This window comes from Kocuria sp. CPCC 205231, from assembly GCF_040980965.1.
Lineage (GTDB): Bacteria > Actinomycetota > Actinomycetes > Actinomycetales > Micrococcaceae > Kocuria > Kocuria rosea.
On record NZ_JAVKPP010000006.1, the window covers coordinates 1 to 227,140 of the forward strand.

A 227,140-nucleotide genomic window follows, 5' to 3' on the forward strand; every position below is an offset into this window, starting at 1 on the left:
CAGCGCGACCCGCGGATACATCGCGTCCACGATGCACGTGGCGAACAGGGCGATTCTCATGCGACCTCCGGAGTCGGGAGCGGGAAGACGGGACGACGACGCCGGGCCGCCTGTGGTCTGACCATGCTAGACCGGTGAACCCCGTCACACAATCGACCGGCGCAACGATCGCGCTACCTCGGGAGAGCGGTTGGCCGTGTGACGTGGCTCATGTACTCTTCGTGGTCAGACCATTGTGGTCCGACCATAGCCGTGACGCGTTCCCCGTCGGCCACGCACCGTTCCGTCCGTCCCCGTCCCTGGGAGTCCGAGTGACCACCTTTACCGCGATGACCGATGCCGTCGGCGGGAGCGTCGCGCTCTCCGCCCTCGTCGGCACCATCCCTCTGCTCACGTTCTTCGTCATGCTGCTGGGCGTCAAGGCCCGCGCCCACGTCTCGGGCGCCACCGCGCTGCTGGCGGCGATCGTCGTCGCCGTCCTGGCCTTCGGCATGCCGCTCTCCCTCACACTGCTCTCCGCCACCCAGGGCGCGGTCTACGGCCTGTTCCCCATCGTGTGGATCGTGGTCATGGCGCTGTGGTTCTACCAGGTGACCGTCCTCAGCGGCCGCTTCGAGGACCTGCGAACCATCTTCGACACCATCGGCGGCGGGGACCTGCGCATCCAGGCCGTGCTCATCGCGTTCTGCTTCGGCGGCCTGCTCGAGGCCCTCGCCGGCTTCGGCGCGCCCGTCGCGATCACCGCGACCATGATCCTGGCGCTGGGGCTCAAGCCCCTGAAGACGGCCACCGTGGTGCTCATCGCCAACACCGCGCCCGTGGCGTTCGGCGCGATCGCCATCCCGATCACCACCGCCGGCGTGCTGACCGGCCTGGATCCCGCGCGGATCGGCGCGGTCGTCGGCCACCAGGCGCCGTTCTTCGCGGTCATGGTGCCGTTCATCCTGCTGTTCATCATCGACGGCGTGCGCGGGCTCAAGGAGGCGTGGCTGGCCGCGCTGGTCATCGGCGTCTCCTTCGCGGTCGCCCAGTGGTGGTGCGCCACGTACTTCTCCTACGAGCTCACCGACGTGGTTGCCTCCCTCACCGGCCTGGCCGCCGCGGTGATCCTCCTGCGCTTCTGGCGCCCCAAGGGCGCCGACGCCGTCCGCACCCGCCTCGGCGTGGAGAAGCCTCCCGCGCCCGAGGGGCTGACCCCGGCACGCGTGTGGATGGCCGTGCTGCCCTACGTCCTGGTGGTTGCGGTCTTCGGCCTGGCCAAGCTGTGGACCCTCGGCGTGAGCATCCCGGGGGCCCTGGCCGCCACCGACATCTCCATCCCCTGGCCGGGCCTGCACGGGCACCTCCTCAACGCAGCCGGCGAGCCGGTCACGAGCACCATCTACAAGTTCCAGTGGCTCTCCAGCCCGGGCACGCTGCTGCTGATCACAGGCCTGCTCGTCGCCGTCATCTACTCGGTGTTCCACGGCAACGGCCGCTTCCGGCTCTCGGTGGGCAACGCCGTGGCGGAGATCGGGCGCTCGTTCTGGAAGATGCGCTTCTCCGCCCTGACCATCATGAGCGTGCTCTCCCTGGCCTACGTCATGAACACGTCCGGCCAGACCATCTCGATCGGCACCTGGGTGGCCGGTCTGGGCGCGGCCTTCGCGTTCCTCTCCCCCGTGCTCGGCTGGCTGGGCACCGCGGTCACCGGCTCCGACACCTCCGCCAACGCGCTGTTCTCCAACCTCCAGAAGACCGCCGCCGAGGGCACCGGCCTCGATCCGCACCTCATGACGGCGGCGAACACCTCCGGCGGCGTGGTGGGCAAGATGATCTCGCCGCAGTCCCTGGCCATCGCCGCGACCGCGGTGGGCATGGAGGGCAAGGAGTCCGCCATCTTCCGCTCGGTCATCTGGTGGTCCCTCGGCCTGCTCCTGCTGCTGTGCACCCTGGTGTTCCTGCAGTCCAACGTGCTGGCCTGGATGCTCCCGACCTCCTGAGCACAACGCCCCGGGGCCCCGCTGGACCGATCGGTCCGGCGGGGCCCCGCCGCCTCCCTAGACTGGTCCGCGTCCCGCCCACCCTCTGAGGAGCCCCCCGTGCCCGCAGCCGCACGCATGTACACCGTCGTCCTCGACTGGCTCGAGGAGCGCCTGCGCACGGGCGAGATCTCGGTGGGCGACAAGCTGCCCGGGGAGCGCCACCTGGCCGAGGAGTTCGGCATCTCCCGCGCCTCGGTGCGGGAGGCGATCCGGATCCTCGACGCCATGGGACTGGTCCGCTCGTCGACCGGGTCCGGGCCGAACGCGGGGGCGATCGTCATCGCGGAGCCCTCGGCCGCGCTCGGGTGGGCGCTGCGGATGCACGTGGCCAACCGGTCGCTGCCGGTGCGGGACCTCGTGCAGACCCGGCTGCTGCTCGAGACCCAGTCCGCCCGCGAGGCGGCCGCCGCGGCGGAGACCCCGTGGCGGGCGGCGGTGCTCGGGCGCGCCGCGGAGCTCGTGGCCGCCATGGAGGACCCGGACCTGCCGGACGAGCACTTCCACGCCCACGACGCGCAGTTCCACATCCTGCTCGCCTCCCTGGCCGGCAACGTGGTGGTCGAGACGATCATGACCTCACTGCGCCAGGCCACCATCGGGTACGTGCAGGAGACCGTCGCCGGTCTGGACGACTGGCCGCAGGTGCGCCGCACCCTGCAGGAGCAGCACCGAGAAATCCTGCGCGCCTTCCAGGAGCGCCGGGGCGAGGACGCCGCCGCCGCACTGCGGGAGCACATCACCTGGTTCTTCGGCCACAGCGTCGCCGCTCAGGAGGGGTAGGGCCGGCGGGCGTGACCGGACGACCCTGAGGGCTCCGACCCCCGGGCCCGGCGGAACGACCCGGCAGAGGCCCCGGACGCACGAGAACGGCCCCACCGGTTCCGGTGGGGCCGTTCTCGTCTGCCAGGTCTGCGGAGCAGATGTTGCACGGTAGGGGGCCATCGGCCGAGGGGGGGTGCAAGGTGATCCAGGCCTTGCGCGGCCACATCCCGGGTCCAGGGGGGACTGTCCCGGGGCGGCCCCCTACCGTGAGCAGGTCGGTGGACCATCCGGTCCGGGGCTCGGCCTCATGGGGGGTTGGGCCGTGCGCCGTAGGGATGTCTCTCACTCATCCACCGACTTTTCTTCTCTGCTCGCACTGATCACTATGCCGGGTTTGCTAATGCAGATGAATGCACTTTCGTCTACAACTTTCCTGGACTTCCGTCCGGACCGGGACTGCGGACGGGGCCCCAGACTCAGAGATCGCGCAGCTGCGGATCGACGAGCCCGCTCTGGTACGCCTTGATCAGCGCCTGCACCCGGTCGCGGACGCCGAACTTCTCACAGACCCGCCCGAGGTAGGCCTTCACGCTGCCCTCGGAGACGTGCATCTGCTCGGCGATCTCCCGGTTGCTCAGCCCTTGCGCCAGGAGCGTCACGGTCTCCATCTCCCGGTCGGTCAGCAGGGAGCGCAGGCCGCTGTCCGCCGACCGCGCCGGCTGCTGCTGGTCCGGCACGGAGATGACGTTGTCCGCGAGCGCGCGGGCGATCGCCGGGGAGAGAGCGATCTCGTCGTTGAGCACCTGGTTCACGGCGTCGATGATCTCGTCCGGACGGGCGTCCTTGACGAGATAGCCGGCCGCGCCGGCCCGGAGGGCGGGCACCACGAACTCCAGCGTGGAGAACGTGGTGAGGGCCAGCACCTTGGAGCGGGGACTGCGCGAGGTGATCTCCCGGGTGGCCTCGATCCCGTCCATCACGGGCATCTTCATGTCCATCAGCACCACATCCGGGTCGATGGCCAGACATCGGTCCACGGCCTCGCGTCCGTTGGAGGCGGTGCCGATCACCTCGAAACCGGGCTCGGCCGAGAAGAAGGACTTCAGGGCCTCCAGCATCAACGGCTGGTCGTCCACGACAAGCACTCTGCAATCAGTCACTCGCACAGTCTATTTTTCGATGTCCCCCAAAGTGCAACACGTCATATTCGACAAAAGTCACAAATGGTCTGGACAAAGGTCGATAGGCTCGTCCGGTTAACGTTGGCAAAATGGAAACTACCAGGGCAGCACACCCCCCTCGCGACTGGGAGATCTCTCCCCCCACCCCGGCCGCAACCCCCCGATCCGGTGCTGTCCTCGTGATCCAAGGAGCCCCCCATGTCCAAGAAGAAGCTTGCCACCGCTGTTGCCTCTGCCGCCCTCGCCGCGTCCTTCATCGTCGGCCCCGTGGCCCCCGCGAACGCCGGCGCGATGGTCCAGACCCCCCAGTTCAGCCGTTACGTGTGGTGCAACTGGTGGTCCTCCTTCTGCCGGTGAGCTAGACCTATGGGTGTGACTGATGTAATTGCACCCATGCGCCGACCACCACGCACCACCGGACCCACGTCGTTCTTCGACGCCGAGCCTGTCGCTCGCTGGTTGTGCGTGGTGATCATTCTTTGCGCGGTGGTCTGGTTCGCCGCGGACATCAGGGCCCTGGCCGAACAGTTCCGAGAGGGCGAACTGGTCGACGTCTGGTACGCGGTGAACGCGATCCTGACGTACGGCGCGCTCGCGATGGTCGCCTGGCGGAGCACCTGGGCGTCGATCTTCTCCGGAAGCTGTCTCCTGCTGTCCTTGATCCTGGGCGACTACGGCTCGGTCAACACAGCGGTGGTCGTGGTGACCATCGCCGTCCTGGCCACCGCTACGACAGCCTTCGTGAAGGCTCACCTGATCATCTACGCGGTGTGGGTCCTGATGGCCTGGTGGCGACGTCCGGATCAGCCCTCGGTCTTCTGGGGGCTGGTTGCCGTCCTGCTCGTCTCCTTCCTCGTCGGCGCGGCCCTCCGCTACTTCAGCCAGCAGCGGCGGCGCAACGAGCAGCAGGTCCGGGACCTAGAGATTCTCAACGAGCGGCTCCGGGAGGCCGAGCGGAGGGCGCTGGCGCGCGACCTGCACGACGTCGTCGCCCACGAGCTCACCCTCATCACCATGCAGACCATGAGCCGGCGCCGCTCCGGGAACGTCGGCGAGCTGCACCGAGTCCTCGAGACCGTGGAGGACGCCGCCCGCTCGGCACTGCACGAGCTGCGCGTGATGCTCCGATTGCTGCGCGACGAGAACGACGGGGAGCACCCCCGGGACGTCACGGGCGCCGGCCTGGCCATCGGCAGCCTGGAGCACGTGGTCACGTCCCTCGCGGCCAGCCTGCGGGACCTGCGCTTCGAGCCGGAGGTGGTCATCACGGGCGATCTCGAAGCCATGCCCACCACCGTGCGCGGCACGGCCGCCCGCATCCTGCAGGAGGCGGTCACGAACATCATCAAATACGCCCCGGCCGGGTCCCGCTGCCGGATCGAGGTGACGGCGGACGAGCACGAGCTGTGCCTGCGCGTGGCGAATCCCCTGCCGCGCAGCACCCAGCGCACGGGCGCCCACTCCTCGGAGATGTCCTCGGGACTCGGCCTGCGCGGCATCGCGGAGCGCGTCTCCCTGCTGGGCGGCCACGCCGAGAGCGGTTCCGCGGACGGACAGTGGGTCCTCGACGTGTGCCTGCCGGTGGACGGCCGGGACGCCCTGTGAGCCGCCGGGCCGAGCCGGACCCCGGCCTGGCCCGGCGCGTGGCGGACGTCGTGGCCGCCATCCCGCCGGGCCGGGTGCTGTCCTACCGGGACGTCGCGGAGCTCGCGGAGTGCCGCTCCGCACGCCTCGTGGGCACGCTCATGGCCCGCAACCCCACCGGCGAGGACCTCCCGTGGTGGCGGGTGGTCACCGTGCAGGGCACCCTCGCGGACCACCTGCAGGCCGAGGCCCGGGACCGGTACCGCGAGGAGGGCACTCCCCTGCGGGAGGACGACCGGCACCTCGTGCGCGTGGACATGGGCCGCGCCCTGTGGACGCCCGACTCCCCCGGCGCCTGACGCCGCCCCCGCCGTCAGTACTCGAGCGGGCCGGCCACCTCGAAGAAGTTGCCGTCCGGGTCGAAGGTGCGGCCGGTGAGCCGCTCGAACGCCTCGACGTAGCGCGCGCGGGTCCGCTCCACCACCTGCTCCGGCAGCGGGGGCACGGGGCCGGTCCCGTTCCAGCCGGACTCGTCCGAGCGCAGCCAGTCCCGCACGTACTGCTTGTCGAACGAGGGCTGGGCCTTGCCGGGCTCGTAGGTCTCGGCGTCCCAGAAGCGGGAGGAGTCCGGGGTGAGGACCTCGTCCCCGAGGGTGATCGCCCCGCGGTAGGAGTCCAGGCCGAACTCCACCTTGGTGTCCGCCACGATGATCCCCCGCTCGCGGGCGATCCGCTCGGCGGCGGTGTAGATCTCCAGGGTCAGCTCGCGCAGCCGGTCCGCCACCGCGTGGCCCACGCCGTCGGCCATCTCCTGGAAGGTGATGGGGAGGTCGTGCTCGCCCACCTCCGCCTTGCCGGTCGGGGTGAAGATCGGCTCGGCGAGCCGGGAGCCGTCCACGAGCCCCGGGGGCAGCTCGATCCCGCAGACCTCACCGGTCTCCCGGTAGTCCTTGAGGCCGGAACCGGTCAGATAGCCGCGCGCGATGCACTCGACGGGGAACATCGACAGGTTCTTGCAGACGACGGCCCGCCCCCGGACGGACTCGTGCACGTCGGTCGACAGGACGTGGTTGGGCACGGCCGCGAGCTGCTCGAACCACCACAGGGACAGCTGCGTCAGGATCTTGCCCTTGTCCGGGATCTCCGTGGGGAGGATCTCGTCGAAGGCGCTGATCCGGTCGGTGGCCAGCACCAGGACCGAGCCGGCCCGGTACTCGGCGTCGTCGTAGATGGCCACGCCCGTCGCCCGCAGCCGCGACTCGTCGGGGACGTAGAGCTCCCGGACCTTGCCCGAGTAGATGTGCCTCCACCCGGGGATCTCGGGTGGGGTGGTGACGGTGCCCTGCTCGCTCATGCCTGCTCCTGACGGGGACGGGGGGCGGACGCGCCGGGAACGGTGACCAGCCCCCGGGCGGCCTTCAGCGCGATGTCGGTGCGGTGCTGCGAGCCCTCGAGCGCCACGAGCCCCACGCCCCGGTAGGCGCGCTCGCGGGCGTCGTCGAGGTCCGCGCCGAGGGCCACGACGGCGAGCACCCGCCCGCCGGCGGAGACGATCCGCCCGGCGTGCTCGCCCTCCGGGGCCACCGCGGTGCCGGCGTGGACCACGTGCACGCCCTCGAGCGCCTCGGCGTCCTCCAGCCCGCCGATCGGGTCGCCCTTCCGGGGGCTGTCCGGGTAGTCCTGCGCGGCGACGACCACCGCGACGGCCGTCTCGGGCCGCCAGCGCAGCCGCTCGGCCTCGTCGAGGCGCCCGGCGGCGGCGTCGTGCAGCAGCCGCCCGAGCGGGGTGGTGAGCCGGGCCAGCACGGCCTGGGTCTCGGGGTCCCCGAACCGGGCGTTGAACTCGATGACCCGCAGACCGCGGGTCGTCACGGCCAGCCCGCAGTACAGCACGCCCACGAACGGGGTGCCGCGGCGGCGCATCTCGTCGACCGTGGGGCGGGCCACCCGCTCCACGACCTCCTCCACGAAGCCCTGCGGCAGCCACGGCAGCGGCGTGTAGGCGCCCATCCCGCCGGTGTTGGGGCCCTCGTCGTCGTCGTGGATCCGCTTGAAGTCCTGCGCGGGGCTCAGGGGGATCACGCGGGAGCCGTCGGTCAGCACGAACAGGGACACCTCGGGCCCGTCCAGGAACTCCTCGATCACCACGCTCCCACCCGCGGCGAAGCAGGCGGCCGCGTGCTCGAGCGCCTCCGCGCGGTCGGCGGTGACGACCACGCCCTTGCCGGCGGCGAGCCCGTCGTCCTTGACCACGTAGGGGGCGCCGAAGGTGTCGAGGGCGTCGGCGGCCTCCTCCTCCGTGGTCGCGACCCGCGCCATCGCGGTGGGCACCCCCGCGGAGGCCATGACCTCCTTGGCGAACGCCTTGGAGCCCTCGAGCCGCGCCGCGGCCCGCGAGGGACCGAAGACGAGGAAGCCGGCCTCGCGCAGGGCGTCGGCCACCCCGGCCACCAGCGGGGCCTCGGGGCCGACGACGACGAGGTCCACCGCGAGCTCGCGCGCCAGCGCGGTGGCCGCGGCGGGGTCGTCGGCGTCCACGGCGTGCACCGGGACGAGCTGCGCGATCCCGGCGTTGCCCGGCGCGCAGTGCACCTGCTCGACCTCGGGATCTGCCAGCAGTGCGCGGATGATTGCGTGTTCGCGGCCTCCGGGGCCCAGTACCAGAACCTTCACGCCCTCAGGCTAGTTGGCGGCACCGGGAAGTGGCACATCGTTCCCGGCATGCGGGCACGGCCCCGGCCCCGCCGGGAATTCCCGTCCCCGCTGACATACTGGGGCGATGCAGACCTTCACCTCGGACCGTGCCGTGGACCTCGCCGTGCTCGAGCGCAGCGGCTTCGTCGAGTCCCGCCACCGCGGCTCCGCCGTGGTCCTGGACCCGGACGGGGCCGTGGCCGTCGAACTGGGCGACATCGGCACCCCGATCTTCCCCCGCTCCACGCTCAAGCCGTTCCAGACCATCGCCGCCATGAAGGCCGGCGTCCCGCTGCGCGGGGCCCAGGTGGCCATCGCCTCCGCGTCCCACATCGGCTCCTTCGAGCAGCTCGACGCCGTGAGCTCGATCCTGACGGCCGCCGGTCTGACCGAGGACGCGCTGCAGTGCCCGCCGGACTGGCCCGAGGACGAGGAGGTCCGCACGGAGCTCGTGCGGGCCGGCCGCGGCAAGAACCGGATCTGCATGAACTGCTCCGGCAAGCACGCCGCGTTCCTGTGGGCCTGCACCGAGAACGACTGGCCCACGGACAGCTACCTGGACCCCGAGCACCCCCTGCAGCGGACGGTGCTGGAGACCGTCGAGGAGTTCTCCGGCGAGCGCGTGGCCCACGTGGGCGTGGACGGGTGCGGCGCCCCCCTCGCGGCGATCTCCCTGACCGGCCTCGCCCGGGCGTACTCGACGCTGGGCCGGGCCGCGGGCAACCTCGACGCCGACGCCCGCGCCGCCACGGTCTCCCAGTGCATGCTCGACTACCCGGAGCTCGTGCACGGGCGGGGCAGGTACAACACCGTGGTCATGGAGGAGCTGGACGTCGTGGCGAAGCTCGGCGCGGAGGGCGTGCTCGCGCTCGGCACCCGCACCGGGTGGTCCGTGGCGCTCAAGGTCCTCGACGGCGGGTCCCGCGCCAACGCGCTCATCGGCCTCGCCCTGCTCGCCCACGCCGGGGCCGTGCCCGCCGCGGCGGCCGCCGCGGTGATCGGGCAGGTGGTGCGCCCGGTCATGGGCGGGTCCCGCCCCGTCGGCCGGCTGCGCCTGGCGGACCCCCTCCTGGAGCTGCTCGGCCCGGAGCTGGTCCGGGCGCTCGGGCAGGACTAGGCCGTGGCCCGCCGCCGCGTCGACCCCGCGGACGGGACCCTGGCCCTGAGCACCTGGCGCGCGGACCCGGACGGCACCCCGCGCCGGACCGTGGCCACCGCCGTGCGCTACACCCTCGAGGAGCTCGCCGAGCGGGTGCCCGGCAACAGCGTGGAGGTGCGCGTCCCGCCCTTCGGCGTCACCCAGTGCGTGGCCGGGCCCCGGCACACCCGCGGGACCCCGCCCAACGTCGTCGAGACCGACGCCCGCACGTGGCTCGGCCTGGTGACGGGTGCCGTGACCTGGCCGGAGGCCGTCGCCTCGGGCGCCGCTGTGGCCTCGGGCACAAGGACCGATCTCGCGGACGCCCTCCCCCTGTTTCCCCGGTAGCCTTGAGGGCATGAGTTCCACTCCCTCCTCCCCCTCGGCGCGCCCGTCCCCGCGGAAGCTCCCGCGCCGGCGCCGCCGGGTGCGGACGGCCGTGCCGCTGGCCGCCTCCGGCAGCCAGCAGATGACCCTGCGCCGCGCCCCGAACATCTGGGCGTTCGTCCTGCTCGGCGGCGTCCTCGGCGCCGTGGTGGGCGTGCTCGTGGGGCTGTCCGGCGGAGGGAGCGCCGAGTTCACCCAGGGGGCCGTGACCCTGTTCATGGTCTCCGTCTGCACGGTCCTGGGCCTGGCGGCCGGCGCCGTCCTGGCCCTCGTGCTGGACCGGGTCTCCGTGGCCCGGGCGCGGGCCGTCACCACCGAGGTCGTGGACGGGGACGACGACGCCCCGTCCGGGGCGCCGGCCGACGCTCCCCGGCCCACCGACCCCCGAAGCTCGAGAGAAGGCTGATCGACGTGGTTCGCCCTGATGGACAACTCAGCCACGACCTGCTCCCCGGAGAGAAGGGCCCCCAGGACGCGTGCGGCGTGTTCGGCGTGTGGGCCCCCGGCGAGGAGGTCGCAAAACTGGCCTACTACGGCCTCTACGCCCTGCAGCACCGCGGCCAGGAGTCGGCCGGCATCGCCGCGAGCGACGGCAACCGCATCGCGGTGTACAAGGACATGGGCCTCGTCTCGCAGGTCTTCGACGAGGCGACCCTCACGACCCTGACCGGGCACCTGGCCGTGGGCCACTGCCGGTACTCCACCACGGGCGGGTCCCACTGGGCCAACGCCCAGCCCACGCTGGGCGCCACCCCGCACGGGACCGTGGCGCTCGCGCACAACGGCAACCTGACCAACTCGGCGGAGCTCTACGAGAAGCTGATCGACAAGTCCGGGTTCCCCTCCCAGGGAGAGATGGCGCAGGGCAACACCACGGACACCGCGCTGGTCACCGCGCTGCTGGCCGAGCACCCGCACGGCTCCCTCGAGGACGCGGCCATGCACCTGCTCCCCCAGCTCGTGGGCTCCTTCTGCCTGGCGTTCATGGACGAGAACGCCCTCTACGCCGCCCGCGACCCGCAGGGCATCCGGCCGCTGGTCCTCGGCCGGCTCGAGCGCGGCTGGGTGGTGGCCTCCGAGACCGCGGCGCTGGACATCGTGGGCGCGTCCCTGGTCCGGGAGATCGAGCCCGGCGAGTTCGTGGTGATCGACGAGCACGGCCTGCGCTCCCAGCGCTTCGCCGAGACCCGCCGCGCCGCGTGCGTGTTCGAGTACGTCTACCTGGCCCGCCCGGACACCACCATCAACGGCCGCTCCGTGTACGAGTCCCGGGTGGAGATGGGCCGCCGGCTCGCCCGGGAGCACGGCATCGACGCGGACCTCGTCATGCCCACCCCGGAGTCCGGGACCCCCGCCGCCATCGGCTACGCGGAGGAGTCCGGCATCCCGTTCGGCAACGGCCTGGTCAAGAACGCCTATGTAGGACGAACGTTCATCCAGCCCTCGGACACCATCCGCCAGCTGGGCATCCGGCTCAAGCTCAACCCCCTGAAGTCCGTGGTGGCGGGCAAGCGGCTCGTGGTCATCGACGACTCGATCGTGCGCGGGAACACCCAGCGGGCCCTCATCCGGATGCTGCGGGAGGCCGGAGCCGCCGAGATCCACGTGCGGATCTCCTCCCCGCCCATCAAGTGGCCCTGCTTCTACGGCATCGACTTCGCCTCCCGCGCGGAGCTGATCGCCAACGGGCTCGGGGTCGAGGAGATCAGGGCGTCCCTGGGCGCCGACTCCCTCGGCTACATCTCCGAGGACGGGATGATCGCGGCCACCCTGCAGGAGCGCGGCGAGCTGTGCACCGCGTGCTTCTCCGGGACGTACCCCACCCGGCTGCCGGACGCCGACAAGCTGGGCAAGAACGTCTTCGAGACCCGCACGCCCGTGGACTCCTCGCCCCGCCGGGCCGCGGGCGGACCGGCCGTGGCGCAGCGGCCGGAGCACGCCTCCGCCGTGTCCATCGACACCCGCCCCTCGGCCACGGACGGCGTCTCCCGCCGGCCCGCCGAGCGCACCAGCATCTCCGACGAGGACCCCGGCGTCCAGGAGACCTCCACCGGGTGCGACCCCGGCCCCGACGCCGACCTCGAGGACCTGATCCTGCCCGAGGACCGGGTCCCCGCCGCCCGCACGACCACGGGGCCCGCCGGTCCCGGATCCCAGCACGCCGCCCAGCCCGAGACCGCGAAGGACGCCTGACATGGCCCAGCCCCCCTCCACGAACCGCACCGTCACCTACGCCAGCGCGGGCGTGGACGTCGAGGCGGGAGACCGCGCCGTCGAGCTCATGAAGAGCGCGGTCAAGGCCACGCACACCCCCAACGTGATCGGCGGGGTCGGCGGGTTCGCGGGACTGTTCGACGTCTCGGAGCTGCTCTCCTACCGCAAGCCCTACCTCGCCACCTCGACCGACGGCGTGGGCACCAAGGTCGCGATCGCCCAGACCCTCGACGTGCACGACACGATCGGCTTCGACCTCGTGGGCATGGTCGTCGACGACATCGTGGTGGTCGGCGCCAAGCCCCTGTTCATGACCGACTACATCGCCACGGGCCGCGTGGTGCCCGAGCGGATCGCGGACATCGTGCGCGGCATCGCCGCGGCCTGCGAGCAGGCCGGGACCGCCCTGGTCGGCGGCGAGACCGCCGAGCACCCGGGTCTGCTGGCCCCGGACGAGTACGACGTGGCGGGGGCCGCCACCGGTGCGGTCGAGGCCGACGAGCTGCTGGGCCCGGACCGCGTGCGCGCCGGCGACGTGGTCATCGGCATGGCCTCCTCCGGCCTGCACTCCAACGGGTACTCCCTGGTCCGCAAGGTCATCAACGTGGCCGGGTGGTCGCTGGACCGGCAGGTCTCGGAGCTCGGCCGCACCCTGGGCGAGGAGCTGCTGGAGCCCACCCGCGTCTACGCCGCCGACGTCCTCGACCTCGCCGCCGCCTTCCCCGTCAACGGCGCGGACCGGACCACGGGCCGCGGTGTCCGCGGCTTCAGCCACGTGACCGGCGGCGGCCTCGCCGCGAACCTCGCCCGGGTGCTCCCCGCCGGGCTCGAAGCCACGGTGGACCGCAGCACCTGGGAGCTGCCCGCGATCTTCCAGCTGATCAGCCAGCTCGGCAACGTCCCCCTCCCCGACCTCGAGCGGACCCTCAACCTCGGCGTGGGCATGGTCGCGATCGTCGACCCGTCGGCGGCCGACGCCGCCGTGGCCCACCTCACGGCCCGGGGCCTGCCCTCGTGGGTCATGGGCACCGTGGACGGGATCGACCCGGACGCGGACCACGGCGGGCCCGACTGGGTGCAGGGCGCCAAGGGCGTGGACGGCGGCGCGGTGCGCATGGTCAACGCCTACACGGGCTGATCCGGCCTGCAGAGCCCCGGAGGAACAGCGAACGCCCCGCCGGCCGGCGGGGCGTTCGCTGTTCGCGGGGACGCGAAGAAGGTGCTCGTCCTGGACGGGCACCTTGTTGCGTCGTGCGGTGGAGACGAGCGGAGTTCCCGGTGGCTACCGGCGGAAGTCCTCGTCGTAGTCGTCGGCGTACTTGTCGACGTAGGCCGAGTAGTCGTCCTCGTCCTCCTCGACGGTCTCCTGGACCGGCTCCCGCAACGGGGGCATCTGCTCGCTGCCGCGCAGTTCCCGCTGGAGTGCCGTGAGGTCGGTCTGCGGGCTGAAGTACTTCATCTCCCGCGCCTGCCGTGTCGCCTTCGCCTTTTGACGGCCGCGCCCCATGGCGTGACCCCCTCTGTCTCTTGGTCCGGACGGCGGCACTCTGGCACAGAGTACGGCCCCGGAAATGTCGTATGAATGGTTCGTGAGACCAGGGTACATGGTTTGTCAGCCCGTTGCGCCCGGCCCGGGACCGGCGCGGTGGACTGTCGGCAACCTCACGGGAGGCGGGCGGAACGCGGTCGGGGAGCCCCGGCGGCGGGCCGTCGCCGGGACTCCCCGACGGCGGCCCGCCGGCCGGCGGCGCGCCCCGCAGCTCAGTCCGCGGCGTGCGCCCGCTCGGACACGGCGGTGACGGTGAGCCCGTCCGCCACGACGTCGGCGTCGACGTCCACCCGGACCGCGTCCCCGTCCACGACCGCCCCGGAGAGGATCGCCCTGGCGAGCTTGTCCCCGATCTCCCGCTGCACCAGCCGGCGCAGCGGCCGGGCACCGTAGGCCGGGTCGTAGCCGGTGAGGCCCAGCCACTCGGTGGCCGCGGGCGTGACCTCCAGGCGCAGGCGGCGCTGGCCCAGGCGCTCGGCGAGCTGGGCGACCTGGATGTCCACGATCTTCGACAGGTCGGACGTGGACAGCGGGTCGAACAGGATCACGTCGTCGAGCCGGTTCAGGAACTCGGGCTTGAACGAGGCGTTGACCACGTTCATCACCGCCTGCTTCTTCGCCTCCGGCTCGATGGTCTGGTCCACCAGGAACTGGCTACCCAGGTTGGAGGTGAGGATCAGGATCACGTTGCGGAAGTCCACCGTGCGTCCCTGCCCGTCGGTGAGCCGGCCGTCGTCGAGCACCTGCAGCAGGATGTCGAAGACGTCCGGGTGGGCCTTCTCGATCTCGTCCAGCAGGACCACCGAGTACGGGCGGCGCCGCACGGACTCGGTGAGCTGGCCGCCCTCCTCGTAGCCGACGTAGCCCGGAGGGGCGCCGACCAGCCGGGAGACCGTGTGCTTCTCCCCGTACTCGGACATGTCGATCCGCACCAGCGCGCGCTCGTCGTCGAACTGGAACTCCGCGAGGGACTTCGCGAGCTCGGTCTTGCCCACGCCGGTGGGACCCAGGAACAGGAAGGAGCCGATCGGCCGGTTCGGGTCGGAGATGCCGGCGCGCGAGCGGCGCACGGCGTCGGCGACGGCCTGCACGGCCCGGTGCTGGCCGATGAGCCGCTTCCCGAGCACCTCTTCCATGTGCAGCAGCTTCTCGGTCTCGCCCTGGAGCATGCGCCCGGCGGGGATGCCGGTCCAGGCCGAGATCACCTCGGCGACGTCGTCGGCCGTGACCTCCTCGGAGACCATGGTGTCGTGCGGGGCGGAGGTGTCCTCCTGCTCCTGGGCGGCGTCGAGCTCCTTCTGCAGCGCCGGGATCTCGCCGTAGAGCAGCCGGGAGGCCTCGGCGAGGTCGCCCTGGCGCTGGGCCATCTCCGCCTGCGAGCGCAGGTTGTCGATCCGCTCCTTGAGGTCTCCGACGCGGTTCAGGCCGGCCTTCTCGGCCTCCCACCGGGCGTTGAGGGCGTCCAGGTCCGCCTTCTTGTCGGCCAGCTCCTGGCGCAGCGCGGCGAGGCGCTCGACGGACGCGGGGTCGGTCTCGCGCTCCAGCGCCAGCTCCTCCATGGTCAGGCGGTCGACGGCGCGGCGCAGCTGGTCGATCTCCTCCGGCGCGGAGTCGATCTCCATGCGCAGCCGCGAGGCTGCCTCGTCGACCAGGTCGATGGCCTTGTCCGGCAGCTGCCGGCCCGGGATGTACCGGTTGGACAGGGTGGCCGCCGCGACGAGCGCGGCGTCCGCGATCTGCACCTTGTGGTGGGCCTCGTAGCGCTCCTTGAGCCCGCGCAGGATCGCCACGGTGTCCTCCACGGAGGGCTCGCCGACGTAGACCTGCTGGAAGCGGCGCTCCAGGGCGGCGTCCTTCTCGATGTTCTCGCGGTACTCGTCCAGGGTGGTCGCGCCGATCAGGCGCAGCTCGCCGCGGGCCAGCATGGGCTTGAGCATGTTCCCGGCGTCCATCGAGCCCTCGGCGGCGCCGGCGCCGACCACGGTGTGGATCTCGTCGATGAAGGTGACGATCTGCCCCTCCGAGTCCTTGATCTCCTCGAGCACGGCCTTGAGCCGCTCCTCGAACTCGCCGCGGTACTTGGCGCCGGCCACCATGGACCCGAGGTCCAGGGAGATCAGCGTCTTGCCGCGCAGCGACTCGGGGACGTCCCCGGCGACCATGCGCTGGGCGAGGCCCTCGACGACGGCGGTCTTGCCGACGCCGGGCTCGCCGATCAGAACGGGGTTGTTCTTGGTGCGGCGGGACAGCACCTGCACCACGCGCCGGATCTCGGAGTCCCGCCCGATGACGGGGTCCAGCTTGCCCTCGCGGGCCATGGCGGTCAGGTCGGCGCCGAACTTCTCGAGCGCCTGGAAGGTGCCCTCGGGGTTGGGTGTGGTCACGCGGCGGTCTCCTCTCACGGACGGGACGGCGGTCCTCAGCTGGTCGGGTCCGGCGCCCGCGCCCCGCAGGATCTCCCCGACCTTCCCCTCCTGCTGGGCGAGGCCGTACAGGAGGTGCTCGGTGGAGATGTACTCGTCGCCGAGGGACTGGGCGAACTGCTCCGCGGCCTGGATGACCTGCAGCGCGCCCCGGTTGAACTGGGCCTGAGCCGTGGAGGAGCCGGACGCGGAGGGCAGGGCCTTGATGGCGGCGCTGGCCTGCGCGGAGACGGCGTCGACGTCGGCCCCGGTGGCCTTCAGGACGGCGACGGCCACACCCTCCCGCTGGTCCATGAGGGCCTTGAGGAGGTGGGCGGGCTCGACCTGCGGATTGCCCGCGGTCGAGGCGTTGGTGGAGGCGGCGGAGAGCGCCTCCTGGGACTTGGTGGTGAACTTGGTCTCCACTGCGGCTCCTTGGCGAGGGACGTTCTGGAACGGATCGGGGACGAACCGGCCCGGCGCCGATCACCAGTGGATGCGGCCGGGCAGTTCAGCTAACTTGAGTTTAGCGCACTCAACTCCCGGGCAACAGGGGTCTGTGCCCGCTCGGTGCCGGCGACCCGCCGTGGTCCCGTGGAACAGCACGGACCCCCGCCGGGCGAGCCTCGCGAGGCGCTCGTCCAGCAGGGGTCCGTGCCGTGCTGTCCGCGGGGGACCGTCGCCCGGTTAGCCGGTGCTCCGGCCCGTCAGCCGGTCCCGGAGCCGGTCGACCATGCCGACGCCGGGCCCGACGGTCTTGTGGAACAGCTCCGAGTGCGGCGCGGAGGGGTGCGGCCGGGTCGGCGCCACCTTCTTGGCGTTCTGCACCTTCCGGCCCAGTTCCACGAGGTCCTCGGCCGGGATGTGCGCCCGCAGCTTCGGGAACTGGTCGGACTCCTCGTCCTCGATGTGGTGGCGCAGCTGCGACTGCATCTCGCGGATCAGCTCCATGAACGCCGGCTCGGAGGCGTCGACGCCCTCCACCTGCTTCATGACCCGGACGAGATCGTCGTGCTCCTTCTTGTCGTGCTCGACCTCCTCGGCGCCGCCGGGCAGGTGCTTCTCCATCACCGGGTAGACGTGCATCTCCTCCGCGACGGCGTGGCGCATGACCTCCGCGATCACGGTGTCGGCCAGGTCCCTGCGCCGGGCGGCGTCCGGGGCGCCCTCGATCTGGCCGAGCAGTTCGAGCATCTCCCGGTGGTCGGTGGTGAGGATGTCGATGACATCGGTGTCCGGACCCGCAGCGTGGGTGTCGGTCATGGGACGCGCCTCCTTGACGTCGTGGTTCCCGGTTCCGTGGGCGGCATGACGAGGCCCTGGAACCCGAGCGCGACACATATCACACGGATGCCCGAATTGTCCAAGATCACAGGCCCGAACCGTTGGATGCCCTCGACATCCTCCGTAGCATCGAGGTTTCCACCCGTTCGGCCCGACGACGCGCCTTCCACCCGCACCCCCATGTTCCGCACGGAAGGATCCGCCATGTCCGCACCTCGCACTGCCGTGCTCCAGGTGATCAACGCCCCGGACCGCACCGGCACCCGCTTCGCCCTCTTCGCCCTCGCCCTCGGCGGCTTCGGCGTGGGCACCACCGAGTTCGCCTCGATGGGCCTGCTCCCCTTCATCGCCGAGGACCTCGACGCCTCGATCCCCTCCCTCGGGCACGCCATCTCCCTCTACGCCCTGGGCGTGGTCGTCGGCGCACCCCTCATCACGTCCCTGACCGCCCGGGTGGAGCGCAAGAGGCTCCTGCTCGGGCTGATGGTCGCCTTCACCGCCGGCAACGTCCTGTCCGCGGCCGCGCCGTCCCTCGAGTGGCTGTACGTGGCGCGCTTCCTCTCCGGCCTGCCCCACGGCGCCTACTTCGGGGTCGCCGCGGTGGTGGCCTCCTCCCTGGTGCCGCGCGAGCGGCGCGGCACCGCCGTGGCCCGCGTGGCGCTCGGCCTGACGGTCGCCAACATCGTGGGCGTCCCCCTGGCCGCCGTGCTCGGCGGGAGCCTGGGCTGGCGGGCCGGGTACGGGCTCGTGGTGGTCATCGGCCTGCTCACCGTCGCGGCCCTCGCCCTCTGGATCCCCCGCACCCGCAAGGGCGGCGGCGTCTCCGTGGCCCAGGAGGTCCGTGCCCTGGGGCGGCCCCAGGTGGCCCTGACCCTGCTGGCCGGGGCGGTCGGCTTCGGCGGCATGTTCGCGGTCTACACGTTCGTCTCCCCGATCCTGACCGAGCTCAGCGGCCTCGACATCTCGATGGTGCCGTGGGTGCTGGCCGTGTACGGCGTGGGCATGACCGCGGGCTCCCTGCTGGCGGGCCCGCTGCTGGACCGGTCCATCGAGAAGACCGCCCTGGGCGCGGGGGCCGTCTCCGGGGTGGCCCTGGCCTTCTTCGGCCTGTTCGCCCACTCCGCGGTCGCGGCCGTGCTCGGCGTGCTGTGGATCGGCGCCATGGGCGCCCTCTTCAGCACCGCGCTGCAGATGCGCCTGCTGCGCGAGGCCAAGGACGCCCCGTCCCTGACCGCCGCCATGAACCACGCGGCGTTCAACCTGGCCAACGCGATGGGCGCCTTCCTCGGCGGCGCCGTCATCACCGCCGGCTGGGGCTACCGCTCCCCCGCCTGGGTGGGCGTCGGCCTGGCCGTGGCCGGCCTGCTCATCCTGGGCTACGCGACCCGCCTGCACCGCACGGGGGGCGTCCCCGCCTCCTCGCCCGTGCGCACCGGGCCCTCCTGGGCCTACCAGGCCGTCTCCGACCTGTCCGTGCTCCTGCCGGAGCCGGCGCAGCTGCGCCCGGCCGCGGCGAACAGCGCCCGGATGACCGACTGGGCCGATCTGGGCCGGTGACCGGTGGCCGCCGGCGCCTCCTGCCTCCCGGGCGGGCGGCGCCGGCGGAGCCGCGTGGTCCCCGTGACCGGGACGGCCACCACCGGCCGCTCTTGTCCGCCCGCGGGCCAGGGGTCACGATGGGAGCGTCCGGACAGGAGGCGGCTCATGCGGATCGCACTGGTCGGCGATGTCATGCTCGGCCGGCTGGTCGACGAGCGGCTGCGCCACGAGGGCCCGGCCCATCCGTGGGGGGACGCCCTCCCCCTGCTCGCGCAGGCGGACCTGCGGTTCGCGAACCTCGAGTGCGTGCTCGCCGACGACGGCCCGCCCTGGCCCGGCAAGCGGTTCCACTTCCGCTCGGACCGCAAGAACGTCGCGAGCCTGGAGGCCGCCGGCGTCGACGTCGTCTCGCTGGCGAACGACCACGTGCTCGACCACGGCGTGGAGGCCATGCGGGAGATGCTCCCCCTGCTGGACGAGCACGGCATCCTGCACACCGGGGCGGGCCCGGACGCGGAGGCGGCACGACGCCCCGCGGTCTGCACCCGGGCCGGGACCGCGGTGGGCTTCCTCGCCTTCACGGACAACGAGCCGGGCTGGGCTGCGGGCCCCGCGTCCCCCGGCGTCCACCACGTGCCCGTCGACCTCGCCGACGACCGCGCTCGGGACCTCCTGCAGCTCGTCCGGCGGACCCGGGAGCGCACCGGCCTCCTCGTCGTCTCCGCCCACTGGGGGCCCAACTGGGGCGCGCAGGTGCCGCCGGAGCACCGCGCGTTCGCCCACGCGCTGGTGGAGGCCGGGGCGGACGTGGTCTTCGGCCACTCCCCGCACGTCTTCCGCGGCGTCGAGGTGCACCGCGGCCGGCCGGTGGTCTACGGCGCCGGGGACTTCGTCGACGACTACGCCGTCCGTCCCGACGAGCGCAACGACCAGTCCTTCGTCTTCCTGCTCGACGTCCGGGACGGCCTGCCCCGCCGCCTGCGCCTGCACCCCACGGTGATCGAGGCCCTCCGGGCGAGGACGGCCACCGCCGAGGCCCGGGGCATCGCACGGCGGATGGAGCGGCTCAGCGCCGCGCTCGGCACGCGGTGCACGTGGCGCGACGACGAGCAGTGCCTCGACGTCCCGCTGGACTGAGGCCCTCCCGCTGTCCCGCCGCGAGCGCGCGGAAGACCCGCGCCGAGCCCCTTCCCGCCCGGCCGGTGACCGGTCACCGCCTCCTGCGGGCCCCCGCCGGGGCGGTCCGTTCCCCGTCCGCGCCGCCCGGCGGTCCGCCGCGACCCTGACCCGACGTTAGAGTTGTCCCAGACTTCTCGGGGCCGTCAGGTCCCGGACGCGGCCCCGGCTCGACGCGAGCCGCCCGCACGACCTTGCTCCACCCCACGTTGAACCCACGATGAAAGCGGAATCCTTTGACCATTTCCTCCCGCAAGCTCAAGTCCCCGCCCCCGCTGCCCTCCGGGGGCCTGCGGATCACCCCGCTGGGCGGTCTGGGCGAGATCGGACGCAACATGACCGTCTTCGAGCACGCCGGCAAGCTGCTCGTCGTCGACTGCGGGGTGCTGTTCCCCGAGGAGCACCAGCCGGGCATCGACGTGATCCTGCCCGACTTCACCTCCATCCGGCACCGGTTGGGCGACATCGTCGGCATCGTGCTCACCCACGGCCACGAGGACCACATCGGGGGCGTGCCGTACCTGCTCAAGGAGCGCCCGGACATCCCGGTCATCGGCTCCGAGCTGACCCTGGCGTTCATCACGTCCAAGCTCAAGGAGCACCGGATCACCCCGAAGGCGGTCCACGTCGAGGCCGGGGACACCCACAGGGCGGGCCCGTTCGAGTGCGAGTTCGTCGCGGTCAACCACTCGATCCCGGACAGCCTGGCCGTGGCGATCCGCACGGACGCCGGGCTGGTGCTGCACACCGGGGACTTCCGGATGGACCAGTTCCCGCTGGACGACCGGATCACCGACCTGCGCCACTTCGCCCGCCTGGGCGACGAGGGCGTGGACCTGTTCCTCACCGACTCCACCAACGCCGAGGTCCCCGGTTTCACCACCTCGGAGCAGGAGCTGACGCCGGCGATCAACCAGGTCTTCGCCACCGCCCCGAAGCGGATCATCGTCTCCAGCTTCGCCAGCCACGTCCACCGCATCCAGCAGGTCCTCGACGCCGCCCACGCCCACGGGCGCAAGGTGGCCTTCGTGGGCCGGTCCATGGTCAAGAACATGGGCATCGCCCGCGACCTGGGCTACCTGAAGATCCCCCGCGGGCTGGTGGTCGACTTCAAGAAGCTCCAGTCCATGCCGGACGCCAAGGTCACCCTGGTGTGCACCGGCTCCCAGGGCGAGCCCCTGGCCGCGCTCTCGCGCATGGCCAACGAGACGCACCAGATCCAGCTCAACGCCGGGGACACGGTGCTCATGGCGAGCTCGCTGATCCCGGGCAACGAGAACGCGATCTACGGCATCATCAACAAGCTCACCGACCTCGGCGTGAAGGTCGTGCACAAGGGCAACGCCAAGGTCCACGTCTCCGGCCACGCCTCGGCCGGGGAGCTGGTCTACTGCTACAACATCGTCAAGCCCACCCACGTGCTGCCCGTGCACGGGGAGTCCAAGCACCTGCACGCCAACGCCGAGCTGGCGGTCCGCACCGGTGTCGACCCGGAGAACGTGCTGATCGGCCGGGACGGCACCGTCATCGACCTCGTCGACGGCCGGGCACGGATCTCCGGGCAGGTGGAGGCCGGTCTGGTCTACGTCGACGGCCACACCGTGGGCAAGGTCACCGAGGAGACCCTGGTGGAGCGCCGGCTGCTGCAGGAGGGCGGAGTGGTCACGGTCGTGGCCATCGTCGACGCCGACACCAACGCGCTCGCCGAACCGCTGGAGTTCCTCGCGAAGGGCTTCGTCCACGACGAGCACGTCTTCGACGGGGCCGCCGACAAGGTGAAGAACGCCCTGGCGCGCCCGGCCACGTCCAAGGTCGCCGATCTCGAGAAGCTCGAGTCGATCATCGCCGAGACCGTCTCCCGCCACCTGGAGCGCGCCTACCGGCGGGCCCCGCTGGTGACGGTCGTCGTCGTCGACGCCTGAGCCGCACGACCGCCCGGTCCCGGCCCCGGCCCCGGGGCCGGGACCGGGCGGTTGGTAGACTCGGGGTCCCCTGATTCCTGGAGGTCGTTCGATGCCGCAGCGCGTCCGCGGAGGCACCATGCAGATCGGCGAGCTCGCCGATCGGACCGAGCTGTCCCTGCGCACCATCCGCCACTACGACGAGGTGGGCCTGCTGCCGGCCTCGCGCACCGAGGGCGGGTTCCGCGTGTACACGGAGCGGGACGTGGAACGGCTCACCCACATCAAGCGGATGAAGCCGCTCGGCTTCTCCCTGGAGGAGATGGCCGAGCTGCTCGAGCTGCTCGGCGCCGACGAGCCCGCAGAGGCCCGGCTCGCCGACTACCTCGAGCGGGCCCACCCCGAACGGGACCGGCTGGCCAGGAAGCTGGCCCAGGCGGACGAGTTCATCGCGATGCTGGAGCAGCGGCTCCGGCGATGACCGAGCGCTCGACGAGCTGCGCCGCCGTGCCCGTGGCGGTCCTCCGCAGCCCGTCCCCGCGGACCGCCCACCGCCCGGACCTGCAGGGTCTGCGCGGGGTGGCCGTGCTGCTGGTGGTGGTCTTCCACGTGTGGACCGAGAAGGTCTCCGGCGGGGTGGACGTGTTCTTCGTGCTCTCCGCGTTCCTGCTCACCGGCTCCCTCGCCCGCCGGATCGAGCACGGCCGGCCCCTGGCACTGCCGGCCTACTGGGCCCGGACCTTCGCCCGGCTGCTGGGCCCGGTGGCGGTGCTGCTGCTGGCCGTGCTCGCCGCGGTGTTCCTCTGGTTCCCGCCCAGCCGGTGGGCCGAGCTGCTGGCCCAGGCCTGGGGGTCGCTGTTCTACGTCGTGAACTGGGTGCTGGCGGACCAGGCCGTGGACTACTACGCCGGCAACTCCGCGGCCACGACCCCGCTGCAGCACATGTGGTCGCTGTCGGTGCAGGGCCAGGTGTTCCTGGTGTGGCCGCTGCTGCTGGCCGGGGCCGCCGTGACGGCCCGGCGGACCGGGACCGGGTTCCGCCCGGTGGCCTGGGTCGTGTTCGCCGCCGTGTTCGCCGGCTCGCTGGCCTGGTCGGTGGTGGCCACCGCGGCCGGGCCCGAGGCGGCCTACTTCAGCACCCTGACCCGGCTGTGGGAGTTCGCCCTGGGCTCCATGGCAGCCCTGGCCCTGGCCGGCTCCGGCACCGCGCGGACGGCCTCCCGGCGCCGGAGAGCCCCGGCCCGGGTGACCGGGGTGGTCCTGGGCTGGGCCGGGCTGGCCGCGATCCTGGCCACCCCCTTCCTCATCGGCCCCGACACCCGCTTCCCCGGCACCGTCGCCCTGGCCCCCACCCTGGGGGCCGCGGCGATCCTGCTCGGCGGTGCCCTGGCACCCGACGCCCGGACCGGCGCTGCCCGGCTCCTGTCGGCGCGTCCGCTGCAGTGGTTCGGGGACCGCGCCTACGGGATCTACCTGTGGCACTGGCCGTTGCTGATCACCTATCTGCTGCTCACGGCCCGGGACACCGTGCCGGTGCCGGCCGGACTCGGGATCCTGGCCGCCTCGGTGGTCCTCACCCGGGTCACCGCGCTGCTGCTGACCGGCTGGCGCGCCCTGCCCGGGATCCGTGCTCGCAGCGGGATCCGGCTGATCGCCACCGCCCTGCTCGTGGCGGTACCGCTCACCGGCGCCCACCAGTACACGGTGCTGCGCGACCCCACCGCCGGGGTGGAACGCACCGCGCAGAACTACCCCGGCGCCGCGGTGCTGCGCGAGGACATCGGCGAGGTCCCGGACGTGCCGATCATCCCCACCGAGGACGAGCGCGACCAGGAGTGGGGCGACACCGGAGACCTCTGTCCCCCCGAGCGGACCCCGGCGGGCATCGCCGAGCTGGGCGAGTGCAGGATCATCACCCCCGACCCCGCCGGTGACACCGATCCCCGCGGCACCGACCCCGGTCTGACCCTGGTGGTCCTCGGGGACTCCCACGCCCGGTAGCTGCTCACGCCGATCCACCGGGTCGCCGACGCCCAGGGCTGGACGGTGGTCTCCTATCTGCGCAACGCCTGCCGCTACACGAGCGAGTCGGAGAACTACCAGGCCGAGTGCAACGACTTCAACACCGCGGCCCGGGAGGCGGTCCTGGAGACCGAGCCCGACGCGGTGCTGACCATCGGCACCCTCAGCCTGCCCGAGGCCCCGCACGAGAAGCTCGTCGAGGGCTACGAGGCCGGTGTGCAACCGTTCCTGGACGCCGGCATCCCGGTGCTGGCCTTCCGCGACAAACCGCGCTTCCCCTACGACATGTTCGAGTGCGTGGAGACCTACGGGCCCGACCGCGACCGCTGCAACGTCCCCCGCTCCGAGTCGCTGCTCCCCGTCAACCCGCTGGAGGAGCTGGCCGCCCGGCACGAGGACCTGCACAGCATCGACCTCACCGACCGGCTGTGCACCGGGACCACCTGCCCCGGGGTGGTCGGCAACATCATGGTCTACCGCGACCTCGACCACGTCACCTCCAGCTACGGCGAGACGCTGGTGCCCGACGTCGAGGAGCGCCTGCTGGCCGCCCTCGACCGGACGTGAGCCACCTCTCCCCCGCCCCGCGGCCGAGGACCCTACCCTCACGTTAGGATAGGGTGACGACGCGGTCCCCGCCGGAGCGCCTCCGCACCCGGACGCCGCACCGCCCGCGCAACGCCGTGTCCACCCGCATGCGCAGCACCCGGGACGACCCCAGCCCTTCCGCCCAGCCTCCCCCGCCCTCCTCCCCTGCGAACGGAGCCTCCTTGGCCACCACGACAGCCGGCCCCGCGGCCGACCTCACGCCCGAGCAGCGCCAGTCGGTGCGCCTGACCCTCCGGTCCCCCCGTCACCTCAAGACCGAGGTCCTGGCCGGGCTCGTGGTGGCCCTGGCGCTCATCCCGGAGGCGATCGCCTTCTCGATCATCGCCGGGGTGGACCCCCGCCTGGGCCTGTTCGCGTCCTTCACCATGGCCGTGACCACCGCCGTGCTGGGCGGCCGGCCCGCGATGATCTCCGCTGCCACCGGCGCGGTGGCGCTGGTGATCGCCCCGCTGGTGGCCTCCCACGGCATCGACCACTTCATCGCCGCGGTGATCCTGGCCGGGGTCTTCCAGGTGGTCCTGGCCCTGATCGGCGCGGCGCGGCTGATGCGCTTCATCCCGCGCTCGGTCATGGTGGGCTTCGTCAACGCCCTGGCCATCCTGATCTTCAGCTCCCAGATCCCCGAGCTGATCGGGGTGCCCTGGGCCGTCTACCCACTGACGGCCCTGGGCCTGGCCATCGTGTTCCTGTTCCCCCGGCTGACCGGCGCGGTCCCCGCCCCGCTGGTGGCCATCGTGGTGATCACCGCGATCGTGGTGCCGATGGGCATGGACGTGCCGAGCGTCGGCGACAAGGGCGAGCTGCCCGAGTCCCTGCCGTCGCTGTTCTTCCCCGACGTCCCGCTGGACCTGGAGACCTTCCGGATCATCGCCCCGTTCGCCCTGACCATGGCGCTGGTGGGCCTGCTCGAGTCGCTGATGACGGCCAAGCTCGTCGACGACATCACCGACACGCGCTCGAACAAGACCCGAGAGTCCTGGGCGCAGGGCGCGGCCAACATCGTGACCGGCTTCTTCGGCGGGATGGGCGGGTGCGCGATGATCGGCCAGACGATGATCAACGTGCGCGCCTCGGGGGCCCGCACCCGCATCTCCACCTTCCTGGCCGGGATCTTCCTGCTGCTCCTCGTCGTGACCCTCGGCGAGGTCGTGGCGGTCATCCCGATGGCGGCCCTGGTGGCCATCATGATCTTCGTGTCCTGGGCGACGTTCGACTGGCACTCGGTCCGCCCCTCGACCCTGGCGCGGATGCCCCTCCCGGAGACCCTGGTGATGCTCTCCACCGTGGCCGTGACCGTGTGGACGCACAACCTCGCCCTCGGCGTGATCGTGGGGGTGCTCGTGGCGATGGTCGCCTTCGCCCGCCGGGTGGCCCACTTCGTCACCGTCGACCGTGCGCTCGAGCGGCGCGACGGCCGGGAGACGGCGGTCTACACCGTGCACGGGGAGCTGTTCTTCGCCTCCTCCAACGATCTCTACACGATGTTCGACTACGCCGGGGATCCCCAGCGGATCGTCATCGACTTCTCCGACTCCCATCTCTGGGACGCCTCCACCGTCGCCGCCCTGGACTCCGTGACGGACAAGTACGCCCACTACGGCAAGGACGTGGCGATCGTCGGGCTCAACCAGGCCAGCCGCCGGATGCGGGTGCGCCTGGGCGGAATGCTCAACTCCGAGCACTGACCCGGCACACCCGCCCGGCGCCGCGGCACGGCGCCCGAGCACACTCTGCCGGGCTGTGCATTTGCGATCACAACCCTTTGTGTCTGCATGTGAACTGGGTCACACGACGGGTCTTGCCGTACGCCGCGGGATGGAGCATCGTTGCTTCTCACCAGGGGATTCTGTGGTCCGCCAAGGATCATCCCCCGGCTCCCGCACCGTCGACCGACAGCGCGCCGCCTCCGGACTCCGGGGGGCGTCACCCGCATCGGGTCCGGGCGCGGGAGCAGCAGGGAGCGGGGCCGGCTGGGGGCCGCCCCGCTCCCCTTCTGTGTGCCGGCCCCGTCCGCCGGCACCCCCGCACCCCGCTCCGCCCGGCCCCGTCGGTGGTGCCGTCCGGCCCCGGGCGTCCGGAGGAAGCACCGACGGTCCGGAAAACGCACGCACCCGGGCTCCGTGTGGTGCCCCGAGGGCCCACCCGGAACCATGATGGGGGCGGCGGCGCCACCGCGCCGCCACGGACGGTCCCGGACCGCTGCGCAGCGTCGCGCCCGGTCCGGGACCGTCCTCGGAGCGACGCACCGCAGTGAGGGGGGACCGTGGACGACGACAGGATCGGAGCCGTGCAGGCACGCCTCGCCCGGCACGCCGTCGAGCGCGCCGGTCTCGACGCGGCCCGGGTCTGGTGGCACTGCTTCCAGCTCGGCGGCGAGGCCGGGATGCTGGAGGTCGACGCGTACCTGCACGGGTGCCTGAGGCTGCCGGCCGCCCACCGCGACCTGCTCGCCCGCGCGGTCAACGGACTCGTCCGGGACGCGCCCGTCGCCCGGGTCCCGTTCTCGTGGGAGATCGGCGCGGGCTCCCGGGACGACGCCGGCCCGCAGGACCGCGGCAGCGCTTCGGGCCTCTGGCCGCGCGCCTGAGCCGGCACCTCCACCGCGGCGGATCCTCCTCGGAGCCCCCGAGCCGTGCCTCGCGCGCGGCGCCACCTCCACGGCCCCGGCGGCCGCGGTGGCAGAATGGTCCGGGGTGCCGGCCCCGACGACGGCCCGCACCCGGTCGGGCGCAGCGAGCCGGACGCAGCGCGCCCGTCGTCGTCCCCGTGCCCCCACCTCGACCCTAGGATGTCGGATGGCCCATCTCTCGCCCCGCCCCGTCCCAGCCCCCGCGCCGACCGGCTGGTCGACCCTGCACCGGCACCACATCGGGGTGGACGTCGGCGGCACCCTGATCAAGTACGCGGCCGTGGACATGGCCGACGGCGAGCTGACCACTCCGGTCCTCCAGCGCCCCACCCCCGTCCCCGCCACGCCGGATGCCCTGGCGGAGCAGCTCGTGCTCATCGTGCAGGAGCTCGCCGCCGGTCCCCAGGCCCCGCACCCGGAGGCCAGCGTGGGAGTGGCGCTCCCCGCGATCATCCGCCACGGCGTGGCCCGCTCCGCCGCGAACATCGACGACGCGTGGATCGGCCTGGACGTCCACCGGTTCCTCACGGAGCGGCTGGGACGCACCGTCCACGTCCTCAACGACGCCGACGCCGCGGGCCTGGCCGAGCTCCGCTACGGCGCCGGGCGCGGGGCCAGCGGCACCGTCCTGGTCATCACCCTGGGCACCGGCATCGGCTCGGCGCTGTTCGTGGACGGGAAGCTGGTGCCCAACGTCGAACTGGGCCACCTGGAGCTCGGCGGGGTCGACGCCGAGGTGCGGGCCTCGGCGGTGGCCCGGGAGCGGGAGGGACTGGACTGGCCGGACTACGCCGAGCGTCTCCAGCAGTACTTCGCGCACCTGGAGTTCCTCTTCTCACCGGACCTGATCGTGGTCGGCGGCGGGATCTCCGCCCGGCACGAGGACTTCCTGCCCCGTCTGCGCCTGGACACGCGCGTCGTCCCGGCCGAGCTGCGCAACGCGGCGGGCATCATCGGCGCCGCCCGGCACGCCTACCTCGCCGTGCCGCCGGCGTCGGCCTGACCTCGGAGGGCCTGGCGGAAGTACTGCACGCCCGCCAGGACGTGCAGGACGGCGGCCACCTGGACCATGACCCGGCCGACGTCCGTCACCTCGGGGGTGGACCAGGCGGGCCCCGCCAGGACGAGCACGGTCCCCACCATGAGCAGGGCGGTCTTCGCCTTGCCGACCGTCGTGACCCGCAGGGTGCCGAGGGACCGCCGGACCAGGGTGGCGATCCCCACCACGACGTCGACGACCGCGATGACGATCAGCACCCACCAGGGGAACAGCCCGACGATGCTCGCGGCCACGGCGATCGCCACGGTCCCCAGCCGGTCGGCGATGGGGTCCATGACCTCCCCGACCCGGCTGCGCTGCCGGAGCGCCCGGGCCAGGGCGCCGTCGACCCAGTCCGTCAGGGAGAAGAGGGCGACGAGGACCAGCGCGCGCACCGGCCGCTCGTCGATGTCGAGGACGGCCAGAACGGCCGGGACGATGAGCGCGAACCGCACCACCGAGACCACGTTGGGCACCGTGAGCACCCGGTCGTAGTACGGCGACTCCGCCGGCTCGACCGCGTTCTGGTGCTGCTGTGCCATGTGCCTCGTCCCGTCCTCCGGCGCTCCCGGGCGAACGGTCCGCGCCCGTCGGTGCTGCCCTCGAGACTATCTGGTCGGCGCCGGGCGGCCCGGGAGATGACGCCGCCCGGCGCGAGGGCCGGCACGGTCCCTGGCCGCACACGGGCCGCCCGGGCAGAATGGGGCGGGAGCCTCGTCGCCGGTCGTCGGTGCGCCCGCAACGGCTCCGCCGGCGCACCCTGTGCACCCTCGCCCGGTGAGCTCCGACCCGGTGCGCGTCCTCGGCCCGACACCGGGCGCGCCACCCCGTCCGTCCCGCTCACCGGGGCCGGGCCCGACCGAAGGACCGCTGTGGATCCTCGCGTGCACTTCCTCACCCTGTCCACCCCGGACCTCGACGCCGCCCGCGAGTTCTACGCGCGGGGTCTCGGCTGGGAGCCGCTGCTCGACGTCCCGGGCGAGATCCTCTTCTTCCAGATCGCCCCGGGGACGGTCCTGGGTCTCTTCGACGCCGGGAAGTTCGCCGAGGACCTGAGCCTCCCATCGGCCACCCCGGCGCAGGGCGTGACGCTCGCGCACAACGTGGACGGCGAGGCCGCGGTGCGCGCGAGCGTCGACGCGATGAGCGCCGCGGGCGGGACCGTGCTCACGAGCCCGCGGCCGGGCGCCTTCGGGGGCGTCTTCCACGCGCACGTCGCCGATCCCAACGGCGTGGTGTGGGAGATCGCGCACAACCCTGGGTGGCGGATCGACGACGACGGGACCGTGCACCTCGGCTGAACGTGCCCGCCCGGCCCGTCCGCGCCGGGAGGTGCGGCCGGGGCCGGCTCAGCCGCGGACGTCGACGCGCAGGTGGTGCTCGACGTCGTGCAGGAAGTACGCCGCGAAGCTCGCCACGGTGAAGTCCTTGCCGTCCCCGCGCCTGCCGGTCCGGGCCCACTGCTCCCCGGTCACGGCGTCGAAGGCGTCCGCGGTGGCGCGGACCTCCTGCGCGAGCTCCCCGGAGACCTCGTAGGGGTCCTGCAGGTTGTACTGCCCCTCGACCGCCGCGGCGTCCTGGTCCCAGTCCGCGAAGACCGGGTCCTGCTCGTCGAGCATGAGCCGCAGCCGCTCGCGGAAGACCCGGCAGAGGTCCCGGACGTGGCAGGCGTACTCCAGCGGGGACCACGTCCCCGGGCTGGGCCGGTCCGTCATGCCCAGGCGGTCGAGGACCGCCGCCCAGCGCTCGACCGTGGCCCGCGCCCGCTCCCCCGTGCTCGTGACGTCGTAGTCCGGGTCGAACCCGCAGTCGGGACAGCCCCGGTCGAGCACCACGGTCCAGTCCTTGGTCTCCGGAGGGACCGGGGAGGTGTCGGGGGTTCCGGGGCGCTCGGTGGTCATGCGGCCAATGTACCCGGGCCCACCGGGTGCGGCGAGGTCCCGCGGCGGACGGGGCGGGCCGGGCGGGTCACAGCCCCTGCCGGTCCAGGATCTCGTCCTCGTCGAGCGGCTCCCCGCGCTGGACCCGGCGGGTCCGGCGCAGGTCGGTCGCGGCGAGCACCACGGCGGCGGTCGCCAGGACGAACGAGAGGATGCCGAGGGTGTTGGCGAACCCCGCGGACAGGCCCAGGTGGACGGGGTCGGCGGCCCGGGTCAGCACGGACGCGCCGGCGCCGTCCACGCGGTCCGGGAGGACGGCGCCGAAGCCGAGGAGCACGGCCCATGCGGCGAGCACCGTCAGCGAGGACCGCAGGGACGCCCCGGCAGGGACGTGGGCGCGGGCGTCCCGGCGCAGCAGCACCCCGGCCACCACGAGCAGCGCGGTCAGCGGCAGGGCCAGCGTCAGCGTGTAGAGCAGCACCAGGTCACCGGCGGCTCCGGCCAGGCCGCGGCCCACGGCCACCCACACCCCGAGCAGCAGGGCCGCGGGGACCCCGAGGACGGGCACGGCGCGCTGCAGGACGGCGGGACGGTGCGGCACGCGGTCGAGGGCTGTTTCCACGCCCGCCAGTCTATCGACGGGCCTCCCGCCGGAGACCCGCCCGCGGGCGCCCCGGTAGGCTGGAGCGCATGCCCTCCCCCGGATTCCCGCACGCCGTCCTCTTCGACCACGACGGGACCCTCGTCGACACCGAGCCGCTCTGGGACCGCGCCAAGCAGAACCTCGCCGCCGAGCACGGACGGCTCTGGACCCCCGAGGACTCGCTCGCGACCCTGGGCCGGCCGGTCGCCGCGACGATCGACCGGCTGCAGCGGGTCGGCGTGCCGCTCGGTCCGGACGAGCTGTTCCGGGCGGTCTTCGAGCACAGCGTCCGCGTCCTGGAGGACACCGAATTGACCTTCATCGACGGGATCGCGGAGCTCCTCGAGGAGCTCTCGGCCGCGGGGATCCCCGCGGCGATCGTCACCAACGCGAGCTCGGCGATGGGCCACCACACCGCGGCCACCGCCCCGGAGGACCTGTTCCAGGTCGTCATCGGCACGGACGAGTACGCGCAGGGGGTCCGCCCCAAGCCGGACCCGGACGCATACCTCACGGCGGCGCGCCGCCTCGGGGTCGACCCCCACCGGTGCGTCGTGGTCGAGGACTCCCCCGCCGGGGCCGCCGCGGGCGTCGCGGCGGGCATCCCCACGGTGGTCGTCCCCGGCGAGCTGGAGGTCGAGCGCGGCCCCGGGCTGCTGCACCTGGGATCCCACCGGGAGCTGACCCTGGAGCTGCTGCGCTCGCTGGACCCGCAGTCCCCGTCGTCGCCCTTCCACCCCGTGCAGGAGACCCGCCCGTGAGCGCCCCCGACTTCCCCGCCGCCGTCCTGTTCGACCACGACGGCACCCTCGTGAACTCCGAACCGCAGTGGGCCGTGGCCAAGCGGGCGGTGGCCGGCCGGTACGGCGTCGGCTGGAGCACCGAGGACGACCTCGCCACGCTGGGCCGGACGGTGCCCGCGTCGGCGCGGCTGATGGTCGAGCGCGGCGCCGAGGGGACCGTCGAGGCCATCACGGCCGAGCTCGGGCGGGAGGTCGCGGCCTCGCTCACGGGCGAGGTCCCGTTCCTGCCCGGCATGCGCGACCTGCTGGCCGAGCTCGAGCGGGCCGGCATCCCCGGCGCCGTGGTGACGAACGCCCTGACCGTGGTCGCGGAGGGCACCGCGTCCGGGGCGCCCGAGGTGCTGCGGGTGGTCGTCTCGCAGGAGGACGTGGAGCACGCCAAGCCGCACCCGGAGCCCTACCTGCTCGCGGCGCGGCGGCTGGGCGTGGACCCGGCACGGTGCGTGGCGGTCGAGGACTCGCAGACGGGGGCGGCGAGCGCGGCGGCCGCCGGGATGCCCGTGGTGGTGGTGCCCGGGGAGCTGCCCGTGGAGCCCGCTCCCGGCCTGGTGCTCGTGGACGCCCACACGGACGTCACCCTGGAGTTCCTGCGCGGGCTGGGTCCGGCCGTCTGACGAAGTCCACCACGACGACGAGGGCCCGTTCCCTGCCGTCCGCGCGATGCGGGACGGCAGGAAACGGGCCCTCGTGCGAGGTGCCTAGGCTCAGCGGGTCGCGGTGCCCTGGGGGGAGGACGCGCGGCGCGGGCTCCGGGCGCGGCGACGGGCCGCGGCCTGGGTGGAGCGGTCCGGCGCGGACTCGGTCGAGTACGCAGGCGCCGCGGAACGGCTGGGCGCGGCCGAGCGGGCCGGTGCCGCCGAGCGGGAGGCCGAGCCGTTGCCGGGGCGGGAGCCGCCGCGGCTGCCGGTCTCGCCGCGCTGGTCGCGGGAGGCGCTGCGCGGCTGCTCGGAACGGTTCTGTCCGCCGCGGCCGCGGTTGCCGCCGGAGCCGGCACGGCCACCGGAACGGCCGGCGCCGGAGCGCTGACCGCTCGCCGGGCGGCCCTGCGCCTGGACGGGCGGCGCCACGTAGGCGACCTTGTCGGCGAGCTCGCCCACGAGCGCCGTGACGGCCGGGGAGCCGACGGTCACGGTGTCGAAGTTCGCGGTGACGCCCGCGGCCTTCATGAGCTGCGTGACCTCGCGGCGCTCCTCCTTGGTGGCCACCGTGACCACGGAGCCGGAGGCCCCGGCGCGGGCGGTGCGCCCGGAGCGGTGCAGGTAGGACTTGTGCTCGGTGGGCGGGTCGATGTGCACGACCAGCTCGACCTCGTCCACGTGCACGCCGCGGGCGGCGACGTCGGTGGCGACGAGCACGCGCACGTCACCGGCGGAGAACTGGGCCAGGTTGCGGTCGCGGGCGTTCTGGGACAGGTTGCCGTGCAGGTCCACGGCGGGGATGCCCATCTGGCTGAGCTTGCGGGCCATCTTCTTGGCGCGGTGCTTGGTGCGCGTGAACATCACGCGGCGGCCGGTGCCGGAGGCCAGGGCCTCGATGAGCTCCTGCTTCTCGTCCGCGTCCACGACGAGCACGTGGTGGTCCATGGTGGACACGGACGCCTGCGGGGCGTCCACGGAGTGCTTGACCGGGTTGGACAGGAACTGCTTGACGAGCTTGTCCACGCCGCCGTCGAGCGTCGCGGAGAACAGCAGCCGCTGGCCGCCCTGGGGGGTGCGCTTGAGGATGCGGGTCACCACGGGCAGGAAGCCCATGTCGGCCATGTGGTCGGCCTCGTCGATGACCGTCACGCGGACGTCGTCGAGCGTGAGGACGTTCTGCTTCAGCAGGTCCTCGAGCCGGCCGGGGCAGGCGATGACGATGTCGGCGCCCTTGGCGAGCGCCTTCTCCTGGTTGCGCTGGGAGACCCCGCCGAAGATGACGGTGGTCGTCTGCCCGGCGGCCTCGGCCAGCGGGGCGATCGCGCGGTCGATCTGGGTGGCCAGCTCGCGGGTGGGGGCCAGGACCAGGCCGGTGGGCCGGTTGGCCCGCCGGGCGGCGCGGGCGCCGTTGCCGGTCAGTCCGGCGAGACGGGACACGAGCGGCAGCGCGAACGCCACGGTCTTGCCCGAGCCGGTCTTGCCGCGGCCGAGCACGTCACGGCCGGCCAGCGAGTCGGGGAGGGTCTTCTCCTGGATGGGGAACGCCTGCTCGATGCCCTGCTGGGCGAGGACGGCGGAAAGGGCCTCGGGCACGCCAAGGTCGGTGAAAGTAGCCAAAACTGGGATACGTCTTTCGATCGGATGTCCCGGCAAGGGGGTAGCGCGCCGGGTTGCGCCGAATGACTCCTGGAGCCCCTGCGAGCGGGCTGAGACCGTCTGGAACGGTGCCACGCTGGAAGAAGAACGGGGTGCTCGACGCCTGCCTGCTCACCCGGGAACGGGGAGCAGTGCCATATGCAATACGCCTCACCCTACAGCACCGGCGGCACGCCACCACCCGGATGTGGCGGAGGGCACGGCCGCGCCATGACGGCGCCGGGCCCACCGCGCCGGTGCGGGACGCGGTGACGCGTGCACGCATCCGGCGCCGGTGCGGTGGGTCCGCGGTGCGGGGGCTACAGCGCGGTGTAGCCGCCGTCGACCAGGTAGTACCCGCCCGTCATGAAGGAGGCCTTCTCCGAGAGGAGGAACGTGGTCAGGGCGGCGACCTCCTCGGCGCGGCCCAGCCGGCCGAGCGGGTGCTTGGCGGTGAGCCCCTCGAGGACGGACGCCGGCGCGGTCCTGAGCAGCGGGGTGTCGATGTAGCCGGGGCCGACGGCGTTGATCCGCACCCCGCGCCGGCCGTACTCCACGCCGGCCTGCTTGGTGAGCCCGACCACACCGTGCTTGGCGGCGGTGTAGGCGCTGTTGCCCGCGGCCACGGCCACGGTGCCGTGCACGGAGGCCATGTTGACGATCGCCCCGCCGCCGGCCTGCTCGATGGCGGGCAGCTGGTAGCGCATGCCGAACATGACGGAGTGCAGGTCGATCTGCACGGTGCGCACCCACGCGTCGAGGTCCGATTCCCCCACCGCGTCCGCCGCGCCGGCGACCCCGGCGTTGTTCACCGCCAGGTGCAGGGCGCCGTAGGTCTGCTGGGCGAACTCGACCGCGGCCTCGCAGTCCTCGGGCTTCGCCACGTCCTGCCGGAAGCCGGCGGCGTCGCCGCCGGCGGCCATGATCGCCTGGACGACGTCGTCGATCCGCCGGGTGTCGATGTCCGTGACGACGACCTTGGCGCCCTGCGCCGCGAGGTCCTTCGCGCAGGCCTCGCCGATGCCGGAGGCGGCGCCGGTGACGAGCGCGACCTTGTCCTTGAGGTCAGCCATGTGGTTCTCCTGCCGTGTGTCCGCTGGGCCGGGCCGGACGGCCCGACGCTCCCAGTCTGTCCGGAAACGCCGGGGCCCGCGAGGGGTGGCACGGGCGCCGCCTGCCGTGCCGCCCCTCGCACCGGACGGAGGCTCAGCCCTCGGCGTCCTCGGACTTCTCGGCGTCGTGCGCCTGGCGCAGCGCGGCGGAGTCCGCCTCCTGGGCGGCCTTCTGCTCGCGCACCACCTCGGTCAGGAGCTTGGTCATCTCCTTGGCCACGCCGGCCGCGGACTGCGGGTTCTGCCCGGTGACGAGGCGGTCGTCCACGACGACGTTCTCGGCCCAGTTCGGCGCGGTCCGCACGTCCGCGCCCTGCTCGACGAGCTTGTCCTCGAGCAGGAACGGGACGACGTCCGACTTGCCGACCTCGTCCTCCTCGGCGTTGGTGAACGCGGCCACCCGGCGTCCCTCGACGATGCGCAGACCGTTGGCGAGCTCGACGTCCACGAGCCCGGCGGGTCCGTGGCAGACGGCGCCGACGACTCCCCCGGCGTCGTGCACGGCGGCCACGAGCGCCTGCAGGTCCGCGTTGCCCGCGAAGTCCCACATGGTGCCGTGCCCGCCCACGAGGTAGACCGCGTCGTACTGGGCCGGGTCGACCACGCTGATCCGCGGGGTGTTGTAGAGGGAGGCCCGCACGGTCTCGTCCTCAAGGTACTGCCGCTGCACCTCGTCCTTCTCGTCCTTGCCGTCCTGCGGGGGCTGCCCGCCGGCGATCGAGGCGAAGTCGACGAAGTAGCCGGCGTCCCGGAACACCTTCCACGGGTGGGCGGCCTCCCCCACGAAGTAGCCGGTGGGCTCCCCGGTGTCGCCGAGGGAGTCGTGGCTGGTGAGAACGAGCAGAACCTTCTTCATGGTCTCGATGTCCATGTCTGTCCTTCCGTCGGGTGGCGGGACGCGGAGGGCGTCCTGCGAGCGGGTGGCCAGCCTAGGCGGCGGGGGCCGCCCCCGGGGCCGGTGTTCGCTCCCGGCCCCTCCTGTACGGAGGGCGCGATCCCTCCCCTGATAGGGTCGTTGACGACTCAATGACCCTGTTCGCCCTCCTGAAAGGACCGACCATGAGCCTCTCCAACGCGATCCTGCGCGGCGTCTCCGGCGCCTACCTGCTGCAGTCCGGCTACGGCAAGAAGGACCTCCCCACGGAGGCCGCCGCGGGTCTCCAGCAGTTCGCCGCCACCGGCGTCCCCCAGTTCGAGGAGTGGGACGCCGACACCTTCGGCAAGTTCGTGGCGTACTCGGAGATCGGCATCGGCGCCGCCCTGCTGACCCCGTTCGTCAACAAGCGCCTCGCGGGTCTGGCCCTCGGCGCGTTCTCCGCCGGGCTGCTCGCGATGTACTTCCGCAACCCCGAGATGACCCAGGAGGACGGCGTCCGCCCGTCCGAGGCCGGCACGGGCCTCTCGAAGGACGCCTTCCTGGCCGCGATCGCCGCGGCCCTGGTCGTCTCCAAGTAGGCACGGCCCCGCAGGACCCCACGGGTGCAGCCCGTCCGCACGGACGGGCGGCACCCGTTCTGCATTCCCGGTGGCCTTTCCGGAGTCCTACTCCGAAGTCCTAGAACGTCCGAGGCGCCCGGGAGAACGGGCCCATGACGACGACGGCGCACCGCCGGGCCCGTCCTGCTCCGGGTCCGCACCGAGCCGCTCCCGCCGGGGAGCGGGTGCTGGACGCCGGCGTCCGGGCCGAGGTGCGGGCGGTCGTCGGGGAGCTCGTGGACTCGGCGGCCGCACAGGCGCGGGAGGCGGGGCGCCAGCTGCGCTGCATCGTCCGGCTGTGGCTGCTGGCCTGGGAGGACCACGAGATCGACTGGGTCTCCACGGCAGGGCTGATGCCCTACGAGGCCGATGAGCTCGTCTGCTCCCTCCTCGAGACCGAGGACCAGATGGTGCGTGATCTCGCCGACGAGATCGGCCCGGCGCTGCGCCTGCCCGCGGGCACGGCCCTCGGGCGCGTCCGCGAGGCCCTCGTGCTCGGGCTGCACCTGCCCGAGGTCCTCGAGGCGCTGGAGGCGGGCCTCTTCAGCGCCCGGCACGCCTCGGTGATCGCCGACCAGTGGCGCGAGCTGGTCGAGGACGTCCCGGCGGGCCAGGAGGCACCGTCCGCCGTCGTGCAGCGGCTCGCCGCCGAACTGGTGGAGCGGGCTCCGCACTGCACGGTGGCGCAGCTGCGCGCGTGGGCCCGGCGCCGGCGCGCGGCGCTGCTGACCGGGACGCAGGAGGCGAGGCACCGGGCGGCCCGGGCCGGACGCCGCGTGTGGGTCGAGCACGGTGAGGACGGCATGGCGTGGCTGCACGCCCTGCTGGACGCACCCACGGCGCTCGCGGTCCAGGACCGGCTCGACACGCTCGCGTCGCTACTGGAGCCCGTGGAGGAGACCGCCCGCGCGGGGACGGGGCGAGAGCCGGACCGGTGCGGCACGGCGCAGTTCGGTCCAGTGCAGTTCGGTCCGGTGCAGTGCGGTCCAGTGCAGTTCGGTCCGGAGGAGGATGGCCCGGACGGGTTCGCGCCGGGTGCCAGGACTGCCCGGACGGACGCGCAGCTGCGGGCGGACGTCCTCACCGATCTCCTGCTGGAGGGGGAGCTCCCCGATGACCCCGGGTTCCCGCGCGGTGTGCGCGGCCGGGTCTGCGTGACGGTCCCCGTGCTCACGCTGCTGGGGTGCCGCCCCGGCGGCCCGACCGCCGGCGTGCCCGCGGACGCCCCGGTGCTCGAAGGCCACGGCCCGATCAGCGCGGACGTCGCCCGGGAGCTGGCCGCCGGTGCCTCCTCGTGGCATCGCGTGCTGACGCACCCCGTCACCGGAGCCGTCCTCGACCACGACCGCACCACCTACGCGGTGCCCGCTGATCTGCGCCGCCGGCTGCGGCTGCGCGACGGGACCTGTCGTTTTCCGGGGTGCCGGCGGCGGGCCGAGCGCTGCGACCTCGACCACACGGTGGCGTGGCAGGACGGCGGCCGGACGGCTGCGGACAACCTGGCCCACCTGTGCCGCCACCACCACCTCGTCAAGCACCGCCGCGGTGCCCTCGGCCGCTGGTCGGTGCGGCAGCCGGGGCCGGCGCCCGCCGGCGGAGTGCTCGAGTGGACCTCACCGGCCGGACGGACCTACCGGACCGTGCCGGACCCCTCGGCCGGTGCCACATCGGTCGGTGCCACATCGGTCGGTGCCACATCGGTCGGTGCCACGTCGGGCGGTGCCACATCGGGCGGACCGGTCCCGGACGTCGGGGAGCGGGGCAGCTCCGTGCGCGAGGACGCGGACCCTCCCCCCTTCTGACCGCCCGACCGAGCGCACGCACGGTGCGGGTGGCGCTGGGCGTGCGGCCTCCCGGTCGGTGCTGCCGCGGGACACGGGCGCGGACCGGCCCTCCGACAGCGCTGTGCCGAGCGCCGGACGGTCCCGAGGATCAGGCGGGTGGGCGGCCCGGGTCCTCCGCCGTGGTCTCCACCGACAGGCGGTAGCCCATGCTGTGGGTCTCCTCGGGCTCGAGGTGCACGGCGTCGGCGTGGGTGTTGGCGCCCTCCACGCACACGAAGTCCGTCCATCCGTCCGGCCCCACGTCGGGCATCGCCGCCGCCGTCTCCGCCCCGGGGTTCCACACCACGGTGGTGCCGGAGTTCTTCTTCCGGATCCGCAGCACCCGCCCCAGCACGGGGTCCACCACGGCGACGTCGCCGGTCGAGCGGTACACCCGGTCGGTCTCGCCGTCGAACCGGAGGTCCCCCTCCTGGACGCAGTCCTCCCGGTCCAGGACCTTGTCGCGGTAGGACGCGCCGTCCAGCCCCTCGACCCGGATCTTCCGCACGTCCCCCACCACCAGGTAGGCGTGCAGGGCCTCCTCGAAGTCGAACGGGCGCTCACCGGTGTTGGTGACGCTCAGCTCGAGGGACAGCTCGGTGCCGAAGCGCACCACGCAGTAGGCCTCGAACTGGTACGGGAACTGCTCCTGGTGCGCGGGATCGGTGACGTCCGCGTCCGAGAGCCGGTAGACGATCATCGCCTCGTGGTCCGAGGACTCGCGCGACTCGACGTGCCACGGGAGCGTGCGGGCGAAGCCGTGCTTGGGCTCGCGCCCGCCCTCCGCCCCGTCCGCGAACCAGGGGAAGCAGATCGGGACACCCCCGCGCACGGGCTTGCCCGTCTCGAGCGCGGTGCTCGGGGACAGCCACAGCACCGGGGCGTGGCCCGTGGGGATCCAGTCGATCACGTGCGCGCCCTGGTCGTGGACGGCGCCGGTGGCGTCCGCGCAGGAGAACAGGCGGGGCTCGGGGAGTTCGCTCATGCCCCTCAGGCTAGACCGAGGGCCCGGTCCCCGTCAGGAGGCCGGGCCTTCGTGCGCCGACAGCCGTCAGACGCCGGTGCGCTCGTACGAGTCGATCGCTCCGGGATGGCCCTCCATGAACGCGTCGACCTGGCGGCGGTCCGCCCGCAGCTTGGGGTCGTGGTCCAGGTAGTGCCTGGTCTCGCGGACGACCAGCCCGGAGAGGAGCAGCAGCCCGAGGAGGTTGGGCAGGGCCATGAGGCCGTTCATCACGTCGGCGAAGTTCCACACCACCGCCAGCGGCACGGTGCAGCCCACGAACACGACCAGGGAGAACACGACCCGGTAGGGCATCACGGCCGGCCGGCCGAAGAGCCGCTCCATGCACCGCTCGCCGTAGTAGGCCCACCCGAGGATCGTCGAGTAGGCGAACATCACGAGCCCGATGGTGACCACGTAGTGGCCCCACTGCCCGGGCAGGCCCTGGCTGAAGGCGTCGCCGGTCATGGTCGCGGCGAAGTCCGCCCCCTGCTCCCAGACCCCGGTGGTGATGAGCACGAGTCCCGTGCAGGTCACCACGATGATGGTGTCGATGAAGGTCTGGGTCATGGAGACCAGCCCCTGGCGGACCGGGTGGGTGGTCTGGGCCGCGGCCGCTGCGATCGCGGCCGATCCCATGCCGGACTCGTTGGAGAAGATGCCGCGGGCCACGCCCATCTGCACGGCCAGCATGATCGCCGATCCGGCGAACCCGCCGACGGCCGCCGTGCCGGAGAAGGCGTCGGTGAAGATCAGGACGACCGCCTGCGGGATGGCCGCGACGTTGACGACGAGGATGAACAGGGCGCCCAGGACGTAGAAGAGGATCATGACGGGGACGAAGCCCGCCGTGACCTTCCCGATGGACTTGATCCCGCCCACGAGCACGGCGAGCGTCAGCACGGCGAGCACCACACCGGTGATCCAGGTGGGGACGCTGAACGAGCTCTCCAGGTTGGAGGCGATGGAGTTGCCCTGGGTCATGTTGCCGATGCCGAACGCGGCCAGCGCGGCGGCGACGGCGAAGAAGATCGCCAGGAACTTCCCGAACCTGTTGCGGATGCCGCGCTCCAGGTAGTACTGCGGGCCGCCGGAGATCTCACCCTTGGCGTCCGTGGTGCGGAACCGCACGGCCAGGAACGCCTCGGAGTACTTGGAGGCCATGCCGAGCAGGCCGGTGACCCACATCCAGAACAGGGCGCCGGGCCCGCCGATCGAGATCGCGGTGGCCACGCCCACGATGTTGCCGGTGCCCACGGTGGCCGCGAGCGCCGTGGTCAGCGCCTGGAACTGGGAGACGTCGCCGCCGCGGGCGTCCGCGTCCTTGCGGTCGAACAGGGCCAGTCGCAGCGCGGAGCCCAGCTTGTGGAACTGCAGCCCGCCCAGCCGGACGGTCAGGTACAGACCGGTGAGCAGCAGCAGGGGGATGAGGACGTAGGGCCCCCAGATGATGCCGCCCAGCTCGCCGAGGGCAGTCTCGATGGTTTGGAGCATGTGTTCTCCCGTGGGTGTCGGGTGGATCAGGAATCGGGCCGGAACGGGACTGTGACCTCGGTCTCGGCAGAAGGCATCTAATCACAGGTCCGCTGCTCCCCCGGTCAGGGACCGATGGATCGGCCACAGTGTGGCTCCTGCCCGTTTCCGCCCGGTTACGGGCCGGCCAGGGCGGCGGGGCCCTCCGGCGCCCGCCGCGAGAGGCGGCGCGCGAGCAGCACGGCTCCCGCGGCGAGCAGCGAGCACACCGCCATGGACACGGCCATCGGGACGGCGGTGTGCTGACCGGCCAGGCCGGTCAGCGGGCTCACGAGCCCGCCCAGGAGGAACTGGACCAGTCCGAGCACCGCCGACCCGGCCCCGGCCCGGCCCGGGACCCGGCCCTGGGCGAGGGCCACGGCGTTGCCCATGACGAAGCCGATGCAGGTCTGGCTCACGAAGAGGTGCGCCAGGGTGGTCCACCCGGTGATCCCGGCCAGCACGAGGCCCAGGCCCACCACGTTGACGGCGGCCATGACCACGATCGCGGTGCGGAGGATCGTGCCGGGCTCGACCCGGTCGACGAGGCGGGTGTTGACGACCGCGCCCAGGATGGAGCCGCCCGCGTTGACGGCGAACACCACGGAGTAGCCGAGCGCCGAGTAGCCGAGCACGTTCTGCAGCACGAAGGAGGAGGCGGAGATGTAGGAGAACAGGGCGCCGAACGCGAGTCCGAAGGCGAGGGCGTAGGCCATGAAGGACGGGGTGCGCAGCATCCGCCAGGACCCGGTGACGACGGCGCCGACCCCGCCGCGGTGCCGCCGGTGCGGGGGCAGGGTCTCGGGGACCACGAGCACGGAGCACGCCAGCATCAACAGCCCGAACGCCGCGAGCACCCAGAACACGGTCTGCCACGGGGCCACCGTGGCGATCACCCCGCCCAGGAGCGGGGCCACCACCGGGGCGAGGGAGGTGATGGTCGCGAGGACCGAGAACAGCTTCGCGGCCCCGCGGCCGGAGGCGATGTCCGAGACCACCGCGCGGGCGATCACGACGCCGGCCGCCCCGGCGAGTCCCTGCACCGCGCGCAGGACCAGCACCGTCCCGATGGTCGGGGCCAGGACCACGGCGACGGAGCTGAGCAGGAACAGCGCGTTGCCGGCCACCATGAGCCGGTGCCGGCCCAGCACGTCGGACACGGGCCCGAGCAGGAACTGCCCCACGGCCATGCCGACCATGTACGTGGTCAGCGTCAGCTGCACCGCGGAGGCCGACGCCCCGAAGTGCCCGGCCATGGCAGGCATCGAGGCCAGGTACATGTCCGTGGCCATCGGGCTCACCGCGCTGAGGATCCCCAGCGCCGCCACCAGCACCACCCGGTCCTTGCCGCCGGAGAGGCGCAGGCGGGAGCGCACGGGGTCGTCGGGCGGCGATGAGCTCACGGGAGGTCCTTCGGCACGGGTCGGCAGGGCGGGCGCGGGGCGCGCCTCATGCTATCGACGCCGCGACGTGAGAAGGACGCGGGACAGGACGAGGACGAGGACGAGGGACAGGGCGAGGACGAGGGGCGGGGATGAGGGACTGCGACAGCGACAGCGACAGCGACAGCGACAGCGACAATGTCCGCATGAGACTCGCCGTGTACACCGGGGCATCCCTCGGCTCCGACCCCCTGTTCCCCGAGGCCGCCCGGGCCTTCGCCACCACCCTCGCCCGCCGCGGCGTGGGCGTCGTCTACGGCGGCGGCCACGTGGGGCTGATGGGCGTCGTCGCCGACGCCGCCCTGGCCGCCGGGGGCGAGGTGGTCGGGGTCATGCCGCAGTCGCTCGTCGACGACGAGACGGCCCACACGGGGCTGACCGAGCTGCGCATCGTCCGGACGATGCACGAGCGCAAGGCGGAGATGGCCGCCCTCGCCGACGGGTTCGTGGCCCTGCCGGGCGGCCTGGGCACCCTCGAGGAGATCTTCGAGGCGTGGACCTGGCTGCAGGTGGGGGTGCACGCCAAGCCGGTCGGCTTCCTGGACGTGGCCGGCTATTGGAGGCCCCTGCTGGACGCGGTGGCCTCGATGTCCGCGGCCGGCCTCGTGCGTCCCGAGTACCGGGACGCCGCCGTGGTCGCCCAGGACGCCGACGAGCTGCTCGCCCGGTTCGCGGCGTGGGAGGCGCCCCGCCGGCGCTGGTCCGAGCCACCCGTTCCCGGCGCCGACGCGCCCGCCGCCCGCCCAGCCCCTAGGATGTAGGGCGATGAGCGAGCACACCCCTTCCCCCGCCGAGGGCCCCGCACAGGGCCCCGTCCCCGAGGCGTTCCACCGCCGGCCGTACTCCTTCGTGCGCCGCGGCGACCGCCTCACCGCCCGCCGCCAGAAGGCCTGGGACGACTGGGCGCCCACCCGGGTGCTCGACGTCCCGCGCGTGCGCACGGACACCTCCGTGCACCCCGACCACGAGTTCGACGCGGCCGCGGCCTTCGGGCGCGAGGCGCCGCTGGTCGTGGAGGTCGGCTCCGGGCTCGGCGAGGCGGTCGTGCACGCCGCCGCCCAGGACCCGGCGCGGAACTTCCTCGCCGTCGAGGTGTACAAGCCCGGGATCGCGGACCTGCTGCTCAAGGCGGCCCAGGCCGGGGTGGACAACGTCCGCGTGGCGCAGGCCAACGCGCCCGAGGTCCTGGAGCACATGCTCGCCCCGGCCTCGGTCGACGAGCTGTGGGTGTTCTTCCCGGACCCCTGGCACAAGACCCGCCACCACAAGCGGCGCCTGGTCTCCCCCGCGTTCGCCGAGCTCGCCGCCCGGGTGCTCGTCCCGGGCGGGCTGTGGCGGCTCGCCACGGACTGGCAGGAGTACGCCCTGGTGATGCGTGAGGTCCTCGACGCGTCCCCGCAGTTCGAGAACGTCCACCCGGGCCCGCTCGCCGACGACGAGCACCCGGACACCGGATGGGCCCCGCGCTGGGAGGGACGGGTCCTCACGAGCTTCGAGCGCAAGGCGCAGGAGGCGGGCCGCGTCCCCCGCGACCTCGTCTACCGCCGGACGGCGTGAGCGCCGTCCCCGGCGCGGAGCGAAACGGCGTGCCCGCACTGCCCGGCCCGGAGCGGGACGGCTTCGTCGTCGTGCCCCCGGGCGATCCCCGCACGCAGCCGCTGCTCGAGGGCCTGCACCACGAGTACGTGGAGCGCTACGGTCCCGAGATCGGGGCGGAGGAGATGGCCGAGCACCCCGTCGACGACTTCACCGCCCCCGCCGGAGCGCTCCTGCTCCTCCTCGAGGGCGGCACGACGGTGGGGGGTGGCGCGTTCCGTCGGCACGACGACGCCACGGCCGAGCTCAAACGGGTGTGGACCGCCCCGGCGCACCGCCGGCGCGGGATCTCGCGGCGGGTCCTGGCCGAGCTCGAGCGGCTCGCCGCCGCGGCGGGCTACCGGCGCATCCACCTCACCACGGGCAGCCGCCAGCCGGAGGCGGCCGCCCTGTACCGCAGCAGCGGGTACGTCCTGCTGCCCGGGACCGCCCGGGTCTATCCGGGCGGCGTGTACGACGTGGGCTTCGAGAAGCACCTGCGCTGACCGCCCGGCCCGGGCGCCGGTGCGGCTCAGCGCTCCTGCTGGCGCGGGGGCCGGTACAGCACCACGGCCTGCGAGATCTTGCGGGCCCGGGGGCGGGCGCCGCGGGCCATGCGCACCACGTCCCCGCCGACGCCGGCGGCGAAGATCCGCGAGGACTCCTCGGCCCGGTCCCGGGCGTCCTCGAGTTCCCGGGACAGCTCCGCCACCCGCGACCGCAGGGCCGCGACCTGGTTCTCCAGCTGGAGGATGCGCCGGATGCCCTCGAGGGACACGCCCTGCTGGGACAGCACCTGGATCTGCTGCAGCTTCTCGATGTCGCGCTGCGAGTAGCGGCGGGCGCGGCCGGGGGCCCGGGACGGCCTGACGAGGCCGAGCCGGTCGTACTGGCGCAGCGTCTGCGGGTGCATCTCCGCGATCTCCGCGGCCACGGAGATCACGAACAGCGGCTGGTCGGCGTCCAGTGCCATCTCATACCCGTGCCTTTTCGGCCAGGCGGGCCCGGGGGTCCTCGTCCGCGGTCGCCTCGGCGAACGCCCGGACGGCGGCCTGCGCCTGCTCGTCCAGCTCGGCCGGCACGTGCACCTCGACCGTCACGATCAGGTTGCCGGTGCCCTTGGCCGTGCCGAACCCGCGCCCCTTGACGCGGAAGCGCCGGCCCGAGGACGTGCCCGCCGGGACCTTCACGCGCACGGTGCCGCCGTCCAGCACGGGCACCTCGATGGTGGCGCCCAGGGCCGCCTCGGGGAACGTGATCGGCACGGTGACCTCGACGTCGTCCGTGCCCTCGACGCGCCGGAAGAAGGGGTGCGGGGTCACGTGGACGGTGACGTAGAGGTCGCCGGCGCCGCCGGCACCCGAGTGGCCCTTGCCGGCGAGCTTGAGCTTCTGCCCGTCGCGCACGCCGCGCGGGATCCGCACCGTGGTCTCCTGGCCGTTGCCCCGGCGCAGCTTGACCGTGGTGCCGTGCACCGAGGAGCGGAACGGGATGGTCGTCTCCGTCCGGATGTCCTCCCCGCGCGCCGGCGGGGCCTGGTAGCCGCCGTAGCCGCCCGGCGCCCCGTACCCGGTCTGACCGCCGAACTGGGCGAACAGGTCCTCGAACCCGCCCGGGCCGCCGGGGCCGCCCGCGCCGCCGGTGGAGTAGGTCGTGCGGCGGCGGCGTCCTCCGCCGCCTCCGCCGAAGATGTCGCCGAAGAGGTCCTCGAAGTTGGCCGAGCCCCCGGCGCCGCCGGGGCCGCCGGCGGTGAAGCGCGCCCCGGAGCCCATCGCGCGGATCGCGTCGTACTGCTTGCGCTCCTCGGGGTCGGAGAGCACGGAGTTCGCCTCGGTGATGTCCTTGAACCGCTGCTCGGCCTCCGCGTCCCCCGGGTTCTGGTCCGGGTGGTACTGGCGGGCGAGCTTGCGGTAGGCCTTCTTGACGTCGGCGGCGGACGCGTCCTTGGAGACGCCGAGAATGCTGTAGAAGTCCTTGTCGATCCAGTCCTGGCTGGCCATGACGCCTCCTTTCTGTGGGGCCGGTCGGGGTCCTGCGGAGCAGGACCCGGTGGTGGTCCGGGGGTCGTCCCCGGCGCCGCGGCGGCGGGGACGGGTGGACGGGTCAGGGGAGGCCCGAGGGACGGGCCTCCCCTGACATCGCCGGGATCAGGCCGGGTCCGGCCTCACTCGGCGACCGCGACGGCGACCTGGGCCGGCCGCACCACGCGCTCGCCGATCCGGAAGCCGGAGCGCAGCACCATCGAGACCTGGTCCGGCTCGACCTCGCTCGTGGGCTGCTGCAGCACCGCCTCGTGGACGTTCGGGTCGAACTTCTCCCCGACCTCCCCGAGGCGCACCAGCCCGTGCCGCACGAGGGTCTCCTCGAGCTTGTTCGCGATCGCCGCGAACGGGCCGTCGGTGAGGTCGCCCGCCTGCCGGGCCGCGTCGATGTCGTCGAACACCGGCAGCAGCGTCTGCAGGAGGTCGCCCGTCACGAAGGTCCGCAGCTGCTCCTTCTCGCGCGCCGTGCGGTGCTTGAAGTTCACGAACTCGGCCTGCAGCCGGCGCAGCTCCTCGAGCCGCTCCTCGGCGAGGGCGGCCGCCGGGGACTCCTCCGCGGCGGCCGGCGCCGGTGCGGCGTCCCCGGACTCCGCGTCCGTCGACTGGGGCGTCGAGAGGATGTCGTCCACCGTCAGGCCCTCCGGCCCGGCCTCCTCGCGGGGGCCGGCGCCGGAGTCCTGTGCGGACTGCTCGCCGGGGTGCGCGGCGGGGTCGCCGGGAACGCTCCCGGCGCCGTGGTCGTCCGCGTTCTCGTCGGGTCCTGGCGTGGGGTCGGGCATGCTCACTTCTTCTCGTCCTCGTCGTCGACGACCTCGGCGTCGACGATGTCCTCGTCACCGGTGGCACCGGTGGCGCCCGCACCCGGGGCGCCCTCGGCGCCCTCGGTCTGCGACTGCGCGTAGAGGGCCTCGCCGAGCTTGGTCTGGGACTGCTGCAGCTTGTCGTAGGCCGACTTCACGGCGTCCTCGTCCTCGCCCTCGAGCGCCTTCTTCAGGGCGTCGACGTCCGCCTGCACCTCGGACTTGACGTCCGCGGGCAGCTTCTCGTCGTTGTCCTTCAGGAGCTTGTCGACGGAGTACGCCTGCTGCTCCGCGTTGTTGCGCAGGTCGGCCGCCTCGCGGCGCACCCGGTCCGCCTCGGCGTTGGCCTCGGCGTCCTTGACCATCCGGTCGATGTCCTCCTTGGAGAGGGAGGACCCGCCCGTGATGGTCATCGACTGCTCGGTGCCGGTGCCCTTGTCCTTCGCGGAGACGTGCACGATGCCGTTGGCGTCGATGTCGAAGGTGACCTCGATCTGCGGCATCCCGCGCGGGGCGGGGGCGATGCCGGTCAGCTCGAAGGTGCCCAGGTTCTTGTTGTCCCGGGTGAACTGGCGCTCGCCCTGGAAGACCTGGATGGACACGGACGGCTGGTTGTCCTCGGCGGTGGTGAAGGTCTCGGACCGCTTGGTGGGGATCGCCGTGTTGCGCTCGATGAGCTTGGTCATCACGCCGCCCTTGGTCTCGATGCCCAGCGACAGCGGGGTCACGTCGATCAGCAGCACGTCCTTGCGGTCGCCCTTGAGCACGCCCGCCTGGATCGCGGCGCCGACGGCGACGACCTCGTCCGGGTTCACGCCCTTGTTGGGCTCCTTGCCGGCCAGGCGCTGGACGGTCTCCGCGACGGCGGGCATGCGGGTCGAGCCGCCCACCAGCACCACGTGGTCGATGTCGGACACGGAGATGCCGGCCTCGGCGATGACGTCCTTGAACGGCTTCTCGGTGCGCTCGAGCAGGTCCCGGGTGAGCTCCTCGAACTTGGCGCGGGTGAGGCGCTCGTCCAGGTGCACCGGGCCCTCGGGGGTCACGGACAGGTACTGCAGGGAGATGCTGGTGCTGGTCGCGGAGGACAGTTCCTTCTTGGCCTGCTCCGCGGTCTCCTTCAGGCGCTGCAGGGCGATCTTGTCCTTGGACAGGTCCGCGCCGGTCTTCGACTTCACCTGCGCCAGCAGCCAGTCGACCACGCGCTGGTCCCAGTCGTCGCCGCCGAGGCGGTTGTCGCCGGCGGTCGAGCGGACCTGGATGGTGGAGAAGTCGTCCTCGTCCTTGCCGACCTCCAGCAGGGAGACGTCGAAGGTGCCTCCACCGAGGTCGAAGACCAGGATGAGCTCGTCCTCCTTGCCCTTCTCCAGGCCGTAGGCGAGCGCCGCGGCGGTGGGCTCGTTGACGATGCGCAGCACGTTCATGCCCGCGATCTCACCGGCCTCCTTGGTGGCCTGGCGCTCGGCGTCGTTGAAGTACGCCGGGACGGTGATCACGGCGTCGGTGACCTTGTCGCCGAGGTAGGACTCGGCGTCGGTCTTGAGCTTCATCAGGATGCGCGCCGAGATCTCCTGCGGCGTGTACTTCTTGCCGTCGATGTCGGTGGACCACCCGGTGCCCATGTGGCGCTTCACCGAGGCGATCGTGCGGTCCACGTTGGTGACGGCCTGGCGCTTGGCGATGTCGCCCACCAGGGTCTCGCCGTCCTTGGAGAAGGCGACGACGGACGGCGTGGTCCGGTTGCCCTCGGCGTTGGCGATGACGGTGGGCTCGCCGCCCTCCAGCACGGACACCACGGAGTTGGTGGTGCCGAGGTCGATTCCTACTGCACGAGACATGGACGTGTTCTCCTTCGGGTCGAGCTGAACCGGGCGGGCCGTACCGGCCCCGTTGGGGTCCCGGAGGTCTCAGTTCTTGAGTTTTCCTGGCTCAAGTCTGCCACGTGAGCCGCTGATGTCAACTTAAGTTGAGCCACATCGACTCAACCCGGGGTGCCGGGGATGTGAGACGCCGCGCACTCCCTCCCGGCGGGGCAGGACGTCGGATACCGTGGAGTGTTTGAGCCCGTTCCCGCGGGCCACCGCCACACCCCCGGGTCCGCCCCGCACGTCACCGCACGCACCGACACGACACCGCACGCACCCCGACACCTCAGGAGCCACCGTGAGCACCACGCCACCCCATTCGCCGCATCCGTCCAGTGAGGCCGACGGCTCCCGCCGGCCGAAGCCGCGGGAGGTGCTGCGCGAGATCAACTACCCGCACGGCATCCACCCCGCCCTCGTCCCCGGCATCGCCGTCGAGGACCAGAAGCTGCACTACGGCACGGACAAGGTGGTCTTCACCGTCACCGCCGCGCTGATCGTGGGGTTCATCGCCTGGGGCGTGCTCTCCACCGAGTCCCTGACGGCCGCCTCCACCGCGGCCCTGGGCTGGGTGACCGGCAACACCGGGTGGTTCTTCACCGCCCTGTCCACGGCCGCCGTGCTGTTCATGCTCGTGGTCGGCTTCACCCGGACCGGGCGGATCCCCCTGGGCATGGACGACGAGAAGCCCGAGTACTCCTTCTTCTCGTGGCTCGCCATGCTCTTCGCCGCCGGCATGGGCATCGGCCTGATGTTCTACGGCGCCTCCGAGCCGCTGAGCCACTTCGGCGCGGGCGTCCCCGGATTCGGGGCGGAGCCCGGCTCCGAGGAGATGACCGTCTACGCCCTCGTCCAGACCGCCTTCCACTGGGGTCTCAACCCCTGGGCCATGTACGCCGTGGTCGGCGCGGCCGTCGCGTACGGCGCCTACCGGCGCGGACGCTCCCCGCTCATCAGCCGGATCTTCGTGCCGCTGATCGGCCAGCGGCGCGCCGAGGGCGGCCTGGGCCGGCTCATCGACGTGTTCGCCATCTTCGCGACCCTCTTCGGCACCGCTGCCTCGCTCGGGATCGGCGCGCTGCAGATCTCCCGGGGCCTCGAGATCGTCGCGGGCTGGGGACCGCTCGGCAACGGCGGGCTCATCGCGATCATCGCCGTCCTCACCGCCGCCTTCGTGGTCTCCGCGGTCTCCGGCGTGGCCCGCGGCATCCGCTACCTCTCCAATACGAACCTGCTGCTGGCGTTCCTGCTCGCCCTGTTCGTGTTCGTGGCCGGGCCCACCGTCCTGATCCTGGACCTGGTCCCCGCCGTGTTCAGCACCTACCTGCAGGAGTACCTCTGGATGACCGGGCAGACCGGCGGCTGGGGCGAGGACGCCACCGCCTTCGCCGGCGGCTGGACCGTCTTCTACTGGGCCTGGTGGCTGTCCTGGTCCCCGTTCGTCGGGATGTTCATCGCCAAGATCTCCCGCGGCCGCACGCTGCGCCAGTTCGTGACCGTGGTGCTCGTGGTCCCCTCCTCCATGTGCGTGCTCTGGTTCGTGGTCATCGGCGGCACGTCCATGTATCTGCAGCGCACCGGGACCGACCTGGCCGCCGCGGGCGGCCAGGAGGCCGCGCTGTTCGGCATGCTCGACGCCCTGCCCTTCGGCGCGATCACGTCGGTGCTCGCCATGGTCGTCATCGGCATCTTCTTCGTGACCAGCGCGGACTCCGCGTCCATCGTCATGGGCACGCTGTCCCAGCGGGGCCAGCCCGAGCCGAACCGGCCGATCGTCGTGTTCTGGGGCCTGTGCCTCGGCGGCATCGCAACGGTCATGATGCTCGTGGGCGGCGACGACGCCCTGACCGGGATGCAGAACCTCGTGACCGTCTCGGCCCTGCCGTTCGCGGTGATCGTCGCCTTCCTCATGGTCGCCTTCTACAAGGACCTGCGCAGCGACCCCGCCACGATCCGCCACGCGTTCGCCCTCACGGCGGTGCGCAAGGCCGTGATCCACGGCATCGAGGAGCACGGCGACGACTTCGCCCTGCAGGTGGAGCACGCCCCCGGCGCCCGTGCCGCCGGCGAGACCTTCGACTCCCACGACCCGGCCGTCACCGACTGGTACCGGCGGGTCGACGAGAACGGCGAGGAGATCGACCTCGCCGCGGAGACCGGTTCGAGCTCCGGCCAGCAGGCCGACCAGGAGCCGGAGCGCCCGGACGCCGGTCAGGAACGACTGGACCCGGACGAGCAGCGACCGCTCGACCCGACCGTCCGCCGGTCCTGACCGGACCCGCGCCGTGCGGCCGTCGCCCCCTCGGGCGGCGGCCGCACTTCTCGTGCCGGGACCGGACGGCTTAGACTGCGCGCTATGTATTCGATCGTGGCCGTGTGCACCGGCAACATCTGCCGCTCGCCCATGGCGGAGTTAGCCCTGCGCCGCGCCTTCGAGGCCGCAGGACTGGCCGGGCGCGTGCGGATCGACTCGGCCGGCGTCAGCGACGAGGAGCTCGGCAACCCCGTGGACCCCCGCGCCGGCGACCTCCTGCGCCGCGAGGGACTCGACGCCTCCGCGCACGCGGCCCAGGTCTTCGACCCCGTCCGCTTCGGCGACCGGGACCTCGTGCTCGCCCTGGACGTGGTGCACTGGCAGCGCCTGCGGGCGCTCGCACCGGACCGGTCCGCCGCCGCCAAGGTGCGGCTGCTGCGGGAGTTCGACCCCGCCGTCGAGGGCCTCGAGCACGGCGACCTGGGGATCTACGACCCCTGGTACGGGGGCCCCGAGGACTTCGAGTCCACCTGGGGCATGATCGACGCCGCCGTGCCGGGCGTGGTCCGCGCCGTCGCCCGGGAGCTCGGCGCCGACCGGGGATCCGCGCAGGACGCCGGGCGCGCGTGATCGACATCGAGCTCGAGCTGGATCCGGCGCTCGCCGCGGCCCACCCCGCCGGCACCAACCTGGCGCGGCTGCTCCCCTCCCCCACCCGCCGCCCCTACCTCATCGGCATCGACGGGCGTTCGGGGGCCGGCAAGACCAGCCTCGCCGAGCAGCTCGGCGCGGTGCTGCGCCCGGTGCGGGACGTGACGCTCTTCCACCTCGAGGACCTCTACCCGGGCTGGGACGGGCTCGGCCCCGGCCGCCGCACCTACGTGGACGAGGTCCTCACACCCCTCGACCAGGGCCGGGACGCCGAGTGGAGCGCCTGGGACTGGGTCACCGGCTCCCCGGGGACCCCGCGGCTGACCCGTGTGGCGGAGGTCGTGATCCTGGAGGGCGTCGGCGCGTGCAGCGCCGAGGCCCGGGAGCTGCTGGACGTCTCCGTGTGGGTCGAGCTGCCCACCGCCCTGCGCTACGACCGCGCGCTGAGCCGTGACGGCTCCTACTACGCCGAGCACTGGGACCGCTGGGCCGCCCAGGAGGACGCCTACCTGGCGGAGGACCACGTCTGGGAACAGGTGGACATCCTGCACCCCGGCCCGGTCTGCTGAGCCCCGCGGCCGCACCGACAGGAGGATCCGTGACCAGCACCGTCGTCGTCCTCGACGCCGCCCACCCGGAGGGCGTCCTCGCCGATCCGTCCGTTCCGCTCGTGCGGATCGACGACCAGGGGCTCACCCGGGGGGACGGCGTCTTCGAGACCATGCGCGCCGTCGACGGGCTCGTGCAGAAGTTCGAGGCCCACCACCAGCGGCTGTCGGCCTCCGCGCGGCTGGCGCAGCTGCCCGTGCCGTCGGCGCGGGACGTGCGCGGGGCGGTGGAGCTGGCGCTCGCCCACGCCGCCCCCGGCGGGGACGGCGGTCTGGGGGCCGAGCACGCCGTCAAGGTGGTGATCAGCCGCGGCACCCCGGCGGACGGCCCGTGGTCCTGGATCGTGGTGAGCCCCGTGCCGGAGACGACGTTCCGGCAGCGCCGGGACGGCGTGACCGCGGTGCTGCTGCCGCGCGGCCACGACCCCGCCCAGGACGCCGGGTACCCGTGGCTGCTCCCGGGGGCCAAGACGCTCTCCTACGCGATCAACATGGCCGCCCTGCGCCACGCCCGCTCCCTCGGCGCGGACGAGGCGGTCTTCACCACGGAGGGGCGCAGGGTCCTGGAGGGCGCGACGTCCTCCGTGGTCTGCGCCCGGGTGCGCGTCGGCCGCCGCACCCTGCTGACGCCGGAGCCCTCGCACGGGATCCTGCCGGGCACCACGCAGGCCAAGATCTTCGCCGCCGCCCGCCGGGACGGCTGGGAGCTCGGCTACGGGCCCCTGTACCCGGCGGACCTCATGGAGGCCGACGCCGTGTGGCTGGTCTCCAGCGTCCGGCTCGCGGTGCCGGTGCGCCGGCTCGACCACCAGCCGCTGCCGGTGGACCCGGACCTGACGAGGCTCGTCACGAGCTGGGTCCAGCAGGCCTGATCCTTCGCTCAGGCCCAGATGAACCGGTGCGTCCCGAGCAGGACGGACACCGCCGGGCCCGCCGCGGCGGCCGCAGCGCAGCCCGTGAGGACCGCCGCGTCCCGCCAGGAGTACCCCGGGACGCGGGCCCACGTGCGCGGACCCGCCCCGAAGCCGCGGGCCTCCATGGTGACCGAGAGCCGGGTGGCCCGTCGCAGGGACTGCACCAGCAGCGTGAAGGCCTGACCGCCGAACTCCCGCAGCGCGCCCACCGGACCGTGCCCGGACCCCGCCCCGCGCGCCCGCCGCGCCATCGCCAGGGTGGCCCACTCGGAGACCATCACCCCCACCAGCCGCAGCGCGGCCAGGGACGCGAGCACGAAGCGGGCCGGCAGGCGCAGCGTCTGGGCGAGGCCGTCGGCGAGGTCCGTGGGATCCGTGGTGAGCACCAGCATCAGCCCGGGCAGCGCCAGCGCCAGCCCGCGCAGGGCGATCGCCGCCCCTGCGGCCACCGAGCCGGACGAGATCCCGGTGATCCCCAGGTCGAGCAGCACCGGCCCGGTGTCCTCGGCGAGCAGGGCCGTGCCCCACCCGCTCACGAGCGCCGCCACGACCACCGGCCACGCCCGGCGCAGCAGCGCGAGCGGGCGCTGACCGGCCAGCGCCAGCAGCAGCACCTCGCCCAGCAGCACGGTCCCCGACGTCACGGGGTCCGCGCTGAGCAGCAGCACCACGGTCAGCAGCAGCGCCCCGGCCAGCTTGACCACCGCGTTCGTGCGCCCCAGCAGGGAGGTCCGGGCCGACGGCGCGATCGCGGCGGCGCTCACCGGACGGGCTCCCGCCGGGCGGGGACGACCCGCACCGCGCCGGCGCCCGGCGCCGCCGGAGCCGCCGGGGCACTCCCGGCCGCGGCCGCGGACCGCACGGCAGGAACGGCCGGCGCCCCTTCCGCCGCCGGTGCCGTGCGAGCCGCCCGGCCCCGCGCGCACGGGGTGCCCAGCGCCAGCACCTCGGCGCCGAGCGCCCGCACGAAGTCCTCGTCGTGGGTCACGGCGAGGACCGACGTGCCGGCGTCGACGAGCTCCACGAGCAGGTCCACGAGCTCCGCCCACGTCAGGGCGTCCTGACCGAACGTCGGCTCGTCGAGCACCAGCACGTCCGGGTCCGTGGCGAGCACCGTGGCCACGGACAGCCGCCGCTTCTCGCCGCCGGAGAGGGTGAACGGGTTGGCGTCGGCCAGGTGCGAGAGCCGCAGCCGGCGGAGCAGCTCGTCCGTGCGGCGCTCCCGCTCGGCCACCGGGGTGCCGGCCAGCCGGGGGCCGAGCTCGAGCTCGGCCCGCACGGTGGCGCGCAGGAACTGGTGCTCGGGCTCCTGGAAGACCGTCCCCACCCGGGCCACGAGCTCCCGGCCGCTCCACTCGAGCGGGTCGGGGCCCGCACCGCGGTCGAGGCCCGGGTGGGCCCGCACGGTGCCGCGCACGGGGGCGAGCAGGCCCGCCAGCGTCAGCGCGAGCGTGGACTTGCCGGCCCCGTTGGGACCGGTCAGCGCGAGCGCGCGGCCGCGGCGCAGGGTCAGCTCGACGTCGGCCACCGCCGTGGGGAGGTCCCGGCCCTCGGCGGCGTCATTTCCCGGGCGGTCGCGGCGCCGCGCCCGCCGCCGGGCGCGCAGCTGCCGCGCCGAGGGCTGGCTGCGCGAGACGCCCAGAGCGGAGGCGCTCAGCAGCGGTCCGCCGTCCGCCCCGGAACCGGCGGCCCGGGTCCCGGCCGGACCCCCGGCGGAGCCGGCACCGGAGCCTGCACCGGGACCCGCGGCGGGGCGGGCGGGCGCACGGGTGGCGGGCACCCGGCCGGGCACCCACACCCCCGCGCCGCTGAGCTCGTCGGCCGCGGCGCCGAGCACCCGGTCCGGCGCGCCGTCGTGGGTGATGCTCCCGTCCCGGCCGAGCACGACGACGCGGTCCACGACCTCGGCCCACACGGCGACACGGTGCTCCACGACCACGAGCGTGGCGCCGCTGCGGTCGAGGCAGGACACCACGGCGTCGCGGACCTGCCGCACGCCGGCGGGGTCCAGGTTCGCGGTCGGCTCGTCGAGCAGCAGCAGCCCGGGGCCCATGGCCACGGCGCCCGCGAGCGCCAGGCGCTGCTTCTGCCCGCCGGACAGGGCCGACGTGGAGTGGTCGAGGGGGAGGTCCAGGCCCACGTCGTGGAGCGCCGCGCGCACCCGCGGCCAGATCTGCTCCCGGGGCACCGCGAGGTTCTCGAGGCCGAAGGCGGTGTCGTCCCCGATCCGGGACAGCACCACCTGGGACTCGGGGTCCTGCTGCACGAGCCCGGCCCGGCCGCGCGCCTGCTCCGGCGGCATGCCGTCGAGCAGCAGCTCGCCGGAGGCGGACTGCCCGTCGTCGTCGTGGAGGACCCCGGCCAGGGCGTGCAGGAGGGTGGACTTGCCCGCCCCGCTGGGTCCCAGCAGGAGCACGCGCTCCCCCGGCTCCACCACGAGGTCGAGACCGCGCAGCGCAGCCGTCTCCCGCCCGGGGTGGTGCCAGCCGAAGCCGCGGGCCTCGACCCTCGCCCCGCGGGTGGCGGCCGCCACCGGGCCCGGGGTCGTGGGAGCCGTCATCGCCGCACGGCCCGCCCCGACGCGAGCCCCTGCAGCACGCCGGTGGCCGCGAGGGCCCGCACCACGGCGTGCATCAGCAGGCCCGCGAGCACCGCCCCGGAGACGGCCGCCAGGACCACGTAGACCACCTGGTGGCTCAGCGCCCACTCGTAGTTGTAGACGATGTTCTCGTGGACGCCCAGGAAGATCCCGCTCACGGCGCCCGCCGCGGCCGCCGCGAGGGCGTCGAAGCGGCGGTACCGGAAGGCGGCGAAGGCCAGTTCCGCACCGATGCCCTGGACGAGGCCGGAGAGCACGACCAGCAGGCCGAAGTGGGTGCCCAGGAAGCTCTCGATCACGGCGGCGAGCAGCTCGCAGAACAGGGCGGCGCCGGGCTTGCGGATGATCAGCCCGCCGAGCACGCCGGCCACGAGCCAACCGCCGGCGATCAGCCCCACGGCGGGGGGATAGGCGACCGCGGCCGTGCCGACCACGGGGTAGAGCAGGTTCGACCACGCCCAGAAGACCACCGCGCACACGGCGGCGAGGACGGCGGCCACGACGATGTCGACGACGCGCCAGGACGACGCGCGGGACGTGCCGGGGCGGCGGGCGGGACGGTGGGTGGTGGTGTTCACGGTGGGTTCCTCCTGGGCTCAGCGAGCCGTCGGTGCCAGGAGGGGACGGGGTTCCGCGGGCCGCGCCGGTGGCGCGTTCCCGGGGAAGCACCCCTGAGATGCTCGACTCCCTTCGCCGGTGCTAACCGGAGCAGGTTCGAGGGTCTGCGGCGATCCGCACTCTCAGCGCCGCTCCGGTCTCACCGGCGGGGCGCTCCCCTGTCGTTCAGTGGCACCGAGTCTACCCCTCCCCCACCCCCGCCGTGCACGACCACGGGCCCGGTGCACGACGAAGGGGCCCGTCCGGCCGGACACCGGTGCGGTGTCCGGCCGGACGGGCCCCTGCGCGAGGTGCTCGCCGGGCCTCAGACCTCGGCCTGGCTCGAGGCCTTGGGGTTCGTCCGCGGCCTGTCCTCCATCTTCGCGATCTGGCGGGAGATGCCGACCTTGATGACGGTGCCCACGAGACCGGTGACGAGCGACCAGATGATGATGCCCGTCCAGGCCTCGTCCGGGTCCGGGTTCTTGGCGGGGGGCGGGTCGCCGGTGATGCGCGTCCACGCCGCGCCGAGCACCTTGTGCGAGAGCGCCACGCCGCCGAGCGAGAGGCCGGTGCCCACGAGTTCGAGGACCTTGGTGTTCATGGAGTGCTGCTCCTTGTCGTCCGAGGGGGACGCGGGTGCGCCCTGTCGATCCTGCTCAGCCTAACGCGTCCCCGGCGCTCCGTCAGTCTGCTGTCCGTCCGCCCGCCGGCCGTCCGGGCTCGGCGCCGGCGGCCCCGCGGCGACGCCCTCCGAGCCGCTCTCCGCGGCGCGGTTGAGGACCTCCTGCAGGTCGTCCCGGGTCAGCGTGGTCCGGTTCAGGTGCTTGGTGCGGTACGTCGAGCGTCCCACCATGTGGGCGGAGACGGGCACGGTGAGCAGCTGGAACATCCAGCCGAGGGCGATGAGCGGGATCATGACGGGTTCGCGGTTCTCGAGGGCGACGGCCGTGAGCATGAGGAGCAGCCCGAAGACCTGGGGCTTGGTGCCGGCGTGCATGCGCGTCAGCAGGTCCGGGAAGCGGACCAGGCCGATCCCGGCGGCGAGGGACATGAGCGCGCCGACCACGAGGCACAGGGCCGCGGCGGCGTCCAGGACGGTGTCCAGCACGGCGCTCACCGCCCGTGCTCGGCGGTCTGGGTGGCGAAGCGCGCCACGGTCACGGACCCGATGAACCCGACCAGCGAGACGATCACCATGAGGATCAGGTTGTTGAGGTGTCCGTGGTAGGCCATGTCCACGGCGAGGGCGGCCGCGACGATGGCCAGGAGCACGTCCGTGGCCACCACGCGGTCCAGCAGGGAGGGGCCCTTGGCGAGGCGGTAGAGGGTGCCCGCGGCGGCCGCGCTGAGCAGCACGGCGGCGACGGCCACGGCGATCTGCATCACGGGCGGTCCTCCTCGGAGTCGTCGGCCGGGGTGGATCCCGGGGGGTGGCTCGGGGCGTCCGCCGGGGACCCGGTGGGCACCTCGTCCCGGCGGCGGCCCACGATCTGCAGGCTCGCGGTGATCGGGGAGCTGAGCGCGGCGCTGTCCCGCCGGTCCGTGCCGGAGTCCCGTCCGCCGCCCCGCTCGGCGCGCAGGGCGGCGAGCTCCTCCGGGGTGCCCATGATCCGGATCCAGGCCGCCTCCACCTGCAGGGCGGACCGGCGGAAGTCCTCGGCCTCCTGGGCGCTGCGGACGTTGAGCGCGTGGAAGTACAGCGTGCCGGAGGCCCGGTCCACCTCCACCACGAGCGAGCCCGGGATCAGGGTCATGGTGTGGCCGGTGGCCGTGAGGAGCAGGTCCGAGCGCGTGCGCAACTGGACGCCGACCACGGCGTTGCGCGCGCGCGGTCCCACGAGGATCGCGATGAGCATCACCTCGATGCTCGCCTTGGCGACCTGCCACACGAACGTCACGGCGAAGAGGGCGAACTGGAACAGGTTGAACCGGCCGGACAGCTGGACGGGCGGCAGGTACAGCACCCAGGTGACGAGCAGGGCCAGGACCAGTCCGACCAGCAGGTTGCCGGGGCCGAAGTCGCCCCAGAGGGCGCCCCACACCACCACGAGCCACACCAGCAGCGGCAGCTCGACGAGCAGGGAGTTCTTGGGGCGGGTCACGGGGCCTCCTCCACGACGGGCTGCGGCGCGGATGCGGGGTCCAGCACGGCCTCGACGTAGCGCTCGGGTCGGACGAGGTTCTCCGCGGCGTTGTCAGCGAGCTGGAACAGCGGCCCGGCGAACACGGTCAGGGCCACCCCCGCGGCGACGAGGGCCGAGGCCCCGCCCAGCATCGAGGGGGACATCAGGCGCACGTCGCCCTTGCCCGCGAAGCGGCCCGCCTGGTCGTCGACGGCGCCCGAGGTCAGCAGGAACCGGGAGCCGGCGGGCACCGGGGCCAGCAGGATGGGGTCCGGGTACTCCGCGTCCTCCGGCGCGCGCAGGAACACGCGGTTCCACACCCGGATCATGGCGAGCAGGGTCAGGAGGGACACCGCCACGGAGCCCGCGACGAGGACGTAGGCCAGCCCGTCCCCCTGGTCGACGCCGGCCTGCAGCAGGCCGGTCTTGCCCAGGAAGCCGGAGAACGGCGGGATCCCGCCGAGATTGAGCGCGGGCACGAGGTAGAGCAGCGCGAGCAGCGGGGAGATCTTGGCCATCCCGGCCAGCCGGTCCACGTTGGTGGACCCGCCGCGGCGCTCGATCAGCCCGGCCACGAGGAACAGGCTCGTCTGGATCACGATGTGGTGGGCCACGTAGTAGACCGTGGCGGAGAGCGCCTCCTGGGTGCCCACGGCCACCCCGAAGATCATGTAGCCGATGTGGCTGATCAGGGTGAAGGACAGCATGCGCTTGATGTCGATCTGCGCGAGCGCGCCCAGGATGCCGACCACCATGGTGAGCAGCGCGACCCACATCAGGAGGTCGTCGAGCCGGTCCCCGGGGAAGAGCACGGTCTCGGTGCGGATGATCGAGTACACGCCCACCTTGGTCAGCAGGCCGGCGAACACGGCGGTCACGGGCGCGGAGGCGGTCGGATAGGAGTCCGGGAGCCAGAAGGACAGCGGGAAGACCGCGGCCTTGATGCCGAACGCGATGAGCAGCATCAGGTGCAGCTGCATCTGCGTCCCCACCGGCAGGCCCTCGAGCTTGACCGAGAGATCGGCCATGTTGATGGTGCCCGTGGCCGCGTAGATCATCGCGATGGTGATCAGGAACAGCACGGAGGAGATCACCGAGACCACCACGTAGGTCACGCCGGTGCGGATCCGCTGCACGGTCCCGCCCATCGTCATGAGCACGTAGGAGGCGGTCAGCAGGATCTCGAAGCCCACATAGAGGTTGAACAGGTCCCCGGCCAGGAAGGCGTTCGAGACCCCCGCCACGAGGATGAGGAAGGAGGGGTGGAAGATCGAGATCGGCCCCTCCTCGTCGCCGTCGGCCACGCCCTGTCCGCTCGCGTAGACGAGCACGGCGAGGGAGACGACCGTGGAGACCACGAGCATCAGGGACGAGAGCTGGTCCACGACCATGACGATGCCCCAGGGCGCCTCCCACCCGCCGAGGTGGACGGCCTGCGGACCCAGGTTCCAGGTGGTGCCGAGGATGAGCACCTCGACCGCGAGGGTGAGCACGAGCGAGCCGATGGCCACGCTCCGCTGGAGGGCGTTGCGCCGCAGCAGCAGGAGGCTCAGGGCCGCGCCGAGGAACGGGATGATGACGGCCAGGGGGGCCAGCTGGGCGAAGTTGACGGTCACCGCTTCCCTCCCCGCTCGCCGGTGCCGCGGACACCCGGGGTCTCCAGGGCCTCACCGGGGTCCCGCGGCGCGGGGGCGTCGTCGAACTCGGTGGTGTCGGCGGGGACGTCGGCGTCGTCCTCCATGTCGTAGGAGGACTGCCGCGCCACGCGCCGGTCCTCGACGTCGTCCTGGATCTCGTCCCGGCGCCCGAGGACCCAGGACCGGTAGATCATGCCCAGGAGGAACGCGGTGACCGCGAGGGAGATCACGATGGCGGTGAGGATGAGGGCCTGGGGCAGCGGGTCGCTGTAGTCCTCCGCGGCGATCGACCCGTCGTACAGGGGCGCGGAGCCGGCGGCCCCGCCGGCGTGCAGGATCAGCAGGTTCGTGCCGTTGGTCAGCAGCATCAGCCCGAGCAGCACGCGGGTCAGCGAGCGCTCGAGCAGCAGGTACACGCCCACGGCGTAGAGCACGCCCATCACGACCAGCAGGGTCAGGTTCACGGTCATCGGTGCTCGTTCCCTCCGTCGGGGCGGATCCGGGCGATCGCGGTCGGCGATGTCGCGGAGGCCGCCGCGGTCGCTCCCGCGGGGGCGCCGGCGGAGACCTTCCGCTGCCGCGTGACGCGGATGCGCGTGCCGCGCCCCGGGGTGCGCCGCCGCCGGCGGACCGCGTCCTCCTCGATCCGCTGGTCGATCCGGCCGCCGAGCGAGCGCAGGATGTCCAGGATGAGCCCCACCACGATGAGGTAGACCGCGACGTCGAAGACCAGGGCGGTCACGAACTTCTCCGCCCCGAAGAGCGGCAGCTCGGCCTCGAAGGTGTAGCTCTGCATCACCGACCCGCCGAAGAACACGGGGGTGACGGCGTAGAGCGCGGCGAGCGCCAGGCCGGTCCCGAGCATCGTGCCGGCGTTGATCGGCGTGGCCAGCTCCAGCTCGTAGCGCCCGCCGGCGAGGTAGCGCACGGTCAGGGCGAGGCCGGCCATGAGCCCGCCCGCGAACCCTCCGCCGGGGTCGTTGTGCCCGGCGATCAGCAGGTAGAGGGAGACCATCATGAACGTGTGGAACAGCAGCCGGGTGACCACCTCGAAGACGATCGAGCGCCGCTCGGGGGCCATCGTCCGCCCGGCGAGCAGGTAGGGGTCCTCGAGGTCGTCGTCGCGGCGCGCCAGCCCCACGTCCAGCGGCTCGCCGCCGGGCGAGACGGCCGCGGCGTTGCGCCGCCGGATCACCCGCAGCTGGTCGGTGGTGGGATCGTCCCCGGAGCGGACGATGCGGTCCCCGCGCCCCGTGACGAAGATCAGGGAGGCCACGCCGGTGGCGGCGAGCACGAGCACGGAGATCTCCCCGAACGTGTCCCACGCGCGGATGTCCACGAGGATCACGTTGACGACGTTCTGGCCGTCGCCGAGCTCGTAGGCCATGCGGGGCAGCTCCAGGGAGATCGGGTCGGCCGTGCGGGAGGAGATGCTGAACGCCGCGAGCGCCATCATGAACAGCCCGAACGTCACGGCGATGGTGCCGCGCAGCAGCCGGCGCCCGGCCGGGTTGCGGTGCCACAGGGGGGCGGGCAGCGAGCGCAGCGCGAGCACGAACGCCACGAGCAGGACGGTCTCGACGAGCGTCTGCGTCAGGGCGAGGTCCGGAGCGCCCTGCAGGGCGAAGATGAGGGCCAGCCCGTAGCCCGTGACCGACACGAGCAGCACCGCGAGGAAGCGCTTGCGGGCCAGGGGCACCAGCAGGGCCGCGACGACCATGGCCGCGCCGGCGATCAGCTGCCCGGGGCCGTCGGAGACCCGCAGCGCCCCCAGGGGCGGGGTCTCCTCCGCGATCAGCGCCACCAGCGGCACGACGATCGCCGTGATCAGGATGACCGAGAGGTAGAACATGAGCGAACCGCGCTGGGTGCGGCCGGTGATCCACACGGCGGCCAAGTCCAGCACGTTGACGACCCGCCGGTAGAGGAGCTCCCCCGGGGGCAGGGACGGCAGGGCCCGCTGGAGGTCCGCGACCTGGCTCCGGAAGCGGTGGAGCAGGATCCCGCCCGCGACGATGAGGGCGGAGAGCCCGAGGGCCGGGGTGAACCCGTGCCACAGGGCCAGGTAGAAGTCGTGCTCCACGGCCGGGAACTGGTCGACGTAGGGCTGCAGCATCGCGTCGACCGGCTGGGGCCAGAGGCCGAGGACCACCGTGAGGACGGAGAGCACGAGCGGCGCGGCGAGGAACGCGGGCTCGACCCGATGCATGTCGCTGACCACGGCCCTGCCGCCGACCCCGGCGTCGAGCTCGGAGAACTCGGCGGACTTGTGGGCGAACCCGCCCCACACGAACCGGGCGCTGTAGGCGAAGGTCAGCACGGAGCCGACCACGAGCCCGGCGAGCACCACGGTCCCCGCCGTGCCCTCGACGTCGTGGGCGAAGGCGGTCAGCACGGCCTCCTTGGCCACGAAGCCGGCCAGCGGGGGCAGCCCGGCCATGGACGCCGCGGCCACGAGCGAGACGGCGAACAGGACGGGCACGCGGCCGGCGAGCCCCGACAGGCGGCGGATGTCCCGGGTGCCCGCCCGGTGGTCGATGATCCCGACCACGAGGAACAGCGTGGCCTTGAACAGCCCGTGCGCGAGGAGCATGGCCATGCCCGCCTGCGCCGTGTCCGCGGAGCCGCGGCCCACGATGACCATGAGGAAGCCGAGCTGGCTGACGGTGCCGTAGGCGAGGATCAGCTTCAGGTCGTACTGCTTCAGGGCCGCCCAGCCGCCGAAGAGCATGGTGCCCAGCCCCAGCACCGCGATGGTCGGCTGCCACAGAGCCGTCTCGGCGAAGCCCGGGGCGAAGCGGGCCACCAGGTAGATGCCGGCCTTGACCATCGCGGCGGCGTGCAGGTACGCGGACACCGGGGTGGGCGCGGCCATCGCGGCCGGCAGCCAGAAGTGCAGCGGGATCAGCGCGGACTTCGTCACGGCGCCGACGAGGAGCAGGAGGATCGCCACGTCCACCACGGTCCCGCGCTGCGCCAGCTCGGGGGCCGCCGCGAGCACCTCGGAGATCCGGTAGGTGCCCGCGGCCTGGCCCAGCATCACGATGCCGACCAGCATGGCCAGGCCGCCGGCGGTGGTGAGCACGAGGGCCTGCAGCGCCGCGCGCCGGGCGGACAGGCGGGTCCGGCTGTAGCTGATGAGCAGGAACGACAGGACGGTGGTGATCTCCCAGAAGACGAACAGCACCAGCATGTCGTCGGCGGTCACCAGGCCGAACATGGCGCCCGCGAAGGCGAGCAGCTGCGCGCCGAAGCCGCCGATGCCGCTCGCGCCGGACTTGAAGTAGCGGGCGCAGTAGAACAGCACCAGGGAGCCCACGCCGAGCACGAGCAGGGACATCGTCCACGAGAGGGCGTCCATGCGCAGCACCAGGTCCAGGCGCAGGGACGGAATCCACTCGCCGCCCTCGGTCCAGCCGCCCTCCGGGCCGTAGACCCGCGGGCCGGAGCCCAGCAGCCACAGGAAGCCGGCGAACGGGACCGCCGCCAGGAGGTAGAAGGCGCTGCGTCCCATCCGTGCGAACAGCAGGGGCGCGACCGCGGCCACCACTGCGTGGAGCAGGAGCACAGCGGTCATCAGGCGCCTCCGGGGGTCGGGGAAGAGATCGGCGGGCGGGCGTCGAGGGGCCCGGACGCGGGCACGGACGACCTGTGCGAGCACGGGGTGGCCGGGGCGCACCCGGGTGTTCCACCCTATCAAAGGGGTGTTGCCGCTCCCGCTCGCATGTCCTGACAGCACCTGTACGTTCCCGGACGGTTTCCTGGGCGGAACCCGGATTGCCGGGCGGTCCTCCGGCGAGGCCGCCCTCCGCGACGGGCACCGCGGGCCTAGCATGACTGCCATGGACGCCACGCCCCCCGGCCCTCCCGCCCCCGTCCCCTCCCTCCCGGCGACGGCGTTCGTGCCGCGCCGCTCGCACGTGTGGGCCTGGAGCCTGTGGGACGCCGGATCCGCCGCCTTCAACGCCGTGATGACCACGTTCGTGTTCACCGTCTATCTCACGAGCGACCCCTTCGGCGGGGAGGACCGCGCCTCGGAGGTGCTGGGCTACGGGATCGGGGCCGCCGGCGTGGTGGTGGCCCTGCTGGCCCCCGTGGTGGGCCAGCGCAGCGACGGCGCGGGGCGGCGCAAGCTGTGGCTCGGGATCAACACGATGCTCACGGCGCTGCTCACGGCCCTGTGCTTCCTGGTCCTCCCCGACCAGCCGTACCTCTACCTCGGGGTGGGCCTGCTGGCGCTGGCCAACGTCTTCGACGAGTTCGCGGTGGTCAACTACAACGCGATGCTGCCGGGGATCGCGGGCCGCGAGCACATCGGGCGGGTGAGCGGCCAGGGCTGGGCGATGGGCTACTTCGGCGGGATCGTGGCGCTGACGATCGTGCTGTTCGGGTTCATCACCCCGGGCCTGCTCGGCATCCCCGAGGAGGACGCCCTCAACGTGCGGGCCGTGGCCCTGTTCTCGGGGCTGTGGATCGCGCTGTTCTCGATCCCCGTCCTGCTGGTGGTGCCCGAGATCCGCCCCACCCGCCGGGGACCGCGCCCGTCCGTGGCCCGCTCCTACCGCCAGCTGTGGCAGACCCTGCGGGAGCTGTACCGTGACGCCCCGCAGACGCTGTGGTTCCTGCTCTCCTCCGCCGTGTTCCGGGACGGGCTCAACGCGGTGTTCACCTTCGGCGGCGTCATCGCGGCCGGCACGTTCGGCTTCACCCTGAGCGAGGTCATCGTCTTCGCGATCGTCGGCAACGTGGCGGCCGGGGCGGGCGCCCTCGTGGGCGGGCGGCTCGACGACCGGGTGGGGCCCAAGCGCGTCATCGTGGCGTCGCTCGTCGGCATCCTGCTGGCCGGGACCCCGCTGCTGTTCCTCGAGGGCACGGCGGCGTTCTGGGTCTGCGGGCTGCTGCTGTGCCTGTTCGTGGGCCCCGCGCAGTCCGCCTCCCGCACGTTCCTCGGCCGGCTCACGCGGACCGGCGAGGAGGGCGCCCTGTTCGGCCTCTACGCCACCACGGGGCGGGCCGTGAGCTTCTTGGCGCCCACCCTGTTCGCGGTGTTCGTCTCCGTGCTCGGCGCGCAGCGCTGGGGGATCCTCGGGATCCTCCTGGTGGTCGGCGCCGGCCTGCTCCTGCTGCTGCGTGCGCGCGACCCGAAGACCGCGGCGTCCCCCCACCACGGCGCCGGCGGTTCGTGAGCCGACCGGTTCGTGGGCCCGCCGGTTCACGGGCCGCGGGGCGCCGGCACACCGCCGGGCGCGGCCGGGCCGTGCGGGGTCAGATGCGGGTGCGGGAGAACCCGAGGTGGCTGCGCGAGGCCGTGGGTCCGCGCTGCCCCTGGTACCGGTTGCCGTAGGCGCCGGAGCCGTACGGGTGCTCCGTGGGCGAGGACAGCCGGAAGAAGCACAGCTGGCCCACCTTGGAGCCCGGCCACAGCTTGATCGGCAGCGTGGCCATGTTGGACAGCTCGAGCGTGACGTGCCCCGAGAAGCCCGGGTCGATGAACCCCGCCGTGGAGTGGGTCAGCAGGCCCAGGCGCCCCAGCGAGGACTTCCCCTCGAGACGGGCGGCGATGTCGTCCGGGAGGGTCACCTTCTCGTAGGTGGAGCCGAGCACGAACTCCCCCGGGTGCAGCACGAAGGCCTCCTCGGGGTCGACCTCCACGAGCCGGGTGAGCTCCGGCTGCTCCACGGACGGGTCGATGTGCGCGTACTTGTGGTTGTCGAAGAGCCGGAACCAGCGGTCCAGCCGCACGTCGATGCTGGCGGGCTGGATCAGGGCGGGATCGTAGGGCTCGAGGACGACCCGGCCGCCGTCGAGCTCCCGGCGGATGTCGCGGTCAGAGATCAGCACGGTCCCCAAGGTATCGCACGGCCGGGCGCCGGACCGCGCTGCGCCGCCGCCCCGTGCCCACCCCCGTCCCGGCGGGTGGTGTAGAGTGTGTGCTGTCCTCGTCCGGTGCTCGCGCCGGACGGACCACGGATGCGCGGCTGTAGCTCAATGGTAGAGCGCACGCTTCCCAAGCCTGATACGCGGGTTCGATTCCCGTCAGCCGCTCTCGCACCGAACGCCCCGAGCCCACCCGGCCGGGGCGTTCGTCGTCTCCCGGGACCGCGCGGTAGGATGTCCCCGCGCCCCGTTCCCCGCATCCGCACCGGGGCGACCGCCCGGGCCCCGCGCCCGTCACCCGCACCCCGCTCACGAGGAGCACATCTCCCGTCATGCTGCGCACCATGTTCAAGGCCAAGATCCACCGTGCCGTCGTGACCCAGGCCGACCTCCACTACGTCGGCTCGGTCACCGTCGACCAGGACCTCCTCGACGCCGCCGACATCCTCCCCGGCGAGCTCGTCTCCATCGTGGACGTCACCAACGGCGCGCGGCTGGAGACCTACACGATCGCCGGCGAGCGCGGCTCCGGCGTCGTCGGGATCAACGGGGCCGCCGCCCACCTCGTGCACCCCGGGGACCTCGTCATCCTCATCAGCTACGCGCAGATGGACGACGCCGAGGCGCGCGCCCACGTGCCGTCCGTGGTCCACGTGGACGCGGACAACCGGATCGTCGACCTCGGGTCGGATCCCGCCGAGGCCCTGCTCGACGGCGTCGCCCGCCCGCCCCACTCCCGGACGCTGAGCGCCGCCCGCGCCGACCTGCCCGCCGCGTGACCCGCCCCGGCCCGACCGCGGACGGGCCGGTGATGGGATAGAACTGTATGGGCCCGCGGACGCGGACCCGCAGCAGCGCGAGGGAGGGTCCCGTGACCGGAGTGTTCTCGGGGTTCTTCATCGTCTGGGCCGTCATCCTGACCGGCTACGCCGTGGGCCGGAGGGGCGTGCTGGGTCCCCAGGGGCAGCTCGTGCTGAGCAAGTTCGCCTTCTACGTGGCCAGCCCGCCGCTGCTGTTCCTCACCATCTCCGAGGCGGACATCGCCCAGATCCTCTCCGCGCCGCTGCTGGTGGCCGCCGTGTCCGCCGTGGCCACGACCCTCGTCTACGCCGGGATCGCCCGGTGGGTGCTGCGCCGGGACGCGGCCAGCACCGTGATGGGCGCCCAGGCCGCCTCCCAGGTGAACTCGGCCAACCTCGGCATCCCGATCGCCGTCTTCGTGCTCGGGGACGCGTCCCAGGTGGTCCCCGTCATCCTGTTCCAGCTGGCGCTCAACACCCCCGTCTACCTGACCGTCATGGACACCCTCACCGACGGCCGCCGCCCCAGCCTCGGCAGCGTCCTGGGCAATGTGGTCACCAACCCGATGATCGTGGGCTCCGGGCTGGGCATCCTCTTCGCCGTCACCGGGTGGCGGCTGCCGGAGGTGGTGCACGAGCCCGTGGAGCTGGTGGCGGGGGCCTCCATCCCGGCGATGCTGATGGCCTTCGGCATCTCCCTGGTGGGCGCCTCTCCGCTGCGGCGGGGTGCCGGGCCGCGCCGGGACGTGGTGCTGGCCAGCACGCTCAAGCTGCTGCTCCACCCGGCGCTGGCGTTCCTGTTCGCCCGGTTCGTGCTGGGCCTGGACGGCCACCTCCTCTACGCCGTGGTGGTGATGGCGGCGCTGCCGACCGCCCAGAACATCTACGTGGCGGCCGTGCGCTACGGCCGGGCGGAGCAGCTGTGCCGGGACACCGTGCTCGTCACCACGGTGGTCGCCATGCTGACCATGGCGGTCGTGGCCCTGCTGCTCTCCTGAGCCGCCCCGCCGCGCCCCAGAACCTCCCGGCGCGGGGCCGCACCCGGTGCCGTTCAAGGCGGGAACAGCCGGGCGCACCGGGACACGCCCGGACCCACGGCGGCACACCGATGCAAACCGTCAGGTTACTGGTATGTGAGGTAGCGCACTCATAGACTGAAGGCTCCGTGCAGGGGTGGTCGACCGGCAGCACCCGCCGCCGACCGTCCCGCCGACCGGGTCCCACAGGATCCCCTCGACGCCCCTCGCGGACCGCCACATCGCCGAAGGGGAGGAACGACCGTTGACCACCACCTCACACCCCCACAGAGCACCGGGCAGGCGGCGGCTCAGCGCCGCCGCGGCCCTCGGTGCCGTGGGTGCCCTGCTCATGACGGGGTGCGGTGACGCCGACGCCGGCGCCACCCCCACCCTGACCTGGTACATCAACCCCGACGCCGGCGGTCAGGCGGAGCTCGCGCAGCAGTGCTCCGAGGAGTCCGGAGGCCGGTACAACATCGAGACCTCGCTGCTCCCGCGCGACGCCGCGTCGCAGCGCGAGCAGCTCGCCCGGCGCCTGGCCGCCGGGGACAGCTCGATGGACATCATGAGCCTGGACCCGCCCTTCATCCCCGAACTGGCCGAGCCGGGCTTCCTGTCCCCCGTGCCGGGGGACGTGGAGGAGGCCACGACCCAGGACGTCCTGGCGGGGCCCCTCGAGGGCGCGAAGTGGAAGGACGAGCTGGTCTCGGTGCCGTTCTGGGCCAACACCCAGCTGCTGTGGTACCGGGAGTCCGTGGCGGAGGCCGCCGGTCTGAACATGGACGAGCCGGTGACCTGGGAGCAGATCATGGACGCCGCGCGGGAGCAGGACAAGTACCTCGGGGTGCAGGGCACGTCGGCCGAGTCGATGACCGTGTGGGTGAACGCCCTCGTGGCGTCCGCGGGAGGCTCGATCGTGGAGAACCCGGAGGCCCCCTCCGACGAGATCTCGATCGGCCTGGACTCCGACGCCGGCCGGAAGGCGGCCGAGATCGTCGGGACCATCGGCCAGGACGGGCTCGGCGGCCCCGGCCTGCCGACCGCCGACGAGAACGCCTCGATGATCCAGTTCCAGTCCGACGACGGCTCCTTCATGGTCAACTGGCCCTTCATCTACGCGGCGACCGCCGCCGCCGTGGAGGGCGGGACGGTCGACCAGTCCGTGTACGAGGACATCGGCTGGGCCCTGTGGCCGCGGGTGGACCCGGACGAGCCCTCCGCTCCCCCGCTGGGCGGGATCAACATCGGCGTGGGCGCCACGTCCGAGCACCAGGAGCTGGCGTGGGAGGCGGTCGAGTGCATCGTCCAGCCCGAGAACCAGGCCTACTACTTCGTGAGCAACGGCAACCCGGCGGCGTCCGAGGCCGCCTACGAGGACCCGGAGGTCCGGGAGGCCTACCCGATGTACGCCACGATCCGCGAGTCCCTGGACAACGCGGCCCCGCGCCCGCAGACGCCGTTCTACAACGAGGTCTCCACCGCCATCCAGCAGGAGTGGACCCCGCCGGCGTCCGTCACCGAGGACACGCCCCGGCTCACCGCCGAGTTCATCGAGTCCGTCCTGAGAGGAGAGCGGCTGCTATGAGCACCGTCGTCAACCCCAACGCCCCCGGCACCGGGCCCCGGGAGGTCTCCCCGGCCCCCGTGACCGGCCGCCGCAGCGCGAAGCCGGTGATGTCCGACCGGGCCCGGTCGGAGCGCAAGCTCGGCTGGATGCTCGCCGGTCCGGCGTTCATCGTGATGCTGCTGGTCACGATGTACCCGATCCTGCAGGCGCTGTGGGACTCCTTCTTCTCGTTCCGGCTCACCGCCCCCGGGGAGAAGGAGTTCGTCTTCCTCGGCAACTACGCCACGGTCCTCACCGACGGGGTGTTCTGGCGGGACCTGTGGATCACGGTGCTCATCACGATCGTCACCGTGGTCGTGGAGCTCGTCCTCGGCTTCGCCCTGGCGCTCGTGATGAACAACGCGATCCGCAGCACCAAGGGGCTGCTGCGCACCGCGATCCTGGTCCCCTACGGCATCATCACCGTGGTCTCCGCGTTCGCCTGGTTCTACGCGTTCGACATCACGACCGGCTACATCAACAACTGGTTCTCCTGGGTCCCGGGCATCGGCCCGGACTTCAACTGGTTCGCGTCCCAGTGGCCGGCCCTGTTCGTGATCATGGCCTCCGAGATCTGGAAGACCACGCCGTTCATCTCGCTCCTGCTGCTCGCCGGCCTGGCCCAGGTGCCGAGCGAGTACACCGAGGCGGCGCGGGTCGACGGCGCCACGTGGTGGCAGCGGATGTCCCGGGTGGTCCTGCCCAACATGAAGGCCGCGATCATGGTGGCCGTGGTGTTCCGCGCCCTGGACGCGTTCCGCATCTTCGACAACATCTTCATCATGACCCAGGGGCAGTACGGCACGGAGACCCTGTCCCTGCTCGCCTACCGCACCTCCATCGGCCGACTGGAGATCGGGCTCGGCTCGGCGATCTCCGTGATCCTGTTCGTCTGCGTGCTGCTGATCGCCTTCGTCGCCATCAAGGTGTTCAAGGTCGACCTCGCCGGCGCCGGGAAGGGAAGGTAACCCATGACCACCAAGCAGAAGGTCGGATGGGGCGTCGTCACGGTCCTGGTCCTCATTTACGCCCTGTTCCCCGTCGCCTCGATCCTCATGACGTCCTTCAAGACGCCCGCGGACCTGACCTCCGGGAAGTTCCTGCCCACGCAGTGGGTCGGGGAGAACTACTCCTCGATCTTCGTGGGGCAGGCGCGCGAACTGTTCGTGCCCTCCCTGATCAACTCGATCGGCATCTGCCTGATCGCCACGGCCGTGGCCGTGGTGCTCGCCACGCTCTGCGCCTACGCCATCGCCCGGCTGGACTTCCCGGGCAAGAAGATGATCCTGACGGTCGCCCTGGCGGTGTCCATGTTCCCCGTGGTCTCGATCGTGACCCCGCTGTTCAACCTGTGGCGCCAGATCGGGCTGTACGACACCTGGCCCGGCCTGATCATCCCCTACCTCTCGCTCACCCTGCCGATCTCCATCTGGACGCTGACCGCGTTCTTCCAGCAGATCCCGTGGGACCTCGAGCGGGCGGCCCAGGTGGACGGCGCCACCACGTGGCAGGCGTTCCGCAAGGTCATCGTGCCGCTGGCCCTGCCCGGCGTCTTCACCACGGCGATCATCGCGTTCTTCATCGCGTGGAACGACTTCGTCTACGGCATCGGCCTCACCTCCACCGAGGCGGCCCGGCCCGTCCCGGCGGCGCTCGCGTTCTTCACCGGCGCCTCACAGTTCGAGGACCCGGCGGGCGCGATCTCCGCGGCGGCCATCGTCGTCACCATCCCGGTGGTGCTGCTGGTGCTGCTGTTCCAGCGCCAGATCGTCTCCGGCCTCACCCAGGGCGCGGTCAAGGGCTGAGCCCGCGCCGCCTCCCGCATCTTCCGAACCGAACGAAGGACTGAGTCCCAGATGGCATCCATCACCCTCAACCACCTCGTCAAGAAGTACGGCGACGGCTTCCCGGCCGTCAACGACGTGTCGATCGACATCGCCGACGGCGAGTTCCTCATCCTCGTGGGGCCCTCCGGCTGCGGCAAGTCCACGCTGCTGCGGATGATCGTGGGCCTCGAGGACATCACCTCCGGGGACCTCCTGATCAACGGCCAGCGGGTCAACGAGAAGGAGCCCCGCGAGCGCAACCTGTCCATGGTGTTCCAGAACTACGCGCTCTACCCGCACCTGACCGTGTACGAGAACATCGCGTTCCCGCTGCGGCTGTCCAAGGGCAAGTTCTCCGACGAGGAGATCGACCGCAAGGTGCGCACGGCGTCGTCGACCCTGGACCTCGACGACCACCTCGAGCGCAAGCCGGCCAACCTCTCCGGCGGCCAGCGCCAGCGCGTGGCGATGGGCCGGGCGATCGTGCGGGACGCCGACGCGTTCCTGTTCGACGAGCCCCTGTCCAACCTGGACGCGAAGCTGCGCGGCCAGATGCGCACCGAGATCGCCCAGCTCCAGCGCCGGATGGGCATCACCTCGGTCTACGTGACCCACGACCAGACGGAGGCCATGACCCTCGGCGACCGCGTGGCGGTGCTCAAGAAGGGCATCCTGCAGCAGATCGCCTCGCCCCGTGAGCTCTACGAGCAGCCGGCGAACCTGTTCGTGGCGGGGTTCATCGGCTCCCCGTCGATGAACTTCCTCCCGGCGCACGTGAAGGGCAGCGTGTTCGACACCCCGCTGGGCGAGATCCCGGTCCCCGAGAAGGCCGCCGGGAAGCTGCCCGCGGACGGGTCGATCGTGCTGCTCGGCCTGCGCCCCGAGCACTTCAACGACGCCAAGTTCGTGGACGAGGCGATCGCCTCCCGCGGCACCGTCTTCGACACCGAGTTCACCCACACCGAGTGGATGGGCAACGAGCAGTACGGCTACATCAACTACCGGCAGGACGACTCGGTCAAGGCGAAGCTCGACGAGCTGGCGCAGGAGCTGGACGGGGACGAGATGCACCCGCAGATCGTCGTCTCCCTCGACGCCACCTCCCGCATCCGCGGGGGGACGAAGGGCAGGATCTGGGTCGACACCCGCCGGATGCACGTCTTCGACCCCGAGACCGGCGCGAACCTGACCCGGGACGAGGAGGCCGGCGCCGAGCTGACCCGCGAGGCCGTCGAGGAGCGCAAGGCCGAGATCGAGCGGGCCCGCCAGGAGCTGGCCGCCGCCGGCTGAGCACGAGGCGCTCCGCACGGTGCCCGAGGAGCCCGCCGCCCGCTGCCGGGGCGGCGGGCTCCCGCGTGTCCGGGGCGCGGCAGGTGCACGGGAGCCCGGGGGCGCCGCAGGAGCCGGCGAGCCCCGGGGGGCTCAGCCGGTGCCCGGAAGACCGAGCGAGAACCACCCCACGAGGGCGAGGACGGCGAGCAGGCCCGCGGAGGACGCGGCCGAGCGCAGCCGCGGGTGCCGGAGCCCCCAGGGCACGAGCCGGGGCCAGCGGGCCGCGGCCTCCCGCGCCGTCGCGCGCTCGAGGTGGGTGCGGGGCGCTCCCAGCGCCACGGCGACGTCCTCGAGGGCGCGGGCGTCCCACACCGCGCCGTCGAGGCCCAGGACCCGGCGGCCCGAGCGGCCCGCCGCCCACAGGTGGGGGCGGGCGTCCGAGCGCGGGGCGCCGGCCGCCCGGTGCAGGGCCCCGACCGTGACGACGTGCTCCACCTCCGCGAGCGGCGTGGCGGCGAAGCCCACGGTGCGGGAGCGCAGGACGTGGCTGTCCGTGCGGACGACCAGGACGGGACGCAGCCGGACCCAGCACGCGGCGGCGGCGACGAGCACCAGCGCGAGCACCACCGCCGCCACGCCGGGGGCCGGGCGCCGCGCCCAGAGGAACAGCACGAGCACCACGACCACCAGCAGCGGGCCCAGGCAGGAGAGCAGGCGCCGGCCGTAGGAGCCCAGCCGGGGACGCAGCACGGCGCGGACGGGTCCGTACTTCTCGGGGACCTGGCGGACGGAGTCGGCCATGGGGAGTCAGCTCCAGACGGGGGACGATCGGGCGGGGAAGGGGTGCGGCACGTAGCGTACCCGTCCTGGGGCGGACCGCGCCCCCGGACGGGCCCCGCCCGGCCCGGTGCACGCGCAGGCCGGGGGGCGATCGGCTAGCGTGATCGGATGGAGTCCAACGTCCGCGTGCTGAAAGCCCTCGGGGCCTGGCTGTTCCTCGTGCTGCTCGGGGTGGCGGCCGCCGCCGTCACCATCGCCCTGGTGAACAAGTACATGTACGGCCCGGAGACGGACGTCCGGGCCTACGTCGAGGACCTGCGGGACGGGGACGGCGGCGAGGCCCTGGGGCTGCTCAACGCCCGCGTCCCGGAGGCCAACGCGGCGATGCTGGACGGCGACCCGCTCGAGGCCGCGGCCGAGGACCTCGAGGACCTGGAGGTCTCCACCGTCTCGGAGGACGGCGAGCGGGCCGTGGTCCGCGCGGACTACACCCTCGACGGCGAGCCGCACAGCTCCGAGTTCGCCCTCCACCCCGTGGACACCCAGTGGGGCTTCTTCACGGTGTGGGCGTTCGACGAGACCCCCCTGCCCACGGTGACGGTCAGTCTGCCGGGGGCCACCTCGGTCGACATGAACGGCATGTCCGTGGCCCTGCCGGAGTCCTCCGCGGAGTTCTCCGCCTTCTTCCCGGGCGTCTACACGGCCTCCTACACGTCCGAGCTCGTGGCTGCCGACCCGGTGCGCACCGTGCTGACCGACCCGGGCCAGCAGGCGGAGATCGTCCTGGAGGCCCGGCCGACCGAGGCCCTCGAGCAGGAGGTGGACCGGCAGCTGAAGGAGCACCTGGACGGCTGCGCCGGGCAGGGCAGCCTCTTCCCGTCCGGCTGCCCGTTCTCCTTCGAGTTCGACGGCCGGGTCTCGGGGGACGTGGAGTGGACGATCGAGTCCTATCCGGACCCGGAGATCGTCGTGGGGGCCGAGGGCGGCCGGGGCTGGGCCCTGGAGCCCGCGCAGGGCACCGCGCGGATCGCCTTCGACTCCCTCGACCTGTTCACCGGCGACGTCGAACGGCTCGAGCGCACCGTGCCGTTCGAGGTCGCCGCCGACCTCGACATCGACGGCTCGACGGTGCGGGTCGACCCGCGCGGCTGAGCCCGCTCAGTTGACGCCGCGCAGGTCCAGGACCAGCTCGCTCTCCCCGTCGGCGTCCAGCACGAAGGGGATGCCCCAGTCCTGCTGGTAGAGGTGGCAGGCCGCGTGGTCGGGGATCTCCCCGCCCGGCTCGCCGTCGCACGCCGCGGCGCGCGCGGTGATGTGCAGCACGCCCTCGGTGACGCCGTCCGCCAGCACGAGCTGCCGGCGCAGGCCCTGGGCCGTGCCGGCGCCCTCGGCCAGCGCCTCCTCGGGGGAGGACGAGATCCTCAGCTGCGTCGGGTCCCCCCACCGGTCGTCGAGCTTCTGCCCGGTCGGCGCCGCGAAGCGCACCTCGACCGCGAGCGCGCCCGGGGCGAGCCTGGTGCGGGCCCGCTGGGTCCGCGACGCCCCCTCGTCGACGCGCTGGGCGGCGGCGGGGATCGGCACGCGCACCAGGCGGTGGGCGTTGGCCTCGACGACGACGAGCAGCGGCTCCTCCCCCGAGACGTCCAGCAGCACGTCGGAGGGCTCGGCCAGGCCGCGGGCCAGCGTGGCCACCTGCCGGGTCCGGGGGTCGTAGTGGCGCACGGCGCCGTTGTAGGTGTCCGCCACGGCCACCGAGCCGTCGGGCAGCTGAGCCACGCCGAGGCAGTGCTGCAGGCGGGCCCCGCCGGCGTCGCCGTCGCGGAAGCCGAAGTCGAACAGCCCCTCGCCCACGGCGGTCTCGACCGCGACGGCCCCGTCGTCGTCGAACCGGAGCACGCGCAGGGCGGAGGTCTCCGAGTCGGCGATCCACACGTTGCCCTCGTGGTCCTCCGCGAGCCCCGAGGACTGCGCGAACCACGCCTCGGCGCCGGACCCGTCCTTGAGCCCCTCGTCCCCCGTGCCCGCGAGCACGGCGAGCCGGCCGGTCCGGGGGTCGAACGAGAACAGCTGGTGGGTGCCCGCCATGGCCACCACGAGCCGGTCGGCCCGCGCGGACCACACGACGTCCCACGGGGAGGACAGCGCGACCTCCAGCGGGTCGGCCTCGGGGTCGATGTGGTTCGGCTCCGCCCCCCGCGCGCGCTCCTCGTCGAGCAGCCGCTGCACCCCGCTGCCGGCCACCGTGCGCACCTGCCCCGTGGCGAGGTCCACGCCCCGGAGCCGGTGGTTGACGGAGTCCGCCACGACCACGTCGTAGCCGGCGGCCGCGCGCACCTCCTCGGGCAGCAGCGTGAGCCCCTGGGGCTCGGTGAAGCGCGCGGTCCCCGGGTCGCCGTCCGCGTGACCCTTGCCCGCGCCGATCACCCGCCGGACGGTCTCGAGGTCGTTGTCGAGCTGGACCAGGCGGTGGTGGCCCGTGTCGGAGACCAGGAACGAGCCGTCCGGCAGCGGCAGCACCTTGCCCGGGAAGCGGAGGTCCCCCTCGGGCGCCGGCCGGGGCACGTACGGCCCGTCGCCGCGGTGCAGGGTGCCCCGGGCCTCGTGCTCGGCCACGAGCTCCTCCACGAGGGTGACGAGGCCCTGCACGTGGCCCTCCCCCGAGAGGTGCGCCACGATGTAGCCCTCCGGGTCCACCACCACGAGCGTGGGCCACGCGCGGGCCGTGTAGGCGTCCCAGGTGGTCAGCTCGGGGTCGTCGAGCACGGGGTGGTGGACCTCGTAGCGGTCCACGGCGGCCGCGAGCGCGTCCGGGTCGGCCTCGTGCTCGAACTTCGGGGAGTGCACGCCCACCGTGACGAGGACGTCGGAGAAGCGCTCCTCGAGGGGGCGCAGCTCGTCGAGCACGTGCAGGCAGTTGATGCAGCAGAAGGACCAGAAGTCCAGGACCACGACCTTGCCGCGCAGCGCGGCGAGGTCGAGGTCCCTGCCGCCGGTGTTGAGCCAGGCACGGCCCTGCAGCTCGGAGGCGCGGACGCGGGAGGTGAGGCGCATGGAGGGGGATCCTTTCGGGGCGGAGCAGGACGGGGTGGACCAGGGCGGGACGGGCGGCGGGACGGGCGGGACGGTGCTCAGGGCCGGGCGGCGCGGTCGTCGCGCTCGGCGAGCCCGGCCATCATCTCGTTGTAGGCCTTGAGCTCGGCGTCGTCCGTGCGGTCGGCCTTGCGGTCCGCACGGCGGTTCTCCTTGGTGCCCTCGATCGCCCACATGATCGCGACGACGACGGCGACGACGACGGTGGGGAACTCGCCGATCCCCCACATGAGGGCCCCGCCGAGCTGCTGGTCCTCGATCGCGGTGCGGCCCCAGTCCCGGCCGGTGTTGCCGAACCAGGAGGCCTGCAGCAGGGTGTCGGAGCCCATGAGGGCGACCCCCACGAAGGCGTGGTAGACCATCGTGGCCAGCAGCAGGACCAGGCGCATCATGTGGCCGGGGCGGTACGGGATGGGGTCCGTGCCGATCAGCACCAGCATGAACAGGTACCCGGTGATCAGGAAGTGCACGACCATGAACACGTGGCCCACGTGGTAGTGCAGGGTGAAGTGGAACAGCGGGGTGAAGTAGAAGAGCACGATGGAGCCGGCGAAGTTCACGGCCGCGAAGATCGGGTGCGTCACGACCCTGCCGAACCCGGAGTGCACGAGCCGCAGGATCCACTCGCGGGGCCCGCGGGTGCCGTCCGGGCGGGACTCCAGGGCCTTGAGCAGCAGGGTGACCGGCGCGCCCAGGACCAGGAAGATCGGCACGACCATGGTCAGTGCCATGTGCTCGACCATGTGCGCCGAGAACAGGACCCGGCCGTAGACGGCGAACCCGCCCGAGGTGATGAAGAACAGCACCCCGACCCCGGTGAGCCACGAGAGGGTGCGCAGCACGGACCAGGAGTCCCGGCGCCGGCGCACGCGCACGAACGCCCACAGGTAGACGGCCGCGAGGAACACGCAGACCGCGAGCCACAGCCAGTCGACGCGCCACGTGGTGAACCACGAGGCCGCGGTGGGCTCGGGCGGCAGCTCGTACCAGGTGAGGATCAGCGCCGGGGAGGCGTCCGGGGCGATCTCCTCGGGCACCGGCGGGGCGGTCCGGGACAGGGCCACGGCGACGCCCATGACGGCGCCCATCACCAGCAGCTCCCCGAGCACGAGCTGCCACACGGCGCGGCGGGCCGTGAGCCGGCCGGCCTCGAGCGCGGGCACCAGCCACCGGCGGTGCGCGAGGCCCGCCAGGCCCAGACCCAGCGTGAGGACGAACTTGACCAGCACGAGCCACCCGTAGCCGCTGAAGAGCTGCTCCCAGGAGCCGATGCGCACGGCCGCGTTGACCGTCCCGGAGAGCAGGACGAGGAGGAAGGCGCCGAGGGCGACCGCGGAGAAGCGGCGCAGGACCACGGCCGCGATCGGCACCCGCCGCCGCGGGCCGGCGGACGGACGGCCCCGGGCGGCGCCCTCGGGGAGCGTGCCGGTGCCGGCGTCCGGGGCGCTCAGCTGCGGGGAGAGCCAGGCGAGCACCACGAGCCCTCCCGTCCACAGCCCCGCGCCCAGCAGGTGCAGGCCCAGGGAGTTGACGGCGCCCATGTGGTCGTTGCCGCCGGCGGAGTGCCCGTTGAGGGCCATGGCGACGAGGGCCGCGCAGGACAGGGCCAGGGTGAGCAGCAGCCCGAGCAGCGCCCGGATGCCGAAGACCAGGGTGGTCACGACGGCGGCCACCACGACGATCGCCGCCTGGGCCTGTCCGGTGGGGATGTCCGTGGTGTAGTGCAGCAGCTGCTGGGTGTAGGTCCCGTCCCCGCCCACGGGCACGCCCGCGACGTCGGAGTAGGACAGGACGAGCACGGCCACGGCGGCCACGGTCCAGACCACGGCCGCGGCCTCGGCGAGGCGCAGGGTGTGGCGGAACAGCGGGTGCTCGGGGGCCGCGGCGCGGTCCCGGGTGCCCCGGCGGCGCCCGTCGACGGTGGTCGGCACGACGCCCACCGCGAACAGCAGGGCCCCCATGACCACCACCAGCGCGCCGTTGTGCACGAGCTCCGCGGCGGGCAGCCCCCAGCGGACCAGCGCCCCGGGGTCGGCGGCGAGCCGGGCCGCGCCGGAGCCGGTCCACAGCATCGCCGCGATGAGCGCCGCGAGGGCCACGAGGGGCACGGCCGCGAGCCACCAGGGGTCGATCCCCCGGTCGCCCGGCCGGGCGGCGGTGCCGTGGTCGGCGCGCTCGGCCGTCCTCGAACTCATGGTCAGTCTCCTTCATCCGCCCCACGACGACGGGGCGGCCCGTCTCCATTGTCCCTCCCCGAGCGCACCGGCCCGTGCGCGTGTGCCGGATCCCACACGGGCGGTCCTCAGTCCTCGAAGAGCACGTCCCCCACGAACCCTCCCTCCGCGCAGCCCGGGGGCACGGCGAAGACCGCGGACCCGACCGGGGTGGTCCAGGCGTTGAGCATGTCGAGCTCGTCGAGCCGGCGCTGGATCGGGACGAACTGGCGGTCGACGTCCGCGCAGTACGCCGCGAAGACCATCCCCGCGTCGCTGACCCCTCCGGTGGTCGCGCCCCGGCCCCGGGTGCCCGAGGCACCCGCCACGGGCAGGTCGTAGTTGTAGACCCGCCGGTGGATCCGCTCGAGGGGGTCCTCCGAGCGGGAGCGGCGCACGTGGGCGTAGTCCGCGATGACGGGGAAGCCCAGCGGCCCCCGCGCGGCGAGGTCCGGCTCGTCGTGCTCGGCGCCGCCCGTCAGCGGGGCCCCGTCGCGCAGGCGCCGCCCGACGGCGTCCTCCCGCGCCGGCGTGTCCGCCTCGTCCCAGGTGTCCAGGTTCATGGCGATCCGGCGGACGACCAGGGCCGTGCCGTCCGGGACCCACGGCGCGAAGCCGTCCCGACCGTGGACCACCCGCTCGTACTCCTCGCTGCCGCCCCGGGGGTTGACGGTGCCGTCCACCTGACCGAAGAGGTTGCGCATGCTCTGCCCGTCCGGGACGGAGCCCACGGTGTGCCGGAAGCCGTCCTGCACCCAGCGCACGGCGGCGAAGGAGCGGGCGGCCTTGAGCAGCACCCGCTGGGCGTGCGAGACCGCGAGGCGGTCGTCGGCGCAGATCTGCAGCAGCAGGTCGCCGTCGCTCCACCGCTCCTCGAGCCGGTCGATCGAGAACGGGGGCAGGGGCCGCAGCCAGGCCGGCACCCGGTCCGGGGCGACCAGTCCGAGCAGCCGCCGCCCGAAGCCGAGGGTGACCGTGAGCCGCGCGGGGTGCTCGGCGAGCCACGGCTCCTGGTCGGCGACCGGCGCCCGCCCCTGGGTCAGGGCGGCGGCGTCCTCGGAGAGCACCCGCAGCAGGCGCCGCACCGCGTCCCGGGTGGTGTCCCGGTTCAGGTCCAGCGCCACGAAGGCGGCGAACGCCTGCGGCGCGGTCGCCACCCCGGCCTGCCGGGGGCCGTGGAAGGGCTCGACGGCCTGCCCGTGCCCCTGCGGTGCCATCCGGGCGGTGTCCTGCGGGGCCGCGGCGGGGGCCCCGGCGCGGCGGGCCGACTCCAGGCCCAGGGCGGAGGCGGCGCCGACGCCGGCGGCGCCGCCCGCCACGAGCAGGCGCCGCCGGTCCAGGCCGCGGGCCTCACCCACGGCAGCCCGGCAGGTCCGCCGCCGGCGTGGCCCCGGAGGGCGACCCCGTCCCGCTCGCGTGGCCCCCGGCGTGCCCCTCGCCGTCGTCCGCGTGGTCGTCCTCGCCGGCGTCCTCGCCTGCGTCCTCGTCCTCGCCGTGGCCCGGGGCGTACTCCTCCTGGGCGCCCGCGTAGTCGCGGACGGCCGCCGTGACCGTCTGCTGGGTCCCGTCCTCGAAGCGCAGGACGAGCTCGAGGTCGTCCCCGGCACGGAGCCCGCAGCGCAGGTCCAGGAGCATGAGGTGGTCCGCCCCGGGCTCGAGGGCGTAGGACTCCCCCGGCGCGATGCCGACCGGGTCCTGCATCCGCTGCATGACCGTGCTGCCGGTCTCGGGGTCGAGCACGGTCTCGTGCAGCTCGACCGCCCCGGCGACGCCCTCGGCGGACGCGCCGGTGAGCACGACCGGGGCGTCGCCCTCGTTGACGAGGGTGCCGAACACCCCGGTCATCCCCCCGGCGGGGCCCGCCTTCGCCCAGGGCTGCTCCACGGTGAGCGGTTCGTGCGCGGCGGCGCCCCCGGCGTCGTGCGGGGAGGGAACGCCGGAGGCGGAGGTGGACGCGGCGGACGGTGCCGGCTCCTGGGCGGAGGACGCGCAGCCCGTGAGCGCGAGGGCGCCGAGGGCGAGGACGGTGCCGGTGCGCAGCAGCGCGGCGGGCAGTGAGGTGGGCAGGGAGGTGGGCATGGGTGCTCCTGGGAGTCGATGACGAGGGTGCGCGGGGCGGGCACGCGCGGGAGGGTGCACGGCGGCAGCCCCCGGGGGCGCGGCGGCAGCCCCCGGGGGCGCGGCGGCGCCCGGCGGGCTGCGGCCGGGAGGTGCGGACGGTGCGGAAGCGGGGCGGACCCCGGGAGCTCAGCCCTTGCGGCGCCGGCTCGAGACGAGGCTCACCACGCCGAGCACGGCGAGGGCCACGGCCCCGCCCGCGACCGCGACGAGCCAGAGCGGGACGTCCCCGGACGAGGCGCGGTCCGCGGCGTCCTGGGCGCTCGCGGCGGCGTCCTCGACCGCGGCGCTCGGGTCCGCCGAGGGCTCGCCGCCGGAGCCGACGTCGTAGCTGAACGTCCCCTCGATGGGGTGCCCGTCGCCGGAGACCACGCGCCAGACCACGCGGTAGGTCTCGTCCTCCGCGCCGGCCGCGGCCAGGGGCTGGACGACCGTGTTCCCCACCGGCTCGAGCGGGCCCTCCGTCACGGAGCGTCCCTCGGAGTCGGTGACCAGGATCTGGTGGCCGATGTCCATGATCTCGCCGGAGAAGGTGAGCTCGAGCTCCTCCGGCGCGGTGGTCAGGACGGAGTCGGGCTCCGGCGTGACGGCGGTCAGCTCGTCGTGCGCGGCCGCGGGCAGCAGGGGCAGGAGGGTGAGGGCTCCCGCTGCCAGCAGGGCGGCGGTGCGGCGGGTGGTGGACGTGGGCATGGGGTCTCCTCGGAGGGCCGGGCGGCGGTGGGCGGGGCCGCCGGGCCGGGAGGGCCGGCGGCGGGCACGGGCCGTCGGACGTCCTGCCGAGGTCGGTGGCCCGGGCGGCGCCCCGCGGCCGTCCGGCTCAGCCGGCGGGCAGCGTGGCGGGTCCCGGGAGGAGGACCGGCAGCAGGGGTCGACGGCGGGCGCGCGGCGGCCCGCGGTGGGAGCGCACGGGACGCAGGAGCGTCTGGTCGGTCAGCACGTGCGGGCGCCCGGCCCGCACGGCGCGCGGGCGGCCGACGACCACGGGGGCCGGCAGGACCTGCCGCCGGCGGCGCACGCGCAGCCGCAGCGCCTCCAGGAGGACCACGGCCGCGACCTCGCCGTGGCGCATGAGCACGTAGGAGGCCAGTGCGGCGAGCGCGTGGGCGACGAGCATGGCGGTTCCGCCGTGCTCGGCGTGGGACTGGACCTCCAGCACCAGGGCGGGGCCGGGCGCACCCCCCGTGGCGCCGTGCTGCGCGGCGTGGTCCAGGGAGGGGTGGGCGGCGTGGGCGACCGTGCCGGCACCGCCGGAGGCCGCGAACAGGGCGTGCAGCACGGACTGGCTGAGCAGCACGCCCAGCAGCAGGGACGACCGCGAGAGCACCCGGCCGGCCAGGGCCATGCACAGCGGCCCGGACAGGGCCAGCGAGAGGAGCACGAGCACGACGGGCGGGGCCTGCCCGCCGGCGGCCGCGTGGGAGAGAGCGGCGGCGGAGGTGGCGATGGCCGCTCCGGCCCAGCCGCGGGCGAGGCGCCGTGCACGTGGGCTCACGCCGCACCTCCCGTCTGGATCGCCGGCCGCTCGGCCCGGTGGTCCCATTATGCGCGCCGCACCCGGCGCCGGACCAATTGCGGTGCCGGGGGCCGCGCTGCCGGTCGTGTCCGCGGCGCGGGGCCCGGGCACGCCGAAGGGGCGGCCCCCGGTGCGGGGGCCGCCCCTTCGGACGAAGCCATGGGACGGGGTCCGGAACGGACCCGCGGGTGTCCTTACTTCTTGGACACGGCCGCCTTGAGCTTGGAACCAGCGGTCAGCTTGACGCCGTGGCCGGCCGGGATCTCGATGGTCTCGCCGGTCTGCGGGTTGCGACCGGTGCGGGCGGCACGGTCGGTGCGCTCGACGGCCAGCCAGCCCGGGATGGTGATCTTCTCACCGGCGGAGACGGACTCCTCGAAGACCTGGAACATCGCGTCCAGGACGCCGTTCACGGCGGCGTTGGTGGTGCCGGCCTTCTCGGCGACCTCTGCGACGAGTTCACTGCGGTTCTTAGCCATGTTCATGTCCTCCTGGACTTGGGGTCGTGGGGAAGCGCGGCACGGGGGACCGATCGCGCTCCTGCGTCAGAAATTACCAGCTGGACTTGGTGATGCCGGGCAGTTCGCCGCGGTGAGCCATGTCGCGGAACCGGACGCGGGAGATGCCGAACTTCTGGAGGGTGCCGCGGGGGCGGCCGTCGATCTGGTCCCGGTTGCGCAGCCGGACCGGGGAGGCGTCCCGGGGCAGCTTCTGCAGGCCCAGGCGGGCCTCCTCGCGGGCCTCGTCGGTGGCGTTCTCGTCGACGAGGGTCTTCTTGAGCTCGGCACGCTTCGCGGCGTAGCGCTCGACGACGACCTTGCGCTGCTCGTTCTTGGCGATCTTGGACTTCTTGGCCATGGATTCAGCGCTCCTCGCGGAAATCGACGTGCTTGCGGACGACCGGGTCGTACTTCTTGAGCACCATGCGGTCCGGGTCGTTGCGGCGGTTCTTGCGGGTCACGTAGGTGAAACCGGTGCCGGCGGTGGACTTCAGCTTGATGATGGGACGAACGTCCTTGTCCTTGGCCATGCTAGATCTTCTCCCCACGTGCGAGAATGTCGGTCACGACGGAATCGATGCCACGGGCGTCGATGACCTTGATGCCCTTGGCGCTGACGTTGAGCGTCACGCTGCGGCGCAGCGACGGCACCCAGTACCGCTTCTTCTGGATGTTCGGGTCGAACCGGCGCTTGGTACGGCGGTGCGAGTGCGAAATGCTGTGCCCAAAGCCCGGCTGAGCTCCGGTCACCTGGCAGTGCGCTGCCATAGTGTTCTCCTCCAATGTTGACGAAATGACGGCACGCAGTGGGTGCCGCAGTTGATCACTCAGCTGCGGCAACGAGCGTCCCGCCACCTTCAGAATTGCCACCGTTCGCCAACCGGGCCCTCTCGTAAGGCCCGCGGCCGGAACCGGCGAAGGCCTCGCCACGATGAAGACGGTGAAGATCAAGGTGCCGGAAGGTGGACTCCACCACACGACAGCCTTGAAGTCTAGGCCCGGACGGACTTCCCCGCAACCTGACGTCAGGTGTGACCAGCTTCGGGTCAGTCTACCGGCTCCCCGGACCCCCGCAAACCGGGGGACTCCCTGCTCAGCCGCACCGGGCGGGGGCCGACGGCTCCGCGGGGGCCGCGGGACCGGCGGGGAGCACCGGGCGCGGGAGCAGCGTCGTGTACCCGGGGTGGCGGGCGGCGACCGCGTCCCCGGAGGAGGTCCCGCGCAACCGCCGCCCGACCCAGGGCAGCAGGTACTCGCGGGCCCAGAGGAGGTCCTCCTTCAGCACCCCCGGGCTCGCCGTGACCGGCAGCCGGTCGGTGGGCGGCAGCTCCAGGGCGTGCTCCACGCCCAGCAGCTCGAGCACCCGGGCGGCCACGCGGGTGTGCCCCGCGGTCGACATGTGCAGCCGGTCCACCGCCCAGTAGCGCCAGTCCTGCAGGGTGCGCATCCGCCAGTAGTCGAGGACCAGGCACCCGTGCCGGTCGGCGATCTCCCGGACGTGCTCGTTGTAGAGCGCCTGCCGGGGGCGGGTCCAGGACGTGGGGGCGTTTCGGCCGGGGTCGAAGGCCGTGAACAGCACCACCTGGGCGCCGGAGCCCCGCAGCCGGGCGACCGCCTGCTCGTAGACCCCCATGAGGGCGTCCACGTCCGCGCGGGGGCGCAGCAGGTCGTTGCCCCCGGCGTAGAGGCTCACCAGGGTCGGCTCCAGGGCCAGGCACGCCTCGAGCTGCTCCTCGACGATCCCGCGGAGCAGCCGCCCCCGGACCGCGAGGTTCGCGTAGCGGGTGTCCGGGTGGGCCGCGGTCAGCTGCTCGGCCACGAGGTCGGCCCAGCCGCGCACCCCGTTGGGGCGGGCGGGGTCGGGGTCGCCCACGCCCTCGGTCATGGAGTCGCCGAGGGCCACGTAGCGGATGGGCGGTGCGAGCGGCACGGTGGCCGGGCGGGGCGTCGTCGGCTCCGTCATGCGGTGTTTCCTCCGTTCGGGGCAGGGGGGTGCTGCGGGCGGGGCCGCGGGGGCGCGGTCAGGGCGCCGTGCGGTCGGTGTGCTCGGGCTGCCCCGGCTCCCCCACGGACCGGAGGCGGGAGCGGTTGCCGAGCGCCTCGTTGACGGCGCGCACCAGGGAGTTCGCCCGCGCGTTGTCCGGCAGCTGCTCGATCAGCACCGGGTTGCCCGCGGAGTCGGCCAGGGGCACGCGCCAGTTCGGGTACTCGTCCCCCGTGCCCGGCTGGTTCTGCATCCGGCGCTCGCCGACGGCGTCCACGAGGGAGACGTTGAACAGCAGCGCCGGGGACTGGGCGAGGTAGCGGTGCAGCGCCTCGACCAGGCCCTGCTCGTCCGTGGCGTCCCCGTCGGGGAGCAGCCCGTCCGCGGCGACGGCCGCGAAGAACGTGTCGAGCTGCCGGCGGGCCTCGGCCCGCTCCTCCTCCACGGGCCGGGCCAGCAGGCCCAGCTCCTGGCGCACGTCCACCTGCACGCCCTCCAGGAAGCCCGCCGTGGGCGGGAAGTCGTGGGTGCTGACCGAGGCCATGCTCAGCTCCCGGTACTGCGCCGGGGGGAGCGGCTCGTCGCCGTCCACCTCGAACCACAGGATCGAGGTGCCCAGCACGCCGCGCTCCGCGAGGTACTCCCGCACCCACGGCTCGAGGGTGCCCAGGTCCTCCCCGACCACCACCGCCCCGGCGAGCTCCGCCTCGAGCGCGAGGATGCCGACCATCGCCTCGTGGTCGTAGTAGACGTAGGCGCCCTCCGAGGCCTCCTGGCCGTCCGGGATCCACCACAGCCGGAACAGGCCCAGGACGTGGTCCACCCGGATGCCGCCGGCGTGCCGGAAGATCGTGCGCAGCATGTCCCGCCAGGGCAGGTAGCCGGCCTCGGCCAGGCGCTCCGGGTGCCACGGGGGCTGGGACCAGTTCTGGCCCTTCTGGTTGTACATGTCCGCGGGCGCGCCCACGCTGACGCCCAGGGCCAGCACGTCCTGGAGCGTCCACGCGTCGGCGCCCTGCTTGTGCACGCCCACGGCGAGGTCGTGGATCACGCCGATGTCCATCCCGGCCAGGTGCGCCGCGCGCTGGGCGGCCTCGAGCTGCTCGTCCAGCAGCCACTGCATCCACACGTGGAAGTCGATCCGGTCGGACAGCCGGGTCCGCGCCTCCACCGCGTACGGGGCGTCGGGGCGCGCCGCGGCGTCGTCCCACTCGGGGGCGTCCTCGCCGAGCTCCTCCCGCAGCGCGCACCACAGGCCGAAGTCCTGCAGGCCCTGCCCGCCCTCGGCCACGAAGCGGCGCAGCTGCTGCTGGCGGTGCGGGGAGCGGCGGACGGTGAACAGCAGCTCGAGGCTCTTCAGCTTGGCCGCGTACGCCTTGTCCCGGTCGATGGTGCTGGTGTCGAGGTTGTCCTTGCGCTGGATGGCGGCCAGCGTGTTGACCACCTCGAGGTCGCCCGGGCGCAGGTAGGCGTACTCGGGGACCTCGGCGATGCGCAGGTAGAGGGGGTTGAAGAAGCGGCGGCTGGTCGGCAGGTACGGCGAGGGCTCCACCGGCGGTGCGGGCTCGGCGGCGTGCAGCGGGTTGACCAGCAGGTAGTCCGCCCCCTGCTCGCCCGAGATCGCGGCGAGGCTCGCGAGGTCCGAGGCGTCGCCCACGCCCCACGAGCGCCCGGAGGTCACCGAGTAGATCTGCGCCATGTAGCCCCAGCGGTGCCGGCCGTGCAGCCGGTCGGTGCTGGCGAGGCGCCGCGGGGTCACGGCCAGCGGCGTCGTGACCGCGCGTCCGCCGTCGACCTCGGGGCACTCGGCGCGGACCTCGTACCAGCCCACGGCGAGGCCCTCGGGCACCTCGAAGGTGGCCTGGCCGGTGAGGACGCCGTCCACGTCCCGCGGGGAGCGCCAGTTGTCGACCTGGGGGGCGGTGGTCCGGGCGCCGCCCTCCGCCACGAGGGTCACGCGGACGGTGGAGCCGTGCGGGACGTGCACGGCGAAGCGGGTGCGCTCCCCCGCGACGGCGACGACCACGGGCGGCAGGACCCGCCGCCAGGGCGCCAGCTCCCGCTGGGCGAGGCACGCCTCGATCGCGGCGTCGTCCCCGGCGTCCGCGCCCAGCGCGTCGAGCACGGCGCGCAGCGTCGGCTCCGGGACCTCCCGCTCCTGTCCGTCGAACCCGGAGTAGGTCGTGGAGACCCGGTAGGCCTCGGCGAGCCGGCGCAGCGCGCCGTCGGTGGTGGTGGTGTGGGCCATGGACCCCACTCTAACCACCGGCGCGGCCGGAGCCGCAGGCTGCTGATGATCCGGGCGGCTACGCCAGGGTGCGGGCGACGTCGACGACGAAGCGGTACCGCACGTCCGAGGCGACCACCCGGTCGTAGGCGGCGTCGACGTCGTCGGCGCCGATCAGCTCGATCTCGGCCTCCACGCCGTGCTCGGCGCAGAAGTCCAGCATCTCCTGCGTCTGCGGGATCCCGCCGACCATCGACCCGGTGAGCACGCGCTGGGGGCCGATCAGGGCGCCCGGGCGGACGCTGTACGGCTCGGTGGGCAGCCCCACGGAGCACAGCACGCCGTCGACCCGCAGCAGGGACAGGTACTGCTCGACCGGCAGGTCCGCGGAGACGGTGTTGAGGATCAGGTCGAAGCGGCCCTTGTTGCGCTCGAAGGTCTCGGGGTCCTTCGTGGCCCAGTAGTCGGTCGCGCCGAAGGCCAGGCCGTCCTCCTGCTTGGACAGGCTCTGGCTCAGGACGGTGACCTCGGCGCCCATGGCGGCGGCGATCTTCACGGCGACGTGGCCGAGCCCGCCCATGCCCAGGACGGCCACCCGCCGGCCCGGTCCGGCGCCCCAGCGCTTGAACGGGGCGTACGTGGTGATCCCGGCGCACAGCAGCGGGGCGGCCCGGGCGGGGTCGAGCGCCTCGGGGACGCGCAGGACGAACCGCTCGTCGACCACGATCCCGCCGCTGTAGCCGCCCCGGGTGGGGGTGCCGTCGGCCTGGGGCGTGTTGTAGGTGGCGGTCACGCCCTCCGTGCAGAACTGCTCCTGGCCGCCGGTGCAGTACTCGCAGCGGCCGCAGGAGTCGACGAAGCAGCCGACGCCCACCGTGTCGCCGGGGGCGAAGCCGGTCACGGACTCCCCGACCGCGCGGACGCGGCCGACGATCTCGTGCCCCGGGGTGACGGGGTAGTACGTGCCGCCCCACTCGTCGCGCGCGACGTGGATGTCGGAGTGGCAGATGCCGGCGAAGTGGATGTCGATCTCGACATCACCCGGGCCGACCGGGCGACGCTCGATCGTGGTGCGGCGGAAGCCCGAGTCGGCGGAGACGGCCTCGAGGGCGGGGACGGTGGTCATGGGGTGCTCCTGTCGTGGTGCGGATGACGCCCGGCGGGGGTCGCCGGGCGGTGGTCGTGGGGTCCGGGGGCGTGCGGCCGGCGGGACGGCCGGCGCCGGGACGGTGCGCTCACCAGGCGTGGGCGACGAGCTCGTAGGACCGGGCGCGCACCTCGGGGTCGTGGGCGTAGCTGTTGAGCATCAGCTCGTCGGCCCGGGTGAGCTCGACGATCTGCTCGAGATCGGCGACCACCCGCTCGGGCGTGCCGACCGCCGATACGGCGAGGTGCTCCTGCACCATGCCCGCCTCCGCCGCGGTGAGCTCCACGCGCTCGACGGGCGGCTGGAGCGGCCGGCGGTCGTTGCGGGCGATCCCGCGCACCAGCAGCTGGTGGGTGCTGAACTGGCGCCGCGCCTCCTCGTCGGTGTCGGCGGCGAGGATGTTCGCCGCGACCATCACGTGCGGGCGCTCGACCGTGGCGGTCGGGGCCTGCGCGTCGAAGCGCTGCCGGTACAGGGCGATGGCGTCCATGATCCTGGCCGGGGCGAAGTGGGAGGCGAACGCGTAGGGCAGGCCGAGCCGGGCGGCGACCTCAGCGCCGCCCGTCGACGAGCCGAGGATCCACAGGGGAACGTCAGTGTGCCGGGCCACGGGCGCCCGGACGACCTCCTGCTCCTGCCCGCCGAACAGCCGCACCAGACGGCGTACGTCGGCCTCGAAGGTGTCGTGGCCGGCGTGGCCCCGCCGCAGCTCCAGGGCGGTGCGCATGTCGGTGCCGGGCGCCCGGCCCAGGCCCAGCTCCACGCGGCCGGGGTAGAGGTTGGCGAGCGTGCCGAAGGCCTCGGCCACGGTCAGCGGCACGTGGTTGGGCAGCATGATCCCGCCGGAGCCCACGCTGAGGCGCTCCGTGGCGGCGAGCGCCTGCCCGACGAGCACCGCCGTGGCGGAGGACGCGAACGCCTCCGTGTTGTGGTGCTCGGCGTACCACAGGCGCCGGTAGCCGGAGGTGTCGAGCCGGCGGGCGAGGTCCAGCGCCTCGCGGAGGGCGTCCGCGGTGGAGCGGCCCTCCGAGAGGGGCACGAGGTCGAGGGCGGACAGCGGGACGCGGGGCGTGGCGGGCAAGGGCGGGGCTTCTTCCGTCGGGGATGGCACGAAGGGGTTCGGTGGCGGCAACACCCCCGGCCGGGGTGCTTATTCCGGGCGTCCTCCCGGGCGTTGTCCTGCTCACACCCCCGCCCCGGACGGCGCCCGGTGGGGCACCATGGGAGCATGACGTCCTTCCCCGCCCCCACGCCGTCGCCGCCCACGTCCTCCCCCGAGCTGCCGGCGCCCGCCCCCGGGTGGGCCCCGGCGTGCGTGGTCTTCGACTGCGACGGCATCCTCATGGACACGGAGGCGAACTGGGCCCGGGTCCAGCGCGCCGTCTCGGAGCGCTACGGGCTCGAGTTCACCGAGGCCATGGAGCGCCGGATGATGGGCTGGTCCGCGGCGGACGTCGCCACGGCGATCGCCGAGGCCGCCCGGGCCGACCGCGCCGCGGTCCACGCAGACGTGCTGCGCACCGAGGAGGAGACGCTGACCGGGCACATCGTGCCCCTGCCGGGCGCGCTCGAGACGGTGCGCGCGTTCGCCGAGCGGCTGCCCGTGGCCGTGGCCAGCAACTCCACGAGCACGATCCTCGGCGTGAAGCTGGAGGAGGCCGGCTTCGCCCCCCACCTCAGCACCTGGGTCTCCTCCGAGGACGTGCCGCGCGGCAAGCCGGCCCCGGACATCTACACCGAGGCGGTGCGGCGGCTGGGCTTCGCCCCGGGTGAGGCCCTGGCCGTGGAGGACTCCGTGGTGGGCGCGACCTCGGCCGTGGCGGCGGGACTGGTGGTCGTGGCCGTGCCGTCCGTCCCGGACGGGGACCCCGTGCCCGCCCACCACCGGGCCGCGACGCTGACGGACCCCGTGTTCCGGGAGCTCATGACCCGCTGGCTGGGCTGAGCCGGGCGCCCGGAGCGCTCAGCGGTTCCAGAGACCGTAGGTCTGCGCCAGCTCGGAGACCTTGCGGGCCCGGGCCAGGCGGGGCAGATAGCTGCCGTCGCCCACCACGTGCCCGGAGTCGTGCTGCGTGATGAGCTCGCGGGCCCAGGTGATCTCCTGCTCGCTCGGAGCGAGGTGGCGGTTGATCCCGTCGGTCTGCTGCGGGTCCAGGCACAGCTTGCCGGTCATGCCCATGGACTGTGTCACGGCGCACGCCTCGGCGAGGCCCTCCTCGGAGGCGCCCAGGGTCGGCCCGTCGATGGGACCGGGCAGCTCCCCCACCCGGGAGGCCACCACGAGGCTCGAGCGCGCGAACGCGAGCGCCAGGGGGTCCGCGCTGACGCCGGTGTCCCGGCGGAAGTCGCCGACCCCGAAGGCGAGCCGGAACACGCCCGGGGCGCGGGCGATGTCGTTGGCGTTCATGATCCCCACCGCCGACTCGATGAGCGCCACCACGGGGGTGCCGGCCGGGGCCATCATGGCCGTCTTGGTGATGTGGTCGGGGTGCTCCGTCTTGGCCAGCATGATCCCGCGCAGGTGGCCGACCCGGCTGAGCGCGGCGAGGTCCTGCTCCCAGTACGGCGTGGTGATGTCGTTGATCCGCACCCACGCGCTCGCCCCGGCCTCGAAGGCCTCGACGACGTTCTGCCGGGCCTGGTCCTTGCCCTCGGCGGGAATGGCGTCCTCGATGTCGAAGACCACGGAGTCCGCCTCGGAGGCGAGGGCCGCGGGGAAGACGGACGGGTCGGCGGCCGAGGTGAGCAGCCAGGAGCGGGACAGGCGGGCGGGCAGCGCGGCGGCGCGCTGGTTGCGGTAGGGGGCCACGTGAGGGTCCTTTCCGGGATGAGGTCAGCGGGGACGGGAGACCCCTGGGCACCCGTCCCCGTGAACGGGCCCGGGCCGTAGGAGCTGTCCAGTCTAGGCCGCGCGCCGATCCGGCGGAACGCTCAGACGGTCAGGGGCGTGTGACGTCCGTCAACCCGCTCCTCCGGCCGGACGGGGCCCGGCGCGGTCCCCGCCCCGAAGGGCGAGCCGCCGAGGGCCTCCCGGCCGTGCGCGGACACCCAGTTGGCCAGGTCCGGGCCCACGGGCACGATCTGGTTCGGGTTGATGTCCTCGTGGACCACGAAGTAGTGCTGCTTGATCTGCTCGAAGTCCACGGTGTCGCCGAAGCCCGGCGTCTGGAAGAGGTCCCGGGCGTAGCCCCACAGGTGGGGCATCTCGGTGAGCTTGTTGCGCGAGCACTTGAAGTGCGAGTGATAGACCGGGTCGAAGCGCACCAGGGTGGTGAACAGCCGCACGTCCGCCTCGGTGATGTGCTCCCCCATGAGGTAGCGGCGGGTCGAGAGGCGGTCCTCGAGCCAGTCCATGGCGACCCACAGCCGCTCGTAGGCCTTCTCGTGGGCGCGCTGGGAGCCGGCGAAGCCGCACCGGTAGACCCCGTTGTTGACCTCGGTGTAGACCCGTTGCATGACCTCGCGCATCTCGTCCTCGAGATCGGCCGGCCAGAGGTCGGGGGCGCCCTCGCGGTGGAAGGCGCCCCACTCCTTGGCGAGGTCCTCCGTGATCTGCGGGAAGTCGTTGGTCACCACCTGGCCGCTCGCGATCTCCACGACCGCCGGCACGGTGATGCCCCGCGGGTAGTCGGGGTAGCGGGCGAAGTACGCCTCCTGGAGCCGCTCGATGCCCAGCACCGGGTCCCTGCCGTCCGCGTCGAGGTCGAAGGTCCACGACCGGACGTCGTGGACGGGACCGGGCAGCCCCACGGAGAGGGCGTCCTCGAGCCCCAGGAGCCGTCGCACGATGAGGGTGCGGTTGGCCCAGGGGCAGGCCCGCGCGGCGACGAGCCGGTAGCGGCCGGCTTCGACGGGCCAGGCCCGCGCCCCCTCGGGCACGTCGGCGCGCGCCGGGTCGCGGACGATACGGTCCTCGATGTAGGCGGTGTCCCGGGTGAACTCCTCGCCGGGATGCACGTAGGCGCCGGCGGTGCTGTGCTCGGACCGCTGGGTGCTGCGCTGTGACATGGTGGCTCCTCGCGGTGCGGCGGGACGGGGCGCCACCGGCCGGGACGACGGTCGGCGGCGGGACGGCCGCACCTCCCGCCCCTCGGTTTTGATGATATGTCAATCACAGAGAGGGCGCCAGCGGGAGCTCCCGTCGGAGGCGAGGTCTACAGTGGAGGCGTCCGGCACCCTCACACCACGGAAACAGCCCGCCCATGAGCACCCACGGCAACGAGCCCGAGTACGGCCAGCGCCTTCCCCCGCAGCACGTCCCGCCCCGGACCGCGCCCCGGGCGGCCCGCGGGCCTGCGACCTCGCCCCGGGCCGCCCGGCGGATGGCGCGCGGGCTCTCCTTCACCCTCATCCTGCTGGGCCTCCTGCTCGGCGGCGGACTCGCCGCCCTGGGCCATGTGTGGGGGTGGGCGGTCGGAGCGCTGCTCGGGCTGCCCGGGCTCGCGGGCTTCGTCGTCGTCCAGGCCCAGCTGCACCCGGCCCTCCGGGACGCCTCGGTGCCCCCGCTGCGGAGCCGCTCGAAGCTGTGGCTCGTCCCCGCCGCCCTGCTGCTGCTGGGCCTCCTGCCCCTCGCCGGGGCGTTCGCTGTCCAGCCGCTGCTGGCGGGCACCACGGGTGCGCACCTGGCCGACGAGTACGTCAGCGTCCTGGTCGTCTCGGGGATGACGCTGGTCGTCGCGGCCGGCCTGGGCTTCGGACTCGTCGCCATGGCCTCGTTCACCCCGGTCGACGACGACGACTCTCCGCTGCGCCCCACCGGCTACGCCGAGCGGCTCCGGCGGCCCGCGCGCGGGCCCGGCGACCTCTACGACTCGGAGTGGATCCACCGCCGCCCGGCACGGTACGGCCGCGACGCCGGCGACCGCCCGGACCCACCGGAGGACCCTGTCGGCGGTTGACATTTGTTGACACGTCAATTTATAGTGGGGGTTTTCCCGCGCCACGAGAGGACCGCCGCATGAGCCACCCGGAGACCGATGAGGTCAACTGGCTGTCCGACGAGGAGCAGCGCGTCTGGCGCGGCTTCCTGGCCCTGAGCCGCGGCATGCAGACCGCGGTGGACCGCCAGCTGTCCCGGGACAGCGCGCTGTCCGGCTCGGAGTACGAGGTCCTCGTCCAGCTGTCCGAGAGCAGCACCGGCGTGATCCGCTCCCGCGACCTGCTCCACGAGCTCGGCTGGGAGCGCAGCCGCCTCTCCCACCTGCTCTCCCGCATGGCCCGGCGCGGGCTGCTCGAACGGCTGCCGTGCGACAGCGACGCCCGCGGCCTCGACGTGCGGATCACCCCGGAGGGGCGGCGTGCCATCGAGGCCTCCGCCCCCGGCCACCTGGAGCTCGTGCGGGCGGCGCTGATCGACCACCTGACCCGGGAGGAGATGGACGCGCTGCTCTCCGTCTCCGGCAAGGTGCTCCCCCGGCTCGAGGAGCTGGGGCTGTGCTGACGCCGGGCGCCTGAGCCGCCCACCGGCCGAGGCCGTCCGCGGCCCGGAACCGCCCCGCGCAGGGGACAGGCCCTGCCGCATGGGGGGATCGGCAGGGCCTGTCAGGCATCCCGATCGGGGGAATGGGACACCAGTCGCCGGCAGGAACCATCCGGAGGCAGATGGGGGGATCACCTCCGGGCCATCGCCGACGACAGATTTACCTTAGACCCAGTGATCTGCATGAGCAAGCCGCCTGTGCGTTTTGTGTCCTCGACGGCCGCGGCGGCCCGGGAGGCGACTTCGGGCGCGCTCGGCGCCGTGGCCGGACGGCCCGGCCGGGACACAGGAGCACCCCCGCGGGCCGAGGCCTGCGGGGGTGCTCCTGTGCGCCGCGGGCGGTGCGCCCGCGGCCGGCGTCCTACTTGGTCTGGCCCTCCTTGGCGAGGACGTAGTCGTAGACGACCTCTTCGCCCGCGCCGCCGTCGGTGCGCGGCTTCGGGTCCAGCATCAGCTCGGGCTTGACCGCCGAGGCGATGTCGTCCGCGTTGTGCGGGTCGCCGGGGAAGTACAGCTGCTGGGTGACCAGCTGGTGGCCCGGGGCCGAGACCTTGATGTGGATGTGCGCCGGGCGCCAGGCGTGCCAGCCGGCCGCACCGATGAGCTGCCCGCAGGCCCCGTCGGTGGGGATCTGGTACGGGGCCGGGCGCTTGGTGTTGATCTCGAAGTACCCGTTCTCGTCGGCCTTCACCGTGCCGCGGAAGAGCCACTCGGGCAGCTCCGGGGCGTACTGGGAGTAGAAGCCGTTGGCGTCGGCGTGCCAGATCTCCACCTGGGCGCCCTGCAGCGGGTTGCCGTCGGTGTCGGTGAACCGGCCCTTGAACAGCAGCGGGGTGCCGGGCTCGTCCTCGCGCATCTGCAGGGTCGCGGGAGTGGGCAGCACCGGGGAGTCCGGCACGTAGTAGGGGCCCTCGATGGTGCCGACGGCGCCGGGGCGCTCCTGGGAGTTGACGTCCTCGATGGTGTGCTCCAGCCAAACGTCCAGGAACAGCGGCCACTCCCCGTCGGTGCCGACCTTGATCAGCCACGCCTTCAGCGCGTTGTACTCCTCGTAGGTGACCTGGTGCTCGACCGCGATGTCGTTGATCGCCTTGATCGCCGCACCGGCCAGCAGGGACACCCGCTCCTTCGGCACGTCCAGCTTCGCCAGCTTGCCCGAGGCGGTGAACCGCTCGGTCGCCTTGGACCCGGCCTCGACCGCGGTGCCCTCGTTCTCCTTGCGCGTTGCCGCGTGGGTCTCCGTCATGGTGTGCTCCACATTCCTCGTTAAACGGTGATCAGGGACGCCCCTCGTGCCCGCCGCTCCCGACGCGGCTCGCGGCCGCCGGCTCGGGCCCTCCGGCTGTGACACCGGACACGTCGACGTCTCCACCAGCCTAGGGGCGCGATCAGGACGCGACAAATATCAATTGGGCGTCTTTTCTGCACCCAATAAGGCATAAACACCCCCTGAGTTAGTCCTAGGGGTTTGCCTGATGTGAGCGGAGTCACGGCGCACCAGACTGGCTCCGTACCGTCCGGCAGGAGCCGGTCGCAGACTTCGGCCCGCACGTCCCGAGCAGACGTCCCGCCCAGACATCCCGAGCAGGCAGCCCGACCAGGCAGCCCGACCAGAAGGAGCACGTCATGACCGAGAACCTGACCCACGTCCGCGAGGTCCTCTCCGACGCCGTGGTGGACGACCGCGAGAACGGGCTCATCCGGGCCAAGCGGGAGATCTTCACCGACCAGGAGATCTTCGAGCTGGAGATGAAGTACATCTTCGAGGGCAACTGGGTGTACCTGGCCCACGAGTCGCAGATCCCCAACGTGGGCGACTACTTCACCACCTACATCGGCCGCACCCCGGTGGTCATCACCCGTGACAAGGAGGAGAAGCTGAACTGCATCGTCAACGCGTGCTCCCACCGCGGTGCGATGCTCTGCCGGCGCAAGACGGACAACCGCACCACCTTCACCTGCCCCTTCCACGGGTGGACGTTCAAGAACTCCGGCGAGCTGCTCAAGGTCAAGGACGGCCGCAACGGCGGCTACCCGGAGAACTTCAACAAGGAGGGCTCGCACGACCTGACCAAGGTCGCCCGCTTCGACTCCTACCGCGGCTTCCTGTTCGGCTCCCTCAACCCGGACTTGCTGCCCCTCGAGGAGCACCTGGGCGACGCCACCACGGTGATCGACTCGATCGTGGACCAGTCCCCCGAGGGCCTCGAGGTGCTGCGCGGCGCCTCGACCTACACCTACGACGGCAACTGGAAGGTCCAGGCGGAGAACGGCGCCGACGGCTACCACGTGACCTCGGTGCACTGGAACTACGCCGCGACCACGGCCCGCCGCACCGCCGGCGACTCCGCCAACAAGACCAAGGCCATGGACGCCGGCAAGTGGGGCAAGGTCAAGGGCGGGTTCTACTCCTACGAGCACGGCCACCTGCTGCTGTGGCAGGAGTGGACCAACCCGCAGGACCGCCCGCTGTGGGACCGCCGCGAGGAGCTCGTCGAAAAGTACGGCGAGGAGATGGCGAACTTCATGATCAACATCTCGCGCAACCTGTGCCTGTACCCGAACGTGTACATCATGGACCAGTTCTCCTCGCAGATCCGCCACTTCCGGCCGATCTCCGCGGACCAGACCGAGGTCACCATCTACTGCATCGCCCCCAGAGGCGAGTCCCAGGAGAACCGCTCCAAGCGCATCCGCCAGTACGAGGACTTCTTCAACGCGACGGGCATGGCGACCCCGGACGACCTCGAGGAGTTCCGCTCCTGCAACAAGACCTACTGGGCCACCTCCGCCCCGTGGAACGACATGTCCCGCGGCGCCGCGCACGAGATCCAGGGCCCGGACGAGCAGGCCCAGGCCCTCGGCATGACCAAGGTCATCGCCTCCGGTGTGCGCACCGAGGACGAGGGCCTGTACCCCGTCCAGCACGCCTGCTGGACGACCGGCAGTTCGACGAGTGGCTCGAGTGCTACCACCCGGACTCCGAGTTCTGGATGCCGTCCTGGGACGACGACGACCGGCTGACCGAGGACCCCCAGAACGAGATCTCCCTGATCTACTACGACAACCGCGGCGGCATCGAGGACCGCGTGTTCCGCATCAAGACGGACCGCTCCTCCGCCACGTCCCTGCCGGACCCCCGCACCGGGCACAACATCACCGACGTGGAGGTCCTCGAGCACGACGGCGACCGGGTGCAGGTCCGCTTCAACTGGTTCACGCTGTACTTCCGCTACAACACGACGGACACGTACTTCGGCACCAGCTTCTACACGATCGACCTCTCGGGCGACGAGCCGCTGATCCTGAAGAAGAAGGTCGTCCTGAAGAACGACTACATCCACCACGTCGTGGACGTCTACATGATCTGACGCCGGCCGTGGCCGGTCCCGCGCCGGGGCCGGCCACGACGGACCGTCCGCACTCCGTGCTCACCGAGCACCCCCGCACTTCCCACGGGCCGCGACGACGCGGCCCCCCACCCAGGAGGAAATCATGGGCCACCAGGTAGCCCTCAGCTTCGAGGACGGCGTCACGAAGGTCGTCAAGGTCGGCGACTACGAGACCGTCCTCGACGCCGCCTACAAGGCGCGCATCAACATTCCCGCGGACTGCCGGGACGGCGCCTGCGGCACCTGCAAGGCCTTCTGCGACTCCGGCTCCTTCGACCCCGGGGACTTCATCGACGACGCCATGACCGAGGAGGAGCTCGAGAAGGGCTACCTGCTGACCTGCCAGGCCGTCCCCGAGTCCGACATGGCCATCCAGATCCCGGCGACCGCCGAGTCCGCGAAGACCTCCGCGGCCACGTACACCTCCACGCTCCAGGAGCTGGACAAGCACTCCGAGACGACGATCTCCTTCACCCTCGACGTCGAGAAGCGGGAGGACCTCGCGTTCCTGCCCGGCCAGTACGTCAACATCAAGGTGCCCGGCACCGACGCCGAGCGCTCCTACTCCTTCAGCAGCGGCCCCGAGGTGGAGGGCGCGGCCTTCATGGTCCGCATCACCCCGCAGGGCGCGATGTCCGAGTACCTGCGCGACCGCGCCCAGGTCGGCGACACCGTCGAGTTCAGCGGCCCCTACGGCTCGTTCTTCCTGCGCGAGCCCAAGCGCCCCCTGCTGCTGCTCGCCGGGGGCACCGGCCTGGCCCCGCTCCTGTCGATCCTCGAGAAGCTCGCCGAGAACCCGCCCAGCACCCCCGTGCACCTCATCTACGGCGTGACCCGCGAGGCCGACATCGTGGGCCTCGACCGGCTCCGCGCCTACGAGGCGAAGCTGCCGCACTTCACCTGGGACCACATCGCCTCCGAGGAGGGCACCTCCGCCCCCCACACCGGCTACGTCACCCAGATCATCGAGCCGGCCCACCTCAACGACGGCGACGTCGACATCTACCTGTGCGGCCCGCCCCCCATGGTCAACGCCGTCTCCGCGTGGCTGGACCGCGAGGGGATCGAGCCCGCCAACTTCTACTTCGAGCGCTTCGCGCCGAAGGAGACCACCGGCGGCGACGCCGAGACCGGCGCGCCGCCCTCCCCCGAGACGATCGCCGCCGAGGGGGACACCATGACCCGCTCCGAGGCGCTCTCCTCGCTGGAGACCGGCCGGCTGGAGTTCCGCAAGGAGGACAGCTTCGCCCACCTCGACGCCCGCATGGGCCTCGAGCTCGCCGTCACCGAGCTCGTGATGGGCCGGCTGACCGAGGAGCAGCTGGAGCAGTTCCGGCGCCTCGCCGAGGCCACCACGCGCTCCGTGGGCGCGGGCACCGTGCAGGACCCCGAGGAGTACGTGCGGACCAACGAGGAGTACCACGAGTACCTCTTCATGGTCTGCGACAACCCCACGCTGCTGGAGTCCTACCGCCGGCTCGACGTGCGCGAGCAGATGGCCGCGACCTTCGAGCGGGGCACGGAGATCTTCGCCCGGGTCGCCCAGGACCACCTGGACGTCGTCGAGGCCTTCGAGCGCAACGACAAGGAGCGCGCCCGCGAGGTCATCATGGCCCACGCCCGCGACGCCAAGCAGACCATGTCCACGGCGATCGATGCCAAGGAGGCCGGCCGCTGATGGGCGCACCGTACGCGGGACAGTTCCTCACCCCGGGCCGCTTCGCCGGCAGGGTGGCGGTCGTGACCGGCGCCGCGCAGGGCATCGGGCAGAAGGTGGCCGAGCGGATCGGCGCCGAGGGCGGCGCCGTCGTCCTCGTGGACCGCGCCGAGCTGGTGCACGACGTCGCCCGGGGCATCGTCCGCGCCGCCGAGGCCTCGGGCTCGGGCGGTGCCGCCACGTCCGTGACCGCCGACCTCGAGACCTGGGCCGGGGCCCAGCAGGCCGTCGAGGCCGCGCTCGCGGCCCACGGCCGGGTGGACGTGCTCGTCAACAACGTGGGCGGCACCATCTGGGCCCGCCCCTACGAGGAGTACGACGAGGAGAAGATCGAGAAGGAGATCCGCCGCTCGCTCTTCCCCACCCTGTGGTCCTGCCGCGCGGTGCTCCCGGCCATGCTCGAGCAGGGCTCGGGCACGATCGTCAACGTCTCCTCGGTGGCCACCCGCGGCATGCACCGGGTGCCCTACGCCGCGGCGAAGGGCGGGGTGAACGCGCTGACCCAGTCCCTGGCCATGGAGGTCGCCGGCCGCGGGATCCGCGTGGTCGCCACCGCCCCCGGCGGCACGGAGGCCCCGCCCCGCAGGGTCAAGCGCGGCCCCGAGGCCGAGAGCGCCCAGGAGCGGTCCTGGTACCAGGTGATCGTCGACCAGACCGTGGACTCCTCGTTCGTGAAGCGCTACGGCACGCTCGACGAGCAGGCCGCGCCCATCGTGTTCCTCGCCTCCGACGAGGCCTCCTACGTCACCGGCAGCGTCCTGCCGGTCGCCGGCGGGGACCTCGGCTGAGCCGCCTCCGGGCGGACGCCCGCCGCCGTGGCCGCGCCCCCTCCACGGGTAGACTCGCGGCCATGACGGCGGGCCTGCAGCACGGAGAACCCGGCGAGGAGCTCCCGCTGGTCGGGCGGGCGGCCGCGCTCGAGGAGCTCCTCGAGGTCCTGCGGACCGTGCGCAAGGGCCACGTCCGCACCGTGGTGCTCGAGGGCCCGCTGGGCTCGGGCAAGACGGCCCTGCTCGAGCTGTTCCTCGACCACTGCCGCTCCGCCGCGCGCGGCGTCCGCGTGCTCAGCGCCACCGGCGACGAGTGGGAGTCCCAGCTCGCCCTGGCCGGGTACAGCCAGCTCATGCTCGCCACGCCCCTGCGCTCCTCCCGGGGCTTCGACGGCGAGCCCGCGCCGCCCTCGGCCCCGGTCGCGGAGCTGAGCCCCGCGCAGGCCGTGAACTACGCCGCCACCCTGAGCACCCACCTCGAGAGCCTGCAGACCCGCGGCAGCGTGGTGGTCACCGTCGACGACGCCCACCGGCTGGACGAGCAGACCCTGCGGATCCTGGTGTTCGTGATGCGCCGGATGCACGGCAAGCGGGTCATGTTCGTGCTGACCCTCGACCCGGCGCAGGCGTGGCACGTCCCGGCGGGGGTGCTGGACTTCCTCACCGGCCACCAGGTCCAGCGCCTCCCCCTCGAGCCCCTCGGGGCGGAGGAGGTCCGGGCCGCGGCCCGGCAGTTCTTCGGCCTCGACCTCGGCGCGACCGCCGCGCACCGGCTCGTCCGGCACACCGGCGGGCTCCCCCAGCAGGTGCTCGAGCTGCTGCGCGAGCTGCCCGAGGACACCTGGCACTCCTGGTTCGCGGACCTGCCGGCGAGCTCCCGGGTGCGCGCCCGCGTGCACAGCGTCCTCACCGGGGCCTCGCCCGACCTGATCCGCACGGCCGAGGCCGTCTCCGTGCTGGGACGCAGCGCGGGCCTGTCCGAGGTGGCCCACGTCAGCGGGGTGGACGCCCTGATGGACGCCCTCGACGAGGGCCACCGCGCCGGGCTGCTGGACCTCTCCGTGGACCAGGCCCGCTCGGTCGTGCAGTTCTTCGAGCCGGGGGCCGCGGAGGCCGTCTACGGGCTGATCGTGCCGAGCCGGCGGATCGCGCTGCACCGGCGGTCCGCGACCGTGGTGCAGGAGGAGGGCGAGCGGCTCGGCCACCGCGTCTCGGCCACCCCGGGGCCCGACGAGCCGCTGGCCGTGGAGCTCGAGGCCTTCGCCGCGCGGCAGGCGATGGTCGGCGCCTGGCAGGACGTCGCCACGGCGCTGTTCTCGGCGTCCCGGCTCTCCGCGGACGCGCGCGCCCGCAACGACCGTCTGCTCCGGGCCGTGGACGCCCTGGTCGGCTCGGGCGACATCGCCCAGGCCGGCATGTGGGCGGCCGCCGTGGACGCCATGCCGTCCTCCCCGCTGCGCTCGTCGGTGCTCGGCTACCTCTCCACGGTGTCCGGGCAGAACCGCAGCGCGCAGACCCAGCTCGAGATGGCCTGGCGCACGAGCAACCGGCAGCGGGACCCCGCGGCCGCCGCGCAGATCGCCCAGCGCTTCGTGCTGCACGGCGTGGCCTCCTGGGACGGACCCGTCATCACCCGGTGGGCGGAGACCGCGATGTCCCTCACCGCCCCCGGCACCCCCGCCCACATCGAGTCCGAGGCGATCTACGGCCTGGGCCTCTTCGCCCAGGGGCGGCTGCGGGAGGCCGAGGCCTCCTACGAGCGCGCCTTCGAGCACGCGGCGGAGAACGCCCAGAAGCAGCGCGTCCAGATGGGCGCCGGGTGGCTCGCGCTGCGCGCCGACGACGTCGAGACGGCGCTCGTCAACTTCCAGGCGGCCGCCCCCACCGAGTACCGGGGCGGGTCCCTGCGGATCTCCCTGTGGGCGGAGGCCTGGCTGGCCCGCACCCAGCTGGTGCTGGGCGACTGGGACGCCGCGGCGGCCACCGTCTCCCGCGCCTCGGTGCGCCTCGAGACCTCGCAGATGCCGCTCATCCGCCCGCTCCTGTACTGGACCGCCGCGGAGCTGTGGTCGATGCGCGGGGACTGGGACCGGGCCCGCCACTACGTCTCCCAGGCCGCCGTGCAGCCGGGCACCTACCGGGCCATGCAGGTCCCGGCCAGTCTCGCGCGGGCCCGCTTCCACGAGGCCCGCGCCGACTACGAGAGCGCGCTGGGGGTGTTGCAGCCGCTGACGGACCTCGACCCGTGGACCGACGAGCGGGTCTCCTTCTGGCCGTGGCAGGACACCTACGTCAACGCCCTCGTGATGACCGACCGGCTCGAGGACGCGGACGCGTTCCTCACCACGTTCGAGCGCGTGCGCCGCGAGCGGCGGATCCCCTCCGACGACGCCCGCATCTCCTGGGCCCGGGGCCGGATCCTCGCCGCGCAGGGGGACCCGGACACGGCGCGGGAGCACTTCGAGGCGGCCCTGGGCCACCTGCGCGGGCTCAACCGCCCGTACCTGCGCGCCCGGATCAGCTTCGCCTTCGGGCAGAGCATGCGCCGTGCGGGCAAGCGGCGCCTGGCGTCCACCGTGCTGCGGACCGCGCGGGACCTCTATGACTCGCTGGGCGCCGCCACGTATGTGGAGCGCTGCGACCGCGAGCTGAAGGCGACCGGTCTCGACGTCGGGAACCTTCCGGACCCCTCCGACCCGGTGCTCGCGGCCGTGGGCCGCACCGCCGTGCAGCTCACCGCCCAGGAGCAGGCGGTGGCGGAGCTGGTCTCGGGTGGGGCCACCAACAAGGAGACCGCGCGGGCCCTGTTCCTCGCGGAGAAGACCGTCCAGTACCACCTGACGCGCATCTACGGGAAGCTGGGGATCCGCTCCCGCAGCGAGCTCGCCGCCCGCTACCGCACCTCCGACTGACCGTCCCGGGACGATCGCGAGGTGGCGGACGACGGCGACGGCCGGTGGCCGGGTCGCCGTCGTCCGCCACCTCGCGGGGCGGGCCGGTGCTACTTCACGTCGGAGGGGTGCTTGGCCAGGGGCACCACGGTGATGTCCATGTAGGGGAACAGCGGCAGGTTCTGCAGGATGTCGTGGAGCTCGTCGTGGGAGTCGACGTCGAAGACCGAGTAGTTGGCGTACTCGCCCACCACGCGCCAGATTTCGGGCCACTTCCCGGAGCGCTGCAGCTCCTGCGAGTAGGCCTTCTCGGTGGCCTTGATCTCCGCGGCCTCCTCGGCGGGCATGTCGGTGGGGAGGTCGATGTCCATGTGGACCAGGTACTTCACGGTGCGTCCTTCCGTCGGGATGGGTTCTCGGGCTGAGATCTCGTGCTGGGTTCCCGGGCCGGGTCTACCGGTCGGTGCGGTAGCGGGTGAGCTTGTCCTCGTCCACGGCGGTGCCCACCCCGGGCACGTCCGGCACGCGGATCCGGCCGTCGGCGATGACCACGGGCTCGGCGAGGAGGTCATCGGACATGTCCAGGAAGTTGGACAGCTCCCCGGCCCGCTTCGAGGTGTGGGCCAGGGCCGCGCCGAAGACCACGGAGGCGATCGTGCCGACCTGGGTGTCGATCTGGTTGCCCACGTAGACGTCCACCCCCATGCCCTCGGCCATGCCCACGATCTTCGCGGCCTCGGTGAAGCCGGAGCGGGCGGTCTTCACCGCCAGCAGGTTCGCGCCGCCGGTGAGGATCTCCTTGGCGGCCTCCCCCAGGTTCGGGGCGGACTCGTCGGCGGCGATGGGGATCGTCGAGCGCTCCACCAGGCGGCGGCGGCCGAGCACCTCGCGGGCGTCGTCGGGCTCCTCGAGGAACTGCAGGCCCAGGTCGGCCGTGCGGCGCAGCACCTCCATGGCCTCGTTGGCGGACCAGCCGCGGTTGGCGTCCATGTAGAGCTCGGCGTCCTCGCCCAGGCCCTCGCGCAGCACGGCCGCGGCCTCGACGTCGAGGCCGATCGGGTGCCGGCCGGTCTTGAGCTTGAACGTGGTGATGCCGTAGGTCTCGCGGAACTGAAGGGCGAGGTCCAGCAGCTCCTGGGCCGGCTTGAAGCCCAGCATGTGGGAGACCCGCATGGAGTCGGTGAACCCGCCCAGCAGTCTGGTCACCGGCTGCCCGAGGAACTGGCCGATGACGTCCCACAGGGCGATGTCCACGGCGCCCTTGGCGGTCTGGTTGTGGACGGTGCGGGCCAGCACGGCCTGGACCTTCTCGCGGTCGAGGACGTCCAGGCCCACCAGCTGCGGGGCGAAGAGGTCCTCGACGACGGCCACGATGGACTTCTGGGTCTCGCCGTAGGTGTAGGGCCGCGGCGGGGTGTCGGCGGTGCCCACGATCCCGTCGTCGGTGGTGATCCGCACCAGCACGTGGTCCGCCTCGTGGACGGCGCCCGAGGCGAAGTGCAGCGGGTGGACGTAGGGGATCGAGTAGGGGATCGCCTCGACGGTCGCGATCTTCATGGGCGGGCGGGCCTTTCCTGGGCGGGCGGGACGGGCGTGCCGCCGGGGGACCCGGGGGCGGCCTGGACGTCGACGACGAGGTCGATGAAGTTGTGCAGGAGCGCGGAGCGGTCCTCGCGCCGCCACGCGACGGCGAGCTCGATCTGCGGCGAGTGCTCGATGTCGCGGTAGACGACGCCCTCGAGCTGGAAGGCGCGCACCCCGGCGGGCACCACGGCCACCCCGCCGCCGGCGGCCACGAAGGACAGCAGCGTGGACGTCTCCCCCGCCACCTGGGCGATCCGGGGCTGGAAGCCGGCCTGGCGGCAGAGGTCCGCGGCGGTGCGGTAGAGCACGGAGTCGGGCGGGTAGGTGATGAACTCCTGGTCCTGCAGCTCGTGCACGGCCACGGGCAGGTCCACGGCGAGGGCGCTGAAGGAGGGCAGCGCCACCACGAGCGGCTCGCGGGCGACCACCCGGTACTCGACGTCCGCAGAGGCCACGGGCGGGCGCAGGAGGGCGGCGTCGAGGGTGTGCTCCCGCAGCCCCTCCTCCATGGCGGGGGTCAGCATCTCGCCGTGCAGCGCCAGGGACAGCCCGGGCATCGTCTCCTTCGCCCAGCGCACGACCCGCGGCATCACCCCGTAGGTGGCCGAGCCGGAGAAGCCGACCCGCAGCACGCCTGTGGCCCCCTGCCCCACCTGGTAGACGTCGGCCTTGAGGGCCTCGATCTCGTTGATGATCCGCCGCCCCCGGTCCAGGAGCACCTGGCCGGCGGCGGTGAGGTCCACCCGCCGGGTGGTCCGGTCCAGCAGCCGCACGCCGAGCTGCTCCTCGAGCTGGCGGATCTGCTGGGACAGCGGCGGCTGGGCCATGTGCAGGCGCTTGGCGGCGCGGCCGAAGTGGCGCTCCTCGGCCACGGCGATGAAGTAGTTGAGCTGCCGGATCTCCATCGTGGCACCTGGCCCTTCCGCTCGGTCGGAGGGGTCGTCGTCGACCGCCACCCGTCGTATTGATCCACAGAGTACACCCAAAATGCTCCATTAGGACATCGGTGACCTCTAATCGACTCCGCTGCCGCCGTGCACCCCGGGGCCGCGCCCTGTGCCCCCGGCCCGTCGAGGTGGTGCAATGGGCCCATGCGCACCGACATCACCGCCGACCGGCACGGCTCCTTCGCCCGGGCCGTCAAGTCCCTCGTGGTCCCCCGCCCCATCGCGTGGGTCAGCTCCCGCTCGGCCGCAGGCGTCGACAACCTGGCCCCGCACTCGTTCTTCACGGTCGCCTCGGAGAACCCCACGATCGTCCAGTTCGTCTCGGTCGGCGAGAAGGACAGCCTCCGCAACATCCGGCAGACCGGGGAGTTCGTGGTCAGCTTCGCGCCTGAGGGGCTGTTCGAGCGGATCAACGCGACCAGCACCGACTACCCTCCCGAGATCAGCGAGTTCGACGCCGTGGGCCTGACCCGTGAGCCCTCGCTCACCGTGGCCGTCCCCCGCGTGGCCGAGTCCCCCGCCGCCATCGAGTGCCGGCTGCACACGGACCCCATCCCCGTGGGCAACTGCTTCCTGGTCCTCGGCGAGGTCACGCACGTGGTCGTGGACGAGGAGGACATGGACGAGCGGGGCCCGGTCGTGCGGACGCTGCGCCCGATCGCGCGGCTCGGGCGCGACGAGTGGGGCGAGCTGGGCCGGATCCGGTCGATCCGGCGGGTCCCCTACCGGGACGTCGCCCCGGAGGCGGACCTGCCCTGAGCGCCCGGGCTCAGAGCCGCACGCCCGTGCGCCGCAGCTGCTCGCGGACCTCCCGGCGCTGGATCTTGCCGAGCATCGTGCGCGGGAGCTCCTCCACGGCCACGATCCGCCGGGGGACCTTGTAGCGGGCCAGGCCCGCCCAGCAGTGCTCGCGCAGGGCCGCCTCGTCGAGCTCGGCGCCCGGCACGAGGGTCACGGCGGCGACGACCACCTCGCTGCCGCTGGGGTCGGCGAGCCCCACCACCGCGGCGTCCGCCACGGCGCGGTGCCGGCGCAGCGTGTCCTCGACCTCGCTGGGGGCCACGTTGAACCCTCCGGTGATCACGACCTCCTTGAGCCGGTCGACCACCTGCAGGAACCCGTCCTCGTCGACGGTGACGATGTCGCCGGTGCGCAGCCACCCGTCGTCCGTGAGCGTCCGGGCGGTCTCGTCGGGGCGCTTCCAGTACCCCTGGAAGACCTGCGGGCCCCGCACCCAGAGCTCCCCGGGGTGTTCCGGGGGGACGTCCTCGAGGGTGTCCGGGTCGACGAGCCGGATGTCGGTGGACGGGAACGGGATCCCGATGGAGCCCGCCCGGCGGGAGTCGTTGAGCGGGTTGCAGGCCACCAGCGGGGAGCACTCGGTCAGTCCGTAGCCCTCGATCAGGATCCCCCCGGTGGCCCGCTCCCACTGCTCCACGAGCGGGACCGGCAGGCTCATGGCCCCGGAGACGGCCACCGGGATGCCGCGCAGGTCCACGCCCTGCTCCGGTGCGGCGTCGAGGAGCTTCTGGTACACCGGCGGCACCGCGGGCAGCACCGTGGGGCGGGCGCGCTTCATCGCCCCGAGGATCAGGTCCGCGCGCACGGTCGGGAAGAGCACGAGCCGCGCGCCGAGGGACATCGCGAACGTCACGCCCAGGGTCAGGCCGAAGGCGTGGAAGAGCGGCAGCACGCCGTGCACCACCTCGCGCTCGCCGGAGCCGAGCCAGTGCCGGCCCATGAGGGCGTTGGACTCGAGGTTGCGGTGCGAGAGCATCGCCCCCTTGGGCAGCCCGGTGGTGCCGGAGGTGTACTGCAGCAGCGCGAGGTCGTGCGCGGCGGGCCGCGGGTGCTCCGCGGCGATCGGGGCGGAGGCCAGCAGCTCCCGCCAGGGGATCGTGCCCGGGGCGGGGCCGGTGAGCTGCGCGCGGGAGGCGCGTGCGCCCGGCAGCGGCAGGCGCAGGGCCAGCCGCTTCGCCCGCGGCATCGCGGCGGTGATGTCCACGGACACGACCGCGTCGACCCGCAGGTCCGCGGGCAGGGAGCGCACCCGCTCGGCCGCCCGGTCCCAGACGATCGCCACGCGCGCCCCGTGGTCCTCGAACTGGTGGCGCAGCTCCGGGGCCGTGTAGAGCGGGTTGTGCTCGACGACGACGGCCCCCAGGCGCAGCACCGCGTAGAACGCCACGACGTGCTGCGGGCAGTTGGGCAGGACGATCGCGACCCGGTCGCCGCGGCCCACGCCCAGCCGGCGCAGGCCCTCGGCCGCGCGGTCGACCTGCCGGCCCAGGGCGGCGTAGGAGGTCGTGGCCCCGAAGAACTCGAGCGCGGTGCTCGCACCGTGGCGGGCGACGGAGCGCTCGAGCATGTGCACCAGGGACGTCTCCGGCAGGTCCAGGTCCGCGGGGACGCCCGGGTCGTAGCTGGCGGTCCAGGGGCGGGCACGCAGGAACTCGCGGACGGTGTCGACAGGCATGGTCCCGACCCTACTCGGCGGCGGCACCCGGCCGCCCGGCCACGGCGACACCCCGTGCAGGACGGGACGGCTCACCGGGCCCGGTCCGGGAACCGGCCGTAGACTCCGGTGCCATGACGCCCTCCTCGACCCCCGGCTCGCCCTCCCCCGACGACCCGACGCCCTGGTCGGACACCGGTCCGCACGACTCCCCGGACGCCACCCGGCCGCTGCCCCCGGTCAGCCGGTTCGCCGCCCCGGCCGGCGGCGGCTCGCCGCACGACGCCCCCGAGGGGGGCGCCGGGAGCGGCGGGACCGAGGACTGGTCCTGGTACGACGACGAGGACGACCAGCACACCCGGCCGCTGCCGGCGGTGACCGCCCAGCGCCCGGTGCCGGAGGACCCGCGGCCGCGCACGGACCCGACGCCCGCGGTCGGGGCCCCCGGCGCCGCGGCCGGCTACGGCCCCGCGCCCGGCTACGGCGCCGGACCCGACGGCCCGTTCTCCGGCGACCCGTCCTCCGGCGTCCCGGTCGACGCCGCGACCCGTCTCGCCCGGCAGCGGGAGGAGTTCGGGGGCCTCCAGCTGGTGCCCGGCTTCTTCGGCTGGCTCAGCGCCATGGCCCTGTCCTGGCTGCTCCTGGCCCTGGCGGGCCTGACCGCGGCCGCGCTGGGGCTGCGCCTCGTGGACGGGGTCGGCGGCGTGGTGGACGACCTCGCCGCCGGGTCCGCGGCGGCCTGGACGGGAGCGGCCGCCCTCGGCCTGGTCGAGTTCATCGCGTTCCTGGGCGGCGGCTACGCCGCGGGCCGGATGGCGCGGTTCTCCGGGGCACGGCAGGGCGTGTCCGTGTGGCTGTGGTCCCTGTTCGGCCGCTCCGTGGCCACCGTCGCGGGACTGGTGTGGGCCGACACCGTCGGCCTGGCGCCCGTGGGCGTCTCGGCCCAGGCGCTGATCGGCGACCTGCTGGTCCCGGGCCTGCTCGCGGTCCTCGCCGTGCTCGCCGTCGACCTGCTCGCGGCGGTGCTCGGCGGGCTGTGGGGCGTCCGCTACCACCGCAGGGTCGATCGCTGGGGGGACGGACCGGAGGACCGGGCCCGGTAACTTTGCGTCCCGGCACCGTGTCGGGTTCGCATCCGACCACCAAAGGGGGGACAATCGGAGCACCTCGGTGAGATCCGTCACCCCCACGCGGAAATCTGCGGACCGGCCCACCGAGCAGCACCCGGAGGAAACACCCATGCCGTCCACCCTTGTCGCCGTCGTCGATGACCACGAGGTCGTCCGGGAGGGCGTCCGCCTCGTCTCCATGACCTCGCAGGCGGACGTGAAGCTCGTCGGATCGGCCTCCAGCGTCCCCGGACTCCTCGACCAGCTGGGCCGGGACCCCGAGAACCCCGCCCTCACCGCCCAGGGCGCCAAGCGGATCGAGTGCGAGGTCGTGCTCCTGGACCTGTCCCTCGACGACATGTCCCGACCCGCCACCAACGTGGAGCTGCTGCGCGCCGCCGGCATGAAGGTGCTCATCTTCAGCATCGGCGAGAACGCCGCGCTGATCCGCGAGGCGCTGCGGGCCGGCGCGCTGGGCCTGGTGCGCAAGTCGGACCCGCTCGAGCACGCGATCGAGGAGGCCCGCAACATCGCCGAGGGCAAGCCCGTGATCACCAAGGAGCTCGCCGCCGCGATCGACGGGGACGTGGAGTTCTCCCGGGCCAGCCTCTCCCCGCGGGAGCAGGAGACCCTGCGGCTCTACGCCTCCGGCTTCGCCCAGGTCCAGGTCGCACGCCGGATGGGCATCAAGCAGAGCGCCGTCAAGACCAACATCGACCGCATCCGGGAGAAGTACGCGCGCGTCGGACGCCCGGCGCCCACCAAGATCGACCTGCGCATCCGGGCGATCGAGGACGGCCTGGTCGAGCCCACGGCGGACATCACCACGGCGGAGAAGCATCTGTGATCCGCCCCACGCCCCGGTGAGGGCCGCCGCTCCGTGAGCCACGCCGCGCACCGGCCCCCGCTCGCCTACCGGAAGGTCCCCGCCCGGCGGCGCCGCAGCAGCCTCCTGGTGCCGACCTCGCCGCAGGAGCTGGGGATGAACTCCTACCGCATCCACCTGCTCGCGAACATCTGCCACGGGCTGGTCGTCGTCGCGCTGTTCCTGGAGGCCCTCACCATCGTCGAGGACCAGCTGCGCGCCTTCGAACGGTGGCACCTGGTGTTCCTGCTGGCCCTCCTGGTCAACGGCGGCGCGATGCTCCTCCAGGGCGCCAGGCGGCAGGTGCGGATGTGGCCGGTGCTCGCGGCCCCGGTGCTCGTGGCCCTCACCGTCCTGACCCTCCCGCTCGCCTGGACGGGCGCCGCTCCGCCGCAGGACCCGTGGGTGGAGCCGTTCATCCTGCTCGCGGCCGCCGCCACCGTGGTCGCGTGGAGCATCGAGCTGGCAGTCGCGTACCTGGCGTCCGTCACGGTCTTCTACGTCCTGGTCATGGTGCGCACCACGGAGTCGGCGGACGTGATGGGCGTGCTGTTCGACGCCACGAGCCGGATCGCGTTCGGCGTGGTCCTCGTGGTGCTGATCAGCCTGGTCTACAAGGGCGGGCAGAACGCGGACCAGGTGTACGCGGCCGCGATCGCGCAGGAGCTGCAGCTGAACCGCTCGCGCTCGCAGGCCGAGGAGCAGGAGCGGCTGGACCGCCTCATCCACGACAACGTCATGGCCGCCCTGCTGGACGCCGGACGGGCCCCGGGCCCCGTCCAGCGGCGCACCCGGGAGCTGGCCCAGCGGGCCCTCGAGGTCCTCGCCTTCGAGGAGCGCCGCGCCGAGGGCAAGGGCACCACCATGGTGCACACCTTGCTCGACGACCTCCTCGAGTCCCTGTCCCCGTGGCGCAACCGGGTGCGCTTCAACAGCATCACCCCCTACATCAGGCCCCCCGGCCAGCCGCGCCCGCTCATCCCCGTGGAGACGGCGCAGGCGCTCGTGCAGGCGGTCACCGAGGCGGTCTCCAACAGCGCCCGCCACGCCGGCACCGAGGTCACCTTCGTGACCATGGACGGCGGCGTGTGCCCGCCCACCCCCCTCAACCCCGAGGGCTTCTTCCTTCGCTTCCAGGTGGTGGACCGCGGCCGCGGCTTCCAGGTCCGCAGCATCGACTCCCGGCGGCTCGGGGTGCGCGTGTCCATCCTGGGCAACGTGCGCCACGTGGGCGGCGCGGTGGACGTCGACAGCGCACCGGGACGCGGCACCCGCGTCACGATCCTCTGGCCCCGGGACGCGCAGCCGTGATCTCCCGCACCCTCTTCCATCCCCTGAGCCTGGTCGCCGCCACGGTGTTCTTCCTGATCCCCGTGGTGCTCGGGATCCTGCAGACGCCCAGCATGGACAAGCCGGACCTCATGCAGGCCGCGCTCGTGACCTACGTGGTCGCGGTGGCGCTGGTCGTCTACCCGTACCGGCAGCGCCGGCTGCCCGATCTGCCCGCGGCCCTGGGCGTGCTCCTCATGCTGGTGTCGATCCAGCGCTCCTACGACGCCCTGAACCCCCAGGCGGAGCTGTTCGGCGGGCAGTGGTTCACCCTGGGCTTCGACGGCTTCCTCGTGGTCCTGGGCATCCGGCGCCGCGCGGGGTGGGGCTGGGCCACGCTCGTCATCGCGGTCGCCGTGTCCATGACGTGGGGCGCCCGCTCCGCCCTGGGCCTCTGGGACGCGGCGCTGACGAACGCCGCGGCGGCGGCCCTGCTGCTCGCGAGCCAGCTCATCGCCCGGGAGTACGACCGGGCCTCCGCCGCGTTCGCCGAGGCCCGGGACATGGTGATCTCGGCGCGCTCCCACGACGAGGCGGAGCAGGACACGGTCAACGCCTCCGTGCAGCGCGTGCACGAGGTGCGCCGCCTCGCGGGCGGGCTGCTCGAGCGGATCGCGCACGACCCCTCCCCCGTCTCCGAGTACGAGATCGAACAGTTCCGCCTCACCGAGGCGCAGCTGCGGGACTCCATCCGGGGCCGGTCGATCGCCACCCCCTACCTGCTCGAGGTCACGCGGGCGGCGCGGGCCCGGGGCGTGCTGGTGGACATCCTGGACGAGCGCGGCAGGCCCCTGCCCACGGCGGTGCTGCGCGCGGCCACCCGCCAGGCCATGGAGGTGCTCAACGCCGCGACCTCGGGGTCGGTCACGATCCGCGCCTTCCCGGAGGGAGAGCCCGCCGCGGTGTTCATCGTCCACGACGGCAACGCCGGGGACGAGGAGCCCGTGGCCATCGAGATCGCCGACGGCACCGGTGCGGTCTCCCGGTTCTGACCGGCTCCACCGCCCGCGGTGCGGGCACCCGCACTGCACCCGGTCGTCCGGCGCCCCGGACACCGGCGGCACCGTCCACAGGGAGCCGCGTCCCTGCGGTCCGCCGGCCCGGCGTTCCTACCGTGGCCCCATGGACACCGCCTCCGCCGGGCACGGCCCGCACCCCGCCGTCGACCGCTCCCGCCCCGGCACGGACGACCGCCCGCCCGACGCCCGCCGCTCCCGCGGCGCCCACGACCGCCCCGGCGACCGCCCGCCCGACACCGCCCTCCGGGACGGTGGCGTCCGCTCCCCCGACGACGCCTTCCGCGCCGTGCTCTGCGGGGACGGCCTGCGCCGCTGCCCCTGGGCGCCCACGGGCCCGGCCGCCCTCGAGGAGCACGACCGGCGCTGGGGCGCACGGCCCGCGGACTCCTCCGGCTGGTTCGAGGCCCTCGGCCTGGAGATCTTCCAGGCGGGCCTGGCCCGCTGGAGCATCGCCCAGCGGCGGGAGGGCCTGCGCCGGGCGCTGCGGGACTTCGTCCCCGAGGAGATCGCCCGGATGACCGAGGACGACGTCGACGAGCTGCTCCTGGATCCCGCGGTCATCCGCAACCGGGTCAAGATCGAGGCCGTGGTGCACAACGCGCGCGCCTGCCGCGGACTCGGTCCCGAGGACTGGGCGGAGCACGTCCGGGATCTCCGTCCGGCCGCCGCCGAGCCGCCCCTGACCGTCCTGGAGGAGTCGCGCCGCTCCCCCGAGGGGGACCGGCTGGCCGCCCGGCTCAAGGAGCAGGGACTCGTGTTCGTGGGGCGCACCACCGCGCACCGGTTCCTGCTCCGCACCGGGGTGCTCCCCGGGCACCTGGCCGGGTGCTTCAGGGACGGGACTGGAACCGGAGGATCCGGGTGAGGGCCTCCTCCACCCGGTCGGGCCCCGCGGCGAAGGACAGCCGCACTGCGCGGTGGCCGCGTGCGGCGTCGAAGTCCAGGCCCGGGACGACCGCGACGGCCTCCGCCTCCAGCAGCCGCCGGCACCACTCCAGGGAGCTGCCGTGCCGCTCGAGCTGCTCCCCGAGGTCGGCGTAGAGGTAGAACGCCCCGTCCGCCGGCGCGACCTCGCCCCACCGGAGCGCCGGGAGCGCGTCCAGGAGCAGGCTCCGGGAGCGCGCGAACTGCTCGACCGCCCGGTCCGCCTCGGCGTAGGCGTCCGGGGTGAAGGCCTCCACGGCGGCGTGCTGCGCGGCGGCGGGCGGGCAGAGGCTCAGGTTGCCGGCCAGCGCGTCGACCGCGGCCGAGAGGTCCCGGGGCAGCAGGGCCCACCCCAGCCGCCAGCCCGTCATCCCCCAGTACTTGGAGAAGGAGGAGATCACCACGGCGTCGCGGTCGTGCTCCCACGCGCTGGTGCCCCGGTACGGTCCGCCGTCGCGGGGCGCGCCGCCCTCCGGGGCGGTGTGCACGATCCCGTGGTAGATCTCGTCGCTGATCAGGCGCGTCCCGTGCTCGGCGCACCACCGGGCCAGCGCCGCCAGCTCCCCGGGCTCCAGCACGGTGCCGGTCGGGTTCGCCGGGCCCGCCACCACCAGTCCCTGCAGGGGCCCGTGCTCGGCGACCGCGGCGTCGAGCATCCCGGGCGTGGGCTGGAAGCGGGTCGCCGCCCCGCAGTCGAGCTCGACCACCTCGGCGCCCAGGGCGGCCAGGGTGTTGCGGTAGGCGGGGTAGCCCGGCCGGCACACCGCCACCCGGTCCCCCGCGTCGAACGCCGCCAGGAAGGTGAGCACGAGCGCCCCGGAGGCCCCCGTGGTGATCGCGACGTCCTCGGGACGGACGTCGAGCCCGTACCACCGGGCGTAGTGGCCGGCCACCGCCCGGCGCAGCGGCTCGATCCCGAGGGCGGGGGTGTAGCCCAGCCCCTCGTTGCGGGCGTGCACCCGGGCGGCCGCCCGCGCGACGGGACCCGGGGCGCCGCCGGAGGGCTCCCCCGCGCAGAGGGAGACGACGTCCCGGCCGGCGGCGCGCAGGCGCTCGACGTCGGCGAGGATCTCCATCACCCGGAACGGCGGCACCGCCGAGCGTGCGGAGGGACGGGGCGGCAGGTGCGCAGGCATGCGCCCAGCCTACGGCCGCCGCGGTCCGGCGCGATCGCGGTCATGCCCCGTCATGCGCACATCGGGGGACAGACTTTTGTCCAGACCTCCGCAATACTGGACCCAGTCCTGGACGTCAGGAGGCCGCACTGAGGCGGTCCTCCGGGCGTGGGGGGACAGGTCTCCGGCAGCAGTGCCGGGGGCCGACGGGCAGGTTGCCACCGCGGCCGGCGTCGCACGAGTGATCCATCGTGAATGAGATGTGTGATTGTGTCTGGGGGGATTTCAATCACGGGTCCACAGGAGATGGGGCGCCGGGCACGGGACGCAACCGCCCAGTTCCACGTCGGTGCGGCGTCGGGCCACGGCCCGGCGGGGAGAGCCGTGAGACGTGGCGGCACGCGCGTCGACGACGCAGCACACGGCCCCGCACCGATCGGTGCGGGGCCGTTGCCGTGCCGCTCGTGCCGCGGACCGCACGGGCCGGGGCTCACTCCAGCAGCAGCGCCGGCTCCTCGAGGATCCGGGCCACGTCCGCGGTGAAGCGGGCCGCGAGGTCCCCGTCGACCACGCGGTGGTCGAAGGACCCGCCCAGCGTGGTGACCCAGCGGGGCACCACGGCGCCGTCCACGACCCACGGCTTCTGCTTGATGCTCCCGAACGCGATGATCGCCACCTCGCCGGGATTGATGATCGGCGTGCCGGTGTCGAGGCCCAGGGCCCCGATGTTGGTCACGGTCAGGGTGCCGCCCTGCATGTCGGCCGGCTGCGTGCGCCCCGCCCGAGCGGTCCGGGAGAGCTCGTCGAGGGCCACGGCCAGCTCGCGCAGCGAGAGGTCCTGGGCGTCCTTGACGTTCGGGACCATGAGACCGCGCGGCGTGGCCGCCGCGATGCCCAGGTTGACGAAGTGCTTGACGAGGATCTCCTCGTCCGTCCACGTCGCGTTGACCATCGGGTTGCGGGCCGCGGCCCACACGACGGCCTTCGCGAGCACCAGCAGGGGCGTGACCTTGACGCCCTCGTAGTCCGGGGCTGCCTTGAGCCGCCGGACGAACTCCATGGTGCGCGTGGCGTCGACCTCCACGAAGACCGAGGCGTGCGGGGCGCTGAAGGCGCTGCGCACCATGTTCTGCGCCGTGGCCTTCCGCACGCCCTTGACGGGGATCCGCTCGATCCGCTCCTCCGGGGCCGCGGGGCGGCGCCGGTCCACGGCCTCGCCGAGCCGCGCCACGTGGGCGAGCAGGTCCTGCTTGGTGATCTGTCCGGCGGCGCCCGTGGCGGGGACGTCGGCGAGGTCGACGCCCAGGTCCCGTGCGGCCTTCCGGACCGGAGGCTTCGCCAGCGCGGGGCGGCGCGGGACGACCTCGACGGCCGGGGGCGCGTCGCCGCGACCCGGCCGGCGCCAGACGCCGCTGTCCTCGGCCAGCCGGGCGGCGCGCCCGGCGATGCCCTGGGCCGCCGTGCCGATCCCACCGCCGAGCCCGGCGCCCAGCGGGCCCCGGGACAGCTTCTCCGTCCAGCCCGCGGGCCGGGCCGACTCCGGCTCGGCCTCCGGCGCCGTCGGCGGGACCGCCCGGCGGCGCCGGCGCACGGGGTCGGCCTTGGGCCCGGAGCCGACGAGCGGCCGGTCCGCACCGGGCTCCCCGCCCTCCCCCAGGATCCCGGGGACGCCGGAGGCCGGGGCGGGCTCCGCCGACTCGCCCGGGGAGCCCACGGCGATGATGGGGGCGCCGACCTCGACCGTGCTGCCCTCGGCGGCCAGCAGGTCCAGGACGGTGCCGGCGTACGGGGACGGCAGCTCGACCACGGACTTCGCGGTCTCGATCTCGACGAGCACCTGGTTGACCGTGACGGTCTCCCCCGGTGCGACCTTCCACGCGAGGATCTCCGCCTCGGTCAGGCCCTCGCCGACGTCGGGCAGGTTGAAGATCTGGGGCATGTCAGTACTTCCTCTCTCGCGCGCGGCCCCCGGGCCGGCGGCGGTGCCGCCGGCCCGGGGGCCGGCGACCGGGTCGGCGGGGTCAGTAGGCGAAGGACCGGTCCAGGGCCTCGAGGATGCGGTCGAGGTCAGGCACGTACTGGTCCTCGACGGCGGCCACCGGGTACGGCAGGTGGTAGGCGCCCACCCGCAGCACCGGTGCCTCCAGGGAGTAGAACGCCCGCTCGGTGAGGCGGGCGGCGATCTCCCCGCCGAGGCCGCCGAAGGTCGGGGCCTCGTGGGCGACGACGAGGCGGCCCGTCCGGCGCACGGAGTCCTCGAGGGTGTCGAAGTCGATCGGCGACAGCGAGCGCAGGTCGATCACCTCGACGCTGCGCCCGTCCTCCTCCGCCGCCTGCGCCGCGGCGAGCGCGACCGGCACGAGAGGACCCCAGGCCACCACGGTGGCGTCCTCGCCGTGACGGACGACCTGCGCGGAGAACGGGTCGGCGGTCGGGCGCCCGACGTCCACCGCGCCCTTGAGCCAGTACCGCCGCTTGGGCTCGAAGACGATCACGGGGTCCTCGCACGCGATGGCCTGCTGGGTCATCCAGTAGGCGTCCTGGGCGTTGGACGGCGTGACGATGCGCAGCCCCGCCGTGTGCGCGAACAGCGCCTCGGGGGACTCCGAGTGGTGCTCCACGGAGCCGATGACCCCGCCGTACGGGATGCGGATCGTCACGGGGACGGTGACGTCCCCGTTGGTGCGGTTGCGCATCTTGGCCAGCTGCGTGGTGATCTGGTTGAACGCCGGGAAGGAGAAGCCGTCGAACTGGATCTCGCACACGGGCCGGTAGCCGCGCAGGGCGAGCCCGATGGCGGTGCCCACGATCCCGGCCTCCCCCAGCGGGGTGTCCATCACCCGGTGGGCGCCGAAGTCCGCCTTGAGCCCCTCGGTGACGCGGTAGACGCCGCCGAGGGAGCCGATGTCCTCGCCCATGAGCAGCACCCGGGGGTTCTCCTCCATGGCCCGGCGCAGGCCCGCGTTGACCGCCTTCGCGATCGTCAGGTCCGGTGCGGTGCTCATGCGAGGTCCTCCTGGGTGCCGGCGGTCTCCGGGTCGGGGGCCCCGGCCACGGGGTCGGCCGCCACGGTCAGCCCCGCGGCCTGCGTGCCCCGGTCCGGTCCGGCGGGGCCCGGCCCGGCGTCGTCGTCGGTGTCGGTGTCGGCGAAGCCCGCCTGGTAGGCCGCGTACCAGGCGCGCTCCTCATCCACGAGGGCGTGCGGCTCGGCGTAGGGCCGGTCGAAGAAGTCCTCGAACGCGGGCGGGTCCATGGCCAGCACGAGGGCGCGGGCCTGGTCGGCGAACGCCTGGGCGTCGGCCGCGACGTCGGCGAAGAAGTCGTCGCCGGTGCCGTGGGCCTCGCGCAGGTGCGCCTCGAGACGGAGCAGCGGGTCGAGCTCGCTCCAGTGCTGCTCGTCCTCCCGCAGGCGGTACTTGGTGGGGTCGTCCGCGGTGGTGTGGGCCCCGAGCCGGTAGGTCTCGGCCTCCACGAGCACCGGGCCCTGGCCGGCGCGGGCCTTCTTGAGCGCGTACCGCGAGGCCGCCAGCACCGCGAGCACGTCGTTGCCGTCCACGCGGATCCCCTCGAAGCCGTACCCCGCGGCGCGCTCGGCCAGGGGCACGCGGGACTGGGTGCGGAACGGCACCGAGATGGCCCACTGGTTGTTCTGCACGAAGAAGACCACCGGGGCGTCGTAGGACGCGGCGAAGACCATGCCCTCGTGGACCTCGCCCTGGGTGGAGGTGCCGTCCCCGAAGTAGACGACCGCGGCCGCCGGCTCGGCCTCCCGGCCCTCCGCCTCGGCCGTCCGCCGGTCCAGGTCGATGCCCATGGCGTAGCCCACGGCGTGCGGGACCTGGCAGCCGAGCACGATGGAGTAGACGTTCATGTGGTGCCGGCTGGGCCGCCAGCCCCCGGCGCTGTGCCCGCGGAACACGGTGAGCAGCTCGGCGGGCTCGACGCCCCGCTCGATGGCCACGGCGTGCTCCCGGTAGGTCGGGAACACGTGGTCGGCCGGGCGCAGCGCACGGGCGGAGCCCACCTGGGCTGCCTCCTGCCCGCGCATCGGCGCCCACAGCACCAGCTGCCCCTGCCGCTGGAGGTTGGTCGCCTCCTCGTCGAAGCGGCGGGCCAGCGCCATCGAGCGGTACAGCCCGCGCAGCTGCTCGGCGTCGACGTCGCGCACGTACGGGGACAGGACCGGGTCCTCGCTCAGCCGGCCGTCCCGGTCGAGGAGCCGCACCAGGCGCGTGCGCACCTCCGGCGTCGGTACGGTGCGGGCCGGCACGGGGGCGGCCGGGGACGATGGGGCGGCATCCATGGGCAGGACGTCCTTTCGGGTTGCTCGGGAGGGAGCCGGGCCGGCGCGGCCGCGGATCAGAGCACGGGCGAGTGGGGGAACTGCGCGCACAGCTCCAGGAACCGGGTGTTGGCCTCCGGCTCCCCGATGGTCACGCGCACGCCCTCGTCGCCGAAGCGGCGCACGGACAGGGCGTGGGCGTCGCACAGCTCGGCGAAGCCCTCGCTGTGCTCGCCCAGGTTCAGCCACACGAAGTTCGCCTGCGTCTGCGGGTACGGCCAGCCGAGCCCGTCGAGCCCGGCGAGGACCCGCTCCCGCTCGTCGACGACCCGCTGGACGCGCTCGGCCACCTGGTCGTAGTGGCGCACGGACGCGATCGCCGCGCGCTGGGCGAGGTCGGTCACGGAGAACGCGGGGGACGCCTGGCGCAGGTACTGGGTGATCTCCTGGCGGGCCACGGAGTAGCCGATCCGGAGCCCGGCCAGACCGTGGGCCTTGGAGAACGTCCGCAGCACGACGACGTTGGGGTGCCGGCGGTACAGGTCGACGCCGTCGACGAGGTCGTCGCGGCGCTGGAACTCCTGGTACGCCTCGTCGATCACCACGACCACGTCGCGCGGCACGGCGGCGAGGAACTCCTCGACCTGCGCGGTGGTGAGGCTGGGGCCCGTCGGATTGTTCGGCGTGCACAGCAGCACGACCTTCGTCCGGGCGGTGACCGCGGCGGCCATGGCCTCGAGGTCGTGGGAGCCGTCGCGGCGGTTCGGGACCGGGACGCCCAGCCCGCCGGAGAGCCCGATGCTGATCGGGTAGGCCTCGAAGGAGCGCCAGGCGTGCACCACCTCGTCCGGGGTGCCGTCCTCGCCGGCGCCCACGAAGGCGCCGAGCAGCTGGTTGAGCGCGCCGAGGCTGCCGGCGCCGGTGACGATGTCCTCGGCGGGAACGCCGAGGAACTCGCCGAGCACCTCCCGCAGCTCCGCGGAGGTCGTCTCGGGGTAGCGGTGCACCGCGTCCCAGCCGGCGAGGACCTCCTTGACGGCGGGCACCGGCCCGAACGGGTTCTCGTTGGAGGACAGCTTGTAGGACACGAGCCCGTCCACCACGACCGGGGGCTTGCCGGCCGCGTAGCGGGGAAGTCGGGACAGAGCCGGGCGCGGCCGGACCGCCGGGGTGGTGGCGGTGGCCGGGCCCGAGGCCGGGGCGGTGCCGGCCAGGGTGCGGGTAGCGTCGCTGGTACTCATGGAGGTCATGCTATCCCCGCACCCCCGGGGTTCCCCCGGTCGATGACGCCCCTCCGGACGACCCGCTGCTTTTCGGGGCGAAAGCTACAACCGGGTTCCGCGAAAGTTGGCGGCGGACGACAATTCGTCCGCCCGGGAGCGCGCGGGGGCCGTGGAAGAATGTGCCCATGCCCAACACCGATCGCATCCTGTCCTCAGGGCGCGCGGCGCTCGCCGCCGCCGTCCCGCCCGTCGCGCTGGGGCCCCTCGACGGCCGCTACCAGCCCGTGGTCGCGCCCCTGGTCGACCACCTCTCCGAGGCCGCCCTCAACCGCAACCGCGTGCACGTGGAGGTCGAGTGGTTCCTGCACCTCGCCGAGCGGTCGGTGCTGCCGGGGCTGGCGCCCCTGACCGAGGAGCAGACCGCCGGGCTGCGCCGGATCGTCACGGACTTCGACACGGACTCGGTCGCGGAGCTCGCGGAGATCGAGGCCGTGACGGTCCACGACGTCAAGGCCGTGGAGTACTACATCGGCCGCCGGCTGCCCGCCCTGGGGCTGGAGCACCTGGTCCCCCTCGTGCACTTCGGCTGCACCTCCGAGGACATCAACAACCTGGCGTGGGCCCTGGGGGTCAAGGACGCCACGACCGACGTGTGGCTGCCCGCGGCCCGGGCGCTCGTGGCCGACGTCGCGGCGCTGGCCGGGTCCGCGGCGGAGACCCCCATGCTCTCCCGCACCCACGGCCAGCCCGCCACGCCCACCACGCTGGGCAAGGAGATGGCGGTGGTCGCCCACCGCCTGGGCCGCCAGCTGTCCCGGATCGAGCGCACCGAGTACCTGGGGAAGATCAACGGCGCCACGGGCACCTACGCCGCCCACTACGCGTCCGTCCCGGACGCGGACTGGACGGAGGTCTCGCGCGAGTTCGTGGAGGGCCTGGGCCTGTCCTGGAACCCGCTGACCACCCAGATCGAGTCCCACGACTGGCAGGCCGAGCTCTACGCCGACCTCGCCCGGTTCAACCGGATCCTGCACAACTTCTGCACCGACGTCTGGTCCTACATCTCGATCGGCTACTTCCAGCAGATCCCGGTGGAGGGCGCCACCGGCTCCTCCACCATGCCGCACAAGGTCAACCCCATCCGCTTCGAGAACGCCGAGGCGAACCTCGAGCTCTCCAACGCCCTGCTGGACGCCCTCGGCGCCACGCTCGTGACGTCCCGGTGGCAGCGCGACCTCACCGACTCCTCGTCCCAGCGCAACATCGGCGTGGCCTTCGGGCACTCCCTGCTCGCGGTCTCCAACGTGAGCAAGGGCCTGGCCCGCCTCGACGTGGCGGAGGCGGTCCTGGCCGCCGATCTCGACGCGAACTGGGAGGTCCTCGCGGAGGCGGTCCAGATGGTCATGCGCGCCGAGGCGATCGCCGGCGTCGAGGGCATGGACAACCCCTACGAGCGCCTCAAGGACCTGACCCGCGGCCGCCGGGTGGACGCCGCCCGACTCCAGGAGTTCGTGGCGGGCCTGGGCCTGTCCCCGGCCGCGGAGCAGCGGCTGTCCGGTCTGACCCCGGCCACCTACACGGGCATCGCGGCGGACCTCGTGCGCTTCCTGTGAGCCCGCGCCCCGCGTGACGACGGGGTGCCCGGGCACGGGGCGCCGGGACGCGCCCGGGCACCCCGTGCCGCGCGGATCGGCCCGTACGGACCAGTCCGTGCGGATCAGACGGACGGGAGGTCGTGCAGGTTGTTGCACACGGTGTCCTCCGGGGCGGCCCACAGCCGCTTCTCGCACCCGGCGGACACCACGCGGACCCGCAGCTGCCCCGACGACCCCGGGACGTAGTAGAGGTGGACCTCGCTCTCGATGTCCCGGATGATCCGGGTGGTCGACCGCGGGGACCACACCTCCGCGGGATTGCACAGGGCGACGATGTTCCCGAGGGGGTCCGTGCGGACGCCCGTGACGGGTCGCTGGTCGGTCATCGGTAGAACTCCTGAGCTCGTGCCCCGGCCGGCACCGCCGGTCCGGGGATCAGTCGTATACCACGGCGCGGTCCTGCGCACCACCCTCCACCGGGGTCGCGTGCCGGCCGCCTGGGTTTTCGTTTGCTTTTGACGCGCTCCGGGCGTTCGCTTTTGACTCACGGGGCGTTGCCCGGGATCATCGGTGCCTGAACCCTCTCTCGCGGCGGACCTGGATCCTGGTCCGCGGGACCGGAGAGGACGGTGCTCGGACCACGGCCTTCGGGGGAAGGCAGGCTCCGGGCGCACCGGGGACAGTGATCATGACAGTGGGGGATCATGACAATGGATAGGGAACACTCGATCAGGCTGCGGCTTCTCGGCAACGTCGAGGTCGAGCTCGACGGCACCGTGCTGGCCCTGGGCCACCGGCAGCAGCGCCTGCTGGCCGCGCTCGCCGTCCTCGGTCCCAAGCCGCGCCGGTTCCTCGGCGAGCTGCTGTGGCCCGACCGGACCGCGGAGCGCGCGATGGGCAGCCTGCGCACCACCGTCTTCAACATCTCGCGCCATGTGCCCGGAGCCGTCGGGGCCCGCGGCAACAACATCGCCCTGGCCGAAACGGTCACCGTGGACCTGCACGAGCTGCGCGCGTCCCTGGACCGGGCGGCCACCGCCACGGCGCCCGTGACGGAGGACCCCTGGTTCCTGTCCCCCGACGGCGCCCAGCTTCTGCCCGGCTGGTACGACGGCTGGGTGATGGCCGAGCAGGACCGGCTGCGGACCCTGTACGTCAACGCCGTGGAGCACCTCGCCCGGCTCTCCCTGGAGCACCGCGACTTCTACCGGGCCCACGTGCTCGCCGACAACGTCCGGGCCCTGGACCCGCTGCGGGAGAGCGCGGTCCGCGTGTCGATCGAGGCGGACCTGGGTCTCGGCAACAACGCCCCGGCCCTGCAGACGTTCCGCAGCTTCTGCAGCACGATGGCCGACGAGCTCGGAGCGCCGCCCTCCCCCCAGATCACCCAGCTGATGGGCCACATGCGCAGCGCCTGACGCGCTCCCGCACGGAGCCGTCCCGCCCTGAGCCGTCCCGGCCGGTGCGTGCCCGGCGGCGGGGCAACGGCGTCCCCGCGACCCGCTGCCGGGTCGCGGGGACGTCCACTGGGCGGTCATGGCCGGGTCATCGTCCCGAGGTCAGGGCGGCCGTGGCCGACCGCACCGGGATGCCGCGCCAGGCGGTGTGGGGCAGCAGCTGCTCGCCCTTCATCACCAGCGACAGGGCGTCCACCGAGGCACCCGCGCCGACCGTCGTGTCGTAGAGCACGATCGAGCGCGCACCGACGGAGGCCCCGGGCAGGATCTCCACGTGGGACATCTTCATCACGCGGTCCTCGAAGAGGTGCGTCTGCAGCGACACGTCCGTCGAGACGGCGGCGTCGTCGCCGATGTGGACGAGGTCGAACTCGGTCAGGTAGGTGGTGCCGATGTACGTCCGCCGGCCGATCTGCGCGCCGAACAGGCGCAGGACCGGGCCGATCAGGGGCGTGCCCACGAGACCGCCGATGAGGGCGGGGACCGCCGCGGACTCGTACACGCCGGTGACGAACTCGCTGCGCCGGACGAAGTTGTCCCACAGCGGCTCGACGCGCTGGCGGTACCGGCCCACGATCGCCCACTTCAGGACGACGACGGCGAGGACCACGGTCAGGCCGGTGGCCAGCGCGACGAGGGGCAGCACGGCCACGAAGCCGAGCAGCGTCAGCTCGGGCACCAGGGCGACCGAGGCGAGCAGGCCCAGGTAGCCGATCAGCCCGATCAGCGCCGGCGGGACCGTGATGCGCAGCGCCTCGATGACGAGGCGGGCCGCCACCTTGCCGCGCGAGGGCCGGAAGGTGAGGCTCTCGTCGTAGTTGCCGCTGTCCTGCCGGCGGGGCAGGAACATGGCGGGCGAGCCCAGCCAGGACGTGCCGTCCGGCACGTCGGCCGGGGGCACCGAGGCGACGCCCACCAGGGAGCCCTCGCCCATCCGGGTGCCCGAGGGCACGAACGCGGCGTTGCCCACGAACGAGCGGTCGCCCACCACGGTGCGCTCCATGTACAGGTGACCGTGGTGGTAGACGGCGCTGCCCACGCTGGCCATGTCCGCGACGAAGCTTCCCTCGCCGAGGGTGAGGAGGTCCGGGTCGATGTGGCCGACCGTGGAGACCTCGGAGCGAGGGCCGACCTTGGCGCCCAGGGCGCGCAGCCAGGGGACCGTGTACATCGTGGCGTACAGGGCGTTGGTGCTCTCCAGGCTGGTGGAGAGCAGCTGGTCCGCCATCCACTTGCGCACGCCGAGCCCGCTGCGCACGGGGTGGATGCCGGTGGGCGTGCGGCGCAGGACGATCTTCCGGCCGCCCGCGACCACGGCGCAGACCGTGAGCACGTAGACGACACCGACCGCCGGGGTGAGGGCGAGCCCCACGGGGAGGCCGAACTCCAGGGCCGCGGCCCAGATCATCAGGAAGGACGGGAGCACCAGGACGAAGGGCATCAGCTCGAGGACCAGCCAGCCCAGGAGCAGGCCGGCCGCCAGCGGGGCGGGCCAGCGGCCGCTGGGCAGCGGGCGCCGCTCCATCCGCTCGAGCAGCTCGTCGTCCCCGTCACCGGGCCGGGCCGGGGAGCCCAGCCAGTGCTCGCCGGCGGGGATCGTCTGGTTGCGGGAGGCCAGGGACTGCTCGGCCAGCCGGGCACCGTCCTCGATCCGGGTGCCCGGCTGCAGGAGGGCGTTGGCCCCCACGAACGCGTCGTCGCCGATGTGCACCGGCGCGATGGTCACCCACCCCTCCTCGACCTGGGCGGTCTGCACGGAGGAGTTGTAGCCGATGCTGGCGCGGGCGCCGACGGTGACGAGCGAGGGCAGGCCGATGGCGGCGGTGCCCACGTGGGCGTCCGGACCGATCCTGGCGCCCAGCAGGCGCAGGTAGACGGCGGCCATCGGGGTGCCGGTGAGGAGGTTGAGCGGCGAGAGCCGGGTCAGTCCGTCGATGCACCAGAGCAGGTAGTACTGCCGGCCCCAGAGGGCGTGGTGCCCCGGTCTGACGAAGCGTCCCAGCACGCGGGAGCCGAGGAACGGCAGGAGGACGCGGGCGAGCACCGAGACCAGGACGCCCACCAGGAGCATGTCCCACATCAGGGCGTAGCTGAACTGACCGCCGTAGGAGTACAGGACCGCGGCGAGCGGGGAGCCGACGAGCATGGCCGCCAGGACCATCGTCGTCACCTGCGCGAGGCCGCACAGCGCCACGCGGCCGCTGGTGTGGTGCAGCGGCGCGGGGCGGTCGTCCGGGGCGGCCGCGGCGGGGACGTACGCCGGGGCGGCGTCCAGGTGGCGCGCCAGGTCCCGGACGGTCGGGTAGGTGTAGATGTCCGCGATGGAGATGTCCTGGTCCGGGTGCGCGCGGCGCAGCTCGGACGTGGCGGTCGCGGCGAGCAGCGAGTGCCCGCCGAGCTCCATGAAGAAGTCCGCCTCCACGGAGAGCTGGTCCTCGGGGATGCGGAAGACCTTGGACCACACCTCCGTGATCCCCCACTCGGCGTCCGTCGCCGGCGGGACCAGCCCCATCGTGGTGACGAAGCGGGGCGTGCTGGGGTCCGGCAGGTTCTTCCGGTCCACCTTGCCGCTGACCATCATCGGCATCGCGGGCAGGATCTCGTAGAAGGACGGCACCATGTACGGCGGCAGCGCCGCGACCACGGAGTCGTGGAGCAGCTCGAAGAGGGCGCGCTCGTCGCGCACCGGGGCGCGCAGGGTGAGGAACGCCGCGACGTCGTCGCCGCCGGAGGTGAGCTTCACGGCGGCGTCCGCCACCGCGTCCTCCCGGCGCAGCACGTTCTCGATCTCCTGCAGGTCCGCGCGGTGACCGCGGATCTTCACCTCGCTGTCGGCGCGGCCGAGGTACTCGATCTCGCCGTCGGGCATGAACCGGCCCAGGTCGCCGGTGCGGTAGATCCGTCCGGCCCGGGGCCCGTCCGGGTGGGGGCGGAAGCGCTCCTCGGTGACGTGCGGCAGGTTGACGTAGCCGCGGGCCACGCCGGGGCCGGCGATGCAGATCTCGCCGGGCTCACCGTCGGCGACCTCGTTCATCTCCTCGTCGAGGATCCGCACCTCGTAGGTGGGCAGGGGCTTGCCGATGGTCACGGGCCGCCCGGGGGCGAGCTCGCCCCACGTGGCGGTCACGGTGCCCTCGGTGGGGCCGTAGGTGTTGAGCATCCGGCGCTCGGGGGTGGACCACCGCTCCACGAGGTCGGCGGGGCAGGCCTCGCCGCCCACCAGGATGCTGCGGATGCGGGGCAGGTCGTGCTCCAGGGTGGCCAGGACGGTCGGCACGCAGTAGAGCACGGAGATCTCCATGCGCTGCAGGAACTCGGCGAGCCCCTGTCCCAGGCGGGCGTCGTCGGTGGGGCCGGCGACCAGGGAGGCGCCCACGGCCCAGGTCGGCCAGATCTCCTCGATGGAGAAGTCGAACGCGATGGTCATGCCCTGGTAGACGCGGTCCTCGGAGCGGACGTCGTAGACCTCGGGCACGATCTCGATGAAGTTGCAGATGCTCGAGTGCGCGACCTCGACGCCCTTGGGGCGGCCGGTCGAGCCCGAGGTGTAGATGATGTAGCACGTGGGGTCGCCCTCGTGGCGGACGACCGGGCGGTGCGCGGGCGCCTCCTCGAGCCGCTCGCCGATCCGGCCGACGTCGACGACGTCGGCGGGCGCGTCCTCGACCAGGGCCACGAACTCGGCGGAGGTCAGCATGAGGGACAGGTCGGAGTCCTCGGCGATGAACTGCACGCGGTCCGCGGGCAGGTTCGGGTCGATCGGGACGAAGGTGGCGCCCGTCTTGAGGATCGCCAGGAGGGACGCGTAGAGCATCGTGGAGCGCTGGAGCAGGATCCCGACGCGGTCGCCCGCGCTCAGGCCGTAGCCGGTGATCAGGTGGGCCAGGCGGTTGGCGAGCTCGTCGAGCTCCGCGTAGGTGTAGGCCCGGCCGTCGGCGTGCAGCGCCTGGGCGTCGGGGGTCAGGTCGCAGCTGCGCTCGAAGAAGTGGTGCAGCCGGGTGGGCTTGGTCTCCGTGCTCCGGACGCCCCGGGTCGAGGGCTCCGTCCACGGAGCTGCTCCGGCGGGGCCTCCCTTCGCGGCGGCCTCGTCCCACAGCACTCGCTCTGCCGCCGCAGTCTCCTCGCGGCGGTGAGAGCGATGTGGCACTGAGGTCATGTCCAACTCCTTTCGATGCACGTAACACCGGTGTTACCGGCATGTCCGTTCTACGGAGCGGGGTGTTATGGCCTCCTCACGGATCCGTCACGGCGGCGTTATTCCTCCGTTATCGATGCGTTCGTCGGTGGAGCTGCCAGGGGCGATGCCGACCGCCCGATGGGTTTCCAGTGGTAAAGATCACAGCCCGCATCTCGCTCTGCGAGACGTTTTCGACTGCAATCGTGCGGTTCCCGGGCCGGGGGTCGACGGTCGGGGACGCTCCCCCGGCGCGCGCCGCGGGCCGGGAGGTGGGTGGCCGGTCGCCCGTCCCGGCCACAGCTCCGGGGACAGGAGAATTCCCCCTGTTACCTTTCGTGAACGAGCGTCGGGCCGTCCTGGCACGCACGAGGCCCGGGTGCCGCTCAGCCGGCCGGGGAGCCCCGGTCCTCGTCGTCGCCGGAGGGCGTCGCCGCGGCGCCGTCGGGCCGGGCCGCCCAGGTGAGGTAGCCGCCGTCGAGGTTGACGACGTCCCGTCCGTGCTGCGCCAGGACCCGGGCCGCGAGGTAGCCGCGCAGGCCGGCCTGGCAGTGCACCACGAGCTCGCCCTCCGGCAGCTCGTCGAGGCGGTCCCGCAGCCGGTCCAGCTCGATGTTGATCCCGCCGGGGATCGGCATCGCCGTGTGCTCGCCCGGGGTGCGGACGTCCAGCAGGGTGGCGCCGGAGGCGAGGCGGTCGTCGAGCTCGTGCCACTGGACGGTCTCGACGAGCCCGTCCCGGTGGTTGCGGTCGATGTAGCCGAGCATGTTCACGGGGTCCTTGGCGGAGCCGTAGAGCGGGGAGTAGGCCAGCTCGAGCTCGGCGAGGTCGGCGGCCGCGATGCCGCCGGTGATGGCCGTGGCGAGGACGTCGATGCGCTTGTCCACGCCCGCCCCGCCCACGCCCTGGGCGCCGAGGATCGCGTCGTCCTCCGGGTCCACGAGCAGCTTGAGGGTCATCCCCTCCGCCTCGGGGTAGTAGCCGGCGTGGTTCGCGGGGTGCGTGTGGATCGCGCGGTAGGACCGGCCCGCGGCGCGCAGCCGCTTCTCGTTCCAGCCCGTGGCCGCGGCCGTGAGGCCGAAGACGCCGACCACGGAGGTGCCCAGCACCGGCCGGTCGGAGACGTCCATGCCGGCGATCACGTCGGCGACGAGCCGGCCCTGGAGATTGGCCGTGTTGGCCAGCGCGACGAGCGTGGCGGACCCGTCGAGGGCGTCGCGCTTCTCCACGGCGTCCCCCACGGCGTAGACGTCCGGGTCGGAGGTGCGGAGGTGCTCGTCGACGACGATGCCGCCGCGCGCCCCGACCTCCAGCCCCGCGGCCCGGGCCAGCGTGCTGTCGGGGCGGACGCCGACCGCGGCGAGGACCACGTCGGCCGGCAGCTCGGTGCCGTCGTCGAGCGTCACGGTGCGCTCCCCCACCTCGGTGACCGTGGTCCCCAGCCGCAGGTCGAGCCCGCGCTCGCGCATCAGGGTGTGCACGGGCTCGACCATCTCGGGGTCGAGCGGGGCCATGACCTGGGGGGCGGCCTCGACGAGGGAGACCTGCAGGCCGCGGTGGACGAGCTGCTCGGCGACCTCGAGGCCGACGTAGCCGCCGCCGACGACCACGGCGGAGCGGGCGCCCTCGACCGCGGCCACGACCGCGTCGGTGTCCTCGATGTCGCGCAGGACCAGGGCGCGCTCGATGCCGGGCACGGGCGGGCGGACGGGGACGGCCCCCGGGGAGAGGACGAGGACGTCGTAGCCCCGCTCCTCCTCCCGGCCGGAGGCGAGGTCCCGGACGCGCAGCACGTGCCGGTCCCGGTCGACGCCGACGACCTCGTGTCCCACCCGGACGTCGAGGCCGAACCGGGCGCCCAGGGACTGCGGGGTCTGCAGCAGCAGCGCGGAGCGCTCCTCGATGACGCCGCCCACGTGGTAGGGCAGGCCGCAGTTGGCGAAGGACACGTGGCCGCTGCGCTCGTACACCGTGATCTCGGCGTCCTCCAGCAGGCGGCGCAGACGGGTGGCCGCGGACATTCCGCCGGCGACGCCGCCCACGATGACGATTCTCATGCGGTCATGCTACCGGCGCCGCTCAGGCCGCCGCGCGGCCCGCCCGCTCCGGCCAGCCCGGTGTCCTGAGGCGGCGCCGGAGGGTGCTGCCGGGCCGGGAACCGGTGAACTCGCCGTCGGCCGCGCACGCCGCGACCCAGCCGGGCGCGTCCCGTCCCAGCACGTGCGCCGCGCGGGCGTAGGCCTGGGCCTCCACCGCGCTCTGCGCGGCGACCACGACCCGGTCCCACGGGCTCGCCGCGGCGGCGCCGGTCACCGGGTCGACCAGGACGCTCCCGGGGCTCTCCACCACCGCGAGGCCCCGCCGGCCGCGCTCGACGAGGGCCGCCCGTACCCCGGGCTCCACACCGGTCCGGGGGTCGGCGGTCCGGGGGTCGGCGCTCCGTGCCGCCGGGGCGGCGCCCACGAGGGCGGCGGCCGCGGCGGTCGGCCCGCCCACGGCGCACGCCGCGCCGACCTCGGCGACCAGCGCAACGCCGGGGTGCGTCTCCGTGAAGGCCCGGACGATGCGGTCCGCCGCCCACGCGTCCGCGACCGGCGCAAGGTCCAGGACCGTGCCGCGGCCCATGCGCAGCCGCCGGGTGGCCACGTCCAGGTCGAGGCGTCCGATCCCGGGCGCCGGGTGCGGCTCGAGCCCGTCCAGGGCCCGCCAGGCCGCCCCGCCGGTGGTGGGATCGGTGAGCCCGCTCGTGAGGCGGGCGGAGAGCAGAGCGGCCGCGACGATCCCGGCGAGCACGGGCCCGAGGACGACGTCGACGTCCTCGTGCTCGGCGAACCGGTTCAGCAGGGACAACTCCGAGTCGATGCGCTCGGGCGCGACGGCGCGGGCGGTCTCGCGGCGCACGTGCTCGGCGAGCCGGACGGCCTCGGCCTGGAGGTCCGGGGCGGGGGCGCGCACGGCGCCGGCGTCCGGGGCGCGGGGCGGGATCGGGGTGGGCATGACCGTCTCCTGGTGGTGGGGGGAGAGGCGGGCGACGACGGCGTGCGGGGGGACACGGACAGCTGCTGTCGAGCATACGCGCGCCGGGCCCGGCCGGCGGTGACGTGACCCCCCGTTACCCGACCGCCGTGCTCGCGCACCGGGACCGGCCCGTGACGGCCGCCGGGACGCCGAGCGGGGCCCCGGAGGGCGCCCGCACCCAGCGCAGCACGTCGGCCGGGCGGTTCGTGGTGAGCTGCTGGACGCCCAGCGCGCGGCACAGGTCCACCTCCCGTGCGGTGTCGACCGTCCAGACCCGCAGCACGCGTCCCTCCGCCCGCCACTGCCGCACGAGGTCGGGGCGGGCCCGGACGAGGTCCAGCCCCGGGCCCACCAGGTCCACGAGGCCCGCCGAGATCACGGGCAGCGCCGGCGGCACCACGAACCGCATCCCGGCGTGGAGCACCGCCGCGGCCGTGCGGCCGACGCGCAGGCTGTCCCCGACCGTGCGGCGGGTGGTCGTCCCGACCAGCTGGCACACGTGCCGGGCGGGCACCGTCTCCAGGAAGTGCCGGACGGCGTCGGGGTGGAAGCTCATCAGCGAGACCGTGACGTCGTCCAGCCGCCCGGTCTCGGGGTCCCAGCCCTCCCGCATCAGCAGACCGAGGACCTCCTCCTCGAGCCGGTGGCCGAACGGGCTGGGGTGCTTCGTCTCCACGGCCAGGCCCACGGGCCGGCCCGCTCCCCGCAGCAGGTCCAGCAGCTCGGGCAGGGTGAGCAGCTGACGGTCCGGCGCCCCGTGGCCCGGCGGGATGCGCACGCCCTTCCAGGAGGTCCAGTCGAGGCGGCGCAGCTCGGCGAGCGTGCGGGCGGAGACGGGGCCCCGGCCGTCGCTCGTGCGGCCCAACTGGGCGTCGTGGTGCAGGACGAGGTGGCCGTCGCGGCTGAGGTGGACGTCGCACTCCACCCCGTCGGCGCCGTCCAGCAGCGCCTGCACGTAGGCGGCCCGGGTGTGCTCGGGGAGGTCCGCGCTGGCCCCCCGGTGCGCATAGACGATCGGCCGCACGGCGCTCCCTCGGCTGTCGGTCGGGGCGCGGTGCGCCCCGCTCGTGCACCAGGCTAGGCAGACGCGGTGAACGCGGGGCCACGCCCCGGCGGACCTGTCGTGAACGACGACGACGCCCCGCCGGGCGCGGGGCGTCGTCGAGCGGCAGCGCGGGAGCGCGGCGCGGGGTCTACTGCTCCCCGGTGATCTCGCCGCGGGCCGCGGCGGCCGTGTCGGCCTTCCGGCCCCGCCTGCCCTTCCGGGACGTGCCGTCGTCGAACCGGGGGGCCCGCTCCTCGGACCCGAGCTCGGCCGGGAACGTGGTGGGCAGCGGCCCGAACGCCTCGTGCGTCGCGGCGATGACCTGCTTGGACATGGCCAGGTTCGCTCCCCCGCCGACGATCGCGCCCACGCCGAACGGCAGGGCGCGGCCGAACACGGCGCCGGTCTGCTTGAGCAGGAAGCGCTTGACGAACATGTTGCGGATGATCCTGCTGACGTCGAAGGTCTTCGAGTCGTCCTTGCCCATCATCAGGCCCCAGGAGGACATCATGCCGCGGCCCTTGGTGCCGCTGGCCAGGATCTGGTTCATGACCTGGCGGCCGTCCTCGCCGAGCATCAGGGCCATGACCATGGTGCGGGTCTTCTCCGGGTCCTCCGTGTGCACGCCGTGCAACTCGGCGATCGCCTGGGCGTACAGGGCGGTGGCCTCGAGGTAGCCGACCACCGCGAAGGAGGACAGGCCGAGGGACGCGACGGTGCCGATGCCGGGGACCACCGCGGTGGCGCCGACGGCCCCGCCGCCCATGGTCACGGACCGGACGTAGATCTTCTCGAGCCGCCTGGCGATCTGCTCGGGCGTCTCGTCGGGGTGGTCGGCGCGCTCCTTCTTCACGAAGCCCAGGACCACGGGCCGCTGCACGCGCAGCACGGTGTCGAGGAGCTTGTTCATGGCGGGCTTGGGCTTGCCCTCGTCGTCGAACGCGTTGTTCAGGGGATTCAGGTCCATGGCGTGCTCTCCTTGTGGGGTGCCGGGACGGTGGGTCTCGGCCCACTATATGCACAGCAGGCTGATCGGGTCCCGGGATTCGCCGACGGCTGAGGAGGGGCGCGGTCAGCTCCCGGGCAGCCGGGAGACGGACGGGTCGACCTGCTGGAAGGAGTCCGGGAACTCGGCGCGCAGCCGGACCAGCTCCCGGGCGAAGGCGTCCAGGTCCCGGTCCTCCCGGCTGACCGGCTGCCACTGCCGGGCCGGCAGGGCGTGGCCCTGGTCGTCGAGGGCGACCATGACCATGAGGCAGTTGGTGGTCAGCGCGAGCTCCCCGGTCGCGGGGTCCCCCGACCAGCAGTTCACGGAGATGTGCAGGCCGCGGGCCGCGGTGTGGATGAGCCGCGCCCGGACCTCCACGAGGTGGCCGATGTGCATGGGCCGGTAGAACCGGACGCCCCCGGCGTAGACGGCGATGACCGGCCGGCCCGCCCACCGGGCCCCGCACACGTACGCGGCCTCGTCGATCCAGCGCATGGCCGTGCCCCCGTGCACCTTCCCGCCCCAGTTGATGTCCGTGGGCGCGGCGAGGAAGCGCAGCACGGTCTCCTCGGCGGTGCCCTCGTCCGTGTACCGCTGCTCCGCCATCAGCTCCTCGATGCTGTTGCGCAGCTCGATCCGCCGCTGCGTGACGGCCGACTGCTGGCGCTCGTGCTCCGTCTCGGGCGCCCACTGCGGGACGGGGGTGGGGCGGCCGTCCCCGTCCACGGCCACCATGATGATCAGGCACGTGTCCTTGAGGGTCACCCCGTGCTCGCGGGGGTCCGCGGAGGCGACCTCCACCCGGATGTGCATCGAGGACCGTCCGGTGTGCACGATCTTCGCGGAGACCTCCACCATGTCCCCCACGCACACCGGGCGGTCGAAGTGGATGTTGCCCACGTACGCCGTCACGCAGTAGGCCCGGGACCAGCCCACGGCGCACGCGTAGGCGGCCTTGTCGATCCACTCGAGGACGCGCCCGCCGTCCACGGTGCCGGTGCGCCCGGCGTCGGTCGGGGCGGCGAGGAAGCGGAGAACGGCGGTGTCGCGTGCGGCCATGCCCCCAGTGTGGCACGGGTCACCGCGCGGTCCGCCCCGCGGCTCACCCGACCGCTCGCCCGCTCACTCGACGACGGGCGCCCACGCGTTGAGCCGGCGGAGCATGTCCGACTTCTTGCGGGTGTGCCCCTCCATCCGCACGAGGATGTCGTCGAGGGCCTCGATCGCGTCCACCACGAACGGTCCCTTGTTGAGCATCACGCACTCGGCGCGCTGGCCCATCGCTGCGTCCGTGACCTCGGCCCGGGAGGGCAGGCCCTTCTTGGCGAGGGACTCCAGGACCTGGGTGGCCCAGACCACGGGCACGTGCCCGGCCTCGCACAGCCACAGGATCTCCTCCTGCACCTCGGCCATCCGCTCGAACCCGGCCTCGACCGCGAGGTCCCCGCGCGCGATCATGACGCCCACGTCCTGCCACCGCATGGCCTCCAGCAGCATCGCGGGCAGGGACTCGAAGCCGCCCACGGTCTCGATCTTGAGGGTGACGTCCAGGGCGGTGTTGCCGATCCGCTCGAGCTCCCGCAGCAGGTCGGTCACGTCCTCCCGCGAGCGCACGAAGGACATGTTGACGATGTCGGCGTGCTCGGCCACGAACGGCAGGTGCGTGCGGTCCTCGTCGGTGAGCGAGGAGATGCGCAGGTCCGTCTCGGGCAGGTTGATGCCCTTCCCCGCTTTGAGCTTGGTGCCGTCGGGGCCCGCCTGCAGCACCTCCAGCACGATCTCGTCGGGCCCCACGGAGGTGATCCGGCAGCGGATCCTCCCGTCGTCGATCCAGGCCGGCTGCCCCTCCCGGGCGTCCGTGAACACCTCGGGCAGGGAGCAGCCGATCCGGAAGGGGCTCTCGGACCGGACCGGGGCGGGTGCGAGGTCCCGGGTCAGCACCACGGTGTCCCCCGCGCGCACGCGCAGGGACTGCTCGACGGCGGGCAGCTCGCCGAGCACGCCCTCCGTGCCGTCCTCGGCCCGCACGGCCAGGCCCGTGGCGAAGTACACGGTCTTGGCGCACTCGACGAGCACGCCGGGCCCGGTGGCCTCGATCACCCGCAGGGTCCGTCCGGAGCCGCGCGCGTCCTTGAGCCGCAGCCGCTCCCCCGGGGTGCGGGCCGCGGTCCAGGCGGCGCCGGCCACGGGGACGGCCGGGGCGTCGTCGTCGACCGCCGGGTCCGCCTCGCCCAGCCAGAGGCGGGCCGGGGCGGTCACCCGGCCGCCGCTGTCCCGGGTGGGCTTGATCTTCTCGACCTGCGGACCGGGCTCGATCGGCCCGGTGCGCAGCTTGGGCCCCGCGAGGTCCATGGCCACGCGGACCTCGCGGCCGAGCGCCTGCCCGGCCGCCCGGACGTGCCCGATCATGGCCGCCCACTGCTCGGGGCCGTCGTGCGCGCAGTTGATCCGGGCCACGTCCATCCCGGCGCGGACCATGTCCTGGACGAGCCGGGGGTCCGCGGCGGCCTCCGAGGGGAAGGTGACCATGATCCGGGTGCTGCGCCCCTCCCGGCCCGGGCCGAGCAGGGCCGCGGTGTTGCGGCGCAGCACCTCCGCACCGGGCTCGCCGGGCTCGTCGGGGCCGGGCGCCCCGACGTCCTCCTCCGGTCGGCCGGCGAGCACGCGGAGGGTCTCCAGCACGGCGCCGAGGTGGCTCATGACCCCGGCCTCCATCCGCCCCAGGGAGGACACGCCCAGGCCGCTGAGGTCCCGCTGCAGGTCCCGCACGTCCTGGCTGCGCACGGCCACGTAGTCCACGAGGTTGAGCGCGGACCCGCGGTGGCGGGGGTTCACGCGCTCGAGCTGCGGCACGGCCGCCCGGCGGGCCCGGAGCACCACGTCGACGAGCGCCGCGACCCGGTCGTGCAGCCGCGCGGCGCACTCCTGCCGGGCGGTCGCCGCCATGCCGTGCTCCCTCCCGCGGTCCCGGCCGGGAGCTGCCCCGCCGCGACCGCCGTCGACCTGCTGACTCCCCATGATCCTCCTCGTCCGCCCGGCTGTCAGCGCCGACCGTACCCGCCCCGGGCGAACAGCGGCTGAACACGAGGCGACGGGGCCTCAGGCGGGGCGGGCGAACGGGGAGCGGCGCAGGCGGTAGCCGTGGACGGGGATCAGCCGGCGGGAGCCGGTGCCGGCCTCCAGGATCCAGAGCAGCCGCAGGTGGGGCGCGCACTGGCCCACCGTGCCGACGTGGCGGAGGTGGTCCTGCTCCCACACCTCGATCCGGTCGCCGGGGCGGATCCGCGCGGGGTCCTGGACCCAGGTGTCATCGGTGGTCGCGTCGACGGTCGTCGCTCGGAGGGTCGTCATGGCGGCACGTCCTCTCGGGGGTCGGGGTCCGGGGTGGGGGCCCTCGGACACCTCCAGGATCGTCCGCCGATGTGGCCGGCACGTTTCCGTGCGATGGACGGGCCGTGCATTCGTCCCGCGGGGGCTGTGAGACTCACCACGGGGACCGGCGGAGGGCTAGGCTCGTGCGGACGCCACCGCCTGCGCGCGCCCCGCGGCGGGCGGCAGGTCCCGCCACCGGAAGGAGCCGCTGTGATCAGCTCGGAGAACGTCAGGGCCTACGTGGAGCGCATGGCCTCGGACGAGCCCGCCCCCGGCGGCGGCGCCGCGGGCGCCCTGCAGGCCGCGCTGGGCGCGGCCCTGATCGCGATGTCCGCCCGCTACTCCACGGCGTCCGAGCACGCGGACCGTGCCCGGCGCGCGGCCGACCGGGCCGAGGAGCTGATCCCGCGCGCGCTGGGCCTGGCGGACGCCGACGCCGAGGCCTTCGGCGCGCTCTCGGCCGCCTACACCCTGCCGAAGGACACCGCCGAGGAGAAGGCGGAGCGCTCACGGGCCGTCCAGGAGGCCACGGCCGGCGCCGCGCGTCCCCCACGGGAGCTGATCGGCGTGGGCACCGAGGTGGTCGGGCTCGCGCGCGAGCTGACCGGCTGGTGCAACCCCAACGTCCTCAGCGACGTGGCGGCGGCCTCCGAGGCGGCCCGGGCCGCGGTGGCCACGGCCATGGTCACGCTCGAGATCAACGTCCGCGCCCTCAAGGACGCCGCGACCCGGGAGGAGCTGCGTGCGGGGCTGGCCGAGGGCGAGCGGGCCGTCGAGGACGCCGCGGAGCTCACGCGGCTGATCCGCGAGCGCGTCCGGGGCTGAGGACCGGGCCCGCGGGGCCTCAGTCCTCCGCGCCCGCGGCGCTCTCCGTGCCCGCGGGGCGGCGCACCCCGAAGGAGCCGACGACGGCGAGCAGCGAGATGATCCCGCCGCACAGGAAGGCGCTCCGCACGCCCGCCTCGGTGGCCTCCGGAGCCGAGGCCCCGGAGGCCGCCGCGCCGGCGGCGGAGAGGGTCAGCACGGTGACGAACAGGGCCGTGCCCGCCGCGCCCGCCACCTGCTGCAGGGTGCCCACCATGGCGGAGCCGTGCGAGTACAGCCGTGTCGGCAGGGCGCCCAGGCCCGCGGTGAACAGCGGGGTGAACATCAGGGCCAGACCCGTGCTGAGCACCACGTGGGCGAGCAGCACCATCGGGACGGGCGTGGCCCCCGTGGTGGAGGCGAGGTACCACAGGGACGCGCTCAGCAGGATCGAGCCCGGCACGAGCAGCACGGTGGGGCCCGATCGGTCGTAGACCCGGCCCACGAAGGGTGCCAGCAGTCCCATGACGAGCCCGCCGGGCAGCAGCAGCAGGCCCGTGCCCAGGGGGTCGAGGCCGTGCACGGTCTGCAGGTAGATGGGCAGGACGATCAGCGTGCCGAAGAGGGCCATCATGCTGACGGCGAGCACCGCCGTGGACATCGTGAACACCCGGGACCGGAAGGTGCGCAGGTCCAGCAGGGCGCGGTCCGCGCGCTGCAGCCGCGTCTGGCGCCGCACGAACACGGCCAGCGCTGCCACGCCCAGCACGAGCGGCACCCACGCCGGGAGCGCGGCGTCCCCGCCCTCGCCGAGCGTGCTCAGGCCGTAGACCAGGCCGCCGAAGCCCAGGGCCGAGAGCACCACCGAGACCACGTCCAGCGGCGCCGGACGGGGCTCGGTGACGTTCTGCATCCGCCACGCGCCGAGCAGCAGGGAGCCCACCGCGATCGGCAGCACCAGGATGAACATCCACCGCCACTCGAGCACGCTGAGGATGACGCCCGAGATGGTGGGCCCCACAGCCGGGGCCACCGAGATGACGATCGAGATGTTGCCCATGACCCGCCCGCGCCCGGCCGGCGGCACCAGGGTCAGCACCGTGGTCATCAGCAGCGGCATCATGATGGCCGTGCCGCCGGCCTGCACCACCCGCCCCGCGAGCAGCGTCCCGAACCCGGGCGCGGCCGCGCAGACGAGGGTGCCGAGGCTGAACAGGGTCATGGCGGTCAGGAACACGGGCCGGGTGTGCAGGCGCTGGAGCAGGAACCCCGTCACCGGGATGACCACGGCCATGGTCAGCATGTATGCGGTGGTGAGCCACTGGCCGGCGACCGCCGTGACCGAGAGGTCGGCCATGAGGCGGGGCAGCGCCACGCCCATGATCGTCTCGTTGAGGATCACCACGAACGTGGAGACCAGCAGCAGCCCGATGACCAGGCGGTTGCGGGCGGAGTGGTCGGTGTCCGCGACGACGGCCGGGGGGCCGGTGTCCGGGAGCCCGGTGGCGGGCGCGGGGGCGGGGACGGGAGGGGTCTCGGACACGGGGACGTCGGGTGCCATGGGCGGGGGATCCTTCGGGACGCAGCAGTGATTCACCGGTAGAGCCGTCCCGGCCCCCGCTTCATTCCCGTCCGGGAAGTGACAATGGGCTCATGCGCAGATACCTCAAGGACGCCGGCGTGCACGCCGAGATCACCCCGGACGGCTTCACCGAGGGCGGGTTCGTGCTCTCCATCGGCGGGGCCGAGCAGTCCCACGTGGACCTCGCCCGCCCCGGGGAGATCTTCTACGAGTACCTGCGGCGGATCGGCGGCGTCGTCGACGTGGTGGCGGCGCCGGGTGCGCCGGTCACCGCGGTCCACCTGGGCGCCGGGGCCCTGACGCTCGCCCGGTACGTGGCCGCGACCCGGCCCGGCTCCGCGCAGGTGGCCGTGGAGCTGGAGCGGGAGCTGCCCGCGTTCGTGCTCGAGGCGCTGCCCCTGCCCGCGGGGGCGGACGTGCGCGTCGTGATCGACGACGCCCGGGCGGCCCTGCCGGACGTCGTCGACCCCGGGACCGCGGACCTCGTGGTCCTCGACGTCTTCTCGGGCCGGGACGCCCCCGCCCACCTCACGGAGCCGTCCTTCTACGCCGAGGCCGCCGGGGTGCTGGCGCCCGGCGGGGTGCTGGTCGTCAACGTGGGCGACGACCCCGGGCTGGCGTTCTTCGCCGGGCAGGCGCGGGCGATGCGGGAGGCGCTGGCCGACGTGTGGTGCCTGGCCGAGGAGCGGCTGCTCACGGGGCGCTACCCGGGCAACCTGGTCCTCGTGGGCGGGCGCCGGGCCCTGCCCCGGGAGTGGGCGGACGCCTTCGCCGCCGCCGGACCGCACCCGGCGGGCGTGCTGGACGGCCTCGGCCTGGAGGAACTGCTCCACCGCCTGTAGCGTGGATCACACCGCCGAGCCGAGGAGCGTGCTGTGAGCACCGCCGAGAACACCGCAGAGAGCACCGCCACGAACGTCACCACGAACATCCCCGGGAGCGCCGCCGGGGACACCGCCGGGGACACCGCCGGGGACACCGCCGTCCTGGAGTCCGTCCCCGCTGTCGAGGGCGAGACGTTCTCCAGGGTGGCCCTGACGCCGGCCGCCGTGGAGCTGCTCGGGACGCTGCGGGGGATCCACGGGCGGCTGATGTTCCACCAGTCCGGCGGGTGCTGCGACGGCTCCGCGCCCATGTGCTACCCGGCCGGGGACTTCCTCACCGGCCCGGCGGACGTGCTGCTGGGCGTATTCACGCTGCCCGGTGACCCGGCCACGGCCGAGCTCGAGTTCTGGATGTCCCGCGAGCAGTTCGAGTACTGGAAGCACACCCTCCTCACGGTGGACGTGGTGGAGGGCCGCGGCTCCGGGTTCTCGGTGGAGGCGCCGGAGGGCAAGCGCTTCCTGATCCGCTCGGTGCTCATGCAGGATCCGGCCGGCTCCTGAGCCGGCCCTGCTCGTCGAAGGACGGGCCCCGGTCGTGGACCGGGAAGGTGGTGAAGGCCGGGACCTCGTAGGGGTGGGCCCCGGCCATCGCCCGCAGCACGCGCTCGCGCTCGGCGGCCGGATACAGCGTCTCGATGCGGACCTCGTCGACCTCCTGGGGCCGGCCGACCTCCCCGATCACGGGGTGCGCCCCCGGCAGCGGCGTGAACCGCCCGGTGCCGCGGCTCACGAACGCGGTGTGGGAGTAGTTCCCGGCCCGTCCCGCCCCGGCCTCGCCCAGGGCCTGCAGGACCTGCTCGGCGTGGGTGGCGGGGACGAAGACGACCAGGCAGTGCTGCTCGCCGCTCGGGGGCTCAGTGCTCATGGGGGGCGCAGACCTCCGGTTCGTCGTGGTCCGCGGGCTCCAGCTGGATCGTGGAGTGCTGGACGGACACGGGGAAGTGCTCGGCCACGCACTGCTGGATCCGGCCCAGCGCCTCCGCGGAGCCGCCGGAGTAGAAGTACTCCTCCTCGAGCACCACGTGGGCGGTGAGCACGGGCAGGTCCGAGGAGATCCGGGTCGCGTGCAGGTCGTGGACCTCCACCACGTGCGGGAGCTCGAGGATGTGCCCGCGGACCTCGTCCATGTCGAGCCCGGGGGGCACGCTCTCCATGAGCACGGACAGGGACTCCACGAGCAGCCGGACGGTGCGGGGCACGATGAGCGCCCCGATGAGCAGCGCCACCACGGCGTCCGCCTGCACCCAGCCGGTGAGGGTGATGACCACGGCCGCGACGATCACGGCGACCGAGCCCAGTGCGTCGTTGAGCACCTCGAGCATCGCCGCGCGCAGGTTCAGGTTCGAGCGCCGGCCCCCGAAGAGCACGGCCATCGCCACGAGGTTGCCGGCCAGGCCCAGGGCGCCGAAGACCAGCATCTCGGCCGAGGCCACCGGGTGCGGCTCGAGGAACCGGCGCACGCCCTCCACGAGCACGAACAGCCCCACGGCCAGCAACACCCCGGCCTGCAGGGCCGCGGCCACGATCTCCGCGCGCCGCCAGCCCCACGTGCGCCGGGCGCTGGGCGGGCGCAGTGTCAGCTGCGCGGCGATCAGCGCGAGCAGCAGCCCGCCCGCGTCCGTGAGCACGTGGGCGGTGTCGATGAGGAGCGCCAGGGAGCCCGTCCACAGGGCGCCGACCAGCTGGACGACGAACAGCGCCGCGGTGATCCCGAGGGCGGTGGCGATCCGCCACCGGTCGGTCCCGGGGCCGGCGTGCGAGTGCCCGGGCCCGTGGTCGTGCTCCGCGCGTCCGCGGTCCCCGGCGTGGTCGTGAGCCATGCCCCCATCGTAGAACGCGGGCGGGGGCGCGGCGTCGCGGCTCAGCCGGTGACGAACCCGCGGAACTCCCCGGTGGCGGGGCCGTAGTGGGAGTCCACCTTCATCACGGCGCCGGGCGTGCCGCCGCCGTTGAGGGCCTTGAGCAGGTCCCGCACGGCGTGCCGGGGGCCCTCGGCGATCACCCCCACGGTGCCGTCCGCGTTGTTCACCGCCGAGCCGTGCAGGCCCAGCCGCTCCGCGTGGCGCGCGGTCCACCAGCGGAACCCGACGCCCTGCACGGAGCCGTGCACCACGGCGGTCAGGCGCAGGACCTCCTCGAGGTCCAGCCGTTCGGGGTCCCGGCCGGCGGTGGCTCCCTGGTGGATCGGGGGCAGGCTCACAGGTCCACCACCGTGGACTGGCCGGGGTCGATCTGCTCCCCGGTGGCGCGGGCCCTGGCCCAGCGCAGCGCGGTGGCGACCGTCCCGGGGCTGCGCCAGTGCTCGGCGGTCTCCGTGCGCACGCGCAGCACCACGAGCCCGGGTGTGGCGGGCCCGTCCGGGTAGTACGCCTTCAGCGCGTCGGACCACAGCCCCTCGAGCACCTGCCGGTCCTCGACCACCTCGGCGGCGCCGGAGATCGAGACCCATTCGTGGTCCCCCACGAACGCGACGTTGACGGCGTCGTTGGCCGCCACGTCCCGGACCGAGGAGGTGTCCCGGCTGGTGAAGAAGTTGAGGTCCTCCCCCGGGGCCACGTCGACCACGGTCATCGGGCGGCTGACGAGCTTGCCGGTGGCCTCGCGGGTGCTGAGCATGCCGACGCGGGTGCGGTTCACGAACTCGACGATGTGCTGGATGTCATCCTGGTGGGTGCTCATGTGGTCAGATTAGGGAACGACCGGGCCTCGTGGCACGGCCGGGGCCGGGAATTCATCATGGGCGGAACCGCTTGTCGTGCGCCGGCGCGCCGGAACGGCCCGGCCGGCCCGCGAGAAGGACGAGAGGACGAGAGCAGGACCATGGACGACACACAGGTCTCGGAGCAGACCGCGGAGAGCACGACGGAGAGCACCACCGGGGCGCTCAGCGCCCAGGACCGGATCGAGATCGCCGAGATCCTGAGCTTCTCCTCGCACCTGCTGGACAACCGCCAGTGGGACATGTTCGGGGAGGTGTTCGTGCCGGGAGTCCGCCTGAGCGCACCGCAGGGGGAGTTCGACGGCCCGGCGGGCGTGCGGCGCTTCGTCGAGTCCGTCGATCTCGCCCGCTTCCCCGCCACGCACACCCTGAACTCGATCGTGGAGGCCGTGGACGCGGACACCGCCGTGTGCTGGTCCAGGATGCTGCTGCTGACGTGGGACCGGAGGGTGGCCTGCGGCGACTACATCGACACGTTCCGCCGCACCGCCGACGGGTGGCGGATCGAGCGGCGCACCGTGGCGCCCCGCAACGACTCCGCCTCCGCGGCGCTCGCCGAGGGCGGCTACGCGCCGGCCCCGTACGCCTACGCGATGTTCGACGACGCCGTGCTCGCGGCCGCCGACCGGGCCCGCCGGTGAGCCCCGCACCGGGCGCGGGGTGGGACCGGGTGCCCGCCGCCGACGCGCTCGAGATCGGCACCGTCCTGAGCCGGTGCGCCCGGGTGGTGGACGCCCGCGCCTGGCCGGACCTGGACCGGGTGTTCACCGGGGACGCCGTCGTCGTCTCCCCGGGCGGGACCGCGCGCGGGCCCGCTGAGATCGCCGAGCGGACCCTGGCCGAGACCCGGGACCCCCACCTGGTCACCGACACGGTGCTGCGCCGGCTCGCCCCGGACCGGGTGCGGGCCTGGAGCAAGTGGCTGGTGGTGTGCGCCGACGGGACCGCGCTGGGCGGGGACCAGCTGGACCTGTTCGTGCGCACCCCGGACGGCTGGCGGATCGCCGAGCGCCGCATCGCCGCCCTGGACGCGCCCGGCCCCGGTACGACCGGGCCCGGCGCGACCGCACGCGTCCTGGGGACGGCCGACTTCCTGGCCTAGGAACCCTGCGCCGTTCCTGGTCAGGGGCCCTGCGGCGAGGGGCGGCCGCCGCGCCCGGGGTCCCGGTGCGCGGCGGCCGCCCCTCGTGCGGTGCGCTCAGGCGGTCACGGCTGCACCTCGAGCGCCTCGGTGATGAGCGTGTGGCCGTCGGAGAACTCGATGGTCTTCCCGATGGTCGAGGGGTCGTCCAGCACGGCCGCGACCACGAGCGCCACGTTGGCCCGCGAGGTCCGGTGCTCGCCGTCCCGCTCGCCCGCGGACACGTCGATCCTGCCGGTCGCCTCGTCCTCGGTGAGGGCGCCGGGGCCCACGATCGTCCAGTCGAGCGAGGAGGCGCGCAGGTGGTCGTCGGCGTCGGCCTTGGCCTGGGCGTAGGCGTGGAAGGGGTCGTCCTCGGGGACGCCGTGGTCCTGGCCGGCGCCGAAGTAGGAGACCATGACGAAGCGCTTGGCGCCGGCCATCACGGCCGCGTCCATCGCGCGGATCGCCGCGTCCCGGTCCACGGCGTAGGTGCGCTCGGGGCTGCCGCCGCCGGCGCCGGCGCTCCACACGACGGCGTCCTGGCCCTCGAGCAGGTCCGCGAGCTGGGCGACCGACAGCTGCTCCACGTCGGCCACCACGGGGGACGCGCCGGTGTTCTCGACGTCGTCCGTGTGGTCGGGGTTGCGGAAGATGCTCGTGACGTCGTTGCCGCCGGTCTTGAGCAGCTGGGCGAGGACGAGGGCGACCTTGCCGTGGCCGCCGATGATGGCTGTGCGGGACATGGATGTGCTCCTTGGGGTGGTGAGGGGACGTGGTGTTCTCCCCCGACGCTAGCCCCCTCCCGGCCGCAGGGACACGGCTCACGCGGAGGGCGAAACCGGGAATGCGCCCGGCCCCGGCGTCCGGCGCCGCGGACGCCTCGGGTAGCCTCGATGGGACCCCTGTTCCCGACCGGAGGCTGCCCCGTGCTGATCTTCCAGTTCCTGCTGACCGCGATCGCCCTCGTCCTGCTGGTCGTCGCCCTGATCGACGGCGCATGGACGCTCGCGCTCATCGCCGCCATGATGCTGATGATCGCGGTGTCCGGCGTGTTCATCGCCTACCGCCGGGAGAAGCACCTGGGCCGGCGCTGAGCGCCCCCGCTCCTCCCCCGGGCCGCTGCGGGGCTACTCGGCGGCGTCCTCGATGCCGGTCACGGCGGTGAGGATGAACACCGAGTCCTCCAGGGCCACCACGGAGTGCCGCTCCGCGGGGATCACGTGCAGGTGTCCGGCCCCGAGCACCAGGTCCTCGCTCGAGGAGACCCGGATCCGCCCGTGCAGCACCTGCAGGCTCCCGGCGTAGGGGGCGTTGTGCTCCGCGAGCACCGCCCCCTCCTTGAGGGCCAGGAGGGTCTGGCGCAGCACCTTCTGGTGCAGGAGCTGCTCGGCGCTGCGCCCGTGCGGGGCGTGGCGTGCCTCGTTCAGGTGCTGCAGGGCGATCTCGTTCAGGTGCTGCATGGTTCTCCTCCTGGGTAGGTGATCCGGTCTCCGTCGACCACGGCGAAGTCCCGCAGCGTCGCGGGGGTCAGCTTGCCGGGGCCCATGATGTGCTGCACGTCGTGCCCGCGCACCAGCAGGGCCTCGGCCACGAGCGAGCGGTGGCAGCGCCACCAGACGGCCTCCGCGCACATGATCGCGACCACGCGGTCCTCGGCCAGGCGCTCGAGCCCGGCCAGCGCGGCCCGGAACTCGTCGGTCAGCATGTGGTCGGCGTAGCCGCGGAAGGACTCGTTGCGCCAGGCGGTGTTGACCGAGTCCTTCGAGGTGGGGCGCAGCCCGCCAAGGCCCTTGCAGTAGCTGTGCCCGATGCCGGCCTCCGCGAGCGTGCCCGGCAGCGCGTCGAGGTCGAACTGCGGGTTCTTCCGCGAGCGCGGCACCGTGCGGATGTCGACGAGCTGCTGCACCCCGGACTCCCGCAGCAGCGCCACGAACTCCTCGGCGGAGCGGGTGGAGTGGCCCACGGTGTAGACGGTGTGCGCGGTCATGTCCCCACCCTACTGACCGGGCACGGAGGCCTCCCCGTCCCGACACGGCCCGCTCCGCGGGAGCCGGCCCGGGCCGTCACGACCCGCCGGAGCCGGCCTCGGTCCAGCGGGCGGACCCGCCCGGGGTCCGGCGGCCGACGGCCGCCCGGGAGTTCCACGCCTCGTGGTCGGCCATGGTGAAGCGCCGGCCTGTCACGGCGGTCGGGACGATGCGGACGAACTGGTCCTTCATCCCCTCCTGCCACGGGAACAGGGGCAGCTGCAGGGCCTCCATCAGGGCGTGGCCCGGCCGGACGCTCTCGGCGCCGCCCTTCACGATCACGCTCCACGCCGTGGCGGTCGCCGGGTCGTGCCCGTCGATCTCGAGGGCCACCGCCAGGCCCTCGAGCGCGCCGCTGACCTTCGTGCCCAGGCCCGAGCGGAACACGATCGTCCCGCGGTCGACCACGTAGTTGATCGGGAAGATCTCCGGCGCCCCGTCCACCACGACGGCCAGCCGGGCGACGCCGTCCGCCCGCAGCCGGTCCCAGCAGTCCTCGGGGGCGAGCTCCTCCACGTCCTTGCGGTACCACTCCACCGTCGACCCCTTCCGTGCTCCTCGGCCGCCCGGGGGTGCCCGGCCGCCACCTCCAACCTACGGTGCCGCCGCCGCCGGGGGAACAGGACCGGCCCGCGCTGCGGCGCCCGGTCCGGGACGTGGGAGAATCGGGGCCATGAGCGTGGTGATCGCGGGATGCGGAGACCTGGGCACGGAGATCGGGCTGCGGCTGGCCGGGCAGGGGCACGAGGTGCTGGGCCTGCGCCGCCGTGCGGAGCTGCTGCCGCCGCCCCTGACCGGGATCGCGGTGGACCTGAGCACCGAGGTGCCCGAGCTGCCGGGCGACGTCGAGCTGCTGGTCGTGGCCACCGCCGCGGACGGGCGGACGCCGGAGGCCTACCGGGCGGCCTACGTCGACGGCCTTCACCACCTGTTCGACGGGCTGCGCGCCGCCGGGGCCCTGCCCCGGCGCGCCCTGTTGGTCTCCTCGACCGCCGTGTGCGGGGACGCCGACGGCGGGGAGGTCACCGAGGACACCCCGCCGGACCCCTCGACCCCGACCGCGCGCATCCTGCTGGAGGCCGAGGAGCTGTTCCACGAGCAGTTCCCGCACGGCACGGTCCTGCGGCTGTCCGGGATCTACGGGCCGGGCCGGACGCGGCTGATCGACAAGGTGCGCTCCGGGGACGGTGCCGCCGGGGCGGCCTGGACCAACCGCATCCACCGCGACGACGCGGCGGCGGCGGCCGTGCACCTGCTGACCATGGATGCGCAGCCGCTCACGCTGTACCTGGGCACGGACGACGAGCCCGTGCCCGAGCTCGAGGTCCTCGAGTTCCTGGCGCAGGAGCTCGGCGTCCCCCGGCCCGAGGACGTCCCGGAGGCGGACGCGCCGCACCGGGGCTCGAAGCGGCTGTCCAACCGGCGGCTGCGGGAGTCCGGCGTCGAGCTGCGCCACCCCACGTACCGAGAGGGCTACCGGGCGGTGCTCGCCGGGGAGGGCGTGCGCCACCCCTGACCGGCGCCGACCCGCAGGACGACGTCGCGCATCTCGTAGGCGGCGATCAGCTCGACCCACGAGACCCGCGGCGGGTGCGCGAACTCCAGGGGCAGCCGCAGCAGGCGCTGCAGGAAGACGTCGGTCTCCTGGATCGCGAGGAACCCGCCCGGGCACCGGTGGGCGCCGTCCCCGAAGGACATCGCCTCGGGCCGGATCCCGCGCGGCCGGGACCGTTCCGGGCACAGCTGCCGGGCGTCCTCCCCCAGGGCCTGCTCGTCGGTGTTCGCCTGGCGGACGTAGAGGTCGAGCAGCGCCCCGACGGGCACCTCGTGGCGCTCGTCCCCGTCCTCCAGGACCAGCTCCCGCGTGGTCCGGCGGTAGAGGTGGCCCACCACCGGTTCCAGGCGCAGGATCTCGTGCAGGATCCCGTGCCGGGCCGGCTCGTCGGCCGCGAGGTACTCCTCCCGCAGCCGGTCGTCCTCCAGCAGGTGCCAGGCGGCCACCGCGATGAACTCGCGGGTGGTGGCCATGCCGGCGGCCGCGTAGGTGAGGCACTCCACGAGGATCTCCCGGTCCGTGTAGTCCTCCGCGAGCAGGTGGGACACGACGTCCTCCTGCGGCTGCCGGCGCCGGGCCCGGATGGCCGGGCGCACGTCCCGGAGCTGGAAGGCGGTCATCGCCCACATCGGCCGCAGGGCCCCAGCGACGGCGCTCAGCCGAGCGGGGAGCCGGCGCCGTCGGGAACCGGCGGAGCCGGTCACGGGGCCGCTGAAGAAGCGCTCCAGGCGCCGGGACATCCCGTCGATGTCCGAGTTCGTCAGCCCCACCACCTGGGCGGCGACCTCGACGGAGTAGCGCAGCGTGATCGCGGACAGCTCGGCCCCGCCGTCCTGCCGGATCCGCTCGACCAGCTCGTCGGCGCGCTCCTCCATCAGGGCCCGGTAGCGGCGGCTCACCGCGGCCGGGGTGAAGAACCTCGCGGTGGCGGTGCGCTGGCGCCGGTGCTCCGGACCGTCCGCGTAGAGCACGGGCGGGTGGTCGCCGGTCAGGCCCTGCCGGGCGGTCTCCGCGCTGAAGCCGGCCTGGACCGTGCCGTCGGCCTCCCGCAGCACCTGGCGGACCATCGGCAGGGAGCGGACGTGCCAGACGCCGTCGAGCACCTCCACCCGCGGCACGCTGCGCTCGCCGGGCGGGGCGGTCCGGCGCCGGTCGCCGTGCGGGACGGGGCAGCGGGTCTCGGGGCGGGCGTCGTCGCTCATGGGCTCATGCTAGTCCCGGGGTCGGACCGGTCCGGCGTGGACCGTCTCAGTTCCGCTCCGCCTGGTCGTTCTCGATCTGCGCGGTGGCGGGCAGCACCTGGGAGGACGAGGGCCCGTCCAGCACGACCAGCAGCACGCGCAGGTCGGCCCCGGAGAGGTAGGCGCCCACCAGGCGGTGGTTGGAGTCGAGTACCACGAGGAAGCCCTCGGTCCGGTACGCCGGGACGGTGAGCTGGACCGGCCCCGACTCCTCCGCGAACTCCTGGCGCATGTGGTCGATCTTGCCCTGCCGGTCCTCCGGCCACTGCTTCGCGGCCGCCTCGGCGAGGGTCAGCGGCCGGTGCTGCGGGTGCGACCACTCGCCCGGGTTGCCCTCGGGGTCCACGTGCCACACCGTGTAGAGGTCGGCGAGCTCCTCCCGGGACGAGATCACGAGGTCCTCGATCCGGGAGTTCTCGTCGTCCACCGCACCCCAGTCGAGCCAGGCCCGGATGTCGTCGCCGAACAGGGTCTTGAAGTCCGAAACGTCCATGCCGTCATCTCAGCAGACTTGTGCGCTCACCGCCACAGTGACGCCGGGCCGGACGCTCAGGAGCCCTCGGAGCTCCCCCGGGCCGGGCGCGCCGCCCCCTCGGGCCGGACGTTGAACGCCGAGGCGGAGCGGTCGGCGGGCTCGGTCGGGAACACCGTGTGCCCCTCCGCCCACTTGTGCCGCGCGTAGGAGTGCAGCCGGTCCGCGAACGGCCCGTCCCGCCACTCCAGGTAGGGCATGTCCTGGCTCGCGTCGAGCAGGAAGTAGCTGCTGAACGCCCGGAGCACCTGCGGCGCGCCCGGGTCCGCCGCCGGCTCCTCCGCCGCGTCGGGATCCCCGAGCACCAGGAAGATCGGGGCTCCGGGCAGGCCGTCGTAGACCCGCACCTCCAGGCGTTCGGCCACCACGGGGTCGAGCTCGCCGAGGGCCCGGAGCTGGTGGACCAGCGTGTCGAAGCTGCGCCGCAGGTCCATGGGCGAGAGACCGTAGTGGTGGCGGATCTCGCCGAGCCGGGACGCGAGCGCGGGCGACTTCGGGTCGAGGACCAGGAGCCGGACGCGGACCCCGGCGTCGAGCGCCTTGTGGATCGCGTCCAGGTCGCCGGCCAGGGTCAGCGGGAAGGTGTCCATCCACCACAGCTCCTGGCCGGGGCGCACGCCCCGGAGCACGTCGACCGCGTCGAGCTCCTCGCGGACCCCCACGAGGCCGAGCCGGTCGTCGCGGGCCGCCGTCGGCGCGGGGACCGGGGGACGCTGCGCCTCGACGGGCCCGGAGCCGTGCCAGCGCGCCAGCCCGGCGTCCAGGAGCAGCCCCACACCGCCCACGGTGAGCAGGACGGCCCCGGCGTCGAGGAGCACCTCCGACCACGCCCGTCCGGCCACCAGGGCGACGACGACGAGCGCCGCGCCGAGGCCGGCCAGCACGACCGGCGCCGTGACCGGGCGCCGCTCCGGCACGGAGCGCGCGGCGGCGCGCCACCCGTCGCCCCCGGCCCGGTCCTGGGTGGCACTGCGGATCTCCAGCACGGGACTCCCCCTCCTCGAGCGGCTCTGCTCCCACCCTGGCACGGCTCCTGACCTGGGCGTTAGCACCCCGGGCACCGGGGCTTTTTGTGACAGCCGGTGCGCCGCGCCCGTCCGGCGCTCCGTCCCCACTTCTGCGGCACCGCACCCCACCATGCGTTTGCATACCTAAACTCGGAGTCGGGCGGGTGGGGGCACGGCGTCACGACCGCTTCCCCGCCCCGGGGACCGCCCCCACGCCCAGCAGCTGACCGCACCGGCCGCGCTGCCCCCTCCTGCGGAAGGCACCTCTCTTGGCCACGACACTCCGGGACCGCCTCGGCGACCGTCACAACCGCCTCAACGCCCTCCGCCTGGGTCTGGCTTCCCTGGTGATCGTCGGGCACACCTGGCCGCTGACCGGCGCGGACGGCCCGAGCCTCGAGGTCCTGTCCGACGTGGCCGTCAACGGCTTCTTCGTGCTCAGCGGCTACCTCATCGCGGAGAGCAGGGTGCGGACCACGCTGGTGCCCTACCTCTGGCGGCGGTTCCTGCGCATCTACCCGGCCTTCCTGGTGAGCCTGCTCGTGGTGGCCGCCGTCTTCGCGCCGCTCGGGGCCGCGCTCGAGGGCACGTCGCTCGACGTGGCCTCCGCCGCCGGCTTCGTGCTGAACAACGCCGACCTGAGGATCTCGCAGTGGGGCATCGACGGGACCCTGGTCCGGGTCCCGGCCCCGGACTCCTGGAACGGCTCGCTCTGGACGCTGTTCCACGAGGCCCTCGCCTACCTGCTGATCGGGCTCGTCCTCAGCCTCGCCGTCGCGGCGCGGCACGCCCGGTGGGTGCTGCCGGGGCTGTTCCTCGTCGTGCTCGTCCTGCGCCCCCTGGTCGAGGGCCCGCTGGAGGTCACGAGCCACCTCTGGCTCAACGGCGCCCGGCTGGTGGGCTACTTCCTGGCGGGCGCGGCGGTCTGGGCCTGGGCGGGGACGTGGCGGCCCACCTGGGTGCACGTCGCGGGGGCGGGCGTCGTCTACGCCGTGCTCACGGACCAGGGCTGGGCGGACCTGTACGGGCAGCTGCCGCTCGCCGTGCTGCTCCTCGGCCTCGGCGCCGCCCCGTCCCGGAACTGGACCACCCGCACCGACCTCTCCTACGGCGTCTACATCTACGCGTACCCGGTGCAGCAGCTCCTCGTGCTGCTCGGCACGGCGTCGTGGGGCGTCGCCGTCAACTCCCTGCTCGTCGTCCTGCTGACGCTGCCCCTGGCGCTGCTGTCGTGGACGCTCGTCGAGAAGCCCGCCCTGCGGGCCAAGGCGTGGCTCGACCCCCGCGACCGGCCCGACCGGCGGGTCCCCTCCGCCGGCGCGCAGAACCCCTCGCCCGCGGCCGTGGAGGGACGCCGTCCGGAGTGACCGCGCCGGCTCCCGCCCCCGCCGCCCGGCCGGCGCGCCCGGGACCCCCGGGCCTCCTTGTCCGGCACCGGGGCGGTGCCTACCGTGAGGAGCAGGCGGGCGCGACGCCGCCGGCCCCGACCCGTCAGGAGCACCCATGGACACCCCGGTGATCGAGGCCCGCGGGCTCGTCAAGACCTTCGGCCCCACCGCGGCCCTGGACGGCTTCGACCTCACCGTGGCGCCGGGGCAGGTCGCGGGCTTCCTCGGTCCCAACGGCTCGGGGAAGTCCACGGCGATCCGGGTGCTGCTGGGCCTGCTCCGGGCGGACGCGGGCACGGCCACCGTCCTCGGCCTGGACGCCTGGCGGGACGCCGTGCAGATCCACCGCCGCACCGCCTACGTCCCCGGGGACACGAACCTGTGGCCCAACCTGACCGGGGGCGAGATCGTGGACCTGCTCACCGGCATCCGCGGCGGACGGCGGCGGCGCCGCCGCCGCGACGAGCTCGTCGAGCGCTTCGAGCTCGACCCCACGAAGAAGGCCCGCAGCTACTCCAAGGGCAACCGGCAGAAGGTGGCCCTGGTCGCCGCCCTGAGCGCCGAGGCGGAGCTGTACGTCCTGGACGAGCCGACCTCCGGGCTGGACCCCCTCATGGAGGCCGTGTTCACGGACGAGGTGCGCCGGCTGAGCGGGCAGGGCAGCACGGTCCTGCTCTCGAGCCACATCCTGGCGGAGGTCGAGAAGCTGTGCGACACCGTGACCATCATCCGCGCCGGACGGGACGTGGAGAGCGGCACCCTCGCCCAGCTGCGCCACCTGACCCGCTCCGCCGTCACGGCCACGACCTCCGCCGGCCCCGGCCGCCTGGGTGGGCTGCCGGGCGTGCACCACCTCGTGCACGAGGACGGGAGGCTGAGCTTCGACGTCGACGACGCCCGGGTCCCCGAGGTGCTCCGGGCGCTCGCGGACCTGGGCGTGCAGAACCTGACCGTCACCCCGCCCTCGCTCGAGGAGCTCTTCCTGCGCCACTACGGCGACCGCCCGGCCGAGCCCGCCGCCCCGGGCGGGACCGGGCGCGGCGCCGGCCGGGACGTGCGGGCGCCCCGATGAGGACCGCCGAGCCGTGGGCCGCGACCGGCCGGCTGTTCCGGCTCAACCTGCGCCTGGACCGGGTCCGGATCCTCGTGTGGGTGCTCGCGCTCACCGGCACCGTGTCCGCGACGGTGCTCGCCCTCGAGGAGACGTTCCCGGACGGCGAGGCCCGCCAGGCCCGGGCGGCCCTGCTGGACAACCCGTCCGCCGTGATGATGACCGGCCCGGCCTTCGGCGCGGACGACTACACGCTGGGCGCCATGACGGTCAACGAGCTGAGCCTGTCGGTGCTCGTGGCGACGGCGATCATGAGCATCCTGCTCGCGAGCCGGCACGTGCGGGCCGAGGAGGAGTCCGGGCGGCTCGAGGTCGTCCGTGCGCTGCCGGTGGGCCGCTTCGCCCCGGCGGCGGCCGCCCTGGGTGCGGTCGCCGTGGCGGACGCGGCGGTCGGCGCCGGGATCACCGCCGGGCTCTTCGCGGCGGGCCTGGGCGGGGTCGACGCCGTGGCGTGGGGCGTGGCCACGGCGCTCACCGGCCTGGTCTTCGGGGCCGTGGCGGCCGTGACCGCCCAGCTCACCGAGCACGCACGGGCCGCCTCCGGCACGGCGATGGCCGTGCTCGGCGCGGCCTTCCTGGTGCGCGGGATCGGGGACGTCGTCGAGCCCACCGGCTCGTGGCTGTCCTGGTTCTCGCCGATCGCCTGGGCCCAGCAGACCCGGCTCTACGTGGACCTGCGCTGGTGGCCGCTGGCGCTCTCGGCGGCACTCACGGCGGCGCTGCTGGTGGCGGCCGTGCTGCTGGCCCAGCGGCGGGACCTGGGCGCCGGGCTGCGGCCGGCACGCCCCGGGCCCGCGGCGGCCGGGGCGGGCCTGCTCTCCGCGACCGGGCTGGCGCGACGGCTGCTGCGCGGCACGTTCCTGGGGTGGACCGCCGGGCTCGTCCTCTTCGGTTTGGCCTTCGGCTCGCTGGCCGACTCGCTGGAGGACAGCATCGCGGACATCCCGTCGATCACCGACTGGCTCGTGATGGACCTCGACGCCCTCACCGAGTCCTTCGCCGCCGCGACGCTGTCCTACCTCGCGCTCGGGGTGGTCGCGTTCGCCGTCTCGGGCGTGCTGCGCCTGCGCTCCGAGGAGGAGTCCGGCCGCACGGCCCTGCTCCTCTCGACGGGCCTCGACCGGGTGCGCTGGGTGCTCGGCTGGCTCGCCGTGGTCGTGGTGGAGGCCCTCCTGGCCCTGCTGCTGGCCGGGGCCGCGCTGGGCGCCGGGGTCACCGCCACCACCGGGGACCTGCGCTGGACCGGCGAGCTCGCCCTGGCGGCCCTGGCCTACGCCCCGGCCGTGCTCGTGGTGGCGGGGGTCGCCGCCGCCCTGGTGGGACTCGTCCCGCGGTTCGCCGCGCTGAGCTGGGCCGTGGTCGCGTACGTGGTCTTCGTCTCGTGGTTCGGCCTGCTGCTCGACCTGCCGGAGGCGGCGATGAACCTCTCCCCCGTGCAGCTGACGCCGCTCGTGCCCTCCGAGGACTGGGAGGCCGCTCCGCTGCTGGGTCTCGCCGCGCTGGCGCTCGCCCTCCTGGCCGCGGCCGCCGCCGGGTTCCGCCGCCGGGACCTCGTGGCCTGAGCCGCGGGGCCGGCACCGACGCGGGGGCGCTCCCGGACGGCCGTCGCCTCCGACGGTCGTCCGGGAGCGCCCCCGCGGTACCCGCGGAACCGGGCGGTTCCGCGGCGGGCCGGTCGCCCGGCGGCGCTGATCAACCGGCGAAGAGCGTGAGAGCCTCCCGGTTGAAGGCCTCGAGGTCACCGGGGTTGCGGGAGGTGACGAGGCGTCCGTCGACGACGACCTCCTCGTCCACCCAGTCCGCCCCGGCGTTCTTCAGGTCCGTTGCCAGGGAGGTGTAGGACGTGAGCCGCTTGCCCTGCGCGAGCCCGGCCTCGATGAGGATCCACGGGGCGTGGCAGATGGCCGCGATCGGCTTGCCCGCGGCGTCGAACTCCTTGACCAGGCGCAGGGCGTCCTGGTCCGTGCGCACGGTGTCCGCGTTGAGGGTGCCCCCGGGCAGGACCAGCGCGTCGAAGTCCTCGGCCTTCGCCGCGGCGAGGGTGCCGTCGACGTCGTAGCTGCCGGCGCGGTCCCAGTCCCCCTGCATCGCCGTGATGGTGCCCTCCTCCGGGGACAGGAGCACGGGGGTGCCGCCGGCCTCCTGGACGGCCTTCCACGGCTCGGTGAGCTCGGGCTCCTCGACGCCGTTCGTGGCGATGAACGCGATCTTCTTGCCGGTGATGTCGGTGGTCATGACGTGTCTCCTCGGTCGGGGGATCTGGCGGTCAGGACTCCACTGTTGGCACGCGGGGCCCGGAAAGGGAAGTGCGGGACGGCCGGGTTCTCGCTGGGCGATACCGGCGCCCGGACTCGATACCCCCGGGGGTAGTTGAATACCCCGGGGGGTATCTGCCATACTCGGAACGAACGCCGGGCGGAGCGCCCGGCACCCCTCCACGGCCTGACCACCCGCCCCGGCCGGCGGGAAGCAAAGGACACGAACCATGACCGTCACCCTCGTACTGACCCTCCTGCTGTCGGTGCTGATCGGGCTCTCGCTCGGTCTGCTCGGCGGCGGCGGATCCGTCCTCACCGTCCCGATCCTCACCTACGTCGCCGGGCTGGACCCCAAGGAGGCCATCGCGGCCTCCCTGTTCGTCGTCGGGGTGACCTCGGCCGTCAGCGCCGTCAACCACGCCCGCAACCGGCGCGTGAAGTGGCGCACCGGGCTCGTCTTCGGCGCGGCCGGCATGGCCGGGGCCTTCCTGGGCGGCCTGGCCGGGGGCTACATCCCCGGCACCGTGCTGATGGTCGCCTTCGCCCTGATGATGGTCGCGACCTCCCTGGCCATGATCCGCGGCCGCAAGAACAGCACCGCCAAGGCCCACGACGGTGAGCTGCCCGTCGGCAAGGTCGTCGCCGAGGGCCTGGTCGTGGGTCTGGTCACCGGCCTGGTCGGGGCCGGCGGCGGGTTCCTCGTCGTCCCGGCCCTGGCCCTGCTGGGCGGGCTGTCCATGCCCGTGGCCGTGGGCACCTCCCTGGTGGTCATCGCCATGAAGTCCTTCGCCGGGCTCGCCGGCTACCTCACCACGGTCTCCCTGGACTGGGCCCTGGTGGGCGCGGTGACCGTCGCCGCGGTCGCCGGCTCGTTCGCCGGGGCGCGGCTGGCCGGGCGCATCCCCGAGGCCGCACTGCGCAAGGGCTTCGGCATCTTCGTCCTGGTCATGGGCGTCTTCGTCCTGGTCCAGGAGCTGCCCGGCGCGGCCGGGATCGCCGTCGGGATCACTGCCGCTGTCGCGGCCCTGGCCGCCACGGTCTGCTGGTTCGCGGTCCCGAGGTGCCCGCTGCGCACGCCCCTCACGGCCTGACCCTCGCCCCCTTCTTCCCACCGTTTCCGCACACCGTCCGCTACGACCGATTCCGAGATCACCGACCGAGAACCCCGACCAAGGAGGTCCCCATGGCCACCATCGACATCACCGAAGCCGACTTCGCCCCCACCATCGAGTCCAACGACATCGTCCTCGTGGACTTCTGGGCGAGCTGGTGCGGCCCCTGCCGCATGTTCGCCCCGACCTACGAGGCCGCCTCCGGGAAGCACCCGGACGTCGTCTTCGCCAAGGTCGACACCGAGGCCGAGCAGCGGCTCTCCGCCGCCGCCGGCATCAGCTCCATCCCCACCCTGATGGCCTTCCGCGAGGGCGTGCTCGTGTTCTCCCAGCCCGGCGCCCTGCCCGCCGCCGGGCTCGAGCAGGTCATCACCGCGGTCAAGGGCCTCGACATGGCCGAGGTCCACGCCGAGCTCGCCCGGCAGCGGGCCGGGCAGGAGGCCGGGCAGCAGGCCTGAGCCGCGGCGCGGGTCCCCGGCACGTCGCTTCCGCCGTGGCCCCGCCCCTGGAACACTCCCGTAACAACCCGCCGATACCGTCACCACGCCCCACGGCGCGCCGCGGGGCACCACCAAGGAGGAACGCACCATGGACGTCACCCTCATCGACACCCCCCAGCTCGGGGACCGCAGCTACCTCGTGCACGACGGGCAGGTGGCGCTGGTCATCGACGCCCAGCGCGACATCGACCGCCTCGAGGCCGCCGTGGAGCAGGCCGGGGTGAAGGTCACCCACGTGGCCGAGACGCACATCCACAACGACTACCTGACCGGCGGCTGCCTCTACGCCCGGAAGCACGGCGCGGCCTACCTCGTCAACGCCGCCGACGACGTCTCCTTCGAGCGCACCCCGATCGCCGACGGGGAGACCGTCCGGGTCGGCGAGCTCACCGTCAAGGCCGTGGCCACCCCCGGCCACACCCACCACCACCTGTCCTTCGTGGTGGAGCACGGCGAGGAGCAGGCCGTGTTCTCCGGCGGCAGCGTCCTCTACGGCTCCGTGGGCCGCACCGACCTGCTGGGCCGCGAGCACATGGTGGGCCTGACCCACGACCAGTACGCCTCCGCCCGCCGCCTCGCGGCCGAGGCGCAGGAGAAGGCCGCCCTGTACCCGACGCACGGCTTCGGCTCCTTCTGCTCCTCCGGCCCCGCCACCGGCGCGGACGAGTCCACACTGGGCGAGCAGTTCGAGACCAACCACGTGTACACCGATCCGGACGAGGAGCACTTCGTCGCCGAGCTCATCAGCAACCTCACGGCGTACCCGAACTACTACGTGCACATGGGCCCGGCCAACGCCGCCGGCCCCACCGAGCCGGACCTGTCCGCCCCCGACTCCCTGGACCCCGAGGAGCTGCGGGCCCGTCTCGAGGCCGGCGAGTGGGTGGTGGACCTGCGCCACCGGGTGGCCTACTCCGCCGAGCACCTGAAGGGGACCATCAGCTTCGAGTACGGCGACGGCTCCAGCTTCACCGCGTTCCTGGGCTGGATCTTCCCCTACGACCGGCAGCTGACCCTCGTCGGCTCCCGCGAGGACGTCGAGAACGCGATCCGCGACCTGTCCCGCATCGGCATCGACTCCCCCGACGCGGCGCTGGGCGAGGACCCGGCGCGGCTCGCGCCCGGGGCGGCGCTCTCCTCCTACCCGCGCGTCGACTGGAAGGGCATGCTCGAAGGGCGGCCCGAGGACGAGACCGTCCTGGACGTCCGCCGGGTGGACGAGTACGAGGAGTCGCACCTCCCGGGCGCGGTCAACATCCCGCTGCACGAGCTGCTGCCCCGGATGGACGAGGTGCCCGCGGGCCGGCTGTGGGTGCACTGCGGCTCCGGCTACCGCTCGGGCGTGGCCGCCAGCCTGCTCGAGCGCGCGGGCAAGGACCCGGTGCACATCGACGCCCTGTTCGCCGAGGCCGAGGCGGCCGGCGTGCCGCTCGAGAACTGACGCCGCCGCGGGGGGCCGGTGCGCGCCCCCGGCCCCCGCGGCCCCTCCCCGAAGCCCGCCCCAGCCCAGCGAAAGGCCCGCCGTGAGCACCTCCCGCACCGTCCCCCCGTCCGTCGCCGGACGGCGCAGCGTCACCGTCATCGGCGCCGCGGTCGTCCTCCTGCACGTCGCGGGCTGGGGCGCGCTGCTCGCCCTCGCCCTGGGCACCGACACCCCCCAGGGGGGAACGGGACTGTTCGTGGGACTCGCCCTCAGCGCCTACGCCCTGGGCGTCCGGCACGCCTTCGACGCCGACCACATCGCCGCGATCGACAACGCGACGCGCTCGCTGATGGCGCGGGGCCGGGCGTCCGCGGCCACCGGCTTCTGGTTCGCCCTGGGCCACTCCTCGGTGGTCCTCGTCTCCGTGCTGCTGCTGGCCCTCGGCCTGGAGGCCTTCGCCGGCGGCCTCGCGGACGAGGGCTCCGGGCTGCGGCAGGCCGCGGGGATCTGGGGCGGCACCGTCTCCGGGCTGTTCCTCGTCACCGCCGGGGTGCTCAACCTCGCCGTGCTGCTCCGGCTTCGCCGGGCCCGCCGCACGGCGCGCACCGGCGCCCTGGACGCCGCCGAGCTGGACGCCCACCTCGCCGACCGGGGCGTGCTGCACCGCGTGCTGCACCCCGTGACCCGCATGGTGGACCGCCCGGCCAGGATGTACCCCGTCGGCTTCCTCTTCGGCCTCGGCCTCGACACGGCGGCCTCCATCGGGCTGTTCGTCATGGCCGGCGGGCTAGCCCCCGAGCTGCCCTGGTACGCGGTGCTCGTGCTGCCCGTGCTCTTCACCGCGGGCATGACGATGTTCGACAGCGCCGACGGCATCCTGATGAACCGGGTCTACGGCTGGGCCTCGGTGGACGCCCGCCGCCGGCTGAACTACAACGTCACGGTGACCACCGTCTCCGTCGTCATCGCCTTCGTGATCGGCGGGACGAGTCTGCTGTCCGTGCTCGCCGAGCTCCTGCAGCCGACCGGCGGCGCGCTCGCCCTCGTCGCGGCGATCGACCTCAACTTCCTCGGCATGGCCGTGATCGTGTTCTTCGGCGTCGTCTGGCTGGGCTCGAAGGGCCTGGACCGGATCCGCCGCGACGGACGACCGGTCCCTGTGCGAGGCTGATCGTCATGGTCCGACTCCTCCTGCTCGCCGACACGCACGTCCCCAAGCGCGCCCGCGACCTGCCCGCCGCGGTGTGGCGGGCCGTCGACGACGCCGAGGTGGTGCTGCACGCGGGCGACTGGATCGACCTCGCGACCCTCGACCGGCTCGAGGAGCGGGCCGCCCGCCTCGTGGGGGTCTGGGGGAACAACGACGGCCCGGAGCTGCGCGAACGGCTGCCCGAGGTGGCCCGCGAGACGCTCGGGGGCGTGCGCTTCGGGATGGTCCACGAGACCGGTGCCGCCGCCGGGCGGGAGGCCCGGATGGACCGGGCGTTCCCCGGCCTCGACGTCCTGGTCTTCGGCCACAGCCACATCCCGTGGGACAGCACCACCCCGGCGGGCCTGCGGCTGCTCAACCCCGGCTCCCCCACGGACCGGCGGCGCCAGCCGCACTGCACCTATCTGACGGCGGTCGCCGACGGCGGGCGGCTCACCGACGTGGAGCTCGTCCGCCTCCCGCCGCGCTGACGCCCCGCGGCACCGGCGCCGCCGGGCCGAGCGCTCAGAGCAGGCCCCGCAGCTGGTAGTAGCGCCGGCCCACCACGGTCCCGTTGACCCGGACGGCGGCCCACACCAGCACGAGCAGCAGCGCCACCAGCACGGCCGGGACGGGCACGAAGAGCGCCCACACCACCAGCGCCATGCCCGGGACGGCCAGCAGGATCGGCCAGGCGTACTGCACCATCTCCACCGCCATGTAGTCCTGCATCTCCCGCAGGACCGGGTCCCGCGGGACGGCGCCGCGGCGCACCGAGGTCCGCAGCCCCTTGCTCGCCCGGGCGCGGGCGTCCATGAGGTCGTTGCGGGGCGCGTCGTCCGCCCGGGTGAGCGAGAGGATGATGCCGCTGACCAGCAGGGCCGCCCCGCCCACCACGAGTCCCCACTGCACCGGGCTGAGCAGCCCCCTCTCGCCCAGGAGGAGCGCGGCCGCGATGCCGCCCAGCAGCCCGACCACCAGGCTCGCCACGACGGCCAGCACGATCCGGCGGGCCCAGACCGCGTCGAGCTCCCCGAGCCGGGGGATCTGCACGTGCGGGTGGTCGGCCCCGCTGAGCCGGATCTCCTCGTCCATGGCGCACCGTCCTCTCGTCGCCCCGTGCTGCTGCGCGGGCCCCTCCATTGTCCCGCGCCCTGGGCGCCGCGGCACGTCCGCCCCGGGACAGGCGGATACCCCGGCCCCGGTCAGGCGCCCGGGGCCGGGGACGGGGCGGCCGACGGTCCTCAGGCGGCCTGGTAGGTCAGGCAGTCGGCCTCGTCGGCGCCGGCGCCGATCTTCACGTCGTGGGCCGTGCACATCAGGTGCGCGTTGTGCGTGCACTCGGACCGCTGGCAGGCGCCGACCTCGGCGTGGACGGTGGGCAGGCCGCCGTCGGGACCCAGCGAGATGAACGTGCCGCAGTGCGCGTGGCCGGAGGACCCGGTCACGGTGATCGCGTGGGCCGTGCACTCGTGGTCGTGGTTGAACGAGCACTGCCCCACGGTGCAGTCGGAGACGGGAACGAACTCGGTGGTGGCCATGACTTCTCCTCCGGGAGGATCTCCGGGCCGGAGCCTGCTGCCCCGGCCTGAACAAGCTCTTCCAGGATGCGCCTCACGAGGGACGATGGATAGCGCATTTTTTCGTGCCCCAATGTCCGCGGGCCGGCCGACAGGGCCCCGCGGCGCCGCCCTTGACGGGGCACCGCCGGGGGGTATTCGCTGGACGCACGGCGGTGCCGCCCGGCGGCGCCGCGACGACCCCGAGGAGACCCCATGAGCGCCGGCGACCACTTCTACCTCGACAAGGCGGATCCCGGCAGCTGGCGGGCGCTCAACGGCCTGGCGCGCAAGGTCGCCGCCGCGGCCGAGGACGCCGGGCTGTCCCGGGCGCTCGTGGAGCTGCTCAACATCAGGGTCTCCCAGCTCAACGGGTGCGCCTACTGCCTCGACCTGCACACCGGCTACGCCGTGGAGGCCGGAGTGAGCGCGCAGAAGCTGGCGGTGCTCCCCGCCTGGCGCGAGACGGAGCTCTTCGACGACCTGGAGCGGGCCGCGCTGGCCATCGGGGAGTCCGTGGCCCTGCTGCCCGACGAGGAGACCCGGCTGGCGGAGCTGGCGGTGGCCCGGGCGGAGCTGACCGACGAGCAGTACTCGGCGCTGCAGTGGACGGCGGTGGCGATCAACGCCTTCAACCGGGTCTCCGTCCTCTCCCGCCACCGGGTCCGCCCCCGTGCGGCCGCGTCGGAGGGGCATCCCCCGGGAGAACGGGCCGCGGAGGAGCCGGCACCGGACGCCCCGCGCACCCCGTCGACCGTCGCGGGGGGCACGGCGTGACCAACCTGGACGTGGACCCGCAGGAGCTGCTGTGCTCCGAGGCCGTCGGGGCCGGCGCGCAGCTGCTGGCCCCGCGCGAGGTGCCCCTGGGCGGGCCCCGCGCGATGACCGTGCGCCGCACCCTGCCCCAGCGGCAGCGCAGTCTCATCGGGGCGTGGTGCTTCGTCGACCACTACGGCCCCGACCTGGTCTCGGAGTCCGGGGGCATGCGGGTGGCACGGCACCCGCACACCGGCCTGGCCACCGTGAGCCTGCTGTTCACCGGCGGGATCGCCCACCGGGACTCGGCCGGCTACGACGCGATCGTCCGGCCCGGTGAGGTCAACCTGATGGTCGCCGGACGGGGGATCTCCCACCAGGAGTTCTCCACCCCCGGCACCACGCTGCTGCACGGGGTCCAGCTCTGGTACGCCCTGCCGGAGGCGACCCGCCACATGGCACCCACCTTCGAGCACCACGCCCCCGAGCCGGTGGTCGGGGAGGGCACGGAGCTGCGCGTCTTCCTCGGCTCCCTGGCCGGCAGCACCTCCCCGGTGGACACCTTCACCCCGCCGCTGCTGGCCGCCGAGGCCACCCTGCGGCCCGGCGCCCGGCTGGAGCTGGAGCTGGACCCGGCCCTCGAGCACGGCGTGCTGCTCGACACCGGCGACCTGGCGCTCAACGGCGCCCCCGTGCCGGTGGACCACCTCGCCTACCTCCCGGTCGGGCAGGGTCCCGTGGTGCTGGAGGCCGGCCTGAGCCCGGTCCGGCTGCTGCTCATCGGCGGCGAGCCGCTGGGCGAGCAGATCGTGATGTGGTGGAACTTCGTCGGCCGCAGCCACGAGGAGGTCGTCGCCCACCGCGCCGCCTGGCAGTCGGAGATCGACGCCGAACCGGCCCCCGCGCCGGCCTCCGGCAGCTACGAGGACGGGGCGCCGTACCCGCGCTTCGGCCCCTACCCGGCGGAGCAGCCCGCCCCGCTGCCGGCGCCGCCGCTGCCCACCGTCCAGCTGCGGCCCCGCGGCTGAGCCCGTCCCCCAGGAGACCACCATGGACACCTCCGCCGTCACGGTGCGGAACAACCCCGGCCGGCAGCGCTACGAGCTCCTCGACGGGGAGACCGTCATCGGCTCGGCCCACTGGGTGCCCTTCGAGGGCCCCGGCGGGCCGCAGCGGATCTTCTACCACACCACCGTGGACGACGCCTACGGCGGGCAGGGCCTGGCCTCGAGACTGGCCCGGGAAGCCCTGGACGACACCGCCGGGGCCGGGCTGACGGTCGTCCCGGTGTGCCCCTACATCAAGAAGTGGCTGCACAGCCACCCCGACCACCAGCAGTACGCCGTGGCCGTGCGGCCCGAGCACCTCGCCGCCGTCCCGCGGCACGAGCAGCAGTGAGCCCGTCACCCGGGCCGGAGCCCGGGGGCGCCGGCCCGCGGCGGCCGGGACGGGAGCCCGGGCTCAGCCCCGCTGGGCCGCGATGAGATCGAGGAAGTGGGCGCGCATCCGGGCCCGGTCGGGCTCCACGCCGGTGATGAGCCGGAACGCGTCCACCGCCTGGCCGACCGCCATGTGGCCGCCGTCGAGCACCTGGCACCCCCGGGCCCGGGCCGCGGCGACGAGCTCGGTCTCCACCGGCAGGTAGACCACGTCGGCCACCCACTGCCGGGCCTCCAGCAGGCCGGGGTCCACGGGGGTGCCGGGGTGGTGGTGCATGCCCACCGGGGTGGCGTTGACCAGCCCGTCGGCCGCGCGCACCAGCTCCGGCAGCGTCTCGGCGGTGGCGGCCGCGACCTGCTGCCCGGGGAAGAGCTCGGCCATGGCGGCGGCCCGCTCGCCCGCCCGGGCGGGGTCCACGTCGAACAGGTGCAGGGTCTGCACGCCGGCGCTCAGCAGCGCGGAGGCCACGGCGGAGCCGGCGCCGCCGGTGCCGACCTGGACCACGCGGTCCTTGGCCGCGCCGGGGAGCACGGCCCGGAACCCCGCGGCGAAACCGGACACGTCAGTGTTGTGGCCGACGAACCGGCCGTCGCGGATCACCACCGTGTTGACGGCCCTCAGCGCGGCCGCCTCCGGGGCGACCTCGTCGAGGTGGTCCAGGACCAGCTGCTTGCACGGGTGCGTGATGTTGAAGGCGTTGAACCCGAGGTCCCGCCCGGCCCGCAGCAGCTCCCCCACGTCCTCGCCCGGGCGGCCGATCACCTCGAGGTCCACCGGACGGTACAGGTAGTGCAGCCCGTGGTTCCGCGCCTCGGTCTCGTGCATCGGCGGGGTGAGGCTGCGGGTGATCCCGTCGCCGATCAGGCCCACGAGGTAGGACTCGGAGGTGGTGCTCATGGTGGGCTCCTTGCGGGGTGCGGTCAGGACGCGGCCGCGCAGACCGCTCTCGGCGCAGCACCGGTGCCGGTGGCGCGGAGGGCATCGCGAGCCGTTGGGACGCCCATCACAGTACACCGGGAGGACGTGCAGGACCCGCTCTGCACTCACTGTGTGAACACGGATGCCACAGTGTGGAAGTGATTCCCACCGCGGGGGCGCCGGGCCCGCGCCGGGGCACAATGGGCGGCGAGGCAAGTGCCACGGCCCCGCCGACGGGGCCCACGAACTGCGGAGGGCGACGTCATGAGCGTGCTGGGCGAACTGGGGGCGGCGCTGGCCGCCGGGACCGTGGAGGTCGTGGACCTGACCACCCCCCTGGACCGGGACACCCCGATCCTGCGGCTGCCGGAACCGTTCGCCAACACGGTGGGCCTGTCCATGACCTCGGTGAGCGCCTACGACGAGGCCGGGCCCGGCTGGGCGTGGAACGACCTGACCCTGGGCGAGCACGCCGGCACGCACCTGGACGCGCCCGTGCACTGGATCACCGGCCGGGACGGGAGGTCGGTGGACCGGATCGAACCGGCGCGGCTCGTCGGGCCGGCCGCCGTCCTGGACCTCACCGCCGAGGCGGAGGCGGACGCGGACGCCCTGCTGGAGCCCGAGCACCTCGAGCGGTGGGAGGCCGAGCACGGGCGCTTCCCCGAGAACTGCTGGGTGCTCCTGCGCACCGGCTGGTCCGCCCGCGCGGACGACCCCGAGCGCTTCCTCAACGCCGACGCGGACGGCCTGCACGCACCGGGGCCGTCGGTGGCCGCCGCCGAGTGGCTCGCCGCCCACCCGCACGTGAGCGGTTTCGGCGTGGAGACCGTCGGCATCGACGCGGGCATCGCCGGCGGCTTCGACCCGCCCTTCCCCGCCCACCACCACCTGCTGGGCCACGACAAGTACGGGCTGACCTCCCTGCGCCGCCTCGACCGGCTGCCGGTCCTCGGGGCGCAGCTCGTGGTCGCGCCCCTGCCGGTCGTGGGCGGCACGGGCAGCCCCGCCCGGATGCTCGCCCTCGTCGAGCGGGCCGGGGCGTGACCGGCACGGTCGCCCAGCTCGTGGGCCGTGCGCTCGCGGAGCTGGGCGTGGGGCACGCGTTCGGCGTGGTGGGCAGCGGGAACTTCCACCTCACCAACGCGCTCATCGCGGCGGGCGTGCCCTTCACGGCCGCCCGGCACGAGAACGGCGCCGCGACCATGGCCGACGCCTGGGCCCGCACCAGCGGGCGCGTCGCCGTGGTCACCACGCACCAGGGCTGCGGGCTGACCAACGCGACCACCGGCATCGGCGAGGCCGCGAAGTCCCGCACCCCGCTGATCGTGCTCACCGCCGACACCCAGGCCGCGGCCGTGCACTCCAACTTCCGGATCGACCAGGACGCCCTCGCCCGGGCGGTGGGGGCGGTGGCCGAGCGGGTGCACTCCCCCGCGAGCGCCGCGGCCGACGTCGCCCGGGCCGTCCGGCGCGCCCGCAACGACCGCCGCACCGTGGTGCTCAGCGTCCCGCTCGACGTCCAGGCGTCCCCCGCCCCCGAGGGCGCCGTGGTGCCCGCGCTCCCGCCCGCGCCGCGCGTACGCCCGGACGAGGACACCGCCGAGCGCCTGGCGGGGATGCTGGCCGCCGCGCGCCGGCCGGTGTTCGTGGCGGGACGCGGCGCCCGGGGGGCCCGCGCCGAGCTGACCGCCCTCGCCGAGCGCTCGGGGGCGCTGCTGGCGACGTCGGCGGTGGCCAAGGGCCTGTTCGCCGGCGAGGACTTCGACCTCGGCATCTCCGGGGGCTTCTCCTCCCCGGCGACCGCGGAGCTGATCGGGGCGGCCGACCTCGTGGTGGCGTGGGGCTGCGCCCTGACCATGTGGACCACCCGGCACGGGCGCCTCCTGGGCCCCGAGGCCGCGGTGGTGCAGGTGGACCTCGAGGAGTCCGCCCTGGGCGCGCACCGGCCGGTGGACCGGCCGCTGGACCTCGGGGTCGTGGGCGACTGCGCGCTCACCGCCCGGGACGTCCTCGCCGCGCTGGAGCGCGACGACCTGCGGACGGGCGGCACCGCAGGAGAGGGCGCGGCCGGGCCGGGAGCCGCCGCCCCGGCGTCGTCGTCCTGGCGCACGCCCGAGCTGGCCGCGCGGATCGCCCGGGAGGCCCGGTGGCGGGACGTCGCGTTCGAGGACCTGTCCACGGCGGAGCGGATCGACCCGCGGGTGCTGTCCCGCGAGCTGGACGCGATGCTGCCGGCCGAGCGGGTCGTGGCCGTCGACAGCGGCAACTTCATGGGCTACCCCAGCCAGTACCTCTCCGTGCCGGACGAGCGCGGGTTCTGCTTCACCCAGGCCTTCCAGTCCGTGGGCCTGGGCCTGGCCACGGCCATCGGCGCCGCGCTGGCGCAGCCGCACCGGCTGCCGGTGCTCGGCACGGGGGACGGCGGTTTCCTCATGGGGATCGCCGAGCTCGAGACCGCCGTCCGGCTGGGCCTGCCGCTGGTGTGCGTGGTCTACGACGACGCCGCGTACGGCGCGGAGGTGCACCACTTCGCCGGTGACGGGGACGCGCCCCTGGACACCGTGGTCTTCCCGGACGCCGACATCGCCGCGATCGGCCGGGGCTTCGGCGCCGACGGCGTGGTCGTGCGCTCCGCCGAGGACCTGGCCGCCGTGCGCACCTGGCTCGACGGGCCCCGGGACCGGCCCTTGGTGATCGACGCCAAGATCGCCTCCGACGGCGGGGCGTGGTGGCTGGCCGAGGCCTTCCGGGGCCACTGACCCGGCTCCCGCGCCACGAGGTCACCGCCGGCGGGACGGGCCCCGCCGGGACGGATCAGGCCCCGGACCGGCCGTCCTCCGCCGCGTCCCGCCGCAGCCGGGTGATCCGCACCCGCTCCACCCGGCTGCGGTCCACGGCCAGGACCTCGAGCCGGTAGCCGTCCACGTCGACGACGTCCGCCGGGCGCGCCACCCGCCCCAGCCGGTCCATCACGAACCCGCCGACCGTCTCGTAGTGGCCCTCGGGGATGACGAGCCCCGCCTCCACCGGGACCTCCTGGATGATCAGCCCGCCGTCCACGAGCACGGCCCCGCCCTCGCGCAGCACCGTGTCCTCGTGCTCCCGGACCCCGGCGTCGAACTCGTCGTAGATCTCGCCCACGAGCTCCTCCACGAGGTCCTCGAGGGTCACGATGCCCGCCGTCCCGCCGTACTCGTCGACCACCAGCGCGATGTGGTGCCCGTCCTTGCGCATGGCCTGCAGGGTGCGCAGCACGTGGTTGGTCTCCGGCAGGAAGGGGATGGGCCGCACCACGTCCCGCAGGGTCCGCGGCGGGGCCTCGATGACCCCGTCGCCGTCCTGGTCCGCGACCACGAGGTCGCGGATGTGCACGAAGCCCAGGACGTCGTCCACGCTCGTGCCGAGCACGGGGTAGCGGGAGTGCGGCAGGGCCAGGGCCGTGCGGTAGGCCTCCGTGACGGGCAGGGTGCCGTCCAGGAAGTGGACGTCGGGGCGCGGGCGCATGACCTCGGCGAGGCGGCGCTCGCCCGCCTCGAAGACGTCCGTGAGGATCGAGCGCGAGACGGCCCCGATGCCCCGGGTGTCCACGACCATCTCCCGGATCTCCTCCGCCGAGACCTCCTCGGTGACGGCGTGCGGGTCCCCGCCCACCAGCCGGACCACGAGGTTCGTGGACACGGACAGCAGCCAGATGACGGGGCGCATGAGCGTGGCGAAGACGCTCAGCGGAGGGGCCAGGATCTTCGTGAAGCCCACGGAGCGCTGCATGGCCAGGCGCTTGGGCACGAGCTCCCCGAGGACGAGGGAGAGGTACGCGATCACCAGGGTCATGCCGATCAGCGCGGAGGTCTCCGCGGCCGCGGTGGACAGACCGGCCCGCTCGAAGACGGGGGCCACGTCCGGGGCGAGCGTCGAGGCGCCGTAGGCCGAGGAGAAGAACCCCGCCACCGTCACGCCGATCTGCACCGCCGAGAGGAAGAGGTTGGGGTCCCGGACGAGGGCGGCGGTCCGGGCGCCCTTGCGGCCCGAGCGCTCGATCCGCTTGACCTGGCTCTCCCGCAGGCTCACGATCGCCATCTCGGTGCCCGCGAAGACGCCCCCGACGGCCACGAACAGCAGGACCAGGAGGATGTTCACGATCGTGCTGTTGTCCATGGCGCCCACAGTACCGGCCGCCTCCGGGACGCCAGGAGATCACCTGCTCGTCACGTCGCGTTGACCGGTTCGTCTCCGCGCTCCGCTTCGGTGGAGGGGCACTGTCCCCCCAGGCACGAGGAGCACCGTCATGACCACCCGTTCCCCCCGCACCCTGCGCGGCGCCGCCGCGGCCCTGTCCGCCGTGGCCGTGCTCGGCTCGGCGCTGCCGGCCGCCGCCGCCCCGTCCGGCACCGAGGACCCGATCGTCGTCGGGCACCGCGGCGCCGCCGGCACCGCCCCCGAGAACACGGTCCCCGCGTTCAAGGACGCCCGCGCCGCCGGCGTCGACTACCTGGAGATCGACGTCCAGCTCAGCGCCGACGGCGTGCCGTTCCTGTTCCACGACAGCACCCCCGCGCGCACCACGGACGTCGAGGAGGTCTTCCCCGGCCGCGAGGACGACCCGATCACGTCCTTCACGTGGGACGAGCTGCAGCAGCTCGACGCCGGCTCCTCCTTCGACGCGCAGTTCGCCGGGGAGCGGATTCCCCACCTCGACGACGCCGCGCGGATCGCCACCGTCAACACCGGCGTCTACATCGAGATCAAGTCCCCGCAGAACTCCCCCGGCATCGAGCAGGTCGTGGCCGACGCCCTGGCCGAGGACCGGGACTGGGCGAAGCTGCTCGCGGCGGACAAGGTCACCGTCATCGGCTTCGACGAGGCGTCCAACCGGACCTTCGCCGGGCTGGCCCCCGACGTGCCCCTGCAGCAGCTCACCGGCAGCGTCCCGGACGCCGCCACGATCGAGCGGTGGGCCGGTGTCGTGGACTCCGTGGGCACGAACTACCGCACCCTCGACGCCGGCGACGTCGCGCGCGTCGACGCCGCCGGCCTGGCCCTGGGCGTCTACACCGTCAACTCCCCGGAAGCGGTCCAGCACGTGGTGGACCTCGGCGTCGACATGATCACCGGCGACTTCCCCCTCCAGACGGCCCGCCACCTGGACGGGCGCGACCCCTTCCCCGCGAACAACGGGATCCGGATCGAGGACTCCGTCAACGACGTCCCCGGCGACGACCTCCAGCCCGGGACCGGCGAGCACGTGGTGCTCACCAACACGGGCCGGACCGCCGTGGACGTCAGCGGGTACGTGCTGCGCGACGCCGCGAACAACGTCCTCACCGTGGGCGAGGGCTACGAGCTGGCCCCGGGCGGGCGCCTGCGCGTGCACACCGGACCGGGCACCGGCACGGAGGACGCCCACTACAACGGCGGCACCTCCGCCGTGCTCAACAACGGCGGCGAGTCCGTCGCCCTGTGGACGGACAACGGCCGGCTGCTGGACGTCTTCGCCAACTGATCCGGGACGCCCCCGCGCCGGGCGGGCCCCGCCGGCGACCACCGACGGGGCCTGCCCGGGCTCACCAGAGGTGGCGGCACTGCCCGTTCTGGCAGGAGAACTCGGGGGCGCGCCCGTCGGGCAGCATCATCGACGGGGACGCCAGCTCGACGTCGCGCGCCAGGTCCCAGTCGTCGGGCATGATCTGCACGTAGACCAGCTCGAACCCGGTGGCGCCGCAGCGCGGGCACGGCGCGGTGGTGCCGCGCAGACCGTCGGACGGGGTGGTGCTCATGGCGGGCCTCCCGGGGAGAACGGCCCCGGGCGCTCCGGAGCCGGTGGGCCCAGTGTAGTGGGCGCACCGGCTCCGGACGCGGCCGCGGGCCGGCTCAGGCCCTCGTGCCCGCCTCCCGCTTGGCGCGCTGGATCTCCTCGTAGACGTGCCCGCGCAGCTCGGTGAACCGCGGCAGGCCGCGGGTGGTGAGCTGGTCGCGGTCGTCGGGCAGGTCGATCGGGAGGTCCTCCTGGACCACGGTGGGCGAGCTCGAGAGGATGATGACGCGCTCGCCGAGGTAGACGGACTCGTCGATGTCGTGGGTCACGAACAGCACGGTCACGCCCATCCGGTGCCACACGTCCCGGATGAGGTCCTCGAGGTCGGCGCGGGTCTGGGCGTCCACCGCGGCGAAGGGCTCGTCCATCAGCAGGATCTTCGGCTGGTAGGCGACCGCCCGGGCGATGGCGACGCGCTGCTGCATGCCGCCGGAGAGCTGCCACGGGTACTTCTTGTCCGCGCCGCGCAGGTCCACGGCGGCGATCGCCTCCTCCACGAGCCGGTTCCGCTCGTCCCGGGCCAGCCTGGCGTTCTTCAGCGGCAGCTCCACGTTCTCGCGGACCGTCATCCAGGGGAACAGGCTGCGCCCGTACTCCTGGAAGACCACGGCCATGTCCTTGGGCGGACCGGTCACCTTCTCGCCGCCCAGCAGCACCTCGCCGGAGGTCGGCGCCATGAGCCCCGAGATGCACTTGAGCAGCGTGGTCTTGCCGGAGCCGGAGGGCCCCACGAGGCACGCCAGCTCGCCGCGGCCGAGGTCGAACGTGAGGTTGCGGACCGCCTCCACGTCGCCGTGGTCGCTCTGGTAGATCTTCTGCAGCCCGCGCACGGACAGCAGCACGTCCTTCCCGCCGGTGCGTCCGGCGCCGGCGTCCGAGACCCCGGTGGCGGTCGCGTCCGTGCCGGTCCGGGGTGCGGTCGCGCCGCCGTCCACTGCCGAGCTTCCTGATTCAGCCTGCATTCTCCACCTCTTTCAGGCCCCGGTACCAGGCGAGGACCTTGCGTTCAACACGTTGGAAGACGAACGCCAGCACCACCCCGATGAGACCCAGGACGGCGATGCCGCTCCACATCTCGGGGATGGCGAACGATCGCTGGAACTGCACGATGGTGAAGCCGAGCCCCGAGGACGAGGCGAACATCTCCGAGATCACCATCAGGATCAGCCCGATCGACAGGGCCTGCCGGATGCCGGCCATCATCTGGGGGCTGGCGGCGGGGATCACCAGGTGGACGATCCGCGACCACCCGTGGATCCCGTACGAGCGCGCCGTCTCGTTCATGACGGAGTCGACCGAGCGCACGCCCTCGATGGTGTTCAGCAGGACGGGCCACACGGACCCGAGCACGATCACCACCACCTTCATCTGGTCGTTGACGCCGATGAGCAGCATCAGCACGGGCACCAGCACCGGCGGCGGGATCGCCCGGAAGAACTCGAGCACGGGCTCCAGCAGGTTCCGCAGCCAGCGCACCGACCCGATGACGAGCCCGGCGACGACGCCGAGCAGGATGGACAGCGCCAGCCCGACCAGGAGCCGGCCGATGCTCGGCAGCACGTCGTCGAAGAACCGGTCGCCGAACCAGACGTCCACGAACGTCGTGGCGAACTCGCCCGGCTCCGGGACGTAGAAGTTGGTCGTCGTCAGGGTGTAGGCCCACCACAGCAGGACCAGCAGGACGGGCAGCGCGAGCGCGTAGCCCAGGGTCTTGACGAGTCTCACACCGCCACCTCTCCGCGGACGGACGAGTGCCAGGCCAGCGCCCGGCGCTCGAGCGCCCGCATCCCCAGGTTGATGAGCACGCCCAGCAGCCCGGCCGTGACGATGAACGCGTACATGGCCGTGACGGCGCCGCCGGACTGGGCCAGGGAGATCTCCCGGCCCAGCCCCGGCGTGCCGATCACGAGCTGGGCGGTGACCGCCAGGATCAGCGCCACGGCCGCCCCGAGCCGCAGCCCGGTGATCACGTAGGGCAGGGACGTGGGCCACGTGACGTACCGGACGCGGGCCAGCGTCCCGAGCCCGTAGCTCTTGGCCGTGTCCTGCGCCACGGTGTCCACGTCCCCGACCCCGTAGAGGACCTGGATGAGGATCTGCCAGAAGGACGCGTACACGACCAGCAGCAGGGTGGACTCGAGCTGCACGCCGAACAGCAGGACGGCCAGCGGGATGAGCGCGACCGACGGGATGGGCCGGAGGAACTCGATCGTGCTGTGGGTGGCCCGGCGCAGGAACGTGCTGCTGCCGATGACCAGCCCCAGGACGATCGCGGCGACCGCGGCGATCAGCAGCCCGAGGAACCAGGCCCGGACGGTCTGCCAGACCGCCAGCCAGAAGCCCGCCGAGCCGAGCTGCTCCCCGAGCTCCAGCAGGACCGCGCTGGCCGGGGGCAGGTACCGGGGGTCGACGATCCCCGTCAGGGGCAGCAGCTCCCAGGTGAGCAGGAACCCGAGGATCCCCAGCACCCCGAGAACCCCGGGCCCCCAGGCCCGTCCCGTGCGCTTTCGTGCCATGTCGTGCTCCCTCCCTCGGGTGCCGGGTCCGCGGACGGCTACGGCAGCAGCGCGTCGAGGTCGGGGGCCTGCTCGAGGGTCCCGTACTCCACGGCGGCGTCGCCCAGCTTCTGCAGCGCCTCGCGGTCGAACTCGGTGCGGAAGCGCGGCAGGGCCATCTCGGCGCGCAGCTCGTCGCTGATCTCCGTGTAGGTCCCGACGATCTCCCGGACCGCGTCCGGGTTCTCGTTCGCGTACTCGAGCGAGCGGTTCATGGCGTTCTGGAACTTCTCCACCAGCTCGGGGTCCTCCTCGAGCTTCTGGGCGGTCGTGAAGTAGCCGGCGATGTCGAGCTCCGGGTCGAACTCCACGAAGTTGTAGGACACCGCGCGGGCGCCCTCGTCGAGGACCTGGGTGAGGAACGGGTCGAGGATCCAGGCCGCGTCCACCTGGCCGCGGTCGAGCGCGGCCGGGGCGTCCGGGAAGCCGACCTCCACGAAGTCGATGCTCTGCGGGTCCCCGCCGGCCTGCTCGACGACGTGGCGGATCGTCGTGTCGCCGATGTTGTTGAGGTTGTTCACCGACACCGTCTTGCCGGCCAGGTCCTCGGGGCCCTGGATGTCCGAGTCGGCGGGCACCACCACGGCGCCGAAGTCCCGCTCGGTGTCGCCCGAGGTCGTGGTGCCGTTGGCGACGTACTCGAGGTCCAGCCCCTCGCCCTGGGCGACCATGACGGACAGGGTGTTGCCGAAGGCGAAGTCGAAGTCCCCGCTGACCACGCCCGGCACGGCGGCGGCGCCGCCGCTGGTGGTCTGGATGTCGAGGTCGATCCCCTCCTCCTCGAAGAAGCCCTGCTCCTCGCCCAGCCAGATGGCGGCGGTGTCGACGATGGGGATGACGCCGACGGTGACGGCCTGCATCTCCCCCTCGGCCTCCGTGCCGCCTCCGCTGTCGCCGCCGCCGCCGCACGCGGCCAGCGCCAGTACGGATCCTGCTGCTCCCAAGCCGATGAGCGGTCGCCGCATCGTGCCTCCCCTGTGTCGTCCGGTGCCCGTTGTGATGGGGATCACTCTAGTGACGTAGCATTCACAAACCAGTGCATGTTGTCGATGGACCGATGTATGACATCTATGAGCCGCTGACCGAGGAGGGGTGCCGTGGAGCTGGACCTGAACCTGATGCGCGTGTTCTGCACGGTCTACGAGCAGGGCAGCGTCACGGGGGCCGCCGCCGAGCTGCACCTCACCCAGCCCACGGTGAGCCACGCTCTGAAGAACCTGCGCCGGCAGTGCAACGACCAGCTGTTCGTCCGGGAGGGCCGGGGCCTGAGCCCCACGCCGTTCGCGAGGAGCATCTTCCCGCAGGTCAAGGCGGGGATCGCCCAGGTGACCGCGGCCGTCTCCTCGGGCGGGCTGTTCGACCCGGAGACCGCCCGCGAGCGCTTCACCCTGGCGCTGACCGACCTCGGGGAGCTGGCGTTCCTGCCGTCCGTCATGGTGGCGCTGCGGGAGCAGGCACCCGGTGTGGAGCTGACCGTGCTGCCCCTGGACGTGGAGCGCGTCCCGGAGGACCTGCTGCGCAACCGGGTGGACGCCGCGATCTGCGCCCCGTACATCGGCGGGCCCGGCATCGTCCGCACCGTCGTCGGCACCGACGAGTACGTGGTGATCGCGGCCCGCGGCCACCCGCGGGTCCGGGAGCGGCTCACGCTCGAGCAGTTCGCGGAGGAGCCGCGGATCCGGCTCGCCCCGTCGATGGGCCACGACCTCGCCGAGGTCGCGGCGGAGCGGGCGGGCGCCCCGGGCAGCACGGCCCTGCGGCTGTCCCACTTCACGGGCCTGGTCTCCGTGGTGGAGCGCACCGACTGCCTCGCGGTGCTGCCGCGGTTCCTCGCCGAGACGCTCCAGGAGGCGGCCGGGATCCGGGTCTTCCCGCACCCGGTCGAGATGCCGGTCCTGCAGCTGGCCGCCTACACCCGCGAGACCGCCCACCAGCGCCCGGCGCAGCAGTGGTTCGCGCGGCTGGTCGTGGACACGCTGCGGGAGTCCGTCTCGCCGGACCCGTCGGCGCCGCTGCGGCCCGGGCCCTGGCATCGTCGCCGTCTATGAGGGGATAGAAAACATCGACTGGCCGTGCCCCCGGCCCCCTTCTACTCTCGCGGTGAGGCGGCACGCCGGTGCCGCGTCCCGATTGGAGCGCAGCGTGACCACCATCCGTGCCAGGACCCACCGCTGGATGCAGGCCCGGGGCCTCGACACCGTGTTCGGCAACCCGGGCTCCAACGAGCTGCCCTTCCTGCGGGACCTGCCCCCCGGCATCCGGTACGTCCTGGGGCTGCACGAGGGAGTGGTCGTGGGCATGGCCGACGGCTACGCGCAGGCCACGGGCCGGCCGGCGCTCGTGAACCTGCACTCGGCCTCCGGCACGGGCAACGCCATGGGCGCGCTGACCAACGCCGCCAGCTCGCACACCCCGCTCGTGCTCACGGCCGGCCAGCAGGTGCGCGCCACGATCGGCGCGGAGCCCATGCTCGCCAACGTGGCGGCCCCGGACCTGACCTCCCCGCTGACGAAGTGGGCGGGCGAGCCGCTGTCCGCGCAGGACGTCCCCCGCATGCTGGACCAGGCCCTGTGGGAGGCGTGCACCGGGTCCCGCGGCCCCACCTACGTCTCGGTCCCCTACGACGACTGGGACCGGGAGTCCGCCGACAACGACGACTACCTGCTGCCCCGGCGGGTGGCCGAGGGCCTGCACCCGGCCCCCGAGCACGTGCGGGAGATCGCCGGTCTGCTGGCCGGAGCCCGCCGGCCCGCGCTGGTGCTGGGCTCCGAGGTGGACGCCGTGGCGGCGAACGGGGTCAGCCGCGAGCTCGCCGAGCTGCTCGGCGCCGACGTGTGGGTGGCGCCCTCCCCCTACCGGCTCCCCTTCCCCAACCGGCACCCGCAGTTCCGCGGGGTCCTCCCCGCCTCGGAGCGGGGCGTGCACGCCGCCCTCGAGGAGAACGACGTGGTCCTGGTGCTCGGCGCCCCCGTCTTCCGCTACCACCAGTACGAACCCGCCCGGTACCTGGCCGAGGGCACGCAGCTGCTGCACGTCACCGAGGACCCGGGCGAGGCCGCCCGGGCGCCGTTCGGGACCTCCTTCGTGGCCGGGCTCGCCGCGACGGCCGCGGCCCTGGTGGCCGCCCTGCACGAGCGGCGCGGCGGGGCGCGCCCGGCCGCCCCGGTCGGATGGACGGTGCCGCCGCCCGCCCGCGAGCCCGTGGACGGCGTCTTCCACCCGGGCGCCGTGTTCGAAGTGCTGCGCGAGACGGCGCCGGCGGACACCGCCTACGTGGTGGAGTCGACCTCCACCAACGGGGACTTCTGGAGGCACATGGACCTGCGGGAGCCCGGCTCCTACTTCTGGCCGGCCTCCGGCGGCCTGGGCTTCGGGCTGCCCGCGGCGGTCGGCGTGAAGCTGGCCCGGCCGGACCGTCCCGTCATCGGGGTGGTCGGCGACGGGTCGGCCAACTACGGGATCACCGCCCTGTGGAGCGCGGCGCAGTACCGGGTCCCGGTCGTGTTCGTGATCCTCAACAACGGCACCTACGGCGCGCTGCGCTGGTTCGCGGGCATGCTCGGCACGGGGGACGTGCCGGGGCTGGACGTGCCGGGCATCGACTTCCTGAGCCTCGCCCGGGGCTACGGGGTGCCCGCGCAGGCCGCGGGCACGGCCGCGGAGCTCGCCGACCTGGTGCGGCAGGGTCTCGCGGCCGAGGGTCCCACGCTCATCGAGGTCCGCACGGAGCTGACCACCCCCTGAGCGGCACCGCGCGCCGGGGCGGCTCAGCGGCAGGAGACCGTGAACACCCTAGCGTCGCCGGACAGCTCGACGGTGCCGGGGCCGCCCCGGTGCAGCAGCGACTCCCCGCCGGCCAGCTCCCACTCCCGGCCGGCGGCCCGCACCAGCGCCCGGTCCCCGGTGCTCAGCAGGACCGTGGTGCCCCGCAGCCCGACGGGCACGGCCCGTCCCGGCACGAGCTCGTGGGCGGTCAGCGACAGCCGCTCGTCCCACAGGGGGTAGACGCGGCGGCCGTGCTCGTCGGCGGCGGGCTCGACGACCTCCGGGGCCGCCTGCTCGTCGGCCAGCACGGCGAGCAGCTCGGCCACGTCCACGTGCTTGCCCGTCAGCCCGGCGCGCAGGACGTTGTCCGAGGAGCTCATCACCTCGATCGCCGTCCCGGACAGGTACGCGTGGAGCTGCCCGGCCGGGGTGTGCAGGGACTGCCCCGGGGCGAGGCGGACGTGGTGCATGCACACCGCGACCAGCAGCCCGCGGTCGCCCGGGTGCCGGTCGTGCACGTAGCGGACCAGCGAGGCCACCGGGTCCTGCGGGCCCGCGGCGCGGGCCGCGTCGACGGTCGCCGCCACGGCGGCCGCGGCGGCGTCGTCGTCGAGCGTCAGCACGGCCGGCAGCACGGGGCGCCCGCCGGCGGCGGCGTCGCGCAGCCAGTCCAGCCCCAGGCGCGCGGCGGTGGCGCGCAGCCGGTCCGCCGGCTGCACCCCCGTGAGCAGCTCCACGTCGGTGAGGGCCACGACGGTCTCGGGCTTGGCGGAGCGGTCCTTGTAGTTGCGCCGCGGGTCGTCGAGCGGGATCCCCGCCCGCTGCTCGCGCTCGAAGCCCGCCTCGGCCTGCTCCGGCGAGGGGTGGACCTGGATGGACAGGGGGGCGTCGATGGCCAGGATCTTGAGCAGGAACGGCAGGCCCTCCAGCGGCTCGTCCCGGCCGTCCCGGACGACGACGGAGGGCGCGGAGGGGTGCGCGCCGACCCACAGCTCGGCCTCGGGCTCGGGGCTCGGCACGGGTCTGCCCTGGAGGCGGGCCAGCACCTCGCGGGAGCCCCACGCATAGTGCTGGACGGGATTGCGCATGCGGAGGATCTCGACCATGCTCGTCATCCAATCACAGGACCGCCCGCGCCCCGCGGCACCCGGGAGCGCCCGTGGCCTAAGATCACCCCTTGTGACTATCGATCTCTCAGCTTCGTTCAAGGCCTACGACGTGCGCGGCATCGTGGGCGAGTCCATCACCGCGGAGACGGTCCGGGCCACCGGCGCCGCGTTCGTGGACGTCCTGGGCCTCGCCGGCCTGACGGTCCTGGTGGGCGGCGACATGCGCCCCTCCTCGCCGGAGTTCGTGGACGCCTTCGCCGAGGGCGCGGTCCGCCGCGGCGCGGACGTCGTGAAGATCGGGCTGATCTCCACCGACGAGCTGTACTACGCGTCCGGGACGTTCGGCGCCGCCGGGGTGACCTTCACGGCGAGCCACAACCCCGCCGAGTACAACGGCATGAAGATGTCGAAGGCCGGGGCCGTCCCGGTCTCCTCCGAGACGGGCCTCTACGACATCCGCGACCTCGCCCAGCGCTACCTCGACGACGGAGCGGTCCCGGAGGCCCCCGTCCCCGGCACGGTCACCGAGCGGGACGTGCTGACCGGCTACGCGGAGTACCTGCGCTCCCTGGTGGACCTGTCCGGGACCCGCCCGCTCAAGGTGGTGGTCGACGCCGGCAACGGGATGGCGGGGCTGACCACTCCCGCGGTGCTGGGCGACGCCGTGCTGGAGCCGCTGCCGCTGGAGGTCGTGCCCCTGTACTTCGAGCTGGACGGCACGTTCCCCAACCACCCCGCCAACCCGCTCGAGCCGGAGAACCTCGTGGACCTCCAGCGGGCCGTGCGCGAGCACGGCGCGGACCTGGGCATCGCGTTCGACGGCGACGCCGACCGCTGCTTCGTGGTCGACGAGCAGGGCGGGGCCGTCTCGCCCTCGGCCGTCACCGCGCTCGTGGCCGAGCGGGAGATCGAGCGCGCCCGGGCGGAGGGCGTGGAGAACCCGGTGATCATCCACAACCTCATCACGTCCCGCGCCGTGCCCGAGCTGGTCACCGCCCGCGGCGGCCGCCCCGTGCGGACCCGGGTGGGCCACTCGTTCATCAAGGCCGTCATGGCCGAGGAGGGCGCCGTGTTCGGGGGCGAGCACTCCGCGCACTACTACTTCAAGGACTTCTTCAACGCGGACACCGGGATGCTCGCCGCGATGCACCTCCTGGCCGCGCTGGGCGAGCAGGACGGGCCGCTGAGCGAGCTGATGCACCAGTACGACCCGTACGCGGCCTCCGGTGAGATCAACTCCACGGTGGAGGACAAGGCCGGTGCCGTCCGGCGGGTCGTCGACGCCCTGGCCGGCCGGGACGTGAGCGTGGAGGAGCTGGACGGCACCACGCTCAGCTGCCCGGACGAGGGCTGGTGGTTCAACCTGCGCCCCTCCAACACCGAGCCGTTCCTGCGCCTCAACGTCGAGGCGAAGGACCCGGCGACGATGGAGCGGGTCCGGGACCGGGTGCTGGACATCGTGCGCGTCTGAGACCCCGGCACGCAGCGGGGCCCCGCCGGACGAGCCGTCCGGCGGGGCCCCGTGCGCTGCGGGCGCTCAGACCGCGGCGGTCTCGCGCGCCTCGTCGTGGAGCATCCACTGGTCCGGGCCCAGGATCTCGTAGGCCACGCTGCGCCCCGGGACGCCCTGGGCGATCACGGCGGAGCGGACGGCCTGCATGAAGGGCAGCGGGCCGCACAGCACCACCTGGGCGTCGGCCGGGATCCGCACGGCGCCGAGGTCCATGAACCCGTCGTGGTCGCCGTCCCCCGGGGTCTCCATCCAGGTCTCCAGGCGGGCGTGGGGCAGCTCGGCGACCAGCATCTCGTGCAGCTCCCGCAGCGCCCAGTCCTCCGCCGAGCGGTCGGCGTGCAGGACGAGGACCTGCCGCTGCGACTCCTGGCGGACGAGCCGGTCCAGGAACGCCAGCATGGGGGTCACGCCGATGCCGGCGGAGGCCAGCACGAGCGGCCCCTCCCCCTCCGGGAGCACCACGTCCCCGTAGGGGTTGGAGACCCGCAGGACGTCGCCCACCTGCACGTCGTGGCAGAGCACCGGGGTGACCTCGCCGCGCTCGTCGAGTCGCACGGCGATCCGGCGGGTCCCCTCGGGCCCGGGCACCAGCGTGAACTGCCGCGGCTGGTCCACGCCGTCGGGCATCCGCACCTCGACGGTCACGTACTGGCCGGCCACCGCGGGGGTCATCGGGGTGCCGTCGGCGGGCTCGAGGGTGATCGCCGTGGTGGTGGTCCCGGTCTGCTCCTTGGCCGCGACCCGGAACGGGGCGAAGACCACGCTGTTCGCCTGGCCCGCGTAGAGGCCCTCCTCGATCTTGATCAGGGCGTCGGCCATCAGCCAGTACACCTCGTCCCAGGCGGCCACGACCTCGGGCGTCGCGGCGTCGCCGAGGTCCCGGGCGATCGCGCCGAAGAGGTGCTCGTGGACGATCGGGTAGTGCTGGGGCAGCACGCCCAGGGACGCGTGCTTGTGCGCCACGCGGGAGAGCAGCTCGTCCGGGTAGCCCTCGGGGTGGGTCAGCAGCCAGGAGGCGAACATCGCGATGGAGCCGGCGAGGGCCTGCGCCTGGGTCCCGTTCTTCTGGTTGGAGCGGCTGAACATGCCGTCCAGCAGATCGGGGCGCGCCTCGAACATGGACCGGTAGAACTCGGGGGTGATGAACGGGATGCGCTCGGCGACGACGCCGATGGTCTGCTCGATGACGGGACGGGACTGGTCGGACAGCACGGTTGCCTCCTGGGGAGCCGGTGGATGACTCCTCAAAAGTAGCATCTGAAATGCTTGATTACGTCATCGGCGGCGGCGCGCCCCCCGCGGTGGCCGCCGGCGGCTCGGGCGGGCGCAGCCCGATGGACACCAGCACCGGGCCCACCTGCCGCTCGCTCACGAGGTCCCGCACCCGCACGTCGTCGAGCGCGCCGTAGAAGGCCTCCCGCGCGTCCGCGAGGGCGCGGCGCAGCCGGCACCCGCGGTCCAGCGGGCAGTCGCCGCCGGCCGACTCGCACTCGACCATCGCGGAGCCCGCCTCCAGCTCGCGCAGGAGCGAGCCAACGGTGGCGTCCAGGCCGGCGGGGGTGATCGACACCCCGCCGGTGCGGCCGCGGCTCGAGGCCAGCAGCCCGAGCCCGCTCAGCCGGCCCACGGTCTTGGTCACGTGGTGGTAGGGGGCGCCCACGCCCTCGGCGATGGCGCGCGTGGTGAGCTTCTCCCCCTCGGGGACGGCTCCTGTCAGCAGCAGGACGCGCAGGGCGATGTCCGAGAACGCGGTCAGCCGCACGGCGGGGTCCTCCGGTCGCTCATGGCGGCTCCTTCCGAGACCTCGCGCGTCCCGGCCGGCCGCGGGAGCGCCCCCATTGTCCCACGCGGGCGGCGGACGCGGACGAGGGGCCTCCCGGCACGGGAGACCCCTCGTCCGACCGCCGGCCCCGGGGCGCCGCAGCGCCCCGGGACGGGGATCACGCCTGGTTCAGGCGGTCCTCCAGCCCGGCACGCTGCTCGAGGATGGGCTCGGGCACGTGGCCGAGCCGGTGGAACCACTCGTCGATGCTGGGCAGCTCGGCCCGCCACTCCTCGACGTCGACCTTGAGGGCGGCCTCGAGCTCCTCGTCCGAGACGTCCAGGCCGGTGAGGTCGAGGTCCTCCTTGGTGGGCACGATGCCGATCGGGGTCTCCCGGCCACCGGCCGTGCCCTCGAGGCGGTCGAAGATCCACTTGACCACGCGGGAGTTCTCGCCGAAGCCCGGCCAGGCGAAGCCGCCGCTCGGGGTGCGGCGGAACCAGTTGACGTAGAAGACCTTCGGCATGTCGTCCTCGCCGATGCGCTCGCCGACCTCGACCCAGTGCTCGAGGTAGTCGTTGGCGTTGTAGCCGATGAACGGGAGCATCGCCATGGGGTCGCGCCGGACGACGCCCACGGCGCCCTTCGCGGCGGCGGTGGTCTCCGAGGACAGCGTGGCGCCCTGGAACACCCCGTGCTCCCAGCCGAAGGACTGGGAGACGAGCGGGATGGTGGTCTTGCGGCGGCCGCCGAAGACGATCGCGGACAGCGGCACGCCCTCCGGGTCGTCGTACTCGGGAGCGAGGATGTCGGCCTGCTTGATCGGGGTGCAGAAGCGCGAGTTCGGGTGCGCGGCGGGACGGCCGCTCTCCGGGGTCCAGTCGCGGCCCTTCCAGTCGGTCAGGTGCTCGGGCGTCTCGTCCGTCATGCCCTCCCACCAGACGCCGCCGTCGTCGGTGAGCGCCACGTTGGTGAAGATCGTGTTGCCCCGGGCGATGGCGCGCATGGCGTTGGGGTTGGTGGGCCACCCCGTGCCCGGAGCCACGCCGAACAGACCGGCCTCCGGATTGGTCACCCGGGCCTGGCCGTCCTTGCCGAAGCGGATCCAGGAGATGTCGTCGCCGACCATCTCGGCCTTCCAGCCCTCGAGCGTGGGCTCGAGCATCGCGAAGTTGGTCTTGCCGCAGGCCGAGGGGAAGGCCGCGGAGATGAACCGGCTCCTGCCCTCGGGGTTCGTGACCTTGAGGATGAGCATGTGCTCGGCAAGCCAGCCCTCGTCGTGGGCGATGGCGGAGGCGATGCGCAGGGCGTAGCACTTCTTGCCGAGCAGGGCGTTGCCCCCGTACCCGGAGCCGAAGGACCAGACGGCCCGGTCCTCGGGGAAGTGCACGATGTACTTGGCGGGGTTGCAGGGCCAGGGCACGTCCTGCTCGCCCGGGGCCAGCGGGGCGCCCAGCGAGTGCAGGCACTCGACGAAGAAGCCGTTCTGCTCGGTCATCTTCTCCAGCACCGGGGTGCCGATGGTCGCCATGATGCGCATGGAGCACACCACGTAGGCGGAGTCGGTGATCTCCACGCCGTAGCTCGGCCGCGAGGCCTCCAGGTGGCCCATGACGAAGGGGATGACGTACATCGTGCGCCCGCGCATGGCGCCGCGGAACTTCTTGCGCAGGGAGCTGCGCATCACCTCCGGGTCCTCCCAGTTGTTGGTGGGGCCCGCCCCCTTCTCGGTCTTGGTGCAGATGAAGGTGCGCTCCTCGACCCGGGCGACGTCGTCCGGGTCAGAGAACGCGGCGAAGGAGTTGGGAAACTTCTCCTCGTCCAGGCGGACGAAGGTGCCGGCGTCCACGAGCTCGTCGGTGAGCTGCGTCCACTCGGCCTCCGAGCCGTCGACCCAGTGGATGCGGTCCGGCTGGGTCAGCTCCGCCATCTCCCGCACCCACGAGAGGAGGTGCGCATGGGTGGTGGGCGCGCTGTCCAGCGCGCCCTTCACAGCCTCGTTCAGCCCGGTGGTCTCCGTCGTTGCAGTGGGGTTGTCAGCCATTGACATGTCTCCTCGTTGAGGCCGTCCGCCGACCGCCCGGGGCTCTCGTGGTGGTGCTCGTCGTCGAACACTCGACCCGGTGTCACCGGGCCCACAGTGAGCGGCGTGGAGGTGGGCGGCCGGTCTCTACTGTGATGTGGGTCCATCGTATCGCCCCGGCCCCGGCCGCCCCAGCAGGGTTACGCGCGCCGCGGCCCGTCGCGCCGGGTGCCGGGCGGGGCGCCCCCGGATTTTGCGCAGCCGGGGGCCGCATGTAGAGTGATGTCCGGTTTGAACGGCGGTGACGCCGGGACGCCGATGCGCCTGTAGCTCAACGGATAGAGCATCTGACTACGGATCAGAAGGTTGGGGGTTCGAATCCCTTCGGGCGCACCATCCACGAAAGAGCCCCTCACCGGCGGAGACGCCGGTGAGGGGCTTCTTCGTGCCCGGCCGCTGCGGCCCGGGCCGCGGACGGCTCAGGCCGGGGCCGCGGCGAGCGCCCGGACGTCTCCCCCGGCGCGCCCCACGAGGCCGCGGGTCACCACGGTGTCGAGCCCCGGGAGGGCGGCCAGGCGCAGCGCCAGGCGCCGCGCCTGGCGGCGGGCGCGGGAGGACGGCAGGAACCACTGCGCCCCGCCGCGGGCGACGCGCTGCTTCTCCGCCACGACCGGCCGCCAGACCCGCTCCCAGCCCGTCAGCGCCTCCTCGACCGACCCGGCGCGGTCGAGCCGCTCGGCGAGCAGCCACGCCCCGGCGATCCCCAGCGAGGCGCCCTGGCCGCCCAGCAGGGACACCGCCTGGCCCGAGTCCCCGAGCAGCACGACCCGGCCGCTGCTCCACCGCGGCAGCTCGACCTGCACCACCTGGTCGTAGTAGAGCCGGTCCCCGCCGGGACAGGCCTCCAGGACGCGGGGCACGATCCAGCCCAGCGAGCCGTGGACGGCACGCAGGGTGCCCCGGGGGTCGGCCGGCAGGGACGGTGCGGCGGCCCGGTGCACGGCGAACACCGCCAGGCGCCCGTCGCGCAGCCCGTAGAACCCCATCGCCCGGTCGACGCTGTCCGTGAGGCAGAAGCGGTCGCCGACCTGCCGGCACGCCTCCGGGTCGTCGACCACGAACGCCGCCGTGTGCAGGCCCAGCCAGCGGCGGAAGCGCTCCTCGGACCCGAACGCGGAGCGCCGCACCGCCGAGTGCACCCCGTCGGCGCCGACCACCAGGTCGGCGTCGAGCACCGTGCCGTCGTCGAGCACCGCGCCCGCCCCGCCGGGCCGCTGCCGGACCCCGGCGACGCGCCGGCCGTAGCGGAGCTCCGCGACGCCCCGGGCGTGCTCGCGCAGCACCCGCTCGAGGTCGGGGCGCATCACGCTGACCAGGTGCCCGTCGAGGGCGTGGGCGAACCGGGCGAACGGCAGCCCGGCCCGGTCGCGGCCGCGGTCGTCCACGTAGCTGAGCCGCTCGACCCGGTAGCCGAGCTCCAGGACCGCCGGCAGCACGCCCATCTCCTCGGCGGCGTCCCAGCCGGGGCCGAAGAAGTCCATCATGTAGCCCTGCTCCCGCGGGCGCGGCGCCCGTTCCAGGACCACCACGTCCCAGCCCCGCCGGCCCAGGCACCCGGCCAGGGCCAGTCCCGCGATGCCCGCCCCGCAGACGACCGCGCGCACGGCCGGCGCCGCTCAGTACCGGTCGCCGACGGCTGCCACGCCGTCCAGCAGGGTCAGGTCCTCGGCCGTCAGGCGCAGGTCCGCGGCCGCGGCGTCCTCCCGCAGGTGGCCGGGGTCGGTGGTGCCGGGGATCGGCAGCACGTGCTCGCCGCGCACCGTGGTCCAGGCGATCGCGACCGCCGCGGGCGAGGTCCCGTGCCGGCCGGCGACCTCGCGGAGGGGCGCCAGCACGGCGTCCTCGTTGGCGGCCATGGCCTCCGGCGTGAACCGGGGGTTGCGCGAGCGGAAGTCGGAGCCGGAGAACTCCCGGCCCGCGAGGGCGCCGGAGAGGTAGCCGCGGCCCAGCGGGGAGAAGGGGACGAACACCGCCCCGTGCTCGGCGCACCACCCGATGACGTCCCCGGAGGGGTCCCCGTCGGCGGTGGGGCCAGACCCCTCGGGGTTGCGGGTCCACAGGGAGTACTCCGACTGGACGGCCGCGACCGGGTGGATGGCGTGCGCCCGCTCGGCCTGCTCCGTGCTGACCTCGGAGAGCCCCAGGTGGCGCACCTTGCCCGCGGTCACGAGCTCGCCCATCGCGCCCCAGGTGTCCTCGAGGGGCACGTCGGGGTCCACGCGGTGCAGGTAGTAGAGGTCCACCGCGTCGGTGCGCAGCCGGCGCAGGCTGTCCTCGATCGAGCGGCGCACCTCGTCCGGGTGCCCGCAGCGCTCCGTCCGGGGCGGCTCCAGGGAGGCCGCGCGCAGCCCGGTCTTGGAGCAGAGGAACACCTCGTCCCGGCGCGGGGCGAGGGCGGCGCCGACGAGCTCCTCGTTGGCTCCCCCGCCGTAGAGCACCGCCGTGTCCACCACGTTCATGCCGAGGTCCACCGCGAGCCCGAGCACCTCGTGCTTGCGCCGCTCGGTCAGCCCGTGCCGGTCGTAGACCCAGCTCAGGCCCATGGCCCCGAACCCGATCGCGCCCACGCGGTCCCCGGACGGGGTGAATTCGATCTGTCGCATCCAGTGCTCCTTCGTCGGTCCGGCCGCCGCGCCGGCGCCCGGAGGACCGCCGGTCAGCGGTCTCCCGCGGACGGTCGCGGCACCGTGAAGTCCACCAGGCGGGCGTCGGCGCCGTCCAGTCCGGCCCAGGTGCCGGGAACCTCCAGGACCGCCAGCCCGGAGGTGGGGCAGCCGTCGGCGAGGGCCATGACGGCGTCGTAGTCGGAGTCCGGTGTGGCCAGGCGGAGGGCGGCGTCGCGCAGACCGGGCAGGTGGCCGATGAGCAGCAGGGACTCCACGGTGTCCGGCACGTGGTTGAGTACCGCGATGATCCGGCTGTCCTGGGCCGCGTAGAGGGACTCGTCGAGCCGGGCGGTCGGGGCGAGGTCGCCGAGCTCGCTGCACACCCACGTGCAGGTCTGGCGTGCGCGCAGGGCGCTCGAGCACAGGATCATGTCCGGCACGTGCCCGTTCGCCAGCAGCCAGCGCCCCGCGGCGGCGGCGTCCGCGGCCCCGCCGCGGTCCAGGGGGCGGTCGTGGTCGGCCACGCCCCACGGGTGCTCGGCCTCCGCGTGGCGCATGAGGACGAGCTTCTTCCGGTCGTGGCGGGTCATCGGTTCATGATGCCACGCGTCCGCCGGGCACGGAGCGACCCCGGCTCCTCCGCGTCGCGGGACGGAACCGGGGCCTGCACGGATCGGGGACGCGGATCAGATGGAGTACTCGGGGGCCGCCCACACGACGACCTCGGGGTGCTCGTAGAAGCGGTAGCCCTGCCCGCGGACGGTGCGCACGGTGTTCGCGAGCCGGCCGAGCTTGGAGCGCAGGCGCCGGATGTGCACGTCGATGGTCCGCTCGTTGGGCACCTCCTCGGAGTCGCGCCACAGGCTGTGCAGCAGCTCGTGGCGGCCCACGGTCCGGCTGCCGTTCTCCACGAGGTAGTTCAGCAGCTCGAACTCCTTGAACGTGAGGTTCAGGAGGCCGCCGTCGAGGAAGACCTCCCGGCGGGAGAGGTCGATGAGCACCCCGGTGGACTGGCTGGTCTTCGTCTCGGGCGCCGGCGCGGGCGCGGCGGGCGCCGTGGGCCGCACGGCCCCCGAGGTGGGGTCGCCCAGGGCGTTGCGCACGACCTCGAGGTCGGTGCCGGCGGTGTTGGCGGGAGCCAGCGCCACGGCGGCGTAGGAGTCGGCCTGCGGGACCAGCTGCTGGGCGTACGCCCGGATGCTCTGGACCATCTTGACCAGCGAGGTGCCGCTGGCCGCCGCGGTCTCCTCGTCGAGACCCACGTAGATCACGAACCCGCGCGCCTCGTTCTCCTGCACCTGCGGACGCGGCGCCGTGTCCCGCTGCAGGCGGGTGGGGAGCGGGGTCTCGCCCGGCGCGGCCGACATGGGGCCGATCGTGCTCCGGAGGCTGCGGTAGTCGGCGGGGGCGGTCTGCCCCCGCTCGGGGGCCGCGGCCGGACCGCGGACAGCACGGGCCTCGCTCGTGCGGTTGCGCTGGGAAATGTGCACGTATCCCGGTGTGCCTGGCATCTGGTGCCCCTCGTCTTTCCGTCGTGCGGCGGACGAGGTTCCGTCCGCCTGAGTCGATCCGCCCCTCGGAACGGCCTCGCCGCTCCCAGCTCCCGAACCGGCCCGCTCCGTGGTGGTCGGGGAGGGTCCCCGCGAAGCTGGCAAATTCCTGACAGTGGCGTTGCTCTCATGGTCCACCAGCCCCCTGGATCCCGCAAGTAATATTCGAGGCGTTATCTCACGATGCGAGATTCGAACGACGGCTGTCCAAGTGCTCCGCCAAAATGAACCTCCTTCACCTTGCGGCTGTGATGCCGTTTTCCGTCCGACCCCCGGGATATCAGACCTCTGGGACCATCCGGGGGCTTTTCCGCCCCTCAAGCAGGTCCCGATCCTGTTGTCAAGACGGCTTCGTCGGTGAACTCTTCGTCTCACGATGTGAACACGTGGCCGGAGGTCGAAAAAAGGCCCGCCGAGGACGTCGGCGGGCCTTTTCAGCGCGTGGTCTGCGGTGTCACGGGACGGCGGTCAGTCGACCACGCCGTAGAGCCGGTCCCCGGCGTCCCCGAGGCCCGGGACGATGTAGGCGTTCTCGTCGAGCCGTTCGTCCCTCGCAGCCAGGACGATGTTGACCTCGGAGTCCCCCAGCTCCTCCTCGAGGGCGGCCAGGCCCTCGGGGGCGGCCAGGAGGCAGACGCACGTGATCTGCTCGGCCCCGCGGCGGTAGAGGAACTTGATCGCCTCCCGCAGCGTCCCGCCCGTGGCCAGCATCGGGTCGAGGACGAAGACCTGGCGGCCGGTGAGGTCGTCGGGCAGCCGCTCGGCGTAGGTGATGATGTCGAGGGTGTCCTCGTTGCGGGCCATGCCGAGGAAGCCCACCTCGGCCGTGGGGATCAGCCGGGTCATGCCCTCGAGCATGCCCAGGCCCGCACGGAGGATCGGCACGACCAGCGGCCGTGGCTTCGACAGCCCCACGCCCGTGGTGCGCGTGACCGGCGTGTCGATCTCCACCGGTTCCACGCGGACGCCCCGGGTGGCCTCGTACGCGAGCAGCGTCACGAGCTCCTCGACGAGCAGGCGGAACACCGGGGACGTGGTGTTCTTGTCCCGGAGCACGGTCAGTTTGTGTGCCACCAATGGGTGGTCGAGAACGGTCACTCGCATGGACCAAAATTACCATCGGGCCACGGGGGCGCCCCGCCCCCTCGCCGGACCCCGCCCGGCCCGGCGACCCGCCCAGGAGGAGAACCGCATGGCACTGCCCCCGCGCACCCGCTCCGAGGCCCGGGCGGAGGAGTGGATGCGGCTGGCCCTCGCCGAGGCCCGGGCGGCGCTCAGGACGCAGGACGTGCCGATCGGCGCCGTCGTGGTCGGCCCGGACGGGACGGTGGTCGGCCGGGGCCGCAACCGCCGGGAGGCCGACGGCGACCCCACCGCCCACGCCGAGATCCTGGCGCTGCGCGACGCCGCCCGCGCCCTGGGCTCGTGGCGGCTGGACGGCTGCACGCTGGTGGTGACCCTCGAGCCCTGCGCGATGTGCGCGGGCGGGATCGTCCTGGCCCGCGTGCCCCGCGTGGTCCTGGGCGCGTGGGACGACAAGGCCGGGGCGGCCGGCTCCGTCCTCGACGTGCTCCGGGAGCGGCGGCTCAACCACTGGGTGGAGGTGACCGGCGGCGTGCTGGCCGAGGAGTGCTCCCGGCTGCTCCTCGACTTCTTCGCGGAGCACCGGCGCGGCGGGGACGACAGCGCCGGGCCCGCCGCTCCCGGTCCCGCCGGCCCCGCGGGTTTTGGCGGTTGAGCTCGCCAGCCGGTACAGTACTGCGAGCTGGTGACGTGTCCGAGCGGCCGAAGGTGCATCACTCGAAATGATGTTTGGTGTAAGAGCCAACGAGGGTTCAAATCCCTCCGTCACCGCCAGTCGGGAAGGCCCCGGGTCCTGAGGGATCCGGGGCCTTCCGCATGCCCGCCCGCCGGTCCCGCCCCGTCCGGCGCCCCCGGAGGACGTGGACGGCCCCGGCCCGGGGCGGCCGGCGGCGGGGAGCGCGGGCCGCCGTTGGATACCGTGGTGGCGATCACCACGCCCGCCGTGCGGCGGGCCCGGACGGAAACGGAAGAGGGGCAGCATGACGACGTCGGCGCAGGCAGTCGGACACCTGGGAGCGGACGGGGAGGAGTACCCGGACGCGTACTTCGTGCGGCTGGACCGCACCCAGTTCCGCTCGACGCTGCACTCGCAGGGCGCCTGGAGCGAGGCCGAGCAGCACATGGGCGCCGCCTCCGGGCTGCTCGCCCACGCCGTGGAGGCCGACCACCCCCGCGCGGACCTCCTGCCCGTGCGCTTCTCCTACGACATCCTCGGCTTCATCCCCGGCGGCGAGGTCGAGGTGACCACGCGCGTGGTCCGCCCGGGCCGCACCATCGAGCTGGTCGAGGCCACCATGAGCCACGCCGGGCGCTCCTGCATCCGGCTGAGCGTGTGGCGGCTGCTCCGGGGCGAGACCGCCGAGACCGCCGGCACGCACCGGGAGGCCCTGCCGCCGGTGGGCGACGCCCTGCCCGCCACGATGACCGGGCGGTGGCCGGGCGGCTACATCGCCTCCCTCGAGGGCCGCACCGTGCGCGAGCACCGGCCCGGCCGGGCGGCCATGTGGCTGCGGGCGCCGCACGCCGTCGTCGCCGGGGAGGAGTCCTCCACCACGGCGCGGTTCCTGGCGGCCGTGGACGCCGCCAACGGCATCGCCGTGCGGGTGGGCCCCGACGAGATGGTCTTCCCCAACGTGGACCTGAGCGTGCACCTGGTCCGGGAGCCGGTCTCCCCGTGGGTGGGCCTCGACACGCACGTCACCTTCGGCGACACCGGCGTGGGCCTCACCGAGTCCGCGCTGCACGACGAGGCCGGCTACCTGGGCCAGGTCGCCCAGTCCCTGACGATCCGCCCGCTCCCGGTCTCCGGCTGAGCCGCACCGACGGGCCGGCGCGGGCCCCGGCCCGTCGGTGGGCGCCGCCGCGCGACCGTACAATGGGGCGGGATTCCCGACGTCGAGACCAGGGGCGACCGTGCCCCGAGGAGGCCACCCAGTGAGCAGCATCAACATCACCGTGATCGACCGCGAGGGCAACCGCACCGAGGGCGTCGAGTGGAAGGACTACGAGAGCCTCATGGAGGCCCTCACCCGCCACAAGTACCCGATCCTCGCGACCTGCGGCGGCAACGCGTCCTGCTCCACCTGCCACTCCTACCTCGACCAGGCCGCCTTCTCGAAGGCCAACGAGATCAACGACGAGGAGGAGGACCTCCTCGACATGCTCGACGACACCCGCCACGACACCTCCCGGCTCAGCTGCCAGGTCGAGTGGGCGGAGGAGCTCGACGGCGCCGAGGTCACCATCGCCCCCGAGTGGTGAGCCCCCCGTCCCCGCGGGGACGCCCCCGCCAGCCCTGACCAGACCCCGGACGGACCGGCCTCGCCGGCGCGCAGGAAAGTGGACCATGACCGACATCCGCGAGGACCTCACCACCCGCGCCGCCTACGTCTCGGACGCGTCGATCTACCGGCGGCTGCCCGAGGCGGTGGCCGAGCCGCGCAGCGTCGAGGAGGTCCGCGAGCTGCTGGCGCTGGCGAAGGAGCGGGGCTGGTCGGTGGTCTCCCGCGGCGGCGGCACCTCCGTGGCGGGCAACGCGATCGGCGACGGGCTGGTCATCGACACCTCCCGGCACTTCAACAGGATCCTGTCGATCGACCCCGAGGCGATGACCGCCACGATCGAGCCCGGGGTGATCTGCGACCAGCTGCGCTCCGCGGCGTCCGAGTTCGGCCTCACCTACGGACCCGACCCCTCGACGCACTCACGGTGCACGATCGGCGGGATGGTCGCCAACAACGCCTGCGGCTCCCACTCCGTGGCGTGGGGCACGTCCGCGGACAACCTGGTCTCGCTGAAGGTCATGCTCGCCGACGGCCGGGTGGTGGAGCTGCACGAGGGCGGCACCTCCGAGCCGGGGATCGACCGGGCGCTGACCGGGATCCGGGACCGGCACCTGGCCATGCTGCGCACCGAGCTCGGCCAGTTCCCGCGCCAGGTCTCCGGGTACGGGCTGCACTACCTGCTCGGCGAGAAGGGCTTCGACGCCGCCAAGGCCTTCGCCGGCACGGAGGGCACCTGTGGGGTCATCACCGAGCTCACGGTCCGTCTGGTCCGCAGGCCCGCCCACACGGCCCTGGCCGTGCTGGGCTTCGAGGACGCGTTCGAGGCCGCCACGGCGGCGCCGAAGCTGCGCGTGCCCGGGGTGTACACCATCGAGGGCATGGGCGCGGACCTGCTCGACGCCCTGCGCACCCGGCAGGGCCAGGAGCACGCCGGCGGCGAGCTGCCCCGCGGCGGCGGCTGGCTCTACTGCGAGGTCGGCGCGGACACCCTCGAGGAGGCCGAGGCGGCCGCCCGCACCCTGCCGGGGCTCGTCCCGGAGAACGTCGTGGACTCCGTGATCGTCTCCGACGCGGGGCAGGCCCGCGCCCTGTGGCGGATCCGCGAGGCCGGCGCCGGGATCGTCACCCGCTTGCCCGACGGCGGGGAGGCCTGGCCGGGGTGGGAGGACTCCGCGGTGCCCCCGGCGCGCCTGGGCGAGTACCTGCGCGACCTCTACGACCTGCTGCACGAGCTGGGCCTCACCGGCATCCCCTTCGGGCACTTCGGGGAGGGCTGCGTGCACATCCGCATCTCCTTCGACCTCGGCACCGAGGAGGGGATGGCGACCTACCGCACGTTCATCGAGCGCGCCGCGCGGCTCGTGCACCGCTACGGCGGCTCGGTCTCCGGCGAGCACGGCGACGGCCGCGCCCGGTCCGAGCTGCTGGCCACGATCTACTCCCCTGAGGCCCTGGCCGCCTTCGCGGCGTTCAAGGCCGTCTTCGACCCGGACGGCGTCTTCAACCCCGGCGTGCTCGTGGACCCGGAGCCCATCGACCAGGGCGTGCGCCCCGGGCCCGGCGCCCGCACGTTCGAGCTGACGCCCGTGCATGCGTTCTCCCGCGACGGCGGCTCGTTCTCCAGCGCGGTCAACCGGTGCGTGGGCGTGGGCTCCTGCCGCTCCGACGTCGGCGCCATGTGCCCGTCCTTCCAGGCGACCCACGACGAGGTGCACTCGACCCGCGGCCGCGCCCGGTCCCTCGCCGAGATGCTGCGCGGGGAGTCCATCACGGACGGCTGGAAGTCGAAGGAGACCCTCGAGGCCCTCGACCTGTGCCTGTCCTGCAAGGCCTGCGCGTCCGAGTGCCCGGTCAACGTGGACATGGCGACGTACAAGGCCGAGTTCCTGCACCACCACTACCGGCACGGCCTGAGCTCCTTCCTGGGCCGGAACCGGCGGCCGATGGCCCACTTCACGATGGGCTGGATGCCGCTGCTGATGCGGATCGTGGAGAAGGTGCCCCTCTCCTTCCGGCTGATCAACCTCCTCGAGTCCCACCGCGGCGTCGAGGAGCTGACCAAGCGGCTCGGCGGGATCGAGCCGAGGCGGCGGATGATCACCTTCGCCGAGCAGCCGCTCACCCGGTGGTTCCGCGGCCGTCCCGCCGCGCGGTCCGGGGACGGGTCCGCCGAGGCCCGACCGTCCGTGGTGCTGTGGCCGGACACGTTCACGAACTTCTCCGCCGACGCCCCCGGCAGGGCCGCCGTGGAGGTGCTCGAGGCCATGGGCTACCGGGTGCTGATGCCCATGGGCAACGTCTGCTGCGGGCTGACCTGGCACTCCACCGGGCAGCTGGAGATGACGCAGAAGGTGCTTCGCCAGACCCTGGACGTGATGGAGCCGCTGATCGAGGCCGGGTACCCGATCATCGGGCTCGAGCCCTCGTGCACGGTCATGCTCCAGGAGGAGATCACCGAGCTGCTCCCCGGCGACCCCCGGGCCCGGCGGGTCACCGAGCTGACGACGACGATCGGCGCGTTCGCGGCCCGCCACCTGGCCGAGGGCGGCGCGTGGCCGTTCCGGGAGCTGGCCACCGAGGCGGGCCCCGCCGGCGCCGTGTGCCAGGTCCACTGCCACCAGCAGTCCATGAGCGGCTACGGCCCGGAGCTAGAGGTCCTCGCGAAGCTGGGCGTGGACACTGCCGTGGTCGGCGGCGGGTGCTGCGGGCTCGCGGGCAACTGGGGCTTCGAGCCCGGCCACTACGAGGTCTCGCAGACCCTCGGCGAGCGGGAGCTGTTCCCCGCGATCCGCAGTGCGGCGGACGGGACGATCGTGCTCGCCGACGGCTTCTCGTGCCGCACCCAGATCGCCCAGGGCACGGGCGCGGACGGCGTCCACCTCGCCGAGGTGATGCGCGCGGCGCTGCCCCCGGCGGAGCCCGGCGAGCGGTAGCCCCGCTGGGAGCGGCCCCGGCCGGGGCGGGCGCCGCCTCCGGCAGCGGTGTCGGTGGCCCTGCCTAGAATGAAGCACCTGGGAGGGATCCCTTCCCGGGACGTGGTACGCCACGACGTCCGTCCGAGGAGGATATCCCCCCGTGTCTTCGCTCTCCCCCGCCCCCCGCCCCGTCCTGGGAGCCCTCGCCCTCGCCGCAGCCCTGCTCCTCACCGCCTGCGCGGGCGAGGAGCCGGAGCAGACCGGCACCGCCGGCGCCCCCGCCGAGAGCGGGCCGGCCCCGACCTCGGCGGCGACCCCGGAGACCGCCCCGGCCACCGGGACGGAGGACACCACGGCCCCGGCCGAGGACCGGGCCGGCGGGCAGGGCACCGCCGGTCCGGCGGAGGACCCGTCGGCGGAGAACCCGGCGGCGGAGCCCGCCGCGGACGGGCCGGCGGCGGACCGGACGGACGACGACAGGGCCGACGACGACGGGCCGGACGAGGCGGCGGAGCGGACGGACGGCGGTGCCCCCGGCGCGGAGGGCGACGGCACGGCCGCCCGCGGCGGCACCGCGGGCACCCGCACCGGCGGCTCGCCCCTGTGCACCACCTCCCGGCTCGAGGTCGCGGCCGCCCCCGTGGGCGGCGCCGCCGGCTCCGTCCACGTGGACGTCGTCCTCACCAACGCGGGCGAGGACCCGTGCACGCTCGCCGGCTACGCCGGGGTGTCCTTCGTCGACGCCGACGGCACGATGATCGGCTCCCCGGCCCTGCGGGACGCCACCGTCCCCGGCACCGGGCAGGTCCTGGCACCCGGGGAGTCCGTCACCGCCGGCCTGCGCATCAGCCAGGCCGGCAACCACCCGACCTGCGACGCCCGGACCGCCACCGGTCTGCGCGTCTACCCGCCCGAGAACACGGAGTCCGTCGTGATCCCCTTCCCCGTGGAGGCCTGCGGCGATCCGCGGATCCACCAGCTCGAGATCCAGGGCTTTGGCGCCTGAACCAGCCCTGAGCCTGTTCACCGAGCACACCCGGGCCTGGTTCTCGGGTGCGTTCGCCGCGCCCACCGCCGCCCAGGAGGGCGCGTGGCGGGCCATCGCCGCGCGGCGCCACGCCCTGATCGTGGCGCCCACCGGCTCGGGCAAGACCCTGGCCGCGTTCCTGTGGGCCCTGGACCGGTTCGTGGCGGAGGCCGCGCCCGGCGCCGGGACGCCGGGCGCCGGGCCCGCCCCCGGCCCTGCGGGCGGCGCCCCGGCCCCCGGCGGGACCCTGCGGGCCAAGGCCCGCTCCGCGAGCACCGCGGGCGAGCGGCGCGGGACCCGCGTCCTCTACATCTCCCCGCTCAAGGCCCTGGGCGTGGACGTGGAGCGCAACCTGCGGGCCCCCCTGATCGGCATCTCGCAGACGGCCCGGCACGCCGGGATCGAGCCGCCGGAGATCAGCGTGGGCGTCCGCTCCGGGGACACACCGCAGGCGATCCGCCGGGCCCTGCTCACGAACCCCCCGGACATCCTCATCACCACCCCCGAGTCGCTGTACCTGATGCTGACCTCCAAGGCGCGGGAGACCCTCACGGACGTGCAGACGGTCATCGTGGACGAGGTGCACGCCGTGGCCGGCACCAAGCGGGGCGCGCACCTGGCGCTCACGCTCGAACGGCTGGACGCCCTGCTGGAGCAGCCGGTGCAGCGCATCGGGCTGTCCGCGACCGTCGAGCCGATCGAGACGGTCGCCCGGTTCCTGGGCGGCCGGGAGCCGGTCACCGTCGTCGCGCCGCGCACGGAGAAGACGTGGGACCTCACCGTCTCGGTGCCCATCCCGGACATGACCGTGCTGGGCGGGCCGAGCGCCTCGCCGTCCCTGGCCGGCTCGGCCTTCGGGGACGACGACCTCGACGCCCTCGCCCCCACGACCACGGCGTCGATCTGGCCGCACGTCGAGGAGCGGGTCGTGGACCTGGTGCTCGAGAACCGGTCGACCATCGTGTTCGCCAACTCCCGCGGCCTCGCCGAGAAGCTCACCGCGCGGCTCAACGAGATCTACGCGTTCCGCGTGGAGCACGCGGACCCGCACGACGGGCCCCGGGACGGCGCCCCCGCGGACGGCGCCGGTCCGGGCGACGACGGGGCGCCGGGGCCCCCTGCCGGCTCCGCGCCCCAGCAGGTCGGGGACGTGCTGCGCTCCGCCCTCGCCGGGCAGGAGCCGGCCGCGGCCCGCGGGCCCGCCGCCCCCGAGCCCGCGGACCTGCGCCGGCAGACCGGCCGCTACGAGGGCGCGGCGCCGGTGCTGGCCCGCGCCCACCACGGGTCGGTCTCGAAGGACCAGCGGGCGGTGATCGAGGACGACCTCAAGACCGGACGGCTGCGCTGCGTGGTGGCCACCTCCTCCCTGGAGCTGGGCATCGACATGGGTGCGGTGGACCTGGTGGTCCAGATCGAGGCCCCGCCCTCGGCGGCCTCGGGCCTCCAGCGCGTGGGCCGCGCCGGCCACCAGGTGGGCGAGGTCTCGCGCGGCTGGTTCTACCCGAAGCACCGCGGGGACCTACTGGACGCCGCCGTCACGGTGGAGCGGATGCTGCAGGGACGGATCGAGCCGCTCGCGGTCCCGCTCAACCCCCTGGACGTCCTGGCCCAGCAGACGGTCGCGGCGACCGCGCTGGGGCCGATCGACGTCGAGGAGTGGTTCGACACCGTCCGCCGGTCCTGCCCGTTCCTGACCCTGCCCCGCTCCGCCTACGACGCGACCCTGGACCTGCTCGCGGGCCGCTACCCGTCCGACGAGTTCGCCGAGCTGCGCCCGCGGATCGTGTGGGACCGGGAGACCGGCACCATCGAGGGCCGGCCCGGGGCGCAGCGCCTGGCCGTGACCTCCGGCGGCACGATCCCGGACCGCGGCCTGTTCGCGGTCTACCTCGTGGGCGAGCAGGACGGGAAGAACTCCCGGCGGGTAGGCGAGCTCGACGAGGAGATGGTCTACGAGTCCCGCGTGGGGGACGTGATCGCCCTGGGCGCCTCGAGCTGGCGGATCGAGGAGATCACCCACGACCGCGTCATCGTCTCCCCCGCCCCCGGTGTGCCGGGCAAGCTCCCGTTCTGGCACGGCGACGGCCCCGGCCGGCCCGTGGAGCTGGGCCGCGCGGTGGGCCGGTTCAACCGCGAGATCGCCGGGGCCTCCGCGGAGGACGCCCGCGCCCGGCTGCGCGCGGCCGGTCTCGACGAGTGGGCCGCCGACAACCTGCTGGCCTACGTGGGCGAGCAGAAGGAGGCCGTGGGGCAGGTCCCGTCGGACCGGCTGTTCGTCGTCGAACGCTTCCACGACGAGCTCGGGGACTGGCGCGTGGTGCTGCACTCCCCGTTCGGGATGCCCGTGCACGCCCCGTGGGCGCTGGCCGTGGGGGCCCGGCTGCACGAGCGGTACGGCCTCGACGGCTCCGCGCAGGCCGCCGACGACGGGATCGTGCTGCGCGTGCCGGCCATGGAGGACGAGCCCCCGGGGGCGGAGCTGTTCCTCTTCGACGCCGACGAGCTCGACCAGATCGTCACCGAGGAGGTGGGCGGCTCCGCACTGTTCGCCTCCCGGTTCCGGGAGTGCGCCGCCCGGGCCCTGCTGCTGCCCCGGCGCGACCCCGGCCGGCGCTCCCCGCTGTGGCAGCAGCGCCAGCGCTCGGCGCAGCTGCTGGACGTCGCCCGGAAGTACCCGCAGTTCCCGATCATCCTCGAGACGATCCGCGAGTGCCTCCAGGACGTCTACGACCTGCCCGCGCTCAAGGAGCTGCACCGAGCGGTCGAGCGGCGCGCGATCCGGGTGGTCGAGACCACCACGGAGCAGCCCTCGCCCTTCGCCCGGACCCTGCTCTTCGGCTACGTGGCCCAGTTCCTCTACGAGGGCGACTCCCCGCTGGCAGAGCGCAAGGCGGCCGTCCTGTCCCTCGACGCCGCCCTGCTCAACGAGCTCCTGGGCCGCGCCGAGCTGCGGGAGCTGCTGGACCCCGACGTCATCGAGCGCACGGAGGCGGAGCTGCAGCGACTGGCCCCGGACCGGCGGCTGCGCGGGGTCGAGGGCGCGGCCGACCTGCTGCGCCTGCTCGGCCCGCTCACCACCGCCGAGGCCGTCCGCCGGCTCCAGGACCCCGGGGACCCGGAGTCCGCGTGCCCCGAGGACGTCGCCGCCGGGTGGCTCGAGCAGCTCGTGGCCGCCAACCGCGCCCTGCGCGTGCACCTGCGCGGCGTCGAGCACTGGGCCGCGATCGAGGACGCCTCCCGGCTGCGCGACGCGCTCGGCGTGCCCCTGCCCATGGGGGTGCCGCTGGCCTTCGTGGAACCGGTCGAGGACCCGCTGGCCGACCTCGTCTCCCGCTACGCCCGCACCCACGGGCCGTTCACCGTGGACGAGGCCGCGGCGCGGCTCGGGCTGGGCACGGCCGTGGTGCGCACCACGCTGGAGCGGCTGGCCGCGGACCGGCGCGTGGTCGAGGGCGAGTTCCGGCCGGTGCGCCCCGACGGCGGCGGGGCCGGCCCGGCGGCCTCCGAGTGGTGCGAGTCCGAGGTGCTGCGCCGGATCCGGCGCCGCTCGCTGGCCGCGCTGCGCCGGGACGTTGAGCCCGTCTCCGGGCAGGTCTACGCCCGGTTCCTGCCGGCCTGGCAGCACGTGGGCCGGGGCCACCAGCTGCGCGGCGAGGACGGGGTGCTGACGGTGGTGGACCAGCTCGCGGGCGTCGCCGTCCCCGCCTCGGCCTGGGAGCCGCTGGTGCTCGCCGCCCGGGTGGCGGACTACCGGCCCGAGCTGCTGGACGAGCTGACCGCCACCGGGGAGATCCTGTGGTCCGGGGCCGGGTCCCTGGCGGGCGACGACGGATGGGTGTCGCTGCACCTGAGCGAGGCGGCCCAGCTCACCCTGCCCCCGGCCGAGACCCTCGAGGTCGCGGCGTCGGCCCTGGACTCCACGCTGGAGCGGCGGGTCCTCGACGTCCTGGCCCCCGGCGGCGCGTGGTTCTTCCCGCAGCTGTTGGGCCTGCTCGACGCCGCCGGGGACCCGGTTCCCGCCCCGGCGCTGACCACCGCGCTGTGGAACCTCGTCTGGTCCGGGCTGATCACCAACGACACCTTCCTGCCCGTGCGCACCCTGCTCTCCGGCGGGCAGGCCGCCCACCGGCACCGGGCCCAGGCCCCGCGGGGACGCACCACGTCCCGCCGGGGCGCCGCCCGGCTGCGGCCCGGCGCGGCCTCCCGCCCGGGGATCGGCGGGGCGCTGCGCGCCCCGGCGCGGGCGGCCACCCTGGAGCGCCACGACTCCCCGCTCGTGGCCGGGCGCTGGTCGATGCTGCGCCCCGAGCCCCTCGACCCCACGCTGCGGGCGTCGGCCACCGCGGAGCTGCTCATGGACCGCTACGGCGTGGTGACCAAGGGCCCCGTGGCGGTCGAGGAGCTCCCCGGCGGCTTCGCCACCGTCTACAAGGTGCTCTCCACGCTCGAGGACACGGGCCGGGCCCGCCGCGGCTACTTCATCGAGGGCCTGGGCGCCGCCCAGTTCGCGCAGGCCGCCACGGTGGACCACCTGCGCACGTTCAGCACCGACGACCAGGTCCGCGCCGAGGAGCCCGTGGCGCTGGCGCTCGCCGCGACCGACCCCGCCAACCCCTACGGGGCGGCCCTCGAGTGGCCGGAGCCCGTGTCCGTGCCCGCCCCGGACGGCCGGGACGCGCCCGCGGGGCGGCACCGGCCCGGGCGCAAGGCGGGCGCCGTCGTCGTGCTCGTGGACGGCGCCCTGGCCCTGTACGTGGAGCGCGGCGGGCGGACCGTGCTCGCGTTCACCGACGACGCGGCCGCCCTGGCCGCCGCCGGACCCGCCGTGGCCGAGATCGTCCGCCGGGGCGCGGTGGACAAGCTGACCGTCGAGAAGGTCAACGGCGCCGGGGTCCTGGGGCACGGCCCCGTCGAGACCGCGGTGCGGGAGTCCCTGCTGGCCGGCGGGTTCTACTCGACGCCGCGCGGCCTGAGGATGCGCCGATGAGCGCGGACCCGAGCACCGGGGGCGGCCGTGCCCGAGGGTGACACCGTCTACCGCCAGGCCGTCCTGCTGCGCCGCGCCCTGGCCGGGAGGATCCTGACCCGCAGCGACCTCCGGTTCCCGTCGATCGCCACCGCGGACCTCTCGGGGCGCACCGTGACCGAGGTGGTGCCGCGGGGCAAGCACCTGCTGGTCCGCACCGACGGCGGGCCCGACGGCCTGCCCCCGCTCACCCTGCACTCCCACCTGCTCATGGAGGGCATGTGGCACGTCTACCCGCGGGGTGCCCGGTGGCGGCGCCCCGGCCACCAGGCGCGGGCGGTGCTCGAGAACGCGGCCGCGCAGGCCGTCGGCTTCGACCTCGGCATGCTGGACCTCGTGGCCACCGCCGACGAGGACGAGCTCGTGGGCCACCTCGGCCCGGACCTGCTGGGCCCCGACTGGGACCGGGCGGAGGCCCTGGCCCGGCTCGCCCGCCACCCGCTCCGGCGCGTGGGGGCCGCGCTGATGGACCAACGCAACCTCGCCGGCATCGGCAACGTCTACCGCAACGAGATCCTGTTCCTCCAGCGGCTGCACCCCTTCACCCCGGTGGCCGAGGTCCCGGACCTCGGCGCGGTCGTGGACCTCTCCCACCGGCTGCTGCACGTCAACCGGGACCGCTCGCAGCGCTCCACGGTGGGGGGCCCGGCCCGTCGCGGCGAGCAGTTCTGGGTCTACGGCCGCGGCCGGCAGCCGTGCCGCCGGTGCGGGGCCCCGGTCCGGGAGGCGCGGATCGACGACGCCGAGCTCGTGCCCGGCGAGCCGTACCCCGGGCCGCCGCGGGACCGGGCGGTGTGGTTCTGCGAGCGCTGCCAGCCCCTCCCCTCCTGAGTCCGGCCGTCGCGGCTTATCATGAGATCGCCGCCCCAGCGGCCCGACACCATGAGGAGGCACCATCAACACGACCCTGCTCGGCGCAGAGTACTTCGCGGCACCCGAGGACGGCACGGACGGCGAGGTGTTCCGCTCCGCTTCCCGTGCCTCTGCCGCGGCCCTGGACCAGCGCGAGGACGTGGTCCGCTACAAGGACCGCTTCGCGCTGCGGATCACGGACCAGACCCCGCACGACGTCATGGTCCAGAACCTGCTCTTCCTGCGCGGGGTCCTGGACTCGGCGGGCGTCGACTACCTGCTGGTGCGGGGCAACGACGAGCGCCCCGTCATCGCCGTGGACCTCAAGGACCGTCCCCGGCTCCGGCAGGCCCTGGTGGACGCGGCCGTGGGCGAGCCGTACTACGTCAAGCCGATGGACACCAAGAAGAAGACCGTGCAGCTGCTGGCCGACGGCGAGCTGTCCTCGCGCCGCAACGCGCGGGTCCTGCGGCTGTTCCGGCCCCACTACTCCGCGGAGGCCAAGCTCTACTACGGCGCCGGCACCGGGGTGCAGGTGGAGCTGTGGGAGTTCGGCGAGGACGAGATCCGGCTGCCCATCGAGAACTCGCTGACCCGGCGCACCGTCCCGGTGGCCGAGGCCGTGCGCGGCACCGTGGAGCGCTTCGGCCTCACCTGGCCCACGATCGAGAACATGTTCGCCGACCACGCCATCGACATCGACTTCGCGGTCGACATGATCTTCTCGTGGGTGGACGGCTCCGACGAGGAGTACCGCCGGGTCCGGGCCTCGTACATGGCCGACGCCGTGGTGGGCGAGGGCGACGCGCACGAGGCCCGCTTCCGGCAGGTCGACGAGCTGAAGTACGCCCTGCGCTCGGTGCACATGTTCGCCCCCTGGGTGCGCAACATCTACATCGCCACCGACTCCCGGCCGCCGGCGTGGCTGGCCGAGCACCCGCGCGTGCGGGTCGTGCGCAGCGAGGAGTTCTTCGCGGACACCTCGGCCCTGCCGATCTACAACTCCCAGGCGGTGGAGGCGCAGCTGCACCACATCGAGGGGCTCTCGGAGCACTACCTGTACTCCAACGACGACATGTTCTTCGGCCGCCCGATCGGCCCGGCGATGTTCTTCTCCCCGGGCGGGATCACGAAGTTCGTGGAGAACGAGACCCGCATCGGCCTGGGCGAGAACTCCGCCGAGCGCTCCGGCTTCGAGAACGCCGCCCGCGTCAACCGCCGGCTCCTGTGGGAGCGCTTCGGCCGGATCACCACCCGCCACCTGCAGCACTGCGCCGCGCCCCTGCGGCGCAGCGTGGTGGCCGAGATGGAGCGGGAGTTCCCGGCGGAGTTCGCCCGCACCGCGTCCAGCCGCTTCCGCGCGGCGGACAACATCTCGGTGACGAACTCGCTCTACCACTACTACGCGCTGCTGACCGGCCGGGCCGTGACCCAGGAGACGGCCCGCACGGAGTACGTGGACACCACCACGCGCGCCGGGCTGCAGCAGATGGAGAAGCTGCTCGGCCGCCGCAACCTCGACATGTTCTGCCTCAACGACGGCAGCTTCCCGGAGGTGCCCGGTCCCGAGCGCGCGGAGCGGATGACGGAGTTCCTGGAGCGCTACTACCCCATCAAGGCTCCCTGGGAGAAGTGACCGCGGAGAATGAGCGGGGCCGGTGCGGGATCCCGCACCGGCCCCGCTCGCTCTCCGCGGCTCGACGACCGCCGCGTCCGAGCCGGGGCTCAGGTGCGCGGCCGGTCCCCGGGGCCGGGGTCGCCGGCGGGGCGGGCGCTGCCGTCGTGCAGGGTGTCCCCGTGCAGGGTGTCGCCGTCGTGCCGGGTCCGGGTGTCCGGTCCGGCGTCGCCGTCCTGCCAGGGGGCCTCGTCGGAGCGCGTCCCGGAGGCGCGATCGGTGACGTCCTCGCGGCGTCCGCGGGAGGCATCAGAAGGGGTGGAGTCGTCCCCGTCCGGGACAAGCGAGGCGGCGTCCCGGCGATGGGTCTCCGCCTCCTGGCGGACCTTCTCGGCGTCCTCGGTGCGCCGCTGGGCGTCCTGCTCGAGGCGGTCGGCCTCGATCCGGGCCTTCTCGGCCTCGGCGCGGGCCGCGTCCGCGTCCGCCTTCCGCTCGCGGGCCGAGAGGTCCTCCTCCTCGCTGCGGGCGCGCAGCTCGGCGGCGCGCTGCTGGTTCTCCCGCCGCTCCACGGCCTCGCGCTCCTTCTTCTTGCGGCTCCCGGCCAGCACGGCCAGGACGACCACGGCCAGCACGGCCAGGGCCAGCACGATCCAGATCCAGGTTTCCATCGGATGTTCCTCCTCGGTAGGTCCCCACGTTCCTCAATAGAAGCAGAGCCGGACGGGTCCGGCTACAGGCCCCGGCGCCCCGGCGGGCGGCTCCGTGCCGGAGCACCCCGGGGTCGTGCCACCGGCACGGGGCGCACCGGCCGCCGGGCGGCGTGCGCGGGAGACCCGCGCCGCCCGGGTGCGTGCTCCGCCGGCGCAGTGGCCGGGGGATCGTGCCTTGCCAGCGGCGGTTTCGGCAGCACGCTTCCCGCTCCGCCCCGCCGCGCCCCCGGGCCGCCCGAGCAGCGCGGCGCCGGGCCGGGGAGCACGGGTCGCCCCGCGGGACACGGGGCGCCCGCGCCGTCGTGACCGAACATGACCCTCCGCGTCGGGCCGGGTCGCCGCCGCCGTGCCGTCCCGGCGCCGCTCCACCCGCCGCACGGTGGCGGACCCCGGCACCGGGGAGCGCATCGAGCGCTCCGAGACCGACCTCATCTGAGCGGACGCGGAGCGGCTCACACCAGGGCGGGGACCTTCCGCAGCGCCTCCTGGAGGGCGCCCAGGACGAGGGCCACCGACCCGGCGTCGGCGTTGGGGCCCATCAGGCCGATCCGCCACACGGTGTTCGCGTACTCCTTCACGCCCGCCCCGATCTCCACGGAGAAGTGCTCCAGCAGGTAGGCCCGCACCCAGGCGGAGTCGACGCCCTCGGGCACCTTGACCGTGGTCAGCTCCGGGAGGCGGTGCCCCTCGGCGGCGAACAGCTCCAGCCCCATGTCCTGCAGCCCGGCCTGGAGCGCGTCGCCCGCGGCCTGGTGACGGGCCCAGACGTTCTCCAGGCCCTCCTCGGCGATCCGGCGCAGCGCGGCGTCCAGGGACGCGATCATCGCCGTGGGCGCGGTGTGGTGGTAGGTCCGGGCCCGGCCCTGGGCCTCGCCCACGTAGCCGCCGAGCATGCCCAGGTCCAGGTACCAGGAGCGGGGGTGCTGCACCCGGCGCTCGAACGCGGCGTCCGAGATCGTGAACGGCGCCAGTCCCGGGGCGACCCCCAGGCACTTCTGAGTGCCCGCGTAGCCGAGGTCCACCCCCCAGTCGTCCGCGCGCAGCTCGATGCCGCCGATGGACGTGACCGCGTCCACGAGCAGCAGGGCGTCGCCCTTGAGCTCCCCCAGCGCGGCGATGTCGGAGCGCACACCCGTGGAGGTCTCCGCGTGCACCGCCGCGATGATCTTCGGGGACGGGTGCGCCTCCGCGACGCGCTGCGGGTCGATCGGCTCCCCGTAGGGGAAGTCCACGCGCACCACCTCGGCACCGCACCGGGCCGCGACGTCGCACATCCGCTCGCCGAACAGCCCGTTGACGGCGACGACGACGACGTCGCCCTCCTCCACCGTGTTGACGAACGCCGCCTCCATGCCGGCGGAGCCCGTGGCGCTCAGCGGCAGGGTGCGCCGGTTGTCCGTGCCCCAGACGGTGCGCAGGCCGTCGCAGGCGCTGTCCATGACGTCGAGGAAGGCGGGATCCAGGTGGCCGAGGAGCGGGTGGCCCAGCGCCGCCGTGGCCTCCGGGTAGGGGTTGGACGGGCCGGGGCCGAACAGGTGTCGCTGGATCAGGGGCACGGTGCACTCCTCAGGGGAACGGGTGGACGGGTCCGCCGACCAGCCTATGGCCTGCCCGTGCCGGCGGCCGTCAGCGTGCGGCCCCGCAGGTCGCCGGAGACCTCACCGGCGTCCGAGCCGGCGGAGCAGCGGGCCGAGGCGTCGCGCCGGGGCCCGCCGCGGGGCGGAGCCCTCCGTGCGTCCGTCCGGGCGGCGGGGCTGCCGGGCGATCTCCGACCAGGAGGCGAACATCGCGCTGCCCTCGGTGGCCGTCACGCGGTTCTGCAGCGTGGGGCGCCCCGCGGGGCCCTGGACCACACCGGTGCGCTTGTCGTAGGTGAAGCCGTCGTCGAGGACGATGTGCCGGTCCGTCTCGGTGACCACGGTGTACAGCACCACGTGCTCGCCGGAGTCCGCCCCGGGGTGGACGGCGGCGCGAGCGCCGGGGTGCGTGGCGCCGCCGTGGTTGAAGTCGAACAGGTCGGCCATGGGAGGGGCGTCCTCCTGAGAGCTCGGGGACTCCGGTCGCCGGCACGGCGCCGGCGACGGTCCGGCCCGGGCCCGGTGGCGTGCGGACCCGGTGCGGCGGGTGGGCGCTCCCCACTCTAGCGACCGGTCGCGGGGCCCTCGAGGCGCCGGGTCGCTCTCCCGGCCGGGGCCCCGGGCCGGGGGAGCGCCCGAGGGCTTCCCGCCCCGCGGGCTCGGTCCCGCGGACTCAGTCCCGGGGGCCGGCCGGGACCGGCTGGTGGGTCTCGTACATCCGCGCCGCCACGACCAGGGCCGAGACGGCGCTGATGCCGGCGGCGGCCCAGACCGCGGCGTGCAGGCCCAGCAGGTCGGCCACGATCCCCCCGAGCACGGCCCCGACCGCGTAGCCCAGGTCGCGCCAGACCCGGTAGACGCCCACGGCCCGGCCGCGCCACACGGGGTGGGCGACGTCGCCCACCACCGCCAGCAGCGTCGGGTAGACCATCGCGGTGCCCGCCCCGAGCAGGACCGTCCCGGCGGCCCAGCCGCCGAACCCGTCGCCGGCGGCGATGACGGCCAGGGCCGCGGCCTGGGTGGCCATCCCGGCGGTGATCAGGTGCTTGCGCCCGACCCGGTCCGACAGGGCGCCGGTGACCAGCTGCCCGACGCCCCACACCCCGGGGTAGAGGGCGAAGAGCAGCCCGATCTGGGACACCGTGAGCTCCGCGGTGGCGAACAGCAGGGGGAACAGGCCCCAGGAGAGCCCGAAGTTGAGGTTGTTGACCAGCCCCGCCTGGCTGGCCGAGGACAGCGCGGGCTCCCTCAGGCTGGTCTGGGCGATGATCTGGCGGTCGGTGAGACCGGCGTGCAGGTGGTCGTGCATCCCGTCGGCGCGCGGGGTGTGCCGGCCGGCGTCGAGCAGCGCGTGGCCGCGGGTCTCCTTGACGAAGGCCCCCGACAGCAGCAGCGCCAGGGCGGTGTAGGCCAGGCCCAGCAGGAACGGGGCCGGGCGCAGCCCGTACTGCTCGGCCAGGTACCCGGCCAGCAGGGAGGTCACGGCCACCGCACCGTAGCCGGCGGCCTCGTTGAGCCCCATGGCCAGTCCGCGCTGGGCCGGGCCCACCAGGTCGATCTTCATCACCACGGTCGTGGACCAGGTCAGGCCCTGGTTGACGCCGAGCAGCACGTTGGCGGCCACCACCCACCCCCAGTCCGGGGCGAAGATCAGCATCAGCGGCACCGGCACGGCGAACAGCCAGCCCACCAGCAGCACCGGCTTGCGCCCGTACCGGTCGGAGAAGGTGCCGGCGAACCAGTTGGCGATCGCCTTGGTGATCCCGAACGCGGCCACGTAGGTGAAGATGAAGGTGTAGCCGGTCAGCCCGAACTCGTCGGCGGCCAGCAGCGGCAGCACGGTCTGCTGCTGGCCGACCATGCCGCCGACCAGGGCGTTGACCGCCACCAGGAGCGTGAACTGGGCGGCGTTGGCGCGCAGCCCCAGACGGAGGGGCTCGGGCGTGCCGGAGGGTCTCGTCTGCCGACCCATGGCCGCTCCTTCCGGTGTCGTGGGCCCGCCGGACGGCGTGCCCGCTGATGCTCCGAGGAACCGGGAGCAGTGCTGTCAGCAGTGTTCCACGGTTCGCCGGAGGATCGGCCGAGGGAGGGGCGGCGTGACACAGCGCGGGCGGGGCGGCACGCGGAGCCCGGCCCTCCTCCCCCGCCGGCACGCCGGGGCACCTGTTGTGGTCGGGCACACTCCTCGGTAACCTCTGGACAGGCCCACGGCGGGCCCGGATCCCCGGGCCATCTACCAGGCAGCACCGCACTATCGACCACGCAGCGGCCGCCGTCGGCGCACGTCCCCCCGCCCCGGCCCGGGACGCTCCCCGGCGACATCTGCCCCCCACCCCGGGAGTTCCGCATGGACACTGACCGCACCCCGCCCGCCGACGCCCGGCAGCTGCTGCTGGAGGCCATCGACCTGGCCGTGGGCAACGCCGCCGTCGACGGCGGCCCCTTCGGCGCCGTCGTCGTCACCGCCGACGGCCGCCGCTTCAGCGGCGTCAACCGCGTCACGGCCGACAACGACCCCACCGCGCACGCGGAGGTCATGGCGATCCGCGCCGCCTGCCGCGAGCTGGGCACCTTCGACCTCTCGGGCGCGACCCTCTACACCAGCTGCGAGCCGTGCCCCATGTGCCTGTCCGCCTCGCTGTGGGCCCGGCTGGACGCCGTCTGGTTCGCCGCGGACCGGCACGACGCGGCCGCCGGCGGCTTCGACGACGCCGAGTTCTACGAGTACTTCGCCACGCCCGAGCACGAACGGTCGCTGCCGGTGCGCCCGGTGGCCCTCGCCGAGCGCACTGCACCGTTCGAGGCCTGGGCCAGGAACGTCGCGCGCACGGCCTACTGAGCCTCCGTGCGGGCGCGCTCCCGGGCCGCGGAGCCGGCCGGTCCGGCACTGCCGAGCCGGCCGGCCCGGACTGCGGCGGCGGCCTCCCGAAGGACGTCACCGCACGTCGGAGCGGGTCCGTGTCCGGATCGTGAGCTGCCTTACTTCGTCAAGCCCGGCCGTCGGGCGTCCCCCCGGGCGACAATGAGGTCAGGATAGTCAGCGGTGTCCGAGGGGGGAGCACCATGAGATCGTCCAGGAGCACGCGGGTCCGGCGCAGGAGCGCGGCCGCCCTGGCCGTCAGCGTCCTGCTGGTGAGCGGATGCGGGCCGGGGGACACGACGCCCGAGGACCAGGTCGAGCAGGCCGGAGCGGGTGGGCCGGCCGCCCCGGGAGCATCGGCCGGCGCCACGGACATCCCGCACCACGAGGAGAACGGGCTGACCGTGTCCGGCCAGCTCCCGCCGGGCGAGGACCACCCGCCCGACCTCACCACGCAGCAGATGCACGCCCTCGGAGACACCTCGGTGTTCGCGATCCAGGGACGCCGGCCCGACGACTACCTGGGGATGGGCACCGGGTTCGTCGTGGACAAGGACGCCGGGATGGCCGTCACCAACGCGCACGTCGTCCAGGGCCTCGCGGCGATCTCGGGACGGTTCAACACCGGTCAGAAGGCGTCCCTGCACGTCATCGCCCTGGACCCGTGCACGGATCTCGCGGTGGTGCACTTCTCCTCCCCGCTGCCCGAGCAGACGCACCCGCTCGTCATCGGCAGCTCGGACGCGGTGACCCCGGGGGACACGGTCACGGCGCTCGGCTATTCCACCGCTCCGCCCGACCAGCCCTCCGGCCAGAAGCTCCTCATCGCCTCAGGACTCGTCAACGCGACCAAGGTCCCGGCACAGCCGCAGGGCGCCCCGGAGTACAAGGACACCATCCAGCACGGCGCCACCGTCAATCCCGGCAGCTCGGGAGGGCCTCTGCTCGACCACCACGGCCGTGTGGTGGGGATCAACACCTCGACGCAGTTCAGCGGCCGGAACGTCGTGGAGGAGGGCCAGTTCTACTCCATCGCGATCGACTCGGCCCGGACGGAGATCGTCGACAAGCTGCTCAAGGGCCAGTCGCAGAACGACATGGGGTGGGCCGTGGAGGAGTACTATCCGGGCTACTTCACGGCCCTCGACCCCGCCGGCGGCCCTGCGCTCGACGCGAGGATGGCGCGCAGCGGCATCGAGGGAGGCCTCTACGTCAAGGCCGTCACCCCCGGCTCCGGGGCCAGCAAGGCGGGGATCAGGCCGGGCATGCTCATCACCAAGATCCAGAACACGTCCACGGCGACGGTCGCGGAGATGTGCGCCATCGTGGAGTCGGTGCTGCCCGGCACGGTCGCGGCGGTCGAAGGACGCTACCTCCTCTCGGACTCCGAGCGCTTCGACACGCAGTTCTACAAGGAGTTCGCGCTGCCCGGTCCGCACTGAGCCGGAGCGGCGGGCGCCCTACCGGGCGATCCAGACGGTGACGGTCGAGTTCTGTTGCACCGGGGTCCCCTCGAGCGGGTCCGTGCGGACCACCTCGCCCGGCGGCCGGTCCGTGCCGTCCTCGTACTTGACCGTGACCTGCACCCCGCTCGCCCTGATCCGGTCGATGACGGGCTGGGCAGGTCGTCCCACCATGTCCACGGGCAGGTACACCACCTCGGGGTCGGGGGCCGCACCCGGGCCGGCGTCCGCGGGATCCCCCGACGCGCTGTCGGTCCCGACCTCGCTCCCCGGCTCGTGCAGCCCTCCGGCAAGGCCCCGCGGACCGGTCGAGTGGACCACCGTGATCTCGGTGTCCCGCTCCACCCTGCCGGTGGGCCACAGGCCGAGCACCGTGCCCTCCGCCGTCCCGTGGGGCTCCCCCCGCACACGCACCCCGAGGCCGAGCTCGTCGAGCTCCCGGACCACCTCGTCCACCGGACGATCGCGGTAGGCTGCGGCCTCCACCTCGACGGTACCGATCCGGGCCAGCGCCCACCACACGAGCGCCCCGGTCAGGAGGAGCAGTAGCGGGGCCAGCCACCGCACCCGCGCGTGCCGCCGGCGGTGCCCCGCAGCCGGGCGGCCCGTCTGAGCCGGTGGTCCAGGCGCCGGCGGGGGACGCTCCACCACCGGATCGGGGCGCTCGGCCACCGGATCCGGACGCTCGGCCACCGGGCCGGGATCCTCCACCACCGGCGCGGCAGTTTCGACCACCGGCGGTTCCGCCGTCGGGGGTGAGCTCCCGGGCCCGGCCTGGGGCGGGACCGGCTCGACCGGCGCCGCGGCGGGGCCACCGCCGGCCGGCGCCCCGGGAACCACCGGCGCGCCGGCGCGCGAGGACCGGGGGGCTTCGGCGGCCCGCTTCCGCTCCCGGGGTCTGCGGATGCTGAACAGACGGGTCTCCAGACCCCTCAGGTAGAGGACGGGGGTGATCCATTCCAGCGTGTGGCCGTTCATGCCCAGGATGGACACGCGCCCGCTGCGCACGGCCTGGTCCACAGGCCGCCCGGCGGCGACGGCGGAGTAGAAGCCCCGGGCGAAGGCGGCGGCCGCGGGATCGGTGATCTCGAACTGCATGGCCACCACGGCACTGACGCCCCCGCGCACCAGCGCAGAGGCGGTGCCCGAGAACAGGTCCACCGACCCGGAGACGGCCGACTGGCACGAGTTGAGCACCACGAGCCGGGGCATCGGGGTCGCCTCGTGCAGCAGGTCGGCGAACCGGCTGGCCTCCACCCGGTGCGCCCGCCCGTCGGCCCCCACGAGCGCCAGCACGCCCTCGTCCAGCTCCACGTCGAAGTCCCCGTGCCCGATGAAGTGGACGACGTGCCACTCCTGGCCCAGGAGCATGTCGTGCACGCCGTCCCACGTGGCGTCGCGCACCCATGTCAGCTCGATCTGTCCCCGCTCGAGGGGCTCCGCGAGCGCCTGGGCCAGGTACTGCTCCTCGGCTTCGACGTCGAGGACCGGGAGCCCCCGGGGAGAGGCGGTGATCCCGAGGATCCGCACGGGCTGCTGCACCCGCAGCGGCGGCGGGGCGGCCGCGACGGGCACATGGCGCACCAGGGGGTCGATCCGGGCGACGTAGGTGCCGGCCTGGGCGTCGTACATGGCCTCCCAGGGCAGGGGCGTCAGCTCCGGCGCGGCCAGACGCAGCACCAGGCGCAGCGGCTCACCTCGTTCGGCGGCGACGTCCACGCTGGACCGGTAGCGGGCCCCGATCGCGGGGTGGCCCAGCAGCATGTCGAAGAGCTCCTGGCCCACCGTCCGGACCGTCGTCTCGGGGCCGGCGACCAGCCGGCGGGTGCTGGCGGCGGAGGCCAGGAGCGCGTCCTGCCATCGGTCGCGCCCCTGCATCAGCCCCGCGCAGTCGATCGCCACGGTGGCCGAGGCCTCGCCCACCGGGGAGTGGACGATCTCGACGTCGTAGAGGCCCTCCTCCGCGGACCGAACGACCGACAGCTCCAGCACGCTCACCGGTTCCTCACCCCATGGCTCCTGATCGGGCGGTCCCTCGGCTCGGGGCAGGACGGACCGTCGGTGGATCGTGCCCGCTCATTCCGTGCGCGTGTCCTCCCAGGTGAGCTTGACCATGAAGTTCGCGGCGCCGCCCGTCTTCGCGATGAAGGCACCGGCCTCCGCGTGCAGGTCGACCCCGAACTCCACGCACACCCCCGAGGGGCGGTGGGCCAGGGACACGAGCTGGTCGATCAGGGCCTGGACCGCGGGCTGGATGTGCGCCACCGCCTCCTCGAAGGTCCGCTGGGCCTCCAGCACCACGCTCTCGCGGTGACCGCCCCGGGTGACCGGTCCGCCGGACCCGTCCGCGGTCTCCACCAGGACGCTGCGTCCGTCCGCGGTGGGAAACTCGACGATGTTGCCCATGGTGGCACCTCTCCCTCGTCCCGCGCCGTCCCGCACCGCACCGTGAGCCCACTGTGCTCCCCCCGTTCACGGGCTGGCAAGGGAGAACACCAGGATCGGCGGTCGGAGACACAATGAGACAGGCCTCGGCGCCGCATCCGGGCGCCGGAGCACCCGGGCCGCGCCCGTGGCGGTCCGGGTGCTGCGGCACGGCGCGGCACCGCCGCGTTCCCCCACGTCGGAGCGGGACCCCGCCCGGACTGTGAGGCGGCTTACGAAATGATGAACATTTATTTACATATCAGTACCCTTGCATCGACGAGCCACGGCCGACTCACGGGTCCGATGTGCGATGCACGTGGGGGGACACCGGAGCACAGTCGGCCGAGCTCTCCGGGCGCCGCTCTCGACCCGATCCCTCCGGGGGCGGCGCCCCTCGGCCACCGACACACCTCGGACCCGGTCCGGATTCACCGAAGCACTTGCGCCCCGATCCTCGAAACCCAGGGAACTCCCAGTAAACTGTGCACTGCGTCACATCTCATTCCGTCGCTCTCACCGAGAGGCCGATCCCGTGAAGAAGTCCGCACTGCTCGCAGCACCCGCCCTGGCCCTCGCCGCCGCGACCCTCCCCGCAGCCCCTGTCGCCGCGGCCGAGAGCTGGTCCGTCCGGGCCGAGCTCGCCCCGGTCAACAGCAGCACCACCACCGGCAGCGTGGTCGTCGACGTCACGGGCGGGGAGGCCGTGCTGACCGTCGAGGTCGCTGGTGCTCCCGCCCTGTTCCAGGGCGCACCCTATCCGCACGCCCAGCACATCCACATCGGGGGACAGGGGCTTTGCGCTCCCCCGACGGCCGACGCCGACGGGGACGGCGCGGTCAGCTCCATGGAGGGCCAGCCCTGGACGGGTGGGATCGGAGCCTCCCTCACCACCTCCGGCGACACGACCCCGGCCTCGGCCGTGGCGATCGACCGGTTCCCCGCCGGTGACGCCTACACCTACCAGCGGACCGTCCCGGTGGACGCCGCGATGGTCGCGGCCCTGCAGAACGGCACCGCCGTGGTCAACGTCCACGGCGCGGACTCGGCGGCCCTCTCGGCCGCGGCGCAGGTCAAGGTGAATCCGATGGCCCCGGACCTGCCCCTCGCCTCCGACATCCCGGTGGCCTGCGGCGTCCTGGCGCCCGCCCAGATGGCCGTGCCGGAGGGTCCTGCCGACACGGGCGTGGAGACCGCCGGGACCGGCTCGGACACGAACGGGATCATCGGTGCGGCCGTTCTCGGCATGCTCGCGCTGGGTGCCGCCGTGGGCGCGCGCCGCCGGGTGGCCGGCGAACGCTGACCGGCGGGCACCGGATGGCCCGGCACCGCCGCGAGCCCCGCCACCTCCGCACGGGGTTGGCGGGGCTCGCCGTGGTCCTGGCCCTGTGGTGCACCGGTGACAGCCCCGCGCCGGGGACGACGACGGAGCGCGGGTCGGTCGCGGAGCGCGTCGTGCCCCTCGCTGCGGGCGCCCTGTCGGCACCGTCCTCGCCGCCGCCCGTTCGGGCGAGCGCCCCCGCGGACGCCGCGCAGGCGCCGGCTCCCGCGCCGGAGGCCCTTCCCGAGTCGCCGCCGGAGCGCCTGTCGGTGGAGCGCATCGGACTGGACGGCGAGCTCGTGCAGCTCGGGCTGCGCCCCGATCGGAGCCTGGAGGTCCCTCCGGAGGGTCCCGGCGCACCGGCCGGCTGGTACCGGCACTCGCCCACTCCGGGCGAGGCCGGTCCGTCCGTGCTGCTGGGCCACGTCAACGCCACCGGCGGCGGCCCCGGCGTGTTCGCCGAGCTGCACCGGTTGACCCCCGGGGACCGGATCACCGTCACGCGCCAGGACGGCTCCGCGGCCGTGTTCGCCGTGGACGCCGTCGAGCGGTACGAGAAGGCCGCGTTCCCCACGCTGCGCGTCTACGGCAACACCGCCGGCCCGGAGCTGCGCCTGATCACCTGCGACGGCTACGACCCCGCGACCGGCTCCTTCGACGCGAACCTGGTCGTGCACGCGTCCCTGCTCCAGGACTGATCCATCAGGGGCGCTGCGGCCGGGGAAACGGAACGGCCCCGGGCCGTGGACCGGGCCCACGAGGGGCCGGTGGTCCGCGGCACGGGGCCGTGGTGGGGAGGGCTGCTAGATCAGTCCGTCCGTGAGGTGGTTCGGCGTGCCGAAGCGGTGCGCGGTGATGCTCACGGCCTGCTCGTGCAGGAACGGCAGCATCTCGACCCGGCCCGCGGCGGTGACCGGGTGGGCGTAGACGGCCACGTCCGGACGGGACCCGGTCGCGGCGATGAAGGCCGCGCGGTCCCCGCCGATCAGCCGGACGCGCCCGCCGCCGAGGGCCGGGGCGCCGGCCAGCCACGCGGCGTCGTCCTCCACCCGCACGGGCACGCCGCGGTCGGTGAGCACGGCGCGCACCAGGGCGGGCAGCTCGTGCGCCGTGGAGACGGTCAGCGCGGAGCCCGCCCGCAGCCCGGCGGCGACGACGCGCAGCAGGTCGGCGAGCGGCTCGCCCTCGGACAGGCGCACCGTGACGGGCAGGGGCAGGTAGCGGAAGACGTTGCGCTCGGCGTAGAGCCCGGTGACGTCCTCGGCGACGCCGAACTCCTCGGCCCAGGCGGCCTCGTCGCTGCGCAGCGCCTGCTCGAGGCCCTGCGCCTCGGCCGGCCCGAGGTCCGCCGTGCCCGAGTGCGCGGCCTGCAGCAGCTCGACGGCGGCCGCGTCGGCCACGGGGAGCCCGGCCCCGCGCAGCGGCGCCGGCTCCCACTCGCCCAGGCCCATGAGGTAGCTGGGCCCGCCGGCCTTGGTGCCGGGGCCGACGGCCGACTTCTTCCACCCGCCGAAGGGCTGGCGCTGGACGATGGCCCCGGTGATGTGGCGGTTGACGTACAGGTTGCCGGCCTGGACGTGCTCGAGCCAGTAGCCGATGTCCTCCGGGTCCAGGGAGTGCAGGCCGGCGGTGAGGCCGTACTCCACCTCGTTCTGGAGGGCCACGGCCTCCTCCAGGGTCTCGGCGGTCATCACGCCGAGCACCGGGCCGAAGTACTCCACCAGGTGGAACTCGGAGCCGCGCTGCACGCCGGTGCGCACGCCCGGGGACCACAACCGGCCGGTCCCGTCGAGCTGCTGCGGCTCGATCAGCCAGGACTGCCCCTCCTCGAGGGTGGTCAGGGCCTGGAGCAGCTTGCCCTCGGCGGGCTCGGTGAGCGGGCCCATCTGCGCGGCAGGGTTGGTCGGGTGGTCGACGGTCAGGGAGGTCACGGCGTCCACGAGCTGGTTGCGGAAGCGGCGGGACTGCGCCACGGAGCCGACCAGGATCACCAGGGAGGCCGCCGAGCACTTCTGCCCGGCGTGGCCGAACGCCGAGTAGGCGACGTCCTTGGCGGCGAGGTCGAAGTCGGCGCTGGGCGTGACGATCAGCGCGTTCTTCCCCGAGGTCTCGGCCAGCAGCGGCAGATCGGAGCGGAAGGTGCGGAACAGCTCCGCCGTCTCGTAGGCGCCGGTGAGGATCAGCCGGTCCACCGCCGGGTGGGAGATCAGCTGGCGGCCGAGGGCGCGCTCCTCGAGGTCCACGAGGGCGAGCACGTCGCGGGGGATCCCGGAGGCGTCGAGGGCCTCCCAGAGTGCCTCGGCGACCACGGCGCCGCAGCGCTTGGTCGGGCCGGCCGGCTTGAACACCACCGGGGAGCCGGCGGCGAGGGCCGCCAGCGCGGACCCCGCCGGGATGGCCACCGGGAAGTTCCACGGCGGGGTCACCACGGTGAGCCGGGAGGGCACGAAGGACGCGCCGTCGACCTCGTCCAGCTCACGGGCGCGCTCGGCGTAGTAGTGGGCGAAGTCGATCGCCTCGCTGATCTCCGGGTCGGCCTGGTCGAGGGTCTTGCCGGCCTCGGCGGCGGCGACCTCGAGCAGCTCGGCCCGGCGGGCGGACAGGGCGTCGCCCGCGCGGTGGAGCACCTCGGCGCGCTGGGCGCCGCTCAGCGCGGCCCAGCCGCGCCCTGCCTCGAGGGCCGCCTCGATGACACGGTCGAGCTGCTCCTCCGTGCGCAGCGCCGCGGCCGTGACGGTCGCCACGCCGGCCCGGGAGCCGGGGACCCGGGCGAGGATCGCCCGCCCCCAGTCCCGGTTGGCGGCCACGGCCGGGTCGGTGTCCGGCGTGTTGGTGAACGCGTCGACCGGGGCGGGCGGCTCGGGCAGGCTGCGGTCCTGGACCCGGTGGGGGGCCGGCACGGTGTCGTCGAGGCCGGCCAGGGAGGCGAGGAAGCGCTGCTTCTCGCGCTCGAAGAGCTCCTCGTCGGTGGAGAGCTCGAAGACCGCGGACATGAAGTTCTCGCGGGACGCGCCCTCCTCGAGCCGGCGGATCAGGTAGGCGATGGCCACGTCGAACTCGGCCGGGTGCACCACGGGGGTGTAGAGCAGCAGGGACCCGACGTCGCGCTTGACGGCCTCGGCCTGGCCGGTGGCCATGCCGAGCAGCATCTCGAAGTCCACGGCCCCGGCCACGCCGCGCTCGGTGGCCAGCAGCCAGGCGAAGGCGATGTCGAAGAGGTTGTGCCCGGCGACGCCGATGCGCACGGCGTCCGTGTGCTCGGGCTGCAGCGCGTAGTTGAGGACCCGCTTGTAGTGGGTGTCCGAGTCCTGCTTGGTGCCCCAGGTCGCCAGCGGCCAGTCGTGCAGGGACGCCTCGACCTGCTCCATCGGCAGGTTCGCGCCCTTGACCACGCGCACCTTCACGGGGGCGCCGCCGGCGGCGCGGCGGGCGGCGGCCCACTCCTGCAGGCGGATCATCGCGGCCAGGGCGTCGGGCAGGTAGGTCTGCAGGACGATGCCGGCCTCCAGGTCCTTGAACCGGGGCTGGTCGAGGATCCGGGTGAAGACCTCGAGGGTCATGTCCAGGTCCTTGTACTCCTCCATGTCCAGGTTGATGAACTTGGGCGCGGTGAAGGAGGCGGCCCGCTCGTACAGCGGGGTGAGCTTCTCGACGACCTCGGTCACGGCCTCGTCGAAGGCCCAGGGCGAGTGCGGGGCGACGGTGGAGGAGACCTTGATGGAGACGTAGTCGACGTCGGGGCGGGCCAGCAGGTCGTGGGTGCCCTGCAGCCGCCGGGCGGCCTCGCGGTCCCCGAGCACGGCCTCGCCCAGGAGGTTGACGTTGAGCCGGACGTCGTCCTTGCGGATCTTCGCGATCGACCTCCCCAGCTTGGCCTCGCTGGCGTCCACGATGAGGTGGCCCACCATCTCGCGCAGCGCCTTGCGGGCCGCGGGGATGACGACCTGCGGGGCCACGGGGGCGAGGGCCCCGCCCGCGCGCACCGCGGAGCGCAGGTACCAGGGCAGGAAGCCGGGGACCTTCGGCGCCAGCCGGGCCAGGTTGCGGGCCGCCACCCGGAGGTCCTCGGGGCGGATGACGCCGTCCACGAAGCCGACCGTGAAGTCCAGGCCGGCGGGATCCTTCAGCACCCCCGCCAGCTGCTCCCCCGAGGCGTCCCTGGGGAACTGCTCCGCCTCAGTGAGCCAGCGGCGCACCGTGGCCACGGCCTGCTCGGGCAGCGACGCCGGGATGGCGGCGTGGGAAAGGGTGCGTCCCACCGCGGGGCGGCCGGGGGCCTGCGCTGCCGGGGGGACGGGGATCGTCGTCATGGGTGGTACTCCCTGGGTTGGGTCGAAAGCACTGCGGTACGTCCAGTGTGCGCCCCGGGACGATTCGGATAAAGTGAAGAATTCCACAGATGATTCATCAGCAGTACTAATCTTTGGGAGGCGGCGGAATGCTGGACGTGCGCAAGCTGCGGCTGCTGCGGGAACTCGCGCTGCGGGGCACCCTCGCGGAGGTCGCCGCCGCCCTGAACTTCAGCCCCTCGGCGGTCTCCCAGCAGCTCTCGGCGCTGGAGAAGGAGGCGGGGGTGGCCCTGCTCTCGAAGGCCGGCCGGCGGGTTCAGCTCACGCCGCAGGCGGAGATCCTGGTGGCGCGCACCACCGAGCTGCTGGACGTCCTGGAGCGCACCGAGTCGGACCTGGCGGCGTCGCTGAGCACGGTCACCGGCACCGTGCGGGTCGCCGTGTTCCAGTCCGCGGCCCTGGCGCTGCTGCCGGAGGTGCTGGGCGCCATGCGCCGCGAGCACCCGGACGTGCGGGTCGAGATGGTGCAGGCCGAGCCGGAGCGGGCCCTCTACGAGACCTGGGCCCGGGAGTTCGACGTGGTCGTGGCGGAGCAGTACCCGAGCCACGCCGCCGCCCACCACCCGGACCTGGACCGGCGGCGGCTGATCACGGACGCCATCCGCCTGGCCGTCCCCCCGGGCCCCGAGCACGCGTTCGTCGCCTCCCTGCGGGACGCCCGCGAGCTCCCGTGGGTCATGGAACCGCGGGGAGCCGCCTCGCGGCACTGGGGCGAGCAGCTGTGCCGGCGGGCGGGCTTCGAGCCGGACGTCCGGTTCTCGACGGCGGACCTGCAGGCGCAGACCCGGCTCGTGGAGTCCGGCAACGCCGTGGCGCTCATGCCGGACCTGATGTGGGCGGGCGGGGACTCGCCCTGCCGGCTGGTCGACCTGCCGACCGGGCCCCGGCGGACGGTGTTCACCTCGATCCGCGGAGCGAGCGCCCACCGCCTGGCGATCCTCGCGCTGCGCGCCGCCCTCGAGACGGTGGCCGCCGGCCTGGCCGGACGGATGGAGTGAGCCGGAGGGAGCCGGCCGGGCGGAGCGCTACGGGCGGAGCGCTGCCCGGCTCGTGAGCGCCCCGCGCAGCCGGTCGTCCGCGATCTGCTCCAGCAGCCACGGGCTGAGCAGGAACGGCGCGGCCTCCGCCGCGGCGAACAGCTCCTCCGGGGCGATCCAGGCGACCTCCGCGACCTCGGCGGGCAGCGGCCGGGGCCGCCCGGTGGCCCGCGCCAGGTAGACGGGGCAGAACTCGTTCTCCACGATCCCGGAGGCGTCCACCGCCCGGTAGCGGAAGTCGGGCAGCACCTCCGTCATCCCCGTCACCTCGAAGCCCAGCTCCTGGCCGGCGCGGCGCGCGATGGCCTCGACGAACCCCTCGCCGGGGCCCGGGTGACCGCAGAAGCTGTTGGTCCACACCCCGGGCCAGGTCTTCTTCGCGAGCGCCCGGCGGGTCAGCAGCAGCCGCCCGTCGTCGTCGAGGACGTAGCACGAGACCGCCAGGTGCAGGGGGGTGTCCGTGGTGTGCACCCCGGCCTTGGGCGCGGTTCCGATGGGACGGTGCGCCTCGTCGAGGAGGACGACTTCTTCGGCTGACATGGGCCTCGTTCCGGTCGGCGGGCGGGTGCGGGTGCTCCCCCATTCTCGCAGGATCCGCGGGGCGGCGGTACGCGGGCCCGCCGAGTGGACAACGGGGCGCGGGCGGAGCACGATCGGGAACCATGCGACGACGTCGGCCCGCTACCGCCCCCCTGCCGCTGCGGGACGGGGTGGACCCGGTCCGGGTACGGCTGCCGGCCGCCGGGGCCGACGCCCCCGGGACCGTCCGCGGCTATCTGCTGAGCAGGTTCCCCGCGTCCGCGCCCGAGCTCGAGGAGCTCTTCGCGGCCGGCGGGATCGTCGACGACGCCGGGCGGCCCCTCCCACACGACGCCCCCCTCCGCCCCGGCGGCTCGGTCTGGTACCACCGCGCCCTGCCCGAGGAGCCGGAGCTGCCCGGGGACCTGCCGGTCCTGTTCGAGGACGAGTGGCTGCTGGCGGTCGACAAGCCGCACGGGCTGCCCACCACGCCGCGCGGCGGCTTCGTGGCGCAGAGCGCGCTCGTGAAGCTGCGCCGCTCCCGCCGCGAGGACCGGCTCTCCCCGCTGCACCGGCTCGACCGCGGCACCGCGGGGGTGCTGCTGCTCTCGCGGGACCCCGGCACCCGGGGCCGCTTCCAGACCCTCTTCCAGGAGCGTGCGGTGGCGAAGGAGTACGAGGCCGTGGCCGCGCACCGGCCCGGGCTGCGCCTCCCGCGGCTCGTCGAGTCCCGCATCGTCAAGGACCGCACGTCCCTGCAGGCGCGGGAGGTGCCGGGACCCGTCAACGCCCGCACCCAGGTGGAGAGCGCCGGGCCGCCGTTCGCGGACGAGGAGGGGACGTGGGCCCGCTACGTCCTCCGGCCCGAGTCCGGGCGCACCCACCAGATCCGGGTGCACCTGGCCGGCCTGGGCGTCCCGGTGCGCCACGACCCCCTGTACCCGCAGGTGCGGCCGGCCGGCGCCGAGGACCCCGGCCGGCCGCTTCAGCTGCTGGCCCGCCGCATCGCCCTCGTCCACCCGGTGACCGGCGAGCCGCTCGTGCTCGAGAGCCGCCGCGCCCTGCCGTCCGGGGACGCCGCGTGAGGGCTCCGCACGCCCCCCGGGCGACGGGCCGCGTCCCGGCGCCGGACGTGGCCCGGGGGCTCATGCTCTGGGTCATCGCGGTCGCCAACGTCACCGTCTGGATCTGGGCTGCCGGGCCCACGGACGGTCCCCGGGACCGGACGCTGGGCACCGGTGCGGGCACCGCGGCGTGGACGGCTGACGACGTCGCCAACATGGCCATGTCGATGCTCGTGGACGGCCGCGGCTTCCCCCTGTTCTCGTTCCTGGTCGGCTACGGCGTGGGCCAGATCGCCGCGCGGGAGGCCGCCCGCGGCACGCCGCCGCCCCTGGCGCGCCGGCTGCTGCTGCGCCGCTACGGGTGGCTGCTCCTCATCGGGGCCCTGCACGCGTGCCTGCTCTTCCCCGGGGACATCATCACCGCCTACGCGTTCGGCGGGCTCTTCCTCGCCGTGCTGATCGCCGAGAGCACGCGCACCCTCGTGATCCTCTCCGCCCTCGGCTCGGTGCTCATGGTGCTCTACGGTGCGGCGAGCTGGTCCGTGCGGACACCCGGCACGCCGCCCTTCCCCAGCCTGGTGGCGGACTCGATCCCGGAGCGGCTGGTCCTCGGGCTCGTGGAGGGGCTCGGGGTGGTGTCCTTCGCCCCGCTCCAGCTGCTCGGCCTGCTGCCCATGCTGCTGCTCGGGCTGGCCCTGAGCCGGTACCGCGTGCTCGAGGACCCCGGGCCCCGCCGCGGCCGGCTGCTGGTCACGGCCCTGGTCTGCATCGGGCTCGGGCTGCTCACGGGCGTGGGCACCGGACTCCTGACCACGGACCGGCTCGAGCCCTCGCCGACCGCCGGGTCCGTGCTCACCGGCCTGGACGCGGTGACCGGCGCCGCGCAGGGCATCGGCTACGCGCTGCTCGTGGCGCTGGTCTGCGACCGCGTGCTGGGCCCCCGGGCCGCGGCCCTCCGGGCGCGCGAGCATCCCGCGCTGTGGTCGCTGCAGGCCCTCGGCCGCCGGTCGATGAGCGGCTATCTCGCCCAGTCCGTGCTGTTCACCGTGCTGCTGCCCCCGTTCGCACTGGGGCTCGGCCGCTCTCTGACGCCCACCGCCGCGCTGCTGCTCGGCTCCGCCGTGTGGCTGGTCACGCTGCTCGGCGCGGCCCTGCTGGAGCGGCGCGGCCTCCCCGGACCGGCCGAGACCCTGCACCGGCGGCTCTTCCTCGGCCCCGGCGGGAACCGCGCCGAGGACCGCGGCGGGCCGCCGGCCCCGGCGAGCGCCTAGGCTCGGCACCAGCACCCCTCCCCCGCCAGCACAGGAGTTCCCATGCCCCCGACGACCGGAGCGGGCGCCGCGCCCACCGCGGCGACCCCCGAGCCCACCGCACACCCCACGCCCACCGAGCACCCCGGCGCCGCCGCACCGGGCGCCGCGGCCGCGCTGCGTGCCGACAAGGCCGCCCACTCGGTCCGAGAGCTGTTCGCCGGACGGGCGCTGGGGGTGCCCGGCACGCTGCTCGGCGCCCCGGCGCACCCGCGTCCCACGTCCCCGAAGGCCCCGTGGCACTACTGGTGGCAGGCGCACCTGCTCGACGCCCTCGTGGACGCCGGGCTGCGGCACCTGGACGACCCGGCGCGGGCCCGGCGGTTCCGCCGGGAGGGGCACCGCCTGCTGCGGGGCATCACCCTGCGCAGCGGCGGCCGGGTGACCCACAACTCCTACTACGACGACATGGCGTGGCTGCTGCTGGCCGTGGGCCGTCTCGCCGAGCTGGACCGCGCCCTGACCGGCCGGCCGGACGTCGCGTGCCTGGACGCGGGCAGCGCCCTGCTCGCCCGGCTCGAACGGGGCCACACCGGGGACCTCGGGGGCGGCGTGTTCTGGAACACCCGCCACGACGTCAAGAACACGGCGTCCTCCGCGCCCACGGCCCTCGGCTTCGTGCGCACGCACCGCCGGGAACAGGCCGGCGCGGTGCTCGACTGGCTGCGGGCCACCCTCTGGGACCCGGAACGGAAGGTCTTCCACGACGGTCTGCAGCTGGTCGCCGCCGGGTCCGGCACCGAGGTGACGCGCCGGGACGAGAGGCTGTTCAGCTACAACTCCGGGCCGGTGCTCGGTCTGCTCCTCGAGCTCGCGGACGCCCCGGGCACGGGCGAGCAGGACCGGGCGGACCTGCTGCGCACGGCCGCCGACGTGGTGGCGGGCGCCGCGCAGGAGTACGGCCGCGACCTGGACGGACGCCCCGTCCTGCGCACCCACGGCGGCGGGGACGGCGGCCTGTTCAGCGGGATCCTGGCCCGCTACCTCTCCGATGCCGCCCTGCACCCGGGACTGCCCGCCGCGGCGCGCCGCACCGCGGCCGCGCTCGTGACCGGCACCGCCGACGCCCTGTGGGCGGGCCGGCGGGAGTTCGATCCCGCGGTGGACTTCAACGCGCCCCCCACCGCACCGGCGGCCGCCGGCGAGACGGTCGCGATCTTCTCCCCGGACCCGGCGCGGCACGCCGACGAGTCGCAGCGCCCCGGCGTGCCGGTCGAGCTGTCCACACAGGTGCAGGCGTGGACGGTCCTGGAGGCCGCCGCCCGGCTGGCCCGCCCGGGAGCGGTCCCCGGGGACACCGGCTCCGCTGAGCGCTGAACCGGCCGCCCCGGGCGGTGCGGGCCGTGGCCCCGCCCGGGGTCTTGGGATAGAACAGCAGTATGAACTTCCTCCGCACCCCCGATCCGAACCCCGGTTGGCTCAACGAGGACGACCTGCAGGAGGCCCGGCGCCGCCTGCCGATGGTCTACGTGCAGGCCCTGCCGGTCCGGCTCGATCCGCTGGGCTACCTCTCCGAGATCGGGCTGCTGCTGCAGGCGACCCCCGAGGGGAAGATGATGTACACCTTCGTCTCCGGCCGGGTGCTGTACCGGGAGACCATCCGGGCCGCGCTGCTGCGCCATCTGGAGAAGGACCTGGGGGCCATGGCGTTCCCGCAGCTGCCGGTCTCCACCACGCCCTTCGCCGTGGCCGAGTTCTTCCCCTCGCCGTCCGAGACGGGGCTCACCGACGACCGGCAGCACGCGGTGGCGCTGAGCTACATCGTGCCGGTGCGCGGGGAGTGCAGCCCCCGCCAGGACGCCCTGCAGCTGTCCTGGATGAGCCCCGAGGAGGCGCTCAGCCCCGAGGTGCAGGCGGAGTTCGCGGGCGGTCGCGGAGACCTGGTGCGCCAGGCCGTGGCCCACGCCGGCTGGGGCCGCTGAGCGGCGTCACCGGCGCACGGGCGCTCGCCGTCACCCGCCCCCGGGGCGGTGACGCACAATGGACGGGTGCCCGCTCCAGAAGAGACCCTGCTCCCCGCCGCCGCCCGCTCCGACTTCGGCTTCGCGGTGGAGCACCGGCTCGCCGAGACCGCCACGATCGCCGGCGGGCGCCTCGAGGCCAACGGCGGCCCGTTCCTGGGCCGCACCGGGACCATCACCACCCCGCACGGGACGATCCGCACCCCGGCGTTCGTCCCCGTCGGCACCGCCGCCACCGTCAAGGCGGTGCTGCCCGAGTCCATGGCGGAGCTCGGCGCGCAGGCCCTGCTCGCCAACGCCTACCACCTGTACCTCCAGCCCGGCGCGGACGTCCTGGACGCCGCGGGCGGGCTCGGGGCATTCATGAACTGGTCCGGCCCCACCTTCACGGACTCCGGGGGCTTCCAGGTCATGTCCCTGGGCTCGGGGTTCCGGAAGGTCATCGACATGTCCACGGTCGCGGCCTCGGCGGCGGGGGACGACGACGTCGCGACCGGCAAGGAGCGCATGGCGCGGGTCGACGACGACGGGGTCACGTTCACGTCCCACATCAACGGGGACGTCCACCGCTTCACCCCGGAGATCTCCATGCAGGTGCAGCACCGGCTGGGCGCGGACATCATGTTCGCGTTCGACGAGCTGACCACGCTGCACAACTCCCGCGGCTACCAGGAGACGTCCCTCGAGCGGACCCGCCGGTGGGCGCTGCGGTGCGTCGCCGAGCACGCCCGGCTCACCGAGGAGCGCGCCGACCGGCCCTACCAGGCCCTGTTCGGCGTGATCCAGGGCGCCCAGTACGAGGACCTGCGCCGGAAGGCGTGCCGGGACCTGGGCGCGATGGACTTCGACGGGTTCGGCATCGGCGGGGCCCTCGAGAAGGAGAACCTCGGCACGATCGTGCGCTGGTGCAACGAGGAGCTGCCTGAGGACCGGCCACGGCACCTGCTGGGGATCTCGGAGCCGGACGACATCTTCACGGCTCTCGAGAACGGCGCGGACACCTTCGACTGCGTCTCCCCCACCCGGGTGGCCCGCACCGGGGCCGTGTACGCCCCGGACGGACGCTTCACCGTCAGCAACGCCCGCTTCCGCACGGACCTCGCCCCGATCGACAGCGGCTGCGACTGCTACACGTGCGCCCACTACACCCGGGCGTACCTGCACCACCTGTTCAAGGCCAAGGAGCGCCTGTCCGCGACGCTCACGTCGATCCACAACGAGCGGTTCGTCGTGCGCATGGTGGACGGCGCCCGCGAGGCCATGGCCGACGGGACGTACTTCGAGTACCGGGACGAGGTCCTGGGCCGCTACTACGCGGGACGTTCCTGAGCCGGCCCCTCCGCCTCGGGGTGCTCGTGGATCACGAGCACCGGGCACTTCGCGTGGGCGACGCACGCGGCGCTGACGGAGCCCAGCAGCAGCCCGCGGAACCCGCCGTGGCCCCGGCGCCCGACGACGAGCATCGTGGCGTCCTCGCTCTCGTGCACCAGGACCTTCGACGGGTGGCCGAACACCACGGAGGTGGTGAGCCCGGCCGGCACGTCGTCGCCGAAGGCCTCCCGCACCGCCTGGTCCACCTGCTTCTGGGTGACCTCGTCGAAGTTGTCGCTGCCCAGCGGGACGTACCCGGCGTACTCGGGCGGGTAGTCCCACGCCCCGACCGCCCTGATGCCCGCGCCGAAGGACGGCGCGATCCGCGCCGCCCAGCGCAGCGCCTCGACGGACTGCTGGGAGCCGTCGACCCCGACGACGATCGCTGCTGCGGTTCCGTTGCTCATGCCGAATCCTTCGCTCACGTGATCACGCTGACGTGATCAGTATCACAGAGGCCGCGGCGCCGCGCGCACGATCGCGGGAGCATGTTGTGGGGACACGGCGGACGAGTCCCTCCGGTCCCGGGCGGGACGGGCGGCGCCTCAGCCGGCGGGCCCGGCCCCCTGCGCCTGCCCGGAGTCCTCCGCCCGCCCGGCATCGACCGTCTCGTCGGGGAGGACGAGCACCGGGCACGGGGCGTGGGCGACGCACGCGGAGCTCGTCGACCCCATCAGCAGCCCTTTGAAGCCGCCGTGGCCCCGGCGTCCCACGACCAGCAGCTCGGCCCCCTCGCAGTGGCGCATCAGCACCTTGGACGGGTGGCCGAACTCCACCACGGTGCTGAGCCCGGCCGGCACGTCCGCCCCGAACGCCTCCTGGACGGCACGCTCCACCCGCTCCCGGGCGAGCTCGTCGAACCGGTCGTCCTTGAAGTGGACGAAGCCGACGTACTCGGGCGGGTTCTCCCACGCCCCCACCACCTTGACGGTCGCCCCGTACGCGGGCGCGAGACGCGCGCCCCAGCGCAGCGCCTCCACGGACTGGGGGGATCCGTCGACCCCGACGACGACGACTGCTTCCGCTGCGTTCTCCATGACCGGTCCTCCGATGCGGTGACGAGGGTGCTGTGCGGCCAGTATTCCAGAGCCCGGCGGGCCGCGCTCAGAGGTGCGAGAGGATGACCGAGCTCCTCGTGTGGTTGATGCCCTTCCACTCCCTGATCCGGACCATGACGTCCTCCAGGTGGGTGGTGTTCTCGGCCCGGATGAGGAAGATGCCGTCCGCCTCGCCGGTCACCGTGTAGGCCGCGGTCACCTCGGCGATCTCGGCGGCCATGGTGCGCATCATCGACGGCGAGAGCCCGCCGTCGCAGTGCAGCTCCACGAACGCCTGGATGTTCCACCCCATGACCGACGGGTCGAGCTCCGCCGTGAAGCGCTTGATGGCCCCGGTCTGCTGCAGGACGTCGACCCGCCGCTTCACCGCGGGGGCCGACAGACCCACCTTCTGGCCGATGGCCGCGTAGCTCTCCCGGCTGTCCTGGACCAAGGACGCAACGATCTGCTGGTCAATCTCGTCAAGACGCAACGATTCACCTCTCTGGTGAGGGTTCTCACATTGATTGATTCACTATCGGCCCGTTAGACTTCAGATGTCAACCGAGGCGTCGCTGCTCGCCGGACCACCCGGTCGCACGCCCTCGGACCCCAGGACCTCCTCGCACCACCCACAGAAAGTTGCCTGCTGCCATGGCTCTCCTCCTCGTCTTCGGCCTCCCCGCCCTCCTCTTCACCGCCATCGGCCGGGCTGCGGCACCGTCCCGCGCCACCTCGGTGGGCGGCGCCCTCCGCAGCGCCGGCAGCGACCTGGCCCGCGGCCTGCGCGTGTGCGCCATGACCGCCCCCCAGTTCCTGGCCGGCGGGACCCGCGCCGGTCGCTGACCCTGCGCCGGCGGCGTCAACGGTGACGCCGCCCCGGCACCGCCTACGGCCCGGCCACCGCGCGACGAGACGTCCTCGCGCGGAGGCCGGGCCGCTGCGTGTTAATTCTTTGTTGCCACGGCAAGATGGCTCTTTCGGCGACAAGCGTGTCTGTTGCCAACGGGCTGTCCACAGGGTGTAGTGGTGAGATGCAGATCACGCAGGCGTTACCCATGACTACCGTCACCGACGACGTCGGGTGGCTCGCAGCGATCGACAACGCCATCAACACCGCGTTCGCTCCGATCACCGAGGTCTTCTCGACCATCGTCTTCTACCCCATCACCATCGCGGGGGTGAGCTTCCCGTTCGTCGTGGCCTGGCTCATCGCGGCCGGCGTGATCTTCACGATCTACTTCGGGTTCATCCAGTTCCGCGGTCTGAAGGTCGCCGCCGACGTGGTGCGGGGCAAGTTCTCGACCAAGGACGACCCCGGCGAGGTGCCGCACTTCCAGGCCCTGACCTCCGCCCTGTCGGGGACCGTGGGACTGGGCAACATCGCCGGCGTCGGCGCGGCCATGGCCCTCGGCGGCCCCGGCGCGACGTTCTGGATGATCTGCGCCGGCCTGCTCGGCATGGCGACCAAGTTCGCCGAGTGCACCCTGGGCGTGAAGTACCGCGAGGTCCACGAGGACGGCACGGTCAGCGGCGGGCCCTTCCGCTACCTGCCCATCGCCTTCAGCAAGTTCGGCCGCATCCCCGCCAAGATCCTCACCGGCGTCTTCGCCGTGGCGATCCTGTTCTTCGGTGCGGCCGGCGGCAACATGTTCCAGGCCAACCAGACCTTCGCCCAGGTGCAGAACGTCACCGGCGGCGCCGACGGCTTCCTCGGCAGCGCCGGGGCGGCCCTGATCTTCGGCATCGTCCTCGCCCTGTTCGTGGGCCTGGTCATCATCGGCGGCATCAAGTCGATCGGCGCCACCACCAGCCGGCTCGTGCCGGCCATGGGCGCCGTCTACGTCACCGCCTGCCTGATCGTCATCCTCGCCAACCTCGACCACGTGCCGGGCGCGATCGCCGCGATCATCGACGGCGCGTTCTCCCCCGAGGGCATGGCCGGCGGCGTCCTGGGCGTCATGATCGTGGGCTTCCAGCGTGCCGCGTTCTCCAACGAGGCCGGTCTCGGCTCCGCCGCGATCGCCCACTCCGCCGTCAAGACCCGCCGCCCCGTGAGCGAGGGCTTCGTGGCCCTGTTCGAGCCGCTCGTCGACACCGTGCTGATCTGCACCATGACGGCCCTGGCCATCATCATCGCCGGCGCGCCGAGCCTGCAGGCCGGCATCGACCAGGTGCAGGCCGGCGGGGGCGCCCCCGACGGCGTCATCCTCACCTCGGACGCCTTCGCGACGGTCATCCCCTGGTTCCCGATCGTGCTGGCCGTCGCGGTGGTCCTGTTCGCCTTCTCCACCCTGATCACCTGGTTCTACTACGGGCTCAAGGCGTGGGAGTACCTGTTCGGGCGCAGCCGGCTCAGCGACAACATCTTCCGCGGCATCTACCTGTTCTTCACGATCGCGGGCTGCGTCCTGACCTTCAGCGAGGTCATCAGCTTCGCGGACGCGGCGCTGTTCGTCTGCGGGTTCGTGAACCTGCTGGGCGTCTACCTGCTGCTGCCCGTCATCAAGCGGGACATGAAGGAGTACCTCGCCGACCGCAGGAGCGGCAAGCTCCACCTCCTCGGCAACGAGCCGACCGACGGGTCCACCGCGGTCCGGCCCCAGGTCTAGGCCCGGGGACCGCACGGCCGCACCGGCCGGTCACCCCGAACGGCGTCCGCCCGGTCCTCGCCCCGAGGACCGGGCGTCGCCGTGCCGTGGACCCGCGGCGCGGCCGAGCCTAGTCGGCGCTCCCCACGCCGTCGGCCTCGGGGGCGCGCTCGGACTCACCGCGGGAGCGCCGCCAGGCGAGCACGCCCACGACCACCACGACCGCCCAGGAGGCGGCGACCGCCGCGAGGGCCGGCCACGACGGCCGGGACGTGAAAGCTCCCACGGCGGCGAAGCTCACCTGGCCCGGCATCCCGCCGAGCAGGGTGGCGCCGAGGTAGTCGCGCTGCGGGATGCGCACGAGGCCCGCACCGTAGCTGAGGGTCCAGTTGGGCAGGACGGGCCGGAGCACGAGCACCGTGAGGAAGCCCTTGCCGACGAGCTTGCGCTCCACCAGCTCGACCCGGTTGCCCGCGAGCCGGTACAGGGCGTCGCGGCCGAGGAACCGCGCGAGCCAGTACCCCAGCCAGGCTCCCGCCGTGGTGGCCAGGACGCCGACCACGCTGCCCTGGGCCATGCCGAAGAGGAATCCCCCGGACACGGCCATGATCGTCACCGGGACCGGCGTGGCCGCCACGAGGACGAAGACCGCGGCGAAGACGACGGGCCCCCACGCACCGAAGCCCTCGACGAAGACCCGGACCTGCTCCACGGTGGGCAGCTCGTGGCCGATGAGGTACCAGACCGCCACGGCCAGCAGCAGCAGGAGCGCACCGCCCTTGAGCGCGGTGACCCAGGCCGGCCGCGTGCCGGGCTCGCGGGGCCCCGGCTCCGGCGCGGATTCGGTGCTCACGTGCGCCACTGTACCGACCGCCGCGCCCGGGGGCCGAGAGCGACCGGGGACAATGGGGGGCATGGACGTCACCGATCTGGACCCCGCGGAGGTCTTCTCCGTCTCCCACGCCCTCGCGCACCCCCCGGCCGCGGTCTTCGCCGCCTTCACGGAGCCGGACCGGCTCGCCGCCTGGTTCGGTCCGCCGGGCTGGAGCGTGCCCCGGGAGTCGGTCCTGCTCGAGGTCAGGCCCGGGGGCCGGCAGCGCTTCCGCATGGTCCACGACACCGACCCCGCCCAGGTGGCACCGGTGCACGGCACCTATCTGCGGGTCGAGCGGGACGCCCTGCTCGAGGGCCGCGAGGCGCTGCCCGGACCGGACGGCCGGCCCACCGCCGGCCACGTGCTGACGCGCACCGAGTTCGTCCCCACCCAGGAGGGGGGCACCCTGCTGGTGCTCACACAGGGGCCGCTGCCCCCCGCGGTGCACCCCGGGGCGGCTGCGGCGTGGCGCGGCTCCTTCGCCCGGCTCGAGGCCCTGCTGGCCGCGGGGTGAGCCGGGGCGCCGGTTCCCCGCCGGGCTCGGATAGTCTGCCCGCATGACCCAGGACGCCGGCACCCGCACCACCGCTCTGACCCGGCGGCTGACCGCCCCCAACACGGGCCCCATGACCCTGGACGGCACCAACTCGTGGCTGGTCGGGGCGCCGGGGCAGCAGGACGTCGTCGTCGTGGACCCGGGGCCGGCCGACCGCGGACACCTCGCCGCCCTGGCCGCGGCGGGGCGGACCGTCCTGACGCTGATCACGCACCGCCACGCGGACCACACCGAGGCCGTCGACGACTTCCACGCGCTCACCGGCGCGCCCGTGCGCGCCGTCCTGCCGCAGTTCTGCCGCGACGCCGGACCGCTGCTCGACCGCGAGACGATCGAGGCCGCCGGGTGCCGCATCCGGGTGCTGCACACCCCCGGGCACACCTCCGACTCCGTGAGCTTCCACCTGCCCGACGACACCCCGGTCGCGGGCGCGGCCACCGCCGCCGCGGGGCGCACCTCGGGCTCGGTGCTCACGGGCGACACGGTCCTGGGGCGGGGGACCACGATGCTCGACCACCCGGACGGGAGCCTGGGCGACTACCTGCGCTCCCTGCAGCGCCTGGCGGTGCTGGGCGACGCCCTGGTCCTCCCGGCGCACGGGGACGTGCGGGAGGACGTGGAGGCGGTGTGCGAGGAGCTGCTCGAGCACCGGATGGAGCGTCTCGGCGAGGTCCGGGAGGCCCTGCGGGCCCTGGGCCGCGCCGCGACGCTCGAGGCCATCACGGCGCGGATCTACGCCGACGTCCCGGAGCACGTGCTGCCCGCCGCCCGGAGCTCGGTGGGCGCGCAGCTGGCCTATCTCGGCTTCTGAGCCGTGCCGGCGGCGCCCGGCCGGCCGGGGTCCGTCCCCGGCCGGCGGCGGCGCCGGAGCCCGCGGTAGAGGAAGAACAGCAGGACGGCGACGGCGGCCAGCAGCACGAGGACGAGCAGCGGCAG

General features: G+C 73.7%; 211 protein-coding genes, 3 tRNA genes and 1 riboswitch (1 of these 215 cut by a window edge). Of the genes, 104 read left to right on the forward strand and 110 right to left on the reverse strand.

Features of this window, described 5'->3' with window-relative positions; translation table 11 throughout:
• The first annotated feature begins 311 nt into the window (after positions 1-311).
• Complete coding sequence (locus RF640_RS07425) at positions 312-1,982, forward strand: L-lactate permease (RefSeq protein ID WP_031282543.1); 1,671 nt, start codon at positions 312-314, stop codon at positions 1,980-1,982.
• 117 nt (positions 1,983-2,099) lie between these two features.
• Positions 2,100-2,804 (forward strand): FadR/GntR family transcriptional regulator, encoded by a 705-nt coding sequence (locus RF640_RS07430; RefSeq protein WP_368827501.1) that lies wholly within the window; start codon positions 2,100-2,102, stop codon positions 2,802-2,804.
• A gap of 458 nt (positions 2,805-3,262) precedes the next feature.
• Here the strand turns inward: RF640_RS07430 and RF640_RS07435 are convergent, their stop codons facing one another.
• The gene (locus tag RF640_RS07435; RefSeq protein ID WP_035928322.1) at positions 3,263-3,946 is read right to left on the reverse strand and encodes a response regulator transcription factor; all 684 of its coding nucleotides are present in this window, start codon (positions 3,944-3,946) and stop codon (positions 3,263-3,265) included.
• Between the two features lie 219 nt (positions 3,947-4,165).
• On the opposite strand from RF640_RS07435, the gene RF640_RS07440 reads away from it, so the two are divergent.
• Genes RF640_RS07440 through RF640_RS07450 form a run of 3 tightly spaced genes read left to right on the forward strand, consistent with a single transcriptional unit; the run spans position 4,166 to position 5,910 of the window.
• Entirely contained in the window at positions 4,166-4,324 is a 159-nt protein-coding gene (locus tag RF640_RS07440) for a hypothetical protein (RefSeq protein ID WP_172604378.1), read from the forward strand.
• 36 nt (positions 4,325-4,360) lie between these two features.
• Positions 4,361-5,572 carry a sensor histidine kinase gene (locus tag RF640_RS07445; RefSeq protein WP_176337422.1) on the forward strand — a complete coding sequence of 404 codons (1,212 nt, stop codon included), beginning with the start codon at positions 4,361-4,363 and terminating at the stop codon, positions 5,570-5,572.
• Entirely contained in the window at positions 5,569-5,910 is a 342-nt protein-coding gene (locus tag RF640_RS07450) for an MGMT family protein (RefSeq protein WP_368827321.1), read from the forward strand. Before RF640_RS07445 ends, RF640_RS07450 begins: the two co-directional genes overlap by 4 nt.
• Positions 5,911-5,924: 14 nt before the next feature.
• Here RF640_RS07450 and RF640_RS07455 read toward each other — a convergent pair whose 3' ends face one another.
• Both RF640_RS07455 and purD read right to left on the reverse strand, forming a co-directional pair.
• Positions 5,925-6,905 carry a phosphoribosylaminoimidazolesuccinocarboxamide synthase gene (locus tag RF640_RS07455; protein ID WP_095650393.1) on the reverse strand — a complete coding sequence of 327 codons (981 nt, stop codon included), beginning with the start codon at positions 6,903-6,905 and terminating at the stop codon, positions 5,925-5,927.
• Entirely contained in the window at positions 6,902-8,224 is a 1,323-nt protein-coding gene (gene purD / locus RF640_RS07460) for a phosphoribosylamine--glycine ligase (RefSeq protein WP_031282547.1), read from the reverse strand. Before purD ends, RF640_RS07455 begins: the two co-directional genes overlap by 4 nt.
• A gap of 106 nt (positions 8,225-8,330) precedes the next feature.
• On the opposite strand from purD, the gene RF640_RS07465 reads away from it, so the two are divergent.
• From RF640_RS07465 to purM, 5 genes are read left to right on the forward strand one after another with little or no spacing between them, the layout of a single operon-like run.
• Positions 8,331-9,362, forward strand: a complete 1,032-nt coding sequence (locus RF640_RS07465; protein WP_035928311.1) for an asparaginase — start codon at positions 8,331-8,333, stop codon at positions 9,360-9,362.
• Positions 9,363-9,365: 3 nt separating this feature from the next.
• Complete coding sequence (locus RF640_RS07470) at positions 9,366-9,731, forward strand: sterol carrier family protein (RefSeq protein WP_272026110.1); 366 nt, start codon at positions 9,366-9,368, stop codon at positions 9,729-9,731.
• A gap of 10 nt (positions 9,732-9,741) precedes the next feature.
• On the forward strand, positions 9,742-10,176 hold the full coding sequence (locus RF640_RS07475; RefSeq protein ID WP_368827324.1) for a hypothetical protein: 435 nt from the start codon (positions 9,742-9,744) through the stop codon (positions 10,174-10,176).
• A gap of 5 nt (positions 10,177-10,181) precedes the next feature.
• On the forward strand, positions 10,182-11,963 hold the full coding sequence (purF, locus tag RF640_RS07480; RefSeq protein ID WP_272026113.1) for an amidophosphoribosyltransferase: 1,782 nt from the start codon (positions 10,182-10,184) through the stop codon (positions 11,961-11,963).
• 1 nt (position 11,964) lies between these two features.
• Complete coding sequence (purM, locus tag RF640_RS07485; protein ID WP_368827326.1) at positions 11,965-13,122, forward strand: phosphoribosylformylglycinamidine cyclo-ligase; 1,158 nt, start codon at positions 11,965-11,967, stop codon at positions 13,120-13,122.
• A 144-nt stretch (positions 13,123-13,266) separates the two neighbouring features.
• Here the strand turns inward: purM and RF640_RS07490 are convergent, their stop codons facing one another.
• From RF640_RS07490 to RF640_RS07500, 3 genes are all read right to left on the reverse strand, one after another.
• The gene (locus RF640_RS07490; RefSeq protein WP_031282554.1) at positions 13,267-13,491 is read right to left on the reverse strand and encodes a DUF3073 domain-containing protein; all 225 of its coding nucleotides are present in this window, start codon (positions 13,489-13,491) and stop codon (positions 13,267-13,269) included.
• A gap of 254 nt (positions 13,492-13,745) precedes the next feature.
• Positions 13,746-16,361 carry an ATP-dependent chaperone ClpB gene (gene clpB, locus RF640_RS07495; protein ID WP_017832576.1) on the reverse strand — a complete coding sequence of 872 codons (2,616 nt, stop codon included), beginning with the start codon at positions 16,359-16,361 and terminating at the stop codon, positions 13,746-13,748.
• Positions 16,362-16,622: 261 nt separating this feature from the next.
• Positions 16,623-17,198 (reverse strand): hemerythrin domain-containing protein, encoded by a 576-nt coding sequence (locus tag RF640_RS07500; protein ID WP_035928304.1) that lies wholly within the window; start codon positions 17,196-17,198, stop codon positions 16,623-16,625.
• 225 nt (positions 17,199-17,423) lie between these two features.
• On the opposite strand from RF640_RS07500, the gene RF640_RS07505 reads away from it, so the two are divergent.
• From RF640_RS07505 to ppgK, 9 genes are all read left to right on the forward strand, one after another.
• Positions 17,424-18,776: an MFS transporter gene (locus RF640_RS07505; protein WP_043738673.1), complete on the forward strand. Its 1,353-nt coding sequence runs from the start codon at positions 17,424-17,426 to the stop codon at positions 18,774-18,776.
• Between the two features lie 147 nt (positions 18,777-18,923).
• The gene (locus tag RF640_RS07510; RefSeq protein ID WP_368827330.1) at positions 18,924-19,895 is read left to right on the forward strand and encodes a CapA family protein; all 972 of its coding nucleotides are present in this window, start codon (positions 18,924-18,926) and stop codon (positions 19,893-19,895) included.
• 275 nt (positions 19,896-20,170) lie between these two features.
• Positions 20,171-21,856 carry a ribonuclease J gene (locus tag RF640_RS07515; protein ID WP_017832580.1) on the forward strand — a complete coding sequence of 562 codons (1,686 nt, stop codon included), beginning with the start codon at positions 20,171-20,173 and terminating at the stop codon, positions 21,854-21,856.
• 91 nt (positions 21,857-21,947) lie between these two features.
• Positions 21,948-22,316 carry a MerR family transcriptional regulator gene (locus RF640_RS07520; RefSeq protein ID WP_017832581.1) on the forward strand — a complete coding sequence of 123 codons (369 nt, stop codon included), beginning with the start codon at positions 21,948-21,950 and terminating at the stop codon, positions 22,314-22,316.
• Positions 22,313-23,836, forward strand: coding sequence for an acyltransferase family protein (locus tag RF640_RS07525; RefSeq protein ID WP_368827333.1), 1,524 nt, complete (start codon positions 22,313-22,315; stop codon positions 23,834-23,836). Before RF640_RS07520 ends, RF640_RS07525 begins: the two co-directional genes overlap by 4 nt.
• Before the next feature lie 12 nt (positions 23,837-23,848).
• Entirely contained in the window at positions 23,849-24,424 is a 576-nt protein-coding gene (locus RF640_RS07530; RefSeq protein WP_368827503.1) for an SGNH hydrolase domain-containing protein, read from the forward strand.
• Between the two features lie 203 nt (positions 24,425-24,627).
• The gene (locus RF640_RS07535; RefSeq protein ID WP_109221671.1) at positions 24,628-26,151 is read left to right on the forward strand and encodes a SulP family inorganic anion transporter; all 1,524 of its coding nucleotides are present in this window, start codon (positions 24,628-24,630) and stop codon (positions 26,149-26,151) included.
• A gap of 578 nt (positions 26,152-26,729) precedes the next feature.
• Entirely contained in the window at positions 26,730-27,053 is a 324-nt protein-coding gene (locus RF640_RS07540) for a hypothetical protein (protein ID WP_368827335.1), read from the forward strand.
• Between the two features lie 208 nt (positions 27,054-27,261).
• A complete protein-coding gene (ppgK, locus tag RF640_RS07545) occupies positions 27,262-28,098 on the forward strand; it encodes a polyphosphate--glucose phosphotransferase (protein ID WP_255219444.1) in 837 nt (278 codons plus the stop codon).
• Here the strand turns inward: ppgK and RF640_RS07550 are convergent.
• On the reverse strand, positions 28,068-28,676 hold the full coding sequence (locus RF640_RS07550) for a CDP-alcohol phosphatidyltransferase family protein (RefSeq protein ID WP_176337412.1): 609 nt from the start codon (positions 28,674-28,676) through the stop codon (positions 28,068-28,070). The genes ppgK and RF640_RS07550 overlap by 31 nt on opposite strands.
• Positions 28,677-29,018: 342 nt before the next feature.
• On the opposite strand from RF640_RS07550, the gene RF640_RS07555 reads away from it, so the two are divergent.
• The gene (locus RF640_RS07555) at positions 29,019-29,435 is read left to right on the forward strand and encodes a VOC family protein (RefSeq protein ID WP_368827337.1); all 417 of its coding nucleotides are present in this window, start codon (positions 29,019-29,021) and stop codon (positions 29,433-29,435) included.
• A gap of 48 nt (positions 29,436-29,483) precedes the next feature.
• Here the strand turns inward: RF640_RS07555 and RF640_RS07560 are convergent, their stop codons facing one another.
• Positions 29,484-30,035 carry a DinB family protein gene (locus RF640_RS07560; RefSeq protein ID WP_176337411.1) on the reverse strand — a complete coding sequence of 184 codons (552 nt, stop codon included), beginning with the start codon at positions 30,033-30,035 and terminating at the stop codon, positions 29,484-29,486.
• 67 nt (positions 30,036-30,102) lie between these two features.
• Positions 30,103-30,636, reverse strand: a complete 534-nt coding sequence (locus tag RF640_RS07565) for a hypothetical protein (protein WP_146200261.1) — start codon at positions 30,634-30,636, stop codon at positions 30,103-30,105.
• Between the two features lie 68 nt (positions 30,637-30,704).
• Between RF640_RS07565 and RF640_RS07570 the strand changes: the two genes are divergently transcribed.
• Positions 30,705-31,418 carry an HAD family phosphatase gene (locus RF640_RS07570; protein WP_095650380.1) on the forward strand — a complete coding sequence of 238 codons (714 nt, stop codon included), beginning with the start codon at positions 30,705-30,707 and terminating at the stop codon, positions 31,416-31,418.
• Positions 31,415-32,074 (forward strand): HAD family phosphatase, encoded by a 660-nt coding sequence (locus RF640_RS07575; protein ID WP_017832591.1) that lies wholly within the window; start codon positions 31,415-31,417, stop codon positions 32,072-32,074. Before RF640_RS07570 ends, RF640_RS07575 begins: the two co-directional genes overlap by 4 nt.
• Before the next feature lie 90 nt (positions 32,075-32,164).
• Here the strand turns inward: RF640_RS07575 and RF640_RS07580 are convergent, their stop codons facing one another.
• The 3 genes from RF640_RS07580 to RF640_RS07590 all read right to left on the reverse strand — a co-directional run bounded on the left by RF640_RS07580 (position 32,165) and on the right by RF640_RS07590 (position 35,716).
• The gene (locus tag RF640_RS07580) at positions 32,165-33,691 is read right to left on the reverse strand and encodes a DEAD/DEAH box helicase (RefSeq protein WP_368827340.1); all 1,527 of its coding nucleotides are present in this window, start codon (positions 33,689-33,691) and stop codon (positions 32,165-32,167) included.
• 362 nt (positions 33,692-34,053) lie between these two features.
• Entirely contained in the window at positions 34,054-34,806 is a 753-nt protein-coding gene (locus RF640_RS07585; RefSeq protein WP_017832593.1) for an SDR family NAD(P)-dependent oxidoreductase, read from the reverse strand.
• A gap of 133 nt (positions 34,807-34,939) precedes the next feature.
• Positions 34,940-35,716: a type 1 glutamine amidotransferase domain-containing protein gene (locus RF640_RS07590; protein ID WP_368827343.1), complete on the reverse strand. Its 777-nt coding sequence runs from the start codon at positions 35,714-35,716 to the stop codon at positions 34,940-34,942.
• A 188-nt stretch (positions 35,717-35,904) separates the two neighbouring features.
• Here RF640_RS07590 and RF640_RS07595 point away from each other — a divergent pair, with 188 nt between their 5' ends.
• Entirely contained in the window at positions 35,905-36,300 is a 396-nt protein-coding gene (locus tag RF640_RS07595; protein WP_017832595.1) for a hypothetical protein, read from the forward strand.
• Positions 36,301-36,434: 134 nt separating this feature from the next.
• Positions 36,435-38,123, forward strand: coding sequence for a DUF222 domain-containing protein (locus tag RF640_RS07600; protein WP_368827345.1), 1,689 nt, complete (start codon positions 36,435-36,437; stop codon positions 38,121-38,123).
• 130 nt (positions 38,124-38,253) lie between these two features.
• On the opposite strand, the gene RF640_RS07605 is transcribed toward RF640_RS07600, so the two are convergent.
• The 3 genes from RF640_RS07605 to RF640_RS07615 all read right to left on the reverse strand — a co-directional run bounded on the left by RF640_RS07605 (position 38,254) and on the right by RF640_RS07615 (position 42,062).
• Positions 38,254-39,129 (reverse strand): D-hexose-6-phosphate mutarotase, encoded by an 876-nt coding sequence (locus RF640_RS07605; protein WP_176337408.1) that lies wholly within the window; start codon positions 39,127-39,129, stop codon positions 38,254-38,256.
• 66 nt (positions 39,130-39,195) lie between these two features.
• Positions 39,196-40,641, reverse strand: a complete 1,446-nt coding sequence (locus RF640_RS07610) for a sodium:alanine symporter family protein (RefSeq protein WP_272026129.1) — start codon at positions 40,639-40,641, stop codon at positions 39,196-39,198.
• A gap of 155 nt (positions 40,642-40,796) precedes the next feature.
• Positions 40,797-42,062, reverse strand: a complete 1,266-nt coding sequence (locus RF640_RS07615; RefSeq protein ID WP_368827348.1) for a multidrug effflux MFS transporter — start codon at positions 42,060-42,062, stop codon at positions 40,797-40,799.
• Between the two features lie 185 nt (positions 42,063-42,247).
• Between RF640_RS07615 and RF640_RS07620 the strand changes: the two genes are divergently transcribed.
• Genes RF640_RS07620 through RF640_RS07630 form a run of 3 tightly spaced genes read left to right on the forward strand, consistent with a single transcriptional unit; the run spans position 42,248 to position 44,182 of the window.
• On the forward strand, positions 42,248-42,862 hold the full coding sequence (locus RF640_RS07620) for a TIGR00730 family Rossman fold protein (RefSeq protein ID WP_272026132.1): 615 nt from the start codon (positions 42,248-42,250) through the stop codon (positions 42,860-42,862).
• A gap of 4 nt (positions 42,863-42,866) precedes the next feature.
• Entirely contained in the window at positions 42,867-43,658 is a 792-nt protein-coding gene (gene trmB / locus RF640_RS07625; RefSeq protein WP_284563361.1) for a tRNA (guanosine(46)-N7)-methyltransferase TrmB, read from the forward strand.
• 29 nt (positions 43,659-43,687) lie between these two features.
• On the forward strand, positions 43,688-44,182 hold the full coding sequence (locus RF640_RS07630; RefSeq protein ID WP_290467835.1) for a GNAT family N-acetyltransferase: 495 nt from the start codon (positions 43,688-43,690) through the stop codon (positions 44,180-44,182).
• A 26-nt stretch (positions 44,183-44,208) separates the two neighbouring features.
• Here RF640_RS07630 and RF640_RS07635 read toward each other — a convergent pair whose 3' ends face one another.
• From RF640_RS07635 to dnaK, 4 genes are all read right to left on the reverse strand, one after another.
• Positions 44,209-44,649 (reverse strand): heat shock protein transcriptional repressor HspR, encoded by a 441-nt coding sequence (locus RF640_RS07635; protein WP_017832603.1) that lies wholly within the window; start codon positions 44,647-44,649, stop codon positions 44,209-44,211.
• Between the two features lies 1 nt (position 44,650).
• Complete coding sequence (locus RF640_RS07640) at positions 44,651-45,676, reverse strand: DnaJ C-terminal domain-containing protein (RefSeq protein WP_109221681.1); 1,026 nt, start codon at positions 45,674-45,676, stop codon at positions 44,651-44,653.
• Between the two features lie 164 nt (positions 45,677-45,840).
• Positions 45,841-46,503, reverse strand: a complete 663-nt coding sequence (locus RF640_RS07645) for a nucleotide exchange factor GrpE (protein WP_109244091.1) — start codon at positions 46,501-46,503, stop codon at positions 45,841-45,843.
• Positions 46,500-48,356 (reverse strand): molecular chaperone DnaK, encoded by a 1,857-nt coding sequence (gene dnaK / locus RF640_RS07650; protein WP_031282565.1) that lies wholly within the window; start codon positions 48,354-48,356, stop codon positions 46,500-46,502. Before dnaK ends, RF640_RS07645 begins: the two co-directional genes overlap by 4 nt.
• Before the next feature lie 325 nt (positions 48,357-48,681).
• On the opposite strand from dnaK, the gene RF640_RS07655 reads away from it, so the two are divergent.
• The 4 genes from RF640_RS07655 to RF640_RS07670 all read left to right on the forward strand — a co-directional run bounded on the left by RF640_RS07655 (position 48,682) and on the right by RF640_RS07670 (position 52,768).
• The gene (locus RF640_RS07655) at positions 48,682-50,655 is read left to right on the forward strand and encodes a BCCT family transporter (protein ID WP_241482885.1); all 1,974 of its coding nucleotides are present in this window, start codon (positions 48,682-48,684) and stop codon (positions 50,653-50,655) included.
• An 84-nt stretch (positions 50,656-50,739) separates the two neighbouring features.
• On the forward strand, positions 50,740-51,267 hold the full coding sequence (locus tag RF640_RS07660) for a low molecular weight protein-tyrosine-phosphatase (protein ID WP_035928265.1): 528 nt from the start codon (positions 50,740-50,742) through the stop codon (positions 51,265-51,267).
• Complete coding sequence (locus RF640_RS07665; protein ID WP_035928261.1) at positions 51,264-51,857, forward strand: uridine kinase; 594 nt, start codon at positions 51,264-51,266, stop codon at positions 51,855-51,857. The genes RF640_RS07660 and RF640_RS07665 overlap by 4 nt, the downstream gene beginning before the upstream one ends.
• 29 nt (positions 51,858-51,886) lie before the next feature.
• A complete protein-coding gene (locus RF640_RS07670; protein ID WP_035928258.1) occupies positions 51,887-52,768 on the forward strand; it encodes an aminotransferase class IV in 882 nt (293 codons plus the stop codon).
• A gap of 8 nt (positions 52,769-52,776) precedes the next feature.
• Here the strand turns inward: RF640_RS07670 and RF640_RS07675 are convergent, their stop codons facing one another.
• The 10 genes from RF640_RS07675 to RF640_RS07720 form a co-directional block, all read right to left on the reverse strand.
• Positions 52,777-53,574 (reverse strand): energy-coupling factor transporter transmembrane protein EcfT, encoded by a 798-nt coding sequence (locus RF640_RS07675; RefSeq protein ID WP_035928256.1) that lies wholly within the window; start codon positions 53,572-53,574, stop codon positions 52,777-52,779.
• Entirely contained in the window at positions 53,571-55,370 is a 1,800-nt protein-coding gene (locus RF640_RS07680; protein ID WP_368827354.1) for an ABC transporter ATP-binding protein, read from the reverse strand. Before RF640_RS07680 ends, RF640_RS07675 begins: the two co-directional genes overlap by 4 nt.
• On the reverse strand, positions 55,367-55,987 hold the full coding sequence (locus RF640_RS07685) for an ECF transporter S component (RefSeq protein WP_368827357.1): 621 nt from the start codon (positions 55,985-55,987) through the stop codon (positions 55,367-55,369). The genes RF640_RS07680 and RF640_RS07685 overlap by 4 nt, the downstream gene beginning before the upstream one ends.
• A gap of 90 nt (positions 55,988-56,077) precedes the next feature.
• Positions 56,078-56,197: riboswitch (TPP riboswitch) on the reverse strand.
• Positions 56,198-56,331: 134 nt separating this feature from the next.
• Positions 56,332-56,610 carry a DUF4235 domain-containing protein gene (locus tag RF640_RS07690; protein WP_368827358.1) on the reverse strand — a complete coding sequence of 93 codons (279 nt, stop codon included), beginning with the start codon at positions 56,608-56,610 and terminating at the stop codon, positions 56,332-56,334.
• Between the two features lie 60 nt (positions 56,611-56,670).
• Positions 56,671-57,126, reverse strand: coding sequence for a monovalent cation/H(+) antiporter subunit G (gene mnhG, locus RF640_RS07695; protein ID WP_368827360.1), 456 nt, complete (start codon positions 57,124-57,126; stop codon positions 56,671-56,673).
• Entirely contained in the window at positions 57,123-57,395 is a 273-nt protein-coding gene (locus RF640_RS07700) for a monovalent cation/H+ antiporter complex subunit F (protein WP_017832616.1), read from the reverse strand. Before RF640_RS07700 ends, mnhG begins: the two co-directional genes overlap by 4 nt.
• A complete protein-coding gene (locus RF640_RS07705) occupies positions 57,392-58,111 on the reverse strand; it encodes a Na+/H+ antiporter subunit E (protein ID WP_368827362.1) in 720 nt (239 codons plus the stop codon). The genes RF640_RS07700 and RF640_RS07705 overlap by 4 nt, the downstream gene beginning before the upstream one ends.
• On the reverse strand, positions 58,108-59,748 hold the full coding sequence (locus RF640_RS07710; protein WP_368827364.1) for a Na+/H+ antiporter subunit D: 1,641 nt from the start codon (positions 59,746-59,748) through the stop codon (positions 58,108-58,110). Before RF640_RS07710 ends, RF640_RS07705 begins: the two co-directional genes overlap by 4 nt.
• Positions 59,745-60,239, reverse strand: coding sequence for a Na(+)/H(+) antiporter subunit C (locus RF640_RS07715; RefSeq protein WP_368827366.1), 495 nt, complete (start codon positions 60,237-60,239; stop codon positions 59,745-59,747). The genes RF640_RS07710 and RF640_RS07715 overlap by 4 nt, the downstream gene beginning before the upstream one ends.
• The gene (locus RF640_RS07720) at positions 60,236-63,346 is read right to left on the reverse strand and encodes a Na+/H+ antiporter subunit A (RefSeq protein WP_368827367.1); all 3,111 of its coding nucleotides are present in this window, start codon (positions 63,344-63,346) and stop codon (positions 60,236-60,238) included. The genes RF640_RS07715 and RF640_RS07720 overlap by 4 nt, the downstream gene beginning before the upstream one ends.
• Before the next feature lie 265 nt (positions 63,347-63,611).
• On the opposite strand from RF640_RS07720, the gene RF640_RS07725 reads away from it, so the two are divergent.
• Positions 63,612-64,955 carry an MFS transporter gene (locus tag RF640_RS07725; protein WP_035928236.1) on the forward strand — a complete coding sequence of 448 codons (1,344 nt, stop codon included), beginning with the start codon at positions 63,612-63,614 and terminating at the stop codon, positions 64,953-64,955.
• 79 nt (positions 64,956-65,034) lie between these two features.
• Here RF640_RS07725 and dcd read toward each other — a convergent pair whose 3' ends face one another.
• A complete protein-coding gene (gene dcd, locus RF640_RS07730) occupies positions 65,035-65,610 on the reverse strand; it encodes a dCTP deaminase (protein WP_017832625.1) in 576 nt (191 codons plus the stop codon).
• 133 nt (positions 65,611-65,743) lie between these two features.
• Between dcd and RF640_RS07735 the strand changes: the two genes are divergently transcribed.
• The 7 genes from RF640_RS07735 (at position 65,744) to RF640_RS07765 (ending at position 72,187) form a co-directional block, all read left to right on the forward strand.
• Positions 65,744-65,814: transfer RNA gene (locus RF640_RS07735), tRNA-Gly, on the forward strand.
• A gap of 164 nt (positions 65,815-65,978) precedes the next feature.
• Complete coding sequence (panD, locus tag RF640_RS07740; RefSeq protein WP_017832626.1) at positions 65,979-66,425, forward strand: aspartate 1-decarboxylase; 447 nt, start codon at positions 65,979-65,981, stop codon at positions 66,423-66,425.
• Between the two features lie 92 nt (positions 66,426-66,517).
• On the forward strand, positions 66,518-67,444 hold the full coding sequence (locus RF640_RS07745) for an AEC family transporter (RefSeq protein WP_109221685.1): 927 nt from the start codon (positions 66,518-66,520) through the stop codon (positions 67,442-67,444).
• Positions 67,445-67,727: 283 nt separating this feature from the next.
• Positions 67,728-69,050 (forward strand): extracellular solute-binding protein, encoded by a 1,323-nt coding sequence (locus RF640_RS07750; RefSeq protein WP_109221686.1) that lies wholly within the window; start codon positions 67,728-67,730, stop codon positions 69,048-69,050.
• Positions 69,051-69,139: 89 nt separating this feature from the next.
• Positions 69,140-70,039, forward strand: coding sequence for a carbohydrate ABC transporter permease (locus RF640_RS07755; RefSeq protein WP_170122812.1), 900 nt, complete (start codon positions 69,140-69,142; stop codon positions 70,037-70,039).
• A gap of 3 nt (positions 70,040-70,042) precedes the next feature.
• Entirely contained in the window at positions 70,043-70,876 is an 834-nt protein-coding gene (locus RF640_RS07760) for a carbohydrate ABC transporter permease (RefSeq protein ID WP_017832630.1), read from the forward strand.
• Positions 70,877-70,927: 51 nt separating this feature from the next.
• On the forward strand, positions 70,928-72,187 hold the full coding sequence (locus tag RF640_RS07765) for an ABC transporter ATP-binding protein (RefSeq protein WP_017832631.1): 1,260 nt from the start codon (positions 70,928-70,930) through the stop codon (positions 72,185-72,187).
• Between the two features lie 132 nt (positions 72,188-72,319).
• Here RF640_RS07765 and RF640_RS07770 read toward each other — a convergent pair whose 3' ends face one another.
• A complete protein-coding gene (locus RF640_RS07770; protein ID WP_035928227.1) occupies positions 72,320-72,970 on the reverse strand; it encodes a hypothetical protein in 651 nt (216 codons plus the stop codon).
• Positions 72,971-73,117: 147 nt separating this feature from the next.
• Here RF640_RS07770 and RF640_RS07775 point away from each other — a divergent pair, with 147 nt between their 5' ends.
• On the forward strand, positions 73,118-74,101 hold the full coding sequence (locus RF640_RS07775) for a hypothetical protein (RefSeq protein WP_035928223.1): 984 nt from the start codon (positions 73,118-73,120) through the stop codon (positions 74,099-74,101).
• A 6-nt stretch (positions 74,102-74,107) separates the two neighbouring features.
• Here the strand turns inward: RF640_RS07775 and RF640_RS07780 are convergent, their stop codons facing one another.
• The 14 genes from RF640_RS07780 to RF640_RS07845 form a co-directional block, all read right to left on the reverse strand.
• A complete protein-coding gene (locus RF640_RS07780) occupies positions 74,108-76,000 on the reverse strand; it encodes an NHL domain-containing thioredoxin family protein (RefSeq protein WP_095650362.1) in 1,893 nt (630 codons plus the stop codon).
• A gap of 77 nt (positions 76,001-76,077) precedes the next feature.
• Complete coding sequence (locus RF640_RS07785; RefSeq protein ID WP_109221688.1) at positions 76,078-78,234, reverse strand: cytochrome c oxidase assembly protein; 2,157 nt, start codon at positions 78,232-78,234, stop codon at positions 76,078-76,080.
• Between the two features lie 107 nt (positions 78,235-78,341).
• Positions 78,342-79,610 carry a Dyp-type peroxidase gene (locus RF640_RS07790; protein ID WP_109221689.1) on the reverse strand — a complete coding sequence of 423 codons (1,269 nt, stop codon included), beginning with the start codon at positions 79,608-79,610 and terminating at the stop codon, positions 78,342-78,344.
• Positions 79,603-80,331, reverse strand: a complete 729-nt coding sequence (locus tag RF640_RS07795; RefSeq protein ID WP_109221690.1) for a copper chaperone PCu(A)C — start codon at positions 80,329-80,331, stop codon at positions 79,603-79,605. The genes RF640_RS07790 and RF640_RS07795 overlap by 8 nt, the downstream gene beginning before the upstream one ends.
• Before the next feature lie 168 nt (positions 80,332-80,499).
• Positions 80,500-81,060: a copper resistance CopC family protein gene (locus RF640_RS07800; RefSeq protein WP_095650358.1), complete on the reverse strand. Its 561-nt coding sequence runs from the start codon at positions 81,058-81,060 to the stop codon at positions 80,500-80,502.
• A gap of 127 nt (positions 81,061-81,187) precedes the next feature.
• Complete coding sequence (locus RF640_RS07805) at positions 81,188-81,862, reverse strand: hypothetical protein (RefSeq protein WP_176337398.1); 675 nt, start codon at positions 81,860-81,862, stop codon at positions 81,188-81,190.
• 215 nt (positions 81,863-82,077) lie between these two features.
• Positions 82,078-82,362 carry an HU family DNA-binding protein gene (locus tag RF640_RS07810; protein ID WP_031282576.1) on the reverse strand — a complete coding sequence of 95 codons (285 nt, stop codon included), beginning with the start codon at positions 82,360-82,362 and terminating at the stop codon, positions 82,078-82,080.
• A 73-nt stretch (positions 82,363-82,435) separates the two neighbouring features.
• Entirely contained in the window at positions 82,436-82,741 is a 306-nt protein-coding gene (rpsN, locus tag RF640_RS07815) for a 30S ribosomal protein S14 (RefSeq protein ID WP_017832641.1), read from the reverse strand.
• 4 nt (positions 82,742-82,745) lie between these two features.
• The gene (gene rpmG, locus RF640_RS07820) at positions 82,746-82,913 is read right to left on the reverse strand and encodes a 50S ribosomal protein L33 (RefSeq protein ID WP_017832642.1); all 168 of its coding nucleotides are present in this window, start codon (positions 82,911-82,913) and stop codon (positions 82,746-82,748) included.
• Between the two features lies 1 nt (position 82,914).
• Positions 82,915-83,151: a 50S ribosomal protein L28 gene (rpmB, locus tag RF640_RS07825; protein WP_017832643.1), complete on the reverse strand. Its 237-nt coding sequence runs from the start codon at positions 83,149-83,151 to the stop codon at positions 82,915-82,917.
• Positions 83,152-83,476: 325 nt separating this feature from the next.
• Positions 83,477-84,346 carry an SGNH/GDSL hydrolase family protein gene (locus RF640_RS07830; protein ID WP_176337397.1) on the reverse strand — a complete coding sequence of 290 codons (870 nt, stop codon included), beginning with the start codon at positions 84,344-84,346 and terminating at the stop codon, positions 83,477-83,479.
• A gap of 58 nt (positions 84,347-84,404) precedes the next feature.
• The gene (gene malQ, locus RF640_RS07835) at positions 84,405-86,615 is read right to left on the reverse strand and encodes a 4-alpha-glucanotransferase (RefSeq protein WP_109221692.1); all 2,211 of its coding nucleotides are present in this window, start codon (positions 86,613-86,615) and stop codon (positions 84,405-84,407) included.
• 58 nt (positions 86,616-86,673) lie between these two features.
• A complete protein-coding gene (locus RF640_RS07840; protein WP_368827375.1) occupies positions 86,674-87,720 on the reverse strand; it encodes an NAD(P)-dependent alcohol dehydrogenase in 1,047 nt (348 codons plus the stop codon).
• Positions 87,721-87,829: 109 nt separating this feature from the next.
• The gene (locus RF640_RS07845) at positions 87,830-88,822 is read right to left on the reverse strand and encodes an LLM class flavin-dependent oxidoreductase (RefSeq protein ID WP_017832647.1); all 993 of its coding nucleotides are present in this window, start codon (positions 88,820-88,822) and stop codon (positions 87,830-87,832) included.
• A 147-nt stretch (positions 88,823-88,969) separates the two neighbouring features.
• Here RF640_RS07845 and RF640_RS07850 point away from each other — a divergent pair, with 147 nt between their 5' ends.
• A complete protein-coding gene (locus RF640_RS07850) occupies positions 88,970-89,686 on the forward strand; it encodes an HAD family phosphatase (RefSeq protein ID WP_017832648.1) in 717 nt (238 codons plus the stop codon).
• An 18-nt stretch (positions 89,687-89,704) separates the two neighbouring features.
• Here RF640_RS07850 and RF640_RS07855 read toward each other — a convergent pair whose 3' ends face one another.
• Together RF640_RS07855 and RF640_RS07860 are read right to left on the reverse strand one after the other, a co-directional pair.
• Positions 89,705-90,550, reverse strand: coding sequence for a CoA ester lyase (locus RF640_RS07855; RefSeq protein ID WP_017832649.1), 846 nt, complete (start codon positions 90,548-90,550; stop codon positions 89,705-89,707).
• 122 nt (positions 90,551-90,672) lie between these two features.
• Positions 90,673-91,749, reverse strand: a complete 1,077-nt coding sequence (locus tag RF640_RS07860; RefSeq protein ID WP_017832650.1) for a glutathione S-transferase family protein — start codon at positions 91,747-91,749, stop codon at positions 90,673-90,675.
• Positions 91,750-91,943: 194 nt separating this feature from the next.
• Here RF640_RS07860 and RF640_RS07865 point away from each other — a divergent pair, with 194 nt between their 5' ends.
• Together RF640_RS07865 and RF640_RS07870 are read left to right on the forward strand one after the other, a co-directional pair.
• Positions 91,944-92,639: a hypothetical protein gene (locus tag RF640_RS07865; protein ID WP_017832651.1), complete on the forward strand. Its 696-nt coding sequence runs from the start codon at positions 91,944-91,946 to the stop codon at positions 92,637-92,639.
• A gap of 59 nt (positions 92,640-92,698) precedes the next feature.
• On the forward strand, positions 92,699-93,181 hold the full coding sequence (locus tag RF640_RS07870; RefSeq protein ID WP_017832652.1) for a MarR family winged helix-turn-helix transcriptional regulator: 483 nt from the start codon (positions 92,699-92,701) through the stop codon (positions 93,179-93,181).
• A gap of 400 nt (positions 93,182-93,581) precedes the next feature.
• Here RF640_RS07870 and catA read toward each other — a convergent pair whose 3' ends face one another.
• Positions 93,582-94,466, reverse strand: coding sequence for a catechol 1,2-dioxygenase (gene catA / locus RF640_RS07875; RefSeq protein ID WP_035928370.1), 885 nt, complete (start codon positions 94,464-94,466; stop codon positions 93,582-93,584).
• 380 nt (positions 94,467-94,846) lie between these two features.
• On the opposite strand from catA, the gene benA reads away from it, so the two are divergent.
• The 5 genes from benA (at position 94,847) to RF640_RS07900 (ending at position 102,011) form a co-directional block, all read left to right on the forward strand.
• The gene (benA, locus tag RF640_RS07880) at positions 94,847-96,244 is read left to right on the forward strand and encodes a benzoate 1,2-dioxygenase large subunit (protein WP_368827379.1); all 1,398 of its coding nucleotides are present in this window, start codon (positions 94,847-94,849) and stop codon (positions 96,242-96,244) included.
• Positions 96,151-96,591, forward strand: a complete 441-nt coding sequence (benB, locus tag RF640_RS07885) for a benzoate 1,2-dioxygenase small subunit (protein WP_368827505.1) — start codon at positions 96,151-96,153, stop codon at positions 96,589-96,591. The genes benA and benB overlap by 94 nt, the downstream gene beginning before the upstream one ends.
• 124 nt (positions 96,592-96,715) lie before the next feature.
• Positions 96,716-98,290 carry a benzoate 1,2-dioxygenase electron transfer component BenC gene (benC, locus tag RF640_RS07890; protein WP_035928208.1) on the forward strand — a complete coding sequence of 525 codons (1,575 nt, stop codon included), beginning with the start codon at positions 96,716-96,718 and terminating at the stop codon, positions 98,288-98,290.
• Positions 98,290-99,117 (forward strand): 1,6-dihydroxycyclohexa-2,4-diene-1-carboxylate dehydrogenase, encoded by an 828-nt coding sequence (locus RF640_RS07895; RefSeq protein ID WP_368827381.1) that lies wholly within the window; start codon positions 98,290-98,292, stop codon positions 99,115-99,117. Before benC ends, RF640_RS07895 begins: the two co-directional genes overlap by 1 nt.
• Positions 99,118-99,179: 62 nt before the next feature.
• Positions 99,180-102,011, forward strand: coding sequence for an AAA family ATPase (locus RF640_RS07900; protein WP_368827383.1), 2,832 nt, complete (start codon positions 99,180-99,182; stop codon positions 102,009-102,011).
• An 89-nt stretch (positions 102,012-102,100) separates the two neighbouring features.
• Here the strand turns inward: RF640_RS07900 and catC are convergent, their stop codons facing one another.
• From catC to RF640_RS07915, 3 genes are all read right to left on the reverse strand, one after another.
• Positions 102,101-102,379, reverse strand: coding sequence for a muconolactone Delta-isomerase (gene catC / locus RF640_RS07905; protein WP_017832659.1), 279 nt, complete (start codon positions 102,377-102,379; stop codon positions 102,101-102,103).
• 64 nt (positions 102,380-102,443) lie between these two features.
• A complete protein-coding gene (locus RF640_RS07910) occupies positions 102,444-103,547 on the reverse strand; it encodes a mandelate racemase/muconate lactonizing enzyme family protein (RefSeq protein ID WP_017832660.1) in 1,104 nt (367 codons plus the stop codon).
• Entirely contained in the window at positions 103,544-104,479 is a 936-nt protein-coding gene (locus RF640_RS07915; protein WP_035928196.1) for a LysR substrate-binding domain-containing protein, read from the reverse strand. The genes RF640_RS07910 and RF640_RS07915 overlap by 4 nt, the downstream gene beginning before the upstream one ends.
• Before the next feature lie 186 nt (positions 104,480-104,665).
• On the opposite strand from RF640_RS07915, the gene RF640_RS07920 reads away from it, so the two are divergent.
• Positions 104,666-105,280: a flavin reductase family protein gene (locus tag RF640_RS07920; RefSeq protein WP_017832662.1), complete on the forward strand. Its 615-nt coding sequence runs from the start codon at positions 104,666-104,668 to the stop codon at positions 105,278-105,280.
• A 10-nt stretch (positions 105,281-105,290) separates the two neighbouring features.
• On the opposite strand, the gene RF640_RS07925 is transcribed toward RF640_RS07920, so the two are convergent.
• Positions 105,291-106,997 (reverse strand): long-chain-fatty-acid--CoA ligase, encoded by a 1,707-nt coding sequence (locus RF640_RS07925; protein ID WP_368827386.1) that lies wholly within the window; start codon positions 106,995-106,997, stop codon positions 105,291-105,293.
• A gap of 113 nt (positions 106,998-107,110) precedes the next feature.
• Between RF640_RS07925 and RF640_RS07930 the strand changes: the two genes are divergently transcribed.
• The 5 genes from RF640_RS07930 to RF640_RS07950 all read left to right on the forward strand — a co-directional run bounded on the left by RF640_RS07930 (position 107,111) and on the right by RF640_RS07950 (position 112,163).
• Positions 107,111-108,079 (forward strand): hypothetical protein, encoded by a 969-nt coding sequence (locus RF640_RS07930; RefSeq protein ID WP_109221701.1) that lies wholly within the window; start codon positions 107,111-107,113, stop codon positions 108,077-108,079.
• A gap of 136 nt (positions 108,080-108,215) precedes the next feature.
• Positions 108,216-108,932 carry a response regulator transcription factor gene (locus tag RF640_RS07935; protein WP_017832665.1) on the forward strand — a complete coding sequence of 239 codons (717 nt, stop codon included), beginning with the start codon at positions 108,216-108,218 and terminating at the stop codon, positions 108,930-108,932.
• A 33-nt stretch (positions 108,933-108,965) separates the two neighbouring features.
• Complete coding sequence (locus RF640_RS07940; RefSeq protein ID WP_017832666.1) at positions 108,966-110,261, forward strand: sensor histidine kinase; 1,296 nt, start codon at positions 108,966-108,968, stop codon at positions 110,259-110,261.
• Positions 110,258-111,271 (forward strand): hypothetical protein, encoded by a 1,014-nt coding sequence (locus RF640_RS07945; RefSeq protein WP_017832667.1) that lies wholly within the window; start codon positions 110,258-110,260, stop codon positions 111,269-111,271. Before RF640_RS07940 ends, RF640_RS07945 begins: the two co-directional genes overlap by 4 nt.
• 130 nt (positions 111,272-111,401) lie before the next feature.
• Positions 111,402-112,163: a DNA-3-methyladenine glycosylase I gene (locus tag RF640_RS07950; RefSeq protein ID WP_272026151.1), complete on the forward strand. Its 762-nt coding sequence runs from the start codon at positions 111,402-111,404 to the stop codon at positions 112,161-112,163.
• Here RF640_RS07950 and RF640_RS07955 read toward each other — a convergent pair.
• The 5 genes from RF640_RS07955 to RF640_RS07975 form a co-directional block, all read right to left on the reverse strand.
• Complete coding sequence (locus RF640_RS07955) at positions 112,129-113,358, reverse strand: aminotransferase class I/II-fold pyridoxal phosphate-dependent enzyme (protein WP_272026152.1); 1,230 nt, start codon at positions 113,356-113,358, stop codon at positions 112,129-112,131. The genes RF640_RS07950 and RF640_RS07955 overlap by 35 nt on opposite strands.
• Before the next feature lie 469 nt (positions 113,359-113,827).
• The gene (locus RF640_RS07960) at positions 113,828-115,276 is read right to left on the reverse strand and encodes a dihydrolipoamide acetyltransferase family protein (protein WP_109221704.1); all 1,449 of its coding nucleotides are present in this window, start codon (positions 115,274-115,276) and stop codon (positions 113,828-113,830) included.
• Between the two features lie 82 nt (positions 115,277-115,358).
• Positions 115,359-116,342 carry an alpha-ketoacid dehydrogenase subunit beta gene (locus RF640_RS07965; RefSeq protein WP_109221705.1) on the reverse strand — a complete coding sequence of 328 codons (984 nt, stop codon included), beginning with the start codon at positions 116,340-116,342 and terminating at the stop codon, positions 115,359-115,361.
• Positions 116,339-117,640, reverse strand: a complete 1,302-nt coding sequence (locus tag RF640_RS07970; RefSeq protein ID WP_368827390.1) for a thiamine pyrophosphate-dependent enzyme — start codon at positions 117,638-117,640, stop codon at positions 116,339-116,341. The genes RF640_RS07965 and RF640_RS07970 overlap by 4 nt, the downstream gene beginning before the upstream one ends.
• 56 nt (positions 117,641-117,696) lie before the next feature.
• A complete protein-coding gene (locus tag RF640_RS07975; RefSeq protein ID WP_284563332.1) occupies positions 117,697-118,860 on the reverse strand; it encodes a histidinol-phosphate transaminase in 1,164 nt (387 codons plus the stop codon).
• A 167-nt stretch (positions 118,861-119,027) separates the two neighbouring features.
• On the opposite strand from RF640_RS07975, the gene purB reads away from it, so the two are divergent.
• Positions 119,028-120,455 (forward strand): adenylosuccinate lyase, encoded by a 1,428-nt coding sequence (gene purB, locus RF640_RS07980; protein WP_035928180.1) that lies wholly within the window; start codon positions 119,028-119,030, stop codon positions 120,453-120,455.
• A 104-nt stretch (positions 120,456-120,559) separates the two neighbouring features.
• Here purB and RF640_RS07985 read toward each other — a convergent pair whose 3' ends face one another.
• On the reverse strand, positions 120,560-120,823 hold the full coding sequence (locus RF640_RS07985; protein ID WP_017833496.1) for a hypothetical protein: 264 nt from the start codon (positions 120,821-120,823) through the stop codon (positions 120,560-120,562).
• A 324-nt stretch (positions 120,824-121,147) separates the two neighbouring features.
• Between RF640_RS07985 and RF640_RS07990 the strand changes: the two genes are divergently transcribed.
• On the forward strand, positions 121,148-121,855 hold the full coding sequence (locus RF640_RS07990; RefSeq protein WP_158279189.1) for a BTAD domain-containing putative transcriptional regulator: 708 nt from the start codon (positions 121,148-121,150) through the stop codon (positions 121,853-121,855).
• A gap of 127 nt (positions 121,856-121,982) precedes the next feature.
• On the opposite strand, the gene RF640_RS07995 is transcribed toward RF640_RS07990, so the two are convergent.
• The 8 genes from RF640_RS07995 to RF640_RS08030 all read right to left on the reverse strand — a co-directional run bounded on the left by RF640_RS07995 (position 121,983) and on the right by RF640_RS08030 (position 134,470).
• Positions 121,983-126,050 (reverse strand): Pls/PosA family non-ribosomal peptide synthetase, encoded by a 4,068-nt coding sequence (locus RF640_RS07995; RefSeq protein WP_368827393.1) that lies wholly within the window; start codon positions 126,048-126,050, stop codon positions 121,983-121,985.
• Positions 126,051-126,454: 404 nt separating this feature from the next.
• A complete protein-coding gene (locus RF640_RS08000) occupies positions 126,455-128,125 on the reverse strand; it encodes an FAD-dependent oxidoreductase (RefSeq protein WP_368827395.1) in 1,671 nt (556 codons plus the stop codon).
• A gap of 22 nt (positions 128,126-128,147) precedes the next feature.
• Positions 128,148-129,065, reverse strand: coding sequence for an FAD:protein FMN transferase (locus tag RF640_RS08005; protein WP_368827396.1), 918 nt, complete (start codon positions 129,063-129,065; stop codon positions 128,148-128,150).
• A 115-nt stretch (positions 129,066-129,180) separates the two neighbouring features.
• Entirely contained in the window at positions 129,181-130,110 is a 930-nt protein-coding gene (locus RF640_RS08010; protein WP_368827398.1) for a glycerophosphodiester phosphodiesterase, read from the reverse strand.
• A 169-nt stretch (positions 130,111-130,279) separates the two neighbouring features.
• Positions 130,280-131,098, reverse strand: a complete 819-nt coding sequence (locus tag RF640_RS08015; RefSeq protein WP_368827400.1) for a di- and tripeptidase — start codon at positions 131,096-131,098, stop codon at positions 130,280-130,282.
• Positions 131,099-131,203: 105 nt separating this feature from the next.
• A complete protein-coding gene (locus RF640_RS08020) occupies positions 131,204-132,178 on the reverse strand; it encodes an acyl-CoA thioesterase (protein WP_368827402.1) in 975 nt (324 codons plus the stop codon).
• 63 nt (positions 132,179-132,241) lie between these two features.
• A complete protein-coding gene (locus RF640_RS08025) occupies positions 132,242-134,065 on the reverse strand; it encodes a pyruvate kinase (RefSeq protein WP_017833488.1) in 1,824 nt (607 codons plus the stop codon).
• Positions 134,066-134,218: 153 nt separating this feature from the next.
• The gene (locus tag RF640_RS08030; RefSeq protein ID WP_017833487.1) at positions 134,219-134,470 is read right to left on the reverse strand and encodes a hypothetical protein; all 252 of its coding nucleotides are present in this window, start codon (positions 134,468-134,470) and stop codon (positions 134,219-134,221) included.
• 231 nt (positions 134,471-134,701) lie between these two features.
• Here RF640_RS08030 and RF640_RS08035 point away from each other — a divergent pair, with 231 nt between their 5' ends.
• Positions 134,702-135,316 (forward strand): cyclodeaminase/cyclohydrolase family protein, encoded by a 615-nt coding sequence (locus RF640_RS08035; RefSeq protein WP_035928155.1) that lies wholly within the window; start codon positions 134,702-134,704, stop codon positions 135,314-135,316.
• Positions 135,317-135,335: 19 nt separating this feature from the next.
• Here the strand turns inward: RF640_RS08035 and RF640_RS08040 are convergent, their stop codons facing one another.
• Complete coding sequence (locus RF640_RS08040; RefSeq protein WP_368827404.1) at positions 135,336-136,856, reverse strand: DHA2 family efflux MFS transporter permease subunit; 1,521 nt, start codon at positions 136,854-136,856, stop codon at positions 135,336-135,338.
• A 92-nt stretch (positions 136,857-136,948) separates the two neighbouring features.
• On the opposite strand from RF640_RS08040, the gene RF640_RS08045 reads away from it, so the two are divergent.
• Together RF640_RS08045 and RF640_RS08050 are read left to right on the forward strand one after the other, a co-directional pair.
• Positions 136,949-137,719 (forward strand): spermidine synthase, encoded by a 771-nt coding sequence (locus RF640_RS08045; RefSeq protein WP_035928148.1) that lies wholly within the window; start codon positions 136,949-136,951, stop codon positions 137,717-137,719.
• Positions 137,720-137,806: 87 nt separating this feature from the next.
• Positions 137,807-138,262 (forward strand): DUF779 domain-containing protein, encoded by a 456-nt coding sequence (locus RF640_RS08050; protein WP_368827507.1) that lies wholly within the window; start codon positions 137,807-137,809, stop codon positions 138,260-138,262.
• On the opposite strand, the gene RF640_RS08055 is transcribed toward RF640_RS08050, so the two are convergent.
• From RF640_RS08055 to RF640_RS08070, 4 genes are read right to left on the reverse strand one after another with little or no spacing between them, the layout of a single operon-like run.
• On the reverse strand, positions 138,237-138,626 hold the full coding sequence (locus RF640_RS08055) for a hypothetical protein (RefSeq protein ID WP_017833482.1): 390 nt from the start codon (positions 138,624-138,626) through the stop codon (positions 138,237-138,239). The genes RF640_RS08050 and RF640_RS08055 overlap by 26 nt on opposite strands.
• Positions 138,616-139,581: a cation diffusion facilitator family transporter gene (locus RF640_RS08060; protein ID WP_017833481.1), complete on the reverse strand. Its 966-nt coding sequence runs from the start codon at positions 139,579-139,581 to the stop codon at positions 138,616-138,618. Before RF640_RS08060 ends, RF640_RS08055 begins: the two co-directional genes overlap by 11 nt.
• A gap of 41 nt (positions 139,582-139,622) precedes the next feature.
• Complete coding sequence (locus RF640_RS08065; protein ID WP_017833480.1) at positions 139,623-139,961, reverse strand: acylphosphatase; 339 nt, start codon at positions 139,959-139,961, stop codon at positions 139,623-139,625.
• Positions 139,958-140,440 (reverse strand): pyridoxamine 5'-phosphate oxidase family protein, encoded by a 483-nt coding sequence (locus RF640_RS08070; RefSeq protein WP_017833479.1) that lies wholly within the window; start codon positions 140,438-140,440, stop codon positions 139,958-139,960. Before RF640_RS08070 ends, RF640_RS08065 begins: the two co-directional genes overlap by 4 nt.
• A gap of 141 nt (positions 140,441-140,581) precedes the next feature.
• On the opposite strand from RF640_RS08070, the gene RF640_RS08075 reads away from it, so the two are divergent.
• Both RF640_RS08075 and RF640_RS08080 read left to right on the forward strand, forming a co-directional pair.
• On the forward strand, positions 140,582-141,121 hold the full coding sequence (locus RF640_RS08075; protein ID WP_052133003.1) for a nuclear transport factor 2 family protein: 540 nt from the start codon (positions 140,582-140,584) through the stop codon (positions 141,119-141,121).
• Complete coding sequence (locus tag RF640_RS08080; protein WP_176337384.1) at positions 141,118-141,582, forward strand: nuclear transport factor 2 family protein; 465 nt, start codon at positions 141,118-141,120, stop codon at positions 141,580-141,582. Before RF640_RS08075 ends, RF640_RS08080 begins: the two co-directional genes overlap by 4 nt.
• A 104-nt stretch (positions 141,583-141,686) precedes the next feature.
• On the opposite strand, the gene RF640_RS08085 is transcribed toward RF640_RS08080, so the two are convergent.
• Positions 141,687-142,346, reverse strand: a complete 660-nt coding sequence (locus RF640_RS08085; protein ID WP_017833476.1) for an SDR family oxidoreductase — start codon at positions 142,344-142,346, stop codon at positions 141,687-141,689.
• 150 nt (positions 142,347-142,496) lie between these two features.
• Here RF640_RS08085 and RF640_RS08090 point away from each other — a divergent pair, with 150 nt between their 5' ends.
• Positions 142,497-142,697 carry a hypothetical protein gene (locus RF640_RS08090; protein WP_368827410.1) on the forward strand — a complete coding sequence of 67 codons (201 nt, stop codon included), beginning with the start codon at positions 142,497-142,499 and terminating at the stop codon, positions 142,695-142,697.
• Positions 142,698-142,730: 33 nt separating this feature from the next.
• Here the strand turns inward: RF640_RS08090 and RF640_RS08095 are convergent, their stop codons facing one another.
• The 3 genes from RF640_RS08095 to RF640_RS08105 all read right to left on the reverse strand — a co-directional run bounded on the left by RF640_RS08095 (position 142,731) and on the right by RF640_RS08105 (position 144,167).
• Positions 142,731-143,063, reverse strand: coding sequence for a hypothetical protein (locus RF640_RS08095; RefSeq protein WP_017833474.1), 333 nt, complete (start codon positions 143,061-143,063; stop codon positions 142,731-142,733).
• Positions 143,051-143,590, reverse strand: a complete 540-nt coding sequence (locus RF640_RS08100; protein ID WP_017833473.1) for a DUF488 family protein — start codon at positions 143,588-143,590, stop codon at positions 143,051-143,053. Before RF640_RS08100 ends, RF640_RS08095 begins: the two co-directional genes overlap by 13 nt.
• Positions 143,591-143,666: 76 nt before the next feature.
• A complete protein-coding gene (locus RF640_RS08105; RefSeq protein ID WP_035928142.1) occupies positions 143,667-144,167 on the reverse strand; it encodes a pyridoxamine 5'-phosphate oxidase family protein in 501 nt (166 codons plus the stop codon).
• A 136-nt stretch (positions 144,168-144,303) separates the two neighbouring features.
• Between RF640_RS08105 and RF640_RS08110 the strand changes: the two genes are divergently transcribed.
• Positions 144,304-145,146, forward strand: coding sequence for an SDR family oxidoreductase (locus RF640_RS08110; RefSeq protein WP_368827414.1), 843 nt, complete (start codon positions 144,304-144,306; stop codon positions 145,144-145,146).
• Here RF640_RS08110 and RF640_RS08115 read toward each other — a convergent pair.
• From RF640_RS08115 to RF640_RS08125, 3 genes are read right to left on the reverse strand one after another with little or no spacing between them, the layout of a single operon-like run.
• Positions 145,104-146,387, reverse strand: a complete 1,284-nt coding sequence (locus RF640_RS08115; RefSeq protein ID WP_368827416.1) for a cytochrome P450 — start codon at positions 146,385-146,387, stop codon at positions 145,104-145,106. The genes RF640_RS08110 and RF640_RS08115 overlap by 43 nt on opposite strands.
• 46 nt (positions 146,388-146,433) lie before the next feature.
• Positions 146,434-146,919: a hypothetical protein gene (locus tag RF640_RS08120; RefSeq protein ID WP_017833469.1), complete on the reverse strand. Its 486-nt coding sequence runs from the start codon at positions 146,917-146,919 to the stop codon at positions 146,434-146,436.
• Between the two features lie 56 nt (positions 146,920-146,975).
• The gene (locus RF640_RS08125; protein ID WP_368827418.1) at positions 146,976-147,944 is read right to left on the reverse strand and encodes a hypothetical protein; all 969 of its coding nucleotides are present in this window, start codon (positions 147,942-147,944) and stop codon (positions 146,976-146,978) included.
• Positions 147,945-148,234: 290 nt separating this feature from the next.
• On the opposite strand from RF640_RS08125, the gene RF640_RS08130 reads away from it, so the two are divergent.
• The 3 genes from RF640_RS08130 (at position 148,235) to RF640_RS08140 (ending at position 152,026) form a co-directional block, all read left to right on the forward strand.
• Positions 148,235-149,332: an acyltransferase family protein gene (locus RF640_RS08130; RefSeq protein WP_368827420.1), complete on the forward strand. Its 1,098-nt coding sequence runs from the start codon at positions 148,235-148,237 to the stop codon at positions 149,330-149,332.
• A 136-nt stretch (positions 149,333-149,468) separates the two neighbouring features.
• Positions 149,469-150,425 (forward strand): ATP-binding cassette domain-containing protein, encoded by a 957-nt coding sequence (locus RF640_RS08135; RefSeq protein WP_368827422.1) that lies wholly within the window; start codon positions 149,469-149,471, stop codon positions 150,423-150,425.
• A complete protein-coding gene (locus tag RF640_RS08140; protein ID WP_368827424.1) occupies positions 150,422-152,026 on the forward strand; it encodes an ABC transporter permease in 1,605 nt (534 codons plus the stop codon). Before RF640_RS08135 ends, RF640_RS08140 begins: the two co-directional genes overlap by 4 nt.
• Before the next feature lie 130 nt (positions 152,027-152,156).
• On the opposite strand, the gene RF640_RS08145 is transcribed toward RF640_RS08140, so the two are convergent.
• Positions 152,157-152,699 carry a type 1 glutamine amidotransferase domain-containing protein gene (locus RF640_RS08145; protein ID WP_017833464.1) on the reverse strand — a complete coding sequence of 181 codons (543 nt, stop codon included), beginning with the start codon at positions 152,697-152,699 and terminating at the stop codon, positions 152,157-152,159.
• A gap of 250 nt (positions 152,700-152,949) precedes the next feature.
• Here RF640_RS08145 and RF640_RS08150 point away from each other — a divergent pair, with 250 nt between their 5' ends.
• From RF640_RS08150 to RF640_RS08170, 5 genes are all read left to right on the forward strand, one after another.
• Positions 152,950-153,813, forward strand: a complete 864-nt coding sequence (locus tag RF640_RS08150) for a sulfite exporter TauE/SafE family protein (RefSeq protein ID WP_368827426.1) — start codon at positions 152,950-152,952, stop codon at positions 153,811-153,813.
• A gap of 92 nt (positions 153,814-153,905) precedes the next feature.
• Positions 153,906-154,292 (forward strand): thioredoxin, encoded by a 387-nt coding sequence (gene trxA / locus RF640_RS08155; RefSeq protein ID WP_368827428.1) that lies wholly within the window; start codon positions 153,906-153,908, stop codon positions 154,290-154,292.
• Positions 154,293-154,422: 130 nt separating this feature from the next.
• Entirely contained in the window at positions 154,423-155,775 is a 1,353-nt protein-coding gene (locus RF640_RS08160; protein ID WP_368827431.1) for a rhodanese-like domain-containing protein, read from the forward strand.
• 82 nt (positions 155,776-155,857) lie between these two features.
• Positions 155,858-156,928, forward strand: a complete 1,071-nt coding sequence (locus RF640_RS08165) for a HoxN/HupN/NixA family nickel/cobalt transporter (RefSeq protein WP_095651252.1) — start codon at positions 155,858-155,860, stop codon at positions 156,926-156,928.
• Positions 156,929-156,933: 5 nt separating this feature from the next.
• Complete coding sequence (locus tag RF640_RS08170; RefSeq protein ID WP_017833459.1) at positions 156,934-157,437, forward strand: metallophosphoesterase; 504 nt, start codon at positions 156,934-156,936, stop codon at positions 157,435-157,437.
• A 34-nt stretch (positions 157,438-157,471) separates the two neighbouring features.
• Here the strand turns inward: RF640_RS08170 and RF640_RS08175 are convergent, their stop codons facing one another.
• Both RF640_RS08175 and RF640_RS08180 read right to left on the reverse strand, forming a co-directional pair.
• Entirely contained in the window at positions 157,472-158,041 is a 570-nt protein-coding gene (locus RF640_RS08175) for a hypothetical protein (protein WP_144835868.1), read from the reverse strand.
• A 149-nt stretch (positions 158,042-158,190) separates the two neighbouring features.
• Positions 158,191-158,487: a DUF1540 domain-containing protein gene (locus RF640_RS08180; RefSeq protein ID WP_109242937.1), complete on the reverse strand. Its 297-nt coding sequence runs from the start codon at positions 158,485-158,487 to the stop codon at positions 158,191-158,193.
• A gap of 234 nt (positions 158,488-158,721) precedes the next feature.
• On the opposite strand from RF640_RS08180, the gene RF640_RS08185 reads away from it, so the two are divergent.
• The 3 genes from RF640_RS08185 to RF640_RS08195 are packed head-to-tail and all read left to right on the forward strand — an operon-like array spanning position 158,722 to position 160,659.
• Entirely contained in the window at positions 158,722-159,282 is a 561-nt protein-coding gene (locus RF640_RS08185) for a carboxymuconolactone decarboxylase family protein (RefSeq protein WP_035927688.1), read from the forward strand.
• The gene (locus RF640_RS08190; RefSeq protein WP_109242938.1) at positions 159,279-160,289 is read left to right on the forward strand and encodes a pirin family protein; all 1,011 of its coding nucleotides are present in this window, start codon (positions 159,279-159,281) and stop codon (positions 160,287-160,289) included. The genes RF640_RS08185 and RF640_RS08190 overlap by 4 nt, the downstream gene beginning before the upstream one ends.
• 22 nt (positions 160,290-160,311) lie before the next feature.
• Positions 160,312-160,659, forward strand: coding sequence for a GNAT family N-acetyltransferase (locus RF640_RS08195; RefSeq protein ID WP_368827435.1), 348 nt, complete (start codon positions 160,312-160,314; stop codon positions 160,657-160,659).
• A gap of 63 nt (positions 160,660-160,722) precedes the next feature.
• Here the strand turns inward: RF640_RS08195 and RF640_RS08200 are convergent, their stop codons facing one another.
• Entirely contained in the window at positions 160,723-161,598 is an 876-nt protein-coding gene (locus tag RF640_RS08200; protein WP_017833453.1) for a shikimate dehydrogenase, read from the reverse strand.
• 285 nt (positions 161,599-161,883) lie between these two features.
• Here RF640_RS08200 and RF640_RS08205 point away from each other — a divergent pair, with 285 nt between their 5' ends.
• Entirely contained in the window at positions 161,884-162,666 is a 783-nt protein-coding gene (locus tag RF640_RS08205; RefSeq protein WP_368827437.1) for a cyclase family protein, read from the forward strand.
• Positions 162,663-164,381, forward strand: coding sequence for a thiamine pyrophosphate-binding protein (locus RF640_RS08210; protein ID WP_368827439.1), 1,719 nt, complete (start codon positions 162,663-162,665; stop codon positions 164,379-164,381). Before RF640_RS08205 ends, RF640_RS08210 begins: the two co-directional genes overlap by 4 nt.
• A gap of 55 nt (positions 164,382-164,436) precedes the next feature.
• Here the strand turns inward: RF640_RS08210 and RF640_RS08215 are convergent, their stop codons facing one another.
• On the reverse strand, positions 164,437-165,777 hold the full coding sequence (locus RF640_RS08215) for a hemolysin family protein (protein ID WP_031283023.1): 1,341 nt from the start codon (positions 165,775-165,777) through the stop codon (positions 164,437-164,439).
• A 130-nt stretch (positions 165,778-165,907) separates the two neighbouring features.
• On the opposite strand from RF640_RS08215, the gene RF640_RS08220 reads away from it, so the two are divergent.
• Complete coding sequence (locus RF640_RS08220; RefSeq protein WP_109221727.1) at positions 165,908-167,122, forward strand: glycerophosphodiester phosphodiesterase family protein; 1,215 nt, start codon at positions 165,908-165,910, stop codon at positions 167,120-167,122.
• A gap of 61 nt (positions 167,123-167,183) precedes the next feature.
• Here the strand turns inward: RF640_RS08220 and RF640_RS08225 are convergent, their stop codons facing one another.
• From RF640_RS08225 to RF640_RS08245, 5 genes are all read right to left on the reverse strand, one after another.
• The gene (locus tag RF640_RS08225; protein ID WP_017833937.1) at positions 167,184-167,396 is read right to left on the reverse strand and encodes a hypothetical protein; all 213 of its coding nucleotides are present in this window, start codon (positions 167,394-167,396) and stop codon (positions 167,184-167,186) included.
• 94 nt (positions 167,397-167,490) lie between these two features.
• Positions 167,491-168,396 (reverse strand): ABC transporter ATP-binding protein, encoded by a 906-nt coding sequence (locus RF640_RS08230; RefSeq protein WP_249033728.1) that lies wholly within the window; start codon positions 168,394-168,396, stop codon positions 167,491-167,493.
• Positions 168,386-169,159: an ABC transporter permease gene (locus RF640_RS08235; RefSeq protein ID WP_109268494.1), complete on the reverse strand. Its 774-nt coding sequence runs from the start codon at positions 169,157-169,159 to the stop codon at positions 168,386-168,388. Before RF640_RS08235 ends, RF640_RS08230 begins: the two co-directional genes overlap by 11 nt.
• A complete protein-coding gene (locus RF640_RS08240) occupies positions 169,156-169,950 on the reverse strand; it encodes an ABC transporter permease (protein ID WP_051063790.1) in 795 nt (264 codons plus the stop codon). The genes RF640_RS08235 and RF640_RS08240 overlap by 4 nt, the downstream gene beginning before the upstream one ends.
• A 38-nt stretch (positions 169,951-169,988) precedes the next feature.
• Positions 169,989-170,954, reverse strand: a complete 966-nt coding sequence (locus RF640_RS08245; protein WP_031283239.1) for an ABC transporter substrate-binding protein — start codon at positions 170,952-170,954, stop codon at positions 169,989-169,991.
• A gap of 132 nt (positions 170,955-171,086) precedes the next feature.
• Between RF640_RS08245 and RF640_RS08250 the strand changes: the two genes are divergently transcribed.
• Together RF640_RS08250 and mdlC are read left to right on the forward strand one after the other, a co-directional pair.
• Positions 171,087-172,037, forward strand: coding sequence for a LysR family transcriptional regulator (locus RF640_RS08250; protein WP_017833932.1), 951 nt, complete (start codon positions 171,087-171,089; stop codon positions 172,035-172,037).
• Positions 172,038-172,131: 94 nt separating this feature from the next.
• Positions 172,132-173,733, forward strand: a complete 1,602-nt coding sequence (gene mdlC / locus RF640_RS08255; protein WP_368827446.1) for a benzoylformate decarboxylase — start codon at positions 172,132-172,134, stop codon at positions 173,731-173,733.
• 23 nt (positions 173,734-173,756) lie between these two features.
• Here the strand turns inward: mdlC and manA are convergent, their stop codons facing one another.
• Complete coding sequence (manA, locus tag RF640_RS08260) at positions 173,757-174,860, reverse strand: mannose-6-phosphate isomerase, class I (RefSeq protein WP_035927721.1); 1,104 nt, start codon at positions 174,858-174,860, stop codon at positions 173,757-173,759.
• A gap of 73 nt (positions 174,861-174,933) precedes the next feature.
• Here manA and RF640_RS08265 point away from each other — a divergent pair, with 73 nt between their 5' ends.
• Positions 174,934-176,334, forward strand: coding sequence for a phosphomannomutase/phosphoglucomutase (locus RF640_RS08265; protein ID WP_035927725.1), 1,401 nt, complete (start codon positions 174,934-174,936; stop codon positions 176,332-176,334).
• 66 nt (positions 176,335-176,400) lie between these two features.
• On the opposite strand, the gene RF640_RS08270 is transcribed toward RF640_RS08265, so the two are convergent.
• The 3 genes from RF640_RS08270 to RF640_RS08280 all read right to left on the reverse strand — a co-directional run bounded on the left by RF640_RS08270 (position 176,401) and on the right by RF640_RS08280 (position 180,182).
• Positions 176,401-177,588, reverse strand: a complete 1,188-nt coding sequence (locus RF640_RS08270; protein WP_017833928.1) for a globin domain-containing protein — start codon at positions 177,586-177,588, stop codon at positions 176,401-176,403.
• 58 nt (positions 177,589-177,646) lie between these two features.
• Positions 177,647-178,138, reverse strand: a complete 492-nt coding sequence (locus RF640_RS08275; protein WP_017833927.1) for an Rrf2 family transcriptional regulator — start codon at positions 178,136-178,138, stop codon at positions 177,647-177,649.
• A 178-nt stretch (positions 178,139-178,316) separates the two neighbouring features.
• Positions 178,317-180,182 carry a phosphoenolpyruvate carboxykinase (GTP) gene (locus tag RF640_RS08280; RefSeq protein ID WP_368827449.1) on the reverse strand — a complete coding sequence of 622 codons (1,866 nt, stop codon included), beginning with the start codon at positions 180,180-180,182 and terminating at the stop codon, positions 178,317-178,319.
• Between the two features lie 299 nt (positions 180,183-180,481).
• On the opposite strand from RF640_RS08280, the gene RF640_RS08285 reads away from it, so the two are divergent.
• A tRNA-Arg gene (locus RF640_RS08285) sits at positions 180,482-180,557 on the forward strand.
• 83 nt (positions 180,558-180,640) lie between these two features.
• Here the strand turns inward: RF640_RS08285 and RF640_RS08290 are convergent.
• From RF640_RS08290 to upp, 5 genes are all read right to left on the reverse strand, one after another.
• Positions 180,641-181,825, reverse strand: coding sequence for an FAD-dependent monooxygenase (locus tag RF640_RS08290; protein ID WP_368827450.1), 1,185 nt, complete (start codon positions 181,823-181,825; stop codon positions 180,641-180,643).
• A gap of 12 nt (positions 181,826-181,837) precedes the next feature.
• Positions 181,838-182,824 carry an aldo/keto reductase gene (locus RF640_RS08295; RefSeq protein WP_017833924.1) on the reverse strand — a complete coding sequence of 329 codons (987 nt, stop codon included), beginning with the start codon at positions 182,822-182,824 and terminating at the stop codon, positions 181,838-181,840.
• 53 nt (positions 182,825-182,877) lie between these two features.
• Positions 182,878-183,417, reverse strand: coding sequence for a histidine phosphatase family protein (locus tag RF640_RS08300; protein ID WP_017833923.1), 540 nt, complete (start codon positions 183,415-183,417; stop codon positions 182,878-182,880).
• A gap of 96 nt (positions 183,418-183,513) precedes the next feature.
• On the reverse strand, positions 183,514-184,338 hold the full coding sequence (locus RF640_RS08305) for a winged helix-turn-helix domain-containing protein (RefSeq protein ID WP_035927744.1): 825 nt from the start codon (positions 184,336-184,338) through the stop codon (positions 183,514-183,516).
• Positions 184,339-184,845: 507 nt separating this feature from the next.
• Positions 184,846-185,481, reverse strand: a complete 636-nt coding sequence (gene upp / locus RF640_RS08310; RefSeq protein ID WP_031283230.1) for a uracil phosphoribosyltransferase — start codon at positions 185,479-185,481, stop codon at positions 184,846-184,848.
• An 88-nt stretch (positions 185,482-185,569) separates the two neighbouring features.
• Between upp and tadA the strand changes: the two genes are divergently transcribed.
• The 9 genes from tadA (at position 185,570) to RF640_RS08355 (ending at position 199,201) form a co-directional block, all read left to right on the forward strand.
• On the forward strand, positions 185,570-186,115 hold the full coding sequence (gene tadA / locus RF640_RS08315; protein ID WP_109221733.1) for a tRNA adenosine(34) deaminase TadA: 546 nt from the start codon (positions 185,570-185,572) through the stop codon (positions 186,113-186,115).
• Between the two features lie 29 nt (positions 186,116-186,144).
• Positions 186,145-186,234 (forward strand) — tRNA-Ser (locus tag RF640_RS08320).
• Between the two features lie 206 nt (positions 186,235-186,440).
• Positions 186,441-187,274 (forward strand): thioesterase family protein, encoded by an 834-nt coding sequence (locus RF640_RS08325; protein ID WP_109221734.1) that lies wholly within the window; start codon positions 186,441-186,443, stop codon positions 187,272-187,274.
• 121 nt (positions 187,275-187,395) lie between these two features.
• On the forward strand, positions 187,396-187,722 hold the full coding sequence (locus RF640_RS08330) for a 2Fe-2S iron-sulfur cluster-binding protein (protein WP_095651277.1): 327 nt from the start codon (positions 187,396-187,398) through the stop codon (positions 187,720-187,722).
• 85 nt (positions 187,723-187,807) lie between these two features.
• Positions 187,808-190,678: an FAD-binding and (Fe-S)-binding domain-containing protein gene (locus RF640_RS08335; protein ID WP_136341913.1), complete on the forward strand. Its 2,871-nt coding sequence runs from the start codon at positions 187,808-187,810 to the stop codon at positions 190,676-190,678.
• A 142-nt stretch (positions 190,679-190,820) separates the two neighbouring features.
• Positions 190,821-191,666, forward strand: a complete 846-nt coding sequence (locus tag RF640_RS08340; protein WP_095651279.1) for a DUF4232 domain-containing protein — start codon at positions 190,821-190,823, stop codon at positions 191,664-191,666.
• On the forward strand, positions 191,656-196,674 hold the full coding sequence (locus RF640_RS08345; protein ID WP_109242946.1) for a DEAD/DEAH box helicase: 5,019 nt from the start codon (positions 191,656-191,658) through the stop codon (positions 196,672-196,674). The genes RF640_RS08340 and RF640_RS08345 overlap by 11 nt, the downstream gene beginning before the upstream one ends.
• Positions 196,675-196,701: 27 nt before the next feature.
• On the forward strand, positions 196,702-197,544 hold the full coding sequence (locus RF640_RS08350) for a DNA-formamidopyrimidine glycosylase family protein (RefSeq protein WP_017833914.1): 843 nt from the start codon (positions 196,702-196,704) through the stop codon (positions 197,542-197,544).
• A 127-nt stretch (positions 197,545-197,671) separates the two neighbouring features.
• Positions 197,672-199,201, forward strand: coding sequence for a stealth conserved region 3 domain-containing protein (locus tag RF640_RS08355; protein ID WP_368827455.1), 1,530 nt, complete (start codon positions 197,672-197,674; stop codon positions 199,199-199,201).
• A gap of 89 nt (positions 199,202-199,290) precedes the next feature.
• Here RF640_RS08355 and RF640_RS08360 read toward each other — a convergent pair whose 3' ends face one another.
• From RF640_RS08360 to RF640_RS08375, 4 genes are all read right to left on the reverse strand, one after another.
• The gene (locus RF640_RS08360) at positions 199,291-199,848 is read right to left on the reverse strand and encodes a hypothetical protein (RefSeq protein WP_017833912.1); all 558 of its coding nucleotides are present in this window, start codon (positions 199,846-199,848) and stop codon (positions 199,291-199,293) included.
• 494 nt (positions 199,849-200,342) lie between these two features.
• Positions 200,343-201,446 carry an alanine--glyoxylate aminotransferase family protein gene (locus tag RF640_RS08365; RefSeq protein ID WP_035927767.1) on the reverse strand — a complete coding sequence of 368 codons (1,104 nt, stop codon included), beginning with the start codon at positions 201,444-201,446 and terminating at the stop codon, positions 200,343-200,345.
• Positions 201,447-201,548: 102 nt separating this feature from the next.
• Entirely contained in the window at positions 201,549-201,914 is a 366-nt protein-coding gene (locus tag RF640_RS08370; RefSeq protein ID WP_017833909.1) for a hypothetical protein, read from the reverse strand.
• A 226-nt stretch (positions 201,915-202,140) separates the two neighbouring features.
• Positions 202,141-203,439, reverse strand: a complete 1,299-nt coding sequence (locus tag RF640_RS08375; RefSeq protein WP_109221738.1) for an MFS transporter — start codon at positions 203,437-203,439, stop codon at positions 202,141-202,143.
• A 375-nt stretch (positions 203,440-203,814) separates the two neighbouring features.
• Here RF640_RS08375 and RF640_RS08380 point away from each other — a divergent pair, with 375 nt between their 5' ends.
• A complete protein-coding gene (locus tag RF640_RS08380; protein WP_017833907.1) occupies positions 203,815-204,306 on the forward strand; it encodes a nucleoside deaminase in 492 nt (163 codons plus the stop codon).
• A gap of 224 nt (positions 204,307-204,530) precedes the next feature.
• The gene (locus RF640_RS08385) at positions 204,531-205,769 is read left to right on the forward strand and encodes a S1C family serine protease (RefSeq protein WP_081994456.1); all 1,239 of its coding nucleotides are present in this window, start codon (positions 204,531-204,533) and stop codon (positions 205,767-205,769) included.
• Between the two features lie 18 nt (positions 205,770-205,787).
• Here RF640_RS08385 and RF640_RS08390 read toward each other — a convergent pair whose 3' ends face one another.
• Positions 205,788-207,788 carry a CHAT domain-containing protein gene (locus tag RF640_RS08390; RefSeq protein ID WP_052132978.1) on the reverse strand — a complete coding sequence of 667 codons (2,001 nt, stop codon included), beginning with the start codon at positions 207,786-207,788 and terminating at the stop codon, positions 205,788-205,790.
• 78 nt (positions 207,789-207,866) lie between these two features.
• A complete protein-coding gene (locus RF640_RS08395; protein ID WP_368827459.1) occupies positions 207,867-208,196 on the reverse strand; it encodes a CU044_2847 family protein in 330 nt (109 codons plus the stop codon).
• A gap of 553 nt (positions 208,197-208,749) precedes the next feature.
• Here RF640_RS08395 and RF640_RS08400 point away from each other — a divergent pair.
• Both RF640_RS08400 and RF640_RS08405 read left to right on the forward strand, forming a co-directional pair.
• Entirely contained in the window at positions 208,750-209,517 is a 768-nt protein-coding gene (locus RF640_RS08400; protein ID WP_176337363.1) for a hypothetical protein, read from the forward strand.
• 14 nt (positions 209,518-209,531) lie between these two features.
• Complete coding sequence (locus RF640_RS08405) at positions 209,532-210,233, forward strand: class F sortase (protein WP_052132979.1); 702 nt, start codon at positions 209,532-209,534, stop codon at positions 210,231-210,233.
• A 105-nt stretch (positions 210,234-210,338) separates the two neighbouring features.
• On the opposite strand, the gene RF640_RS08410 is transcribed toward RF640_RS08405, so the two are convergent.
• Positions 210,339-213,845, reverse strand: coding sequence for a bifunctional proline dehydrogenase/L-glutamate gamma-semialdehyde dehydrogenase (locus tag RF640_RS08410; RefSeq protein WP_368827461.1), 3,507 nt, complete (start codon positions 213,843-213,845; stop codon positions 210,339-210,341).
• Between the two features lie 128 nt (positions 213,846-213,973).
• On the opposite strand from RF640_RS08410, the gene RF640_RS08415 reads away from it, so the two are divergent.
• Positions 213,974-214,882 (forward strand): LysR substrate-binding domain-containing protein, encoded by a 909-nt coding sequence (locus RF640_RS08415; RefSeq protein WP_368827463.1) that lies wholly within the window; start codon positions 213,974-213,976, stop codon positions 214,880-214,882.
• 27 nt (positions 214,883-214,909) lie between these two features.
• On the opposite strand, the gene idi is transcribed toward RF640_RS08415, so the two are convergent.
• Positions 214,910-215,461 (reverse strand): isopentenyl-diphosphate Delta-isomerase, encoded by a 552-nt coding sequence (idi, locus tag RF640_RS08420; RefSeq protein ID WP_368827465.1) that lies wholly within the window; start codon positions 215,459-215,461, stop codon positions 214,910-214,912.
• Between the two features lie 122 nt (positions 215,462-215,583).
• Between idi and RF640_RS08425 the strand changes: the two genes are divergently transcribed.
• The 5 genes from RF640_RS08425 to tgt all read left to right on the forward strand — a co-directional run bounded on the left by RF640_RS08425 (position 215,584) and on the right by tgt (position 221,104).
• Entirely contained in the window at positions 215,584-216,525 is a 942-nt protein-coding gene (locus tag RF640_RS08425; RefSeq protein ID WP_368827467.1) for a pseudouridine synthase, read from the forward strand.
• Complete coding sequence (locus RF640_RS08430; protein WP_017833902.1) at positions 216,522-217,775, forward strand: DUF418 domain-containing protein; 1,254 nt, start codon at positions 216,522-216,524, stop codon at positions 217,773-217,775. The genes RF640_RS08425 and RF640_RS08430 overlap by 4 nt, the downstream gene beginning before the upstream one ends.
• Before the next feature lie 42 nt (positions 217,776-217,817).
• Positions 217,818-219,131, forward strand: coding sequence for a glycoside hydrolase family 76 protein (locus tag RF640_RS08435; RefSeq protein ID WP_172604388.1), 1,314 nt, complete (start codon positions 217,818-217,820; stop codon positions 219,129-219,131).
• 62 nt (positions 219,132-219,193) lie between these two features.
• Complete coding sequence (locus RF640_RS08440) at positions 219,194-219,736, forward strand: NUDIX hydrolase family protein (protein WP_017833900.1); 543 nt, start codon at positions 219,194-219,196, stop codon at positions 219,734-219,736.
• Between the two features lie 66 nt (positions 219,737-219,802).
• Positions 219,803-221,104 (forward strand): tRNA guanosine(34) transglycosylase Tgt, encoded by a 1,302-nt coding sequence (gene tgt, locus RF640_RS08445; RefSeq protein ID WP_172604389.1) that lies wholly within the window; start codon positions 219,803-219,805, stop codon positions 221,102-221,104.
• On the opposite strand, the gene RF640_RS08450 is transcribed toward tgt, so the two are convergent.
• The 3 genes from RF640_RS08450 to RF640_RS08460 form a co-directional block, all read right to left on the reverse strand.
• On the reverse strand, positions 221,086-221,553 hold the full coding sequence (locus tag RF640_RS08450) for a universal stress protein (protein WP_035927799.1): 468 nt from the start codon (positions 221,551-221,553) through the stop codon (positions 221,086-221,088). The genes tgt and RF640_RS08450 overlap by 19 nt on opposite strands.
• A gap of 138 nt (positions 221,554-221,691) precedes the next feature.
• Positions 221,692-222,183 (reverse strand): universal stress protein, encoded by a 492-nt coding sequence (locus RF640_RS08455; RefSeq protein ID WP_095651286.1) that lies wholly within the window; start codon positions 222,181-222,183, stop codon positions 221,692-221,694.
• A 67-nt stretch (positions 222,184-222,250) separates the two neighbouring features.
• Positions 222,251-222,676 (reverse strand): Lrp/AsnC family transcriptional regulator, encoded by a 426-nt coding sequence (locus RF640_RS08460; protein ID WP_035927806.1) that lies wholly within the window; start codon positions 222,674-222,676, stop codon positions 222,251-222,253.
• A gap of 161 nt (positions 222,677-222,837) precedes the next feature.
• Between RF640_RS08460 and RF640_RS08465 the strand changes: the two genes are divergently transcribed.
• Both RF640_RS08465 and RF640_RS08470 read left to right on the forward strand, forming a co-directional pair.
• Complete coding sequence (locus RF640_RS08465; RefSeq protein WP_017833895.1) at positions 222,838-223,029, forward strand: hypothetical protein; 192 nt, start codon at positions 222,838-222,840, stop codon at positions 223,027-223,029.
• A gap of 212 nt (positions 223,030-223,241) precedes the next feature.
• Positions 223,242-224,795: a sodium:alanine symporter family protein gene (locus RF640_RS08470; protein WP_043739146.1), complete on the forward strand. Its 1,554-nt coding sequence runs from the start codon at positions 223,242-223,244 to the stop codon at positions 224,793-224,795.
• 109 nt (positions 224,796-224,904) lie between these two features.
• Here the strand turns inward: RF640_RS08470 and RF640_RS08475 are convergent, their stop codons facing one another.
• A complete protein-coding gene (locus RF640_RS08475; RefSeq protein ID WP_160291643.1) occupies positions 224,905-225,627 on the reverse strand; it encodes a TVP38/TMEM64 family protein in 723 nt (240 codons plus the stop codon).
• A 61-nt stretch (positions 225,628-225,688) separates the two neighbouring features.
• Between RF640_RS08475 and RF640_RS08480 the strand changes: the two genes are divergently transcribed.
• Complete coding sequence (locus RF640_RS08480; protein ID WP_017833892.1) at positions 225,689-226,162, forward strand: SRPBCC domain-containing protein; 474 nt, start codon at positions 225,689-225,691, stop codon at positions 226,160-226,162.
• 43 nt (positions 226,163-226,205) lie between these two features.
• Positions 226,206-227,015, forward strand: coding sequence for an MBL fold metallo-hydrolase (locus RF640_RS08485; RefSeq protein WP_368827470.1), 810 nt, complete (start codon positions 226,206-226,208; stop codon positions 227,013-227,015).
• Here the strand turns inward: RF640_RS08485 and RF640_RS08490 are convergent.
• Positions 227,000-227,140 carry the 3' portion of a DUF4126 domain-containing protein gene (locus RF640_RS08490; protein WP_035927819.1) on the reverse strand. 519 nt of this gene lie beyond the right edge of the window, so 141 of the gene's 660 nt are visible here — the last part of the coding sequence; its start codon lies off the right edge, out of view; the stop codon is at positions 227,000-227,002. The genes RF640_RS08485 and RF640_RS08490 overlap by 16 nt on opposite strands.

Bases quoted from the DNA above. Each gene is read 5' to 3' on its own strand.
- RF640_RS07430 (WP_368827501.1), top strand. From the start codon at position 2,100: ATGTACACCGTCGTCCTCGACTGGCTCGAGGAGCGCCTGCGCACGGGC.
- RF640_RS07440 (WP_172604378.1), top strand. From the start codon at position 4,166: ATGTCCAAGAAGAAGCTTGCCACCGCTGTTGCCTCTGCCGCCCTCGCC.
- RF640_RS07445 (WP_176337422.1), top strand. From the start codon at position 4,361: ATGCGCCGACCACCACGCACCACCGGACCCACGTCGTTCTTCGACGCC.
- RF640_RS07455 (WP_095650393.1), bottom strand. From the start codon at position 6,905: ATGAGCGAGCAGGGCACCGTCACCACCCCACCCGAGATCCCCGGGTGG.
- RF640_RS07465 (WP_035928311.1), top strand. From the start codon at position 8,331: ATGCAGACCTTCACCTCGGACCGTGCCGTGGACCTCGCCGTGCTCGAG.
- RF640_RS07475 (WP_368827324.1), top strand. From the start codon at position 9,742: ATGAGTTCCACTCCCTCCTCCCCCTCGGCGCGCCCGTCCCCGCGGAAG.
- purM (WP_368827326.1), top strand. From the start codon at position 11,965: ATGGCCCAGCCCCCCTCCACGAACCGCACCGTCACCTACGCCAGCGCG.
- RF640_RS07490 (WP_031282554.1), bottom strand. From the start codon at position 13,491: ATGGGGCGCGGCCGTCAAAAGGCGAAGGCGACACGGCAGGCGCGGGAG.
- RF640_RS07500 (WP_035928304.1), bottom strand. From the start codon at position 17,198: ATGACCGACACCCACGCTGCGGGTCCGGACACCGATGTCATCGACATC.
- RF640_RS07505 (WP_043738673.1), top strand. From the start codon at position 17,424: ATGTCCGCACCTCGCACTGCCGTGCTCCAGGTGATCAACGCCCCGGAC.
- RF640_RS07510 (WP_368827330.1), top strand. From the start codon at position 18,924: ATGCGGATCGCACTGGTCGGCGATGTCATGCTCGGCCGGCTGGTCGAC.
- RF640_RS07520 (WP_017832581.1), top strand. From the start codon at position 21,948: ATGCCGCAGCGCGTCCGCGGAGGCACCATGCAGATCGGCGAGCTCGCC.
- RF640_RS07525 (WP_368827333.1), top strand. From the start codon at position 22,313: ATGACCGAGCGCTCGACGAGCTGCGCCGCCGTGCCCGTGGCGGTCCTC.
- ppgK (WP_255219444.1), top strand. From the start codon at position 27,262: ATGGCCCATCTCTCGCCCCGCCCCGTCCCAGCCCCCGCGCCGACCGGC.
- RF640_RS07550 (WP_176337412.1), bottom strand. From the start codon at position 28,676: ATGGCACAGCAGCACCAGAACGCGGTCGAGCCGGCGGAGTCGCCGTAC.
- RF640_RS07560 (WP_176337411.1), bottom strand. From the start codon at position 30,035: ATGACCACCGAGCGCCCCGGAACCCCCGACACCTCCCCGGTCCCTCCG.
- RF640_RS07570 (WP_095650380.1), top strand. From the start codon at position 30,705: ATGCCCTCCCCCGGATTCCCGCACGCCGTCCTCTTCGACCACGACGGG.
- RF640_RS07585 (WP_017832593.1), bottom strand. From the start codon at position 34,806: ATGGCTGACCTCAAGGACAAGGTCGCGCTCGTCACCGGCGCCGCCTCC.
- RF640_RS07590 (WP_368827343.1), bottom strand. From the start codon at position 35,716: ATGGACATCGAGACCATGAAGAAGGTTCTGCTCGTTCTCACCAGCCAC.
- RF640_RS07595 (WP_017832595.1), top strand. From the start codon at position 35,905: ATGAGCCTCTCCAACGCGATCCTGCGCGGCGTCTCCGGCGCCTACCTG.
- RF640_RS07600 (WP_368827345.1), top strand. From the start codon at position 36,435: ATGACGACGACGGCGCACCGCCGGGCCCGTCCTGCTCCGGGTCCGCAC.
- RF640_RS07605 (WP_176337408.1), bottom strand. From the start codon at position 39,129: ATGAGCGAACTCCCCGAGCCCCGCCTGTTCTCCTGCGCGGACGCCACC.
- RF640_RS07610 (WP_272026129.1), bottom strand. From the start codon at position 40,641: ATGCTCCAAACCATCGAGACTGCCCTCGGCGAGCTGGGCGGCATCATC.
- RF640_RS07620 (WP_272026132.1), top strand. From the start codon at position 42,248: ATGAGACTCGCCGTGTACACCGGGGCATCCCTCGGCTCCGACCCCCTG.
- trmB (WP_284563361.1), top strand. From the start codon at position 42,867: ATGAGCGAGCACACCCCTTCCCCCGCCGAGGGCCCCGCACAGGGCCCC.
- RF640_RS07635 (WP_017832603.1), bottom strand. From the start codon at position 44,649: ATGGCACTGGACGCCGACCAGCCGCTGTTCGTGATCTCCGTGGCCGCG.
- RF640_RS07640 (WP_109221681.1), bottom strand. From the start codon at position 45,676: ATGGCCAGCCAGGACTGGATCGACAAGGACTTCTACAGCATTCTCGGC.
- dnaK (WP_031282565.1), bottom strand. From the start codon at position 48,356: ATGTCTCGTGCAGTAGGAATCGACCTCGGCACCACCAACTCCGTGGTG.
- RF640_RS07660 (WP_035928265.1), top strand. From the start codon at position 50,740: ATGTATTCGATCGTGGCCGTGTGCACCGGCAACATCTGCCGCTCGCCC.
- RF640_RS07680 (WP_368827354.1), bottom strand. From the start codon at position 55,370: ATGACGGCTCCCACGACCCCGGGCCCGGTGGCGGCCGCCACCCGCGGG.
- RF640_RS07690 (WP_368827358.1), bottom strand. From the start codon at position 56,610: ATGAACACCAAGGTCCTCGAACTCGTGGGCACCGGCCTCTCGCTCGGC.
- RF640_RS07715 (WP_368827366.1), bottom strand. From the start codon at position 60,239: ATGACCGTGAACCTGACCCTGCTGGTCGTGATGGGCGTGCTCTACGCC.
- RF640_RS07720 (WP_368827367.1), bottom strand. From the start codon at position 63,346: ATGACCGCTGTGCTCCTGCTCCACGCAGTGGTGGCCGCGGTCGCGCCC.
- RF640_RS07725 (WP_035928236.1), top strand. From the start codon at position 63,612: ATGGACGCCACGCCCCCCGGCCCTCCCGCCCCCGTCCCCTCCCTCCCG.
- panD (WP_017832626.1), top strand. From the start codon at position 65,979: ATGCTGCGCACCATGTTCAAGGCCAAGATCCACCGTGCCGTCGTGACC.
- RF640_RS07755 (WP_170122812.1), top strand. From the start codon at position 69,140: ATGTCCGACCGGGCCCGGTCGGAGCGCAAGCTCGGCTGGATGCTCGCC.
- RF640_RS07760 (WP_017832630.1), top strand. From the start codon at position 70,043: ATGACCACCAAGCAGAAGGTCGGATGGGGCGTCGTCACGGTCCTGGTC.
- RF640_RS07765 (WP_017832631.1), top strand. From the start codon at position 70,928: ATGGCATCCATCACCCTCAACCACCTCGTCAAGAAGTACGGCGACGGC.
- RF640_RS07770 (WP_035928227.1), bottom strand. From the start codon at position 72,970: ATGGCCGACTCCGTCCGCCAGGTCCCCGAGAAGTACGGACCCGTCCGC.
- RF640_RS07775 (WP_035928223.1), top strand. From the start codon at position 73,118: ATGGAGTCCAACGTCCGCGTGCTGAAAGCCCTCGGGGCCTGGCTGTTC.
- RF640_RS07780 (WP_095650362.1), bottom strand. From the start codon at position 76,000: ATGCGCCTCACCTCCCGCGTCCGCGCCTCCGAGCTGCAGGGCCGTGCC.
- RF640_RS07785 (WP_109221688.1), bottom strand. From the start codon at position 78,234: ATGAGTTCGAGGACGGCCGAGCGCGCCGACCACGGCACCGCCGCCCGG.
- RF640_RS07795 (WP_109221690.1), bottom strand. From the start codon at position 80,331: ATGCCCACCTCCCTGCCCACCTCACTGCCCGCCGCGCTGCTGCGCACC.
- RF640_RS07800 (WP_095650358.1), bottom strand. From the start codon at position 81,060: ATGCCCACGTCCACCACCCGCCGCACCGCCGCCCTGCTGGCAGCGGGA.
- RF640_RS07810 (WP_031282576.1), bottom strand. From the start codon at position 82,362: ATGGCTAAGAACCGCAGTGAACTCGTCGCAGAGGTCGCCGAGAAGGCC.
- rpsN (WP_017832641.1), bottom strand. From the start codon at position 82,741: ATGGCCAAGAAGTCCAAGATCGCCAAGAACGAGCAGCGCAAGGTCGTC.
- rpmG (WP_017832642.1), bottom strand. From the start codon at position 82,913: ATGGCCAAGGACAAGGACGTTCGTCCCATCATCAAGCTGAAGTCCACC.
- rpmB (WP_017832643.1), bottom strand. From the start codon at position 83,151: ATGGCAGCGCACTGCCAGGTGACCGGAGCTCAGCCGGGCTTTGGGCAC.
- RF640_RS07830 (WP_176337397.1), bottom strand. From the start codon at position 84,346: ATGACGGAGCCGACGACGCCCCGCCCGGCCACCGTGCCGCTCGCACCG.
- malQ (WP_109221692.1), bottom strand. From the start codon at position 86,615: ATGGCCCACACCACCACCACCGACGGCGCGCTGCGCCGGCTCGCCGAG.
- RF640_RS07840 (WP_368827375.1), bottom strand. From the start codon at position 87,720: ATGACCACCGTCCCCGCCCTCGAGGCCGTCTCCGCCGACTCGGGCTTC.
- RF640_RS07850 (WP_017832648.1), top strand. From the start codon at position 88,970: ATGACGTCCTTCCCCGCCCCCACGCCGTCGCCGCCCACGTCCTCCCCC.
- RF640_RS07860 (WP_017832650.1), bottom strand. From the start codon at position 91,749: ATGTCACAGCGCAGCACCCAGCGGTCCGAGCACAGCACCGCCGGCGCC.
- RF640_RS07865 (WP_017832651.1), top strand. From the start codon at position 91,944: ATGAGCACCCACGGCAACGAGCCCGAGTACGGCCAGCGCCTTCCCCCG.
- RF640_RS07870 (WP_017832652.1), top strand. From the start codon at position 92,699: ATGAGCCACCCGGAGACCGATGAGGTCAACTGGCTGTCCGACGAGGAG.
- catA (WP_035928370.1), bottom strand. From the start codon at position 94,466: ATGACGGAGACCCACGCGGCAACGCGCAAGGAGAACGAGGGCACCGCG.
- benA (WP_368827379.1), top strand. From the start codon at position 94,847: ATGACCGAGAACCTGACCCACGTCCGCGAGGTCCTCTCCGACGCCGTG.
- benC (WP_035928208.1), top strand. From the start codon at position 96,716: ATGGGCCACCAGGTAGCCCTCAGCTTCGAGGACGGCGTCACGAAGGTC.
- RF640_RS07895 (WP_368827381.1), top strand. From the start codon at position 98,290: ATGGGCGCACCGTACGCGGGACAGTTCCTCACCCCGGGCCGCTTCGCC.
- RF640_RS07900 (WP_368827383.1), top strand. From the start codon at position 99,180: ATGACGGCGGGCCTGCAGCACGGAGAACCCGGCGAGGAGCTCCCGCTG.
- RF640_RS07910 (WP_017832660.1), bottom strand. From the start codon at position 103,547: ATGAAGATCGCGACCGTCGAGGCGATCCCCTACTCGATCCCCTACGTC.
- RF640_RS07915 (WP_035928196.1), bottom strand. From the start codon at position 104,479: ATGGAGATCCGGCAGCTCAACTACTTCATCGCCGTGGCCGAGGAGCGC.
- RF640_RS07920 (WP_017832662.1), top strand. From the start codon at position 104,666: ATGCGCACCGACATCACCGCCGACCGGCACGGCTCCTTCGCCCGGGCC.
- RF640_RS07925 (WP_368827386.1), bottom strand. From the start codon at position 106,997: ATGCCTGTCGACACCGTCCGCGAGTTCCTGCGTGCCCGCCCCTGGACC.
- RF640_RS07930 (WP_109221701.1), top strand. From the start codon at position 107,111: ATGACGCCCTCCTCGACCCCCGGCTCGCCCTCCCCCGACGACCCGACG.
- RF640_RS07935 (WP_017832665.1), top strand. From the start codon at position 108,216: ATGCCGTCCACCCTTGTCGCCGTCGTCGATGACCACGAGGTCGTCCGG.
- RF640_RS07950 (WP_272026151.1), top strand. From the start codon at position 111,402: ATGGACACCGCCTCCGCCGGGCACGGCCCGCACCCCGCCGTCGACCGC.
- RF640_RS07955 (WP_272026152.1), bottom strand. From the start codon at position 113,358: ATGCCTGCGCACCTGCCGCCCCGTCCCTCCGCACGCTCGGCGGTGCCG.
- RF640_RS07960 (WP_109221704.1), bottom strand. From the start codon at position 115,276: ATGCCCCAGATCTTCAACCTGCCCGACGTCGGCGAGGGCCTGACCGAG.
- RF640_RS07965 (WP_109221705.1), bottom strand. From the start codon at position 116,342: ATGAGCACCGCACCGGACCTGACGATCGCGAAGGCGGTCAACGCGGGC.
- RF640_RS07970 (WP_368827390.1), bottom strand. From the start codon at position 117,640: ATGGATGCCGCCCCATCGTCCCCGGCCGCCCCCGTGCCGGCCCGCACC.
- RF640_RS07975 (WP_284563332.1), bottom strand. From the start codon at position 118,860: ATGAGTACCAGCGACGCTACCCGCACCCTGGCCGGCACCGCCCCGGCC.
- purB (WP_035928180.1), top strand. From the start codon at position 119,028: ATGCCCAACACCGATCGCATCCTGTCCTCAGGGCGCGCGGCGCTCGCC.
- RF640_RS07985 (WP_017833496.1), bottom strand. From the start codon at position 120,823: ATGACCGACCAGCGACCCGTCACGGGCGTCCGCACGGACCCCCTCGGG.
- RF640_RS07990 (WP_158279189.1), top strand. From the start codon at position 121,148: ATGGATAGGGAACACTCGATCAGGCTGCGGCTTCTCGGCAACGTCGAG.
- RF640_RS07995 (WP_368827393.1), bottom strand. From the start codon at position 126,050: ATGACCTCAGTGCCACATCGCTCTCACCGCCGCGAGGAGACTGCGGCG.
- RF640_RS08000 (WP_368827395.1), bottom strand. From the start codon at position 128,125: ATGAGAATCGTCATCGTGGGCGGCGTCGCCGGCGGAATGTCCGCGGCC.
- RF640_RS08005 (WP_368827396.1), bottom strand. From the start codon at position 129,065: ATGCCCACCCCGATCCCGCCCCGCGCCCCGGACGCCGGCGCCGTGCGC.
- RF640_RS08015 (WP_368827400.1), bottom strand. From the start codon at position 131,098: ATGGACCTGAATCCCCTGAACAACGCGTTCGACGACGAGGGCAAGCCC.
- RF640_RS08020 (WP_368827402.1), bottom strand. From the start codon at position 132,178: ATGGCCGCACGCGACACCGCCGTTCTCCGCTTCCTCGCCGCCCCGACC.
- RF640_RS08025 (WP_017833488.1), bottom strand. From the start codon at position 134,065: ATGGCGGCGACCGCCCGGCAGGAGTGCGCCGCGCGGCTGCACGACCGG.
- RF640_RS08030 (WP_017833487.1), bottom strand. From the start codon at position 134,470: ATGACGACCCTCCGAGCGACGACCGTCGACGCGACCACCGATGACACC.
- RF640_RS08040 (WP_368827404.1), bottom strand. From the start codon at position 136,856: ATGGCACCCGACGTCCCCGTGTCCGAGACCCCTCCCGTCCCCGCCCCC.
- RF640_RS08045 (WP_035928148.1), top strand. From the start codon at position 136,949: ATGCGCAGATACCTCAAGGACGCCGGCGTGCACGCCGAGATCACCCCG.
- RF640_RS08055 (WP_017833482.1), bottom strand. From the start codon at position 138,626: ATGAGCACTGAGCCCCCGAGCGGCGAGCAGCACTGCCTGGTCGTCTTC.
- RF640_RS08060 (WP_017833481.1), bottom strand. From the start codon at position 139,581: ATGGCTCACGACCACGCCGGGGACCGCGGACGCGCGGAGCACGACCAC.
- RF640_RS08070 (WP_017833479.1), bottom strand. From the start codon at position 140,440: ATGAGCACCCACCAGGATGACATCCAGCACATCGTCGAGTTCGTGAAC.
- RF640_RS08075 (WP_052133003.1), top strand. From the start codon at position 140,582: ATGGACGACACACAGGTCTCGGAGCAGACCGCGGAGAGCACGACGGAG.
- RF640_RS08085 (WP_017833476.1), bottom strand. From the start codon at position 142,346: ATGTCCCGCACAGCCATCATCGGCGGCCACGGCAAGGTCGCCCTCGTC.
- RF640_RS08090 (WP_368827410.1), top strand. From the start codon at position 142,497: ATGGGACCCCTGTTCCCGACCGGAGGCTGCCCCGTGCTGATCTTCCAG.
- RF640_RS08095 (WP_017833474.1), bottom strand. From the start codon at position 143,063: ATGCAGCACCTGAACGAGATCGCCCTGCAGCACCTGAACGAGGCACGC.
- RF640_RS08100 (WP_017833473.1), bottom strand. From the start codon at position 143,590: ATGACCGCGCACACCGTCTACACCGTGGGCCACTCCACCCGCTCCGCC.
- RF640_RS08110 (WP_368827414.1), top strand. From the start codon at position 144,304: ATGAGCGTGGTGATCGCGGGATGCGGAGACCTGGGCACGGAGATCGGG.
- RF640_RS08115 (WP_368827416.1), bottom strand. From the start codon at position 146,387: ATGAGCGACGACGCCCGCCCCGAGACCCGCTGCCCCGTCCCGCACGGC.
- RF640_RS08120 (WP_017833469.1), bottom strand. From the start codon at position 146,919: ATGGACGTTTCGGACTTCAAGACCCTGTTCGGCGACGACATCCGGGCC.
- RF640_RS08135 (WP_368827422.1), top strand. From the start codon at position 149,469: ATGGACACCCCGGTGATCGAGGCCCGCGGGCTCGTCAAGACCTTCGGC.
- RF640_RS08140 (WP_368827424.1), top strand. From the start codon at position 150,422: ATGAGGACCGCCGAGCCGTGGGCCGCGACCGGCCGGCTGTTCCGGCTC.
- RF640_RS08145 (WP_017833464.1), bottom strand. From the start codon at position 152,699: ATGACCACCGACATCACCGGCAAGAAGATCGCGTTCATCGCCACGAAC.
- RF640_RS08150 (WP_368827426.1), top strand. From the start codon at position 152,950: ATGACCGTCACCCTCGTACTGACCCTCCTGCTGTCGGTGCTGATCGGG.
- trxA (WP_368827428.1), top strand. From the start codon at position 153,906: ATGGCCACCATCGACATCACCGAAGCCGACTTCGCCCCCACCATCGAG.
- RF640_RS08160 (WP_368827431.1), top strand. From the start codon at position 154,423: ATGGACGTCACCCTCATCGACACCCCCCAGCTCGGGGACCGCAGCTAC.
- RF640_RS08170 (WP_017833459.1), top strand. From the start codon at position 156,934: ATGGTCCGACTCCTCCTGCTCGCCGACACGCACGTCCCCAAGCGCGCC.
- RF640_RS08175 (WP_144835868.1), bottom strand. From the start codon at position 158,041: ATGGACGAGGAGATCCGGCTCAGCGGGGCCGACCACCCGCACGTGCAG.
- RF640_RS08180 (WP_109242937.1), bottom strand. From the start codon at position 158,487: ATGGCCACCACCGAGTTCGTTCCCGTCTCCGACTGCACCGTGGGGCAG.
- RF640_RS08185 (WP_035927688.1), top strand. From the start codon at position 158,722: ATGAGCGCCGGCGACCACTTCTACCTCGACAAGGCGGATCCCGGCAGC.
- RF640_RS08195 (WP_368827435.1), top strand. From the start codon at position 160,312: ATGGACACCTCCGCCGTCACGGTGCGGAACAACCCCGGCCGGCAGCGC.
- RF640_RS08200 (WP_017833453.1), bottom strand. From the start codon at position 161,598: ATGAGCACCACCTCCGAGTCCTACCTCGTGGGCCTGATCGGCGACGGG.
- RF640_RS08205 (WP_368827437.1), top strand. From the start codon at position 161,884: ATGAGCGTGCTGGGCGAACTGGGGGCGGCGCTGGCCGCCGGGACCGTG.
- RF640_RS08215 (WP_031283023.1), bottom strand. From the start codon at position 165,777: ATGGACAACAGCACGATCGTGAACATCCTCCTGGTCCTGCTGTTCGTG.
- RF640_RS08220 (WP_109221727.1), top strand. From the start codon at position 165,908: ATGACCACCCGTTCCCCCCGCACCCTGCGCGGCGCCGCCGCGGCCCTG.
- RF640_RS08225 (WP_017833937.1), bottom strand. From the start codon at position 167,396: ATGAGCACCACCCCGTCCGACGGTCTGCGCGGCACCACCGCGCCGTGC.
- RF640_RS08230 (WP_249033728.1), bottom strand. From the start codon at position 168,396: ATGCAGGCTGAATCAGGAAGCTCGGCAGTGGACGGCGGCGCGACCGCA.
- RF640_RS08240 (WP_051063790.1), bottom strand. From the start codon at position 169,950: ATGGCACGAAAGCGCACGGGACGGGCCTGGGGGCCCGGGGTTCTCGGG.
- RF640_RS08245 (WP_031283239.1), bottom strand. From the start codon at position 170,954: ATGCGGCGACCGCTCATCGGCTTGGGAGCAGCAGGATCCGTACTGGCG.
- manA (WP_035927721.1), bottom strand. From the start codon at position 174,860: ATGGTCGAGATCCTCCGCATGCGCAATCCCGTCCAGCACTATGCGTGG.
- RF640_RS08280 (WP_368827449.1), bottom strand. From the start codon at position 180,182: ATGGCTGACAACCCCACTGCAACGACGGAGACCACCGGGCTGAACGAG.
- RF640_RS08295 (WP_017833924.1), bottom strand. From the start codon at position 182,824: ATGCGACAGATCGAATTCACCCCGTCCGGGGACCGCGTGGGCGCGATC.
- RF640_RS08300 (WP_017833923.1), bottom strand. From the start codon at position 183,417: ATGACCCGCCACGACCGGAAGAAGCTCGTCCTCATGCGCCACGCGGAG.
- RF640_RS08305 (WP_035927744.1), bottom strand. From the start codon at position 184,338: ATGCCAGGCACACCGGGATACGTGCACATTTCCCAGCGCAACCGCACG.
- upp (WP_031283230.1), bottom strand. From the start codon at position 185,481: ATGCGAGTGACCGTTCTCGACCACCCATTGGTGGCACACAAACTGACC.
- tadA (WP_109221733.1), top strand. From the start codon at position 185,570: ATGGCACTGCCCCCGCGCACCCGCTCCGAGGCCCGGGCGGAGGAGTGG.
- RF640_RS08325 (WP_109221734.1), top strand. From the start codon at position 186,441: ATGACGACGTCGGCGCAGGCAGTCGGACACCTGGGAGCGGACGGGGAG.
- RF640_RS08335 (WP_136341913.1), top strand. From the start codon at position 187,808: ATGACCGACATCCGCGAGGACCTCACCACCCGCGCCGCCTACGTCTCG.
- RF640_RS08360 (WP_017833912.1), bottom strand. From the start codon at position 199,848: ATGGAAACCTGGATCTGGATCGTGCTGGCCCTGGCCGTGCTGGCCGTG.
- RF640_RS08370 (WP_017833909.1), bottom strand. From the start codon at position 201,914: ATGGCCGACCTGTTCGACTTCAACCACGGCGGCGCCACGCACCCCGGC.
- RF640_RS08375 (WP_109221738.1), bottom strand. From the start codon at position 203,439: ATGGGTCGGCAGACGAGACCCTCCGGCACGCCCGAGCCCCTCCGTCTG.
- RF640_RS08380 (WP_017833907.1), top strand. From the start codon at position 203,815: ATGGACACTGACCGCACCCCGCCCGCCGACGCCCGGCAGCTGCTGCTG.
- RF640_RS08385 (WP_081994456.1), top strand. From the start codon at position 204,531: ATGAGATCGTCCAGGAGCACGCGGGTCCGGCGCAGGAGCGCGGCCGCC.
- RF640_RS08395 (WP_368827459.1), bottom strand. From the start codon at position 208,196: ATGGGCAACATCGTCGAGTTTCCCACCGCGGACGGACGCAGCGTCCTG.
- RF640_RS08405 (WP_052132979.1), top strand. From the start codon at position 209,532: ATGGCCCGGCACCGCCGCGAGCCCCGCCACCTCCGCACGGGGTTGGCG.
- RF640_RS08410 (WP_368827461.1), bottom strand. From the start codon at position 213,845: ATGACGACGATCCCCGTCCCCCCGGCAGCGCAGGCCCCCGGCCGCCCC.
- RF640_RS08415 (WP_368827463.1), top strand. From the start codon at position 213,974: ATGCTGGACGTGCGCAAGCTGCGGCTGCTGCGGGAACTCGCGCTGCGG.
- idi (WP_368827465.1), bottom strand. From the start codon at position 215,461: ATGTCAGCCGAAGAAGTCGTCCTCCTCGACGAGGCGCACCGTCCCATC.
- RF640_RS08425 (WP_368827467.1), top strand. From the start codon at position 215,584: ATGCGACGACGTCGGCCCGCTACCGCCCCCCTGCCGCTGCGGGACGGG.
- RF640_RS08435 (WP_172604388.1), top strand. From the start codon at position 217,818: ATGCCCCCGACGACCGGAGCGGGCGCCGCGCCCACCGCGGCGACCCCC.
- RF640_RS08440 (WP_017833900.1), top strand. From the start codon at position 219,194: ATGAACTTCCTCCGCACCCCCGATCCGAACCCCGGTTGGCTCAACGAG.
- RF640_RS08450 (WP_035927799.1), bottom strand. From the start codon at position 221,553: ATGAGCAACGGAACCGCAGCAGCGATCGTCGTCGGGGTCGACGGCTCC.
- RF640_RS08455 (WP_095651286.1), bottom strand. From the start codon at position 222,183: ATGGAGAACGCAGCGGAAGCAGTCGTCGTCGTCGGGGTCGACGGATCC.
- RF640_RS08465 (WP_017833895.1), top strand. From the start codon at position 222,838: ATGGCTCTCCTCCTCGTCTTCGGCCTCCCCGCCCTCCTCTTCACCGCC.
- RF640_RS08470 (WP_043739146.1), top strand. From the start codon at position 223,242: ATGACTACCGTCACCGACGACGTCGGGTGGCTCGCAGCGATCGACAAC.
- RF640_RS08480 (WP_017833892.1), top strand. From the start codon at position 225,689: ATGGACGTCACCGATCTGGACCCCGCGGAGGTCTTCTCCGTCTCCCAC.
- RF640_RS08485 (WP_368827470.1), top strand. From the start codon at position 226,206: ATGACCCAGGACGCCGGCACCCGCACCACCGCTCTGACCCGGCGGCTG.